Origin of the sequence: Micromonospora sp. NPDC005686 (genome assembly GCF_042871665.1) — a bacterium.
Lineage (GTDB): Bacteria > Actinomycetota > Actinomycetes > Mycobacteriales > Micromonosporaceae > Micromonospora.
In genome coordinates this window covers 1-221,007 of sequence record NZ_JBIAIY010000010.1, presented here as the reverse complement: position 1 = coordinate 221,007, position 221,007 = coordinate 1, and the positions used below count along the sequence as shown (strand labels likewise).

Annotated in this window: 225 protein-coding genes and 3 pseudogenes; 101 read left to right on the top strand and 127 right to left on the bottom strand. The window is 73.7% G+C overall.

All coding sequences use genetic code 11. The features are described 5' to 3' along the window. Window positions 1-547: 547 nt before the first annotated feature. Together ACFYON_RS23190 and ACFYON_RS23185 are read right to left on the bottom strand one after the other, a co-directional pair. A complete protein-coding gene (locus tag ACFYON_RS23190; RefSeq protein WP_354871956.1) occupies window positions 548-1,054 on the bottom strand; it encodes a hypothetical protein in 507 nt (168 codons plus the stop codon). Window positions 1,055-1,249: 195 nt separating this feature from the next. Then, on the bottom strand, window positions 1,250-1,615 hold the full coding sequence (locus tag ACFYON_RS23185; RefSeq protein WP_354871954.1) for a VOC family protein: 366 nt from the start codon (window positions 1,613-1,615) through the stop codon (window positions 1,250-1,252). A gap of 228 nt (window positions 1,616-1,843) precedes the next feature. Between ACFYON_RS23185 and ACFYON_RS23180 the strand changes: the two genes are divergently transcribed. After that, entirely contained in the window at window positions 1,844-1,987 is a 144-nt protein-coding gene (locus ACFYON_RS23180) for a hypothetical protein (RefSeq protein WP_355095651.1), read from the top strand. A gap of 24 nt (window positions 1,988-2,011) precedes the next feature. Further along, window positions 2,012-2,191, top strand: coding sequence for a hypothetical protein (locus ACFYON_RS23175; RefSeq protein WP_355095649.1), 180 nt, complete (start codon window positions 2,012-2,014; stop codon window positions 2,189-2,191). A gap of 245 nt (window positions 2,192-2,436) precedes the next feature. Here ACFYON_RS23175 and metH read toward each other — a convergent pair whose 3' ends face one another. Continuing rightward, complete coding sequence (gene metH / locus ACFYON_RS23170) at window positions 2,437-5,961, bottom strand: methionine synthase (protein WP_387189402.1); 3,525 nt, start codon at window positions 5,959-5,961, stop codon at window positions 2,437-2,439. 241 nt (window positions 5,962-6,202) lie between these two features. Between metH and ACFYON_RS23165 the strand changes: the two genes are divergently transcribed. Both ACFYON_RS23165 and ACFYON_RS23160 read left to right on the top strand, forming a co-directional pair. Then, complete coding sequence (locus ACFYON_RS23165; RefSeq protein ID WP_354871949.1) at window positions 6,203-7,072, top strand: PAC2 family protein; 870 nt, start codon at window positions 6,203-6,205, stop codon at window positions 7,070-7,072. Window positions 7,073-7,186: 114 nt separating this feature from the next. Further along, window positions 7,187-7,978 carry a GntR family transcriptional regulator gene (locus tag ACFYON_RS23160; protein WP_354871947.1) on the top strand — a complete coding sequence of 264 codons (792 nt, stop codon included), beginning with the start codon at window positions 7,187-7,189 and terminating at the stop codon, window positions 7,976-7,978. A 357-nt stretch (window positions 7,979-8,335) separates the two neighbouring features. Here ACFYON_RS23160 and mshC read toward each other — a convergent pair whose 3' ends face one another. The 6 genes from mshC to ACFYON_RS23130 form a co-directional block, all read right to left on the bottom strand. Next, a complete protein-coding gene (mshC, locus tag ACFYON_RS23155) occupies window positions 8,336-9,574 on the bottom strand; it encodes a cysteine--1-D-myo-inosityl 2-amino-2-deoxy-alpha-D-glucopyranoside ligase (protein ID WP_354871944.1) in 1,239 nt (412 codons plus the stop codon). A gap of 67 nt (window positions 9,575-9,641) precedes the next feature. Then, window positions 9,642-10,460, bottom strand: a complete 819-nt coding sequence (locus ACFYON_RS23150; protein WP_354871941.1) for an SCO1664 family protein — start codon at window positions 10,458-10,460, stop codon at window positions 9,642-9,644. Then, window positions 10,457-11,038, bottom strand: a complete 582-nt coding sequence (locus tag ACFYON_RS23145; protein ID WP_354871939.1) for a DUF3090 domain-containing protein — start codon at window positions 11,036-11,038, stop codon at window positions 10,457-10,459. Before ACFYON_RS23145 ends, ACFYON_RS23150 begins: the two co-directional genes overlap by 4 nt. Before the next feature lie 87 nt (window positions 11,039-11,125). Then, window positions 11,126-11,839, bottom strand: coding sequence for a histidine phosphatase family protein (locus ACFYON_RS23140; RefSeq protein ID WP_387321037.1), 714 nt, complete (start codon window positions 11,837-11,839; stop codon window positions 11,126-11,128). 136 nt (window positions 11,840-11,975) lie between these two features. Then, window positions 11,976-12,812, bottom strand: a complete 837-nt coding sequence (locus ACFYON_RS23135) for an undecaprenyl-diphosphate phosphatase (RefSeq protein WP_354871933.1) — start codon at window positions 12,810-12,812, stop codon at window positions 11,976-11,978. Next, a complete protein-coding gene (locus ACFYON_RS23130; protein WP_354871930.1) occupies window positions 12,809-13,861 on the bottom strand; it encodes an LLM class F420-dependent oxidoreductase in 1,053 nt (350 codons plus the stop codon). Before ACFYON_RS23130 ends, ACFYON_RS23135 begins: the two co-directional genes overlap by 4 nt. 163 nt (window positions 13,862-14,024) lie before the next feature. Here ACFYON_RS23130 and ACFYON_RS23125 point away from each other — a divergent pair, with 163 nt between their 5' ends. Together ACFYON_RS23125 and ACFYON_RS23120 are read left to right on the top strand one after the other, a co-directional pair. Continuing rightward, the gene (locus ACFYON_RS23125; RefSeq protein ID WP_354871927.1) at window positions 14,025-14,993 is read left to right on the top strand and encodes an aldo/keto reductase; all 969 of its coding nucleotides are present in this window, start codon (window positions 14,025-14,027) and stop codon (window positions 14,991-14,993) included. Between the two features lie 67 nt (window positions 14,994-15,060). Further along, window positions 15,061-15,252, top strand: a complete 192-nt coding sequence (locus ACFYON_RS23120) for a DUF5703 family protein (RefSeq protein WP_030274256.1) — start codon at window positions 15,061-15,063, stop codon at window positions 15,250-15,252. A gap of 51 nt (window positions 15,253-15,303) precedes the next feature. Here the strand turns inward: ACFYON_RS23120 and ACFYON_RS23115 are convergent, their stop codons facing one another. Both ACFYON_RS23115 and ACFYON_RS23110 read right to left on the bottom strand, forming a co-directional pair. Continuing rightward, window positions 15,304-15,957, bottom strand: coding sequence for a hypothetical protein (locus tag ACFYON_RS23115; RefSeq protein WP_354871923.1), 654 nt, complete (start codon window positions 15,955-15,957; stop codon window positions 15,304-15,306). Window positions 15,958-16,017: 60 nt separating this feature from the next. Continuing rightward, window positions 16,018-17,346 (bottom strand): M20/M25/M40 family metallo-hydrolase, encoded by a 1,329-nt coding sequence (locus ACFYON_RS23110; RefSeq protein WP_354871920.1) that lies wholly within the window; start codon window positions 17,344-17,346, stop codon window positions 16,018-16,020. Between the two features lie 127 nt (window positions 17,347-17,473). On the opposite strand from ACFYON_RS23110, the gene ACFYON_RS23105 reads away from it, so the two are divergent. Genes ACFYON_RS23105 through ACFYON_RS23095 form a run of 3 tightly spaced genes read left to right on the top strand, consistent with a single transcriptional unit; the run spans window position 17,474 to window position 19,382 of the window. Then, entirely contained in the window at window positions 17,474-18,091 is a 618-nt protein-coding gene (locus ACFYON_RS23105) for a hemerythrin domain-containing protein (RefSeq protein WP_354871917.1), read from the top strand. A 47-nt stretch (window positions 18,092-18,138) separates the two neighbouring features. Continuing rightward, window positions 18,139-19,125 carry a LysR family transcriptional regulator gene (locus ACFYON_RS23100; protein WP_354871915.1) on the top strand — a complete coding sequence of 329 codons (987 nt, stop codon included), beginning with the start codon at window positions 18,139-18,141 and terminating at the stop codon, window positions 19,123-19,125. A gap of 20 nt (window positions 19,126-19,145) precedes the next feature. Then, window positions 19,146-19,382 carry a hypothetical protein gene (locus tag ACFYON_RS23095; RefSeq protein ID WP_354871912.1) on the top strand — a complete coding sequence of 79 codons (237 nt, stop codon included), beginning with the start codon at window positions 19,146-19,148 and terminating at the stop codon, window positions 19,380-19,382. Window positions 19,383-19,429: 47 nt separating this feature from the next. Here ACFYON_RS23095 and ACFYON_RS23090 read toward each other — a convergent pair whose 3' ends face one another. From ACFYON_RS23090 to ACFYON_RS23080, 3 genes are all read right to left on the bottom strand, one after another. Beyond that, window positions 19,430-19,780: a DUF3140 domain-containing protein gene (locus ACFYON_RS23090; RefSeq protein WP_354871909.1), complete on the bottom strand. Its 351-nt coding sequence runs from the start codon at window positions 19,778-19,780 to the stop codon at window positions 19,430-19,432. Next, window positions 19,780-19,950, bottom strand: coding sequence for a hypothetical protein (locus tag ACFYON_RS23085; protein ID WP_354871906.1), 171 nt, complete (start codon window positions 19,948-19,950; stop codon window positions 19,780-19,782). The genes ACFYON_RS23090 and ACFYON_RS23085 overlap by 1 nt, the downstream gene beginning before the upstream one ends. Before the next feature lie 61 nt (window positions 19,951-20,011). Next, window positions 20,012-22,561 carry an ATP-dependent Clp protease ATP-binding subunit gene (locus tag ACFYON_RS23080; RefSeq protein WP_354872122.1) on the bottom strand — a complete coding sequence of 850 codons (2,550 nt, stop codon included), beginning with the start codon at window positions 22,559-22,561 and terminating at the stop codon, window positions 20,012-20,014. Between the two features lie 112 nt (window positions 22,562-22,673). Between ACFYON_RS23080 and ACFYON_RS23075 the strand changes: the two genes are divergently transcribed. The 5 genes from ACFYON_RS23075 to ACFYON_RS23055 all read left to right on the top strand — a co-directional run bounded on the left by ACFYON_RS23075 (window position 22,674) and on the right by ACFYON_RS23055 (window position 27,708). Beyond that, entirely contained in the window at window positions 22,674-23,051 is a 378-nt protein-coding gene (locus ACFYON_RS23075; RefSeq protein WP_354871903.1) for a hypothetical protein, read from the top strand. A gap of 175 nt (window positions 23,052-23,226) precedes the next feature. Continuing rightward, window positions 23,227-23,487 carry a hypothetical protein gene (locus tag ACFYON_RS23070; protein ID WP_013286060.1) on the top strand — a complete coding sequence of 87 codons (261 nt, stop codon included), beginning with the start codon at window positions 23,227-23,229 and terminating at the stop codon, window positions 23,485-23,487. Between the two features lie 9 nt (window positions 23,488-23,496). Further along, window positions 23,497-24,375: a hypothetical protein gene (locus ACFYON_RS23065; RefSeq protein ID WP_354871899.1), complete on the top strand. Its 879-nt coding sequence runs from the start codon at window positions 23,497-23,499 to the stop codon at window positions 24,373-24,375. Then, the gene (locus tag ACFYON_RS23060; RefSeq protein WP_387189410.1) at window positions 24,368-27,040 is read left to right on the top strand and encodes an FtsK/SpoIIIE domain-containing protein; all 2,673 of its coding nucleotides are present in this window, start codon (window positions 24,368-24,370) and stop codon (window positions 27,038-27,040) included. Before ACFYON_RS23065 ends, ACFYON_RS23060 begins: the two co-directional genes overlap by 8 nt. Next, on the top strand, window positions 27,037-27,708 hold the full coding sequence (locus tag ACFYON_RS23055; protein ID WP_387189412.1) for a hypothetical protein: 672 nt from the start codon (window positions 27,037-27,039) through the stop codon (window positions 27,706-27,708). Before ACFYON_RS23060 ends, ACFYON_RS23055 begins: the two co-directional genes overlap by 4 nt. 64 nt (window positions 27,709-27,772) lie before the next feature. Here the strand turns inward: ACFYON_RS23055 and ACFYON_RS23050 are convergent, their stop codons facing one another. After that, entirely contained in the window at window positions 27,773-29,050 is a 1,278-nt protein-coding gene (locus tag ACFYON_RS23050) for a cupin domain-containing protein (protein ID WP_387189414.1), read from the bottom strand. 3 nt (window positions 29,051-29,053) lie between these two features. Further along, the gene (locus ACFYON_RS23045; RefSeq protein ID WP_073829703.1) at window positions 29,054-29,356 is read right to left on the bottom strand and encodes a hypothetical protein; all 303 of its coding nucleotides are present in this window, start codon (window positions 29,354-29,356) and stop codon (window positions 29,054-29,056) included. Between the two features lie 186 nt (window positions 29,357-29,542). Here ACFYON_RS23045 and ACFYON_RS23040 point away from each other — a divergent pair, with 186 nt between their 5' ends. After that, window positions 29,543-30,286: a PIG-L deacetylase family protein gene (locus ACFYON_RS23040; RefSeq protein ID WP_387189440.1), complete on the top strand. Its 744-nt coding sequence runs from the start codon at window positions 29,543-29,545 to the stop codon at window positions 30,284-30,286. A gap of 9 nt (window positions 30,287-30,295) precedes the next feature. Then, window positions 30,296-31,105 (top strand): DUF72 domain-containing protein, encoded by an 810-nt coding sequence (locus ACFYON_RS23035; RefSeq protein WP_354871884.1) that lies wholly within the window; start codon window positions 30,296-30,298, stop codon window positions 31,103-31,105. Here the strand turns inward: ACFYON_RS23035 and ACFYON_RS23030 are convergent. The 9 genes from ACFYON_RS23030 to ACFYON_RS22990 form a co-directional block, all read right to left on the bottom strand. Then, the gene (locus ACFYON_RS23030; RefSeq protein WP_354871882.1) at window positions 31,090-31,518 is read right to left on the bottom strand and encodes a DUF2267 domain-containing protein; all 429 of its coding nucleotides are present in this window, start codon (window positions 31,516-31,518) and stop codon (window positions 31,090-31,092) included. The genes ACFYON_RS23035 and ACFYON_RS23030 overlap by 16 nt on opposite strands. Window positions 31,519-31,799: 281 nt before the next feature. Further along, window positions 31,800-32,669, bottom strand: a complete 870-nt coding sequence (locus ACFYON_RS23025; RefSeq protein ID WP_354871879.1) for a DUF72 domain-containing protein — start codon at window positions 32,667-32,669, stop codon at window positions 31,800-31,802. A 48-nt stretch (window positions 32,670-32,717) separates the two neighbouring features. Beyond that, a complete protein-coding gene (locus tag ACFYON_RS23020) occupies window positions 32,718-33,116 on the bottom strand; it encodes a TraR/DksA C4-type zinc finger protein (protein ID WP_354871877.1) in 399 nt (132 codons plus the stop codon). A gap of 174 nt (window positions 33,117-33,290) precedes the next feature. Then, window positions 33,291-33,920, bottom strand: coding sequence for a uridine kinase (locus ACFYON_RS23015; protein ID WP_354871874.1), 630 nt, complete (start codon window positions 33,918-33,920; stop codon window positions 33,291-33,293). A 98-nt stretch (window positions 33,921-34,018) separates the two neighbouring features. Next, window positions 34,019-34,627, bottom strand: coding sequence for a winged helix-turn-helix domain-containing protein (locus ACFYON_RS23010; protein WP_354871871.1), 609 nt, complete (start codon window positions 34,625-34,627; stop codon window positions 34,019-34,021). A 292-nt stretch (window positions 34,628-34,919) separates the two neighbouring features. Beyond that, the gene (locus tag ACFYON_RS23005) at window positions 34,920-35,480 is read right to left on the bottom strand and encodes a winged helix-turn-helix domain-containing protein (protein ID WP_354871869.1); all 561 of its coding nucleotides are present in this window, start codon (window positions 35,478-35,480) and stop codon (window positions 34,920-34,922) included. Window positions 35,481-35,532: 52 nt separating this feature from the next. After that, a complete protein-coding gene (locus ACFYON_RS23000; RefSeq protein ID WP_354871867.1) occupies window positions 35,533-36,024 on the bottom strand; it encodes a rhodanese-like domain-containing protein in 492 nt (163 codons plus the stop codon). Window positions 36,025-36,059: 35 nt separating this feature from the next. After that, the gene (locus ACFYON_RS22995; protein ID WP_354871864.1) at window positions 36,060-36,512 is read right to left on the bottom strand and encodes a cysteine dioxygenase family protein; all 453 of its coding nucleotides are present in this window, start codon (window positions 36,510-36,512) and stop codon (window positions 36,060-36,062) included. Between the two features lie 104 nt (window positions 36,513-36,616). Then, window positions 36,617-36,994 (bottom strand): signal peptidase I, encoded by a 378-nt coding sequence (locus tag ACFYON_RS22990; RefSeq protein ID WP_120570125.1) that lies wholly within the window; start codon window positions 36,992-36,994, stop codon window positions 36,617-36,619. Window positions 36,995-37,064: 70 nt separating this feature from the next. On the opposite strand from ACFYON_RS22990, the gene ACFYON_RS22985 reads away from it, so the two are divergent. Continuing rightward, window positions 37,065-37,457 (top strand): ankyrin repeat domain-containing protein, encoded by a 393-nt coding sequence (locus tag ACFYON_RS22985; RefSeq protein ID WP_355047604.1) that lies wholly within the window; start codon window positions 37,065-37,067, stop codon window positions 37,455-37,457. 23 nt (window positions 37,458-37,480) lie between these two features. Continuing rightward, window positions 37,481-38,458, top strand: a complete 978-nt coding sequence (locus ACFYON_RS22980; protein ID WP_355047603.1) for a DUF3500 domain-containing protein — start codon at window positions 37,481-37,483, stop codon at window positions 38,456-38,458. A 36-nt stretch (window positions 38,459-38,494) separates the two neighbouring features. Here the strand turns inward: ACFYON_RS22980 and ACFYON_RS22975 are convergent, their stop codons facing one another. The 5 genes from ACFYON_RS22975 to ACFYON_RS22955 all read right to left on the bottom strand — a co-directional run bounded on the left by ACFYON_RS22975 (window position 38,495) and on the right by ACFYON_RS22955 (window position 44,534). After that, on the bottom strand, window positions 38,495-39,004 hold the full coding sequence (locus ACFYON_RS22975; protein ID WP_355095635.1) for a DUF2231 domain-containing protein: 510 nt from the start codon (window positions 39,002-39,004) through the stop codon (window positions 38,495-38,497). Window positions 39,005-39,080: 76 nt separating this feature from the next. Then, on the bottom strand, window positions 39,081-39,821 hold the full coding sequence (locus ACFYON_RS22970; RefSeq protein ID WP_355095637.1) for a GAF and ANTAR domain-containing protein: 741 nt from the start codon (window positions 39,819-39,821) through the stop codon (window positions 39,081-39,083). A gap of 170 nt (window positions 39,822-39,991) precedes the next feature. After that, window positions 39,992-42,286 carry an accessory Sec system translocase SecA2 gene (gene secA2, locus ACFYON_RS22965; protein WP_355095639.1) on the bottom strand — a complete coding sequence of 765 codons (2,295 nt, stop codon included), beginning with the start codon at window positions 42,284-42,286 and terminating at the stop codon, window positions 39,992-39,994. 156 nt (window positions 42,287-42,442) lie between these two features. Beyond that, the gene (locus ACFYON_RS22960) at window positions 42,443-43,531 is read right to left on the bottom strand and encodes a zinc-binding dehydrogenase (protein ID WP_354871847.1); all 1,089 of its coding nucleotides are present in this window, start codon (window positions 43,529-43,531) and stop codon (window positions 42,443-42,445) included. Further along, window positions 43,524-44,534 carry a Gfo/Idh/MocA family oxidoreductase gene (locus tag ACFYON_RS22955; protein WP_354871844.1) on the bottom strand — a complete coding sequence of 337 codons (1,011 nt, stop codon included), beginning with the start codon at window positions 44,532-44,534 and terminating at the stop codon, window positions 43,524-43,526. The genes ACFYON_RS22960 and ACFYON_RS22955 overlap by 8 nt, the downstream gene beginning before the upstream one ends. 202 nt (window positions 44,535-44,736) lie before the next feature. On the opposite strand from ACFYON_RS22955, the gene ACFYON_RS22950 reads away from it, so the two are divergent. The 5 genes from ACFYON_RS22950 (at window position 44,737) to ctaD (ending at window position 50,493) form a co-directional block, all read left to right on the top strand. Then, window positions 44,737-45,762: a glucosyl-3-phosphoglycerate synthase gene (locus ACFYON_RS22950; RefSeq protein WP_387257603.1), complete on the top strand. Its 1,026-nt coding sequence runs from the start codon at window positions 44,737-44,739 to the stop codon at window positions 45,760-45,762. Between the two features lie 28 nt (window positions 45,763-45,790). Continuing rightward, a complete protein-coding gene (locus ACFYON_RS22945) occupies window positions 45,791-46,945 on the top strand; it encodes a glycosyltransferase (RefSeq protein ID WP_354871839.1) in 1,155 nt (384 codons plus the stop codon). A 119-nt stretch (window positions 46,946-47,064) separates the two neighbouring features. Then, complete coding sequence (locus ACFYON_RS22940) at window positions 47,065-47,517, top strand: DUF4383 domain-containing protein (protein ID WP_354872119.1); 453 nt, start codon at window positions 47,065-47,067, stop codon at window positions 47,515-47,517. Between the two features lie 152 nt (window positions 47,518-47,669). Further along, a complete protein-coding gene (locus tag ACFYON_RS22935; protein WP_355096735.1) occupies window positions 47,670-48,401 on the top strand; it encodes an ATP-binding protein in 732 nt (243 codons plus the stop codon). Between the two features lie 88 nt (window positions 48,402-48,489). Next, the gene (ctaD, locus tag ACFYON_RS22930; RefSeq protein WP_355096737.1) at window positions 48,490-50,493 is read left to right on the top strand and encodes a cytochrome c oxidase subunit I; all 2,004 of its coding nucleotides are present in this window, start codon (window positions 48,490-48,492) and stop codon (window positions 50,491-50,493) included. Between the two features lie 96 nt (window positions 50,494-50,589). Here the strand turns inward: ctaD and ACFYON_RS22925 are convergent, their stop codons facing one another. Then, on the bottom strand, window positions 50,590-51,723 hold the full coding sequence (locus tag ACFYON_RS22925; protein ID WP_354871832.1) for a SigB/SigF/SigG family RNA polymerase sigma factor: 1,134 nt from the start codon (window positions 51,721-51,723) through the stop codon (window positions 50,590-50,592). A gap of 242 nt (window positions 51,724-51,965) precedes the next feature. Further along, window positions 51,966-53,375: a hypothetical protein gene (locus ACFYON_RS22920; RefSeq protein WP_354871830.1), complete on the bottom strand. Its 1,410-nt coding sequence runs from the start codon at window positions 53,373-53,375 to the stop codon at window positions 51,966-51,968. A gap of 189 nt (window positions 53,376-53,564) precedes the next feature. On the opposite strand from ACFYON_RS22920, the gene ACFYON_RS22915 reads away from it, so the two are divergent. Next, entirely contained in the window at window positions 53,565-53,789 is a 225-nt protein-coding gene (locus ACFYON_RS22915; RefSeq protein ID WP_387189421.1) for a CDGSH iron-sulfur domain-containing protein, read from the top strand. A gap of 84 nt (window positions 53,790-53,873) precedes the next feature. On the opposite strand, the gene ACFYON_RS22910 is transcribed toward ACFYON_RS22915, so the two are convergent. Genes ACFYON_RS22910 through ACFYON_RS22900 form a run of 3 tightly spaced genes read right to left on the bottom strand, consistent with a single transcriptional unit; the run spans window position 53,874 to window position 57,837 of the window. Continuing rightward, window positions 53,874-54,920: an iron-containing redox enzyme family protein gene (locus ACFYON_RS22910; RefSeq protein WP_354871824.1), complete on the bottom strand. Its 1,047-nt coding sequence runs from the start codon at window positions 54,918-54,920 to the stop codon at window positions 53,874-53,876. Between the two features lie 51 nt (window positions 54,921-54,971). Next, window positions 54,972-56,720: a thiamine pyrophosphate-binding protein gene (locus ACFYON_RS22905; protein ID WP_354871822.1), complete on the bottom strand. Its 1,749-nt coding sequence runs from the start codon at window positions 56,718-56,720 to the stop codon at window positions 54,972-54,974. Beyond that, window positions 56,713-57,837, bottom strand: coding sequence for a Vms1/Ankzf1 family peptidyl-tRNA hydrolase (locus ACFYON_RS22900; RefSeq protein ID WP_354871820.1), 1,125 nt, complete (start codon window positions 57,835-57,837; stop codon window positions 56,713-56,715). Before ACFYON_RS22900 ends, ACFYON_RS22905 begins: the two co-directional genes overlap by 8 nt. Window positions 57,838-57,988: 151 nt before the next feature. Here ACFYON_RS22900 and ACFYON_RS22895 point away from each other — a divergent pair, with 151 nt between their 5' ends. Together ACFYON_RS22895 and ACFYON_RS22890 are read left to right on the top strand one after the other, a co-directional pair. Beyond that, window positions 57,989-58,528, top strand: a complete 540-nt coding sequence (locus ACFYON_RS22895; protein WP_387188856.1) for a hypothetical protein — start codon at window positions 57,989-57,991, stop codon at window positions 58,526-58,528. Between the two features lie 36 nt (window positions 58,529-58,564). Beyond that, window positions 58,565-59,455: an alpha/beta fold hydrolase gene (locus ACFYON_RS22890; RefSeq protein WP_387188873.1), complete on the top strand. Its 891-nt coding sequence runs from the start codon at window positions 58,565-58,567 to the stop codon at window positions 59,453-59,455. Here ACFYON_RS22890 and ACFYON_RS22885 read toward each other — a convergent pair. Next, window positions 59,436-59,777, bottom strand: a complete 342-nt coding sequence (locus tag ACFYON_RS22885) for a DUF3817 domain-containing protein (protein ID WP_354871818.1) — start codon at window positions 59,775-59,777, stop codon at window positions 59,436-59,438. The genes ACFYON_RS22890 and ACFYON_RS22885 overlap by 20 nt on opposite strands. 185 nt (window positions 59,778-59,962) lie before the next feature. On the opposite strand from ACFYON_RS22885, the gene ACFYON_RS22880 reads away from it, so the two are divergent. Then, window positions 59,963-61,441: a glutamate--cysteine ligase gene (locus ACFYON_RS22880; protein ID WP_387188857.1), complete on the top strand. Its 1,479-nt coding sequence runs from the start codon at window positions 59,963-59,965 to the stop codon at window positions 61,439-61,441. Between the two features lie 12 nt (window positions 61,442-61,453). On the opposite strand, the gene bla is transcribed toward ACFYON_RS22880, so the two are convergent. The 4 genes from bla to ACFYON_RS22860 form a co-directional block, all read right to left on the bottom strand. Continuing rightward, a complete protein-coding gene (gene bla / locus ACFYON_RS22875; protein WP_387188859.1) occupies window positions 61,454-62,374 on the bottom strand; it encodes a class A beta-lactamase in 921 nt (306 codons plus the stop codon). 92 nt (window positions 62,375-62,466) lie between these two features. After that, window positions 62,467-63,024 (bottom strand): dihydrofolate reductase family protein, encoded by a 558-nt coding sequence (locus ACFYON_RS22870; protein WP_354871811.1) that lies wholly within the window; start codon window positions 63,022-63,024, stop codon window positions 62,467-62,469. 87 nt (window positions 63,025-63,111) lie between these two features. Beyond that, on the bottom strand, window positions 63,112-63,717 hold the full coding sequence (locus ACFYON_RS22865; protein ID WP_387188860.1) for a DUF6518 family protein: 606 nt from the start codon (window positions 63,715-63,717) through the stop codon (window positions 63,112-63,114). A 47-nt stretch (window positions 63,718-63,764) separates the two neighbouring features. After that, on the bottom strand, window positions 63,765-64,055 hold the full coding sequence (locus ACFYON_RS22860) for a helix-turn-helix transcriptional regulator (protein ID WP_354871807.1): 291 nt from the start codon (window positions 64,053-64,055) through the stop codon (window positions 63,765-63,767). A 64-nt stretch (window positions 64,056-64,119) separates the two neighbouring features. On the opposite strand from ACFYON_RS22860, the gene map reads away from it, so the two are divergent. Then, a complete protein-coding gene (gene map / locus ACFYON_RS22855; RefSeq protein WP_354871805.1) occupies window positions 64,120-64,893 on the top strand; it encodes a type I methionyl aminopeptidase in 774 nt (257 codons plus the stop codon). A 26-nt stretch (window positions 64,894-64,919) separates the two neighbouring features. Here map and ACFYON_RS22850 read toward each other — a convergent pair whose 3' ends face one another. From ACFYON_RS22850 to glgX, 4 genes are all read right to left on the bottom strand, one after another. Then, complete coding sequence (locus ACFYON_RS22850; protein WP_354871802.1) at window positions 64,920-65,567, bottom strand: maleylpyruvate isomerase family mycothiol-dependent enzyme; 648 nt, start codon at window positions 65,565-65,567, stop codon at window positions 64,920-64,922. 174 nt (window positions 65,568-65,741) lie between these two features. Beyond that, entirely contained in the window at window positions 65,742-67,475 is a 1,734-nt protein-coding gene (gene treZ / locus ACFYON_RS22845; protein WP_355096357.1) for a malto-oligosyltrehalose trehalohydrolase, read from the bottom strand. Continuing rightward, a complete protein-coding gene (treY, locus tag ACFYON_RS22840) occupies window positions 67,472-69,772 on the bottom strand; it encodes a malto-oligosyltrehalose synthase (protein ID WP_387189426.1) in 2,301 nt (766 codons plus the stop codon). Before treY ends, treZ begins: the two co-directional genes overlap by 4 nt. A 3-nt stretch (window positions 69,773-69,775) precedes the next feature. Next, a complete protein-coding gene (gene glgX, locus ACFYON_RS22835) occupies window positions 69,776-71,896 on the bottom strand; it encodes a glycogen debranching protein GlgX (protein WP_355096599.1) in 2,121 nt (706 codons plus the stop codon). A gap of 315 nt (window positions 71,897-72,211) precedes the next feature. Between glgX and ACFYON_RS22830 the strand changes: the two genes are divergently transcribed. Next, the gene (locus tag ACFYON_RS22830; RefSeq protein ID WP_354871795.1) at window positions 72,212-73,609 is read left to right on the top strand and encodes a glycosyltransferase family 4 protein; all 1,398 of its coding nucleotides are present in this window, start codon (window positions 72,212-72,214) and stop codon (window positions 73,607-73,609) included. Between the two features lie 116 nt (window positions 73,610-73,725). Here ACFYON_RS22830 and ACFYON_RS22825 read toward each other — a convergent pair whose 3' ends face one another. From ACFYON_RS22825 to ACFYON_RS22810, 4 genes are all read right to left on the bottom strand, one after another. Further along, window positions 73,726-75,009: a citrate synthase gene (locus ACFYON_RS22825; protein WP_354871793.1), complete on the bottom strand. Its 1,284-nt coding sequence runs from the start codon at window positions 75,007-75,009 to the stop codon at window positions 73,726-73,728. A 176-nt stretch (window positions 75,010-75,185) separates the two neighbouring features. Continuing rightward, window positions 75,186-77,216: a sulfatase-like hydrolase/transferase gene (locus ACFYON_RS22820; RefSeq protein ID WP_354872110.1), complete on the bottom strand. Its 2,031-nt coding sequence runs from the start codon at window positions 77,214-77,216 to the stop codon at window positions 75,186-75,188. A gap of 7 nt (window positions 77,217-77,223) precedes the next feature. Beyond that, window positions 77,224-78,639 (bottom strand): methyltransferase domain-containing protein, encoded by a 1,416-nt coding sequence (locus ACFYON_RS22815; protein WP_354871790.1) that lies wholly within the window; start codon window positions 78,637-78,639, stop codon window positions 77,224-77,226. After that, entirely contained in the window at window positions 78,636-78,794 is a 159-nt protein-coding gene (locus ACFYON_RS22810) for a hypothetical protein (protein ID WP_354871788.1), read from the bottom strand. The genes ACFYON_RS22815 and ACFYON_RS22810 overlap by 4 nt, the downstream gene beginning before the upstream one ends. A gap of 180 nt (window positions 78,795-78,974) precedes the next feature. Between ACFYON_RS22810 and ACFYON_RS22805 the strand changes: the two genes are divergently transcribed. Next, complete coding sequence (locus ACFYON_RS22805; RefSeq protein ID WP_354871786.1) at window positions 78,975-79,376, top strand: VOC family protein; 402 nt, start codon at window positions 78,975-78,977, stop codon at window positions 79,374-79,376. Between the two features lie 66 nt (window positions 79,377-79,442). Here ACFYON_RS22805 and ACFYON_RS22800 read toward each other — a convergent pair whose 3' ends face one another. From ACFYON_RS22800 to ACFYON_RS22780, 5 genes are all read right to left on the bottom strand, one after another. Next, window positions 79,443-80,174 carry a helix-turn-helix domain-containing protein gene (locus ACFYON_RS22800; RefSeq protein ID WP_387188866.1) on the bottom strand — a complete coding sequence of 244 codons (732 nt, stop codon included), beginning with the start codon at window positions 80,172-80,174 and terminating at the stop codon, window positions 79,443-79,445. Window positions 80,175-80,301: 127 nt separating this feature from the next. Continuing rightward, window positions 80,302-81,525, bottom strand: coding sequence for a dolichyl-phosphate beta-glucosyltransferase (locus ACFYON_RS22795; protein WP_354871781.1), 1,224 nt, complete (start codon window positions 81,523-81,525; stop codon window positions 80,302-80,304). Between the two features lie 3 nt (window positions 81,526-81,528). Beyond that, window positions 81,529-83,805, bottom strand: a complete 2,277-nt coding sequence (locus tag ACFYON_RS22790) for a glycosyltransferase family 39 protein (protein ID WP_355095359.1) — start codon at window positions 83,803-83,805, stop codon at window positions 81,529-81,531. 45 nt (window positions 83,806-83,850) lie between these two features. Beyond that, window positions 83,851-85,383 (bottom strand): sensor histidine kinase, encoded by a 1,533-nt coding sequence (locus tag ACFYON_RS22785; RefSeq protein WP_387189429.1) that lies wholly within the window; start codon window positions 85,381-85,383, stop codon window positions 83,851-83,853. After that, window positions 85,361-86,107: a response regulator transcription factor gene (locus ACFYON_RS22780; protein WP_387188868.1), complete on the bottom strand. Its 747-nt coding sequence runs from the start codon at window positions 86,105-86,107 to the stop codon at window positions 85,361-85,363. Before ACFYON_RS22780 ends, ACFYON_RS22785 begins: the two co-directional genes overlap by 23 nt. Before the next feature lie 135 nt (window positions 86,108-86,242). Here ACFYON_RS22780 and ACFYON_RS22775 point away from each other — a divergent pair, with 135 nt between their 5' ends. Together ACFYON_RS22775 and ACFYON_RS22770 are read left to right on the top strand one after the other, a co-directional pair. Continuing rightward, a complete protein-coding gene (locus ACFYON_RS22775; protein ID WP_354871774.1) occupies window positions 86,243-87,136 on the top strand; it encodes an SDR family oxidoreductase in 894 nt (297 codons plus the stop codon). Next, window positions 87,133-87,930 (top strand): alpha/beta fold hydrolase, encoded by a 798-nt coding sequence (locus ACFYON_RS22770; RefSeq protein ID WP_354871772.1) that lies wholly within the window; start codon window positions 87,133-87,135, stop codon window positions 87,928-87,930. The genes ACFYON_RS22775 and ACFYON_RS22770 overlap by 4 nt, the downstream gene beginning before the upstream one ends. Window positions 87,931-87,972: 42 nt before the next feature. Here ACFYON_RS22770 and ACFYON_RS22765 read toward each other — a convergent pair whose 3' ends face one another. Further along, the gene (locus tag ACFYON_RS22765) at window positions 87,973-88,197 is read right to left on the bottom strand and encodes a hypothetical protein (protein WP_354871770.1); all 225 of its coding nucleotides are present in this window, start codon (window positions 88,195-88,197) and stop codon (window positions 87,973-87,975) included. A 131-nt stretch (window positions 88,198-88,328) separates the two neighbouring features. Here ACFYON_RS22765 and ACFYON_RS22760 point away from each other — a divergent pair, with 131 nt between their 5' ends. The 3 genes from ACFYON_RS22760 (at window position 88,329) to ACFYON_RS22750 (ending at window position 91,169) form a co-directional block, all read left to right on the top strand. Further along, the gene (locus ACFYON_RS22760) at window positions 88,329-89,273 is read left to right on the top strand and encodes a serine/threonine-protein kinase (RefSeq protein WP_354871768.1); all 945 of its coding nucleotides are present in this window, start codon (window positions 88,329-88,331) and stop codon (window positions 89,271-89,273) included. 80 nt (window positions 89,274-89,353) lie between these two features. Further along, window positions 89,354-89,782, top strand: coding sequence for an OsmC family protein (locus ACFYON_RS22755; protein WP_354871766.1), 429 nt, complete (start codon window positions 89,354-89,356; stop codon window positions 89,780-89,782). 553 nt (window positions 89,783-90,335) lie between these two features. Continuing rightward, window positions 90,336-91,169, top strand: a complete 834-nt coding sequence (locus ACFYON_RS22750) for a hypothetical protein (protein WP_387188870.1) — start codon at window positions 90,336-90,338, stop codon at window positions 91,167-91,169. A gap of 5 nt (window positions 91,170-91,174) precedes the next feature. Here the strand turns inward: ACFYON_RS22750 and ACFYON_RS22745 are convergent, their stop codons facing one another. The 5 genes from ACFYON_RS22745 to ACFYON_RS22725 form a co-directional block, all read right to left on the bottom strand. Beyond that, a complete protein-coding gene (locus ACFYON_RS22745) occupies window positions 91,175-91,660 on the bottom strand; it encodes an ATPase (protein WP_354871761.1) in 486 nt (161 codons plus the stop codon). Between the two features lie 117 nt (window positions 91,661-91,777). After that, window positions 91,778-92,224 (bottom strand): response regulator, encoded by a 447-nt coding sequence (locus ACFYON_RS22740; RefSeq protein WP_354871758.1) that lies wholly within the window; start codon window positions 92,222-92,224, stop codon window positions 91,778-91,780. Between the two features lie 70 nt (window positions 92,225-92,294). Beyond that, window positions 92,295-92,642, bottom strand: a complete 348-nt coding sequence (locus tag ACFYON_RS22735; RefSeq protein WP_354871756.1) for an STAS domain-containing protein — start codon at window positions 92,640-92,642, stop codon at window positions 92,295-92,297. Between the two features lie 76 nt (window positions 92,643-92,718). Continuing rightward, window positions 92,719-93,765 (bottom strand): cobalamin-dependent protein, encoded by a 1,047-nt coding sequence (locus ACFYON_RS22730; protein WP_354871753.1) that lies wholly within the window; start codon window positions 93,763-93,765, stop codon window positions 92,719-92,721. Then, window positions 93,762-95,522, bottom strand: a complete 1,761-nt coding sequence (locus tag ACFYON_RS22725) for a PP2C family protein-serine/threonine phosphatase (protein ID WP_354871750.1) — start codon at window positions 95,520-95,522, stop codon at window positions 93,762-93,764. The genes ACFYON_RS22730 and ACFYON_RS22725 overlap by 4 nt, the downstream gene beginning before the upstream one ends. Window positions 95,523-95,766: 244 nt before the next feature. Between ACFYON_RS22725 and ACFYON_RS22720 the strand changes: the two genes are divergently transcribed. Together ACFYON_RS22720 and ACFYON_RS22715 are read left to right on the top strand one after the other, a co-directional pair. After that, window positions 95,767-96,108, top strand: coding sequence for an STAS domain-containing protein (locus ACFYON_RS22720; protein WP_354871748.1), 342 nt, complete (start codon window positions 95,767-95,769; stop codon window positions 96,106-96,108). Between the two features lie 44 nt (window positions 96,109-96,152). Further along, the gene (locus tag ACFYON_RS22715) at window positions 96,153-96,500 is read left to right on the top strand and encodes an STAS domain-containing protein (protein ID WP_354871745.1); all 348 of its coding nucleotides are present in this window, start codon (window positions 96,153-96,155) and stop codon (window positions 96,498-96,500) included. Between the two features lie 107 nt (window positions 96,501-96,607). Here the strand turns inward: ACFYON_RS22715 and ACFYON_RS22710 are convergent, their stop codons facing one another. Further along, window positions 96,608-96,901 carry a hypothetical protein gene (locus ACFYON_RS22710; protein WP_354871744.1) on the bottom strand — a complete coding sequence of 98 codons (294 nt, stop codon included), beginning with the start codon at window positions 96,899-96,901 and terminating at the stop codon, window positions 96,608-96,610. A 183-nt stretch (window positions 96,902-97,084) separates the two neighbouring features. On the opposite strand from ACFYON_RS22710, the gene ACFYON_RS22705 reads away from it, so the two are divergent. The 3 genes from ACFYON_RS22705 to ACFYON_RS22695 all read left to right on the top strand — a co-directional run bounded on the left by ACFYON_RS22705 (window position 97,085) and on the right by ACFYON_RS22695 (window position 100,077). After that, window positions 97,085-98,056, top strand: coding sequence for a DUF2267 domain-containing protein (locus ACFYON_RS22705; protein ID WP_354871741.1), 972 nt, complete (start codon window positions 97,085-97,087; stop codon window positions 98,054-98,056). Between the two features lie 71 nt (window positions 98,057-98,127). Then, the gene (locus ACFYON_RS22700) at window positions 98,128-98,916 is read left to right on the top strand and encodes a spermidine synthase (RefSeq protein ID WP_387189435.1); all 789 of its coding nucleotides are present in this window, start codon (window positions 98,128-98,130) and stop codon (window positions 98,914-98,916) included. Between the two features lie 39 nt (window positions 98,917-98,955). Beyond that, window positions 98,956-100,077, top strand: a complete 1,122-nt coding sequence (locus ACFYON_RS22695; RefSeq protein WP_354871736.1) for an AI-2E family transporter — start codon at window positions 98,956-98,958, stop codon at window positions 100,075-100,077. Window positions 100,078-100,107: 30 nt separating this feature from the next. Here the strand turns inward: ACFYON_RS22695 and ACFYON_RS22690 are convergent, their stop codons facing one another. Next, window positions 100,108-101,406 (bottom strand): NAD(P)/FAD-dependent oxidoreductase, encoded by a 1,299-nt coding sequence (locus ACFYON_RS22690; protein WP_355096704.1) that lies wholly within the window; start codon window positions 101,404-101,406, stop codon window positions 100,108-100,110. A gap of 99 nt (window positions 101,407-101,505) precedes the next feature. Here ACFYON_RS22690 and ACFYON_RS22685 point away from each other — a divergent pair, with 99 nt between their 5' ends. Next, on the top strand, window positions 101,506-102,951 hold the full coding sequence (locus tag ACFYON_RS22685) for a M20/M25/M40 family metallo-hydrolase (protein WP_354871731.1): 1,446 nt from the start codon (window positions 101,506-101,508) through the stop codon (window positions 102,949-102,951). Window positions 102,952-102,960: 9 nt separating this feature from the next. Here the strand turns inward: ACFYON_RS22685 and ACFYON_RS22680 are convergent, their stop codons facing one another. Further along, window positions 102,961-103,506 (bottom strand): GNAT family protein, encoded by a 546-nt coding sequence (locus tag ACFYON_RS22680; RefSeq protein ID WP_355096702.1) that lies wholly within the window; start codon window positions 103,504-103,506, stop codon window positions 102,961-102,963. A 491-nt stretch (window positions 103,507-103,997) separates the two neighbouring features. Here ACFYON_RS22680 and ACFYON_RS22675 point away from each other — a divergent pair, with 491 nt between their 5' ends. Together ACFYON_RS22675 and ACFYON_RS22670 are read left to right on the top strand one after the other, a co-directional pair. Continuing rightward, window positions 103,998-104,651 (top strand): C39 family peptidase, encoded by a 654-nt coding sequence (locus ACFYON_RS22675; RefSeq protein ID WP_387321033.1) that lies wholly within the window; start codon window positions 103,998-104,000, stop codon window positions 104,649-104,651. Between the two features lie 240 nt (window positions 104,652-104,891). Next, window positions 104,892-105,047, top strand: a pseudogene (locus ACFYON_RS22670) (glycosyltransferase); the annotation flags it as partial. 141 nt (window positions 105,048-105,188) lie between these two features. Here the strand turns inward: ACFYON_RS22670 and ACFYON_RS22665 are convergent. The 4 genes from ACFYON_RS22665 to ACFYON_RS22650 are packed head-to-tail and all read right to left on the bottom strand — an operon-like array spanning window position 105,189 to window position 107,937. Beyond that, entirely contained in the window at window positions 105,189-105,482 is a 294-nt protein-coding gene (locus ACFYON_RS22665; RefSeq protein WP_354873556.1) for a DUF6510 family protein, read from the bottom strand. A gap of 16 nt (window positions 105,483-105,498) precedes the next feature. Continuing rightward, entirely contained in the window at window positions 105,499-106,218 is a 720-nt protein-coding gene (locus ACFYON_RS22660; protein ID WP_354873772.1) for a ferredoxin reductase, read from the bottom strand. 40 nt (window positions 106,219-106,258) lie between these two features. Then, window positions 106,259-106,858: a sulfite oxidase-like oxidoreductase gene (locus ACFYON_RS22655; protein WP_355096556.1), complete on the bottom strand. Its 600-nt coding sequence runs from the start codon at window positions 106,856-106,858 to the stop codon at window positions 106,259-106,261. A 44-nt stretch (window positions 106,859-106,902) separates the two neighbouring features. After that, window positions 106,903-107,937, bottom strand: coding sequence for a TerC/Alx family metal homeostasis membrane protein (locus ACFYON_RS22650; RefSeq protein ID WP_354873560.1), 1,035 nt, complete (start codon window positions 107,935-107,937; stop codon window positions 106,903-106,905). Between the two features lie 239 nt (window positions 107,938-108,176). Here ACFYON_RS22650 and ACFYON_RS22645 point away from each other — a divergent pair, with 239 nt between their 5' ends. Continuing rightward, window positions 108,177-109,340, top strand: coding sequence for a CaiB/BaiF CoA-transferase family protein (locus ACFYON_RS22645; protein WP_354873562.1), 1,164 nt, complete (start codon window positions 108,177-108,179; stop codon window positions 109,338-109,340). Window positions 109,341-109,356: 16 nt separating this feature from the next. Here the strand turns inward: ACFYON_RS22645 and ACFYON_RS22640 are convergent, their stop codons facing one another. Then, window positions 109,357-109,764 carry a DUF2267 domain-containing protein gene (locus ACFYON_RS22640; RefSeq protein WP_354873564.1) on the bottom strand — a complete coding sequence of 136 codons (408 nt, stop codon included), beginning with the start codon at window positions 109,762-109,764 and terminating at the stop codon, window positions 109,357-109,359. 164 nt (window positions 109,765-109,928) lie between these two features. Between ACFYON_RS22640 and ACFYON_RS22635 the strand changes: the two genes are divergently transcribed. After that, window positions 109,929-110,198: a DUF2795 domain-containing protein gene (locus tag ACFYON_RS22635; RefSeq protein WP_030502657.1), complete on the top strand. Its 270-nt coding sequence runs from the start codon at window positions 109,929-109,931 to the stop codon at window positions 110,196-110,198. A 327-nt stretch (window positions 110,199-110,525) separates the two neighbouring features. Here ACFYON_RS22635 and ACFYON_RS22630 read toward each other — a convergent pair whose 3' ends face one another. Genes ACFYON_RS22630 through ACFYON_RS22615 form a run of 4 tightly spaced genes read right to left on the bottom strand, consistent with a single transcriptional unit; the run spans window position 110,526 to window position 113,422 of the window. Beyond that, window positions 110,526-111,194 carry a hypothetical protein gene (locus tag ACFYON_RS22630; protein WP_354873566.1) on the bottom strand — a complete coding sequence of 223 codons (669 nt, stop codon included), beginning with the start codon at window positions 111,192-111,194 and terminating at the stop codon, window positions 110,526-110,528. 31 nt (window positions 111,195-111,225) lie between these two features. Continuing rightward, window positions 111,226-112,197, bottom strand: coding sequence for a pirin family protein (locus ACFYON_RS22625; RefSeq protein WP_387189205.1), 972 nt, complete (start codon window positions 112,195-112,197; stop codon window positions 111,226-111,228). A gap of 16 nt (window positions 112,198-112,213) precedes the next feature. Beyond that, window positions 112,214-113,050 (bottom strand): hypothetical protein, encoded by an 837-nt coding sequence (locus ACFYON_RS22620; protein WP_357710416.1) that lies wholly within the window; start codon window positions 113,048-113,050, stop codon window positions 112,214-112,216. A gap of 30 nt (window positions 113,051-113,080) precedes the next feature. Then, window positions 113,081-113,422, bottom strand: coding sequence for a MazG-like family protein (locus ACFYON_RS22615; RefSeq protein WP_354873572.1), 342 nt, complete (start codon window positions 113,420-113,422; stop codon window positions 113,081-113,083). Window positions 113,423-113,514: 92 nt separating this feature from the next. On the opposite strand from ACFYON_RS22615, the gene gdhA reads away from it, so the two are divergent. Together gdhA and ACFYON_RS22605 are read left to right on the top strand one after the other, a co-directional pair. Further along, on the top strand, window positions 113,515-114,846 hold the full coding sequence (gdhA, locus tag ACFYON_RS22610) for an NADP-specific glutamate dehydrogenase (protein WP_354873774.1): 1,332 nt from the start codon (window positions 113,515-113,517) through the stop codon (window positions 114,844-114,846). 151 nt (window positions 114,847-114,997) lie between these two features. Continuing rightward, entirely contained in the window at window positions 114,998-116,401 is a 1,404-nt protein-coding gene (locus ACFYON_RS22605) for an alpha/beta hydrolase family protein (protein WP_387189204.1), read from the top strand. Here the strand turns inward: ACFYON_RS22605 and ACFYON_RS22600 are convergent. Then, complete coding sequence (locus ACFYON_RS22600; protein ID WP_354873576.1) at window positions 116,365-117,111, bottom strand: DedA family protein; 747 nt, start codon at window positions 117,109-117,111, stop codon at window positions 116,365-116,367. The two genes, ACFYON_RS22605 and ACFYON_RS22600, sit on opposite strands and share 37 nt — an antisense overlap. Before the next feature lie 66 nt (window positions 117,112-117,177). Between ACFYON_RS22600 and ACFYON_RS22595 the strand changes: the two genes are divergently transcribed. Both ACFYON_RS22595 and ACFYON_RS22590 read left to right on the top strand, forming a co-directional pair. Beyond that, a complete protein-coding gene (locus ACFYON_RS22595) occupies window positions 117,178-117,870 on the top strand; it encodes a carbon-nitrogen hydrolase family protein (RefSeq protein ID WP_354873578.1) in 693 nt (230 codons plus the stop codon). A 26-nt stretch (window positions 117,871-117,896) separates the two neighbouring features. Next, window positions 117,897-118,646: a phosphotransferase gene (locus ACFYON_RS22590; protein WP_354873580.1), complete on the top strand. Its 750-nt coding sequence runs from the start codon at window positions 117,897-117,899 to the stop codon at window positions 118,644-118,646. Here ACFYON_RS22590 and ACFYON_RS22585 read toward each other — a convergent pair. The 4 genes from ACFYON_RS22585 to ACFYON_RS22570 all read right to left on the bottom strand — a co-directional run bounded on the left by ACFYON_RS22585 (window position 118,613) and on the right by ACFYON_RS22570 (window position 122,276). Next, window positions 118,613-120,046, bottom strand: coding sequence for a serine/threonine-protein kinase (locus tag ACFYON_RS22585; RefSeq protein WP_354873581.1), 1,434 nt, complete (start codon window positions 120,044-120,046; stop codon window positions 118,613-118,615). The two genes, ACFYON_RS22590 and ACFYON_RS22585, sit on opposite strands and share 34 nt — an antisense overlap. Before the next feature lie 62 nt (window positions 120,047-120,108). Beyond that, window positions 120,109-120,957, bottom strand: coding sequence for an SAM-dependent methyltransferase (locus ACFYON_RS22580; protein WP_354873583.1), 849 nt, complete (start codon window positions 120,955-120,957; stop codon window positions 120,109-120,111). A 69-nt stretch (window positions 120,958-121,026) separates the two neighbouring features. Then, window positions 121,027-121,914 (bottom strand): helix-turn-helix transcriptional regulator, encoded by an 888-nt coding sequence (locus ACFYON_RS22575; protein ID WP_354873585.1) that lies wholly within the window; start codon window positions 121,912-121,914, stop codon window positions 121,027-121,029. Window positions 121,915-122,018: 104 nt separating this feature from the next. Beyond that, the gene (locus ACFYON_RS22570) at window positions 122,019-122,276 is read right to left on the bottom strand and encodes a DUF397 domain-containing protein (RefSeq protein ID WP_013285958.1); all 258 of its coding nucleotides are present in this window, start codon (window positions 122,274-122,276) and stop codon (window positions 122,019-122,021) included. 226 nt (window positions 122,277-122,502) lie between these two features. Here ACFYON_RS22570 and ACFYON_RS22565 point away from each other — a divergent pair, with 226 nt between their 5' ends. Continuing rightward, on the top strand, window positions 122,503-123,138 hold the full coding sequence (locus ACFYON_RS22565) for a GGDEF domain-containing protein (protein WP_354873588.1): 636 nt from the start codon (window positions 122,503-122,505) through the stop codon (window positions 123,136-123,138). 126 nt (window positions 123,139-123,264) lie between these two features. Here the strand turns inward: ACFYON_RS22565 and ACFYON_RS22560 are convergent, their stop codons facing one another. After that, on the bottom strand, window positions 123,265-123,765 hold the full coding sequence (locus ACFYON_RS22560) for a type II toxin-antitoxin system PemK/MazF family toxin (RefSeq protein ID WP_354873590.1): 501 nt from the start codon (window positions 123,763-123,765) through the stop codon (window positions 123,265-123,267). Between the two features lie 98 nt (window positions 123,766-123,863). Here ACFYON_RS22560 and ACFYON_RS22555 point away from each other — a divergent pair, with 98 nt between their 5' ends. Continuing rightward, window positions 123,864-124,376, top strand: a complete 513-nt coding sequence (locus tag ACFYON_RS22555) for an NUDIX domain-containing protein (protein ID WP_355097396.1) — start codon at window positions 123,864-123,866, stop codon at window positions 124,374-124,376. A gap of 41 nt (window positions 124,377-124,417) precedes the next feature. Further along, entirely contained in the window at window positions 124,418-125,632 is a 1,215-nt protein-coding gene (locus ACFYON_RS22550; protein ID WP_387189203.1) for a hypothetical protein, read from the top strand. On the opposite strand, the gene ACFYON_RS22545 is transcribed toward ACFYON_RS22550, so the two are convergent. Continuing rightward, window positions 125,578-127,230, bottom strand: a complete 1,653-nt coding sequence (locus ACFYON_RS22545) for a DUF885 domain-containing protein (protein ID WP_387189202.1) — start codon at window positions 127,228-127,230, stop codon at window positions 125,578-125,580. The genes ACFYON_RS22550 and ACFYON_RS22545 overlap by 55 nt on opposite strands. 48 nt (window positions 127,231-127,278) lie before the next feature. On the opposite strand from ACFYON_RS22545, the gene ACFYON_RS22540 reads away from it, so the two are divergent. Beyond that, window positions 127,279-127,743: a hypothetical protein gene (locus ACFYON_RS22540; RefSeq protein WP_357710448.1), complete on the top strand. Its 465-nt coding sequence runs from the start codon at window positions 127,279-127,281 to the stop codon at window positions 127,741-127,743. Window positions 127,744-127,845: 102 nt separating this feature from the next. Here ACFYON_RS22540 and ACFYON_RS22535 read toward each other — a convergent pair whose 3' ends face one another. The 10 genes from ACFYON_RS22535 to ACFYON_RS22490 all read right to left on the bottom strand — a co-directional run bounded on the left by ACFYON_RS22535 (window position 127,846) and on the right by ACFYON_RS22490 (window position 156,185). Continuing rightward, window positions 127,846-133,332 (bottom strand): amino acid adenylation domain-containing protein, encoded by a 5,487-nt coding sequence (locus ACFYON_RS22535; RefSeq protein WP_387189201.1) that lies wholly within the window; start codon window positions 133,330-133,332, stop codon window positions 127,846-127,848. Then, entirely contained in the window at window positions 133,332-136,451 is a 3,120-nt protein-coding gene (locus ACFYON_RS22530; protein ID WP_355015126.1) for an amino acid adenylation domain-containing protein, read from the bottom strand. The genes ACFYON_RS22535 and ACFYON_RS22530 overlap by 1 nt, the downstream gene beginning before the upstream one ends. Then, window positions 136,448-136,636 carry an MbtH family NRPS accessory protein gene (locus tag ACFYON_RS22525; protein ID WP_354873603.1) on the bottom strand — a complete coding sequence of 63 codons (189 nt, stop codon included), beginning with the start codon at window positions 136,634-136,636 and terminating at the stop codon, window positions 136,448-136,450. Before ACFYON_RS22525 ends, ACFYON_RS22530 begins: the two co-directional genes overlap by 4 nt. Before the next feature lies 1 nt (window position 136,637). Further along, window positions 136,638-137,591, bottom strand: coding sequence for a TauD/TfdA family dioxygenase (locus ACFYON_RS22520; RefSeq protein ID WP_354873605.1), 954 nt, complete (start codon window positions 137,589-137,591; stop codon window positions 136,638-136,640). 27 nt (window positions 137,592-137,618) lie between these two features. Next, window positions 137,619-143,060, bottom strand: coding sequence for an SDR family NAD(P)-dependent oxidoreductase (locus tag ACFYON_RS22515; RefSeq protein WP_387189200.1), 5,442 nt, complete (start codon window positions 143,058-143,060; stop codon window positions 137,619-137,621). Window positions 143,061-143,089: 29 nt separating this feature from the next. Beyond that, entirely contained in the window at window positions 143,090-146,593 is a 3,504-nt protein-coding gene (locus tag ACFYON_RS22510; protein WP_354873609.1) for an amino acid adenylation domain-containing protein, read from the bottom strand. Beyond that, window positions 146,590-148,896: a lantibiotic dehydratase gene (locus ACFYON_RS22505; RefSeq protein ID WP_354873611.1), complete on the bottom strand. Its 2,307-nt coding sequence runs from the start codon at window positions 148,894-148,896 to the stop codon at window positions 146,590-146,592. The genes ACFYON_RS22510 and ACFYON_RS22505 overlap by 4 nt, the downstream gene beginning before the upstream one ends. Next, the gene (locus ACFYON_RS22500) at window positions 148,893-152,003 is read right to left on the bottom strand and encodes a thioesterase domain-containing protein (protein ID WP_354873613.1); all 3,111 of its coding nucleotides are present in this window, start codon (window positions 152,001-152,003) and stop codon (window positions 148,893-148,895) included. The genes ACFYON_RS22505 and ACFYON_RS22500 overlap by 4 nt, the downstream gene beginning before the upstream one ends. Further along, window positions 152,000-155,461, bottom strand: coding sequence for an AMP-binding protein (locus tag ACFYON_RS22495; RefSeq protein WP_354873615.1), 3,462 nt, complete (start codon window positions 155,459-155,461; stop codon window positions 152,000-152,002). Before ACFYON_RS22495 ends, ACFYON_RS22500 begins: the two co-directional genes overlap by 4 nt. Window positions 155,462-155,792: 331 nt before the next feature. Then, complete coding sequence (locus ACFYON_RS22490) at window positions 155,793-156,185, bottom strand: DUF2267 domain-containing protein (RefSeq protein ID WP_354873617.1); 393 nt, start codon at window positions 156,183-156,185, stop codon at window positions 155,793-155,795. Window positions 156,186-156,329: 144 nt separating this feature from the next. On the opposite strand from ACFYON_RS22490, the gene ACFYON_RS22485 reads away from it, so the two are divergent. Together ACFYON_RS22485 and ACFYON_RS22480 are read left to right on the top strand one after the other, a co-directional pair. Then, window positions 156,330-158,444 carry a molybdopterin-dependent oxidoreductase gene (locus ACFYON_RS22485; protein WP_354873619.1) on the top strand — a complete coding sequence of 705 codons (2,115 nt, stop codon included), beginning with the start codon at window positions 156,330-156,332 and terminating at the stop codon, window positions 158,442-158,444. A gap of 94 nt (window positions 158,445-158,538) precedes the next feature. After that, window positions 158,539-159,243, top strand: coding sequence for a CBS domain-containing protein (locus ACFYON_RS22480; protein ID WP_354873621.1), 705 nt, complete (start codon window positions 158,539-158,541; stop codon window positions 159,241-159,243). A gap of 47 nt (window positions 159,244-159,290) precedes the next feature. Here ACFYON_RS22480 and ACFYON_RS22475 read toward each other — a convergent pair whose 3' ends face one another. Genes ACFYON_RS22475 through ACFYON_RS22465 form a run of 3 tightly spaced genes read right to left on the bottom strand, consistent with a single transcriptional unit; the run spans window position 159,291 to window position 162,477 of the window. After that, window positions 159,291-160,628, bottom strand: coding sequence for a hypothetical protein (locus ACFYON_RS22475; protein ID WP_354873623.1), 1,338 nt, complete (start codon window positions 160,626-160,628; stop codon window positions 159,291-159,293). Beyond that, a complete protein-coding gene (locus ACFYON_RS22470) occupies window positions 160,625-161,443 on the bottom strand; it encodes a sugar phosphate isomerase/epimerase family protein (RefSeq protein WP_354873625.1) in 819 nt (272 codons plus the stop codon). Before ACFYON_RS22470 ends, ACFYON_RS22475 begins: the two co-directional genes overlap by 4 nt. Next, window positions 161,443-162,477, bottom strand: a complete 1,035-nt coding sequence (locus tag ACFYON_RS22465; protein ID WP_354873627.1) for a zinc-binding dehydrogenase — start codon at window positions 162,475-162,477, stop codon at window positions 161,443-161,445. Before ACFYON_RS22465 ends, ACFYON_RS22470 begins: the two co-directional genes overlap by 1 nt. Window positions 162,478-162,598: 121 nt before the next feature. On the opposite strand from ACFYON_RS22465, the gene ACFYON_RS22460 reads away from it, so the two are divergent. From ACFYON_RS22460 to ACFYON_RS22445, 4 genes are all read left to right on the top strand, one after another. Beyond that, entirely contained in the window at window positions 162,599-163,990 is a 1,392-nt protein-coding gene (locus ACFYON_RS22460) for an extracellular solute-binding protein (RefSeq protein ID WP_354873629.1), read from the top strand. Then, window positions 163,987-164,946, top strand: a complete 960-nt coding sequence (locus ACFYON_RS22455) for a sugar ABC transporter permease (protein ID WP_354873631.1) — start codon at window positions 163,987-163,989, stop codon at window positions 164,944-164,946. The genes ACFYON_RS22460 and ACFYON_RS22455 overlap by 4 nt, the downstream gene beginning before the upstream one ends. After that, the gene (locus tag ACFYON_RS22450) at window positions 164,946-165,812 is read left to right on the top strand and encodes a carbohydrate ABC transporter permease (protein WP_354873633.1); all 867 of its coding nucleotides are present in this window, start codon (window positions 164,946-164,948) and stop codon (window positions 165,810-165,812) included. Before ACFYON_RS22455 ends, ACFYON_RS22450 begins: the two co-directional genes overlap by 1 nt. A gap of 81 nt (window positions 165,813-165,893) precedes the next feature. Then, window positions 165,894-166,499, top strand: coding sequence for a class I SAM-dependent methyltransferase (locus ACFYON_RS22445; RefSeq protein WP_354873635.1), 606 nt, complete (start codon window positions 165,894-165,896; stop codon window positions 166,497-166,499). 63 nt (window positions 166,500-166,562) lie between these two features. Here ACFYON_RS22445 and eccB read toward each other — a convergent pair whose 3' ends face one another. Then, the gene (eccB, locus tag ACFYON_RS22440) at window positions 166,563-167,975 is read right to left on the bottom strand and encodes a type VII secretion protein EccB (RefSeq protein ID WP_354873637.1); all 1,413 of its coding nucleotides are present in this window, start codon (window positions 167,973-167,975) and stop codon (window positions 166,563-166,565) included. Between the two features lie 191 nt (window positions 167,976-168,166). Between eccB and ACFYON_RS22435 the strand changes: the two genes are divergently transcribed. The 13 genes from ACFYON_RS22435 (at window position 168,167) to ACFYON_RS22375 (ending at window position 178,577) form a co-directional block, all read left to right on the top strand. Beyond that, a complete protein-coding gene (locus ACFYON_RS22435) occupies window positions 168,167-168,436 on the top strand; it encodes a metal-sensitive transcriptional regulator (RefSeq protein ID WP_354873639.1) in 270 nt (89 codons plus the stop codon). 170 nt (window positions 168,437-168,606) lie between these two features. Further along, window positions 168,607-170,004, top strand: a complete 1,398-nt coding sequence (locus tag ACFYON_RS22430; protein WP_354873641.1) for an MBL fold metallo-hydrolase — start codon at window positions 168,607-168,609, stop codon at window positions 170,002-170,004. 86 nt (window positions 170,005-170,090) lie between these two features. Next, the gene (locus tag ACFYON_RS22425; RefSeq protein WP_354873643.1) at window positions 170,091-170,672 is read left to right on the top strand and encodes a rhodanese-like domain-containing protein; all 582 of its coding nucleotides are present in this window, start codon (window positions 170,091-170,093) and stop codon (window positions 170,670-170,672) included. Then, window positions 170,669-171,562, top strand: a complete 894-nt coding sequence (locus ACFYON_RS22420; RefSeq protein WP_354873645.1) for a sulfite exporter TauE/SafE family protein — start codon at window positions 170,669-170,671, stop codon at window positions 171,560-171,562. Before ACFYON_RS22425 ends, ACFYON_RS22420 begins: the two co-directional genes overlap by 4 nt. Beyond that, on the top strand, window positions 171,501-172,109 hold the full coding sequence (locus ACFYON_RS22415) for a class I SAM-dependent methyltransferase (protein ID WP_354873647.1): 609 nt from the start codon (window positions 171,501-171,503) through the stop codon (window positions 172,107-172,109). Before ACFYON_RS22420 ends, ACFYON_RS22415 begins: the two co-directional genes overlap by 62 nt. Window positions 172,110-172,191: 82 nt before the next feature. Beyond that, window positions 172,192-172,902, top strand: coding sequence for a spermidine synthase (locus ACFYON_RS22410; protein WP_354873649.1), 711 nt, complete (start codon window positions 172,192-172,194; stop codon window positions 172,900-172,902). 72 nt (window positions 172,903-172,974) lie between these two features. Then, entirely contained in the window at window positions 172,975-173,154 is a 180-nt protein-coding gene (locus ACFYON_RS22405; RefSeq protein ID WP_354873651.1) for a hypothetical protein, read from the top strand. Between the two features lie 101 nt (window positions 173,155-173,255). Beyond that, window positions 173,256-174,935 (top strand): long-chain-fatty-acid--CoA ligase, encoded by a 1,680-nt coding sequence (locus ACFYON_RS22400; protein ID WP_354873653.1) that lies wholly within the window; start codon window positions 173,256-173,258, stop codon window positions 174,933-174,935. Between the two features lie 47 nt (window positions 174,936-174,982). Continuing rightward, window positions 174,983-175,201 carry a hypothetical protein gene (locus ACFYON_RS22395; RefSeq protein ID WP_354873655.1) on the top strand — a complete coding sequence of 73 codons (219 nt, stop codon included), beginning with the start codon at window positions 174,983-174,985 and terminating at the stop codon, window positions 175,199-175,201. Between the two features lie 49 nt (window positions 175,202-175,250). Next, the gene (locus ACFYON_RS22390; RefSeq protein ID WP_387189199.1) at window positions 175,251-176,342 is read left to right on the top strand and encodes a winged helix DNA-binding domain-containing protein; all 1,092 of its coding nucleotides are present in this window, start codon (window positions 175,251-175,253) and stop codon (window positions 176,340-176,342) included. A 15-nt stretch (window positions 176,343-176,357) separates the two neighbouring features. Beyond that, entirely contained in the window at window positions 176,358-176,912 is a 555-nt protein-coding gene (locus ACFYON_RS22385) for an AAA family ATPase (protein ID WP_354873659.1), read from the top strand. Then, window positions 176,909-177,679 (top strand): maleylpyruvate isomerase N-terminal domain-containing protein, encoded by a 771-nt coding sequence (locus ACFYON_RS22380; protein ID WP_354873661.1) that lies wholly within the window; start codon window positions 176,909-176,911, stop codon window positions 177,677-177,679. The genes ACFYON_RS22385 and ACFYON_RS22380 overlap by 4 nt, the downstream gene beginning before the upstream one ends. Before the next feature lie 130 nt (window positions 177,680-177,809). Then, window positions 177,810-178,577, top strand: a complete 768-nt coding sequence (locus ACFYON_RS22375; protein ID WP_354873663.1) for a methyltransferase domain-containing protein — start codon at window positions 177,810-177,812, stop codon at window positions 178,575-178,577. Here the strand turns inward: ACFYON_RS22375 and ACFYON_RS22370 are convergent, their stop codons facing one another. The 4 genes from ACFYON_RS22370 to ACFYON_RS22355 form a co-directional block, all read right to left on the bottom strand. After that, window positions 178,578-178,745, bottom strand: a complete 168-nt coding sequence (locus tag ACFYON_RS22370) for a hypothetical protein (protein WP_387189198.1) — start codon at window positions 178,743-178,745, stop codon at window positions 178,578-178,580. 90 nt (window positions 178,746-178,835) lie between these two features. Beyond that, complete coding sequence (locus ACFYON_RS22365) at window positions 178,836-179,480, bottom strand: alpha/beta fold hydrolase (protein WP_387189197.1); 645 nt, start codon at window positions 179,478-179,480, stop codon at window positions 178,836-178,838. A gap of 39 nt (window positions 179,481-179,519) precedes the next feature. Then, complete coding sequence (locus ACFYON_RS22360; protein ID WP_387189196.1) at window positions 179,520-180,374, bottom strand: DUF1152 domain-containing protein; 855 nt, start codon at window positions 180,372-180,374, stop codon at window positions 179,520-179,522. 72 nt (window positions 180,375-180,446) lie between these two features. Then, window positions 180,447-181,028 (bottom strand): carboxymuconolactone decarboxylase family protein, encoded by a 582-nt coding sequence (locus ACFYON_RS22355; RefSeq protein WP_387189195.1) that lies wholly within the window; start codon window positions 181,026-181,028, stop codon window positions 180,447-180,449. Between the two features lie 63 nt (window positions 181,029-181,091). Between ACFYON_RS22355 and ACFYON_RS22350 the strand changes: the two genes are divergently transcribed. Further along, on the top strand, window positions 181,092-181,748 hold the full coding sequence (locus ACFYON_RS22350; protein WP_387189194.1) for an HAD family hydrolase: 657 nt from the start codon (window positions 181,092-181,094) through the stop codon (window positions 181,746-181,748). Here the strand turns inward: ACFYON_RS22350 and ACFYON_RS22345 are convergent, their stop codons facing one another. Further along, on the bottom strand, window positions 181,749-182,402 hold the full coding sequence (locus ACFYON_RS22345; RefSeq protein WP_387189193.1) for an NAD(P)-dependent oxidoreductase: 654 nt from the start codon (window positions 182,400-182,402) through the stop codon (window positions 181,749-181,751). A gap of 61 nt (window positions 182,403-182,463) precedes the next feature. Here ACFYON_RS22345 and ACFYON_RS22340 point away from each other — a divergent pair, with 61 nt between their 5' ends. The 3 genes from ACFYON_RS22340 (at window position 182,464) to ACFYON_RS22330 (ending at window position 183,805) form a co-directional block, all read left to right on the top strand. After that, on the top strand, window positions 182,464-182,853 hold the full coding sequence (locus ACFYON_RS22340; RefSeq protein ID WP_387189192.1) for a winged helix-turn-helix transcriptional regulator: 390 nt from the start codon (window positions 182,464-182,466) through the stop codon (window positions 182,851-182,853). Between the two features lie 10 nt (window positions 182,854-182,863). Then, a complete protein-coding gene (locus tag ACFYON_RS22335) occupies window positions 182,864-183,469 on the top strand; it encodes a YdeI family protein (RefSeq protein ID WP_387189191.1) in 606 nt (201 codons plus the stop codon). A 156-nt stretch (window positions 183,470-183,625) separates the two neighbouring features. After that, entirely contained in the window at window positions 183,626-183,805 is a 180-nt protein-coding gene (locus ACFYON_RS22330) for a hypothetical protein (protein WP_387189190.1), read from the top strand. 14 nt (window positions 183,806-183,819) lie between these two features. Here ACFYON_RS22330 and ACFYON_RS22325 read toward each other — a convergent pair whose 3' ends face one another. Continuing rightward, window positions 183,820-184,284: a MarR family winged helix-turn-helix transcriptional regulator gene (locus ACFYON_RS22325; RefSeq protein ID WP_354873689.1), complete on the bottom strand. Its 465-nt coding sequence runs from the start codon at window positions 184,282-184,284 to the stop codon at window positions 183,820-183,822. Window positions 184,285-184,396: 112 nt separating this feature from the next. On the opposite strand from ACFYON_RS22325, the gene ACFYON_RS22320 reads away from it, so the two are divergent. The 5 genes from ACFYON_RS22320 to ACFYON_RS22300 all read left to right on the top strand — a co-directional run bounded on the left by ACFYON_RS22320 (window position 184,397) and on the right by ACFYON_RS22300 (window position 188,066). Next, window positions 184,397-185,173 (top strand): hypothetical protein, encoded by a 777-nt coding sequence (locus ACFYON_RS22320; protein ID WP_355095513.1) that lies wholly within the window; start codon window positions 184,397-184,399, stop codon window positions 185,171-185,173. Window positions 185,174-185,311: 138 nt separating this feature from the next. Beyond that, on the top strand, window positions 185,312-186,055 hold the full coding sequence (locus ACFYON_RS22315; protein WP_355095515.1) for a class I SAM-dependent methyltransferase: 744 nt from the start codon (window positions 185,312-185,314) through the stop codon (window positions 186,053-186,055). A gap of 57 nt (window positions 186,056-186,112) precedes the next feature. Beyond that, window positions 186,113-186,610 (top strand): YcxB family protein, encoded by a 498-nt coding sequence (locus tag ACFYON_RS22310; RefSeq protein ID WP_354873695.1) that lies wholly within the window; start codon window positions 186,113-186,115, stop codon window positions 186,608-186,610. A 41-nt stretch (window positions 186,611-186,651) separates the two neighbouring features. Beyond that, window positions 186,652-186,972 (top strand): PadR family transcriptional regulator, encoded by a 321-nt coding sequence (locus ACFYON_RS22305; protein WP_354873776.1) that lies wholly within the window; start codon window positions 186,652-186,654, stop codon window positions 186,970-186,972. Between the two features lie 32 nt (window positions 186,973-187,004). After that, window positions 187,005-188,066, top strand: a complete 1,062-nt coding sequence (locus ACFYON_RS22300) for a hypothetical protein (protein WP_354873696.1) — start codon at window positions 187,005-187,007, stop codon at window positions 188,064-188,066. A gap of 12 nt (window positions 188,067-188,078) precedes the next feature. Here ACFYON_RS22300 and ACFYON_RS22295 read toward each other — a convergent pair whose 3' ends face one another. Continuing rightward, window positions 188,079-189,485 carry an alpha/beta hydrolase gene (locus tag ACFYON_RS22295; protein ID WP_355096157.1) on the bottom strand — a complete coding sequence of 469 codons (1,407 nt, stop codon included), beginning with the start codon at window positions 189,483-189,485 and terminating at the stop codon, window positions 188,079-188,081. Between the two features lie 162 nt (window positions 189,486-189,647). Here ACFYON_RS22295 and ACFYON_RS22290 point away from each other — a divergent pair, with 162 nt between their 5' ends. The 3 genes from ACFYON_RS22290 to ACFYON_RS22280 are packed head-to-tail and all read left to right on the top strand — an operon-like array spanning window position 189,648 to window position 190,637. After that, entirely contained in the window at window positions 189,648-189,842 is a 195-nt protein-coding gene (locus tag ACFYON_RS22290; protein ID WP_354873698.1) for a DNA-binding protein, read from the top strand. Between the two features lies 1 nt (window position 189,843). Next, on the top strand, window positions 189,844-190,245 hold the full coding sequence (locus ACFYON_RS22285; protein WP_355096155.1) for a VOC family protein: 402 nt from the start codon (window positions 189,844-189,846) through the stop codon (window positions 190,243-190,245). Beyond that, window positions 190,242-190,637: a hypothetical protein gene (locus tag ACFYON_RS22280; protein ID WP_355096154.1), complete on the top strand. Its 396-nt coding sequence runs from the start codon at window positions 190,242-190,244 to the stop codon at window positions 190,635-190,637. The genes ACFYON_RS22285 and ACFYON_RS22280 overlap by 4 nt, the downstream gene beginning before the upstream one ends. A 10-nt stretch (window positions 190,638-190,647) precedes the next feature. On the opposite strand, the gene ACFYON_RS22275 is transcribed toward ACFYON_RS22280, so the two are convergent. The 3 genes from ACFYON_RS22275 to ACFYON_RS22265 form a co-directional block, all read right to left on the bottom strand. After that, complete coding sequence (locus ACFYON_RS22275) at window positions 190,648-191,046, bottom strand: VOC family protein (protein WP_355096152.1); 399 nt, start codon at window positions 191,044-191,046, stop codon at window positions 190,648-190,650. A 9-nt stretch (window positions 191,047-191,055) separates the two neighbouring features. Beyond that, a complete protein-coding gene (locus ACFYON_RS22270; protein WP_355096150.1) occupies window positions 191,056-191,802 on the bottom strand; it encodes an alpha/beta hydrolase in 747 nt (248 codons plus the stop codon). A 226-nt stretch (window positions 191,803-192,028) separates the two neighbouring features. Continuing rightward, complete coding sequence (locus tag ACFYON_RS22265; protein WP_355015123.1) at window positions 192,029-192,547, bottom strand: helix-turn-helix domain-containing protein; 519 nt, start codon at window positions 192,545-192,547, stop codon at window positions 192,029-192,031. Window positions 192,548-192,630: 83 nt separating this feature from the next. On the opposite strand from ACFYON_RS22265, the gene ACFYON_RS22260 reads away from it, so the two are divergent. Continuing rightward, window positions 192,631-193,035, top strand: a complete 405-nt coding sequence (locus ACFYON_RS22260) for a nuclear transport factor 2 family protein (RefSeq protein ID WP_355015122.1) — start codon at window positions 192,631-192,633, stop codon at window positions 193,033-193,035. A gap of 36 nt (window positions 193,036-193,071) precedes the next feature. Here ACFYON_RS22260 and ACFYON_RS22255 read toward each other — a convergent pair whose 3' ends face one another. The 4 genes from ACFYON_RS22255 to ACFYON_RS22240 form a co-directional block, all read right to left on the bottom strand. Continuing rightward, window positions 193,072-193,347, bottom strand: a complete 276-nt coding sequence (locus ACFYON_RS22255) for a hypothetical protein (RefSeq protein ID WP_355015121.1) — start codon at window positions 193,345-193,347, stop codon at window positions 193,072-193,074. 149 nt (window positions 193,348-193,496) lie between these two features. Next, a complete protein-coding gene (locus ACFYON_RS22250; protein WP_354873714.1) occupies window positions 193,497-193,865 on the bottom strand; it encodes a YciI family protein in 369 nt (122 codons plus the stop codon). A gap of 245 nt (window positions 193,866-194,110) precedes the next feature. Next, entirely contained in the window at window positions 194,111-194,980 is an 870-nt protein-coding gene (locus ACFYON_RS22245) for a PhzF family phenazine biosynthesis isomerase (protein ID WP_354873716.1), read from the bottom strand. A gap of 10 nt (window positions 194,981-194,990) precedes the next feature. Continuing rightward, a complete protein-coding gene (locus ACFYON_RS22240) occupies window positions 194,991-195,581 on the bottom strand; it encodes a TetR/AcrR family transcriptional regulator (RefSeq protein ID WP_355015119.1) in 591 nt (196 codons plus the stop codon). 105 nt (window positions 195,582-195,686) lie between these two features. On the opposite strand from ACFYON_RS22240, the gene ACFYON_RS22235 reads away from it, so the two are divergent. Further along, window positions 195,687-196,064 carry a DUF4267 domain-containing protein gene (locus ACFYON_RS22235; RefSeq protein WP_354873720.1) on the top strand — a complete coding sequence of 126 codons (378 nt, stop codon included), beginning with the start codon at window positions 195,687-195,689 and terminating at the stop codon, window positions 196,062-196,064. Between the two features lie 29 nt (window positions 196,065-196,093). Continuing rightward, the gene (locus ACFYON_RS22230; RefSeq protein WP_354873722.1) at window positions 196,094-196,561 is read left to right on the top strand and encodes an SAM-dependent methyltransferase; all 468 of its coding nucleotides are present in this window, start codon (window positions 196,094-196,096) and stop codon (window positions 196,559-196,561) included. Window positions 196,562-196,587: 26 nt separating this feature from the next. Here the strand turns inward: ACFYON_RS22230 and ACFYON_RS22225 are convergent, their stop codons facing one another. Beyond that, window positions 196,588-197,385 carry an SDR family NAD(P)-dependent oxidoreductase gene (locus tag ACFYON_RS22225; RefSeq protein WP_354873724.1) on the bottom strand — a complete coding sequence of 266 codons (798 nt, stop codon included), beginning with the start codon at window positions 197,383-197,385 and terminating at the stop codon, window positions 196,588-196,590. A gap of 99 nt (window positions 197,386-197,484) precedes the next feature. On the opposite strand from ACFYON_RS22225, the gene ACFYON_RS22220 reads away from it, so the two are divergent. Then, window positions 197,485-197,868: a helix-turn-helix domain-containing protein gene (locus ACFYON_RS22220; protein WP_354873726.1), complete on the top strand. Its 384-nt coding sequence runs from the start codon at window positions 197,485-197,487 to the stop codon at window positions 197,866-197,868. Window positions 197,869-197,964: 96 nt separating this feature from the next. Next, the gene (locus tag ACFYON_RS22215; RefSeq protein WP_354873728.1) at window positions 197,965-198,462 is read left to right on the top strand and encodes a DinB family protein; all 498 of its coding nucleotides are present in this window, start codon (window positions 197,965-197,967) and stop codon (window positions 198,460-198,462) included. A gap of 39 nt (window positions 198,463-198,501) precedes the next feature. On the opposite strand, the gene ACFYON_RS22210 is transcribed toward ACFYON_RS22215, so the two are convergent. From ACFYON_RS22210 to ACFYON_RS22195, 4 genes and pseudogenes are all read right to left on the bottom strand, one after another. Further along, the gene (locus ACFYON_RS22210) at window positions 198,502-198,879 is read right to left on the bottom strand and encodes a hypothetical protein (protein WP_354873729.1); all 378 of its coding nucleotides are present in this window, start codon (window positions 198,877-198,879) and stop codon (window positions 198,502-198,504) included. Window positions 198,880-199,039: 160 nt separating this feature from the next. Then, window positions 199,040-199,784: pseudogene (locus tag ACFYON_RS22205) on the bottom strand (SDR family NAD(P)-dependent oxidoreductase). A gap of 104 nt (window positions 199,785-199,888) precedes the next feature. Continuing rightward, window positions 199,889-200,404 carry a hypothetical protein gene (locus tag ACFYON_RS22200; protein WP_354873731.1) on the bottom strand — a complete coding sequence of 172 codons (516 nt, stop codon included), beginning with the start codon at window positions 200,402-200,404 and terminating at the stop codon, window positions 199,889-199,891. A 77-nt stretch (window positions 200,405-200,481) separates the two neighbouring features. After that, window positions 200,482-201,003, bottom strand: a complete 522-nt coding sequence (locus tag ACFYON_RS22195) for a hypothetical protein (RefSeq protein ID WP_354873733.1) — start codon at window positions 201,001-201,003, stop codon at window positions 200,482-200,484. Window positions 201,004-201,108: 105 nt separating this feature from the next. Between ACFYON_RS22195 and ACFYON_RS22190 the strand changes: the two genes are divergently transcribed. Beyond that, on the top strand, window positions 201,109-202,050 hold the full coding sequence (locus ACFYON_RS22190) for a hypothetical protein (RefSeq protein ID WP_354873735.1): 942 nt from the start codon (window positions 201,109-201,111) through the stop codon (window positions 202,048-202,050). A gap of 139 nt (window positions 202,051-202,189) precedes the next feature. Here ACFYON_RS22190 and ACFYON_RS22185 read toward each other — a convergent pair whose 3' ends face one another. Continuing rightward, window positions 202,190-202,942, bottom strand: coding sequence for a GNAT family N-acetyltransferase (locus tag ACFYON_RS22185; RefSeq protein ID WP_354873737.1), 753 nt, complete (start codon window positions 202,940-202,942; stop codon window positions 202,190-202,192). A gap of 289 nt (window positions 202,943-203,231) precedes the next feature. Here ACFYON_RS22185 and ACFYON_RS22180 point away from each other — a divergent pair, with 289 nt between their 5' ends. Further along, complete coding sequence (locus tag ACFYON_RS22180; protein WP_354873739.1) at window positions 203,232-204,194, top strand: hypothetical protein; 963 nt, start codon at window positions 203,232-203,234, stop codon at window positions 204,192-204,194. A gap of 49 nt (window positions 204,195-204,243) precedes the next feature. Next, window positions 204,244-204,732, top strand: coding sequence for a DinB family protein (locus tag ACFYON_RS22175; protein ID WP_354873778.1), 489 nt, complete (start codon window positions 204,244-204,246; stop codon window positions 204,730-204,732). 45 nt (window positions 204,733-204,777) lie between these two features. Here ACFYON_RS22175 and ACFYON_RS22170 read toward each other — a convergent pair whose 3' ends face one another. From ACFYON_RS22170 to ACFYON_RS22160, 3 genes are all read right to left on the bottom strand, one after another. Continuing rightward, window positions 204,778-205,359 carry a dihydrofolate reductase family protein gene (locus ACFYON_RS22170; protein ID WP_354873741.1) on the bottom strand — a complete coding sequence of 194 codons (582 nt, stop codon included), beginning with the start codon at window positions 205,357-205,359 and terminating at the stop codon, window positions 204,778-204,780. A 108-nt stretch (window positions 205,360-205,467) separates the two neighbouring features. Continuing rightward, window positions 205,468-205,959, bottom strand: coding sequence for a hypothetical protein (locus tag ACFYON_RS22165; protein WP_354873743.1), 492 nt, complete (start codon window positions 205,957-205,959; stop codon window positions 205,468-205,470). A 105-nt stretch (window positions 205,960-206,064) separates the two neighbouring features. Further along, on the bottom strand, window positions 206,065-206,496 hold the full coding sequence (locus ACFYON_RS22160) for a hypothetical protein (protein ID WP_354873745.1): 432 nt from the start codon (window positions 206,494-206,496) through the stop codon (window positions 206,065-206,067). 179 nt (window positions 206,497-206,675) lie between these two features. On the opposite strand from ACFYON_RS22160, the gene ACFYON_RS22155 reads away from it, so the two are divergent. After that, window positions 206,676-207,038 (top strand): nuclear transport factor 2 family protein, encoded by a 363-nt coding sequence (locus ACFYON_RS22155; RefSeq protein WP_354873747.1) that lies wholly within the window; start codon window positions 206,676-206,678, stop codon window positions 207,036-207,038. A gap of 162 nt (window positions 207,039-207,200) precedes the next feature. Next, window positions 207,201-207,854 carry a Type 1 glutamine amidotransferase-like domain-containing protein gene (locus ACFYON_RS22150; protein ID WP_354873749.1) on the top strand — a complete coding sequence of 218 codons (654 nt, stop codon included), beginning with the start codon at window positions 207,201-207,203 and terminating at the stop codon, window positions 207,852-207,854. 16 nt (window positions 207,855-207,870) lie between these two features. Here the strand turns inward: ACFYON_RS22150 and ACFYON_RS22145 are convergent, their stop codons facing one another. The 3 genes from ACFYON_RS22145 to ACFYON_RS22135 all read right to left on the bottom strand — a co-directional run bounded on the left by ACFYON_RS22145 (window position 207,871) and on the right by ACFYON_RS22135 (window position 209,523). Beyond that, window positions 207,871-208,794, bottom strand: coding sequence for an AEC family transporter (locus tag ACFYON_RS22145; RefSeq protein WP_354873751.1), 924 nt, complete (start codon window positions 208,792-208,794; stop codon window positions 207,871-207,873). Continuing rightward, entirely contained in the window at window positions 208,791-209,015 is a 225-nt protein-coding gene (locus tag ACFYON_RS22140; RefSeq protein ID WP_387188817.1) for a hypothetical protein, read from the bottom strand. Before ACFYON_RS22140 ends, ACFYON_RS22145 begins: the two co-directional genes overlap by 4 nt. Before the next feature lie 82 nt (window positions 209,016-209,097). Then, a complete protein-coding gene (locus ACFYON_RS22135; protein WP_354873780.1) occupies window positions 209,098-209,523 on the bottom strand; it encodes a GNAT family N-acetyltransferase in 426 nt (141 codons plus the stop codon). 91 nt (window positions 209,524-209,614) lie between these two features. Here ACFYON_RS22135 and ACFYON_RS22130 point away from each other — a divergent pair, with 91 nt between their 5' ends. Beyond that, complete coding sequence (locus ACFYON_RS22130; protein WP_354873755.1) at window positions 209,615-210,205, top strand: GIY-YIG nuclease family protein; 591 nt, start codon at window positions 209,615-209,617, stop codon at window positions 210,203-210,205. 14 nt (window positions 210,206-210,219) lie between these two features. Here ACFYON_RS22130 and pyrE read toward each other — a convergent pair whose 3' ends face one another. From pyrE to ACFYON_RS22105, 5 genes are all read right to left on the bottom strand, one after another. After that, window positions 210,220-210,744 carry an orotate phosphoribosyltransferase gene (pyrE, locus tag ACFYON_RS22125; RefSeq protein ID WP_354873757.1) on the bottom strand — a complete coding sequence of 175 codons (525 nt, stop codon included), beginning with the start codon at window positions 210,742-210,744 and terminating at the stop codon, window positions 210,220-210,222. A 26-nt stretch (window positions 210,745-210,770) separates the two neighbouring features. After that, entirely contained in the window at window positions 210,771-210,944 is a 174-nt protein-coding gene (locus tag ACFYON_RS22120; RefSeq protein WP_013477110.1) for a hypothetical protein, read from the bottom strand. After that, a complete protein-coding gene (locus ACFYON_RS22115; protein WP_354873760.1) occupies window positions 210,941-211,159 on the bottom strand; it encodes a hypothetical protein in 219 nt (72 codons plus the stop codon). Before ACFYON_RS22115 ends, ACFYON_RS22120 begins: the two co-directional genes overlap by 4 nt. Next, entirely contained in the window at window positions 211,156-211,596 is a 441-nt protein-coding gene (locus tag ACFYON_RS22110) for a hypothetical protein (RefSeq protein WP_387188822.1), read from the bottom strand. Before ACFYON_RS22110 ends, ACFYON_RS22115 begins: the two co-directional genes overlap by 4 nt. A 224-nt stretch (window positions 211,597-211,820) precedes the next feature. Continuing rightward, window positions 211,821-213,011, bottom strand: coding sequence for a helix-turn-helix transcriptional regulator (locus tag ACFYON_RS22105; protein WP_357710536.1), 1,191 nt, complete (start codon window positions 213,009-213,011; stop codon window positions 211,821-211,823). Window positions 213,012-213,187: 176 nt separating this feature from the next. On the opposite strand from ACFYON_RS22105, the pseudogene ACFYON_RS22100 reads away from it, so the two are divergent. The 3 genes and pseudogenes from ACFYON_RS22100 to ACFYON_RS22090 all read left to right on the top strand — a co-directional run. After that, a pseudogene (locus tag ACFYON_RS22100) lies at window positions 213,188-213,382 on the top strand (winged helix-turn-helix domain-containing protein); the annotation flags it as partial. A gap of 154 nt (window positions 213,383-213,536) precedes the next feature. Continuing rightward, window positions 213,537-213,929 (top strand): UTRA domain-containing protein, encoded by a 393-nt coding sequence (locus ACFYON_RS22095; RefSeq protein WP_357710539.1) that lies wholly within the window; start codon window positions 213,537-213,539, stop codon window positions 213,927-213,929. A gap of 57 nt (window positions 213,930-213,986) precedes the next feature. Then, the gene (locus ACFYON_RS22090) at window positions 213,987-214,562 is read left to right on the top strand and encodes an HD domain-containing protein (protein ID WP_357710552.1); all 576 of its coding nucleotides are present in this window, start codon (window positions 213,987-213,989) and stop codon (window positions 214,560-214,562) included. Window positions 214,563-214,715: 153 nt separating this feature from the next. Here ACFYON_RS22090 and ACFYON_RS22085 read toward each other — a convergent pair whose 3' ends face one another. The 3 genes from ACFYON_RS22085 to ACFYON_RS22075 all read right to left on the bottom strand — a co-directional run bounded on the left by ACFYON_RS22085 (window position 214,716) and on the right by ACFYON_RS22075 (window position 216,549). After that, the gene (locus tag ACFYON_RS22085) at window positions 214,716-215,201 is read right to left on the bottom strand and encodes a GNAT family N-acetyltransferase (RefSeq protein ID WP_357710542.1); all 486 of its coding nucleotides are present in this window, start codon (window positions 215,199-215,201) and stop codon (window positions 214,716-214,718) included. A 39-nt stretch (window positions 215,202-215,240) separates the two neighbouring features. After that, entirely contained in the window at window positions 215,241-215,867 is a 627-nt protein-coding gene (locus ACFYON_RS22080; RefSeq protein WP_357710545.1) for a VOC family protein, read from the bottom strand. Between the two features lie 76 nt (window positions 215,868-215,943). After that, complete coding sequence (locus ACFYON_RS22075; protein ID WP_387188818.1) at window positions 215,944-216,549, bottom strand: TetR/AcrR family transcriptional regulator; 606 nt, start codon at window positions 216,547-216,549, stop codon at window positions 215,944-215,946. Window positions 216,550-216,637: 88 nt separating this feature from the next. Between ACFYON_RS22075 and ACFYON_RS22070 the strand changes: the two genes are divergently transcribed. Both ACFYON_RS22070 and ACFYON_RS22065 read left to right on the top strand, forming a co-directional pair. Next, window positions 216,638-217,696, top strand: a complete 1,059-nt coding sequence (locus ACFYON_RS22070) for an aldo/keto reductase (protein ID WP_387188819.1) — start codon at window positions 216,638-216,640, stop codon at window positions 217,694-217,696. A 73-nt stretch (window positions 217,697-217,769) separates the two neighbouring features. After that, window positions 217,770-217,973, top strand: coding sequence for a hypothetical protein (locus tag ACFYON_RS22065; RefSeq protein WP_357712027.1), 204 nt, complete (start codon window positions 217,770-217,772; stop codon window positions 217,971-217,973). 81 nt (window positions 217,974-218,054) lie between these two features. Here the strand turns inward: ACFYON_RS22065 and ACFYON_RS22060 are convergent, their stop codons facing one another. Beyond that, the gene (locus ACFYON_RS22060) at window positions 218,055-219,875 is read right to left on the bottom strand and encodes an acyl-CoA dehydrogenase (protein ID WP_357712025.1); all 1,821 of its coding nucleotides are present in this window, start codon (window positions 219,873-219,875) and stop codon (window positions 218,055-218,057) included. Window positions 219,876-220,068: 193 nt separating this feature from the next. On the opposite strand from ACFYON_RS22060, the gene ACFYON_RS22055 reads away from it, so the two are divergent. Beyond that, a partial coding sequence (locus ACFYON_RS22055; protein ID WP_387321022.1) for an FG-GAP repeat domain-containing protein occupies window positions 220,069-221,007 on the top strand: 939 nt, incomplete at its 3' end.

Here is a 221,007-nt window from a genome sequence, read left to right as displayed (position 1 = left end):
CGCAGATTTAAGCATGGAAATCAAAGAATTTCTAGCGCTCGGCGAGGGGACACGTCGGGTAGCCGAAGCCTCACAAAATCGACACCGACAGTCTCCGAAATTCCGCCGAAACGCCCGTTAGGCGGGTGCCGTGATGGTTTCGGGGCAGTTCAATGGAAGTGTGGGAGCAACGTGGCGTCGAACCGTGCATTGACCATAATTGCTAGGAATAGGCGGTCGGCGTCCCGGCGACCGCCTGACCTGACCGACGCAAGACGGCTTCGACCTCTCGCATGGGGCAGCCACCGCCTGCGGCGCCACCGGCACGCCGATCCGTTCGCCCCACTTCGCTCATCGGTGGAGCCATCGAGGCCGGCAGTCGTGCACGTGCCGGGATGAAGACGTCAAGCACGTGGTGGGACTAGACAGCCGGCAGCTGGCCGTGTCCTGGTCACGGGACACGCTTGACGCTTGACGCTCGCGTCCCACCTGATGCCCGACATGATCCTCAAGGAGAGTCACGAAGGCCCTCACGGTCCGCGACAGGGCGCTCATTGCGGCAGATGAGTTAGCAGCACTGCCAGAGAAATCTGCCTTCGGCGCCGTCTGGCGAAACGAAGATGTAGCCGATTCCGGCGTCGCCGAAGTTATGGAAACGGTCGGTCAGCTGTCCGATCAGCTGCCAGCCCGGCCCAGGCGTCTCGTCACCCTGCAGCCACACCGGCTCGCCGCCCAGGAACTCCCACGCTTCCTCGTCGCCGGGGACCTGATGATTCACAGGTAGGTGATCCTCCACGGGCCAGGACGGACCCTCGCTGATGTCAGTCACAGCGAAGAAGGCCGGCACCGATCCCCCAGGCTGAACGATCACGGCGTTCTCACCACCCTCAGGCTCCCAGGTGCCATCGACGTACTCGTCAACTGCAGTCATGAACACGTAGGCCATACGGAGCTCGCCATCGGCATCGAGGCGGAACTGGCCGATGAACGTCATCGGCTCGCCGAGCGAACGCGACACCGGCCACTGCGGAGCTTGCAGCCACACCGGTTGTCCGCCCATCTTGGTGACCGGCATGCCGGCCACCTCGCTGCTTCGCTCGAATCGAACTGGACGACGCATGCTGGGAGCTCCTCGTACAGCGGGCGGTAGGTCTGCTGGAGCTTATGGGACCTCTACGACAGACAGGAGCCGGTGCAAGCCCGTGGACGTTGCTAGCGCGCGCGGTCGGCGGATGTGCGCGTTCTTTCGCCGGTCGCGGCCGCCGAGACGTCACTTTTGGTAATACTGCACGACGCAGAACTCGTTGCTCTCCGGGTCGGCCATTACCAAAACCACGCCTTCCGGGTAGTCGTGCCGTTCGCCGGTCCACCGGCCGCCCAGCGCCCTGATCCGGTCCACCGCTTCACCGGCATCGGCGACAGCGATGTCCAAGTGCAGACGCGCCTTGCCGACCTTGGGCTCCGGTACCGGTTGGAACGTCAACACCGGCCCGCCGTCGGTGACGACGACTCGCCGCCAGCCGGGTAGGGACTCCACGACCCGGCCGCCGAGCACGGCGGACCAGAAGTCAGCCAGATCCTGTGGGCCTTGACAATCTATTGTGACGCCGGCAAACCGGCCCAAGGTCGTCGTCATGGGCCCTAACGTAGCCGTGACACAAAGCCCTTGTCAGGGAGCGCTCCACTCGGCATGTGAGTGCGCCCCAGGCGCTCAGGTGTCACCACTTGTAACCGGGCCAACTGAGCAGCCAAGGCCCGTCATCGATGTCATCCCCGGCGATCCCTGCCGGACCCCGGTCACCATCCGCTGCGGCGACACCACCGCCGTCATTCCCTGCTACCGGCACGAACCGGCCGACCGCCAGTGCGGAGCCTGCCGGATCATCGTCACCTCTCCTGCGATGAGTCGACCCGTGAACGGCTGGAGCGACAGTTCCGCCTGCACGTCTACCCGGTCTTCGGCGACCGGCCTCTCTCGGCCGTCCAACCGAGCACGATCAGGGCCTGAGCCAAGCAGCTCCAAGACTCGGGCATGGCGGCCAGCTACCGCCGCAACCTCTTCAACGACGTGTCAATGATCCTGATTGCGGCAGTCGACGACCGGAAGGTCATCAGCAACCCCTGCGCGCTCAAGACGATCCGGGCTCCCCGGCACGTCCCGGCCAAGGTCGCCCCCTGGTCGACGGAACGGCTCGCCTGCTCCGTTCGGTGATGCGGGAACGCTACCGGGTCGCCTTCGACCCGGGTGCCGGCTGTGGACTCCGGCAGGGCGAGATCTTCGCCGTCAGCCCGGACGACGTCGACACCACGCGCCGGCTGCTCCACTCGTCCGTCAGATCAAGATCGTGCGAGGAACGTTGGTGTTCGCACCGCCCAAGGGCGGCGAACTGCGCGAGGTCCCGCTACCCGACGCGGTCGCTACCCGGCTACGTGAGCACGCCGAGCAGGTCGACCCCGTCACTTGGCGTTGAAGTAGCTCGCCTCCGGGTGGTGCACCACGATCGCGTCGGTGGCCTGCTCCGGCACCAGCTGGAACTCCTCCGACAACTGCACCCCGATCCGCTCCGCGCCCAGCAGCTCCACGATCTTCGCCCGGTCCTCCAGGTCCGGGCAGGCCGGGTAGCCGAACGCGTACCGGCAGCCCCGGTAGTCGGTGCGCAGCAGGCCGGCCAGGTCGGCCGGGTCGTCGTCAGCCACCGTGCCACCGCCGGGCAGCACCAGCTCGGCCCGGATCCGCCGGTGCCAGTACTCGGCGAGGGCCTCGGTGAGCTGCACGGACAGGCCGTGCACCTCCAGGTAGTCGCGGTACTCGTTGCCGGCGAACATCTTCGCCGTGTACTCGCTGATCGGCTGCCCCACGGTGACCAGCTGCAACGCCACCACATCGAGCTGGCCGCCCTTGGGCCGGAAGAAGTCGGCCAGGCACAGCCGCCGCTCCTGGCGCTGCCGGGGGAAGGAGAACCGGACCCGCTCGCTGTGCCCGTTCTCGTCCAGCACCACCAGGTCGTTGCCCTCGGAGTACGCGGGGAAGTAGCCGTACACCACGGCCGCCTCCAGCACCTGGTCGGAGATCAGGCGGTCCAGCCAGTACCGCAGCCGGGGCCGCCCTTCGGTCTCCACCAGTTCCTCGTACGACGGGCCCTTGCCGCCGCGGGCGCCGCGTAGCCCCCACTGGCCCAGGAACGTGGCCCGCTCGTCGAGCAGCGCCGCGTAGTCGGCCAGCGGCACTCCCTTGACGACCCGGGTGCCGAAGAACGGCGGCTTCGGGACGGCAACGTCGGCCGCCACGTCGGAGCGGACCGACGCGTCGTCCAGTTCGGGCAGCGCCTCGCGGACCTGGGCCCGCTGGCGCTCGCGGCGCTCCCGGCGGGCCGCCAGCGCCGCCTCCCGCTCCGGGTCGACCACCGGCGCGCCGCCGCGCTTGGCCGCCATCACCCGGTCCATCAGGGACAACCCCTCGAACGCGTCGCGGGCGTAGTGCACCTGACCCGGGTAGATCGACCGCAGGTCGTCCTCCACGTACGCGCGGGTCAGCGCAGCCCCGCCGAGCAGCACCGGCCAGCGCTCGGCCACCCCGCGGGAGGCCATCTCGGCCAGGTTCTCCTTCATGATCACTGTGCTCTTCACGAGCAGGCCGGACATGCCGATCGCGTCGGCCCGGTGCTCCTCGGCGGCGTCGAGGATCGCGTTGATCGGCTGCTTGATGCCGATGTTCACCACGTCGTAGCCGTTGTTGGACAGGATGATGTCGACCAGGTTCTTGCCGATGTCGTGCACGTCGCCCTTGACGGTCGCCAGAACGATCTTGCCCTTGCCCGCGGCGTCCTCGGAGTCCGTCTTCTCCATGTGCGGCTCCAGGTAGGCCACCGCGGTCTTCATCACCTCGGCGGACTGGAGCACGAACGGCAACTGCATCTGGCCGGAGCCGAACAGCTCGCCGACCACCTTCATGCCGTCCAGCAGCAGGTCGTTGATGATGGACAGCGGCGCACGCCCCTGCGCCATCGCGGTGTCCAGGTCGGCCTCCAGGCCGTTGCGCTCCCCGTCGATGATCCGCCGCTTGAGCCGCTCGTCCAGCGGCAGCGCGGCCAGTTCCTCGGCCCGGGTGGCGCGCGCCGACGCCGCGTCCACGCCCTCGAAGGCCTGGAGGAACCGCTGCACCGGGTCGTAGCCCTCGCGGCGGCGGTCGTAGACCAGGTCGAGCGCCACCTCGCGCTGCTCGTCCGGGATCCGCGCCATCGGCAGGATCTTGCTGGCGTGCACGATCGCCGAGGTCAGCCCGGCCTGGGCGCACTCGTGCAGGAACACCGAGTTGAGCACCTGCCGGGCCGCCGGGTTGAGGCCGAACGAGACGTTCGAGATGCCGGCGGTGAAGTTGACGCCCGGGTAGCGCGCGGCGATCTCCCGGATCGCCTCGATCGTCTCGATGCCGTCGCGGCGGGTCTCCTCCTGCCCGGTGGCGATCGGGAACGTCAGCGCGTCGATGAGGATGTCCTCCCGGCGCATCCCCCACCGGCCGGTCAGGTCGTCGATCAGCCGGCAGGCCACCCGTACCTTCCACTCGCGGGTGCGGGCCTGGCCCTCCTCGTCGATGAGCAGCGCCACGACGGCGGCGCCGTGCTCCTTGACCACCGGCATGATGCGCGCGTAGCGGGAGTCGGGGCCGTCGCCGTCCTCGAAGTTGACCGAGTTGACCACGCACCGGCCGCCGAGCATCTCCAGCCCGGCCTCGATCACCGCCGGCTCGGTGGAGTCCAGCACGATCGGCAGCGTCGAGGCGGTGGCGAACCGGCCGGCCAGCTCGCGCATGTCCCGCGTACCGTCACGGCCGACGTAGTCGACGCAGAGGTCGAGCAGGTGCGAGCCGTCCCGGGCCTGGCTGCGGGCGACGTCCACGCAGGCCTGCCAGTCCCCGGCGAGCATCGACTCGCGGAACGCCTTGGAGCCGTTGGCGTTGGTCCGCTCCCCCACCATCAGGACGCTGGCCTCCTGGGCGAACGGCACATGGTGGTAGATCGAGGAGACCCCGGCCTCCGGCTTCGGCTCCCGCGCGACCGGCGCCCGCCCGCCCAGCCGCTCCACCAGCACCCGGATGTGTTCCGGGGTGGTGCCGCAGCAGCCGCCGATCAGCCCGACGCCGTAGTCGTCGACGAACTGCTCCAACGCGTCGGCCATCTCGTCCGGTCCGAGCGGGAAGTAGGCGCCGTCGGCGGTCAGCACCGGCAGGCCCGCGTTCGGCATCACCGACACCGGGAGGCGCGAGTGCCGGGACAGGTAGCGCAGGTGCTCGCCCATCTCGGCCGGGCCGGTGGAGCAGTTGAGCCCGATCAGGTCGACCCCGAGCGGCTCGATCGCGGTCAGCGCCGCACCGATCTCGCTGCCCAGCAGCATGGCGCCGGTGGTCTCCATGGCCACCTGGCAGATGATCGGCACGTCCCGGCCGGCGGCGTCGCGGGCCCGCTTCGCGCCCACCACCGCGGCCTTGACCTGGAGCAGGTCCTGACAGGTCTCGATGATCAGCGCGTCCGCGCCGCCGGCGATCATGCCGGCGGCGTTCTCCTGGTACGCGTCGCGCAGCGAGGCGTAGCTCGCGTGGCCGAGCGTGGGCAGCTTGGTGCCCGGGCCCATCGAGCCGAGCACGAACCGGGGGCGCTCCGGCGTCGCGTACGCGTCGGCTGCCTCCCGCGCGATCCGCGCGCCCGCCTCGGACAGCTCCCGGATCCGGTCGGAGATGCCGTACTCGGCGAGGTTGGGCAGGTTCGCGCCGAACGTGTTGGTCTCCACGCAGTCCGCGCCCGCGGCCAGGTACGCGTCGTGCACGCCGCGGACCACGTCCGGCCGGGTCGCGTTGAGGATCTCGTTGCAACCTTCGAGGCCGTCGAAGTCGTCGATGGTGAGATCGGCGGCGTGGAGCATCGTCCCCATCGCGCCGTCCGCGATCAGGATCCGATCGGCCAGCAGGTCACGCAACGAGATAGACACATGCTCCAGGGTAGTGCGCCCGACTGCGGCAGAGTTATCCGAACCGGCCCTTCCCACATACTGCCGACCGGGCCCGCGTATCCCTTTCCTCCGGTTCGCCCGGGTGGTCCGGCCGGGCGACCGGCGCGGCCGACGGGCCGGCCCCGGCGGCGGCACGTAGGCTGACGGACGTGAAGGACAACAGGGGTGCGACAGTGCGACGGGGCGGCGCAGCGCCCGACGAGCAGGGTGAGGTGACGGCGTGACCGAGTTCGACGGGCTGCCGGTACTGCGCTCGCCGGTCGCCATCGCGGCCTTCGAGGGCTGGAACGACGCCGCCGACGCCTCCACCGCCGCCGTGGAACACCTGGAGCAGGTCTGGCAGGCCCGGCAGGTGACCGAGCTGGACCCGGAGGACTTCTACGACTTCCAGGTGAGCCGCCCGACGATCACCATGGCCGACGGGGAGACCCGGCGCGTCGAGTGGCCCACCACGCGCTTCATGGTGGCCAGCCCGGAGGGCACCGAGCGGGACGTGGTGCTGATCCGGGGCATCGAGCCGAGCATGCGCTGGCGGACGTTCTGCGAGCAGGTGCTGGAGATCTGCCACAGCCTGGAGGTCGAGCGGGTGGTGCTGCTCGGCGCGTTGCTGGCCGACGTGCCGTACACCCGGCCGCTGCCGATCAGCGGCAGCGCGTCGGACGCCGACGCGGCCAAGCGCTACCAGCTCACCCCCACCCGCTACGACGGGCCGACCGGCATCGTCGGCGTGCTGCACGACAACTGCACCCGGGCCGAGGTGGACGCCGTGTCGTTCTGGGTGCACGTGCCGCACTACGCCAACAACCCGCCCTGCCCGAAGGCCACGCTCGCGCTGCTGCACCGCGTCGAGGAGGTCCTCGACCTGCCGGTGCCGATGGCCGACCTGGCCGAGGAGGCCGCCGAGTGGGAACAGCGGGTGCGCAGCGCCGCCGAGCAGGACGCCGAGCTCGGTGAGTACGTGCGTGAGCTGGAGGAACGGGTGGGCGACGCCGGCATCACCCCGCTGACCGGGGACGAGATCGCCCAGGAGTTCGAGAAGTACCTGCGCCGCCGCGGCGGTTCCGCCGGGCCGACCGCGGGCTCCTGGTAGCTCCTTTCGTCGAAGCCGGGCTCCCCTGTCGGGGCCCGGCTTCTTCGTGTCCGGGGTGGCGCCGTCACACCCGTTAGGCCATCCTAGGAACCTAGCTGTCCTGAGGAGGCCCGGATGCAGATCAACCCCGGCGCGGCCGAGTTCCCGCACCGACAGATCGCCGCGCAGCTCAAGGCCCAGGTGCGCCGCGGCGACTGGGGGCCGGGCGAGCGGCTGCCGTCCATCCCGGCCATCGCCGAGATGTTCGGCGTGGCGAAGCAGACCGTGCAACGCGCCGTCGACCAGCTGCGGGTCGAGGGCATCCTGATCACCAAACCCGGCTCCGGTACGTACGTCCGGGGCACCCGGCGGCGCCTCAACCGCCTGTCCCGGGGCAGGTACGGCGGCTTCCGCGGTTACCACACCGACCTGGCCGCCCGGTACCGCCAGCAACTCGTCTCCGTCGGCCGCTCCCCCGCCCCGGCCGAGGTGGCCGACGTGTTCGGCGTCGCCGACGGCACCGAACTGCTCTGCCGGCGGCACCTGGTACGCACCGACGACTCCCCGGTCGAGGTCGGCGCGTCTTGGTTCCTGCCCGCCGACACCGCCGGCACGTCACTGGAGCGGGCCGAGGCGTTCGGCCGGCCGCTCTACCAGGAGGCGGAGGAGGTCACCGGCCGGCGGTACGTCACGGCCACCGACACGATCAGCGCGCGCCAGCCCAGCCGGGAGGAGGCCGAGATCCTCCAGATCCGCCCGGACACCCCGGTGCTGCACCTGCTGCACGTCGCCTACGACGAGCGGCACAAGCCGATCGAGGCCGCCCAGGCCACCTGGCCCGGCCCGATGACCACGCTCACCGAGGAGTACAAGATCCCGGCCCCCACCCCCGACCAGGACCCCGACCCCGGCCTGGTCCTGGGCTGACTGCCCCCGGCACCCGGCGATCTTGCACTTTCCGCCCGGGCATGTGGGTCGTTCAGGACATACCGAGGGCCACAACTGCAAGATCACCGCGAAGGCTGCGGGCCGGGCATGCCTGAGTGGAACACGACGGGTGTCAAACCGCCCTCGACACACCCGTCAGGTTCCACCCGCTCCCCCGGGTTGGCGCGATCTTGCACTCACGGATCCCGCGAACCTAAGCAAAACGGACGGAACGTGGGCCGCAAGTGCAAGATCGACGGCGCGAGAGGGCCGAGGCCGCGGGAGAAAGCCGAGGCCCGCCCGAGAAGGGCGGGCCTGCGCGAGAGGGGCAGGACTCAGCGGAGGGGCGGGCCGGGACTAGAGGGCGATGCCGAGGAGAGCGTCCACCGTGTCGCGGAACAGGGCCGGGGCGGCGGCGTCGTCCGTGACGCCGTTCAGGGCTCCCTCGGCCCAGCGGTCTGCCGCCGCCAGGGCGCCCGGCGTGTCCAGGTCGTCGGCCAGGCGCTCGCGTACCTCGGCCAGCAACGCCGCCCCCGACGGCCCGGCCGGCGCGGCGGCGGCCCGCCGCCAGCGGCCCAGCCGCTCCTGCGCCTCGGTGAGCAGCTCGTCGGTCCAGGAGCGGTCGCTGCGGTAGTGCCCGCTGATCAGCGCCAGCCGGACCGCCATCGGGTCCACCCTGTCGGCCCGCAGCCGGGACACGAAGACCAGGTTGCCCTGGGACTTCGACATCTTCTCGCCGTCCAGGCCGATCATGCCGGCGTGGACGTAGTGGTCGGCGAACGGCGCCACACCGGTCAGCCGCTCGGCGTGCGCGGCGGAGCACTCGTGGTGCGGGAAGATCAGGTCGTTGCCGCCGCCCTGCACGTCGATCCGGTCGCCGAGCAGGTTCAGCGCGATGACCGTGCACTCGATGTGCCAGCCGGGACGGCCCTCGCCCAGGTCGCCGCCGGGCCAGGACGGCTCGCCCTCGCGGGCGCCGCGCCACAGCAGCGGGTCGAGCGGGTCACGCTTGCCGGCGCGCTCCGGGTCGCCGCCGCGCTCGGCGAACAGCTGGATCATCTGCTCGCGGGACAGGTTGGACTCGTAGCCGAACCGGGGCGCGGCGGAGACGTCGAAGTAGACGTCGCCGGTGCCGTCGTCGAGCCGGTACGCCGCGCCGTCCTTGAGCAGCACCAGCACCTTCTCGGCGATGTCCGGGATCGACTCGACCGCGCCGACGTAGTGCGCCGGCGGGATCATCCGCAGCGCCTCCATGTCCTCGCGGAACAGCGCGGTCTCCCGCATGGCCAGGACCTTCCAGTCCTCGCCGTCGCGTTCGGCGCGCTCCAGCAGCGGGTCGTCGATGTCGGTGACGTTCTGCACGTACCGCACGTCGAGGCCGGCGTCGCGCCACATCCGCTGCACCAGATCGAAGGCGATCATGGTGGCGGCGTGCCCGAGGTGCGTGGCGTCGTACGGGGTGATGCCGCAGACGTACATCGAGGCGGCGCCGTCGGGCCGGCTGGGATGGGCGCCCTGCCGCGCCGAGTCGTACAACCTCAGCGACACGCCCTCACCGGGCAGCCGTGGCACCTCGTGTCCCGCCCAAGACTCCATGACCGTCAGCCTAACGAGCCGTCAGGCGCTCGGGTGCCGGGCTACGGGTGATCAACGCGACAACGACTCACATCGGTGGCCAGGGCATCGCCGGCCACTCCTGCGGCGGCAGCGGGAACCGGCCGGACTCGCGCAGCCGCTCGACCCGTTCCACCAGCGTGGCCAGCTCACCGAGGGTCAGGTGCTCGGCCAGCTCCTCGCCCAGTGGCCCGCGGAGCTGCCCGGTCAGGCCGTCGAGCATCTCCACCGCGTCCGGCGGCAGCTCGCGGCCGGCCCAGCCCCACAGCACCGTACGCAGCTTCTCCTCGACGTGGAAGCTCACGCCGTGGTCGACGCCGTAGATCCGGTCGTCCGGGCCGACGAGGACGTGCCCGCCCTTGCGGTCGGCGTTGTTGATGACCGCGTCCAGCACGACGAGCCGGGCCAGGCGGGGGTCGTCGGAGTGCGCCAGCGCGTACGCCGCCCCGTCGTCGTCGCGGGCCGCGGCCACCGGGAACCAGCGCGGCGGGATCTCCCGCGCCGGCACGAACCCGACGAGTGGTTCGGCGTCGTCCGGCTCGTCGATCCAGAGCTGGCACGAGCCGGGCCCGAACGGGCCGTCGCGCAGCACCGTGGGCGGCACCAGATCCCAGCCGGTGGCCCGGGACACCAGGTAGGCGGACACCTCCCGGCCGGCGAGCGTGCCGTCCGGGAAGTCCCAGAGCGGGCGCTCACCGCGTACCGGCTTGTAGACGCAGTGCGCGGTCACCTCGCCGAGGGCGACGACGCCGCGCAGCGTCGCGTTGGAGGCGTCGACGAGCCGCCCCTCCAGGGTCAGCTCACCGTCGGCGAGCAGCCGCAGCGCCTCGGCGCCGTCCTGTCGGGGCTGCAGTTCCGACGAGGTCACCGGTGATAGCCGTTGTGCCGGGGGCAGAGGTGACCGGCCGGATCGAGCGGCTGGCCGCACAGCGGGCAGGGGGGCCGGCCGGCGTTCACGACGCGCTTGGCCCGTTCGATGAACTCACGGGTCGCCTCCGGGGTCAGCCGCACCCGCAGGCGATCGAGGTCGTCGTCCGGCTCGTCCGGATCCTCGTCGGCGTCGTCGTCCGCGTCGCCCAGCTCGACCTCGACCTCCGCCTCACCGACGGCGATCGCCTCGATCACCACGGTGGCGGTGTCCACGTCGAAGGCCAGGCCCAGCGTGCCGACCCGGAACTCCTCGTCCACGGGCGTGTCGAGCGGCTCGTTGTCACCGGTCACCGTGATGACCGGCTCCGGCAGCTTCACGCCGAAGCGGCGCTGCGCCTCGGTGAGCAACTCCTCGAGCTTCTCGGCGAGCAACGACACCTGGACCTTCTCCAGCGACACGCTGACCAGCCGGCCGCCGCCGCGCGCCTGGAGGAAGAACGTGCGCTCCCCCGGCGGGCCGACCGTACCGGCGACGAACCGCTCCGGCGGCTCGAAGGCGTGCACCTGGTGCGTCATACCCACGACCCTATCCGGCGTGTGGAAGCACTGTGCAGCCCACCGACGCCGAATCCGCCCAGAGCGAACGCCCCTCGCCCGCCCGGCTCACCCGGCCGCGCCCGCGCCTCCGCCCACCGCCGCGTCGGACTCCGCCGCCCGCGCCGCGCGGCGGCGGCGCTTGCGCGGCGGCGGGACCAGCGCCGACAGGTCACCGCCGGTGTCGTTGAGCCGGACCAGGAACGGCCGCAACGGGGTGTAGCGAATCGCCGTCACCGACGCCGGGTCGGCCACGATCCGCTGAAAAAGATCAAGGTGTACGCCGAGTGCGTCCGCCACGATCGCCTTGATCACGTCGCCGTGGCTGCACGCCAGCCAGATCGCCTCCGGCCCGTGCTCGGCGGTGACCCGGGCATCACACGCGCGTACCGTGGCGATCGCGCGGGCGGACATCGCCGCCATCGACTCCCCCTGCGGGAACGCGGCGGCGCTCGGGTGCTGCTGCACCACCGGCCAGAGCGGATCCTTGGCCAGCTTCTTCAGCGCCTGCCCCTCCCAGTCGCCGTACCCGCACTCGATCAGCCCCTCGTCGACCACCGGCTCGGCGCCCGGCAGCGCCAGATCGAGGGTCTGCCGGCAGCGGATGAGCGGGCTGGTCACCACCGCCGCCAGCGGCAGTCCGGCGAGGCGCCCGCCGACCGCCGTCGCCTGCGTCCGGCCGGTGTCGTCCAGCTCGACCGGTTGCCGCCCGGCGAGGCCGCCGTCGGCGTTCGCGGTGGTCCGGCCGTGTCGCAGAAGCAGAAGGGTCGCCACGTTGACCACCCTAGGCGGTACGCCCCCCGATGATCGTCCCGCCGCGCACGCCCGGAGCCGCGCGGCCCTGCGTGGCCGAGTGGGCGACGAAGCCGAGGGCCGGCCACCCCGGACATCGGGGTGGCCGGCCTCTCGCACGACGACGTCAGGTGGCGCTGATCGTGCCGGTGGCCAGGAGGCAGATCACCAGGCTGCCCAGCGCCACCCGGTAGAGCACGAAGACGTACAGCGTGTGGTGTGCGACGTAACGCAGCAGCCAGGCGATGGCCGCGTACCCGACGGCGAACGCGATGAGCGTCGCGACCACCATCTGCGCCACGCTCGGCGCGGCGGTGCCGGGCGCGGACGGCTCGAAGACGTCCGGGAGGCTGAACACGCCGGAGATCACCACGGCCGGGATGGCCAGCAGGAACGAGTAGCGGGCCGCGGTCTCCCGGGTGAGGTTGAGCAGCAGGCCCGCGGTCAGGGTGCCGCCCGAGCGGGAGACGCCGGGCACCAGCGCCGCCGCCTGGGCGAAGCCCATCACCACGCCGTCGCGCATCCGGAAGTTCTCCAGCGTACGGGTCTGCCGGCCCCAGTACTCCGCGAAGGCCAGCAGCATCGCGCCGATGATCAGGGTGCAGGAGATCAGCCAGAGGTTCCGGCCGGCGGTGCGGATCTGGTCCTTGAAGATCAGCCCGAAGATGCCGATCGGGATGGTGCCGACGATGACGTACCAGCCCATGCGGTAGTCGAGGCTGGAGCGCACCGAGCGGTCGAACAGGCCCAGGCACCAGGTGCGGACGATTCGCCAGATGTCCTTGGCGAAGTAGATCAGGACGGCGGCCTCGGTGCCGAGCTGCGTGACAGCGGTGAACGACGCCCCGGCGTCCCGGTCGAAGAAGAGCGCCGAGGTGATCCGCAGGTGCCCCGAGGAGGACACCGGAAGGAACTCGGTCAGTCCCTGGACCAGGCCCAGGACGACGGCCTCGATCCAGGTCACTCGCCGACTCCGGACAGCTCCAGCGCCTCGGCGACGGTACGCAGGGTCTGCACCCCGCTCTCCTGGTCGGCCACGAACAGCGACACCGACAGCGTGGTCACGCCCGCGGCGGCGTACTCCCGCATCCGCTCGGCGATGCGCTCCTTGGGTCCGAGCAGCGAGGTGCGGTCGATGAACTCCATCGGTACGGCGGCGGCCGCGTCGCGCTGCCGCTTGGCCAGGTAGAGGTCCTGCACCTCGCGGGCCGCGTCGCCGTAGCCCATCCGGGTGGCGAGCTGATTGTAGAAGTTCTGCTTGCGGCTGCCCATGCCGCCGACGTACAGCGCGGCGTACCAGCGCACCAGTTCGGCGCAGGTGGCGATGTCGTCGCCGACCACGACCGGCACGGACGGCACCACGTCGAAGCCGGCCAGCTCCTTGCCCGCCGCCGCGCGGCCGGCCCGGACCGAGGCGAGGTGCTCCTCGGCGAACTCCGGGGAGTAGAAGACGGCCAGCCAGCCGTCGGCGATCTCGCCGGCCAGTTCCAGGTTCTTCGGGCCGACGGCGGCCAGGTAGATCGGGATGTGCTCGCGCGGCGGGTGGAAGCCCAGCCGCAGCGCCTTGCCGGGTCCGTCGGGCAGCGGCAGCGTGTAGTGCTCGCCGTCGTACGCGACCTCCTTGCGGGCCAGCGCGAGCTTGACGATGTCGACGTACTCCCGGGTGCGGGCCAGCGGCTTGGCGAACCGCACGCCGTGCCAGCCCTCGGAGACCTGCGGGCCGGACACGCCCAGGCCGAGCCGGAACCGGCCGCCGGAGAGCGTGTCGATGGTCGCGGCGGTCATCGCGGTCATGGCCGGGGTACGGGCCGGGATCTGCATGACCGCGGCGCCCACGTCGATGCGTTCCGTCTGCCCGGCGATCCAGGCCAGCATGCTCGGCGAGTCCGAGCCGTACGCCTCCGCGGCCCACACCACCGAGTAGCCGAGCCGGTCCGCCTCCTGGGCCAGCGCCAGGTGGTCGAACGGTGTGCTCCACGCCGTCTGGTATCCGAGGTTGAGCCCGAGTCGCACTGATCCTCCCACCGTCCGCACCACAGGTCGCATCAGGTTACGCAATGAGCGTGCGCCCTCGACGTCCGGCTCGCCCCGAACATGTCACACCGGGTGGAGGTCGCGCGGGAAGTTGACTGCGGCGAGGATATCCGTGACGCCGGGTTCGAAATAAGGTTCACGCATGCAACAGCGACCGCTCGGCCGAAGCGGGCTGGCGGTATCGCGGCTCGCGCTCGGCACCATGACCTGGGGACGGGACACCGATGCCGACGACGCGGCCGCCCAGCTGAAGAGCTACCTCGACGCGGGCGGCAACCTCGTCGACACCGCTGACGTGTACGCCGACGGCGACGCCGAGTCGGTGATCGGCTCGCTGCTGGGCAGCCTGGTGGACCGCGACGAGCTGCTGATCGCCACCAAGGCGGGCCTGCGGCCGGGCAGCCGCCGCCGGGACGGCTCGCGCGGGCACCTGCTGCGCACGCTGGACGCCTCGCTGCGCCGCCTCGGCACCGACCACGTCGACCTGTGGCAGGTGCACGGGTACGACCCGGACACCCCGCTGGAGGAGACGCTCTCGGCCCTGGACCACGCCGTGTCCAGCGGCAAGGCGCGTTACGTGGGGGTGTCGAACTTCTCCGGCTGGCAGACCGCCCGGGCGGCCGCCTGGCAGGCCGCCTGGCCGGGTCGTGCCCCGGTGGTCGCCGCGCAGGTGGAGTACTCGCTGCTGGAGCGCGGTGTGGAGCGGGAGGTGCTGCCCGCCTGCGCCGGCATGGGGCTGGGCGTGCTGCCCTGGTCGCCGCTGGGCCGGGGCGTGCTCACCGGCAAGTACCGCAACGGCCGCCCGGCCGACTCGCGGGCGGTGTCGCCACACTTCGAGCGGTTCGTCGCGTCGTACCTGGAGCCGCGCTGCTCCAGCATCGTGGAGGCGGTCGCCATCGCGGCCGGCGGGCTCGGCGTGTCGCCGCTGGAGGTGGCGCTGGCCTGGGTGCGGGACCGGCCGGGCGTGACCGCGCCGATCCTGGGCGCCCGGACCGTCGGGCAGCTCCTCGGCGCGCTGCAGGTGGAGCGGATGACGCTGCCGGAGGAGATCGTGACGGCGCTGGACGACGTGTCGGCGGTGCCGGTGGGCTACCCGGAGCGCGACGGCTGAGCCGCCGGGCGACCGGGGTCACCCGCAGGGGGTGGCGGAGGGTCCGCGACCTGGGCAGCATAGGGGCATGGACTACGAATACGCGCCGCTGCGGCTGCCCTCGAACGTCGATCGGCTGACCGCCGCGGCGCAGCTGGCGATCCAGGCCGAGTTCTCCGGCTGGGAGCTGGCCCGGGTGCGGCTCTACCGGGACGGCACGCGGCAGGTGGTGCTGCGGCGCCGCCTGGTCAACCAGTCGCAGCCGGGCCTGTCGTACTGAGCGGGCCCGTCCCCGGGGCACGCGTGGCGCGGCCCCGGGGACGCGTACGGCCTAGTGGGCGTGGTCGTGCTCCTCGTCGAGCTCCATGAACGGGTGCTCGTCGAGCCGGCCGACCAGCCGGTCGTCGGCGGCCGGCTGGAACGGGCCGACCGGATCGTCGTCGTCGAACGACTCGAGGTCGACAGGGGTGCCGACCTCGCTGACCATCACCACCCCGTCCAGCGGCTCCAGCTCCGGCACGTCGAGCGCGGACAGCGAACCGTCGCCGCTCTGCAGCAGCTCCAGCACCGCCTCGCCGACCCCCTCCACCGGCGCCGGCTCGTCGTCCTCCGGGGTGCCCTCCCGGCGGGCCGCCTCGGCCGCGCGCAGCAGCGCGGCGACGCTCGGCACCCGGTAGTCGCGCCGCTGCCGCACCGAGATCACCCGCGGGTGCGGATCGGTGGGCTCGCCGCCCTCCACGGCGCCGAAGCGCTCGTCGGCCTCGTCCGGGTCGATCGACTCCACGTCCCAGGGCGTCACCTCGCCGAACGCGTCGAGCAGCTGCTCGTCGTAGGCGAACGAGGCGTTGTTCAACGCGACGTACGCCTGCCAGACGGCGTCGTCGTCGATCCGGCCCTGGGCGGCCCGGACGGCGGCCAGGTGCGCGCGAGCCGCGTCGATCACCCGCTCGAGGGCGGCGTCCAGCTCACCGTGCTGGTCGGTCATGTGTGGCAGTCCCTTCGCGATGGGGGGGGGTTCCGCGCCGGCGGCGCCGCGGGGGCGCGGTCAGCAGGTACGGAGGAAGCGGTCCAGAACCCGCACGCCGAACTGTAGTCCGTCCAGCGGAACCCGCTCGTCGATGCCGTGGAACAGGCCGGAGAAATTGAGGTCGGCGGGCAGCCGCAGCGGCGCGAACCCGAAGCAGCGGATGCTGAGCTGGGAGAACGCCTTGGCGTCGGTGCCGCCGGAGAGCATGTACGGCACCGGGTGGGCGCCCGGGTCCTCGGCGCGCAGCGCCTCCGACATCCGCGCCACCAGGTCACCGTCGAACGTGGTCTCCAGGGCCGGCTGGCGCTGGACGTACTCGATGGCGATGTCCGGCCCGACCAGCTCGCGCAGCTGCCGCTCCAGTTCCTCGCTCTGCCCGGGCAGGCTGCGGCAGTCGATGGTGGCGGTGGCCCGGCCGGGGATGACGTTGTCCTTGTAGCCGGCGGCCAGCCGGGTCGGGTTGGCGGTGTTGCGGACGGTCGCGCCGATGATGTTGGCGATCGGGCCGAGCTTGGCGATCGCGGTCTCCGGGTCGTCCGGGTCGATCTCGATGCCGAGCACGTCGGACACCTCGGCCAGGAACGCCCGTACGGTGTCGGTCATCACCACCGGGAAGCGGTGCCGGCCGATCCGGGCGACCGCCTCGGCGAGCGCGGTGACGGCGTTGTCGTCGTGCACCATCGAGCCGTGGCCGGGCCGGCCCTTGGCGTGCAGGCGCAGCCAGTCGATGCCCTTCTCGGCGGTCTCGATCAGGTAGAGGCGGCGCTGCTCGTCGACCGAGTAGGAGAAGCCGCCGACCTCGCCGATCGCCTCGGTGCAGCCGTCGAACAGGTCGCGGTGGCGCCGGGTGAGGAAGTGCGCGCCGTAGTCGCTGCCGGCCTCCTCGTCGGCGGTGAACGCGAGTACGACGTCGCGCCGGGGGCGGACGCCGGTGCGCTGCCAGTCGCGGACCACCGCGAGCACCATCGCGTCGAAGTCCTTCATGTCGATCGCGCCGCGGCCCCACAGGTAGCCGTCGCGGATCTCGCCGGAGAACGGGTGCACCGACCACTCGTCGGGGTCGGCGGGCACCACGTCGAGGTGGCCGTGGACGAGCAGCGCGTCGCGGCCGGGCTCGGTGCCGGGGATCCGGGCGACCAGGTTGGCCCGGCCGGGCGCCGACTCGTGGATCTCGGCGTCCAGGCCGACCTCGGCGAGCTTCTCCGCGACGTACTCGGCGGCGCGCCGCTCCCCCGCGCTGGTGTCGTTGTCGCCGGTGTTCGTGGTGTCGATGCGCAGCAGGTCGCGGCAGAGGTCCACGACCTCGTCGGTGGCGTCGGGTCGGGCGGGGGCGGCGTCGCTCGTCATCGCTTCCTTATACCAGCAGGTGGGTGGGCGCGGGCCGCCGGTGCTGGGGCGGCGGTTTCGCGAATCGCCCGGCCGGGTACCGCCGGACCGCCCGGACATCGACTCCGGCCGTCACGAGGAGGGCACCATGACCGTCCCCCTGCCGCCGCTGCCGCCCGCCGCCGACGACGCGTACCGGCCGGGCGGGCGAAGCGTCGCCGACCTCGTGGACACCGAGCACCGGGCGCTGCTGGAGCTGGCCGACCGGGTCACCGATCCGGCGCTGGACGCCGCCCCCCGGCGTGAGGTGCTCGACGTCCTGACCGCCGCGGTGTCCCGGCACCTGTCCGCCGAGGAGCAGTACCTGTTCCCGGCGGCCCGTGCCGCCATGCCGGACGCCGCCGGACTGGTCGAGCGGGAGATCGAGGCCGACGCCGGGCTGCTGACCGCGCTCAAGCAGCTGTCCGGCGCCGACGATCCGGCGGTCGCCGACGTGGCCGAGCGGGTACGCCGGCACGTCAGCCGCGTCGCCGCCCTGGTCACGCCGCTGCGCGAGGTGGCGAGCGACGCCGAGCTGATCCGGCTGGGCAACCGGTGGGAGATCGCGGAGGAGGCGGCGCCGACCCGCCCGCACCCCGGCACGCCCGCCACCCCGCCCTGGAACAAGATCGTCGAACCGGCGGTCGGGGTGTTGGACAAGGTGCGCGACGCGGTCACCGGGCGGCGTACCCGGCTGAGTGACCTGGAGCACCGTCGCCAGGCGTGAGCCGATCGCCCCTTCCGCGCATCGGTTCGTGGTCCTACCGTCACGGTATGGATCTGGAGCTGCGACACCTGCGTGTGGTCTGCGCGATCGCGGAGACGGGGAGCGTCACCAAGGCCGCCTCGGCGCTCGGCCTGGCCCAGCCGGCGCTGACCGCCCAGCTTCAGCGGATCGAACGGGCGCTGGGCGGGCCGCTGTTCGAGCGGGACCGCCGCGGCGCCCGTCCCACCGCCCTGGGTGAGCTGGTGCTGGACCGGGCGCGGGTGCTGCTGCCGGCGATGAAGGGCCTGCGGGACGAGGCGGCCCGGATGGCCGGCGCGGGCGATCCACTGCGCCGCTACCGCTTCGGCGGGGTGAACAGCCCGATCCTCGGGCGGCTGGTGCACCGGCTCGCCGCCGATCGGCCGGACGCGCAGATCACCACGTACGGCTCCTGGTCGGTGGACGAGCTGGCGCAGATGGTGGCCGGTGGGCGGCTCGACTTCGCGCTGACCGGCGTGTGCGGCGACTCGACGCCGTCGGCCGGGTTCGGGCTGAGCTGGCGGGAGGTGGCGGTCGAGCCGATCTGCGTCCTGCTGCCGCAGACCCACCCGCTGGCCGGCCGCGACGAGGTCGACCTTGTCGAACTGCGGCGGGAGCGGTGGGTGGCCGCGCCGGGCGACGGCTGCTTCGGCGACTGCTTCGCCGCCGCCTGCGCCCGCTCCGGCTTCACCCCGAAGAAGGTGTACGAGGCGGACGTGCGGGCCGCGCTGGACCTGGTGGACGCCGGCGAGGCAGTGGCGTTGTGCCAGGCCACGTTCCGTCCGGTGGCCGGGCTGGTCACCCGCCGGCTGGCCGGCACGCCGCTGCGCTGGCGGCTGCTGCTGGGCTGGCACCCGGACGTGCCGGCCGCCGCGGTGGCCGAGCCGGTGCTGGCGGCGGCGGTCGCGGCGTACACCGACGCGCTGGCGAACCATCCGGAATACCTGGGCTGGCTGCTGGCGCACCCGGCGTTCGGCGTGCAGCCCAACGGCGCGGGCGGGGTGCGAATCGCCTGAACCCGGGTATCACCGGCGACATGACTGATCTGTATCCGGCCGCCGACCAGCGGGAACTGCTGCGCCAGGCGGCTGCCGCGCACACCACCACCGCCGCCGAGGTGGAGGCGTTCCTGCGCCGGTTGCCGGAGGTGCCGGGCCCGGCCGACGTGACCGAGTACGCCGACCTGCTCAGCCGCGAGGAACGTGCCCGAGCCGACCGGCAGGCCGCGGCGGACGCGGCCGGGCTGCGGCTGCCCAGCCTGGAGTCGGAGTAGCCGACGGCGCCCGGGCGGGTGATCCGCCCGGGCGCCGTCGTGCCGGCTCAGCGTTCGGCGAGCACGTCGTGTCCGAGGTCGAGCAGGGCGTGGCGCCACTCGTCGTCGGCGTTGCCCCGGCGTGGCCGCTGTGCGGTCAGCTCCCGGATCCGGCTGATCGCCTCCCGCATCACCTCGATGTCCTCCGGCGTGAGGTCCACCTTGCGCTTGCGCAGCACGGCGAGGATCTGCCGGCCGGGCTCGGGCAGGTCGAGGTCCGGGTTCGGGCCGAACGCCTCCTCCCCCGACCCGCGGGTGAGCAGCCACTGCCGCAGCGTCTCGGAGGACACGTTCACCTCGGCGTGGAAGTCGTCCCAGATCACCTCGACCTCGGGGTCGAGTCGCGCCTCGCGTACCATCACGCCTCCTCTGCCGGCGGCGGCCCGGGTGCCGGCTCGCCCTCGTTCGGTGTGTGCTGCCTCTGGCCCTCCGGCGGCACCCGCACCCGGGACGGGTTCGCCGTCGGGGTCGCCTCGATCGGTTCGCCGGCCCCGGTGTCGTCGTCGGTGACTTCCTCGGGTTCGGTCATGTCCGCCCTCCGGTCCTTCGGTGGCGGCCGTCCCGGCTCGGCCGGGACGAGCCCCGCCCGGTCATCGGGGATGGGACGTGGTGGCCGGCGTGTAGCCCCGCTCACCGGCGGTGACGTCGAAGACGAGCTGGTCGTCGCGGGTGTCCACGGTGACCTTCTGCCCCGGGGAGACCTCGTTCTGCAGCAGCATCCGGGACAGCCGGTTGTCGACCTCGCGCTGGATCACCCGGCGCAGCGGGCGGGCGCCGAACTCGGGCTGGTAGCCGTGCTCGGCGAGCCAGTCGACGCCCGCCGTGCTGAAGTCGACCTGGATGTCCTGGGCGTGCATGCGGCGGCGGGTCTCCTCCAGCAGCAGCCCGGTGATCTGGCGCAGCTGCTCGGCCTCCAGCCGCTGGAAGACGATCACCTCGTCGATGCGGTTGAGGAACTCCGGGCGGAAGTTCTCCTGGAGCCGGCGCATCAGCCGCTCCCGCAGCTCGTCGCCCTCCCGCTCGCCGGGCGCGCCGGTGGCGAAGCCGACAGTGCGCTGGGTGCCGGTGATCAGCTCCGAGCCGAGGTTGCTGGTCATGATCAGCACGGTGTTCTTGAAGTTCGCGGTTCGGCCCTGGCTGTCGGTGAGCCGTCCCTCGTCGAGCACCTGGAGCAGGATGTTGAACACGTCCGGGTGCGCCTTCTCGATCTCGTCCAGCAGCACCACCGCGTACGGGCGACGCCGTACCGCCTCGGTGAGCTGACCGGCCTCCTCGTAGCCGACGTACCCGGGCGGTGCGCCGACCAGCCGGCTGACGGTGTGCCGCTCCTGGAACTCGCTCATGTCGACCCGGACCATCCGGTCCGCCTCGCCGAACAGCGCCTCGGCCAGCGCGCGGGCCAGTTCGGTCTTGCCGACACCGGTCGGGCCGAGGAACAGGAAGCTGCCCATCGGCCGGTCCGGGTCGGCCAGCCCGGTGCGGGACCGGCGTACCGCCTCGGCGACGGCGCTGACCGCGTCGTCCTGGCCGATCACCTTCTCGTGCAGGTGGCCCTCCAGGCGCAGCAGCCGGTCGCGTTCCTCCTCGGTGAGCTGGGTGACCGGGATGCCGGTGGCCCGGGAGACCACCTCGGCGATCTCCGTCGGCCCCACCTCGGGCACGTGGTTGGGTCCCTCGTCGCCGCGGGCCCGGCGGACCTGCTCCTCCAGTTCGGCAAGCCGGTCGCGCAGCGCGGAGGCGCGCTCGTACTGCTCGTCGGAGACCGCCTGCTCCTTGTCCCGGCGGGTCTCGTCGAGCTGCTGCTCCAGCTCACGCACGTCCTCGGCGGGCGTACGCGTGCGCAGCCGCACCCGTGCGCCGGCCTGGTCGATGAGGTCGATCGCCTTGTCCGGCAGGAACCGGTCGGTGATGTACCGGTCGGACAGCTCACCGGCGGCGACCAGCGCCTCGTCGGCGAACCGGACCTGGTGGTGCGCCTCGTACCTGTCGCGCAGGCCGCGCAGGATCGCGACGGTGTCCTCCACCCCCGGCTCGGGCACCAGCACCGGCTGGAACCGGCGGGCCAGCGCGGCGTCCTTCTCGATGCTGCGCCGGTACTCGTCGAGCGTGGTCGCGCCGATCACCCGCAGCTCGCCGCGCGCCAGGGCCGGCTTGAGCATGTTCGACGCGTCCATCCCGCCCTCGCTGCCGGCGCCGCCCGCGCCGACCAGCGTGTGGATCTCGTCCAGGAAGATGATCAGCTCGTCGCGGTGGGCGCGGATCTCGTCGATCACCTTCTTCAGCCGCTCCTCGAAGTCACCTCGGTAGCGGGTGCCGGCGACCAGGCCGGCCAGGTCGAGCTGGATCACCCGCTTGCCGATCAGCGTCTGCGGCACGTCGCCGTCGCAGATCCGCTCGGCCAGGCCCTCCACGATCGCCGTCTTGCCGACACCGGCCTCGCCGATCAGCACCGGGTTGTTCTTGGTCCGCCGGGACAGGATCTCCACGGCCTGCTCGATCTCGTCGGCCCGGCCGATCACCGGGTCGATCTGGTCCATCCGGGCCAGCTCGGTGAGGTCCTGGCCGTACTGGTCGAGCGTGGGGGTTCCGTGATCGGGACGCGGGGCGGTCGCCGCTCCGCGCTCGGCGCTGGCGGCCTGCAACGACTCGGGCTGGATCCGGCCCGCGGCGAGCATCCGGCCGGCCGGCGACTCGGGGTTCAGCGGCAACGCCATCAGGATGTGCTCGGGACCGATGTAGTTGGCGCCCATCGCGCGGGAGAGCTGGTGGGCGTCCAGCAGCGCCCGCTTCGCCGCCGGGGTCAGCGACAGGTTCGGCGGCACCTCGCCGCGCGGCGCGCCGTCGCCGTGACCGCCCAGCGCGCCGAGCAGCGCGTCCGGGTCGGCGCCGGCCCGGCGTACCAGGTCGCGCAGCGGTTCCCGCTGCAACGCCGCCCAGAGCAGGTGGTCGGTGTCCAGGTCGTTGCTGTGCTTCTGGGCGGCGCGGCGGGCCGCGTCGGCGAGCATCTCCCGGGCGTCAGCGGTCATCAGGCGGGTGATGTCGACCCGGTGCGCCGGTCGGCGTCCCCCCTCGCCCCGGCCGAAGTATCGGGCCAGGAACTCGTCCCAGGGGTCGTTGCCGAAGTCGCCCGGTCCCATCATCATCGTCCTCCGCAGTCAGTCGGCACGACCGGCGCCCGGCACGCGCGGCACGGTCGGCGGTGGCTACCCGGCGGTCGGCGCGACAAACGCGACCGGATGGCAGGCTGGGGGCATGGATGACAGACCGCTGCTGGTGGTGGACGGGGCGAACGTGGTGGGTTCGCGCCCGGACGGCTGGTGGCGGGACCGGGCCGGCGCGGCGGCGCGGCTGCGCGACGCGCTGGCGCCGGTCGGCGAGGCGGGCGTGCCGCCGGAGCTGCCGCCGCCGGTGCGGGTGGTGCTGGTGGTGGAGGGGGCGGCCCGGCACACACCGCCCGCGCCCGGCGTGGAGGTGGTGTCCGCGCCCGGCTCCGGCGACGACACGGTGGTCGAGCTGGTCGCCGCCGCGCCGGACCGGCGGCGGGTGGTGGTCACCGCCGACCGGGGACTGCGCGAGCGGGTGACCGCGCTCGGTGCGGAGGTACGCGGCCCGCGTTGGCTGGGCCGTTAGCCGGCCGGTCCCGCCGCCGGGACCACGGCGCCCGCCGACGGGACCGGCGGTCAGGGTCTTCGCGCACGTCAAGGCGGGAACCGGACACGCGGGTCGCAACGGTGCGAGGGTGGATGTTCGTCCACCCGTTCCGATGGGTTGTAATGGAGATCTCTTTCGCCCTCAGGAGGTCCCCGTGGCGAGCGTTGCCGAGCTGAAGGCAGCCATCGATGTCGCTCTCCAGCAGATCGGTGACGGCCAGACAGCGGTGCAGGCAGCCGGCGAGAAGCTGGCCGAGGCGCAGCAGACGCTGGCCGGCGCGCTGGAGGGCAGCGGGCACGAGACGGTCGAGGCGGCGCAGGCCTCGCTGACACAGGCCGGTCAGGAACTGGAGGAGTGCCTGGCCGCGACACTGGTCGCGGTGGAGCAGGCACAGCTCTACGTCGCGACGCTCTGAGGCCCGGCCGTGTCCATCGTCGAGGACATCGGCGCGCAGGTCCGCGCCGCCGCCGAGGAACTGCCCCTCGCGCAGCTCGCCGCCGCGCTGGAGAAGCTCGGCCAGGCGCAGGAGCGGCTGCGCTGGGTGCGCCAGGAGTCGTCCGACCCGATGGGGGTGCCGGAGCTGTCCTCGGCCACCGAGCACGCCGAGACCGCCGGCTACGCGCTGCGCGTGGCGCAGGAGCAGCTCACCGCGTACCTGGCCGCGATCGGGCTGGCCCCCGACGGCGCGCGCCCGACGCCGCAAGGCGAGGGGCGGCCCCGGCACGACACGCCACGCGGCCAGGACCCGCCCGCGCCCGGCCCGGCCGCCGAGCCGGGCGAACAGCCGGCGGTACGGCGCTGGTGGGCGGTGCGGGTGGCGGAGCTGACCGGCGGCCGGGAGGGGCCGCCGGACGAGCCGGACGAGCGCGTCGGGGACGCCCACGAGCTGCTGCGCCGGGTGGTCGCCGGCGTCCGCTCGGGCGACCGGGACCGGCTGCGCCGCGAGCTGCGCCGGGCGCACGCCGACGTGGGGCTGGGACTGGCCGCGATCACCCCGCCGCTGCTGCGCGAGCTGGCCGGTGAGCTGCTCGGCCATCCGCCCCGCGCGGACGACCTGCCCCGGCTGCGCGGCGCGCTGGACTCACGGGTCCGTGACCTGCTGCCCGGGCTGCCGCCGCCGGTGCTGGACACGCTGCTGACCCGGGTCTGCCGGATGCCCCCGCCGCGCCGCGGCGACGACGCGGAGCAGCCGCACGCCGCCGACCCGGCCGTCACCGCCGGGGTGCTCACCGCCGTGCTGCTCGACCGGCTCGGCCGGGACCTGCCGAAGGACACCGACGAACCGGAGCCGCCCCGTGCCTGACGTCCGCGCTCAACTGGTGACGCGGGCCCGGGGGATGCTCTCCGAGGCCCTGGGCGCCACCCGTACCCGCCTCACCGCCGCCGAGGCCGAGCTGGCCGCCGGGCGGGAGCGGCTGGCCCGTACCCGCCGGGCCGCGGCGGCGGTGCCCGCCCGGGTGGGCGCCGCGCGCGACCGGCGCCTCGCCGAGATCGACGCCCGGCACACCGCCCGCCTGGCCGAGCTGGCCCGGCGGGCCGCCGCCGCGGCGCAGCGGGAGGCGCCCGGCGCGGCGTCCGCGCCCTGGGACCGCTGGCAGGCCACGCCCGCCGGCCGGTCCGAGCCGCCGGGCGCGTCGCGCATCGGCACGGTACGCCTCGACGGCGCCGAACCGGTGCCGGCGCTGGTCCCGCTGCTGGACGTCGGGCACGCGCACCTGGCCGGCGGCGACCGGGCCGGCCTGGCCGCCGTGGTGCCCGCGCTGCTGCTGCGCTCGGTCGGGCGGGCCGACCCGGGCGCGGTACGGCTGTACGGATACGACCCGGAGCACCTGGGTGGCGGGCTGGCCGGGTTCGCGCCGCTGGGCACCGCCGGGCTGCTCACGTTCGTCGGGCCGGGCGGGCTGGGCCGGCTGCTGGACGACCTGGTGGAGCAGATCCGCCGGATCAACGCCACGGTGCTCGCCGGTGAGTACGGCTCGCTGCGCGAGCTGGCCGCCGCCACCGGACGCCGCCCGGAGCCGTGGCGGGTGGCGGTGCTGCTCGGCGGCGACGAGCTGTCCCGGCACGAGCGCGGCCAGCTCGACCGGGTGGTCCGCACCGGGGCGGCCTGCGGCGTGCACCTGGTGGTCCGCGGCATCGAGCTGCCCGACGACCCGACTGTCACCCGGATCACCGTGGAGCCGGACGACGCCCGCATCGCCGGGCTGCCGGTGGTGCTCGACGCGCCGCCGCCGCCCGCCCTGGTCACCGAGACCTGCCGCGCCGTCGCGTCCCGGGTGGCCGCCGGCCCGCCGCCGACGCCGTTCACCGACCTGCTCCCGCCTCCGGAGGAGTACTGGCGGGAGGACTCGGCGCACGGGCTCACCGCGCCGGTCGGCGAGGGCCCGCACGGGCGGCAGGTGCTGCTCACGCTCGGCGACTACCCGCCGCACGCGTTGATCGGCGGCCCGTCGGGCACCGGCAAGACCAACCTGATCTTCGCCTGGATCGGCGCGCTCGCCGCCCGCTACTCCCCCGCCGAGCTGGAGTTCTATCTGCTGGACTTCAAGGAGGGCGTGTCCTTCGCCCGGTTCGCGCAGGGCCGGCGCGACCCGAGCTGGCTGCCGCACATGCGGCTGGTCGGCATCAACGTCAACACCGACCGGGAGTTCGGCCTGGCGCTGCTGCGCTTCCTGGCCGAGGAGCTGCGCCGGCGCGCCGACGCGGCGAAGAAGCACGAGGTCACCAAGCTGGCCGAGCTGCGCGCGGTGGACCCGGACGGGCACTGGCCGCGCATCGTGGCGGTGGTCGACGAGTTCCAGGCGCTGCTCGCCGGCCGGGACGTGCTCGCCCGGGAGGCCGCCGACCTGCTGGAGGACCTGGCCCGGCGGGGCCGGTCGCAGGGCATCCACCTGGTGCTCGCGTCGCAGGACGTGCGCGGCATCGAGGCGCTGTGGGGACGGCCCGCGCTGGTCGCGCAGTTCACGCTGCGGATCGCGCTGCCGAAGGCGCTGCGCATCCTGGCCGAGCGTAACGACGCCGCGCAGTCGCTGCCCCGCCACCACGCGGTCATCAACGCCGAGTCGGGCCTGGCCGAGGGGAACGAGGTGGCCCGGATCCCGTCGGCCAGCGACTGGGAGACGTGGAGCGAGCTTCAGCACCGGCTGTGGCGGATGCGCCCGCAGGACGCGGCGCCGGCCCGGCTGTTCGACGGCGACGCGATCCCGAGGCTGGACGACGCGCCCGACTTCCGCGCGCTGACCGCGCCGGAGCAGGGCGTGCCGCGCAGCCCGGTGGCGCTGCTCGGCGAGATCATCGACGTGCAGTCCCGCTCGGCGGCGCTGCGGCTGCCCCGCGCGCCGGGCCGCAACCTGGCCGTGCTGGGCACCCGGGTGGACGACGCGTGCGCGGTGCTGGACGCCGCCGCCCGCTCGCTGGCCCGGCAGTACCGGCCCGGCACCGCCCGGTTCTCGATCGCCTGCCTGGACCCGGACGCAGACCCGGCCGCCCGCGCCCTGTACGACGACCTGGCCGGCGACGCCTCCTGGTACGACGAGGAGACCGTGCCGGAGCTGATGGCCGAGGTGGGCGACGGACTGGGCGCGCCGGGCGCGACGCATACCCCGCACTTCCTGCTGCTGTACGCGGTGGACGCGGCGGCCGCGGCGCTGGCCGGCAAGGCCGGTACGCGTACCGGGCTGGAGCAGTTGCGCCGGATCCTGCACGACGGGCCGGAACGGCGTACGCACGTGCTGGCCTGGTGGCGTGGCGTGGCCCGGATGCGCGTGGACCTGGGCGGCGCGGGCGCGCGCACGGACCAGATCGGCGCCTGGGTGGCGCTGGACGTGCAGGGCGGCGAGCTGGGCTCCTCGCTCTATCCGGGCAGCGGCGGCCCGGACTGGTATCCCCGGCCGTGGCGCGGTCTCTACTTCGACCGGGCGGTGCACCGCACCGGACAGGTGATCATCCCTTATGGTCCCTCCCGATGAACGAACCGGTTGCCAGTGAGACGTACAGCGCGCAGATCCGCCGGCTCGCCGAGCTGACCGCCCGGGTGTCCGCCCAGCGGGCCGAGGCGCACACCTGGTACGCCCAGCAGGTGGCCGCCGCCGACCGGGCGGTCGCCGAGGCCGGCGAGCAGGTCCGGCAGGCCGAGGAGGAGGCGGCCGAGGCGGCCCTGCTGGTGGAGCGCGTCGACGGCGAGGTCGCTCACCTGTGGACGCAGTTGCGGGCCCGGCTGGGCGGGAGCACCCGGCGGCTGGGTGACCCGCCCGGCCCGGTCCGGGGCGCCGCCGGGGATCCGGTGCCGCTGCTGCGCGCGGTCCGGGAACTGCTGGAGCGCACCGGGGCGCCGGGCGAGCTGCCCGGCTCGGTGAACCCGCTGCTGATCGCGTGCGGGATCGGCGGCGCGCTGGTGGCGTACGCGCTGGGGGTGGGCGCGCGGGCGCTGGGCGCCGGTTCCAGCGGCGACCTGGCGGTGGGCCTGCCGGTGCTGGCCCTGGTGGTGACGCTGCTCGGTCCGGTGATCGGGCTGGCGCCGGCCCGGCTGCTGGCCGACCGGCGGCACGCGGTGCTGACCCCGCGCCCGATGATCCTGGTGGCCGCCTCGGGTCTGGTGACGACCCTGCTCCTGCTGACCGCGACGTACGCCCGCTGACCGGTCACGAGGTCGGCGACGCGACACGCCGTCGCAGCGCGCCGGTCGGCCTCACGATCGCCTGTCAGGCGGGGACCAGGACCGCCTCCTTGAGGAGGCGGCGGGTGAGCGTCAGGCGGTCGGCGTCGTCGTCCAGGCCGGGCAGGTCGCCGACCCTCGTCACCTCGCCGCTGAGCAGCGCGCGCAGCGCCGCCTCGCAGGTGCCGGGCAGGGTGAGCGTCCGGTCCGGCACCCGCAGCGTGATCCGGCCGTCGGCGGCCGGGGCGAGCTGCCAGCGCAGGCCTCCGCGCACCGTGACCTCGCTGTCCGGCGTCAGCCGGGCCAGCGCCTCGGCCTGGGCCAGCGGGCGGATCGGGGCCGGGCGGGACGCCGGCCAGACCCGGGCCCGCAGCCGGCCGGCCACCGCCGCCGGGTCGGCGCGCAGCAGCCAGTCGCGCAGCGCCTCGACGGTCTCGGTCAGCTCCGGCTCGATCACGTCCGGGTCGGCCAGATCCAGACCGAAGGGCAGGCTCGCGCGCAGCCGCACGTCCTCGGCGGCGAGCGCGAGCAGCTCCTCGACCACCGCGTACCGGGTCAGCGCCCGGATACCCACGGTCAGATGCAGCGAGCTGGACTCCTGCGCCTGGGCGCTGTGCAGCCAGCCGCGCGGCAGGTAGAGCGCGTCGCCCGGTTCGAGCACCACGTCCAGTTCGGGGCGGCCCTCGGCGGTCGCGGCGACCTCGTCGGCCCGGCCGCCCCACGGCTGGCGTTCCAGCGGGTCGGCCAGCACCGGCGGGTGGATCCGCCAGTGCTTGCGTCCGTCCACCTGGAGCACGAAGACGTCGTGGGTGTCGTAGTGGGTGGCGAAGCCCTGACTGCCGGCCGGGGTCAGGTAGGCGTTCACCTGCAACGGCTGGGCCAGCGCGGCGCCCAGGTCGCGGGTGAAGTCGACGATCGCCGGCCAGATGCGGTGCAGGCCCTGCAGCACCAGCGTCGCGCCGTCGGCGTACAGCGTCAGCACCTTCTCGTCGAGGACCTGGTCGCCGATCTCGGCGCCCGCGCCACCGCCGCCGGTGAACCGCGCCGCCGGCACGAGCTGACCGTCCTTGGCGACCCGCAGGAACGGGGTACGCAGGCCGCGGCGGCTGAGCAGCTCGTCGGCGTCGGCGGGACCGAGCAGGTCGGTGAAGCCGTGCGGGTTGGGCAGTTCGGCGGCGCGGGACAGCAGCGGGCTGCGCCCCCAGTGGTCGGCGGCGAACTTCGCCGGATCCACCGCCACGCACCGGGCCAGCGCCTCGGTCGCGGAGGACGGAACCGCCGGGCGGCCGTGGCCACCCGGCGGATCGACGTGCGTGGTGCTCATCTGTCAGGCGCTGCCGTCGGCGCCGCCGTCGTGCTGACCCGGCGTCGCGCCACCGTCAGCGGGGCCCTCGGCGCCGCCGTCCGCGCCACCGTCGTGCTGACCCGGCGTCGCGCCACCGTCGGCCGGGCCCTCGGCGCCGCCGTCCGCGCCACCGTCGTGCTGACCCGGCGTCGCGCCACCGTCGGCCGGGCCCTCGGCGCCGCCGTCCGCGCCACCGTCGTGCTGACCCGGCGTCGCACCGCCGTCGGCCGGGCCCTCCAGGCCGCTGCCACCGCTGCTCTGGATGTCGTCGTCGTTCAATGCCATGGGTGCTCCCTCGGTGTGCCGCCCCGCGTCGTGCCGGGGTCCGTGTGCAGCGGGTGGTACCCCACGCCCGATCTTCTCTAACCACACCGTAGACGCCCGGAGGCCGTCGTACGGACGGTTCACGGGGCAAGCGGCAGGGAGGGCCGGATGCCAGGATGGCGGGAGGACTCACGCGAGGAGACGCACGTGACGCAGCCGGAGCCGCTCACCCCGCTGACCGAGGACTGGCAGCGGGCGCTGGCAGTCGTGGCCCACCCCGACGACCTGGAGTTCGGCGCCGCCGCCGCGGTGGCGCGCTGGACCGGGCAGGGCAAGGAGGTCGTGTACTGCCTGCTCACCAGCGGCGAGGCGGGCATCGACGGGATGCCGCCGGAGCGCGCCCGGGTGGTGCGGGAGGAGGAGCAACGCGCCTCCGCCGCGGTGGTCGGGGTGTCCGCCGTGGAGTTCCTCGGCCTGCCCGACGGGCTGCTGGAGTACGGTGTGCCGCTGCGCCGGGCGATCGCCGAGGTGGTGCGCCGGCACCGGCCGGACGTGGTGCTGACGAACAACTTCCGGGAGACCTGGGACGGGGCGTACGCGCTGAACCAGGCCGACCACATCGCCTGCGGCAGGGCTACGCTGGACGCGGTCCGCGACGCCGGCAACCGGTGGATCTTCCCGGAGCAGCTGACCGGCGGCGTCCAGCCGTGGCCGCGGGTACGCGAGGTGTGGGCGGCCGGGTCGCCGGTGGCCCGGCACGGGGTGGACGTGACGGACACGTTCGACAAGGGCGTCGCCTCGCTGCGGGCGCACGGGGCGTACCTGAGCGGGCTCGGTGACGGCGGCTTCGACGCCGAGGAGTTCCTGGAGGGCATGGCCCGGCCGGCCGGCAGCCGGCTCGGCGCGCGGTTCGGCGCCGCGTTCGAGGTGTTCCGGATCAACCTTCAGTAGGGCGCGGCCATGTTCCTGATCGGCACGTCCGGCTGGCAGTACCGGGACTGGCGGGAGCGGTTCTACCCCGCCGGTCTGCCGCAGCGGCGCTGGCTGGAGCACTTCGCCGGGCAGTTCGCCACGGTCGAGGTGAACAACGCGTTCTACCGGCTGCCCGAGCGGGACACGTTCGTCGCGTGGCGGGAGCGTACTCCCGGCGACTTCTGCGTGGCGGTCAAGATGAGCCGCTACCTGACGCACATCAAGCGGCTGCGTGACCCGGCCGAGCCGGTGGACCGGTTCCTGGACCGGGCGTCCGGGCTGGGCGACCGGCTCGGGCCGGTGCTGGTGCAGCTGCCGCCGACGTTGCGCGCCGACCCGGACGCGCTGGCCCAGGTGCTGCGCCGCTTCCCCGCCGACGTGCGGGTCGCGGTCGAGCCGCGCCATCCGTCCTGGTGGACCGATGAGACCCGGCGGGTGCTGGAGCGCCACCGGGCGGCGCTGGTCTGGGCCGACCGGCTCAGCCGCCCGGTCACCCCGCTGTGGCGCACCACCGACTTCGGCTACCTGCGGCTGCACGAGGGACGGGCCCGGCCGTGGCCGCGCTACGGGCGGGCCGCGCTGGCCGGCTGGGTGCGCCGGCTGGCCGAGGCGTTCGGCGACGGCGAGCCGGCGTACGTCTACTTCAACAACGACCCGGGGGGCGCGGCGATCGTCGACGCGGTCGCGTTCGCCGGGCTGGCCCGGCGGGCCGGGCTGCCGGTCTCGCGCACGCCGGAGACCCGCCCCGCCGAGGGGGCGGGACGGGCCGGTCCGGTGCAGGGTCAGGGAATCATCTGACGCAGGTCCTGCGGCAGGGTGGCCTTCACGTCCTGCCACTCCCCCTGGGTGACGTGTCGGCGCAACGTGTCCAGCACGACCTGCGCCACCCGCTGTGCGCCGCCTTCGACGTCGTACGGGAAGCCCTGGCGCACCTCGTACAGGAAGTCGTCGCGGTTGAGCTTGATCGGCACGTTCTCCGGCTGCCAGCCGTCGAAGTAGACGCCGCGCACCAGCACCGGCAACTGCTGGGCGAACTCGACGCTCTCCCGCACCGGCAGCCGGTCGCGCAGCAGGTGCAGCACGGTGCGCAACGCGGCGTAGGACTGGTTGCGCCGTTCCTTCGGCCAGCCGTACGCGGACTCGATCTCCTTGAGGATCACGTTCGTCTTGTCCAGCGAGGACTCGAACGCGGACAACAGCTGCTCGGCCATCGGGCTCACCCCCGTGCCTCGGTTTCCCAGCGTCGGTCCTCGGCGCGGCGCGGCGGGCCGCTGGGGCCCCGCCACAGCCGGGTCGGACTGAACCGGCCGGGCCGTTCGCCCCGCCGTGGCGCCTCGGAGCCACCGATCACGTGCAGTACGCCACCGCGGCGCCGGTCCGCCACCACCCGTACCGTCATGACCCACCTCCTCGTCGCGGCGCCTGGGCGGCGCCACTGTCCATGCTGCGACGGGGGCGGGTGAGTGGGCCTCACCCGGACCGGGTGAGACGCTCAGGCGTCCAGCAGGCCGGCGAGCGTGGTGGCGTTGCGCTGCGCGTAGTCCTGGAAGCAGTTGTTCATCAGCACGTGCGTCTGCTCGGCCTCGCCGGACAGCTCCCGCAGCTTCGGCGCCCAGTCGCGCAGTTCCCGCTTCGAGTAGTCGTAGCCGAACTTCTCGTGGATGTCCTTGCTGGTCCACTTGTCGCTGTGGCCGTGGAAGCGGACCACCGCGAGGTCGGCGGTGGCCGCCAGCACCGGGGGGACGGACGACTTGTGTCCCTGCGGCATGTCCACGCAGACGAACGGCAGCGCGTGCTCACGCAGGAAGCCGAGCGTCCCCTCGGCGTTGTCACCGTCGAACCAGGAGGCGTGCCGGAACTCGAAGACCGGGCGCAGCGGCGCGCACCGCCGGGCCACCTCCAGCAGGTACTGCTTGTTGTCCCGCTTGATGGTGAACCAGGGCGGGAACTGGAACAGCAGCGCGCCCAGCTTGCCCGCGTCGACGAGCGGGTCGAGGGCGGACAGGAACCGGGTCCAGACCTCCTCGTACGCCTGCGCGGGCAGGTCGTCGGGGTAGACGTTGCGCTTGTCCGTCTCCGGGCGCAGGTCCTTGTAGAGCGCGGAGACGCGGGTGGGGTGGCCGGTCAGCAGGCTGAACGCCTTGACGTTGAACGTGAACCCGGGCGGCGTGCGCTCGGCCCACAGCCGGGCGGTCCGCTCGGCCGGCGGCGAGTAGTAGGTGGCGTCCACCTCGACCAGCGGGAACTGCCGGGCGTAGTAGGACAGCCGCTTCTCCGGCGTGTCGGCGCTCGCCGGATACCAGCCGGAGTCGAGCAGCGTCCGGTCGGTCCACGAGGCGGTGCCCACCTTGATCTCACCCATGGCAGGGGTTCACCGTGCTGGAGGACCGACCGGCAACCGGAACGGCGTTCAGGCCGCCCGCCGCTCCCGGGTCTGCTTGCAGGTCACGCAGGAGGTGGCGGCGGGGAAGATCTCCAGCCGCTCCACCGGGATCGGGTCGGTGCAGCCCTCACAGTTGCCGTAGGTGCCCTCGTCCAGGCGGGTCAGCGCGTGCTCGAACTGGGCCCGCCGGTCCAGGATGGTGCGCAGCAGCGACTGCGCGGTGTCCCGCTCGGCGGTCTTGGTGCCGCTGTCGGCCTGGTCGTCGCCGGCGGTGTCACCGACCTCCACCAGCCGCAGCACCTGGCTCTGCGCCAGGGTCCGCTCGTACTCGGCGGTCAGCTCGTCGTACCGCGACCGCAGGGACTGCCGGATCTGGTCGACCTCCGCCTGGGAGCGGCCGGTGGCTGTCGTGTCGTGGACGAGCATCGCTGCCTGCCTTTCCTACGCCGGACCGGGGCGGCCAGCGCCCCAGACCCGGTCCGACTGTGGATGCGCGGGCGACGAGATCACCCGTGCTCTGTGAGCCGGGCGATTACCCACGCCCTCAGCGGGCCAAACCGGCTGTTTCCTGAGTGTTTCCCGTGAGTTGGTAACCGCTGGTCAGGCGGCCTCGACCAGCGCCGGACGGCGCGGGTCGTCGGCCCGGACCACCACGTCGGCGAAGGACGCCGGGGCGACCTCGCCGGCGTAGCGGGCGAACGCGGGCAGCGTCCAGCGCAGCGCAGGGTCGGTGCGCCGCGCCAGCGCCGCCGGGGAGAGCACGAGGTGGACGGTGAGGTCGAACGGCAGCGCGCCGCCGAGCAGCAGCGCGCCGCTGACCAGGACCACCCCGCCGGGCGGCAGATCCACGTACGCGGCGCGGCTGGCCCGGTCGGCGGCGGCGTCCCACAGCGACGGCAGCAGCCGCCCGGAGCCGTCCGGGCCGGCCGGGTCGAGCACCTCGCGGCGCAGTCCGGGCTCGTCGAGCCAGCCCTCGTAGTACGCGTCCGGGTTGGTGCGGCCGTGCTCCAGGCGCACCGAGGCGGGGCGCAGGAAGTCGTCGGCGCGGACGTGCAGCACCGGCCGGCCGGCGGCGCGCAGCGGGTTGACGAGCGCTTCGGCGAGCGCGTCCGGCCCGGCGGCGGGTGGGCCGTCCACGGCGACCCGCAGCCGGCCGGGCGTCCCGGTGCGGGCGAGACGCTCGGCCAGCTCCGTGACGAGCCGGTCGGGGCTGATCGGGCGCACGCGCATCGGACAATCGTGCCGCGCGGGCGGGCGGGTCACCACGTGATCTGCTCCGGGCGGTCGGGGCTCCGTCCGGCGGGGCTCGGCGGGTGGTGTCCCCGGTGTCAGCCCGTGCGGTCGATGGTGACGCGGGCGTCGTCGGCGAGCCGGTAGCCGACGCCGTAGACGGTGGTGACCAGCGGGACGTCCACGCCGACCTTGCCGCGCAGCCGGCGCACGTGCACGTCGACGGTGCGGACGCCGGCGTGCTCGTACCCCCAGACCGCGTTCAGCAGTTGCAGCCGGGTGAACACACGGCGCGGGTGGGCGACCAGGTGCAGCAGCAGGTCGAACTCCAGGCGGGTCAGCGGCAGCGGCTCGCCGTCACGCAGCACCGACCGGGACGACGCGAGGATGTGCAGGGCCGGGATGGTCGGGGCGAGCGGGCGCGACGGGGCGCGACCGGCCGGGACGGCGTCGGGCCGGCGCTCGGCCGGGACGGTGCCCGCACTGACCACCGCGTCGCCGCGTTCGAGCATCTCGCGGGCGGCGTCGAGCAGCCGGCGGGCGGCCGGGGTGAGCGACTCCTCGCACGCCAGCGGGATGGTGAGGGTGACGGTGAGCATCGGCGCCGTGGTGTTCGCGGGACGACGCTGCCCGCCTGGGGGCCGACCGGGGACCGCGGGTTGGGACGTATGCCATCCGGCGCGCGACGAGGCGGGGCTGACCGACATGGTCCTCCTTGGGCTGGTCCGGGTATCTCCCCACGGCCCGGGACGCCGCTGCATCGATGCTTCCCGGCGTCTCCGCGAGGGTCAAGGGGCGGCTGCGTTGCATGAATGTGACATTTGACGAACGCATCGGAGCCGTGTGCTCGCTCTGTGTGCGAAGCCCGTTGATTACAGCAGAGCGCCGAATCGCCTCTGGTAGTGGGGTCTCCCCGGGTGTCACGATGGCGGCACGTCGGCGACGTGACCGCGGCGCACCCGCCGATCCCGGGTGCGCCGCGTGCCGGCCGGGCCGGGGTCAGGCGTCGCGGTCCACCGTGATCGCGGCGTCGTCGGCGAGGCGGTAGCCCACGCCGTACACGGTGGTCACCAGTGGCGTGTCCGGCCCGAACTTGGCCCGCAGCCGGCGGACGTGCACGTCCACAGTGCGCGCCACCGCGTGTTCGTAGCCCCAGACGTTGGCGAGGAGTTGCAGGCGGGTGAACACCCGGCGCGGATGTTCGGCGAGGAACAGCAGCAGGTCGTACTCGATGCGGGTGAGCATGACCTCGGCGCCGCCGTGCCGGACCCGCCGGGTGCCGGTGAGGATGCGCACGCCGCCGGGCGCGAGCGCCGGCGCCTCGCCACGGCGCAGGTCGAGCACGGCCCGGCCGGCCGGGCCGTCGGGCCCGGCCAGTCCCTCGCCGGTGGCGGCGAGCTCGTCGAGCAGGTCGACCAGGCGCGCGAGGCCCGGCGTCAGCGGCCCGGCGCCGAGGTCGAGCGTGATGGTGAGCGTCGGTGCGGTACGCGGCCGGGGCGGCACGGCCCGGTCGGGGCGGCCCGGCCGGGCCGGACGGGTGGTGAGGGCGACGACGGACATGGGAGCCTCCTGTGCGGGCGGTCGCCCCGCCCCGCCGGACGCGGCGGGACGGTCAGCGGAGCGCCCCGCCGGCGGTGACCGGGGGCGCGGCGGACGAGGGTCGGGTCGGCGGGGTGGGGCCGAGGGTGGGCAGGCCGGCGATCTGCCAGGCGGCGAAGCCGCCGGCGACGTCGGTGGCCCGGTGCAGGCCGATGTCCTGGAGCGCGGCGGCGGCCAGCGACGAGGTGTAGCCCTCCTGGCAGAGGACGATCACCGGAACGTCGTAGTCGGTCGCCTGCGGCAGCCGGGCCGCGCAGCGCGGGTCGAAGCGCCACTCCAGCACGTTGCGTTCGACGACGAGCGAGCCGGGCACGGTGCCCTGCGCGGCGCGCTGGGCGGCCGGGCGGATGTCCACCAGCAGCGCGCCGCCCCGGCACGCCAGGTGGGCCTGCTCCGGGTCGAGGCGGCGCAGGCGGGCCCGGGCGGCGGCGAGGATCTCGTCGATGCCCCGCGAGCCGGGCGGTGGGACCGGACAGCGCTCGGTGCGGGTGGAGGTCTGCGCCATCGTGGCGTCCTTCCGTTCGTCGGGGTTGCGAGGGCTCACCAGGCCACGCCGGCCCGGGCCACCTCGGCGATCCGGAGCCGGCCGTCGACGAGGTGGTACCGCGTCATCCGGGTCAGCGCCGGCCCGTACACGTGCACGCTGACGGCGGGCGCGTCGCCGCGGTTGGTGACCTGGTGCACGTGCCGTACGCCGAAGCGCCGGCCGGCTCCGGCGGCGAGCCGGTGCGGGCGCAGCCGCCCGCCGCTCACGGTCTCCTCGGTGAGCACGCCGGCCACGACCAGGAACGCGCCGGCCGAGCCGCCGTGGTCGTGCAGGTCGGTGCCCTGTCCGGGCAGCCAGCTCAGCGCCCACACCTCGTGCTCGTCGCCGGCGTCCAGCCGGGCGTACCACCGCTCGGACGCCTCGAAGCGCAGCGGCACCGGCCAGCCGTCCGGGTCGGCCCAGCGGGCGGCGACGGCGAGCAGGTCGGCGGGAACGGTGCTGGTCATCGGCGGGACGTCCTCACGGTGCGGAGCGGATGTGCTCCCCCAGCTTAGACGGTAAAGCCTATCGGTTTAGTAGGTAACACCGAATGCTGGGACGAGGGGCGCGCTCACCGCCGCACCGGCGGCTCCACCTTGTAACCCGGCACCGACGGCCAGCGGACGGTGAGCACCGTGGACTCCCGCTCGGCGTACCAGGAGTGGTCCACGCCCCGGCCCCACACCACGTAGTCGCCGGGCGCGCGCAGCACCACCGTCCGGTCCGGCAACTCGATCCGGAACGCGCCGCTGATCAGCACCAGCAGGGCGGTACGCCGCTCACCCGTCGCCCACCGGGACCGGGTCTCCCCCGCCGGGTGCACGCCCCACTTCACCTCCACGTCGGTGCTGTGCCGCACGTCCCCGGCCGGCTTGAAGTGGCCCAGCAGCCAGCCCGCGTCGGTCGCGCCGTCCACCGCCGCGTTGCCCACGTACACCCGATCGTCCACGCCCGCGCCTCCCGTGCCCGGCTGGGCAAGCTACCAGGCGCGTCCGGTCGCCACGTCATAGCCTGGACGGATGCCCGACGAACTCGACGACGAGACCATCGCCTTCGCCCACCGGATGTTCGACCTGGCCCGGGCCGGCGCCACCGAGGAGCTGGCCGCCAACGTGGACGCCGGGCTGCCGGTCAACCTCACCAACGCCAAGGGCGACACGCTGCTGATCCTCGCCGCGTACCACGCCCACCCGGAGACGGTGGCCGCGCTGCTGGCCCGGGGCGCCGACCCGGCCCGGGTCAACGACCGGGGACAGACCGCGCTCGCCGCGGCCGTGTTCCGGCGCCAGGAGGCGACCGTCCGCGCGCTGCTCGACGCCGGCGCCGACCCCGACCACGGCGGCCCGTCCGCTGTCGAGACCGCGCGGTTCTTCGAGCTGCCCGACATGCTGGCGCTACTCGGCCGCACGTGACCGGCGAGCGGTATACAGGGACTGTGGAGGATCCCGTACCCGAGCAGATGCGCACGGCCGCCGCGGCGTTCCTGGCGGCGCTGGACGAGCCGGCCCGCGACGCCGCCCGGCACGCCCTCGACGACGAGCCGGCCCGCCGCTGGCTGGAGTACCGGCCGCGACCCCGGCCCGGCGTCACGCTCGCCGGCCTGGACGTCACCGCCCGCAAGACCGCGCACCGGCTGCTCGCCACCGCGCTCAGCCCGGCCGCGTACGCGCAGGCGATGACCGTGATGGCGCTGGAGGAGGTGCTGGACCGGGCGGAGGACTGGCGGCGCGGCCGCCACAGTGGCGACTACCAGGTGGCGATCTTCGGCGACCCGGCCCGCGACGACCGCTGGGGCTGGCGGTTCGAGGGACACCACCTGTCCGTGAGCATGACCGTCGCCGGCGACCGGGTCTCCCCCGCACCGGTCTTCCTCGGCGCCAACCCGGCCACCGTCCGGCACGCCGGCCGCCCGGTCACCCGGCCGCTGGGCCCGGAGGAGGACCTGGCCCGCGAGCTGCTCGACGCGCTCGGCCCGGACGGCCGGGCCGCCGCGATCATCGCCGCGGAGGCGCCCGCCGACATCATCAGCGCCACCCGGGCCACTGCACCGGACCGGCTCGACCCGCTCGGCGTACCCCGGGGGCGGCTGGGGCCGACCGGCCGGGCGCTGCTCGACCGGCTGGTAGCCCTCTACCTGGACCGGCTGCCGCCGGAGCTGGCGGCTCGGGAGGCCGCCCGGCTCGACGGCGGCGAGCTGCACTTCGCCTGGGCCGGCCCGGTCCAGCCGGGCCGGCGGCACTACTACCGGGTGCAGGGCGAGGACCTGCTGATCGAGTACGACAACACCACCGACGACGGCAACCACGCGCACACGGTGCTGCGCCGCCCGGCCGGTGACTTCGGCGCCGACGTGCTGGCCGCGCACCACGCCGCCGCCCACCGGCCCGTGGTCAGTCCCGGTGGCCCTGGATGAGGAAACAGCGGCCTCGGCTGTGGATGTGAACCGGGGTCAGAACGGACGCGGACGGGCGATCTCGACGGTGGCCCCGGCGGGCACGTCGCCGTACGTCTCGAAGCCGGTCGGCTCGGCCGCCCGGGCCCGGTCGAACTGCTGCATCAGCCGCGCGCCCAGGGCCACGCCGACCGCGCCGACGACGAGCGCGACGAGTTCGGCGGCCAGCAGGACACCCGTCGCTCCCCGCTGCGGCGCGCTGGCCCGGATCAGGCAGGAGAGCAGGAACAGCGCCGCCATCACGGCGTTGACGAGGTGGAACGCCAGCACGGTCCGGCTGGTCCGTCCGGCGCGCACGTCCCACAGGTCGATCAGGCCGGCCACCGTGGTGAGCCCGGCGGCGACGAGCGCGGCCACCGCGGTCCAGTAGCCCACCTCACCGAGGAACGCCGGACCGCCCGCCACGTCGGCCAGGTCGAAGACGGCGGCGCAGACGAACAGGCCGAACGGGAACGTGACAAGCATCGGTTGGATCGAGTGCCCCTGCACCCGCAGCCGGCTCTGCATCGCTTCCTCCCCAGGTCGGCGCAGCTCACCAGTCCAGAGTGCTACCCGAGGCGCCGCGAGGCGAAACGACTGTCGCTCAGTTGTCCCGGGGCCGGGAGACGGTCAGCACGAGCCGCTCGGCCACCTCGCGCAGCGGGATGTCGAGCGCGGAGGCAGCACTGCGCAGCACCCGCAGGGCCTCCGGCGCGGGACAGCCGCGCTGCGTCATGATCACACCGACGGCCTGCCCGACCACCCCCTCGGCCAGCAGCGCGTCGTCGGCCTGTCCGGCCTGTCCGGCGGCCCGCTCACGGTCACGCGCGGCGGCCAGCAGCAGACCGGCGTGCTCGGCGATCAGCATGGCGGTCAGCTGATGCCGGGGGGTGAGCGCGTCGGGCGACTCGGCGTACAGGTTGATCGCGCCGATGACCTGCTCGTCCACGTCGACCGGGGCGGAGATCACCCCGCGCACCCCGAGCGCCCGGGCCCGCTCGCTCCAGGCCGGCCAGCGCGTCTCGTCGGGCGACCCGAACGAGACGATCATCTCGCGGCGGCGGATCGCTGCCATTGCCGGCATGTCCGGACCGTGTCGCAGGTCGTCCAGCTCGGCGCGGTCCGGGTCGGAGGCGGCCACCCCGGCCGGCTCGCCGGCGCGCAGCACCGTGAAGCCGCAGCAGTCCACGCCGGGCACGGCGTCGCGGGCGATCCGGACCAGGCGGTCGAGCGCCTCGTCGAACCCGGCCACGCCGATCAGGCCGGCGGTCAGCTCACGCAGCAGCGCGGCCGTCTCCAGCACGTTGAGGTTGTCGATCATGGGCTGGCGCGTGTCGAGGTTCATCGGGACGCGGCACCCACCGTCCACGCGGTTTCCCCGTTCGGCATCGTTGCCTGTCCCATGTCCGTCCCTCCTATGGCCGGGCCCCGGCCTACTACCCTCGCAGACCGCGTGCGAAACCGCGCAAAAACGCCCCTTCCCGGTCGCACCGGGAAGGGGCGTTTCCCGGTCTGTCAGCGCGACCCGGAGATGAGCCGCCGCCCCACCGAGGCGATCAGCCGGTCCAGCTCCGAGCCGAACGGGTTGTCGTGCACCAGGTACGTCCAGGTGGCGCTCGGCCGCACCAGCTTCGACGAGTCCGGCTCCCAGCCCTCGTCGAACTCGGTCTCCTCGAACGTGGCCACGGTCCGCGTCTCGATCTCGGGCACCAGCGCGTTGAACGCCGGCACCGCGCTGCGGTGGAACTCGTCGAGCGGGTCGAGCCGGCCCAGCGCCCGCAGGTGCACGCCCTCGCGCACCTCGGACAACTCGGCCAGGTGGTCGGCCCAGAGCCGGTCCAGGTGGTAGAGGGCGATCTTGCGGGCCACGTCGGCGAGCAGATCCTCGTCCATCTCGCCGGCCTTCTCCGGCACCCGCTCCAGCAGCATCAGCGCGGCGATGTCGCTGGTCAGCAGCCGCTCGCGGCGCTCGGCGAGCGCCTTGCGCTGCTGCTCGATCACCTGGCTGTAGCGCCACGTGTTGCGATGGATCTCGTGGTTGACGCCCTCGGCGACCCGCTGTGCGTGCTCGACCGCGTAGTCGACCTGCGGGTCGGTGACCAGGCCGTCGGCGTTCATCCGGGGCGAGGGCGGCACCGTGTCGCCGGCGTGCCGGACCACCAGGTCGTCCTCCAGGCTGACGAAGAACACCGACCCGCCCGGGTCGCCCTGCCGCCCGGCCCGGCCGCGGAGCTGGTCGTCGACCCGGCGGCTGTCGTGCCGGCCGCTGCCGATCACGTACAGGCCCCCCAGCTCCGCCACCCGGTCCCGGTCGGCCTGGTCGCTGCCGCCCAGCCGGATGTCCACGCCCCGGCCGGCCATCTGGGTGGAGACCGTCACCGCGCCGTACGCGCCGGCCTCGGCGATGATGCCGGCCTCCTCGTCGTCGTTCTTGGCGTTCAGCACCACGCAGGACACGCCGGCGGCGTTGAGCGCGGCGGCCAGCCCTTCGGACTCCTTGACGTCGAGCGTGCCGACCAGCACCGGCCGCCCCGCCTCGTGGCAGCGCGTGATCTCGTCGACCAGCGCCTCCTCCTTCTCGGCGCGGGTGGCGTAGATCCGGTCCGGCTCGTCCTCGCGGACGCAGGGGGTGTTCGGCGGGATCACCGCGACCTCGAGGCCGAAGAACTCGCGGAGCTGGTCGCCGACGAGCACAGCGGTCGCGGTCATGCCGCAGACCGTCGGGTAGAGCGCGATGTACGCCTGCACGGTGACCGTGCCCAGCACCTCGCCCTCGGCGGTGGCGTCCAGGCCCTCCTTCGCCTCGACCGCGGCCTGGAGCCCGTCCGGCCAGCGGCGGCGCTGGGCGACCCGGCCGCGCATCTCGTCGATCAGCTCGACCGAGTCGTCCCGGACGATGTAGTCCACGTCGCGGTGCAGCAGGGCGTGCGCGTGCAGCGCCACGTTCACCGCGGAGAGCTGCCCGACGTGCTCCTCGTCGTACAGGTCGATGCCGCCCAGCTTGGCCTCGACGGTGGCCAGGCCGACCGAGGTGAAGGCGACGCTGCGGCCGTCGTCGGCGACCGTGTAGTGCCTGCCCTTGCGCAGCCCGCGCACCAGCGCGGCGGAGGCGTGCACCGGGTCCTGCTCGCCGCCGACGGCGCCGGCCAGCACCATCGGCACCCGGGCCTCGTCGATCAGGATCGAGTCGGCCTCGTCCACGATCGCGGTCTTCAGCGGCGGCTGCACCCGGTCGGCCAGGTCGGTCACGAGCTGGTCGCGCAGGAAGTCGAAGCCGGCCTCGCTGACCGAGACGTAGGTGACGTCGCAGGCGTACGCGGCGCGCCGCTCGTCGGGCGTGGACGCCTCGTTGACCCAGCCGACGGTGAGCCCGAGCAGGTCGTAGACGGGGGTCATCCACTCGGCGTCACGGCGGGCCAGGTAGTCGTTGACGGTGAGAACGTGCACCGGACCGTTGCCCAGCCGCACGTGCCCGTACGCGGCGACGGTCGCGGTGAGCGTCTTGCCCTCACCGGTGGCCATCTCGGCGACCTTGCCGGACAGCAGCGCCATCGCGCCGAGCAACTGCACGTCGTAGGGGCGCTGGTCGAGCCCGCGCCGGGCCGCCTCGCGGCCGATCGCGCAGATCTCCTCATACCCCGTGGCCTGGCCGGCGGCCTCGGTCAGCTCGGCGTCGGACAGCTGCTCCAGATCCGCCTCGCGCGCCTCGATCGCCGGCAGCAGCTTCTCCAGCGGAGCCAGGTCGACTGTCGTCCCCGGGCGCTGGAGGAATCGACGGAACCTGGTCTTCAACCGTTGCGACACACCCATGAGCCGCAACGGTACGCGAACCGGAGCCGATTGTGACCCCCGCCCGCCGCGCGTCGGGCCCACCCCTTCCGGTCCGCTTCCGTCGATCATGAGGTTGACGGCACTTCGTGTCCGTTTTGTCGCCGCCAACCTCATGATCGACGCCTTGAGAGCGGGTCAGGGGGTGAGGACCACCTGGAGCTCCGCGCGGCGGCGCTCGGCCAGGTCGGTCAGCAGGGCCGGGGCCTCGTCCAGCGGGACCACGGCCGAGACCAGGTGCTTGCGGATCACGTCGCCGTACTGGCGCAGCAGCTCGATCGTCTCCGCCGACAGCCGCTCGCGGTCCCAGGTGGGGGCCAGCCCGCGCGGCACCCGGCCGATCTGCGCGCAGCGCAGCGACAGCCCGTTGTGGTGGAACTCCTCACCGAGCCGCACCGCGTCCGCGCCGGCCTGGTAGAACGCCAGGTCGATCACCGTGCCCTGGGGACGCAGCAGGCGCAGCGCGAGCTGCAACGCCCAGTCCTGGCCGCGGCACTGGAACACCACGTCGGCGCCCCGGTCCCCGGCGGCGTGGTTCCACCGGGTCTTGAGCACCACGGCCGGGTCGTCCGCGTCCGGGTCGAGCGTGTCCAGGCCGAGCGCCTCGGCGACCTGCCGCCGGGCCGGCGTCGGGTCGACCACCACCACCGAGGCGGCGCCGTGGCGGCGGGCGAACAGCGCGGTGAGCAGCGCGACCACGCCCCCGCCGACCACCGCCACCCGGCGCCCGCGTACGCCGTCGCCGAGCGTGCGCACGTCCGCGCCGCACAGGTCGGCGGCGGCGTGCAGCAGCCCGTTGGCGCAGATCGGGCCCATGTGCGCCACGTACACGCCGAGCAGCGGATCGAGGTCGTCGGGCAGCGGCACGAACCGCTCGGCGAGCGGGTCGGCGACCCAGCCGCTGCGGTGCCCGTACGTCATGGCGCCGACCTCGCCCACCGCGACGGCCGGGGTCCGGCTCTCCACCACGCGCCCCACCTGCATGTAGCCGAGCCGGGTCACCGGGTACGGCGTGCCCGCCCCGCCGGGCCGGAACAGCCCGAGCGCGGCGTCCCAGGTGACGTGCAGGTAGGGGTTGGTGCCCTTGACGAAGCTCAGTTCGGTGCCGGCGGACACGCCGCTGTAGAGCGTCTCCACCCGGAATGTGCCCTCGCGCAGCTCCGGCGCGTCCAGCTCGGCCAGCTCGACCAGGCCGGGGCCGGCGACCACCACCACCCGGTCACGCATCGACGCTCGCCCCCGCCGCGGTGAGCCGGGACGCCGGGCCGGTCGGCAGCGCCACCGGCCGGCCGGTACGCGCCGACTCGGCCACCGCGAGCGCGAGCCGGTGGGTGCGCAGCGCCTCGGCGTACGGCACCCGCACGTCGTCGCCGAGGCCGCACACGGCGTCGACGAAGGCGCGGTCGACGGCGACCCGCGCGGCGTCCGGGTCGGCGGCCAGGTGCCGTTCGCCGTCGCCGTCGCGCACGGTCAGGCCGTCCTCGGAGAGCCACAGCGCCAGCCCGTCGGCGAGGATCTCCACGCCGGCCCGGTGCTTCCAGCCGAGCACGCAGGACGCGGCGAGCGTGCCGACCGCGCCGGAGCCGAGGCGCAGCGTGGCAGCGGTCACCGAGTCGATGTCGGCGCCGTCGACCGGCGGCGGGGCGCCGTCGCCGTACGCGGTCACCTCCACCGCCTCGCCGGCCAGCAGCCGGATCAGGTCCAGCACGTGTGCGGCCTGCTCGACCACCGGGCCGCCGGAGCGGTCCCGCCGCGCCCACCAGGCCACCGGCGGCACCTTGTCGAGCCAGGCGCCGTTGACCATCCGGACCGGACGGTCGGCGAGCAGCCGCCGGGCCTCCTCGACCACGTGCAGGTAGCGCCAGTGGTGCCCGACGCCGGTGAGCAGTCCCCGCTGTTGCGCCAGCGCCGCGATCCGCTCGGCGGTGTCCAGGTCGAGGGCCACCGGCTTCTCCACGAACATGGGCACCCCGGCGGCGATCACCGCCTCCTCGGCCGGTCCGTGCGCGAACGGTGGCACGCACACGTACACCGCGTCCGGGCCGGCCGCGAGCAGCTCGTCCACGTCGCGGAACACCCGGCCGCCGTACGTGGCGGCGAGCGACCGTGCCGCGTCCGGCGCGACGTCGGTCACGCCGAGCAGTTCCACGTCCTCGAAGCCGGTGAGCACCCGGGCGTGGCGTTGCGCCACCCCGCCGGCTCCGACAAGTCCCACCCGGCAGGCACGCATCGACCACAACCTCTCGCCACGACTGTAGAGAACTGGGATCACACTCCCCCCGGCGGCGTCGCGCCAAACGCCCGCCGGGGGCGCAACGTAACGTTCATCCGCCCGGAACCTCCCGGTACGGGCCAGGTGATCAGGTTGTTGGGCAAGATCCGGTTAGCGCGGATGCGGGATTGGGAAAACCAGGTCTGCGATTCCACCATCGATGGGGGTGCCCGTGCGGGAGTCAGATTCGACCGTCTCACCAGTAGTGGAGGCGTGGGCCACGTACCGCACCAGCACCGCCGCCGACTGGCCGGCGCAGCGACTGGTGCGGGCCAAGGGGAACAGCCGGGTCAGCGTGGTGCTGCCGGCGCGCAACGAGGAGGCGACGGTCGGCGCCATCGTGTCGACGGTCCGGGAACACCTGATGGACCGCGTACCGCTGGTCGACGAGCTGATCGTGGTCGACTCCCGGTCCACCGACCGGACCGCGCGGGTCGCGCGCGCGGCCGGCGCCGAGGTGGTCAGCCAGGACGCGATGACCCGCGGGCTGCCCCGGCTGACCGGCAAGGGCGACGCGCTCTGGGCCGGCCTGGCCGCGGCCGAGGGCGACGTGGTCGCGTTCATCGACGCCGACCTGCGCGAGTTCCGGCCGCACTTCGTGACCGGGCTGCTCGGTCCGCTGCTCACCGACCCGAGCGTGGACTTCGTGAAGGGCTTCTACCACCGGCCGCTGGTCGGTGCGGCGGGCGTGGAGCCCGACGGCGGCGGGCGGGTGACGGAGCTGATGGCCCGGCCGCTGCTGAACCTGTTCTGGCCGGAGCTGGCCGGGTTCGTGCAACCGCTGGCGGGCGAGTACGCCGGCCGCCGGGAGGTGCTGGAGCGGGTGCCGTTCGTCACCGGCTACGGGGTCGAGACGGCCATGCTGATCGACCTGCTGGAACTGGTCGGGCTCGACGCGCTGGCCCAGGTCGACCTGGGTGAGCGCAAGCACCGGCACCAGGACACCGCGGCGCTGGGCCGGATGTCCGCCCAGATCATGCTGACCGCCTGGTCCCGGCTGCAACGACGCGGGTGGGCCGCGCCCGGGATGGCGCCGACCGCGCTGCTGACCCAGTTCCGCCGGGGCGGCTCGGAGGCGCTGCCCAACCTGGACCGCGAGATCGTGGTGAACGACGTGTCCGTGCAGGAACGCCCGCCGCTGGCGCAGTTGCGGCACCGTCTCCCCCGCCGCCGGGTCGCCGCGTGAGCGGGATGAGCCCGAGAGAGGACAGCGCATGACGCTCACCGTGCTGATGAACGCCGGGCCGTGGCTGTCCGTGCCGCCGCCGGGCTACGGCGGCATCGAGAACGTGATCGCCACGCTGGTGCCGGAGCTGCGCGAGCTGGGCGTACGGGTGGTGCTGGCCTCGGTGGAGAGCAGCACGCTGCCGGTCGACGAGAAGATCGCCGTCTTCCCGGACGGCCAGTTCCACGCGTTGCAGCGGCCGTACAACCAGGTCTGCGGCGTCTCCCAGGCGCACCTGGCCGGCGTGGCGCGCACGCTGCACGCCCGCGACGACATCGACCTGGTGCACGACCACGTGGAGGCGGTCGGGCTGGCCACCCTCGCCGCGATGGGCCCGGACGCCCCGCCGGTGCTGCACACCCTGCACTGGGACCTCGCCAAGCACCCCGAGCTGTACGGCAACCTCGACGGCGGCGACCGGGTACGGGTCAACGGCGTCTCCGCGTCGCAGCTGGCGCGCGCCCCGGAGGCGCTGCGCGCGCACTCGGTGGGGCACGTGCACCTGTCCACCCCCCTCGCCGTGGACGCGGACCGGCAGGCGCCGGCGGCGAAGGACGACCACGTGGTGATCCTCGGCCGGATCAACCCGGGCAAGGGGCAGGACCTGGGCGCCCGGCTGGCGCACGAGGCGGGTTTCCGGCTGGTGCTGGCCGGGCCGGTCGGCCCGTACCACCGGCCGGAGGATCTGGCCGCGGCCGGCGACGAGGCGCGGCAGAACCCGGACGTGCGCTTCTTCTACGAGCACGTCGCGCCGCACGTCGACGGCGACCGGGTGCGGTGGGTCGGCACGGTGGCCGGGCGGGAGCGCGACGACCTGGTCGCCTCCGCGCGCGCGTCGCTGTTCCCGCTGCGCTGGGAGGAGCCGGGCGGCACCGCCGTGGTCGAGTCGCTGTCGCTCGGCACGCCGGTGGTCGCCACCGCCCGCGGCTGCCTGCCGGAGCTGATCGAGCACAGCCGTACCGGCCTGCTCACCGGCGACGAGCAGGAGCTGGGCGATCTGGTGCTCGCCGCCACCGGGCTGGATCCGGCGGAGTGCCGGCGGGAGGCGGCCCGGCGGTTCACCCCGGCCCGGATGGCGCAGCGGTACGTCGAGCTGTACGACCGGGTCCGGGCGGGCGTGGCGAAGCCCTTGCAGCCCGCCTGATCCCCCTCGGTCACGTCGCCGGCCCGGCCGCCCCGCGTGGCCGGGCCGGCGTTTGCCCCCGCCGGGCGCGGGAAACCGGCGCTTCCCGCGGTGGCGAGGAGGCCGGCGTGACGAACTCGATGGCGCACTCCCGCGCGCGCCGCAACCCGGCCGACGGCCGCTCGCCGGTACGCCGGATCGCGTCGGCGTTCGCCGTGCTCCTGCTGCTGCTCGGCGCGCTGGGCTTCGTGCCGGGCATCACCAGCGACTACGCGGATCTGCGCTTCGCCGGGCCGGGTTCCGGCGCCCGGCTGTTCGGGGTGTTCCAGGTCTCGGCCGTGCACAACCTGGTCCACCTGGCGCTCGGTGCGGCCGGGCTGGTGCTGGCCCGAACCGTGGCCGGGGCCCGCGCGTTCCTGGTCGGCGCCGGGGCGGTCTACCTGGCGCTGTGGCTCTACGGCCTGGCCGTCGACCGGCGCGACGCGGCGAACGCGCTCGCGGTCAACCGCGCCGACTCGTGGCTGCACCTGCTGCTGGGCGCCGCCATGCTGGCGCTGGGGCTGTTCGCGGCCCGTCGTGGGGACCGTCACTGACCTGCCCACCGCCGGCCCGGATGGCCGGTTTCGCCGGTCCGGTGCCCGGGTACGTCCGTAGTCCTCCGGCTGCGGGAGGCGGCGACCGCCCCGGCCGAGCGGCCCTCCCCGACGAGGGCGGCCCTCCCCGACGAGAAGGAAACGAGGCGGCGATGGTGACCCGGATCAGGTGCGAGGTCCGCGACGAGTCGCCGGTCACTGTCGTACGGCTGGCCGGAGCGCTCGACCTGGGCACGATGCGCGCGGTGCACGAGGTGCTCGACCGCTGCCTCGCCGCGCAGCCGGACGCCCTCGTGGTCGACCTGGAGGAGATCGAGGTCGGCGAGCCGCTGGCGCTGTCGGTCTTCGCCGCCGCCGCGCGGCGGGCCGCGGACTGGCCGGCGGTGCCGATGGTGCTCGCCGCTCCCCCGGCCGAGACGGCGGCCCGGCTGAACGAGACCACCGCCTGCCGCGTGGTGCCGGTACGCCGCGACTGCGCCGAGGCGACGGCGCTGGCCGGCGCCGACCCGGCGCCCCGGCTGCGGGTCCGCCTGGAGCCCGTCACCGGCGCCTGCCGGCGGGCCCGGGAGCTGGTCACCGAGGCGTGCGGCAGGTGGAACGTGCCGGAGCTGGCCGGCCCGGCCTCGCTGGTGCTCAGCGAGCTGGTCGGCAACGTGGTGCGACACGCCGGCACGCCGATGCAGGTGACGCTGACGCTGCGCCGGCCGTACCTGCGGGTCGCGGTGATGGACGGCAACCCGGCCGACGCCCGCGCCGCGAGCAGCCGTGACCCGCGCGCCGAGGGTGGCCGCGGGCTGATGCTGGTGCGGGAGCTGACCCAGCGCTGGGGCAGCACTCCGGTCGGCGCCGGCAAGGTCGTCTGGGCCATGCTCCCGGCGAACTGACCGAATTCTCCGCTCTCGCCTGGTTACATGGACAGAGGGCCGGGTACGCCCGCCCGTCCTGTCTGTCGTAACCACGGGGTGAGATGCCATGCCCAAGCGGGTAGTCACGGAACCGGCACGAGACCGAGGGCCCGCGATCCTGGCGCCGGCCCGGTTCGGGGGGTTCCCCGGACCGACGCGTGAGGCGGTGAAGGGCAACGCGCTGTGGCGTCTGCTGCGCACCACCGACGCCAAGCAGATCGGCATGCTCTACCTGATGACGTCGTTCGCCTACTTCATCGTCGGCGGCGTCCTGGCGTTGATCATCCGGGTGGAACTGGCCCGGCCGGGGATGCAGGTGGTCTCCCCCGAGCAGTACAACCAGATGTTCACCATGCACGGCACCGTCATGCTGCTGCTGTTCGCCACCCCGCTGTTCTTCGGGTTCGCCAACTACCTGGTGCCGTTGCAGATCGGCGCCGCCGACGTGGCGTTCCCCCGGCTGAACGCGTTCGCGTACTGGCTCTACTTCCTGGGCGCGCTGATGGTCGTGGGCGGGTTCGCCACCCCGGCCGGCGCGGCGGACTTCGGCTGGACCGCGTACACGCCGCTGAGCACCGCGCAGCACTCCCCCGGCGTCGGCGCGAACCTGTGGGTGGTCGGCCTGACCGTGTCCGGTCTCGGCACGATCCTCGGCGCGGTCAACCTGATCACCACGATCGTGACGCTGCGCGCACCCGGCATGACCATGTTCCGGATGCCGATCTTCACCTGGAACACGCTGCTCACCAGCGTCCTGGTGATCTTCGTGTTCCCGCTGCTGGCCGCCGCGCTGCTGGCGCTGGCCTCGGACCGGCTGCTGCACTCGCACGTGTACGACTCGACGACCGGCGGGCCGATGCTCTGGCAGCACCTGTTCTGGTTCTTCGGCCATCCCGAGGTGTACATCATCGCGCTGCCGTTCTTCGGCATCATCACCGAGATCATCCCGGTGTTCTCGCGCAAGCCGATCTTCGGCTACACCGGCCTGGTGCTGGCCACGGTGGCCATCACGGTGCTGTCCATGTCGGTCTGGGCCCACCACATGTTCGCCACCGGGCAGGTGCTGCTGCCGTTCTTCAGCATCCTGAGCTTCCTGATCGCGGTGCCCACGGGGGTGAAGTTCTTCAACTGGATCGGCACCATGTGGAAGGGGCAGATCACCTTCGAGACGCCGATGCTGTTCGCCGTCGGCTTCCTGGTGACGTTCCTGCTCGGCGGCCTGACCGGGGTGCTGCTGGCCAGCCCGCCGGTGGACTGGCACGTCACCGACACCTACTTCGTGGTGGCGCACTTCCACTATGTGATGTTCGGGACCATCGTGTTCGCCGCGTTCGGCGGGCTCTACTTCTGGTTCCCGAAGATGACCGGACGGCTGCTCGACGAGCGGCTGGGCAAGATGCACTTCTGGACCATGTTCATCGGCTTCCACGCCACGTTCCTGGTGCAGCACTGGCTGGGCAACGAGGGCATGCCCCGCCGCTACGCCGACTACCTGCCCGGCGACGGCTTCACCACGCTGAACACGATCTCCAGCATCGGCTCGTTCGTCCTCGGCGCGTCCACCCTGTTCGTGATCTGGAACATCTGGAAGTCGTGGCGGTACGGCGCGCTGGTCACCGTGGACGACCCCTGGGGCTTCGGCAACTCGCTGGAATGGGCCACCACCTGCCCGCCGCCGCTGCGCAACTTCGACCGGATGCCGCGCATCCGCTCCGAGCGGCCGGCGTTCGACCTCAAGTACGGCCCGCTCGTCTCCGACCTGGGCCGGGACCTGCCGCAGCGCACCACCAAGCCGCCGCAGACGTTCCGCGAGGAGCTGCACCACGAGCGGGACGTGCCGCAGGCGCCGTCGCGCGACGGCGCGTACGGGGCGTCCGAGGCGGTGGACTACCAGCCGGCCCCGCAGTCCGGGGCCCGGCCGGTGGAGGTGCCGGAGCCGGAGGATGTACGCCGGCCCAGCTTCGAGGAGACCGACGAGCCGGAGGACAGCGCGCTCAACGCCGAACGCGACGACCAGCCCAACGACAGGTGGCGGCACCCGCGCGGGCACGGGGACACCCCGGAGAACTGAGGACACCGACGGGAGGGCCGGCGCCGTGCGGCGCCGCCCCTCCCGTCGTACGCCTCGCGCCGGCCCCCGTGGTGGGAAGCCGGCGCGTGCGGTGGGTCAGTCAGTGGGCGGCATTCCGGCCGCGACCAGCGAGCGGCGCACCGCCGGCTGCACCCGGGTCAGCCGCAGCGGCACCCCGGTACGCGCGGCGGCGTCCCGGCCCGCCATCAGCGCGGCGATCCCGCCGGCGTCGAAGCCACCGGCCCCGACCAGGTCGACCACCACCTCGCGGGGCTGCCCGGTGACCGCCTGGAGCACCGCCCGGCGCAACTGGTCCGCGCCGGCCCGGTCCACCTCGCCGCCGACCTCGACGACCACCCGGTCGCCGTTCTGCTTCACCGAGATCCGGGCCTTCGCCGGTTCGGCCTCGGCCGTGCCGTTCTGCCAGGGCGGCGGCGCGTCGGCGAGCATCGCCTGGCGCAGCCAGGTCAGCGCCCGCGACAGCAGCCGGGACACGTGCATCTGCGAGATGCCGAACCGGGCGGCGATCTCCGCCTGGGTCTGGTTGCCGTAGAAGCGCATCGCCAGGATGCGGCGCTCCCGCCAGGGCAGCCGGTGCAGCAGGCCGCTGACCGTGACCCGGTCGTCCACCGACTCCAGCGCGTGGTCGGACTCGCCGACCAGGTCGCCGAACTCGGCCGAGCTCTCCCCGCCCACCGGTGCGTTCAGCGACGCCGGACTGTAGCCGGCGGCCGACTCCAGCGCGGCCAGGATCTCCTCCTCCGGCGTCTCCAGCCGGGCGGACAGCTCGGCCACCGTGGGAGCGCGGGACAGCTCGCTGGTCAGCGTCGCCGTCGCCTGTCCCACCTCGAGGATCAGGTCCCGCAGCCGGCGCGGCACGTGCACACCCCAGGTGCGGTCACGGAAGTGCCGTTTGATCTCGCCGACGATCGTGATGGCCGCGTACGCGGTGAACGAGCCGCGTTCCGGGTCGTACCTGTCGACGGCGTTGACCAGGCCGAGACGGGCCACCTGCTCCAGGTCCTCCAGCGGCTCGCCGCGTCCCCGGTAGCGCCGGGCGAGCCGGCCGGCGAACGGCAGCGCGAACCGGACCAGGTCGTCCCGTGCCTCCTGCCGCCGCTCCGGTGGCAGTCCCTCGATCCGGGCCGCGTACGCGAGCGCCGCGGTGTCCAGGTCCTCCAGACCCCGGTCGGTGGTCGGTGGTGTGGGTGTGGTGGTCTGTCCGAACATCCGCGCCCCCTCGCCAAAGAGCCCCCGCCCGGTCGGAACCGGTCGTGCGCGTGGTCGGACCACGCACCGGGTGAGGAAGTTGGGTTACGTGACGGATACGTCGAAAGCGGCGGCTACCCGCCGCACGGCGTCGTGGGCCGTTTCGCGGCGAGCGGTCTTCCCGCTCCGTAGGTACTCAATCACGGACCGCAGGATCGCGAGGATGTTTCGTCAGGTTGGCCGGGCAGCGGTGCCGCCGAGGGTCAGCTGACCAGCAGGCCCTGGTGGGCACCCGCGTCGCGCAGCGCGCTGAGCGCCTCGGCCATCCGCAGCGGCGGCGGCACGGGCAGGTCACAGGGCTGGTTGCGCAACACCTCCGTGGCACGTCGGGTGGGTACCGAGGCGACCGGGTAGCCGCGGGCGGCGCCCCGGTCCACGGCCCGCCGCTTGCGCCCGAAGCCGGCCACGGCCAGCCACTGGGGCAGTCCCGCGTACGCGGGCGAGCGCAGGCCGGGCGGCTCGGGCAGCACGTCCACCGAGCTGAACGGCTCGCTGCCGGCCAGCCACCACTCGACGCCGGCGACCCGGCGCGCGGTGGCGTTCTCGCACCAGTAGGGCACCAGGCCGGCCCGCAGCACCTGCCCCGGGTCGAGCAGCCGGCCGCACTCCACCACCAACCGGTCCCCGGTCTTGCCGGCCCGGCGCAGCCAGCGGCGGTACAGGTCGGCGGTCACCGCGCTCAGCGCGTCCGGCTGCGGCACGACCACCCGGTGCAGCGGATGCCCGTGCCGGTCGCCCCAGGAGCGGGCGTCGTGTTCGAAACCGGACTCCACGCCGTGTTCGGCGAACGCGCCCGCCACCGTGACCTCCGGCGCGCTCCAGCGCGTCTCGTCCCCGCCGGCCGCGCGCAGCACCTGGCCCAGCGCGCGGGCGTCCGGGTGGAAGTCGACCGGGTCCAGGCCGCCGGCCGGGCAGCCGGACTGGAAGCTGTGCCCGTCGCCGCCGTCACGGACCGGCCAGGTCCGGGCGTCGTGCAGCAGCAGCACCGGCGCGGCCGGCTCCAGCCGGTCGGCCAGGAAACGCGCGTACGCCTTCGGCAGTGTGCGCCAGCGCACCGCGAACGTGACCGCCGCGCCGGCCACCGCGCCCCGGCTGGCCGGGCAGTGCACCTGGCGGACGTGCACGCGCGGGTTGCCGTCGAGCAGCCGGGCGGCAAGCGTTGTCCCGTGCGCGAACGCGGCGTCCGGGCGGTCCACCGCTCCCTTGGTCCACTGCCCGGCCAGTTCGAACCCGGCCGGCAGCCAGGGCACGCCGAGCGCCACCGCGAGGTGGGCGGCGGCGCCGTGCGGCGAGCCGAGCACCACGCCGGGCCAGCGCCGGTCCGGGTACTGCCCGGCGAACCACCCGGCCACCCGCTCGGCGTCCACGGCGGCGACCTGGCCGGCGGTGAGCGCCGTCCGCCCGGCGGCCCGGACGGCGGCGGCGCGGCGTACCGGCTCGGGCGCGCCGGTGAGGCGGGACAGCGCGCCCGGGTGGCCGAGGTCGGCGCAGTCGTCGCCGCGCAGCGCCCGGACCGTCGCGGCGACCAGGATCCGGGCGGCGCTGCCGGCCGCCACCACCCGCTCCGCGGGCAGGCCCGCGCCGCTGACCCGTTCGACTCGTTCGCTCACCACGCGGCCCGGCTTCCCGTCCCTCTGGGGTCTAAACGGGGCATCTCCCCACGGGTCAGGACCAAGGCCCGCCCGGTACCGGCACCGCCCGCCGCACCCAGGCACGCCGTCGCGCCGCGTGTTCGCCGTCGCGGGCGCAAGGGTGCTCGGGGTGCGGGTTTGGGCCGGACCGGGACGGGCACTGCACCGCGCATGCCCGACGACGAGAGCACCCCGGCGGCGACCATCACCCCGTACCGGGACGGACCACTGCTGGTACGCGGCGACTTCGCGCTCGTCACGCCCGAGGGCACGCCGATCGAGACGCGCCGGGGCACCGTGGCGTTGTGCCGGTGCGGCAAGAGCGCCATCAAGCCCTTCTGCGACGGTACGCACAAGGTGGCCGGTTTCCGCGCCGGCACCGACCGCGAGGACTGACTCCCACCTCGCCGATCGCGCACCTCGGGCGGCAAGACCCGCGAACCGGGCACCTCAAGGGCCGGAACCGCAAGATCTCGGGCCTCAGGCCGCGGCGAGGACCGGGGCGGGCAGGCGCAGCGACGACTCCCCGCCCGACCAGGCGCCGAGCAGGTGTGCGGCGAACAGCCCGTCCAGCGCCAGCGCGGCGGCGGCGCCGAACAGCACGTCGGAGGCGAGCGCCGGCTCGGCCCGGACCAGCCCCCCGCACATGTCGTGGGCCGCGATCTGCTCGTGCACGGCGTCGGCCTCGACGTGCTCGTCGTAGAAGCGGGTCGCGACCGCGTCGAAGCCGAGCCGGCGCAGTCCGTTGCCGTAGCGGCGGTTCGGCAGCGACGAGGTCATCTCGTACGCGGCCAGGTGCCCGAGCAGCGCCCCGCGCAGCCGCCGGTGCAGGCCGAACAGCGACATCAGGTTGTTCGTCGCCAGCGTCACCGCCGGCACCCGGTCCAGGTGTGCGGCGTAGCCGGTGCCCAGGCCGAGCCGGTCCATCGTGGTGCGGAACAGCTCGGCGTGCATCCGGTCCAGCCGGCCGTTGCCGTACTCGTCGGTCTGGATCTCCACCAGCGCCGCCTTCGCCGGGCCGCCGAGCCGGGGCAGCGCCCAGCTGTGCGGGTCGGCCTCGCGCAGGTGATAGATCGAGCGGTGGACGACGAACTCGCGGAACTGGCCGAGGTCGGCCCGCCGTTGCAGCGCGGCGGCCAGCGGCGGCCCGTCGTCGGCGGCCACCAGGTCGGCCAGCGCGCCGGGCAGGGCGGCCGGCAGCACCGCGGGCAGCGGGCCGGCCAGCTCACGCAGCGCCGCCTCGAACGGCCGCTCGGCGCGGGCGCGCAGCGCCAGCAGCGACGGCTCCCACTCCCACTCCTCGTCGACGCCGGACCAGCCCCGGTAGTGCAGTTCGTAGCAGAGGAACAGGGTGAGCTGGAGATCCTCGTCGGTCAGCGGCGCGGCCACCGCGTCGAATCCGGCGCCCAGCCCGGCCGGCAGCTCCCCCGGCGCCTCGCGCAGCGCGGTCAGCAGCGCGGCGGAGACCGGGCCGCGAGCGGCCGGCAGCGGAGCCGGGCCGTAACGACGGTCGGCGGCGACGGACATGGGACCTCCCGGGACGGTTGTGCCTGGTCGCAGTGCCCCGCAGTGATCCGGCTAAACGACCTCGTCGGCCGCGATGGCCTCGGTCTGGATCACCCGCTCCCGCACCCGGCGGGCCGCGTCCCCGTCGGCCACCAGGCCGCGCAGGTCCGCGAGCGCCGGTTCGGGCGCGTCCAGCGGCACGGCCGGGTCCACCACCGCCTCCAGGACGGCGGGACGGTCGGCCGCCAGCACCTCGTCCCAGGCGGCGCCGACCAGGTCGGGCCGGTCCACCCGTACGCCGTGCAGCCCGAGCAGGCGGGCCCACCCGGCGTACGGCACCTCGGGCCGCCGTCCCCCCGGTGACCGGCCACCACCGACGCCGGACTGGTCCCGGTTGTTCAGCACCAGCACGATCAGCCGGGGGTCGCGCCACTGGGGCCAGTGGTGCGCCACCGTGATCAGCTCGGCCAGGCCGTTGAGCTGCATCGCGCCGTCGCCGAGCAGCGCGAGCACCGGCTCGTCCGGGCGGGCCAGCTTGGCCGCGACCGCGTACGGCAGGGCGCAGCCCATCGAACCGAGCGTGCCGCACAGCCGTGCCTGCACCCCCGGTGGCAGTTCCAGGTGCCGGGCGTACCAGTAGACGACCGAGCCGACGTCGACCGCGACACCGGCGTGCCGGGGCAGCCGGGCGGACAGCTCGCGGAGCACGAGCCGCGGGTCGACCGGATCGGCGGGCGAGGCGGCGCGCTCCGCGGCGGCTCCCCGCCACCGGTCCACCATCTTCTCCACCATGCCGCGCCACTCGCGGCCGGGATTCTCCGGCACCCGGGTCAGCAGCGCCCGCAGCGTCTCGGCGGCGTCGCCGACCAGCGGCACGTCCACCGGGTAGCGGGTGCCGATGCGCCGGCCGTCGATGTCGACCTGGATGGTGCGTACCTGGCCGGGCATCGGGAACCAGTCGGTCCACGGATCGTTTGTGCCGATCATCAGCAGCGTGTCGCAGGCGCCCATGAGCTGCGCGGCGGCGGTGGTGCCGACCTCGCCGAGCACGCCGGTGTGGAACGGCAGCCGCTCGTCGAGCACCGGCTTGCCCAGCAGCGACGTGGCCACGCCCGCGCCGAGCCGGTCGGCGAGCGCGACGATCTCCTCGGCCGCGCCGTGCGCGCCCTGCCCGACCAGCATCGCGACCCGCTGCCCGTTGCCGAGCAGCGAGGCGGCGGCGTCCAGGTCGGCGTCGTGCGGCATGACCCGGGCCAGCGGCTCACCGGGCGTCGCGGTGAGCACCCCGGCGGCCTGCGGCAGCAGGTCCGGTACGGCGGTGACCTGCAACGCCCGCGGCAGCACCACGCAGGTCGGGCTCCGGGTCGCCACGGCCGTACGGAACGCCTGGTCCAGCAGCGCCGGCACCTGTTCGGGCCGGCGGCCGTAGCGGACGAACTGGTTGCACACGTCGCCGAAGAGCCGGCTCAGCCCGATCTCCTCGTACGCGCCGCCGAGCGGACCGGTGACGTCCTCGCCGATGATCGCGACCACCGGCTTGCTGTCGAGCTTGGCGTCGTAGAGGCCGTTGAGCAGGTGCACCGCGCTGGGCCCCTGGGTGGCCAGGCACACCCCGACACCGCTGGTGAACTTCGCGTGCCCGGTGGCCATGTACGAGGCGGTCTCCTCGTGCCGGGCGGGGACGAACAACGGGTCCCCGCCCGCGTCGTCGAGCGCGCCCACGAGCGGGGCGACCGCCGCGCCCGGACAGCCGAAGACCCGCGGCACCCGCCAGGCCCGCAGGCGTTCGACCACCAGGTCGGCGACGATCCGCTCAGCCATTACCCCGCCCCGGCGTGCTCGCGTCGACGTACCGCAGCACCGCGCCGACTCCGTCGGTCAGCTCCGGCGCCTCCTCCGGCGCGAGCACTGTCAGGTCCGCGTCCGTGCCGATCAGCGCGCGCAGCAGCGCCGCGTCGGCGCGTACCCGCTGGGGGTCGGCCACCGACATGTCGGCCAACTGCGCCCGGTCGGTGGCGATCTCGGTCGGCTCGGGGCCCACCCACAGCTCGCCGTCGGCCGACGGGTCGTCCACGAGGAGCATGGTGTCGACCTGGTTGCGTTGCAGCGCGGAGACCACGGCGTCGAGTCCGGCGCCGACGTCCTCCTGGACGCCGAAGCGGTCCAGCGCAGCGGCGATCCGCCGGTCGGCGACCTCGGCGACGGTCTGCACCGTGATGTCGTCCATCAGCGTGTCGTCGGCGCCCACGTCACGGGCGCCGGCGTCGGTGCGGACCAGCACGTCCTGCCAGCGCGCGGGCAGCTGGGCGGCGATCATGCCGGTGGCCCGGACGTCCCCGGCCACCACGACGACGTCCGCGCCGACCCGCTCGGCCAGGTCGGCGGTGGCCGCGGCGGCGTCACCGGCGTTCTGGTGCCACGCCTCCATGGCGGCACGCTGGTAGCGGGACTGCGACCAGCCGCCCGGCTGCACCCGGCGCAGCTGGCGGTTCTGCCCGCCCTGCACCTGGGCCCGTCGGGGCACCCCGCCGGCACTGACCGCCATCGCGTCCGCGCCGGTGCGGTCGGCCAGCACCCGCACCCAGGCCACCTGCTCACCGCGCTGGGCCACCAGCGGCATGGTGTGCGGCAGCGCCGACCAGCTGGCCAGGTCGCGCAGCGGTGGGGCGGACAGGTACTCGGTGAGCGCCACGCGGCCCCGGCTGGCGAACACGGCGATGCCGTAGTCGCCGGGCATCGGCTGGTGCCGGCGGACGACCTCCTCCACCGCCTCGACGGTGACCGGGTCGGCGCCCTGCCCCAGCAGGTCGCCCTTGAGGGCCCGCCAGCGCAGGTCGACCTGCGCTCGCGCGTCCTGGGTGTCGCGGGAGGCGTCCATGTACACCGAGCACCATGGCCCGGGACGGTCGTAGAGCGGGCGCAGGAAGGACAGCTGCATGCTCGACCCCTTTCCGGCTCGGCCGCACGCATACCCGCGCCCCGGCGGAGTTCACCTGCCGGCGGCCCCGGCGTGACCGTCGTTCATTCACGTCGTTCAGCCCGAAGGATCGATACCATCTGTGCACGCAACGGGACTCTCGGTGGTGAACATGAGCACGGAGTTGTACGGCCGACGGGTCGTCCACCCGACGGAACGCGTCGTCACCGGGCGTCTGGTCCGGTTGCTGGAGGGCTATGCCCGGGAGGTCCGGGTCGGGCAACCGGCGCTGGTCGCGGTGCTCACCGCCGCGGGAGTGGTGGGGCTCCTGCTGAAGGTGGTGCGCGCGTTGCTCAGCAGTGGCGGCGGCGGGGCCCGGCGCAGCTTCAAGGACCTGAAGAAGGGGCCGGAGTTCCTGGTCACCCCGGTCCGGGTGCGCGACACCACCGGCCGGCTGGTCGAGGTCGAGCTGCACGGCCACCTGCCGCAGAGCGCGCTGCACCCGGGCGACCACGTCCAGCTCACGCTACGGGGGCAGCGCGACGAGGACCTGCCGCCGCGGATCGAGCAGATCGTCAACCTGACCACCGGGCAACTGCTGACCCCGCGTACGGCCACGCTCTGGTCGCACCTGGGGCCGGCGCTGCTGCTGCAGGCGACGCTGGGTGCCGTCCTGCTGTTCGGCGTGGCCGCCTGCTCAGCGCTGACATAGGTTTCCCGGTCGCCGGTGGCGGGCACCGCTACCGCCGTGTTCGCCGGATTCACGCTCACCGAGATCGACGTCGGCGCGGTGCGCCTGCGCGTACGTCACGGCGGCTCCGGGCCACCCGTGGTGCTGCTGCACGGGCACCCGCGTACCCATGCGACCTGGCACCGGGTGGCGCCGCGGCTGGCCGCGCGGCACACGGTGATCTGCCCGGACCTGCGCGGTTACGGCGGCTCGTCGAAGCCGCCGAGCGACCCGGGGCACACCGTCTACTCGAAGCGGGCGATGGCCGGCGACGTGGTGGGCCTGCTCGACGCGCTCGGCCACCGCCGGGCCGCCGTGATCGGGCACGACCGCGGCGCGTACGTGGCCATGCGCACCGCGCTGGACCACCCGGACCGGGTGAGCCGCCTCGGCGTGCTGGACGGCGTGCCGATCGGTGCGGCGCTGGACCGCTGCGACGCCCGGTTCGCCGCCCGCTGGTGGCACTGGTTCTTCCTCGGTCAGCTCGCCAAGCCGGCCGAGCGGGTGATCAACGCCGATCCGGACGCCTGGTACGGCGGATCGCCGGAGAAGATGGGCGAGCAGGCGTACGCCGACTACCGGGCCGCCATCCACGATCCGGCCACCGTGCACGCCATGTGCGAGGACTACCGGGCCGGGCTCGGCCCGGACCGGGCGGCTGACGACGCGGACCGGGCCGCCGGGCGGCGGATCGGCTGTCCGGTGCTGTTCGCCTGGTCCGAGCGGGACGACATGGTCGACCTCTACGGCGACCCGGCCGCCATCTGGCGGGACTGGGCCGACGACGTGCGGACCGCGTCGATCCCGTCCGGGCACCACATGGCCGAGGAGGCACCCCGGGAGCTGGCCGACGTGCTGGTCGCCTTCCTCGCCGAGGAGACAGCCGCGCTCAGCGACCGGCGGGGGTGAGCGGCCGCTCGGCCGCGGCGGGCGCGTCGAGCAGGCCCCGGCGCTGCGCCCAGCGCTCGAACAGCACTGTGGCGAACGGCGGCACGGCGGCGGCCAGGGCCAGCCCGGTCTGCACGAGGGTCCAGCGGCGCCGGCGGGCCGCCAGGAGCGCCAGCAGCCCGTAGAGCACGAACAGCCCGCCGTGGATCGGCCCGAAGATCTTGACGCCGATCTCGTTGCCGGGCGGGCCGTACTTGACCGCCATCCCGGCCAGCAGCGCCGCCCAGGAGCACGCCTCGGCGAACGCCACCACCACGAACGCCCGGGTCCACCCGTCGCGCATCAGCCACTCCCCTTCGCCGTCGGCCGCCCATGTTAGCCGCCCCGACCGGCCCGTCCGGACGCAACCCGGGTCGCCGCGGCGGGGTCACCGGGGCCGACACGGGGTACAGAAAAAGCCCCCGGGCCTTTCCTGACCCGCCGCTCCGTGCGAGGTTGGGGAGAACCAACGGTGACAGGGTGGTGACGATGGGCGAGGACGTCGGCGTGCGCACCTTCAGCCGGGAGGATCGGGCCCGCTACCGCGAGAAGGTCCGGCGATGCCTGGACGTGTTCGCCGAGATGCTGCGCGAGTCCCGGTTCGACGTGGAGCGGCCGATGACCGGCCTGGAGATCGAGCTGAATCTGGTCGACGACGGCTTCGACCCGGCCATGCGCAACGCCGACGTGCTGGAGGCGATCGCCGACCCGGCGTTCCAGACCGAGCTGGGCCAGTTCAACGTGGAGATCAACGTCGAGCCGCGGCGGCTGGCCGGCACCGGCACCGCCGCGTTCGAGGAGCACGTGCGGGCCAGCCTGAACGCCGCCGAGGAGAAGGCCCGCACGGTCGGCGCGCACATGGTGATGATCGGGATCCTGCCGACGCTGCGCCCGGAGCACCTGACCGCCGAGACGCTGTCGGCGAACCCCCGGTACGCGCTGCTCAACGAGCAGATCTTCGCCGCCCGCGGGGAGGACCTGCCGATCGCGATCAGCGGGGTGGAGCGGCTGGCCACCACCGCCGACACGATCACGCCGGAGGCGGCGTGCACCAGCACCCAGTTCCACCTCCAGGTCAGCCCGGCGCAGTTCGCCGACTACTGGAACTCGGCGCAGGCGATCGCCGGCATCCAGGTGGCTCTCGGTGCGAACTCCCCGCTGTTGTTCGGCCGGGAGCTGTGGCGCGAGACCCGGGTGCCGCTGTTCCAGCAGGCCACCGACACCCGGGCGGAGGAGATCAAGGCCCAGGGCGTACGCCCGCGGGTGTGGTTCGGCGAGCGCTGGATCACCTCGGTGTTCGACCTGTTCGAGGAGAACGTGCGCTACTTCCCGGCGCTGCTGCCGGTCTGCGACCCGGAGGACCCGGCGGCCACGCTGCACAGCGGCGGGGTGCCGAAGCTGGCCGAGCTGCGGCTGCACAACGGCACCATCTACCGGTGGAACCGACCGGTGTACGACGCGCCCAAGGGCCGCCCGCACCTGCGGGTGGAGAACCGGGTGCTGCCGGCCGGGCCGACAGTGCTGGACACGGTCGCCAACGGCGCGTTCTACTTCGGCCTGGTCCGGGCGCTCGCCGAGTCCGACCGTCCGCTCTGGTCGCAGATGTCCTTCAGCGCGGCCGAGGAGAACTTCCACGCCTGCGCCCGGCACGGCATCGACTCGCAGGTGTTCTGGCCCGGGCTGGGCTACCTGCCGGTGACCGAGCTGGTGCTACGCCGGCTGCTGCCGCTGGCCCATCAGGGGCTGGACCGGTGGGGCCTGGACCCGGCGGAACGGGACCGGCTGCTCGGCATCGTCGAGCAGCGCTGCCTGACCGGCCGCAACGGCGCGACGTGGCAGGTGGAGACGCTGCACCGCCTGGAGTCGGCCGACCACATGGACCGGCCGGCGGCGCTGCGCGAGGTGGTCCGCCACTACGTCGACCTGATGCACAGCAACCGGCCGGTGCACGAGTGGCCGATCCCCTGACCGGGCGGTAGGTCAGCGCAGCGCCGTCACTGCCACCTTCGCGGCCTGGGCGACCAGGGCGTCGTCGGGCTTCGCGTCGCGGCTGTCCCGGCTCGACAGGACGGCCAGCACGATCGGCGCCCGGCCCGGCGGCCAGACCACGGCGATGTCGTTGCGGGTGCCGTACCCGCCGGTGCCGGACTTGTCCGCCACCTGCCAGCCGTCCGGCACGCCGGCCCGGACCAGCCCGCTGCCGGTGGTGCCGGCCCGCATCCAGCCCAGCAGCAGCTCGCGGTCCGCGGGCCGCAGGGCGTCACCCAGCGTGTACGCGCGCAGCGAGCCGGCCAGCGCGCGGGGCGTGCTGGTGTCGCGCTCGTCGCCCGGCGTGGCCGCGTTCAGCTCCGGCTCGGTGCGGGCGGGCCGGGTGACCCGGTCGCCCACGTCGGAGAGCGCCCGCGCGAAGCCGGCCGGACCGCCGAGCGCGTCGAACAGCAGGTTTCCGGCGGTGTTGTCGCTGTGCCGCACCGCCGCCTCGGCGGCGGCCCGCAGGGTCATCCCGGTCCGCACGTGCCGCTCGGTCACCGGCGAGTGCGCCACCAGGTCCGCGCGCCGGTAACGGACCACCCGGTCCCGGTCGGCGTCGGACGTGGCGGCGAGCACCGCGCCCGCCGCGAGCGCCTTGCAGGTCGAGGCGTACGCGAACCGCTCGTCGGCGCGGTGCGCGAGGGTGCGGCCGGTGCCGGTGTCGACGGCGTAGACGCCGATCCGGGCGTCGAAGCGTCGCTCCAGGGCCGCCAGTTCCGGCGGCGCGGGCACCGGCGAAGGGCTCGGCGTCGCCGAGGTGGCCGATGCGGCCGGGGTGGTGTTCCGGCGCGCGGGGTCGGGCCGGTCCGTCGTACAGCCGGCCGCCAGAGCCGTCGTGAGCACCGCCGCGATCGCCTGCCGTCGCCTCATCGACCCCTCCCCCGCCGACCCGGCGCGCCCCCGGCCGGGCGTCGTCGTCACCGGTTCCGGTCGATGGCGAGCTGACGGCGACGGACTCCGAGTCAGCACGCGCGGCGGTAGTGCATGGCCACCACGCCGTTGCGGAGCGGCTCGGCCGAGAGCAGTTCGAGCCGGCGCGTGCCCGGCAGCCCGTCCTCATACAGCGTCGGGCCGTGACCGGCGATCCGGGGATGGAGGAGCAGCTTGTACTCGTCGATCAGGTCCAGCCGGTCGAGCTCGGTCGCGAGCCCGCCGCTTCCGAGGAGGACTCCGGCCGGGGTCGCGTCCTTGAGCTTCCGCACCCCCTCGCGCAGGTCACCGGTGATGTGGTGGCTGTTGGCCCACGGGAAGTCCGTACGCGTCGCCGACACCACGACCTTGGGTTTGGCCTCCAGCTTGACCGCCCACTCACGCATGGCCGGCGCCGCCTCCCGGTCGCCGCGGGCGACGGCCGGCCAGTAGGCCTCCATCAACTCGTAGGTGACGCGACCCCACAGCACCGCCCCGCTCTCGTCCATGAGGCGGGTGAAGTAGGCGCGCGACTCATCGTCGGCGATCCCCTCCTGGTGGTCGACGCAACCGTCCAGTGTGAGGTTGAGGCTGAAGATGAGCGATCCCATGGCCTGCGATTCTAGCGAAACCACGCCGCCGGCCAGGCCTTCCTCGCGTCGGCAGGTCGAGGTGCGGGCGCCCGCCGGTGCGGCGGGTCAGCCGGCGACGACGGTGAACGTGAGCGCGCCGAGCGCGGCCAGCGGGAGCGCCGCGGCGGCGGCCAGCAGCCGTAGCCGGGCGGATCGGCCGATCAGCCCCACCAGCAGCGCGGCGAGTCCGAGGTCGATCGCCACGTTCCACCAGGCGCCGGGATAGGACCCGGACTTCAGCGCGAACCGCAGCGCCTCCTCGACGAACACGGCCACCGGCAGCGCGACACCCACGATGCGCCGCCACCCGTCGGTCCGCGCCCAGATTCCGGCGACGCCGAAGACCACGCCCGCCACCACGCCGAAAGCCATCCAGACGAACGAGGTGAGCGCCCAGATCATCGCGAGGTCGTCGCCCTGGAGCAGCGTCGCCGCCAGGTAGTAGCTGGGCACCGCGACGATCAGCAGGACGCCGGCGGCCACGGCGGCGCGCACCGCGCCCGACCGGATCCACCAGCCCAGCGCGAACGCGGCTACCGCCCAGGTGGCGGTGGAGTTGCCGAGTTCGGCGAACGGGAACGGCACCCACTTGATCCAGACGAAGTCGAGGAAGCCGAGCAGGAAACCGGCGGCGGGGACGACGAGGGCGACGGCGCGATGCGAGGGTGGCATGCCGGGGAGCATACATACTCGGTATGCTCCCGTTCGACAGGGCGGTTCTACGAGGCCAGGCGCCGCTCGGACGGCGCGAGACGCACCGCGGCGTCGGATCGGTTGATCTCGGACCACACCTGGTCCAGGGAGAGACCGAGGACGTCGGCGATGGCCGCGATGGTGGGGAACGCGGGCGTGGCGACCCGGCCGGACTCGATCTTCCGGAGCGTCTCCGGCGACACGCCCGCGTCGAGCGCGGTGAGCAGCATCGAGCGCTCCCCCCGGGCGCGGCGCAGGAGCGCGCCCAGGCGCTGCCCGCGTTCGACCTCGGCGGGGGTGAGGGGCAACCGGACCATGCCGAGATTCTAATACCGGGATAACATGACCGGGATACTTATTGGTCGCGCGAGGAAGGCCCGCATGATCGAGATCCTGAGCCCCACCGACGTACGGCGGGCGCGGGACACCGGCGCCCTGGTCGCCCACATCCTCCAGACACTGCGCAGCCGCACCACCGTCGGCACGAACCTGCTCGACATCGACAGGCAGGCGCAGCGCATGATCACCGAGGCCGGGGCGCAGTCCTGCTACGTCGACTACGAGCCGTCGTTCGGGCGCGGACCGTTCGGCCACTACATCTGCACCTCGGTGAACGACGCGGTGCTGCACGGGCTGCCGCACGACTACACGCTCGCCGACGGCGACCTGCTCAGCCTCGACCTGGCCGTCTCACTGGGCGGGGTGGTGGCCGACTCCGCGATCAGCTTCCTGGTCGGCGACGCCCGGCCCGCGGAGAGCGTCGCCCTGATCGACGCGACCGAACGGGCGTTGCGCGCCGGGATCGCCGCGGCCCGCCCCGGCGCGCGCGTCGGCGACCTCTCGTACGCCATCGGCTCGGTGCTCACCGAGGCCGGATACACGGTCAACACCGAGTTCGGCGGCCACGGCGTCGGCTCGACCATGCACCAGGACCCGCACGTGTCGAACACCGGCCGGCCCGGGCGCGGCTACCCGCTGCGGCCCGGCCTGCTGCTGGCGCTGGAGCCATGGGTGATGGCGGACACGGCCACGCTGGTCACCGACGCCGACGGGTGGACGCTGCGCAGCGCGACCGGCTGCCGCACCGCGCACAGCGAGCACACCATCGCCATCACCGACGACGGCGCGGAGATCCTGACGCTGCCGAGGCCGTGACCCGGGCCGGTCGCCGCCGAGCGTCGTCAGGCAGGCGCGCAGCGCTCCCGCAGCGTCTGCACACCGGGGCCGGTGAGGTCGTCGCAGTAGGCGGCCCGCCCGGCCATGGCCATGGTCAGCGCGAGAGTGGTGCCGCTGACCAGCGGGCCGGCGCCGGCGGTGAACGGCCCGTCGGTCGCCTCCACCCGCAGGCCGTCGATCGCGCTGCGCCCGGCCACTGTGAAGTCCCGCCCGGCGTAGAACCGGGCGACCGGCGTGACCGCCTCGACCGGCGGCGTACGGTCCAGGCGGAGCGGGCGCCGGATGTCCTGGGCGTGCACCACCACCTCACCGAGCCACGCCTCGGCCGGCCCGAAGGTCGAGGTGGTGCTGCCGACGATCCGGCGGAACCGGTCCAGCGTCTCGCCCGGGTCGGCGCCCCGGTGCTCGGCCAGCCGGCGGTCGTTGTGCAGATCGAAGTCGAACCGGGCGCCGAGCACGCTGGCGAGCCAGCGGATACGCCCGACGCTCGCCGCCGCCGTCAGGTGCGCGACCGTCTCCTGCACCGTCCACCGGCCGCACAGCGAGCGCCGCACCCACTGCGCCGCGTCGAGCCCGGCGAGATCCTCGGCCAGGGCGGCGCGCTCGGCGTGCGCGAGCGCCCACAGCTCGCGGCGGGTCAGCGTGTCGGACATCAAACCTCCAGAGTCGGGTCGTCGATTGGACCGCACTGCGGCGGCGAACTCACCGCTCCTTCGCCGATCTTGGAGCTGTGGTGGTTCACCAACCCGACATCGACGACATTCGAGGCGCCACCTGTCCAAGATCGACGCACGCAGGGGCGCAGGCCGGGGCAACCGCGCGGGCCGTCAGAGCGCCGCGACGGCGGCCGACTCCGGGGGCAGCTCGATGCCGTCGCGCATGACGGTGACGCCCTCGGAGGTGGTGAGCAGCACGCGGCGTACCACACCGGGCAGGCTGATCCGCTGCGCCCGGCCGGCCAGGTTCGCCACCACGAGCGTGTCGCCGCGCCGCATCACCAGGAACCGGTCGCCGTGCCGGATGTCGACCCGGTCCAGCCGGGGGTCGGACAGGTCGGCCCGGGAGCGGCGCAGCGCGATCAGCCGCCGGTAGAGGTCGTACGTCTCGCGATGTTCGGGTTTGTCCAGCTCGGCCCAGTCCAGCCGGGACCGCAGGAACGTCTGCGGGTCCTGCGGGTCGGGCACGTCGTCGGTGGCCCAGCCGTGGTCGGCGAACTCCCGCCGACGGCCGGTCGCCACCGCCACGGCCAGTTCCGGCTCGGGATGGCTGGTGAAGAACTGCCACGGCGTGGTGGCCGCCCACTCCTCCCCCATGAACAGCATCGGCGTGAACGGCGCGGTCATCAGCAGCGTCGCGCCCACCCGCAGCAGGCCGGGTGACAGGGTGGCGGAGATCCGGTCGCCGGTGGCCCGGTTGCCGATCTGGTCGTGGTTCTGCAGGTACGCCACGAAGCGGTGGCCGGGCGTGCGCTGCCTGTCGACCGGGCGGCCGTGGCTGCGGCCCCGGAAGCTGGACCAGGTGCCGGCGTGGAAGAACCCGCCGGTCAGCACGTCGGTGAGGCACTCCAGGGAGCCGAAGTCGCCGTAGTAGCCCTGCCGCTCGCCGGTGAGCAGCGTGTGCAGCGCGTGGTGGGCGTCGTCGTTCCACTGGGCGTGCAGGCCGTATCCGCCCGCCTCGCGGGGCGTGATCAGGCGCGGGTCGTTGAGGTCGCTCTCGGCGATCAGCGACAGCGGCCGCCCGAGGTGCGTCGACAGCGCCTCCACCTCGGCGGCGACCTCCTCCAGCCAGTGCACGGCCCGGCCGTCCGGCATGGCGTGCACGGCGTCCAGCCGGAGCCCGTCGACGTGGTAGTCGCGCAGCCAGCCCAGCACGCTGTCGGCGATGTAGCGGCGCACCCCGTCGGAGTGCGGGCCGTCCAGGTTGACGGTGCGGCCCCAGGTGTTGCTCTGCTCGGTGAGGTACGGCGCGAATCGCGGCGCGTAGGCCCCGGAGGGCCCGAAATGGTTGTAGACGACGTCGAGGATCACCCCCAGCCCTTTGGCGTGGGCGGCGTCGACGAACCGTTTCAGGCCGTCCGGGCCGCCGTACGGCTCGTGCGGGGCGTACCAGCAGACGCCGTCGTAGCCCCAGTTGTACTCGCCGTTGAACGCGTTCACCGGCAGCAGCTCGACCAGGTCGACGCCGAGGTCGACCAGGTGGTCGAGCTTCGCGATCGCCCCGTCGAAGGTGCCCTCCGGGGTGAACGTGCCGACGTGCAGCTCGTACAGCACGCTGCCGGGTAGTTGCCGGCCGGTCCAGGCGGCGTCGGTCCAGGCGAACGCGGCGTGGTCGTAGAGCCGGCTGGGCCCGTGCACCCCGGCCGGCTGCCAGGCCGAGCGAGGGTCGGGCAGGGCCTGGTCGTCGTCGTCGAGCAGGAACGCGTAGTCGGTGCCGGGCCCGGCGTCGGGCACCTCGACCCGCCACCAGCCGTCCGGCCCCTGACGCATCGCGTGGTCGGCGACGCCGGGCAGGCGCAGCCGCACCTGCGCGGCCTCGGGCGCCCACACCGTGAACTCGGTCATGCGGCGGCCTCCACAGAGTCGGTGGGTGCGAGGAGGGCGACGGGATAGGTGCTCAGCAGATCATCCAGGAGCAGCTCAGTACCACTGTAGACCCGCCCGGTGAACAAGTCGGTGCAGTCGTGAACGGGAAGTGGCACGGTCGTGTCCCGCCAGCCGCCGGAGCGGGCCAGCCGCAGCGGCAGCCGGGTCGCCACCGCGACCGCGCCACCCCGGTCGAAGGCCACCGCGTGCGCGGCGGCCGGGCCCCGCGCCGGCACCGGCCGGTAGCCGCCGAACAGGTCCGGGCGGTCACGGCGCAGCCGCAGCGTCCGGGACACCACGAGCAGCTTGGCCGCGCCGTCGTCGGCCACCGCGGGCCGCCATCCGGCGTCGAGCCGGGCCAGCACGTCCCGGCGTACGGCGAAGTCGACCGGCCGCCGGTTGTCCGGGTCGACGAGCGAGTTCTCCCACAGCTCGGTGCCCTGGTAGACGTCCGGCACACCGGGCATGGCGAGCTGCACCAGCTTCTGCCCGAGCGCGTTCGACCAGCCGGGCGGGGTGATCTCGGCGGCGAACGCGGTGATCTGCGCGTGCAGCTCCGGGTCGTCGTACATCCGGTCGACGAGGGCGTGCAGCTCGTGCTCGAAGACCGGGTCCGGGTCGGCCCAGCTCGTGGTGACCGACGCCTCCCGGGCGGCCTTCTCGGCGTACCCGTGCAGCCGGTCCCGATCGATCGGCCACGCCCCGACGGCGGTCTGCCAGAGCAGGTGGGCCAGCGCCGGGTCGGCCAGCGGCGCCCGGGACATCCAGTCGGCGACCCGCTCGGCCCAGCGGCCGGGCAGCTCGGACAGCACCGCGAGGCGGGCGCGGACGTCCTCGCCGCGTTTGGTGTCGTGGGTGGAGAGCGCGGTCATGCTCGCCGGCCAGCGCACGTGCCGGGCGGCGGCGAAGCGGTGCAGCTCGGCCGGGGGCACGCCGAAGTGGGCCGGGCTGCCGCCGACCTCGTTGAGGGCGACGAACCGGCTCCACCGGTAGTACGCCGTGTCCTCCACGCCCTTCGCCATCACCGCTCCGGTGAGCTGCGGGAACCGGGCGGCCAGCTCATGGCCGGGGTCGCGCAGCCGGGCGGTGACCGCGTCCAGCACGCCGGTCAGGTCGGGGCGGCGGCGGCCGGCCTCGCTGCGGGCGGCGGCCAGGTGCCGGGCCCCCTCGGGCGGATAGCCGCGGTAGACCGGGAAGCACGCGGCCAGCTCGGCCAGGGCGGCGCGGACCTGCTCACCGGGCAGTTCGGGCACGAGCGCGGCCAGCCGGGTCAACTCGGCGGCGAGCAGCCGGGTGGCGGCCTCCAGTTTGGTGGCGTGCGTCAGGTCCGGCCAGGAGGTGTGCCGCCCGGTGAGCCGCCCGTCCAGCGCGGTGAAGTCCGCCTCGGCGTCCGGGTCGACGAACGGCCCGGACACGGCGGCCAGCGCGTCGTAGCCGGTGGTGCCGTCGACCGGCCAGTCCGGCAGGTCCTCGCCGTACTCCAGGATCTTCTCCACCACCAGCCAGCTCTCGGGCGCGGCGGCGCGCAGCCGGGCCAGGTAGCCGGCCGGGTCGCGCAGCCCGTCCGGGTGGTCGACGCGGATGCCGTCGACCTCGCCCGCGCCGGCCCAGCGCAGGATCTCCGCGTGGGTGGCGTCGAACACCTCCGGGTCCTCCACCCGCAGGCCGGCCAGGTCGGACACGGCGAAGAACCGGCGGTACGTCAGTTCGGCGTCGCCGCGCCGCCAGTTCACCAGCTCGTAGTGCTGCCGGTCGTGCACCTGGCGGGGGGTGCCCTCGCCGGTGCCGTCGGCGAGCGGGAAGCGGTGCTCGTGGTAGCGCAGCTCCCCGTCGACGAGCTTCAGGTCGTCGAGCGCGTCGGCGGTGTCGGCGAGCACCGGCAGCAGCAGCCGGCCGCGGTCCCAGTCGATGTCGAACCAGCGCGCGTACGCCGAGTCGCGTCCCCGCCGCAGCACGTCCCACCAGGCCGGGTTGGCCTCGGGGCGGACCACCCCGGCGTGGTTGGGCACGATGTCCACGACCAGGCCGAGCCCGGCCGCGCGCAGCGCCCGGACCAGGCGCGCCCGGGCGGCCTCGCCGCCGAGCTGCGGGTTGACCGCGCGGTGGTCGACCACGTCGTAGCCGTGCGTGGAGCCGGGGGTGGCGGTGAGCAGCGGCGCAGTGTAGAGGTGGGTGACGCCGAGCGCGGCGAGGTAGCCCGTCAGCTCGGCGGTGGTGTCCAGGTCGAAGCCGGGCCGCACCTGGACCCGGTAGGTCGAGCGAGGGGTGTCGGGCATCGGTCAGGCCGTCCTCTCCAGGACCAGCAGCGAGCGGTCCGGCACGCAGACGGTGCCGCCCGCCTCGAGGAGCGTCGTCTTCTCCGGATCCGGTTCCGCGGTGCTGATCACCATCTCCCACCGGTTGCCGAACTCCTCGCCGGGCAGCGTGAAGTCCAGCGGCGCGTCGTGCGCGTTGAACAGCAGCAGGAACGAGTCGTCCCGGTGACGCTGGCCGTACTGGCCGCGCTCGCCGATGCCGTCGCCGTTGACGAACAGGGCCACCGAGCGGCCGAAGTCGTTGCCCCAGTCCTCGCCGGTCATCTCCCGGCCGTCCGGGGTGTACCAGGCCAGGTCGGGCAGCGCGGTGCCGGCGGCCCGGCCGCCCACCGGCAGACCGGTGAAGAACCGGCGGCGGCGGAACACCTGGTGGCGGTTGCGGAACTCGGTGAGCCGGCGGACGAAGTCCAGCAAATCGTCGTCGGCCCGGTCCCAGTCGACCCAGGCGAGCTCGCTGTCCTGGCAGTAGGCGTTGTTGTTGCCGCGCTGGGTGCGGCCCAGCTCGTCGCCGTGGCCGAGCATCGGCACGCCCTGGGACAGCATCAGCGTGGCCAGGAAGTTGCGCCGTTGCCGGGCCCGCAGCGCGCGTACGCCCGGGTTGTCGGTCTCCCCCTCGACGCCGCAGTTCCAGGACCGGTTGTGACTCTCCCCGTCCCGGTTGTCCTCGCCGTTCGCCTCGTTGTGCTTGTCGTTGTAGGAGACCAGGTCGGCCAGCGTGAACCCGTCGTGGCAGGTGACGAAGTTGATGCTGTGGAACGGCCGGCGGCCGTCGTCCTGGTAGAGGTCGGCCGAGCCGGAGATGCGGGAGGCGAACTCGGCGAGCGTGGCGGGCTCGCCGCGCCAGAAGTCGCGGACGGTGTCGCGGTACTTGCCGTTCCACTCGGTCCACTGCGGCGGGAAGTTGCCGACCTGGTAGCCGCCGGGGCCGACGTCCCACGGTTCGGCGATGAGCTTGACCCGGCCGACGACCGGGTCCTGCTGCACCACCTCGAAGAACGTGGACAGGCGGTCCACCTCGTAGAACTCGCGGGCCAGCGTGGCGGCCAGGTCGAACCGGAAGCCGTCGACGTGCATCTCGGTCACCCAGTAACGCAGCGAATCCATGATCAGTTGCAGCGAGTGCGGGCTGCGGACGTTGAGGCTGTTGCCGGTGCCGGTGTAGTCGACGAAGTAGCGCCGATCGGACTCGGAGAGCCGGTAGTAGCTGGGCGTGTCGATGCCCTTGAAACTCAGCGACGGCCCGAGGTGGTTGCCCTCGGCGGTGTGGTTGTAGACCACGTCGAGGATGACCTCGATGCCTGCCGCGTGCAGCGCCTTGACCATGCCCCGGAACTCCTGCACCTGCTGGCCGAGGCGGCCCAGCGCGGAGTAGCCGTGGTGCGGGGCGAAGAAGCCGATGGTGTTGTAGCCCCAGTAGTTGCGCAGCCCCAGGTCGGCCAGGCGGTGGTCGTGCACGAACTCGTGCACCGGCATCAGCTCCACCGCCGTCACGCCGAGCCGCTTGAAGTGCTCGATCATCACCGGGGAGGCGATCGCCGCGTACGTGCCGCGCAGTTCCTCCGGGATGCCCGGGTGGCGCATGGTCAGCCCGCGCACGTGCGCCTCGTAGATCACGGAGTGGTGGTACGGGGTGCGCGGCGGCCGGTCGTTGCCCCAGTCGAAGTACGGGTTCACCACCACCGACTTCGGCATGTACGGCGCCGAGTCCTCGGTGTTCATCCGGTCGGGGTCGCCGCCGACCTCGTAGTCGTAGACCGACGGGTGCCAGGTGATCTCCCCGTCGACCGCCTTCGCGTACGGGTCCAGCAGCAGCTTGTGCGGGTTGCAGCGCAGGCCTTCGGCCGGGTTCCACGGCCCGTGCACCCGGTAGCCGTAGCGCTGGCCGGGCTCGACACCGGGGATGTAGGCGTGCCAGACGTACGCGTCGACCTCACGCAGCTCGACCCGGCGCTCGGTGCCGATGTCCCACTCGTCGAACAGGCACAGCTCGATCCTCTCCGCCACCTCGGAGAAGATCGCGAAGTTGGTGCCCATCCCGTCGTACGTGGCGCCGAGGGGGTAGCTCTCGCCCGGCCAGACCTGCATGTCGCTCCTTCGGCCCATGATCGTGAGCGCACCGGACAGGGGGCCGCCGATGCGCACGCCGGTGATGCCCAGTCGTCGCCACGGCCAATCCATCCGTTCGGACCGTAGCCGAATCCACCCTCCTGAGAACGGAAAGACGTTCGGGTGTCATCCGTCACGATCACCCCTTTCGAGATGCGCGCCGGCCGCGGATGGACTTTCCTGGATCCGAACCTGCGCCCGCGCGGGCCCGCCCGGCCGTTCGGCCACCCCTCACCATCGCTCGACGCCGCCACCGAAGCCGGCGTGCCTCACCATGCATGGACGGAGATCCACGTGACCACTCTGCGGGTGGGCGCTCAGCCCGCCACCGCGGCGGACCGGCTCCACCGGCCCACCCTCACCTCCCGCCCGGCGCCCCCCTCGCCGACCGGATCCGCGCCCCGGACCCGGCGCATCCTGATGCTGTCGTGGGAGTACCCGCCGGTGCTCGTCGGTGGGCTCGGCCGCCACGTCCACGCGCTGTCGGTCGCCCTGGCCGCCGCCGGGCACGAGGTCACCGTCGTCACCCGCCACGCCGACGGCGCACCCCTCGAGGAGTACGCCGACGGCGTGCGCGTCGTCCGCGCCGCCGAGGACCCGGTCACCTTCCCCCTCGCCACCGGCTCGCTGCTGGCCTGGACGATGGCGTTCAACCACACCCTCACCAGGGCCGCCCTGCGGGCCACCGAGTCCGGCTCGTACGACGTGATCCACGCCCACGACTGGCTCGTCGCACACACCGCGATGACGCTGCGCGAGCACCTGGACGTGCCGCTGGTGACCACCATCCACGCCACCGAGGCGGGCCGGCACCAGGGCTGGCTGCCGGAGGAGATGAACCGCACCATCCACGGCGTCGAGCACTGGCTGGCCGGCGAGTCCGGCCGGGTGATCGTCTGCTCCGGCTACATGCGCGACGAGGTGGGCGCGCTGTTCGGGGTGGACGCCGCCCGGGTGGACGTGGTGCCCAACGGCGTCGAGCCGCACCGCTGGCGGGTGCCCGCCTCGGCGGTCGCCGCCGCGCGGGCCCGGTTCGCCGCCGACGGCCCGCTGGTGACGTTCGCCGGTCGGCTGGTGTACGAGAAGGGCGTGCAGCACCTGCTGGCCGGGCTGCCCCGGCTGCGCGACAGGCACCCGGGCCTGCGCGCGGTGATCGTCGGCGACGGGCCGTACAAGGCCGACCTGGAGGCCGAGGTGCACCGCCTCGGGCTGGGCGACACGGTCAGCATGCCCGGGTTCCTCGGCGGCACCGACCTGCCCGCGGTGATGGCCGCCTCGGACTGCTTCGCGGTGCCCAGCATCTACGAGCCGTTCGGCATGGTGGCGCTGGAGGGGGCCGCCGCGGGCGCGCCGCTCGCCGTCGCCCGTACCGGCGGGCTGGCCGAGATCGTCGAGCCGGGCGTCACCGGGATGACGTTCGCCCCGCACGACCCGGACGGGCTGGCCGAGGCGGTGCACACGCTGCTGTCCGACCGGGACCGGGCCCGCGCGCTCGCCCGGCGGGCCCGCGTCATGGTGCACGAGCAGTACGGCTGGGCGGGCATCGCATCCCGCACGGCCGCCGCGTACGCCGCCGCCATCGCCGGCGACCCGGCGTTCACCGCCGCCCGCGCCCAGCACCGCATGGCACACGGCCACACCGTGCCCGCCCTCCCCGAGGGCAACCTCCTCACCGCCGCCGGCCTGCGGTAGGGAATGGCCCCTTCATAACGCCCCGCACCCCGGTGCGCACGATCGACCCTCGTTGGCGGCGGGCGAACGGGAACGGCCGCCGGTTCCGTGCCGGCGGCCGTTCCCGAGGGACAGCGTCAGCGCTGGGCGGCGGGGACGTAGTCCCGCTCGGCGGCGCCGGTGTAGATCTGCCGCGGGCGGCCGATCTTCGTCTCCGGGTCGTTGATCATCTCGCGCCACTGCGCGATCCAGCCGGGCAGCCGGCCGAGCGCGAACAGCACCGTGAACATCTTCGTCGGGAAGCCCATGGCCTTGTAGATCAGGCCGGTGTAGAAGTCCACGTTCGGGTAGAGCCGCCGGGACACGAAGAAGTCGTCGGCGAGGGCGATCTCCTCGAGCTGCACCGCGAGGTCCAGCAGCGGGTCCGGCTTGGCCATCCGGCCGAGCACGTCCTGGGCGGCCTTCTTCACGATGGCGGCGCGCGGGTCGTAGTTCTTGTAGACCCGGTGCCCGAAGCCCATCAGCTTCACGCCGTCCTGCTTGTCCTTCACCTTCTGCACGAAGGAGCGGACGTCGCCGCCGTCGGCCTGGATCTTCTGGAGCATCTCCAGCACGGCCTGGTTGGCGCCGCCGTGCAGCGGGCCGAACAGCGCGTTCACGCCGGCCGAGACCGAGGCGAACAGGTTGGCGTTGCTGGAGCCGACCAGCCGCACCGTCGACGTGGAGCAGTTCTGCTCGTGGTCGGCGTGCAGGATGAACAGCATGTCCAGCACCCGGGCCACCACGGGGTCGACCTCGTACGGCTCGGCCGGCACGCCGAACGTCATGCGCAGGAAGTTCTCGACGTAGCCCAGCGAGTTGTCCGGGTACAGCAGCGGCTGCCCGATCGACTTCTTGTACGCGTACGAGGCGATGGTCGGGACCTTCGCCATCAGGCGCACCGTGGACATCTCCACGTGCTCGGAGTCGAACGGGTCCAGGCTGTCCTGGTAGAACGTCGAGATGGCGCTGACGGCCGAGGAGAGCACGGCCATCGGGTGCGCGTCACGGGGGAAGCCGTCGAAGAAGCGGCGCATCTCCTCGTGCAGCAGCGAGTGCCGCCGGATCCGCTCACTGAACTCGGTGAGCTGCGTCTGGGACGGCAGCTCACCGTAGATCAGCAGGTAGGAGACCTCCAGGAAGGAGGACTTCTCCGCCAGCTGGTCGATCGGGTAACCCCGGTACCGCAGGATGCCGGCGTCACCGTCGATGTAGGTGATCCCGGACGAGCAGGATGCGGTGTTCACGAAACCGGGGTCGTACGTGGTCATCCCGGTTTCCTTGAGCAGCTTGCTCACCCCGATCCCGGCGGGGCCCTCAACCGCGGACTGCACCGGCATCGACAGCTGCCCACCGGGGTGGTCGAGCTTGACTTCCGTCATCTGTTCCTCGCTTCGCCGGCAAGATCTTCGTTGAATTGCCTTCGCTTCTACCGTAATCACGGCGCGGAGAACACCGCTCGTCATGGTTTCAGGGTGAGGTGTGCGTCACCTGTTTCCCGGCCAGGCGGGGTGGAAACCGGATGGGAGCGCGACCACGGGCATGTTCGGGAGACCCGTCACGACAGCGTGAGCCGCCGAAGCGCCCCGTCGTCACCGACCCGGTAGAGGTCGAGCCGGTTGGTTCCGGCGGCGAACAGACGGTCGTCGGCGAGCAACGCGGCGAACCGCCGCCCACCGGCGTCCGGCGGCACCACCGGCACCACCGCGCCGACGGTGCCGTTGACCGCGACGGCCAGCCGGGCCCCGTCCGGCACGTCGTCCGGCACGGTGCCCCAGACCAGCGCCGGCAGCCCGCCACGGGCCGGGTCGACAGCGTCGAACGCCTCCCGGTTCGCCACCGTGGCGGACCCGCCCACCGGGATGTCCCCGACCCGGGTCCCGACGAGCGGGTCGGCGGGAACCGGCGCAATCGGGGCGGGCACCCCGCCGGCGATGGTGACCGGCTGGCCGGGGCGGTCGTAGAAGCGCTTGTCCGCCCGCTCGCGCGGGGCCGCCTTCGCCGACCGGCCGTCCATCCGCCACGGCACCCGCATGTGCGTCTCGTCGGCGATGGTGGGCAGCAGGTCGACGTGCTCCCAGTTGCGGTCGTCCACCCGCCCGGCGCGCTGGCCGGGCTCCTTGACGAACATCGGCACCCAGGCCACCTCGTTCGCCGCGTGGTCGATGGCGTCGATCCCCCGCCCCTGCCAGTCCCGGCGGAAGCTGACGCCGTGGTCGGCGGTGACCACCACCAGCGCCTTGTCGTAGAGGCCGGTGGCGCGCAGCGTCCGCAGTGTCTCGCCGATCAGCCGGTCGGTGTAGCCGAGCTGGGCCAGGTGCCGGGCGCGGGCCAGGTCGACCCAGCCGGCGCCGTCGTTGGGCAGGTCCTCCGGCGCCGCGTAGTGCGCCCCGGACGGCAGGTACGCCCACGGCGAGTGCGGCATCAGCAGATGCAGGAAGTGCAGCGTGGGCCGGGTGTCGGGGCGCAGCCCGGCCAGGAAGGAGGTGAACCGGGCCGGCTGGTTGTCGTCGAGCGTGTCCCAGCGGAACTTCGGGTCGTCCGGCACCGGCTCGGCGGCGTCCAGCCCGGCCTCGGCGGCGGTCCGCTCGCGGTAGGAGTCCTCCGGATCGATCCGGCTGTCCACCGGCGCGGCGATCCGCCCGAGCAGCCTGCCGCTCTCCCGGACCAGCGCTCCGAGCCCCTGCTCGGGGGTGGTGGCCTGCTCACAGCGGCTGGGCGGGCAGAGCCGGGTGATGCTCTCCTCGGCCTTGATCCGGTAGAGGCCGCCCAGCGCGGTGAACAGGTTGTCCGGGTACTGCGAGTAGTGCGGCGCCACCCCCCGCCCCGGGTAGCGCCCGGTGAGCATCGCGGGCAGCGCGTATGGTGTCCAGCCGCTGACGCCCGTCGCGTTGCGGTACCACGTCGACCCGCCGGCCAGCGCGGCGAAGTTCGGGTAGCGGGCGGCGTCGATCCGGCCGTCCGGGCCGAGCAGGGACACCAGCGGCAGCTCGTCCAGCACGATCATGACCACCGGCGGGTGCGCGCCCGCGCCGGCCACACCGGCGGCGCCGCCGTCGCCGCGGGGCAGCACCACCGCCGAGGCCGGCGAAGCGAACAGGAACAACCCGACGAACACCAGCGGACCGGTCGCGGCCACCCGCAGCACCCGCCGGGGCGCCCGCCACCGCCGGTGCGCGGCCGCCCCCGCGGCCCCGGCCACACCGGCGACGACCAGCAGGGGTACGCCCCGCAGCGGCGTCAGGTGCCGGCCGACCTGGACCGCCAGCGCGGCGAGCAGCAGCCCCACGAACGCGGTGTGCGCGGCGGCCCGGGTGACCCGTCCGGCGGGCACGGTGAGCGCGCCGAGCAGCGCGAACGGCATGGTCGGCACGAGCGCGACCAGGGCGACCAGCAGCAGCACGTCGGCCCGGGAGGCGCGGTGGAACAGGAAGAAATCGGGGCTGCGGCCGAGCACGTCGAGCAGCGGCTGGGTGACCACCAGCCCGACCAGGGCCGCCACCTCGGCCAGCCGCGCCGCCTCGGCCCGCCACCACGGCCGGCGCTCCCGCCGTTGCGGGACGGACGCCCGGTCCCGGGGTGGCGCCAGGGTGTCCTCAGTCACCCACCACCACCTGGTAGAGCGTGCGGGTGCCGGAGGGCAGCTCGGTCCGGGCGACCACCCGGCCCCGGCGGGCCAGCAGCGCCTCGAAGGCGTCGCGCCGGTAGTCGGGGAACAGCCCGTCGGGCCTGTTGGCCAGCAGCCGGCGGGCCATCGGGTCGTCCGGGTGGACGAACTCGACCACCAGGCTGCCGCCGGTGGCGGTGAGCGCGGTGAGCTGGTCCAGCACCTCGGGCAGCGGCACGTTGCGCCCGATCGCCAGGTGGTGCACGACGGCCAGGGCCAGGACGGTGTCCGCGCGGGCCCGCTCGGCGAACGCGGCCCGCTCGACGCCGCGCCAGCCGCCGCCGGGCGACGGGTCGGCCAGGTCCATCACCAGCGGCAGGATCCGTGTCTCGCCCTCGTCGCGCAGCGCACGGTAGAGCGTGTCGACCACGCCCGGGTCCTGCTCGACGGCGACGACGTGCGCGGCGTGCCGGGCGGCGATGCGGGCGTACCGGCCGTCGTTGGCGCCCAGGTCCAGCGCCGAACCGGGCCCGGTGGCGGCCACCGCCCGGTCGACGAACTCCTCCTTGGCCTGCCGGTCCGGCACCGAGTACGCGCAGGTGCGCTGGTAGTCCGACCAGTGGCTGTCGCCGGGCCGGTGGTCCAGCCGGCGGACGAGTTTCGCCAGTCCGCGTACCGTGGCCAGGGCCAGCTCGCGGGAGAACCCGGCGGCGCGCAACTGGGCGCGGACGTCGGTGGTGCTCGCGGTGGAGTTGCGGGCCTGCATGGCGCCGTGCAGGTGCACGTGGGTGGGCACGCCGGCCCGCCAGCGCCGGGCGCCGCCGAACAGCCGGCGCATCTGGTCCGGTTCGACGCCGTCGACGCGGGCGCGCAGGAACGGCTGGAAGTCCAGCCCCAGGTGGGCCTGGATCAGCAGCGGGTAGAGCAGCGTCTGGCAGAACTGCCGGTAGCCGGCCCAGGGTTCGCCGTCGCGCAGCGCCTCGAACGAGCCGACGTCGATGAAGACCGGCCGGGCGCCGCGCCACTGCACGTTGTACGCCGAGCCGTCCTTCGTGGTGAAGCCGGCCTCGAGGGCGGCCCGCAGCACGTCCAGGTGCAGCAACGCCGCGTCGCGCAGCATCGCGGCCGACCACTCGTAGGGGTGCGAGACGAACGGGATCCGCTCGTGCCGCAGCACGGCGGTCCAGGGCGCGTCGACCGGGGTCGGGGTCAGCTCCTCGGTGCCGACGATCTGCCCCCGGGCGGTGGCCCGCCGGAAGAAGTCGGTGACCGAGAGCGCCCGCCAGTCGCGGGTGGAGCGCTCGTCGAGCCCGCGCAGCACCTCCTCGCCCCGGTGGAACACCCGGTTGCCGGGGTCGCGGAAGGAGCCGGGGTCGACCCGGACGCCGGTGTCGGGGATCGTCACGCCGCCGGGCCCTGGTCGGTGGGCTGACGCCGGAACCGGGACGTCAGCCGGCGCCAGTAGAGCTTGGCGGCCACCGCCACCCCGGCCACCCCGCCGACCACCGCCTGCACGATGAGACTGCCGGATCCCGCGTCCAGGTAGGCCAGATGCGTCACGGCTGCTTTCCTTCCGTCGCCGGTCGTCAGTGCATGCCCGGTATGCGAGCTTTATTGCTCAAAGCCGGACTTGTCCCTCACGGTAACGGCTCGGCGACCGGGCGCGCGGCCACACCGGCCACTCGTCCCCCGTCCGATCCGTTCAAGACGGGCCGGCCCGGCACGCCTACCGTGGCCGGCATGACACCGCAGTTCGATCTGATCGGGGCCGTGGTCACCGACATGGCCCGCACGCTCGACTTCTACCGGCGGCTCGGCCTGCCGATCCCGGCCGGCGCCGAGACGGAAGGGCACGTCGAGGTCACCCTGCCGAACGGCGTACGGCTGGCCTGGGACACGGTCGAGGTGATCCGCAGCTTCCATCCCGAGTTCGACCCGTCCGGCGGCAACAACCGGATGAGCCTGGCCTTCCGGTGCGCCGACCCGGCCGAGGTGGACCGCTGGTACGCCGAGCTGACCGGCGCCGGGCATCACGGTGAGCTGCCGCCGTGGGACGCGTTCTGGGGCCAGCGGTACGCGGTCCTGCACGACCCGGACGGCAACGGCGTGGACCTGTTCGCCCCGCTGCCCGCAGCGGAGTAACGCCGGCCGGCGTGCCCGCGGGCGGGTCCGGGCCGGTCACCCGGCCTGCCGGCGACTGACTGGCGCTCAGTCGCGGTCGAGCAGCCGGGTCGGCGGCACCCCGGCCAGTTCCCGCACCTCACGGGTCAGGTGGGCCTGGTCGGCGTACCCGCTGCGCACCGCCACCTCGGCGAGCGGCGCACCGGTGTGGGCCAGGTCCAGCGCGCGGCGCATCCGCAGGATGCGGGCCAGCGTCTTCGGGCCGTACCCGAAGAGAGCCCGGCTGCGCCGGTGCAGGGCCCGCGGACCGAGGCCGACCTCGGCGGCGGTCGCGGCGACTGTCGCCCCGGCGGCCAGCCGCGCGGCGACCCGCGCGCCGAGCGGGTCGGGGCCGCCGGCCGCCCGCAGTCGGTCACGGGCGACGCGGGTCAGCACCGCGGCGGCAGCGGCGGCGTGGGCGTCGGCAGCGCTGACGGCGTCGGGCCCGTCGTTGCGGATCGGCGCGGCCAGCGCCGTCTCGACCCGCTCGGTCACCTCGGCGGCGGCGCGGCCCCACAGGTCGGCCAGCGGTACGCGGCGGTCCCGCAGTTCCTCGGCCGGCACCCCGAACACGGCCGGGCCGGTCCCCGGCGGCAGGCGCAGCCCGACCCACCGGTCCCCCGGCTCGGAGCGCGACAGGTGCGCGGTGCGGTCCGGGCCGGCGACCAGCAGCCCGGACCGGCTGGACCAGAGCAGGTCCAGGCACCCGTCCGGCAGCACGCGCGTCTCGCCCCCACCGGAGACGCTGCCCCACAGCACCCCGCCGGGAATCCCCGCCACTCCCCACTCCCGGTACACACCCCAACCCTGCCACCTCCCCGTCGATCATGAAGTTGACGGCACCGGCACCCGGCGTGTCGCGCCGCCAACCTCATGATCGACGGGATGTTCCGGGGGGTGGGGGGGGTCAGGGGCGGTGGTGCATGGCCAGGCGGAGCAGGAGGAAGCGCAGGGCTGTGGCGGCCAGGTTGGCTGCCACCAGGACGGTCAGCTCCCAGCCGCGACTCGGGGGTGTGGTGGCGTGCAGCACGGCCAGGGAACCACTGGTCAGGGCCAGGCCGAGCGCGAACGCCAGCAGCCCCTGGAGGTGGTGGCGGCCGGCGTGCCGGCGCCCGGTCACCCCGAACGTGAGCCGCCGGTTGGCCGCCGTGTTGGCCACCGCGGTGAGCAGCAGCGCCAGCAGGTTCGCCGGCTGCGCACCGAGCGGGCCGCGGGCCAGCAGGAACAACAGCAGGTACGCGAGCGTGCTCGCCACGCCCACCGCGGCGAACCGGGCGAGCTGCCGCGGCAACCCGACCGGCACCTGCGCCGGCGGGGCCGGCAGCGGTCCGCGCCCGAGCTGGGCGCGCAACTGCGCCAACGGCAGCGCCCCGGTCACCAGCGCCCGGCCCAGCCGCCCGATGCCGCGCAGGTCGGCGAGCGCGGTGGCGACGATGTCGACGCGGCTGTCCGGGTCGTCCACCCAGTCCACCGGTACCTCGTGGATGCGCAGCCCGGCCCGCTGCGCCAGGACCAGCAGCTCGGTGTCGAAGAACCAGCCGGTGTCGCGTACCAGCGGCAGCAGCTCGGCCGCCACGTCGGCGCGGATCGCCTTGAAGCCGCACTGCGCGTCGGAGAACCGCGCCGCGAGCGTGCCGCGCAGCAGCAGGTTGTAACCCCGCGAGATGACCTCCCGCTTGGCGCCCCGGACCACCCGGCTGGTCCGCGCCAGGCGGGTACCGATGGCCAGGTCCGAGTGCCCGGAGATGAGCGGCGCGACCAGCGGCAACAGCGCGGCCAGGTCGGTGGACAGGTCCACGTCCATGTACGCGAGCACCGGCGCGGGCGAGGCCGACCACGCGGCGCGCAGCGCCCGCCCGCGCCCTTTCTCGTCCAGGCGCAGCACCCCCACCTCGGGCAGTTCGTCGGCGAGCGCCCGCGCCACCGCCGGGGTGCCGTCCACGCTGGCGTTGTCCGCCACCGTGATCCGGAACGGGTACGGGAAGTGCGCGGTCAGGTGCGCGTGCAGCAGCCGGACGCAGGGCCCGAGGTCGGCCTCCTCGTTGTAGACCGGGACCACCACGTCGAGCACCGCGCTGTCGGCGGCGGGCCGGGCCTGCACGGCGGCCCGGGGCGCGTACGTGCCGGTCATCGCTCAGCCCTGCTTTCCGCTGCTCAGGTCGTACACGGTCACGCCGTCGACGGTGGTCGCGGTGAAGTTCGCGGCGACCCAGGCGGCGATCTCGGCCGAGGCGCTGCTCCCGCCGTTGGCCCGGAACCCGCCGCCGCCGAGGAGGTAGTGGATCCGCCCGTCGGCGACGTACCGCTGGAACTGGGCGAGCGTCGGCGACGGGTCGCTGCCGTTGAAGCCGCCGATCGGCATGACCGGCCGGCCGGTGGCCAGCTGGTAGCCGGAGGCGTTGTTCGAGCCGACCGTGGCGGCGACCCAGGTGTAGTCGTCGGCGTCGGCGGTGAGCAGCGCGGTCATCTCGGCGCTCGGCTCGCGGGCGTCGAGCAGCCCGCCCATGCCACCGCCGCGCTGCCCCCGCCCTTCCTGCCCGGTCCCGCCGGGCGCGCCCGGTGCCGAACCACCGCCCGGGAATCCGGGGAATCCACCGGCGCTCGCCCCGCCGTTCTGGCCGGTGCCGTTGCGGCCGCCCGGGAAGCCCGGGAACTGCCCGATCCCGCCCCCCGGGCCACCGGGGAACTGCCCGTTCGCGCCGCCCGGCATCCGCCCGCCCGGTCCACCGGGGCCGCCGAAGCCGCCTGCTCCGGCCGGCCCGGCGCTCGGGATCGACCCGCTCTGCGGGGTGGCAGCGGTCTGCATCGCGTACGCGGCCGGCCCGGCCAGCGCCACCGCGATGCCGGCGACAGACACCACCGGCACGACCCACCGCACGACCCGCCCGGTAAACCCGGCCCCGGGCCCCGCCGTCGCCCCCGCCTCGGAGTTGACCAAGGAGTTTGCGTCACCCTGAACGCCACTTCCGGACACAAACTCCTTGATCACCGGGGCAGGCGGGGAGGGCGGGACGGTCCGGTGGGTGAGGAACGCCGAGGTGGCCAGGAGGGCGGCTGCGGTCAGGCCGAGGGCCAGCACCGTGGGGCGCAGCCAGGGGTGCCAGTCGGGGGTGCGGCCGAGCAGGTGCCAGGACCACCAGGCGGTGACCGCCAGCGTGCCGGCCAGGACCAGCGTGGCGGCGAACCGGCGCCACCGGACCGGCGCGGAGCGGGCCCGCCACAGCAGGGTGATCCCGATGCCGACCAGCGCGCCGACCGCCGGGGCCAGGGCGACCGTGTAGTAGGCGTGGAAGATCCCGGACATGAAGCTGAAGATCAGTCCGGTGACCAGCAGCCAGCCGCCCCACAGCAGCAGACCGGCCCGGGTGCGGTCGGTACGCGGCGCCCGCCCGGCCAGCCACAGCCCAGCGACCAGCAGGATCAGCGCGGCCGGCAACAGCCAGGAGATCTGCCCGCCGACCTCGGTGTCGAACATCCGCAGCAGCCCCGCCTGGCCGGAGAACGGTCCGCCGCCGGGCCGTCCGCCACCGCCGACGCTGCCCACCTCGTCGCCGGTGATCCGGCCCAGGCCGTTGTAGCCGAGCGTCAGCTCCAGGATGCTGTTGTTCTGCGAGCCGCCGATGTAGGGGCGGGCGCTCGCCGGCACCAGCTCGACGATCGCCACCCACCAGCCGGCGGAGACGACCACGGCCAGCCCGGCGAGCATGAGCTGGCGGATCCGCCGTCCGAGGCCGGTCGGCGCGGCCAGCACGTAGACCCCGGCGAAGACCGGGATCACCAGGAACGCCTGGAGCATCTTGGTGAGGAAGCCGAAGCCGACGAGCACGCCGGTCAGCGCGATCCACCGGGTGCTCGCCGTCTCGACCGCCCGCACCGTCGCGTACGCGGCGGCGACCAGCAGGAACACCAGCAGCGCGTCCGGGTTGTTGAATCGGAACATCAGCGCCGCCACCGGGGTGAGCGCGAGCACCGCGCCGGCGAGCAGGCCGGCGGCCGGGCCGTACCAGCGGCGGACGGTCGCGTACAGCACGCCGACCGAGGCGACGCCGAGCAGGGCCTGCGGCACCAGGATCGACCAGCCGCTCAGACCGAAGATCCGCACCGAGAGCGCCATCAGCCAGAGCGACGCCGGAGTCTTGTCCACTGTGATCGAGTTGGCCGCGTCGGACGAGCCGTAGAGGAACGCCGTCCAGTTCTGCGAGCCGGCCTGCACGGCGGCCGAGTAGAACGCGTTGGCCCACCCGGAGGCGCCCAGTCCCCACAGGTAGAGCAGCGCGGTGACGACCAGCAGGCCGACCAGGGCGGGGCGGGCCCAGCGCGGATCGGAGCCGGTGCGGGTCTCCGGGGATACGGGCACGGCGCCGGGCGGTCCGGCCGCGGGCGCGGTCGGCAGGGTCTCGGTTCTGTCCATGCCGGCAAGCCTCGGCGGGTCCGCTGGCCCGCTCCCGTGAGTGGCCTATGCGTCTGCTGTGGATCCCGGCAGCCAGACCGTGAACGCGGTGTGGCCGGGTCGGCTGACCACGTCGACGCGGCCGTGGTGGGCCTCCACCACGGCGGCGACGATGGCCAGCCCCAGGCCGGTGCTGCCCTGGGCGCGGGAGCGGGAGCTGTCGCCGCGGGCGAACCGCTCGAAGACCTCCGGCTGCAACTGCTCGGGGATGCCCGGGCCGTCGTCGGTGACGCGCAGCTCGACGCCGCCGGGCACGGGCGCGAGCCGGACGGTGACAGTGGTGCCGGCCGGGGTGTGCACCCTCGCGTTGGCGAGCAGGTTCGCCAGCACCTGGTGCAGCCGGTGGGCGTCGCCGGTGACGGTGAGCGGCTCGTCGGGCAGGTCGAGCTGCCAGCGGTGGTCGGGTCCGGCGACGTGCGCGTCGCTGACCGCGTTCACCGCCGTGGCGGTCAGGTCGACCGGGTCGGCGGCGAGCGGGCGGCCGGAGTCCAGCCGGGCGAGCAGCAGCAGGTCGTCGACGAGTCTGGTCATCCGGGTGCTCTCCGACTCGACGCGGCGCAGCGCGTGCGCCACGTCGGGCGGCACCTCCTGGCGGCCCCGGCGGGCCACCTCGGCGTACCCGCGGATGGCGGCCAGCGGGGTGCGCAGCTCGTGGCTGGCGTCGGCGACGAACTGGCGTACCCGGGTCTCGCTGGCCTGCCGGGCGGCGAGCGCGGCGGCGACGTGGCCGAGCATCCGGTTGAGCGCGCCGCCGACCTGCCCGACCTCGGTGCGGGGGTCGGTGTCGGCGGCCGGCACCCGCACGGACAGGGCGACCTCACCGCGGTCCAGCGGCAGTTCGGTGACCCGGGCGGCGGTGGCGGCGACGCGGTTGAGCGGGCGCAGCGTGACGCGGACGATGAGCGCGCCGAGGGCGCCGGCGATGACCAGTCCGGCGCCGATGACCCCGGCCTGCGCGACGAGCATCCACATGACGGTGTCGTCCACCTGGGCCAGCGGGATCGCGAGGACGAGCACGTCGCCGTCGCCGCGCGGCGAGGGCAGCGCGACCGCCCGGTACTCGCCCCGGCCGCCGACGGTCACGGTGCGCGGGCGTTCGCCGGCGGGCATGCGGGCCAGCGGGGCCAGATCGGCGGCGGGCACCTCCTCGCTGCTGCCGCTCTCGGACCGGATCCGGCCCACGGGTTCGGCGGAGGTCGGCACCCGGACCGCGATCGAGCCGGGCGGGAAGCCGCCCGGTGGCGCCGGCGCCGCCTCGTCGGAGTCCGGCGGGGTGGGCCGCTGGTCCGGGCGCGGCGGGTCGGCGCCGTGGCGGGCCCAGCGTTCGAAGTCGGCGGGCCTCCGGTCGCCGAAGGTGAGCTGGTTGTCGATCTGGTCGACCAGGAAGTGTCGCAGCGCGACAGTGGTCAGGCCGCCGATGCCGACGCTCACCAGCGCGAGCAGCGCCACCACGGAGAGCACCAGCCGGCGGCGCAGCGACCAGCCGGCCAGGCGGCGCCGCAGCCGGCCGCGCCGCTCACTCGGCGGGCTTGAGGACATAACCGGCCCCGCGCAGGGTGTGGATCATGGGGGCGCGGCCCGCGTCGATCTTCTTACGCAGGTACGAGATGTACAGTTCGACCACATTGGCCTGACCACCGAAGTCGTAGTTCCACACCCGGTCGAGGATCTGCGCCTTGCTGAGCACCCGGCGCGGATTGCGCATGAGGTAGCGCAGCAGCTCGAACTCGGTGGCGGTGAGCGTGATCAGGTCGTCGCCGCGGCGTACCTCGTGGCTGTCCTCGTCCAGGCTGAGGTCGCCGACGGTGAGCACCGCCTCCTCCCGGGCGGCGACCGCGAAGCCGGAGCGGCGCAGCAGCGCGCGCAGCCGGGCGATCACCTCCTCCAGGCTGAACGGTTTGGTGACGTAGTCGTCGCCGCCGACGGTGAGCCCGGCGACGCGCTCCTCCACGGCGTCGCGGGCGGTCAGGAAGAGCACCGGCACGCTCGGGAACTGCTCGCGCAGGCGGCGCAGCACCTGGAAGCCGTCCAGGTCGGGCAGCATCACGTCGAGCACCACGGCGTCCGGGCGGAACTGGCGGGCGGTGGTGACCGCCGCCATGCCGCTGCCGGCGGTGGCCACCTGCCAGCCCTCGTACCGCAGGGCCATCGAGAGCAGGTCGGTGAGGGTCGGCTCGTCGTCCACCACGAGCACCCGCACCGGTTCGCCGTCCGGTCGGCGCAGCTCGATGCGGCCCTGCGCGGCCTGCCCGTTCATGACCATGCCCCCATCGTGGGCGGACCCGCTGTCGCCGGGCTGTCCCGATCCTGTGTATCAGCTGTGCGCGACGCGCGGTGCCGATCCGGGCAGGTCCGGCGGGTCTTCCGCACCGGTGCTACCCGGTGGTAACTTCCCGGCATGTCCATCGATGGTCGCTTTTCCGGCCGGCTGGCCGGCAAGGTGGTGCTGGTGACCGGCGCGGCCCGGGGCATCGGCGAGCACACCGCCCGCCTCGCCGCCGCACGCGGCGCCCGGTTGTCACTGGTCGGGCTGGAACCCGACCGGCTCGCCGCGCTCGCCGCCGAACTCGGGCCGGGGCACGCCTGGTTCGCCGCCGACGTCACCGACCAGCAGGCGCTGGCCGAGGCGGTCGAGGGCACGGCGGCGGCGCTGGGCGGAATCGACGCGGTGGTCGCCAACGCCGGGGTGGCCAACCGGGGCACGATCGCCGTCGGCGACGTCGAGGCGCTGGTGCGTACCGTCGAGGTCAACCTGATCGGGGTGATGCGCACCGCCGCGGCGACCGTGCCGGCGCTCGTCGACCGGCGCGGCTACCTGCTGATCGTCTCCTCGGCCGCGGCGTTCGCCGCGCTGCCCGGCATGGCCGCGTACTGCGCCTCCAAGGCGGGCGTCGAGCAGTTCGGCAACGCGGTCCGGCTGGAGCTGGCGCACCGGGGCGTGGCGGTGGGCACCGCCCATCCGTCGTGGGTGGACACCGACCTGGTCCGCGAGGCGCGCGCCGACCTGCCGGCCTTCGAAACGGCCCTGGCGAAGCTGCCGTGGCCGCTGCGGCGCACCACCACCGTGGCCGAGTGCGCCGAGGCGTTCGTCCGGGCGATCGAGCGCCGCAGCCGCCGGGTGTACGTGCCGCGCGCCGTGGCCGGCGTGCAGGCCGTGCGGTCGGTGCTGGTCAGCCCGCTGGCCGACCGCCTGGTGGGCCGGACCGCCCGGGCCACCGTACCGCTGATCGAGGAGCAGTCCCGGGCGCTGGGCCGGGGCTTCGGCGCCAGCACGCCGCAGGCGCGGCCGTGACTACGCCGGTGGACGTCGTCTACGAGCGGCGGGGCGCCGGGCCGGCGCTGGTGCTGCTGCACGGCATCGGTCACCACTGTGGCGCCTGGCGGCCGGTGCTGGACCGCCTCGCCGAGGCGCACGACGTGATCGCCGTCGACCTGCCGGGCTTCGGCCGCTCCCCGGTGCCCGCCGCCGGGCTGCCCGCCGACATGCCCGGCCTGACCGCCGCCATGGTCGAGCTGTTCGCCGCGTTCGGGCTGGAACGCCCGCACGTCGCGGGCAACAGCCTCGGTGGCGCGATCGCGTTGGAGCTGGCCGCGCTCGGCGCGGTCACCTCCGCGACCGCCCTGTCACCGGCCGGCTTCTGCACCGCACGCGAGCTGCGCTGGGCGCTGACCGTGCTGTCCCTGCACCGCAACGCGGCCCGGCTGCCCGAGCCGGTGCTGCGCCGCCTGTTCGCCGCGCCCGCGCTGCGGATGCTGGCGATGGGCATGATCCTGGCCCGGCCCAACCGGATGGCGCTCGACGACGCGCTCGCCGACGCTCGCGCGCTGCGCCAGGCACGGGCGTTCCGCGCCGTCGCCCGCGCCGGCCGGGGATACGCCTACGCGGGCGCGCCGACCGTGCCGGTCACCGTGGCCTGGGGTACACGCGACCGGATCCTGCCCTACCGGCAGGCGGCGCTGGCGCGTACCCGGCTGCCCGCCGCGCGGCACCTGGACCTGCCCGGCTGCGGGCACGTGCCGATGCACGACGATCCGGAGCTGGTCGCCTCGGTCATCCTCGGCACCACAGGCGTCGGGCCGGGCTGACGCCTCGCGCCCGATCGCTCCGGCGCCCCGCGTCCGAGCGCCTCACTCGGTCGCGCCGAACGGGAACGTGTGCACGTACCGCATCGTCCAGCCACCGGGTGACGCGTGGTCGTCGCGCTCGTAGAGGTGGTCGGCCACGCCCCCGGCCGATTCCTCCGGATGACGCAGCACCCACCGGGGCGGCGGCGCGCCGTCCGGGCCGGCGGGCAGATCCCGGGACAGCTCGTCGGCCGGCCCGCCGACGAACCGTACGCGCACCGCGGCCACCGCTGCCCTCCGTTCCTCGACGCCCTCGCCGCGAAGCTACCCCGCCGGGGCGCGGACCCTCAGCGGTTTGCACAGCTCCGGGGCCGGGTAGCGGGACCGGAGGGCACACCGGACGAGGCGAGGAGTGGGCGATGAGGACGCTGGGCGGGCGGTACGAGCTCGAACAGCGGGCCGGCCTGGGTGGCATGTCGGAGGTGTGGCGCGCGCACGACCGCGTGCTGGACCGTGTCGTCGCGGTGAAGCTCATCTCGCCCGCGCTGGACGGCGACGCCGGCTCGGTGGACCGGATCCGGGCCGAGGCGCGTTCGGCGGCGCGGCTGGTGCACCCGAACGTCGCCAGCGTGCACGACTTCGGCACGGCGACGCTGCCGGACGGGCGCCCGGTGCCGTACATCGTGATGGAGCTGGCCGAGGGCGAGACGCTCGCGGAGCACCTGCGCGGCGGGCCGCTGGACTGGCGCATCGCGGTACGGGTCTGCGCCGAGGTGTGCGCCGCGCTCGCCGCCGCGCACGCCCACGGCATCGTGCACCGGGACGTGAAGCCCGCGAACGTGATCCTCGCCCCGTGCGGGGTGAAGGTGCTCGACTTCGGCATCGCCACCCCGGCCGGCGCACCCGACCCCGCCCCGGACGGCGTCGTGGTGGGCACCCCGGCGTACCTGGCGCCGGAGCAGCTCGACCGGCAGCCGGCCACCCCGGCCGCCGACATGTACGCCCTCGGCGTGCTGCTGTACTACTGCCTCACCGGCGAGCTGCCGTACGAGGCCGGGAGCGCCACCCAGCTGCTCGGGTCGCGCCGCCGGTCGCCCCGGCCGCTGCCCGAGGTGCCCGGACTGCCGGGCGAGGTGGCCGAGCTGTGCCGCCGTTGCCTCGACGCCGACCCGTCTGCCCGGCCGACCAGCCCGATGGCCGCGTTGCTGCTGGCCGAGGCCGTGGACGCCCGGGTCTACGTGCCGATGTCCGCGGTGCTGCCCCGGCAGCGCGCGTCGCAGGTGTCGCCGTGGACCAGCCGCGCCGCCGCCGAGGCCACCGAGGCGATGGCCGTCGACGCCGCGCCCAGCGGCCGGGTCGGCTGAGCGCTCCTACTGCCGGCCCGGGCGCGGTTTCGCCGCTGCGGCTCCGGGAACGCGGGCCGGTGAGTGACGGGAGGAACGCGATGCCGGATCCGAGTTCCTGGCTGACCGAGACGGCCACGGCGACCGCGGCGGGCGGTCACGTACGCACCGACGACGGCGGGCTCTCCTCCGCCCTGGCGTCCCCGCTGGCGCCGCACTGCACCGGCCTGACGCCGGAGCAGCTCCTGGCCGCGGCGTTCGCCTCCTGCCTGCACCACGCGGCGGTGGAGGCGGCCGGGGAGATCACCGACGAGGCGCACACCGTGCAGGTGACCGCCGAGGCGAAGCTGGGCCGCGACGACGACGGCCGCTACCGGGCCGACGTGCACGCCGAGATCTCCTCGGCGGGACTGACCCGGAAGCAGTTGGCCGACCTGGTCGCGTACGCCGACCGGCTCTGGCCCTTCTCCAGCGGCGACCCGAGCCGGCACCGGCTCACCGTGACCCCGGCGGAGAACGGCCGGCACTGAGCGCTCACCAGCGGAAGCCGGCGGTCACCGCGCGGTGGTCGCTGGCCGGGGTGCGCAGCACCCCGGCGGTGGCCGGCGTCAGTCCCCCGGTGGAGGACGTGGTCCGGCCGGGTGACCGGTAGCTCCGCCGGCCAGGTGAAGCCGAATCCCTGCCCGGCGTCGGCCTGCGCGTCCCCGAGCACCCGGGTCAGCGGGTCGAAGACGCGGTCGGTGGTGGCGGTGTTCAGGTCGCCGAGCACCACCAGCCGATCGGCCGAGTCGGCGCGCACCGCGTCGGGGTCAGGTCGCCCGGGTCGGCGGACCGCCGCCGGGCGTGGACCGGCCGACCAGGGCACCCTCCGCCGAACGGAGGAGGCGGGCGTACGCCGCCCCCGGGAGCGACCCGGCGCCCGTTTCGCCATGGCGAAACCGACATGAGGCCCCTTTCGGGTACGCATCATTGGCGCTTTTCATGCTCATACGCACCCAATGTCAGCAACTAATCCGGCAGATTGTGTCGCATGCCACCAATCCCCCCGATGGCAACGGCCCGCAGGCTTTCTAGCCTCGGCGAGTGCACCCCGACGAACCCGATCATCAGCCGTTGCCCGCCAACCGCCCGGTTCGCCGAACGATTGACCCGGCATCAGCCGAACGGCGAGTGGGACGGCACCGCGCCCCGGGACCCCCACGGCGCGGCCCCGCCCGGTCCGTGCCCGGCCGGATCGCGGTGGCCACCGGCGTCACCTGCTGCCTCGGCCTGATCGGTGTGGCAGGCGTCGGCGAGAGCGCCCCGGCGCACCTGGAGGTACGTGAGGCGGTCGCCGACCGGGCCGCCGCCGAGCAGCGGGCGTCCCGCGACGTCACGAGGGTCGCGCCACCGGCCGCCGCGGTCCTGCCACCGCCGGCCCCCACGCCCAGCACGGCCCCGGCGACGAGGAAGCCGCCGCGCGAGCCGGTACGCGCCCAGCGCCCGCGCCCGGTCGCCGGCCTGGACCAGCGGCAGATGGACAACGCCAAGGCCGTCGTCGACGTGGGGAGGGAGATGAAGATGCCCCGCCGGGCCATGGTCGTGGCGGTGGCCACCGCCATGCAGGAGAGCAACCTCTACAACCTGGCCAGCGACGTGCTGCCGCAGTCCTTCGATCACCCGCACCAGGGCAGCGGCTCCGACCACGACTCGATCGGCCTGTTCCAACAGCGGCCGAGCAGCGGCTGGGGCACCGTCGCCCAGCTCATGCGGCCCGCCTACGCCGCCCGGGCGTTCTACGCCGCGCTGCGCGAAGTGCCGGGCTGGGAGGACATGAGCGTCACCGCCGCCGCCCAGGCGGTGCAGGTGTCCGCTTATCCGGACGCGTACGCCCGGCATCAGGGCCGCGCCACGACAGTGGTGGCCGCGCTGGTCTGACCCGGTCAGGCGGCGCTGCGCCCGGTGCCTGCGGGCCGCACGCTCGCCGCGGCGGCGGGGGTGTCCACCGGCACCCGCTCACTCCGCGCACCGGCCAGGATCTCGTCGACCCGGGACTCCCGGCGGCGGCGGGCCAGCAGGGCCGCCTCGAAGTCGCGGCGCGCGCGAACCGCCTCGGCGTACGCCTCCTCCCGCAACCGGCGGGCCTCCTCGCGTGCGGCCGCCAGCTCGGCGCGGGCCGCCGCCAGCAGCTCGGCGGCCTCCCGTTCGGCCGCCGAGGGACGGGACGCGCCCTCCTCGACCGGGGCGGTACGACGGCGCAGGAAGTCGCACAGGTGCAGGGCGTCCGACCGGATCTGGTCCCACTCCCGGCCGGCCCCGGCGGCGCCCTCCGCTCGCGCCGCGAGCCGCCCCAGCCGCAGGCTCAGCTCGTCCAGGCAGGCGTCGACCTGCCGCCGGTCGTAACCGGCCTCCACCACCGAGAACCTCATGCGTCGCCCCCCAGGCAGCCGGTGCGCGTCCCCACCTGCCGATCCTGCGGTCTGCACGCGCCCGGCGCGGCCGTTCCCGCAAAATGTTCAGGATGCGAGGGCCCGGACTCCGCGCCCCTACGAGTGCTTCGGGAGCACGACCACCCGGCCGAAGAACTCGTCGATCCGGCGCACCACGTCGTTGAAGTCGTCCAGGTCGATCGGCTTCGTCACGTACGCGTTGGCCTGCAACGTGTAGCTGCTGACCACGTCGGTGTCGGCGTTGGAGGTGGTGAGCACGACGATCGGGATGGTCCGCAGGCTCTCGTCCCCCTTGACCTCGCCGAGCACCTGCCGCCCGTCCATCCGGGGCATGTTCAGGTCGAGCAGGATCACGTCCGGGCGCTGCGCCTCGGCGTGCCGGCCCTCGCGGCGGAGGAACTCCATCGCCTCCTGGCCGTCGGCGACGACGTCGATGACCTTGTCGACGTCCGAGTCGGCGAGCGCCTCCTCGATCATCAGGACGTCGCCCGGGTCGTCGTCCACCACGAGGATGCGAACGGGGCTGGGGCTGGTCTGACCCATCGGGTTACCTGCTTCGTGGTGAGGAGGGCGCCCGGCGCACGGCCGGCTGCTGGCGGGGAAATGTACCGGATCAGGAGGCGGCCGGCGCGGTCGGGTCGGCGGCGCCGAGGTCGTGGTGGAGCACCTCGGCCAGCCCGGTCACCTGGAGCACCCGGGCCACCCGGCCGGTCGCCCCGGTGAGCCGCAACCAGCCGCCGTCGGCGGCGACGAGGTTGTCCCCCCGGACGAAGGCCGCGATCCCGGCGGAGTCGCAGAAGGTCAGGTCGGTGAGGTCGAGCAGCAGCTCGCGCCGCCCCTCGGCGACCAGCCGGTCGATCGTCGAGTGCAGCTCGCCGGCCGTGCTGAGATCGAGTTCGCCGGTCAGCCGGAGGTGGGCGCCGCCCCCGTCCCGCTGGGCGTACGTGACGGTGAACGTCACAGCGGCCCCTCTCGCTCCCACCGCAGGCGAACCCTTGCAGTAGCGCAAGTATATGCGACGGCCGGCCGGATTCCCGTCAGCGGCCCGCCGCCGACAGCCCGCCCACCAGGGCCCGGCCCCGGTCCAGGAAGGCAGCCGCTCGCGGGAAGTCGCGGAGCTGCTGTCCATAGTGCTCCAGCGTCGACCCGACCGCGCCGGCCGGCACCCCGCGGCTGACCAGGATCTCCACCAGCCACTCGACGAACCCGGCGAACAGCGTCGCGTCGTCCACGTAGAGGGCGGCGGCCAGGAAGTCCAGGATGTAGCCGAGGTCGCTGATCGTGGAGTCGAGCTGCGCGGGGGTGTAGTCGGCGGTCGACGGCATCCGCTCCCGCAGATCGGCCAGGGCGCTGTCGATCAGCTCGCCGCGCCGCTTGACCAGGCTGGCGTACTCGTCGTCGGCCAGGTGGTCCAGCCGCGCGGGCGGCGTCTCACGCAGCGCCCGCTCGTCGGCCACCAGATCCGCCGCGGTCGGCGCGTCGGGCGCCCACGGCACACCGAGCACGCGCGCCCAGCGGCCGTCGTCGCCGAAGCCCCGGCCACCGACCACCACCGGCACGTCGGAGCGGCGGCACGCCTCCACCATCCGGTGGGCGTGCGGCAGCCGCATGGGAAGGGCGCAGGCCAGCGCCACCGCCTCCGCGTCGTAGCGGTGCAGGTAGGAGGCCAGGTGCGCGGCCGGGACGCTGGCACCGAGGAAGATCACCTGCCAGCCGCGCAGCCGCAGCACCTCGGCCACCAGCCGGGCCGGCAGCGCGTGCCACTCACCGTCCATGCAGGCCACCACGATCCGCCCCCGGGTCGGGCGCGGATCGGCGTACGCGGCCACCGCGGCCACCACCCGCTCGCTGATGTGGGTGGCGGCGTGCTCCTGGGCGACGCTCCACTCGTTGCGGGCCCAGCGTTCACCCACCTCGGCCTGGGCCGGGGCGACCAGGTCCAGCAGCACCCGCTCGGCCGGCACGCCCGCCTCCAGCAGCTCACGGGCCACCGCCACGGCGGCCAACTCGTCGGCGTCGGCCAGGCACTCCAGGTAGCGGGGGAAGGCGTGCCCCGGGTCGGCCTCCATGGTCGGCACGGTCACGCGGACGGCTCCCTCGTTCGATTGGTCCCGGCCGCATCCGGCACGGCGTGCAGGTGTCGCGGCGCCCGCCCGGCCGGGCCGGTGGCGCGCAGCGCCAGCACCGCGATGTCGTCGTGGTCGCCGTGCGCGAGCCAGTCGCAGGTCACCTGCTCGACCCGCTCGGCGAGCGCCGGCGCGGGCATCCGGTGGCAGCCGGCCAGCGCGTTGAGGAGCCGCTCGGCGCCGAACTGCTCGGCACCACGCCGGCCGCCGCGCGCCTCGGTCACCCCGTCGCTGTAGAGCAGGCAGGTCTCCCCCGGCGCGAGCTGTACGGTCACCTCGCCGATGCGGGGATCGGGCACCACGCCGATGAGCATGCCGCGCAGCGGCACCACCTCGACGTCACCGGACTCCCGTAGCACCAGCGGCGGCAGGTGCCCGCCGCCGGCCAGGGTCAGCGTCAGGCCGCCGTCGCGGTGCGGCCGGGCCACGCCGAGCACCATGGTGGCGAACCGGCCCTGCCCGTGCGCCTGCGTGGTCTCCAGCAGCGCGTCGTTGAGCAGCTTCAGCAGCCGCCCGGGCTGGGTCTCGACCCGGTGCAGCGCCTGGAGGCACTGGCGGAGCTGGCCGGTGAACACGGCCGCCTCCACACCCTTGCCGGACACGTCGCCGAGGAAGAAGACCGAGCCGCCGTCGGCCAGCCGGTGCGAGCCGTAGAAGTCACCGCCGATGCGCAGACCGGCCTGCGCCGGCCGGTACGCGGTGCCCCACTGCACGCCCGTCGCGGCGGCCGGTTCGACCGGCAGCAGGCTGGCCTGCAACGTATCGGCGACCTCGGCCTGGTCGCGGTAGAGCATGGCGGTGGTCAGCGCCGCGCCGGCCCGGGCCGCGAACGCGCGGACCAGGTCCACGTCGGCCTCGTCGTACCAGCGGTCGGCACGCCGGACCACCAGCAGCGCACCGGCCGGCGCCTCCCGGCCGGGCAGCGGCACCACCCGCGCGGTGGCGCCGGAGGCGTCCAGGCCGGGCAGCCAGCCCGCCTCGGCGGCCTGCTCGACCAGCCAGTCCAGCTCGTGCGGCTCGGCGCCGGTCAGGCCCGCCTCGATGGCCGCGGGAAGCGCCGGGGCGGACAGCACCCCGCTGTCCACGACCGGCGGCCGGTCGTCCGCGCGTACCGCCCGCCACCAGCGGGCCCGGCCGGAACGCGGGGCGAGCACCAGGACCGCCACGTCGGCGGCCGTGGGCACGGCCAGGCGCACCACGGCGGCGGCGGCCCGGTCCGGGTGCAGCGGGTTGCCGAGCTTCTCGCCGACCACGGCGAGGAACGCGGAGCGGGCCCGCTCGGCGAGCAGCGCGTCGGCCCGGCCGACGATCTCGGTGACGTCGTCGACGTACCAGCAGCGGCGCCGGTGGGACAACGCGACCGGCCGTACGCGCAGGCGCCGCCCGTGGTGGGTGAACTCGGCCGGGCCGTCGCCGCGCAGCGGGGCCGGCCCGGCCGCGGCCAGCAGCTCACCGGGCGTCACTTCGGGGATCAACCGCTCCGCGACCGGGCTCACGTGCTGCACGACACCGCCGGCGTCGCAGACGACGAGGCCCTCACGGAAGTGCTCGACCACCTCGGACCAGTTCGGGACGGTGAGGTCGCGGTCGGCCGCCAACGCCGGCAGGGCGGGCGGCACCGGCGCGGCGGCGGACCACGCCGGAGGCCGTGCGGCACTCGGCGTGGAGATCCGTCCGTCGCCCGGGTCGGCACCCCTGACGTCGGCAGCAGTCACCAGCTGAGCCCCACTCTCCTCGTCGACACCCGAGGGCGCCGGACCTGGCGCCTGTGCTCACGTCTCATCGACCACCCTACGCGGGTATGCCGGGACCGCCACCCCACGGCGCTGCCGGCCGGCTCGCGCGTCCAGCGAGGTGAGGCCGCTGTTGTTACGATCCTGTCAATCCCGGCTCGGCCCGCAGCCCGCGGAAAGGCGGCGTGACGTGGTTCATCAACGGAGAAGGCCCGAGGCGGGCCCGGTGAGCATCTCCGTGGATCGCTCCGACCCGGCCGTCCCGGAGCTCGTCGTCGGCGGCGAACTGGCGTACGCCACGACGGGCCCGCTGCGCGCCGAGATCGACCGGCTGCTCGCCGGGCGCCCGCGGACGCTGGTGTTCGACTTCGGCGACCTGGAGTTCATGGACAGCAGCGGCCTGTCCGTGATCGTGCACGCCTGGCGGGAGGGCCAGCAGGCCGGCACCGCCATCGAGCTGCGCGCGGTCCCGCGTTTCCTGGAGACCATCCTCGACCTGACCGGCGTCACCGGCCTGCTCGACCGCGCGCCGGTCGACGACACGCCGGGCTCGGTCGCGTCCGCGTGACCCCGGAGGGTTTCCCGCGGGCGCCCGGCTGGGAACATGGGTCCGTGCCCTCCCAGATGCTGACCATCGAGGTGGACCGGTTCGGCACCGGTGCCGCCCGGGTGCGGCTGACCGGGGAGCTGGACTTCGACACGGCGCCGGAACTCGTCGACGCCGTGGCCGCCCTGCGCCGCGACGGTCACCAGGAGCTGGAAATCGACTTCGGCGGGGTGGACCTCTGCGACTCCTCCGGGCTGAGCGCGCTCGTGGTGATCCACCGTGCCGGCACCGAGGCGATCCGCCTGCTGAACCTGAACCCGCAGATCAAGCACCTGCTGGACCGCACCGGCCTGGCCGAGCTGCTGGCCGCCGCGCCGCGCGACCTGGCCAGGGACGCCCGCGAAGTGGGCTGACCCGGCCCGGCTGTCCCGGGCGACGGCCCGCGAGTGCCGGCTGTGCAGCCGGCGGACAGGGGTGGCCCCCGACCCTGGGACCAGGGGCCGGGGGCCGGGAGGATGGCTCAGGCGGCGGGCGCGGCCTGCCGGTACGGCCCGACCGGGGCCTCGACGTCCTCCGGCGCGCCGGAATCGGGCGTCTTGAACAGATAACGGACGAAGTCCCCGCTCATGTCGTCGTCGTCCGCTCCGGGCCACTGCCCGACACAGTCGACGCCGACCACCTCGCGTCCGCTGCCGTCGTGCTGCTCCAGCAGCGCCCAGAGGGTCACCGGGTAGGAGCGGGTGGCGTCCGGGCCGATCCGCCAGCGGGCGTACCAGCCGGGACGGGCGGGGACGATCTCCACGATCCGTTTCATGTCGACCTGCCCTTCCGCGTGCGTCGGAAGTTGTCCGGTCCGTCCGAGCCTGCCGCCCGCCGGGGTGAGCGCTCCTCACCCGCAGCGAATGAAGCGTCCGCCGGGCGGTCCGTCGTTACCTTCCCGGCAGCGCCGGGAACGCGGTCGGCGCAAGCGCAACCGACCCAGGAACGAGGTGCGACGATGCGCAAGCAGATGGAGGGCGACAACCAGCGCCGCCGGGCCCTGGCCCGCGAGGCCCGCGAGCGAGGGCTGCGGCCGAGCCAGACCGGCGCCAGCCTGAGCGCGTCCAAGCAGGTCACCTCGCTGGACCAGCACGACCGGTCCGGCCCGCCGCCGGCCGGACGGCACAAGCCGGACAGCGCCCGGGGTGGTCCCGCCCCGCCGCCGGTCGCCGTCGCGGAGCGGCCGCGCCCGCTGCCGGACCCGGTGCCGTCACCCGGGGTCTCGATGGGGTACCGAGATCTCGTCGACGACGTGAGCCGGCGTGCCGGGGTCGACTTCCCCACGGCCCGGGTCGCGGCGGAGGCCACCGTGCTGGCCCTGGCCCGGGCGCTGGACGACGCGGAACGGGAGCGGCTGCTGGCGGCGGTGCCGCTGACCCTGCACGACGTGGTGCCGGTGCACGGCATGGAACGCCGCCGCGACCTGCCCGGCTTCCTGGCCGAGGTCGGCCGGTACAGCCGCCTCACCCCGGAGCAGGCGCGCTACCAGGCCGAGGCGACGCTCGCCGCGCTCGCCGAGGCCGACGCGGAGCTGGTCGAGTCGCTGCGCGTACCCGACGGGTTGCGTGACCTGCTCGGGCCGACCGACTTCGGCGGCGGCCTGGTGGGCGCGTCCTCGGCCACCGCGCCGCTGACCGAGGCGGAGCTGCGCGACGCGCTCGCGACACTGCCCTACTGGTCCAGCGACAGGCGGTCGCTCGTGCGCACCATCGAGCTGCCCGGCGGCAACCTGGACCGGGTGCTCGACCGGTTGGACCGGCTCAAGTCCGACGTCGGACGGTCCCCAGAGATCGGGCGGCCGGACCCGGACAACGCCGTGCTGACCGTCCGGACCCAGCAGGTCGACGGCGTGACGGCGGCGGACGTCGACCTCGCGCACCGGGTGGACGCGGCAGTCGACGAGGCCGGCGCCGGGATGGCGGCCGGCTGAGCCGGCGGCGGGACGGCTCCGGTCCGACGCGGGCCGGGGCCGCCCGTGGCTGCGCGGTACCGTGTCCCGCCGTGGATCACGACGACGCCGAGACCCTGGAGATCGTGGTGGACCCGGCCCGCCCGTCCGGGCGCACACTGCTGGCCGACGGGGTCGAGCAGTCGTACGTCGACGTGGCCGACGCCCGGTACCTGCACTTCGAGTACGTGCGGCGGATCGCCGCCGCGATCGACGTGGCCGCCCCGCGCGGCACGGCGCTGACCGCGCTGCACCTCGGCGGCGGCGCGCTGACGCTGCCGCGCTGGCTGGCGCGCACCCGGCCCGGTTCGGCGCAACGGGTGATCGAGCGCGATCCGGCCGTGGTCGAGCTGGTCCGGCGCAAGCTGCCGCCACTGCCGCCGGAGGTGGTGGTGACGATCGGCGACGCCCGGGAGGCGGTCTCCGAGGCGCCGTCCGGGACGTACGACGTGGTGGTCGCCGACGTCTACCGGGCGGCCCGGATGCCACCGCACGTGGCGGCGGTCGAGTTCGCGGCGCAGGTGGCCCGGGCGCTGCGCCCGGACGGCCTCTACCTGATCAACCTCACCGACCTGCCGCCGCTGGCGCACACCCGGGCGCAGGTGGCCACGCTGCGCGCGGTGTTCGCCGACGTCTGCCTGATCGCCGACCGGCGGATGCTGCGCGGGCGCCGGTACGGCAACGTGGTGCTGGCCGCCTCGCCCGCCGCCGGGCGGCTGCCGGTGGTTCGGCTCGCCACCCGCGTCGCCGCCGATCCGATGCCCGGTACGGTGCTGCACGGCGCGACGCTCGACGCGTTCGCCGCCGGCGCGCTCCCGGTCACCGACGCCGACCTGGGCTGAGCCGGGTTTCCTCACCGGCGTCGCGGGTAGCCGCGCCGGATGAGCGCCGCCGACGACCGATCCACCGCGCGCCGGACGCTGATCGTGATCGGTCTGGTCCTCGCCACCGGGGTCGCGCTGGCACTGGTCTGGGCCACCCGGCGGGTGCTGGTGTGGGGGCTGGTGGCGGTGTTCTTCGCGGTCGCCCTCAAGCCGCTCGTGGACCGCCTCGAACGGCGGGTACGCCGCCGCGCGCTGGCCACGCTGCTGGTGTTCCTGGCCGCGTTCGCGCTGTTCGCCGCCGTCGGCGCGCTGATCGTGGTGCCGCTGGTGGACGAGGTGGGCCGCTTCGCCGACCGGGCGCCGGATCTGGTGCGCGAGGCACAGGCCGGGCGGGGACCGCTCGGACGGTTGCTGGACCGCTTCCACCTGCTCCGGTACGCCGAACCCGGCCAGCTCCGCCGGTACGGCGCCCGGCTCGGCGATCCCACGGTAGGGGTGGTCCGCAGCGTGGTGCAGGCGGTCGCCGCGCTGGTGACCGTGGTGGTGCTGGCGTACCTGATGGTCCTGGAGGCGCCGAAGATCGTGGCCGCGACGCTGCGGCTGACCGGCGACGGCCCGGCGGCGCGGCTGCGGCGCATCGGGCGTGACTCGTCCCGGATCGTCACCGGCTACCTGAGCGGCAACCTGCTGATCAGCGTGATCTGCGGCGGTCTGACGTTCGCCGTGCTGTTCCTGCTCGGTGTGCCGTTCGCCTCGGTGATCGCGCTGGCGGTGGCCGTGTTCGACCTGATCCCGCTGGTCGGCGCCACGCTCGGGGCGATCGTCGCGGCCGGCGCGGGGTTCCTGCACTCCCCCACCGCCGGCATCGTGGTGCTCGTCTTCTTCGTGGTCTACCAGCAGGTGGAGAACCACCTGCTGCAACCGGTCATCATGGCCCGGGCGGTCCGGCTGAACCCGTTGACGGTGCTGGTGAGCGTGCTGCTGTCGGCCGAGCTGGCCGGCCTGGTGGGCGCGCTGCTGGCGATTCCGGCGGCGGGCGTCGTCCAGGTGCTGCTGCGTGAGTTCGTCCCGGCCGGGCGGCAGGCCCTGCCGCGGCCCGCCGACGGCGATCCGTCGGCCGACAGCGCTCCGGCCGCCGGTGGTTCCGTCGCGCCCGAACAACCGCCGGCCGGCGGGTGAGAGCCGGCCGGCGGGTACGTGCGGCGGCGCTCAACGGTGGCGGGCCAGCTCCGGTGACTCGCTCTCCAGCGGCACCGCGTTGGCCGGCACCAGGCCCAACTGCACGGCGGGCCGGGGCAGCGTCGCGTCCAGCGCCCAGTCGGCAGCGACGCGGGGACGGTTGCCCGGCATGGCCAGCAGGTGGTAGCCCCGGGTGACGGCCTTGGCGGGCAGCCCGGCCAGCGGCACCTTCAGCGGGTTCGCCGCCGCGTCCTTGCCGCCGAGGTCCACCACCCAGCCCAGGTCGTGGTGCTTGTACGACTTGCGCACGCCCTGGCCGTACGAGGCGGCGATGTTGTGCGCGGCCAGCTTGCCCTGCCGCTGGGCGTGCTGCGCGGTCATCGCGCACACCTGCCCGGGGCGGGTCGGGTCGGGCACCGCGGCGGCGTCGCCGCACGCGAACACCTCCGGGTAGCCGGGGACGTTGAGGAACTCGTCGACCACCAGCCGGCCCTTCTCGGTACGCAGGCCCAGCTCGGCCACGAACGGGTCGGGGCGTACGCCGACGCACCAGATGAGGCTGCACGTCGGGACGTACTCGCCGTCGGTGAGCATCACGCCGTCCGGGGTGGCCTCGGCGACCGAGGTGCCCATCCGCACGTCCACGCCGCGTTTGCGCAGCACCCGGTCGGCGGTGACCGACATCCGCCGGTCCAGTTCGGGCAGCACCCGGGGTGCCACGTCCAGCAGCATCCAGCGCGGCCGGACCTTCAGGTGCGGGCGCTGGGCCATCAGCCGGTCGGTGAACAGCTGCCCGTGCGCGGCCACCTCGGTGCCGGTGTAGCCGGCCCCGACCACCACGAACGTGGCGCGGGCCCGCTGCTCGGCCGGGTCCTCGGTCAGTTCGGCCAGCTCGATCTGCCGGACCACGTGGTCGTGCAGGAAGAGCGCCTCGGGCAGGCCGCGGAAGCCGTGGGCGTACTCGGTCACGCCGGGGATGGGCAGCAGCTTGTTGACGCTGCCGACGCTGAGCACGAGCCGGTCGTACGCGAGCTGCCCGTGGTCGCCCTCGACCGAGCGGTAGCCGACCCACCGGTTCTGCAGGTCGACCCGGTCCGCCTCGCCGATCACCACCCGGACGCCGTCGAGCGTGCCGGCCAGCGGCACGGCGATGCGCGTCGGCTCCACCACCCCGGCCGCCACCTCGGGCAGCAGCGGCAGGTAGAGGAAGTAGTCGGTCGTGTTCAGCAGGACGATCTCGGTCCGGCCGCGGGCCAGCCGGCGCAACGTCTTGGCCGCGTGGTATCCGGCGAACCCGGCCCCCACGATCACCACCCGTGGTTTCGTCATGCCTGCTGCCGTTCCCGGGCAGACCAGCGGCAAACGTGCCATGATCCATCCATCGACGGCTATATGGACATTCCTCGTGATCGGCGCGAGGATGCCGGGATGGGAAACCACGAGACCGCCGAGGGCCGGCCCACGAGGCCCAGCCGGCGTACGTTCCTCACCGCCTCCGCGGCGGCCACCGCTGCCGCCGTCGCCACCCCCCTGACCACCACCCCGGCCGCCGCCGCGACCGGCACGCCCCGCGGGCCGGGCCGGCCGGCCCGGCCGCAGCGCCCCGACCGCGAGCTGACCGCCCTGCTGCGCGAGATCGACAGCCGCCGGATCGAGGCCGTCGTGCGCCGGCTCGCCGCGTTCGGCACCCGCCACACCCTGTCCAGCCAGACCGATCCGGTACGCGGCATCGGCGCCGCCCGCGACTGGATCCACGCACAGCTCTCCGGGTACGCGGCCGCGTCCGGCGGCCGGATGAGCGTCGAACTGCAGTCGTACGTGCAGCAGCCCGCCTCCCGCATCCCCGTCCCGACCACCATCACCAACGTGGTGGCGACCCTGCGCGGCGAGGTCACGCCCGAGCGGGTGTACGTCATCACCGGCCACTACGACTCCCGGGCCACCGACGTGATGGACGCGGTCAGCGACGCGCCCGGCGCCGACGACGACGCCTCCGGCGTGGCAGTGGTGATGGAGCTGGCCCGCGTGCTGTCCACCCGCCGCACCGAGGCCACCATCGTGCTCGCCGCCGTGGCCGCCGAGGAGCAGGGGCTGTACGGCTCGGCCTACCTGGCTTCGCAGTTGAAGGCCGCCGGCGTCGACGTCCAGGCGATGTTCAGCAACGACATCGTGGGCAGCAGCACCGCCGACGACGGCACCCGCGACCCGCGTACCGTGCGGTTGTTCGCCGAGGGGGTGCCGACCGCCGAGACCCCGGCCGAGGCGAGCGTGCGGCAGTCCGTCGGCGGCGAGAACGACTCGCCGTCGCGGCAGCTCGCCCGGTTCGTCACCGACGTGGCCGAGAACTCCGCCACCGGCATGGACGTGCGTGTCATCTACCGGCGGGACCGCTACCTGCGCGGCAGCGACCACATCTCGTTCCTGCGCGAGGGGTGGCCGGCCGGGCGGTTCACCGAGCCCAACGAGGACTTCGCCCACCAGCACCAGGACGTGCGGGTCGCCGACGGGGTGCAGTACGGCGACCTGCCGGAGTTCTGCGACTTCGGCTACATCACCCGGGTGGCCCGGGTGAACGCGGCGACGCTGTGGTCGCTGGCCCAGGCGCCGGGCACGCCCAAGGGCGTCACGGTGGTGACCACGAACCTCACGAACGACACCACGCTGCGCTGGCAGCGCGGGCCCGAGCCGGACCTGGCCGGGTACGAGGTGGTGTGGCGGGAGACCACAGCCGACCAGTGGCAGAAGGTGCTGCCGGTCGGTGACGTCACCGAGGTGACGGTGGACCTGTCCAAGGACAACGTGTTCTTCGGCGTACGGGCGGTGGACCGGGCCGGGCACCGCAGCCCGGTCGCCTTCCCGAAGCCGGGGAGCTGAGCCGGCCGGTCACCGCCCCGGCGCCGAGTCCACCCCGTCCGGGGCGGTGATCGCCCAGCGTTCGTGGTCGCGCCACGCGCCGTCGATGAACAGGTAGTCCGGGGAGAAGCCCTCCAGCCGGAAGCCGAGCCGTCGCGCCAGCCGCTTCGACGGCTCGTTGCCAGGCTGGATGTTCGCCTCCAGCCGGTGCAGCCCCAGCGGCCCGAACGCGTACCCGATCACCAGCCGCACCCCGGCCGAGGCGTGTCCGGTCCCGGCGTACGGCCGGAACGCCGCGTACCCGAGGTAGCCGCCGCGCAGCGCGCCCAGCACGATGCCGCTGATGTTCGCGTACCCGGCGATCTCGCCGCTCTCCCGGTCGCAGAACAGGAAACCGGAGCTGTCCCGCCGCCGGATCTTGCGCAGGTACGCCGCGTACCGCAGCGCGTCGTCCGGCGCCGACAGCCACGGATGGTGCAGGTCACGGCTGCGCCGGACGGCGGCGACGAACTCCGCCTCGTCGGCAGGGCGGGGACGGCGGATGGCGACGCGGCCGTCGCTGCGCAGATATCGCACCGCCCCACTCTCGGACACCGCCCCTGTCCGGCCCCACCCAGGTCACGCCCGCCCACCCGCCGTCCTTCTCACCGAGAAAACCGTCCCACTCCCCAGGACCACGAGAGACCTTGGAAGGAGAGCGCCCCATGAGGGCCATTCGTACCAAGATCTCACTCACCGCGAGGTCTCCCACGATCTTGCAGTTAGCGCCCCGGGGGTGTTCGCTGGGCTGGGCGTGGCGGGGGTGTGGTCGGTGCCACCGTGAGGGTGGAATCGGGGGCGGGTGCGGGGCGTTGTACATGGCAGACCGCGCCGCATCCGCCGACCGCCCGCCCAGCGGGCCGGGAATCAGGCCGGGACGCCGGTCGTTACATCCCCCGAGCCACCGGAGCAGGCCATCCCCCTGGCCGCCCGAGCGAGCCACCGGCCCGACGCACATACCGGGCCACCTGATCTTTCTTTGCGGCATCCCCCATCGCCGCGTACCCCCGACAGAGAGGCAACTGATCATGGCTACCACTCTGCTGCGCAAGACCGTTCTGACCGCTGCCGGTATCGCCGCCACCGCCGGTGGCATCGCCGGCCCCGCCATCGCCGCGCAGGCCACCCCGGCCGAGCGCGCCGCCCAGGTCGTCACCAACGACCGCAAGCACGGCGAGCGGGAACTGGACGTGCGCTACGAGGCCCAGCCCAACTTCTACTTCTGCGGCCCCGCCGCCGCCCGTAACGCGCTGAGCGTGCAGGGCAAGAACATCGACGTGCACGCCATGGCCGAGGAGATGGGCACCACCGAGGCCGGCACCAACTCCATCAACGACATCACCCCGGTGCTGAACAAGGAGACCGGCAAGGACGTCTACAAGTCCACCGAGATCCCCGTGGACAAGGCCCGCGACCGTGACAAGGTCGAGAAGCTGCGCGCCGACGTGGTGCGAACGGTCGACGACGGCCGGGCCGTGGTCGCCAACATCGCCGGCACCGCCACCGACACCGACGGCAACACCCACTCCTTCGAGGGTGGCCACTACATCAGCGTGGTGGGCTACCGCGACGGCGGGAAGATCGTGACGATCGCCGACTCGGCCAACCCGAACCAGGCCTCCTACCGGATGGACGTGGACGAGCTCGCCCGCTGGATCGCCAGCCGCGGCTACAGCTCCTGACCGAACGACATGACGAAGGGCCCGACCCCGCTACGGGGGTCGGGCCCTTTCGCGCGTATCCAACGGCTGCCTTCCGGCCACCTCGTCGTCACGCGGGTGTCGGCACCCGGACGGGTCGCTCACCACGCTGGGTCGCGCCGGGATCGTCCGGGCGAGCGCGAAGGAGCAGCAGTGGCAGCCGAGGAGGCGACGCACCGCCCACCGACCACGCACCGCCCACCCGCGACGAGCCGCCCCGACGTGAGGGTCGTCGTGCCGGTCTACAACACGCTGCGCTACCTGCGGCAATGCCTCAACTCGCTGCTGCGGCAGACGATCGGGCCGGACCGGATGGAGATCGTGGCGGTCGACGACGGCTCCACCGATGGCAGCGGCCGCCTGCTTGACCGGTACGCCGCGCGGCACGGTGCCCGGCTGTACGCGGTGGCGGCGACAGTCGATCCGCGCAACGGTCAGCTCGGCCTGTCCGTGGTGCCGGTGACAGTGGGCCGGCTGGTCGGGCGGCTGCGCCACATGCGGCGGACCCGCCCGGCCGGATCAGCGCGCGGCACGGAAACCCGGCTCGGCCGGCATGGGCACCTGGAGGTACGTGGTGCCGCGCAGGTCCAGCCAGGCCCGCTGCGGCGCGCGGACCAGCTTCACCATCACCCCGGCGCAGGCCGGGCAGCGTGCGACAAGGCCCGGGGCGTGCGAGTAGACGTGCAGCCCGGCCATCGGGCCGGTCGTTCCGCAGGTGTCGCAGCGGCCGGTGGTGGCACTGAGGTCGACGGCGAACAACTCGCGCAACGGCCCGTCGAGCATGTTGCCGTCCAGGTACGACAGCTCGGTCATACGCCCTCCTCGGGTCTCAGCCGGTCGGCCCGAACCGTTCGGTCCGCACGCGCCGGGTCGGGTGACCCAGCCCCACCAGCAGGTCGGCCACGGTCTCCACGAATCCGGTGGGGCCGCACACGTAGCACAGCGGCTCCAGCTCGGGCGGCCAGCCGTGGCTGTTCACGTCGGCCAGGCCGATCCGGTGCGGCTCGCCGCGCCAGCCCTCGGGTGCGGACCGGGTGTACACGTGAGCGACGTCCAGGCCCTGGTCGTCGCGGGCGCGGCGGCGCAGCTCGTCGGCGTAGATGACGTCGTCGGGGGTGCGCACCGAGTAGACGAGCCGGAACGGGGTGCGGCTGCCGGCGGCCCGGCGCGCGCGGATCATCGCCATCAACGGCACCACGCCGGACCCGCCGGCCACCAGCAGCACCGGCGCGGTGTCCTCGGCGCGCCAGACGAACCAGCCGCCGACCGGCCCGCGCACCTCCACCGGGTCGCCCTCGGCGTAGGTGTCGGTCAGGTACGGCGACACCTCGCCGTCGGGCACCCGCTGCACCGTCACCTCGATCCGCTCGCCGTCGGCGGGGCCGGCCAGCGAGTAGGAGCGGGCGGCCTGGTAGCCGTCCTCGGCGGTCAGGCGCAGGTCGACGTGCTGCCCGGGCAGGTGTCCCGGCCAGCCGGGCACGTCCAGCACCAGGGTCTGCGCGGTGGGCGTCTCGATCCGCCGCTCGGCCAGCCGGGCCACCCGCCACATCAGCGGGGCGACGCGGCGCCCCTCGGCCGGCGCCGCCACGTCAGTCGCCCTGGTAGCGCTGCTCGCGCCACGGGTCGCCGTAGTCGTGGTAGCCGGCGGTCTCCCAGAACCCGGGCCGGTCGTCGACGAGCAGCCGGAGGCCGTGCACCCACTTCGCCGACTTCCACAGGTACAGGTGCGGTACGAGCAGCCGCGCCGGTCCGCCGTGTTCCGCCGGCAGCGGCCTGCCGTCGTAGGTGTGCACCACCCAGGCCCGCCCGCCGCGCAGGTCGTCCAGCGGCAGGTTCGTGGTGTAACCGCCGTAGGAGTGGGCGAGGGCGTACCGGGCGTCGGTGTCGACGCCGTCGAGCAGCGTGTCCAGGGAGACGCCCTGCCAGGTGGTGCCGAGCTTGGACCAGCGGGTGACGCAGTGCAGGTCCACAGTCGGGGTGTCCCGCGGCAGGCCCATCAGCTCGTCCCAGGACCAGCGGTACTCCGCGCCGGTCTCGCCGGTCAGCACGAACTCCCAGGTGTCCAGCGGGACACGCGGGGTCGGGCCGGCGGAGAGCACCGGGAAGTCCTCGGTGAGATACTGCCCCGGCGGCAGGTCGGGAGCGGACGTACGGGGCCGGCCCTGGAAGCCGGGCGAGACGATTCCCACCCGTCAGTCGTACCACCGCCGGTCCCGCCGGGGCACAGGTTCCCTCAGTCCGAGCCGCCGCCCTGGACCTCGTGCACCACTGTGCGCTTGCCGTCGCCGCTGTCGCGGGTGGCCCGCAGGCTGGTGATGGTGACGATTACCAGGACGCCGATGATCACGCCGAGCGAGGCCACCGTCGGGATCTGCGGCACACCCTCCCAGATGCCGTGCGCCCAGTGCAGGCCGAGCTTGAGGCCGATGAAAGCCAGGATGACGGCCAGGCCGTAGCTGAGGTGCACCAGCCGGCTCAGCGCGGCGTGCAGCACGAAGTACAGCGCCCGCAGGCCCAGCAGCGCGAAGGCGTTGGTGGCGAAGACGAGGTACGGGTCCTCGGTGATGCCGTAGACGGCGGGCACCGAGTCGACGGCGAACACGATGTCGGTGGCCAGGACGGCGACGACGACGAGCGCGAACGGGGTGAGCGCCCGCCGGCCGTTCTGCCGGATCGTCATCCGGGTGCCGTGGTACTCGTCGACCACCGGCATGACCTTGCGCAGCAGCCGCACCGACCGCATCTTGTTGATGTCGACCTCCTGCTCGTGCCCGGAGAGGGCGTCGCGCAGGAGCTTCACCGCGGTGAGGACGAGGATGAGCGCGAAGATCAGGAAGGCGAAGTCGAGCGTCTTGAGCGCGGCGGCGCCGAGCGCGATGAACACGCCTCGCAGCACCAGGGCGCCGGCGATGCCGTAGAGCAGCACCCGCTGGGCCAGCACCGACGGCACCGCGAACGCGGCGAGCAGCAGCATGAAGACGAACAGGTTGTCGACCGACAGCGACTTCTCGACCAGGTAACCGGTGAGGTACTCGATGCCCTGCTGGCTGCCCCAGCGGGACCAGACCCAGGCGCCGAAGGCCAGCGGCAGGGCGATGTAGAAGGCCGACCAGCCCAGGGCCTCGCGGATGGAGACCTCGTGCGGCTTGCGGGTGACCAGGAAGTCGAGCACCAGCAGGACGAGCACGCCGACGATCGTGACCGCCCACAGCGTGGGAGTGCCGATCGACGACAGCTCGGACGCAGCCAGCAGGGACAATTCGGGCATGGAACCTCCTCGAACACCGTGTCATGTTCGAGGTCTCCTTCACCCACGTTTCCGTGGGCAACCACCCGGGGCTCGCCTCGGCGGCTTGCCGTACTGACCGGAATGATTCGTGGGAAGTACTCCCCTCGCCCGGACAAGGCTAGGTCACGCCGGACCGGACGCCAAGTCGGGAGGCGGTTGATTGCCCTGGTCAACTGATGTGCGGCGGCGAGGCGTGGCGCCCGGTCACCCGGGCCCCTATGGTGACGCGGGTGACCAACCACGGACCACTGACCGGCGTACGGGTGATCGAGCTGGCCGGCATCGGCCCCGTGCCGTTCGCGGCGATGATGCTGGCCGACCTCGGCGCCGACGTGGTGCGCGTCGACCGGCTCGGCGGCGGCGGGTTCGGCGCCTTCCCCGGCGACCTGCTGAACCGCAACCGCCGCTCGGTCGCTGTGGATCTGAAGCAGCCCGCCGGCCGCGACCTGGTGCTGGCGCTCGTCGCCGGGGCGGACGCGCTGGTGGAGGGCTTCCGGCCGGGGGTGGCCGAGCGGCTCGGCATCGGCCCGGACGACTGTTTCGCCGTCAGCCCCAAGCTGGTGTACGGGCGGATGACCGGCTGGGGGCAGGAGGGCCCGCTCGCCCACAGCGCCGGGCACGACATCGACTACCTGGCGCTGACCGGCGCGCTGCACGGGGTGGGCCGGGCCGGTGAGCGTCCGGTGCCGCCGATGAACCTGCTCGGCGACTTCGGCGGCGGCGGCATGATGCTGGCCCTCGGCGTGGTGGCGGCGCTGCACGCGGTCCGCGGTGGCGCACCCGGTCAGGTGGTCGACGCCGCGATCGTCGACGGCGTGTCGGTGCTGGCGACCCAGATCCACGCGCTGCGCGGCATCGGGCTGTGGCAGGATCCGCGCGGCGTGAACCTGCTCGACGGCGGCGCGCCCTTCTACGACACGTACGAGTGCGCCGACGGGCGGTACGTGGCGGTGGGCGCGCTGGAGCCGCAGTTCTACGCCGAACTGGTCCGGCTCACCGGCTTCCCGCTCGACGGCGACGACGCGCCGGACCGGGACGACCCGGCGAACTGGCCGGCGTTGCGGGCCGCCTGGGCGCGGCTGTTCCGCACCCGGACCCGGGACGAGTGGACGGAGCTGCTGGCCGGCACGGACGCCTGCGTGGCGCCGGTGCTCGACTGGGCCGAGGCGCCGGAGCACCCGCACCTGCGCGCCCGGAACGTCTTCGTCGCGCCGGACGGGGTCACCCAGCCCGCGCCCGCGCCGCGCTTCTCGGTCACCCCTACCGGTGTGCGGCGTCCGCCGCCGTCCCCGGGCGAGCACACCGACGAGGTGCTCGCCGAGGCCGCCGGGGTGGAGGCCGACCGGATCGCCGCGCTGCGCGCCGCCGGTGTGATCGCCTGATCGGTTGCCGGCCGGGTCAGTGCCGGTGGGCGGCCGCCGGGGCGAGTGCCGGTTCCACCATGTCGCGGTAGTCGCGGGGGAACTGCACCACGACGTCCTGGAACTCGCCGCCGCTGATCGCCTCGCGCAGCGTGACGAACACGGCGCGTACCGCGTCCCGGGCGGTGTTCTCGTCGCAGTCGGCGCGGCGGGCGACCCGGGCGACGAACTCGGCCGCGCCGAACCGTTCGGCCGCCTCGTCACGCGGATACGGGCTGAGCAGCCCTTGCAGCGGTTTCGGCAGTTGCGCGGCGAGGTCCAGCACCTCGCCACCGGTCAGCCGCTCCGCGAACGTCTTCAGCGTGGCCGCGGTGAGCGTGGCGGCCCGGTCCTCACCGGTGCCGGTGAGCCGGGCGACCCGGCCCACGAAGGTCAGGTAGTGCATCGGTGGTACCCCCTTCGGTGCGCCCACCGCGGCTACCCGCGACGGCCCGGCGGAAACGGCCGCCCGAAGACGGCACGTTTTCCCCGGTGGCGGGCGTGAGCAGCGGCGCGACGGGTAACCGGCGCCCGGTCACGACCCGACTCATGCCGCGAGGAGCCCGACCCATGGCGAGTTACTCGGATGTCCTGGAGTACCTGTCCGCGCTGGACTACCCGGCCGGGAAGGACGACGTCATCCGCGAGGCGGAGCGGGAGGGCGCGCCGCCGGACGTGTTGCGGGCGTTGCGCGCGCTGCCTCCGGTGGACTACGCCAACGGCACCGAGGTGGCCCGCTCGGCCGGCATCGACGCGGCCCCCGAGGTGAGCCGCTCACAGCGCGCGGCGCAGGCCCGGGACAACCATCCGCGCGTCTCGCAGCACCTGCGCGGCATCTGAGCACCGCGGGAGAGCCGGCGGGCGACACGGCCGCCGGCCTCGGCGTGTCCGGCGCGAGCGCGACCGTCGCACGCGGACGGTGGCGCTCGACTGTCGTCGACAGTCGTGCGGATGGTTCGTGACAGGCGAGCGCCCCGGGTCGCGAACCGCGACCTGGGGCGCCACGCAGCACCTGCCTCCGCGGTTCACGCCCGAACCGGGTCGCGACCGCGCGACGGTGAGATGTTCGCCCGAACCGGGCGGGCATCGCTGCCACGATCATCATACGACGCGGCATCAGCCGAACGGGTGAGAATCGCGGAAGTGTGTCCGGGCGCACGTGCGCGCTCAGGCGGTCACCTCGGCGTACCGCCGCTCCAGGTCCACTCGCGCCAGCGCTCCGACCAGCCACGACAGTTGCTCCGACTCGCCGCTGCCGGTCAGTCCGGCGAGGTCACCGGCGGTGCGGCCCAGCCCGAGCCGCCGGGCCGCCGCGAGCGCCCGCCGGTCGGCCACCGGCGCCGCCTCGCGCCACAGCGCCTGCGCCTCGCGCAGGAACAGGTCGCACACCTCGTCGTCCACTCCGGGCAGTGCGATGAGCAACCGCCGTTCCTCGCCCGGGTCCTGGTGCGCGGCGGTCCGCAGCCGGCGCAGGTCGCCCCGGTACGTCTCGACGATCGTGCGGGCCAGGTCACCGAGTGTGTCGGCGATGCCGGCCAGGTCACCGCGCAGCCCGGCGGCGCGCAGCACGCGTACCCGGTCCTCGTGCCGGGAGCGGGCCATCCGGGCCGCGGTGTCCCAGCCGGCGTCGCGCAGCGCGGTGGCCGCGTCGACCGCCCGGTGGAAGTCGCCCCGGCGGGCCAGCAAAACGGCCAGGTACAGCACCTGGAACAACTGGGCCGGGTTGTTCGTCACCCGGAACCCGAAGCACTCGGCGAACCCGCGGCCGTCCCCGGCGAGCCGGCGGGCGAGCCGCTTGCGGTCCGCGAGGTCGGGCCTGGTGGTGGTTGTCGGCATGCCGCCGACTACCCCGGCGAGGGCCCGGCATTCAGCCGCGTACGCCGCCGCTGCGGTCGCGGGCCTTGAGCCGGGTGGTGGGCAGCGTGGGCGCGGGCAGCGGCGGCGCCGGGTCGTCGGCGACCACGCCGAAGCGGCGACCGGCCATCCAGTCCTCCCGGGCGGCCACCACCTCCTCGTGCGAGCGGCCGACGAAGTTCCACCACATCACCAGCGGGTCCTCGAACGGGGTGCCGCCGAGCAGCAGCAACCGGGTGCCCGGCTCGGCAACCAGCGTCAGCGCGCCCCGCCCGAGGCCCAGGTAGAGCAGCGCGCCGGGGGCCAGCGGCACGCCGTCGCACTCGACGGCGCCGGACATGGCCAGCAGCCCGTACTCGAAGTCCGGACGCAGCGGCAGCGTGGCCGGCGCCGTGCCGCGGACCTCGATCTGCGCCCCGACCAGCGGGGTGTACACGAGCGCGGGCGAGCGTTCCCCGCCGAGGTCGCCGACGAGCAGCGTCAGGTCCAGGTCGCCGTCACGCCAGCCGGGCAGGTCGGCGTGGTGGGCGAAATCCGGGTCGCCGGCCCGGGCCGGACCGGGCAGCGCCACCCAGAGCTGCACGCCGTGCATCAGCGGCGGGTGCACCAGCGGGGACCGCTCGGAGTGGGCGATGCCGCGCCCGGAGGTCATCACGTTGAGCTGGCCGGGACGGATGGGCTGCACGTTGCCGAGGCTGTCGCGGTGCAGGATCTCCCCGTCGAGCAGCCAGGTGACGGTCTGCAGCCCGGTGTGCGGGTGCGGTGGCACCTCCATGCCGGGCCGGTCGGCCACGTCGTCGGGCCCGAAGTGGTCGACGAAGCACCAGGCACCGACCATCCGGCGCTGCCGCTGCGGCAGCAGCCGCCGTACCGTGGTGTAGCGGCCGAGCGGCACGTCGTGGCCGGGTAGCAGCACACTGCCCGGGTCGGTCGGGCCGACGCCGGGTGGGAGCGTCTGCGCGGGCAGGGATTCGGTGCGGTCCACCGCCCCGACTGTACGCTCAGTCCGCGGTGACGCTCACCGCGTTCACGCCGCCCACCAGGTCGAGGTAGAGCCGGTCGGTGGCCCGGTCCCAGCCCGGCGAGCTGATCAGGTCCCCGGCGGCGATTCCGCCTCGGCGCTCGTCGTACAGGGTCAGGGAGCCGGCGCCGGAGGCCACCCGCACCCGGGCCGGCCGCCCGCCGGGCACCGTCACCGTGAGTTCGCTGGCCCCGCCGGTCATCCGGACGGTGAGCGAGCCGTCGAGCCGCGGCAGCAGCAGCCGGGTACGCGAGGCGCCGCCGACCAGGTCGACTCCGGCGAGCCGGGCCTCGCCCAGGTCGAGCCGCTGCTCGCTGACGCCCCCGATCAGCCGCAGCCGCCAGGTGACCCGGGAGTTGAGCACCACCTCGACCGCGGCCGGGCCGGGGCGGCCGTTCTCCTCGATCCGCAGCCGGACCCGGTCGCCGGCCAGTTGCGGGCGCGGCGTCACGCCCGAACCGTCCGGCGCGCCGATCCGGTACAGGTCGTCGCCGAGGTCGGCGGCGCGCAGCGTGAACCGGGTCAGCCCGTCCACCAGCTCGAACTGGGCGAGTTGCCGGCCACCACGCGCCGCGGCGAGGGTCTCGGCGCCGGCCACCTCGGCGGCGCCCGCCCCGCCGGATCCGCCGCGCCCGGGAAGGGGGGACGGCGGCTCGCCGCCGGAGAAGACCACGCCGAGGCGCGCCGGGTTGGACAGCGTCACCGCGACCGCCACCGCGCCGAGCACCACCACCAGCACGGCGGCGGCAGCCAGCAGCCGGGCGACGCCGGACCAGCGGGGCCGGGCCAGGTCGGGGTCGTCCTCGGATGCGGTCATGCTCGTCCCCTCTCGCCGGTCCCCACCGGGTCATACGTCTGCGTCGGCGTCCCGGTTCATTCCCACTCCGGTACGTTCCCGCACCTTGCCGGCGCACGCGGCAAGCACCGCCCGCGCGTCCAGGCCGAGGCTCTCGATCGCGACGAGCGCGGTGAACGCCACGTCGGCCAGCTCGGCGGCGACGTCCTCGCGGGTGTGCGTCACCCCCTTGCGCGGGTTCTGCCCGAGCAGGCCGATCCAGGCCGCGGCGACCTCACCGGCCTCCTCGCCGATCTTGAGGATGCGACAGGTCAGCTCGGTGTCGCCGCGGCCGTTCGCGGCGTCGAGCCAGGCGCGCGCGTCCCGCGCCGTCGTCCAGATGGTGGCGTCCACGCGGACCAGTGAACCCCACCCCGCAGACCGTTCGTATTCTGGGGCGACGCAGGCCAGGGGGCCTGTGTCCGAGGTGAGAGGACGTGCCCGTGATGTCGGAGACCGTCGAGTCGGTGTTCGCCGGCGTGGTCGCCCGGAACCCGGGAGAGCCGGAGTTCCACCAGGCGGTCCGCGAGGTGCTGGAGAGCATCGGTCCGGCCCTGGCCCGGCATCCGGAGTACGCCGAGGTGGTCGAGCGGGTCTGCGAGCCGGAGCGGCAGGTCATCTTCCGCGTGCCGTGGGAGGACGACCGGGGCCGGGTACGGGTCAACCGGGGCTTCCGCGTGGAGTTCAACAGCGCGCTCGGCCCGTTCAAGGGCGGCCTGCGCTTCCACCCGTCGGTCTACCTGGGCATCGTGAAGTTCCTCGGCTTCGAGCAGATCTTCAAGAACGCGCTGACCGGGCTTGCCATCGGCGGCGGCAAGGGCGGTGCGGACTTCGACCCGAAGGGCCGCTCCGACCGCGAGGTGATGCGGTTCTGTCAGAGCTTCATGACCGAGCTGTACCGGCACATCGGCCCGCAGACCGACGTGCCCGCCGGTGACATCGGGGTGGGCGGCCGGGAGATCGGCTACCTGTTCGGGCAGTACAAGCGGATCACCAACCGGTACGACGCGGGCGTGCTCACCGGCAAGGGCCTGGCGTACGGGGGCGCGCAGGTGCGCCGGGAGGCGACCGGGTACGGGGCGGTGTTCTTCGCCGACGAGATGCTGCGTCAGGCCGGGGACAGCCTGGAGGGCAAGCGGGTCGTGGTGTCCGGCTCCGGCAACGTGGCCATCTACGCGATCGAGAAGGTGCACCAGCTCGGCGGCACGGTCGTGGCGTGCTCGGACTCCGGCGGCTACGTGGTCGACGAGAAGGGCATCGACCTGGCGTTGCTGCGCGAGCTCAAGGAGGAGCGGCGCGGGCGGCTGGCTGAGTACGCGGAGCACGCCCGCAACGCGGTGGCGGTCCCCGAGCGCAACGTCTGGGAGGTGCCCTGCGACCTGGCGCTGCCCTGCGCCACGCAGAACGAGATCGGTGGCGCGGAGGCCGCCGCGCTGGTGGCCGGCGGCTGCGTCGCGGTGGTGGAGGGGGCGAACATGCCCACCACCCCGGAGGCGGTGCGGATCCTCGGCCGGGCCGGGGTGCGGTTCGCCCCGGGCAAGGCCGCCAACGCCGGCGGGGTGGCGGTGAGCGGGCTGGAGATGCAGCAGAACGCCAGCCGCGACACGTGGACGTTCGGCGAGTCCGAGCAGCGGCTGCGCGAGATCATGCGGGACGTGCACGACAGGTGCTGGGCGACGGCCGAGGAGTTCGGCCTGCCCGGCGACTACGTGGCCGGGGCGAACATCCAGGGGTTCCGGCGGGTGGCCGAGGCGATGCTGGCGCACGGGCTGATCTGAGCGGGCCGTGGGACGGACGCTGACCGTGCGGTCGGTCAGCGATTGACAGTGCTCGACCCCCGGCCTAGGTTCAGTGCGCTACCGGCCGGTAGGCACCCGTCCCGCGTCGTCGCCCCCGTCCCGGGGTGACACCCGTCCCCGGGGAGCAGCGATGCAGCCCTCACCTCTGCGCCGCCGGCTGCTCGCCGTCGGCACGACCCTCGCGCTGGCGCTCGGCCTCACCGGCGCGACGCCCGCCGCCGCCGGGGGCCGCGACGACGGCGGCGGCCCGCTGCCCGGCTACACCATCGTCAACCCGCCGCTGCCGCCACTGGTCGTGAACGGCGTCGCCACCACGGTGCGGCAGGGCGTGCACGCGAACGCCGGATACATCATCGAGATCCCGAAGCGCTGGAACGGCGAGCTGGTGATGTGGGCGCACGGCTACCGCGGGCAGGGCACCGAGCTGTCGCCGGAGGCGCCCGGCTTCGACCTGCGGCAGCGCCTGGTCGCCCAGGGGTACGCGTGGGCGTCGTCGTCGTACGACCGCAACGGCTACGACGTGCGCTCCGGCGTACGCGGCACCCGCGCCCTGGCCGACCTGTTCTCCCGTACCGTCCGGCGCCCGCACCGGGTGCTCATCGCCGGGGTGTCGATGGGCGGCCACGTCATCGGCCGGTCGCTGGAACAGTACCCGGGCTTCTACGCCGGGGCGCTGCCGATGTGCGGGGTGCTCGGCGACCAGGAGCTGTTCGACTTCTTCCTGGACTACAACCTGGCCGCGCAGGCGCTGGCCGGGGTGCGCGCGTACCCGACGCCGCCGGATTACCTGGCCTCGGCGGTGCCCCGGATCCAGGTCACGCTCGGCCTGGCCGGGCTGACCCCGGGCGGCCCGGACACCACGAACGCGCTCGGCAAGCAGCTGCGCGCGGTCACCGTGGACCGCTCCGGCGGGCCGCGGCCGGGCGCCGACGCCGCGTTCGCGATCTGGAAGGACTTCCTGTTCGGCATCGCGGTCAGCGAGACGGACGGCTCCCCCGCACGGCGTCCCGGCCAGCTCGCCACGAACCTGTTCACCAGGTATGCGCCGAACCAGCCGGTGAACCTCGACGCCACGGTGCAGCGGGTCGCGCCGGAGAACCTGCGGCAGCGGCTCTCACCCGGCCTGACCGAGGTGCCCCGGATCGCCGGGCGGCCCACCGCGCCGGTGCTGAGCCTGCACGGCCTCGGCGACCTCTTCGTGCCGTTGTCCATGGAACAGGCGTACGCCCGGGACGTCGCCCGGAACGGCCGGTCCCGGCTGCTGGTGCAGCGGGCGGTGCGCACCGCGCAGCACTGCGAGTTCAGCCCGGCCGAGGCCGGCGCCGCCTGGGACGACCTGGTCCGCTGGGTACGCGCCGGCAAGCGGCCGGCCGGTGACCCGGTCACCGACCGGCGCGCGGTGGCGGCGCCGGACTTCGGCTGCCGGTTCAGCGACGAGGCCGCCCGGGCCGCCGGCGCCGGCACCCGCCCGCTCTACCCTGCCTGCCCGGCCGGCGCTCAGTCCTCCTCGCGGCCGTACCAGCCGCCCCGGTAGACGGTGCCCTGCGGGGCCGGCTCCGGCGGCGCGGCGGCGATCCGGCGGGAGCGGCGGACCCGGCTGACCACGAACCAGCAGAGCCCGGCCACCACGGCCACGATGACCACCTTCTGGAACGTGCCCGCGTACGCCTCGACCACGTGCCACTGCTCGCCGAGGAAATACCCGGCGAGCACGAAGGTGGTGTTCCAGATCAAACTGCCCAGCGCGGTGTAGAGCAGGAAGACCGGGATCGGCATCCGTTCCACACCGGCCGGGATGGAGATGAGACTTCGGAAGATCGGAATCATCCGGCCGAAGAACACCGCCTTGACGCCGTGGCGCAGGAACCACGCCTCGGTGCGGTCCACGTCCTCCAGCTTGATCAGCGGCAGCCGCGCGGCCAGGGCACGCATCCGGTCCCGCCCGAGGGCCGCGCCGATGTAGTAGAGCGCCAGCGCGCCCACGATCGACCCGAGCGTGGTCCAGAAGATGGCGCCGGCCAGGCTCATCCGGCCCTGGCTCGCGGTGAAGCCGGCCAGCGGCAGGATCACCTCGCTGGGGATGGGCGGGAACAGGTTCTCCAGGGCCACCGCGAGGCCGGCGCCCGGTCCACCGAGCCGTTCCATCAGGCCGGTGACCCAGCCGGCTACTCCGTCGCCGGCCGGTTCCGCGGCCCGCGCGGTGCTCGCCCGGGGGACGGCGAGCAGCTGTGCGTTTCCGATCATCCGACCAACGTTACGGGGCGAAGCCGCGGACGACCACGCGTGATGGAAACCATTATCGTGTACGCCATGCGTACGCCGCTGCGGATCGCCGTCGCCCAGCCGCTCACCCTCTCCCACGACGTCGAGGGCAACGCCGCCCGGCACGCCGACGCGGTGCGCGCCGCCGCGGCCCGCGTGGTGGTCTTCCCGGAGATGTCACTGACCGGGTACGAACTGACCGCCGTACCCCTGGATCCGGACGATCCCCGGCTCGCGCCGCTGCGGACGGCCTGCGCCGGGACCGGGACGCTGGCGCTGGCCGGGGCGCCGGTGCCCGGCCCGCACATCGGGGTGCTCGCCGTCGACGCCGAGGGCGTGCGGGTGGCGTACCGGAAGATGTGCCTGGGTGGCGCGGAGCCGCGGCACATGCGGCCGGGCCGGGAGCCGGCGGTGCTCGATGTGGACGGCTGGCGGCTGGGCCTGGCCGTGTGCAAGGACACCGGGACGCCGGAGCACGCGGCGGCGACCGTGGCGCTCGGCGCGGACGCCTACCTGGCCGCGGTGCTGGAGTCGGCCGACGACGCGGCGGTGCCGGACGAGCGCGCCCGCCGGGTCGCCGCCGCGCACGGCGTGTGGGTGGTGACGGCCAGCTTCGCCGGCTCGACCGGCGGCGGCTACGCGCGGGCCGCCGGTGGCTCCGGGATCTGGTCACCGGCGGGCGAGCCGGTGGTCCGCGCCGGCCCGGACGTCGGCGAGGTGGTCACCGGGACCCTGCGCTGAGGACGGAGCACCTACGCTGGGGCGGGATGGCACCGTCAGAGGGCGCCGGCCTGGAACCGGCCCCGGACAGCTTCCGGGCGGCGACCCCGCTCGGCACCGGCCGCACCGCCGACGTGTGGCCGCTGCCCGGCGGGCGGGTGGTGCGCCGCTACCGCGACGGTGGCGACGTGCGGGCCGAGGCCGAGGTGATGCGGCACCTGCACCGGGCCGGCTATCCCGTGCCCCGGGTGCATCACGCCGACGGCACCGACCTGGTGCTCGACCGGGTCACCGGCCCGACCCTGGTGGAGGCGTTCCACGCGGGCGCCGTCACCGCGCGGGCGGGCGCCCGCATGCTGGCCGACCTGCACGCCCGCCTGCACGCGCTCCCGGCTCTCCGCTCGGCCGACCCGGCGGTACGCCTCCTGCACCTCGACCTGCATCCGGGCAACGTGCTGCTGGCCGCCACCGGTCCGGTGGTCATCGACTGGACCGACAGCGCCGAGGGGCCGCCGGCGCTGGACCGGACGACGACCGCGTTGATTCTCGCGGAGGTCGCCGTCGCTCCGGGCCACCCACTGGCGGCGGCGGCAGGCGAGTTGCTGTCCGCGTACGTCGCCGCCTCCGGGCCGCTCGACCAGCTGGCGGAGGCGGTGCGGCACCGCGCCGCCGGTCACGCGCCCGATCCGGAGCGACTGCCCGAGGCGGCCGCCCTGGTGACGGAGACGATCCGGGCGGTCACGGCCGGAGACCGCCGGGTGCCTCAGCCCTCGTCGGCGCCGCGCAGCCGCTCGTAGCCGTCGAGCAGCTTGCGCAACGCGGCGGCGGTGACCGGATCGATCTTGTCGTCCTCGGCCGCGTCCTCGATCTTCTCGCGCAGGTCCTCGACCCGCTTGCCCCGGTCCCTCGGCTTGCCCCGGTCCAGCTCGGCGGCCTTCTTGCGCAGGTCGGCGGCGGTCTTGCGGTCGATCAGCCCGATCGACTCGGCCCGGTCGAGCAGCTCACCGAACCGGTCGCCGAACTGACGCGACGTCACCGGCTCGGGCGTCGTCGACGGCGGCGCGGCGCTGCTGGGCTCGGATGCGGGCCGCTCGGCGGCGCCGGTCGACGGGCCGGCAGTGGGCGCGGCGGCCGGCGGGGCGCCGGAGCCGTCGCCCCATACCAGCGAGCCGACCACCGCGAGAAGCAGCACCACCGCACCGGCCACCAGCAGCCCGAACAGCCGGTTCGACGAGACGGCCGGAGGCGGCGGCGGGACGGGACGCCCCGGCGGGCGGGGCGCGGCGCCCGGGGAACGCTCGACGAGCGTGGGCGGGTGCGCCACCGGCCCCACGGTGGGCAGGATCGCCGTCGGCGGATCCACCGGACGGCCCGCGCCGAGCCGCTCGGCGAGCCGGGCCGCGGTGGGCCGACGGCGCGGGTCCGGCGCCAGGCAGGCGAGCGCCAGGTCGGCGATCTCCGGCGGCAGCCCGGGCACCCGCGGCGGCGGCACCGCCGGCCGGTTGCGCCGCACGTCCAGCACGTCGTCCCAGCCGCGCACCGGCAGCGGGGCCCGGCCGGTGAGGCTGCGATACAGCAGTACGCCGAGCGCGTACACGTCGCCGGCCGGGTTCGCCGGGCCGGGGTCGAGGCGTTCCGGGGCGAAGTAGGCGGGGGTGCCCATCAGCAGCGCGCCGGTCTGCCCGGTGACCGGGTGCGGGCCGGCCGGCGCGGCGATGCCGAAGTCGAGCACCTTCGCGCCGGTCTCGGTGAGCATCACGTTCGCCGGCTTGACGTCGCGGTGCACCACGCCGATCCGGTGCGCCGCGGCCAGCGCCCCGGCCACCTGCCTGGCCGTTCGCACCGCGTCCGGCCAGGCCAGCGGACCGCCGGCCAGCCGGTCGGCGAGCGTCTGCCCCTCCACCAACTCCATCACCAGGTACGGGATCACGACGCCGCCGTCCAGCGTCGCCTCGCCGTAGTCGTACACCTGGGTCACGTGCGGGTGGGTGAGACGCGCGGCCGCGCGGGCCTCGCGCTGGATCACCGCCCGCAGTTGCGGGTCGGCGGCGAGTTGCCCGGCGAGGGCCTTGACCGCGACGGGCCGGTGCAGCACCTCGTCGTCGGCCCGCCACACCTCGGACATCCCGCCGAGGCCGATGCGTTCGCGCAGGACGTATCGGTCGTGCAGGCGCAGGGCGGGCGTGAACGGCGACATGATGCCTCCAGTCTGCCCGTCCGGCCCTCCGGCCCGTCAACCGCCCGGCGCGCGGCCCCCGGTCAGGGTTTGCGGGCGACCCCGCCGTACATGCTGACGTCGATCACCGACGGGCGCGGCTCGGGCTCGCCGTCGGCACGCCACTCGGCGACCGAGCAGACGCCCGGATCGACCGGTTCCAGCCCGTCGAAGAAGCGCACGAACTCTTCCCGGCTGCGCAGGTTGATCACACCGTGCGGGCCGCCGCCACGGGCTGCCGCCTTCGCCTCGGCTGCCACCTCGGCCGGCAGGTGGTCGTGGGTGGCGTGCGAGGCGGCCAGGTAGCTGCCGGCGGGCAACGCGTCCAGCAGGCGGCCGACGATCGCGTACGGGTCCTCGCCGTCCGGCACGAAGTGCAGCACCGCCAGCAGCATCAACGCCACCGGCTGGGACAGGTCGAGCGTGCGGCGCAGATCGGGGTGGGCGAGGATGCGCTCGGGGTCGACCAGGTCCGCGTCCAGGTAGGCGGTGGCGCCCTCGGTGGAGCTGGTGAGCAGCGCACGGGCGTGGGCCAGCACGATCGGGTCGTTGTCCACGTAGACCACACGGGCGCGCGGGTCGATCGACTGCGCCACCTCGTGCGTGTTGTCGGCGGTGGGGATGCCGGTGCCGATGTCCAGGAACTGCCGGATGCCCGCCTCGCCGGCCAGATGGCGCACCGCGCGGCGCAGGAACCGCCGGTTCTCCAGCGCGCTGATCCGGATGGTCGGGAACCGCTCGGCCATGGCGTCGCCGGACTCGCGGTCGGCCTGGAAGTTGTCCTTGCCGCCGAGCCAGTAGTTGTACCGGCGGGCGGGGTGCGCCACAGTGGTGTCGATCCGGGCGGCGAGCGGCCCGGAGTCGGGTGGCGTACCTGGTGCGTCGCTGGTCAAGGCCGCCTCCACGACTCGCGTTCCGCTATCCACTGTCGACGGACATGCTACTGCCCGCCGACGCGCCGGTCAGGCCGGGTAGAGCTCGTCGCGCAGGCGGGCCAGCAGCTCCGGGGTCCGCTCCGGCGGCACGGCCTCCACGCACAACCGTTCCATCGCCTCGGCGTAGAAGTCGAGGTCGTCGCGCTTGTCCAGGTAGATCGCGCTGGTGAGCTGCTCGATGTAGACGATGTCGGGCAGATCGGCGTCACCGAAGCGCAGGATGCTGAACGCGCCGCTGGCCGCCGCGTGCCCGCCGGCGGCGAAGGGGACGATCTGCAACCGCACGTGCGGCCCGGAGGTCGCCTCGATCAGCGCGTCCATCTGCTCCCGCATCACCGCCGCGCCGCCGATCGGGCGGCGCAGCACCGCCTCGTCGAGCACCGCCCACAACTGCGGCGGGTCGGCCCGCCGCAGCAGTTCCTTGCGCTGCATCCGCAGCTCCACCCGCCGGTCCAGCTCCGCCGCCGACGCACTGCGGTGGCCGAGCAGGATGACCTCCCGGGCGTACGCGGCGGTCTGCAACAGGCCGGGCACGAACTGCACCTCGTAGGTGCGGATCAGCGCGGCGGCCGCCTCCAGGCCCAGGTACGACTGGAACCAGGCGGGGAGCACGTCGCCGTAGCGGTGCCACCAGCCCGGGTTGTTCGCGTCCTGGGCCAGCTTGAGCAGCGCGGCGCGGTCCTCCGGAGCGGTGACGCCGTAGAGCGTGAGCAGATCGGCCACGTCGCGCTCCTTGAAGCCGACCCGGCCCAGCTCCATCCGGCTGATCTTCGACTCGGACGAGCGGATCTCGTAGCCGGCCACCTCCCGGCTGACCCCGGCGCTCTCACGCAGCCGGCGCAACTGGCCGCCGAGCAGCATGCGCAGCACTGTCGGACCGCTTGTCGGACCACCCTCGACAGGCACCGTCGCCACCTGACCGCCCTCGCATCCCGACCACGTCGGCCGGGCACCCTCCCGGCCGACGAGTAAGCATGCCATGAACCGACAGTGAGGTGAACTCCTCCGGAGGGACGGAGTCAGTCCCGTGTACGGGACGGCGGGATGAGGTGGTCGAAGTCGCCGTCGCGGGCGCCGAGCACGAACGCGGCGATCTCGTCCACCGTGTAGATGAGCGCCGGGCCCTCGGGGTGCCGGGAGTTGCGGACCGCGATGCCGCCACCACCAGGCAGCTCGGCCAGTTCGACGCAGTTGCCGCTGGGGTTGCTACGACGGCTCTTCAGCCAGCGCATCGGTGGCAACTCGGTCACGGGCACGCCGTTCGGAGGTTGCTGCATGGGCGTCCTTCGGGAATGAGCCAGCCGAGGCCGCGGGGAGGGGCGGTGGGTGGCGACGTCTGTCGACTGAGGAGGCAGATGCACGTGCATCTGCTATTGCATCTGCAATGGACAGAGAGCATGATAACCGAAATACGGTGTGCCGGTTCGCTCACGTACAGTGACCCGAACCCGGCTCCGGAGACGCCGCATCGCGCGGCTACGGGACTGCGGCGAGGAGGACGCGTTGGCGGATCCGATGACCATCGCCTCCGGCATCTCCGCGGCGGGCGCGCTCGTCTCCGCCTGGCAGTTACGCCGCCGCGCGCTGCGCGCCGAAGCCGAGATCGAGCTCCTCCAGGCCGAACTGGCCGCCGAGCGGCACGCCGCCAGCCACGACCCGCTCACCGGGCTGCCCAACCGCCGCGCGTTCTTCCGCCTGGCCGCCGCCCTGCTCACCGACCCGGCCGGTCAGCCGCTCGTCGCGGTGGTGCTCGACCTGGACAACTTCAAGCAGGTGAACGACCGCTACGGGCACGCCGCCGGAGACCAGGTGCTGGTCAGCGTGGCGCAACGGCTGGCCGCGTTCGCCGGCAACAACCTGGTCGCCCGCCTCGGCGGCGACGAGTTCGCCGGCCTGCTGGCCAGCCCGACGGCGGATCGCAGGTGGATCGAGCACGCCACCCGGCGGCTCTGCGAGGCGCTCGCCGCGCCGATCCCGCTGGGGACACGCAGCATCCAGGTCACCGCCTCGGTCGGGCTCGCGCCCGTGCACTGCCCGACGCAGCTCGCCGACGCGCTCTGCCGCGCCGACGCGGCCATGTACGAGGCGAAGACGCTCGACACCGCCCGCCCCACCCGGCAGCTCGTCGCCGAGCGTTGAGCAGGCTCTGTTCGCGGCGTCCCTCGTCGGCCGCCGACTGCTGACCGCACTCCGCCCGGCTCGTCGCGGGGCGCTGAGCCCGGTCCGCCGGCTCGTCGCGGCGCCGGCCGGACTCCGCCCGGCGGGTCAGCGCCAGCCGTAGCCGGCGCGCAACGCCTCGCCGATCCGGTCGAACCGGGGCCGGTCCAGCACCGCGCCCTCGCGGCGGATGCTGTCCTCGCGCATGGTGAGCACCCGGTCCAGCCGTACCCAGCTCGGCCGCTTGTCCCGGTCCCACTCCCCCGGGCCGAGCGCCAGCCAGTGCCGCTGGCCGTCCCGGTCGCTCTGGCTGGACAGCATCAGCCCGAACAGCGTGCGGCTGTGCCGGCCCACCACCAGCACCGGGCGGTCCTTGCCCTGGCGCGGGTCGTCCTCGTACGGCACCCACGTCCAGACGATCTCGCCCGGGTCGGCCTGCCCGTCCGGCTCCGGGGCGTACGACAGCTCGCGGCGCTGCAACGCGCTGACCTGGCGGCGGCGCGCGACCTGCGCCGGGATCGGCCCCCCGGCGCGGGTGGGGGCGGGGGCGGGCACGCCCCCGGTGATCCGGCCGAGCTTCGACGCCACGTTCCTCAACAGACCTGCCACGGCGGGCAGCCTATCGGTCCGGGCACCCCGGCCCCGGAATCGGGTCGCCGGGCCGGGCACCCGGTGCGTCGAGCGCGGGCCTTCCTTACTCTCGGAGCGTGGAGCCACCCCGTGATCTGCCGCTGATCGAACGCAGCGCCGTCCGGCTGGTGGTGCTCGACGCCGCCGACCGACTGCTGCTGTTCCACACCCGCGACCCGGACCACCCGGACCTCGGCGTGTGGTGGGAGCTACCCGGCGGCGGGCTGGACCCCGGCGAGACGTACCGGGAGGCGGCCGTACGCGAGCTGCGCGAGGAGACCGGCATCGCCATCGGCCCGGACGAGGTCGGCGCACCCACGTGGCGGCGGCGGGCCAGCTTCCGGCACCGGCAGCACCGCCACCTCCAGGACGAGGTGATCGTGGCGGTACGGCTGTCCGGCCCCGGGCCGGACGTGGACGAGGCGTCCCGGCTGGACTACGAGATGGAGGACTACTTCGGGTTCCGCTGGTGGCCGCTGGCCGAGGTGCTCGCCGAGCGACCGCGCTGCTACCCGGGCCGGCTGCCGGAGCTGCTGCCGGCGTTCCTGGCCGACGAGGAGATCGACGAGCCGTTCGAGCTGTGGTCCTGACAGGGGGTGCCGGCGGGCACGCCGGCGGGCAGAGTGGAGCCGTGACTTCTCTGCGCGCACCCCTGGCAAGTTACGCCGAACGGCTGCACCGCGCCGCCGGTGACACCCACCACGTCGCCTCGCCGCTGGGCGCCTGGCTCCTGCTGGCGCTGACCGGCCCGGCCGCCACCGGGGCGGACCGCGCGGCGCTGGCCGAAGCGCTCGGCCTCGACCCGGACGACGCCGCCGCCGAGGCCCGGGCGCTGCTCGCCGCGCCGCACCCGATGGTCGCCGCGGCCACCGCGCTGTGGGAACGCACGCCGGCACCGGAGCTGGCCGCCTGGCGGGGCGCCCTGCCGGAGGCCACCGAGCGCGGTGCGCTGCCCGACCAGGCCGCGCTCGACGCCTGGGCCCGGGAGCGTACCGGCGGGCTGATCGATCGCTTCCCGGTCGACGTCAACCCGGACACGCTGCTGGTCCTGGCGAACGCGCTGGCCACCCGCGTGTCGTGGGCCGACCCGTTCGAGACGGCCGCGGGCACCGAGCTGGGTACGGGCAGCGCCTGGTCCGGCCGGCTGAGCCGGGTGCTGCGCACGCCGCCGATCGGGCACCGCTGCTGGGTCGCGGCCACCGACCGGGCCGGCGACGTGGCGGTACACGCGGTCCCGGCCCGCACCGGCGACGACGGTGCCGGGCTGCTCGTGGTGTCGGTGGCCGCCGCGCCCGAGGTGCCCGCGGCCGACGTGCTGGCCGTCGCGCACGAGCTGGCGAGCGCCGCCGCGCTCGTTCCGGACTCCCTGCCGGCCCGCCGATCGCTGTTCGACCTGCCGCTGGGCGAGACACCGCTGTGGACGGTGCGGGAGAAGCCGGTGAACACGTTCGCCGCCGACGGCCGGGAGGAACGCGCCAACGCGGTGCTGCCCTGCTGGTCGGCGCGGAGCCGGCACGACCTGGCCGCACCGGGGTTCGGCTTCGACGCGGCGGCGCGGGCCCTCGGCGGGCTGATGGGGCTGGCCGGGCCGGGGTTCGACGCCGCGCAGTCCGCTGTCGCCCGGTTCGGCCGCTACGGCTTCGAGGCCGCCGCGGTGACCGCGTTCGGCATGGTGGCCGGCCTGCCGCCGGAGGGGATCGCCCGCGTCGCGGAGCTGCGCTTCGGGCACCCGTACGCGGTGGTGGCGGTGACCACCGACCCGGCCGGCGGCCCGTGGCACGCCCTGCCGGTCTACTCCGCGTGGGTGGCCGACCCGGAGGAGTTGCCCGCCGACGAGGCCGGATAGGCGGCGAGCGCGCTCGTGAGCCGGCCCAGCCCCAGCGAGCCGAGCTCCAGGGCCCGGTTGTGGAACGCCCGCCGGTCGCCGGGGAAGGCCTCCCGGCCCTCCCGCCACACCCGCTCCCCCACCTTGTAGGTGAGCGCCTGCCCGGGACGGCCCAGGTACCGGGCCAGCTCCAGTGGCGCGTACGGGCCCTGGTGGCAGCGGTCACGCAACAGGTCCAGCGCGGCCTGCGGCGTCCACGTCGTGCCGGGGTCCGACGGCATCGGCAGCCGCAGGTGCAGGCCGATGTCGAGCACCACCCGCGCCGCCCGCAGCAGTTGCATGAACAGGTGCCCCAGCCGGGCGCCCGGCTGCTCGTAGAGCCCGAGCTCGTCCATGAACCGCTCGGCGTACAGGGCCCAGCCCTCCTGGGCGCCGGAGAGCCCGCCGAGCAGGTTCAGCCGCCGCCCGGGACCGCCCCGGCACGCCTCGGAGCCGAGCTGCAGGTGGTGGCCGGGAACGCCCTCGTGGTACGCGGTGCTGTACGCCCACCAGGTCGGGAAGCGCTCCTGCCCCTCGGGCAGCAGCCACGAGACCCGGCCCGGCCGGGTCAGGTCCCGCGACGGCGCGGTGTACGCGGTGCCGCCGGACGCGGTGACCCGTGACTCGACGCGCCGCAGCGGCGCGGGGATGTCGAAATGGACGCCGTGCAGCCGCTCGGTGGTGGCCTCCAGCAGGTCCTGGAGCCAGGCGGCGAACTCGTCACGGCTGCGCAGCACACCTGGCGCGTCGGGGCGGTCGAGCCGTTCCCGCACCTCGGGCACGGTTCCGCCCAGGGCTCTCGCCTCCGCGACCAGGTCCGCCTCGATCGCGGTGAACTCGTTCCAGCCCCACTCGTACAGCTCGCGCAGGTCCGGTTCCGCACCGAGGAACATCCGCACCCAGAGGGCGTACCGCCGTGGGCCGAACGCCTCGTCGTCGTGCGCCCGCGGCGCGAGGTCCGCGGTGAGCGTCTCGGCGAATCTCCGGTACGCCTCCCGCGCGTCCCGCGCCGCTGCCCGCAACGAGCCGCGCTGCGGGCCCTCGCCGTAACGCTCGACGAGCGCCGTGTCGTCGTCCATCCAGTTGCGACACCGCTGCGTCACCAGCTCCACCTGGCGGCGGGCCGGCAGGTGACCGCGCCCGGCGGCGAGCAGGAGGCTATGGGCGTACCCGTCCAGTGCCGCCGGGATCGCGGCCTGCCGCGCGCCGACGCGGGCCCAGCCGTCCTCGGACGCCGCGCCCTCGGCGTCGCGGCCCGGCACGGCGGACTCGACGCACTGGCGGATGAGCTGGAGCGGGCCGGTGGCCGCGACGTGCAGTTCCCGCAGATCCTCCCCGGCGTCGTGGAAGGCGATCCGGGTGCGCAGCCGTTCGGCGAGGTGTTCGCGCAGCGGGCTCGTCGGCGGCGGCGTCCCGATCCGGCGCAGGGCGCGGGTGGCGAGATCGGCGCGGGCCTGGTGACCGTCCGGGCTGTAGTCGGTGAGACCGTCGACGTCCTGCTCACCGGCCTCGACCACCGCCGCACACGGATCGAGGCGAGCCACGTCCCGCAGCAGGCCTTCGGTGAGGTCGTCGATCATGGGATCGAGGGTAGCCGCACGCTGGCGGGCTCCCGATACGCTCCCGCCATGAACGTCGATGCCCCTCGACGGGGACCGATCCGGGCTCTCGCGGCACTGCCCGCTCTTCCCTGGTTGAGCATCCACCTGCTGCTCTACCTCGGCATCGCCATCGCGGTCCCCGTGCTGTGGGAGCCGGCCCCCGCCGGCGGGCTCGTCGAGGCTTCCGGCCGAGCCCTCACCGAGGTGCCGTCAGTGCTCTTCAGCCCGGGTGGGGTGATGGTGAGCGCCCTGGCCGTCGGCTGCCTGGGACTGCTGCGCCTGCTGTCCGGCGCCCGGTGGTACTGGTTCAGGCTGGCCGCGGTCCTGCTCTTCGTCGTGCCGATCCCGCTGTTCGTGTTCAGCCTGGCCGGTGCGGAGGAGGCGGTGCCGGTGGCCGTCCCCCATCTGCTGGTGGCGCTGCTCATCGTGCAGCCCCGGCTCTCGGACAGGTTGGCGGACCGGGCTCCGGCCCCGGAGGACCACCGCCGGTAGCGCCACCGGTCCCCTCCGGCGTGGCACCCGGCCTCCGCCCGACCAAGGAGTTCGCGGCGGCCCGGGTGCCCGGAACCGACGCGAACTCCTTGATCGACACGGTCAGACGGAGACGAGTTCCTTCTTCTCGGCCTTGGCGGCCAGGCGCTTCTCGCGCTCCTGGGCACCGATCAGGTCGTCCGGCAGGGAGTCCTCCACCTCCAGGTCGAAGCGGCGCAACAGCCGGATCGACAAACCGCCGAGCGTGATCAGGATCAGCGCCGCCCCGAAGCAGATGTACGCGAACCCGATGCCCCGGCCCGGTCCGGTGCCGATCACCGCGCCCACCGAGCCGGCCAGCGCCCCGCCGGGAGCCAGCATCGGCTCGAACAGCGCGGTGGCACCCGGCGCGAGCAGCGCGAACCCGATCGGCAGCGTCGACCAGGAGATGGTCTGGTTGAGGCTGAACACCCGGCCGTGGAAGCGCTGCGGCACCTTCACCTGGACGATCGTCGCGTAGATCGACTGCGCGGTGGTCATCGACATGGCCAGCCAGCAGAAGCCGACGCAGATCATCGCCACCGACGCGTCGAGGCCGATCAGCACACAGCCGATCGCGGTGCCCAGGTTGCCGATCAGCACGCCGATCATCCGCCGCTTGCGCGGACCGCCCCACAGCGACATCAGCACGCCGCCGAGCACCGCGCCGACCGCCTCGGCCAGCGCCACCTGCGCCACCTGGGTCGGGCTGCCGAACGACAGCACCAGCGGCGTGATGAGCACCAGCGCCGGGGCGAGGAAGATGTTGCCCAGCGCGAAGTAGCCGAGCATCAGCCGGAACCCACGGTGCCGCCAGGAGTAGCGCATGCCGTTGGCGATGGCCACCAGCAGCCGTTCCCGGGGCCGCCAGCCCAGCGCGTCCGGGAAGCGGACCACGGCGAGGGTGAGCACCGCGAACACGTAGCTGGCCACGTCGACGAGCAGGATGCCCTTGAGGTCGATGGTGGCGAGCAGGCCGGCCGCGAACGCCGGCATGAGCAGCGTGGCCACACCGGTGGAGAGCTGGGTGATGCCCATGGCGTGCCCGAGGTAGCGCTTGGGCACCAACTGCGGCACCGCCGACTGGAACGCGATCCGCTGGAACGAACCGGCCACCGAACTCAGCGCCACCAGCACGTAGATGTGCCAGAGCACCAGGTTGTCGGTCCACAACAGGGTGGCCAGCACCAACTGGACGGAACCGGCGAAGCAGCTCGCCATCATCATGATCCGGCGCCGGCTGACCCGGTCGACCAGCGCGCCGGCCACCGGCAGCATGAGCACGCCGCAGATCAGCGCGAGCGCCCAGAGCATGCCGAGGTTCGCCACCGAGCCGGTGCGGTTGAACAGCCAGATCGGCAGCGCGAACGCGGTCAGCGCGGAACCGGTGCTGGAGATGAGCTGGCCGGTCGTGATGGCCATGAACCGGCCCATGCTCGGCTTGACCGTACTGGTGGGCTTGCGGTTCTCCCCCACCCGCAGTGTGTCGGCCACCACCCAGCCGGCGTCCTCACCGCGTCCCTCCGCCGTCAGCGCGCCGACGTCGCCGGCGACCACCGCCGGGTGCACCTGCGTGACGATCTCGGCCAGCTCCTGTGCCCGGTACTTGAGGAAGAAGTGCCCGGCCTGGTCGAGCACGACGAGGCCGAGCGTGTCGCTGAGGAACTGCCACTCGGCGTACCGCTCGCGGTAGTAGTCGGTCACCGGGTCCTCGGAGCCGACCACCGAGATGATCGGCGTACGCAGCTTCGTCGCCTGCTGGTCCAGCAGCCGGGTGAAGTACTCCTCGGAGGCACGGGAGTCGGCCCGCATGTTGCTGATGATCCGGTCGGCCTGCTCCGGCTCCAGCTCGTCGGTGTCCACACCCATCGACTTGAGCCAGCTCGCCGAGTGCCGGTTGCTGCTGAGCCGCTCCAGGCGGTCGCGGAGCGCCGCGATCACGCCCTTCGGGCGGGCGAACGGGAACATCGCGCCGATGTAGACGGCCTCCAGGTCCCGGCCGGCCGCCTCGACCTTGCGGGCCACGTCGGCGAGGATGGCGCTACCCACGCCGCAGTGGCCGTACAGCGCGATCGGCCCCTCGACCCGCTCCAGGATCTCGTCGGCGACGCGGCTGGTCAGCTCGTCGAACGGAAGCGCGTCCTCGCTCAGGCCCACGTCGTGGCCGGGGATCGCCAGCGACCACAGCCCGTAGCCGGCCGGCAACGCGTCGGCCATCGGCTGGTAGACGATGGCGCTGCCGCCGCCGTACGGAACGCAGACGTACGTCAGCACCCGCTTGCCCGCCGGGATCGGCTTGGTCAGCTCGTAGAGCAGCCGGCGCGGCCCCTCCTGGGCGGCGTCGCCGGAGACGAACGCGGCGAGGTCGCGGATGGTGCGCTGCTGGAACAGGTCCATCACGCCGACCGCCCGGCCGCCCAGCTCCGCCTTGCGGATCTTCGCGACGACCTGGGTCGCGAGCATCGAGTGCCCGCCCAGGTCGAAGAAGTCGTCGTCGATGCCGAGCGTGTCCACGCCCAGCACCTCGGACCAGATCGCTGCGAGCGCCCGCTCGGTGTCGTCGCGCGGCTCGACCAGCGCCACCGACGCCTCGCGGGTGACCACCGGCGCGGGCAGCGCCTTGCGGTCCAGCTTCCCGTTGGGAGTCAGCGGCAGCGCGTCGAGCGTGACGAACGCGGCCGGCACCATGTACTCGGGCAGCGTGTCCTTCAGCGCCGACTTCAGCGCGGCGTGCTCGGCCGCCCCCACCAGGTACGCGGTGAGCCGCTTGTCACCCGGGCTGTCCTCGCGGACGATCACCGTGGCCTCGGTGACGCCGGGCTGCTCGCGTAGCGCGCTCTCGATCTCGCCCAGCTCGATGCGCAGGCCGCGCAGTTTGACCTGGTGGTCGATGCGGCCCAGGAACTCGATCACCCCGGTGCCGTCCGGGCCGCCGACCCAGCGGGCCAGGTCGCCGGTGCGGTAGAGGCGGGCGCCCGGCTCGCCGGAGAACGGGTCGGGGACGAACTTCTCCGCGGTGAGCGCGGGCCTGCGGTGGTAGCCGCGGGCCAGTCCGACGCCGCCGATGTGCAGCTCACCGGCCACCCCGACCGGGCACTGCGCGCCGGACGGGTCGAGCACGTGCAGCCGCAGGTTGGCGATCGGCGCGCCGATCGGCACGCTGGTCACCTCTGCCAGCCGCTCCGGCTCGCACGCCCAGGCGGTCACGTCGATGGCCGCCTCGGTCGGGCCGTACAGGTTGTGCAGGCCGCACCAGGGCAGCCGGGCGGTGAAGTCGGCCGCCGACGCGAGCGGCAGCTCCTCGCCGGAGCAGATCACCCGGCGCAGCGCGGTGGCCGCCTCCACGCCGTCCTCGGCGAGGAAGACGGTGAGCATCGACGGTACGAAGTGTGCGGTGGTGATCCGCTCGGACACCAGCAGGTCGCGCAGGTAGCCGGCGTCCTTGTGGCCGCCGGGCTTGGCCAGCACCAGGCAGGCGCCGGTGCGCAGCGGCCAGAAGAACTCCCACACCGACACGTCGAAGCTGGCCGGCGTCTTCTGGAGCACGGAGTCGTCGGCGCCGAGGCGGTACGTCTTCTGCATCCAGTCGAGCCGGTTGACGATCCCCCGGTGTGTGTTCGGCACGCCCTTCGGGCGGCCGGTGGACCCGGAGGTGTAGATGACGTACGCCAGGTGCTCCGGGCCGGCGGCCGGGGCCGGGTCGGTGTCGGGCTGGCCGGTCCAGACCGTGGCGTCGTCGAGTTCGAGCACTGTGGCGCCGGTGTCCGGCAGCACGTCGCGCAGGTGCGACTGGACCAGCACCACCGGCGCGTCCGCGTCGCCGACCATGAACGCGAGCCGGTCCGCCGGGTACTCCGGGTCCAGCGGCAGGTACGCGCCGCCGGCCTTGAGCACGCCGAGCAGGCCGGCGACCAGTTCCACGGAGCGTTCCGCGCAGACCCCGACCAGGGTCTCCGGGCCGACGCCCGCCGCGCGCAGCCGGTGCGCGACGCGGTTGGCCTGCGCGTTCAGCTCGGCGTACGTGCGGCTGTGCCCGTCGATGGTGACCGCTACCGCGTCCGGTGTCGCCGCGGCGCGCTCCTCGATCGGGCCGTGCAGCGTCTCGACGCGCGGGAAGTCGGCTGTGGTGTCGTTCCAGGCGGCCAGCAGTTCCCGCTCGGCGGCGGACAGCAGCGGCAGCCGGGACACCGGGGTGTCGGGCGCGGCGACCACCGCGTCCAGCAGGGCGGTCCACCGCTGCGCCATCCGCTCCACGGTCGCGCGGTCGAACAGGTCGGTGTTGAAGACCAGCTTGCCCCAGAGCCCGTCGACGGTCTCCACCGCGTGCAGCTCGAAGTCGAACCGGGTGGCCTGCAACTCCATCGGGGTCCAGGAGAACGTGACCTCGTCGGTGCGGGACACGCCGCGGAAGCGGCCCATCTCGTAGTTCTGCAGCACGAACATCGTCTGGAACACCGGGGAGCGGCTGACGTCGCGTGGCAGACCCAGCTCGTGGACCACCTTGGCGAACGGCACCTCGGCGTGCTCGAACCCGTCGAGCACCGTACGGCGGGTGCGCTCCAGCAGCTCGGCGAACGTCGGGTCACCGGCCAGGTCGGCACGCAGCGGCAGCATGTTGATGAACATGCCGACGATGTTCTCCAGCTCCGGCGCGGACCGGCCGGCCACCGACGCGCCGATCGCGAAGTCGTCCTGACCGGCGTGCCGGGCCAGCAGCACCTGGTACGCGGCGAGCAGCGTCATGAACAGCGTGCCACCGCTGTCGCGGGTGAGCGCGTTGAGCGCCTCGGTGGCGGCCGGGTCGAGCTGGAACTCGACGAAGTCGCCACGGTAGGTCTGGGTGGCCGGGCGGGGCCGGTCCAGCGGCAGTTCCAGCGGCGTGATGCCGGCCAGCCGCTGCTTCCAGTAGTCGACGTGCACGCGCGCCTGCGGGCCGTCCAGCTCCTGCGCCTCCCAGACGGCGAAGTCGCCGTACTGGATCGGCAGGGCGGGCAGTTCCCCGCCCCGGTAGAGCGTGATCAGGTCGCGCAGCAGCACGTCCACCGACCAGCCGTCGCCGACGATGTGGTGCTGGGCGAGGAACAGCACGTGGTCGTCGGCGGCGAGCCGGATCAGCAGCGCGCGCAGCAGCGGCCCGTCGGCCAGGTCGAACGGCTCGGCCGCCGCCGCGTCGACGAGCGCCTGCGCGGCCGCCTCGTCGGGCGCGTCCACCACTGTCAGCGGCACGTCCGCCGTGTCGGCGACGACCACTGTGGGACGGCCGTCGGCGTCGGCCGGGAAGCGGGTGCGCTGCGACTCGTGCCGCTCGGCGAGCCCGGTCAGCGCGGCGCGCAGCGCGTCCACGTCGAGCGGTCCGCGTACCCGCAGGGGCACCGCGATGTGGTACGCCGCCTCGCCCGGGGCGAGCTGGTCCATGAACCAGACCCGCTCCTGGGCGTAGGACAGCGGCACCTCGGCGCCGGACGGGCGGGGGGTGATCCGGGCCGTGGGGGCGGTCTGGCGGGCGCGTAGCCGTCGGGCGATCAGCGCCTGCCGGGCCGCCTCGCGGGCCGGATCCTTCAGGTCGGTCATCAGTTGGTTCCCTCTTCCGCCGCGAGCAGCGCGGCGACCTCGGTGTCGGAGAGCCCGTCGAGTTCGGCGGCGATCCGCGCCTCGATCTGGGCGGCCAGGTCCGCCACCACGGGGCTGCTGAACAGCGCCCGCATGGGCAGGTCGACGTCCACCTCGGCGCGGATCCGGGCCATCGCCCGCATGCCGCGCAGCGAGTTGCCGCCGAGGGCGAAGAAGTCGTCCAGGGCGCCGACCTTCTCCACCTGGAGGATGTCGGCGTACACCTCGGCGACCATGGCCTCGGCCTCGCTGCGGGGCGCGACGAAGCTGTCCTGGGCCGGTTCGGCCACCGCCGGGGCGGGCAGCGCGGCGCGGTCCAGCTTGCCGTTCGGGGTCAGCGGCAGCGCGTCCAGCCGGACCAGGGCGGCCGGCACCAGGTGCGCGGGCAGCTCACGGGCCAGTTCGGCGCGGACCGAGTCCTCGTGGGCCGGGCCCACCAGGTAGCCGACGAGCATGGGCTCGCCGCCGTCGGTGCGAACCGCCGCGGCGGCGGCGCGCACATCCGGGTGGGCCAGCAGCGCGGCCTCGACCTCGCCCAGCTCGATCCGCATGCCGCGCACCTTGACCTGGTCGTCGCGGCGGCCCAGGTAGTCCAGCGTGCCGTCGGCACGCCAGCGGGCCAGGTCGCCGGTGGCGTACATCCGGGCGCCGGGCGGGCCGTACGGGCAGGGCAGGAACCGCTCGGCGGTCAGGCCGGGCCGGTCGTGGTAGCCGCGGGCGAGCTGGGCGCCGGTGACGTACAGCTCCCCCACCACGCCCGGGGGCACCGGCCGCAGCGCGCCGTCGAGCAGCAGCGCCCGGGTGTTCCAGGTGGGCGTGCCGATCGGCACCGGACCGGCCGGGACCGGCTCACCGGGGGCGATCCGGGCCGCGACGCAGCCGACAGTGGCCTCGGTCGGACCGTACTCGTTGATCACCGCCACCTCGGGGTGGGCGGCCCGCCAGGCGGCGAGCTGCTCCCCGGTCAGCGCCTCGCCGCCGATCACCAGGTCGGCCGTCGGCGACAGCTCGGCGTCGAGCAGCGGCAGGTGGCTCGGCGTGACCTTGAGGAAGGCCGGCCGGCCACCGGCGCGGGCCGCGGGCTCGTCGATCGCGGCCAGCCGTACCGTTCCGCCGGCGGTGAGCGTGCCGAGCAGGCCGGTGACGGTGAGGTCGAACGACACGGGCGAGTGCAGCAGCGCCACCCCGGCCAGCCCCGGGTAGGTGGCGCGGGCCCAGGCCAGGTACGCGGTCACCGCCCGGTGCTCGACCACCACGCCCTTGGGGCGGCCGGTGGAGCCGGAGGTGTAGAGCACGTACGCCGGGTGCTCCGGGCGCAACGGCGCGACCCGGTCGGCGTCGGTGAGGTCGTGGCCGGGCTGGTCGGAGCCGATCTCCCCGTCGAGCACCAGCGCGTCGCCGGGCACCAGGGCGGCGGTGTCCGGGTCGGCCACCACAAGCGCCGGCGCGGCGTCGTCCAGCAGGTACGCGATCCGGCCGGCCGGGTACGCGGTGTCCACCGGCACGTACGCGGCGCCGGCCTTGAGCACCGCGAGCATCGCCACCACCAGCTCGCAGGAGCGGGGCAGCGCCAGCGCGACCCGGGTCTCCGGGCCGGCGCCGCGCGCCACCAGCAGCCGGGCCAGCCGGTTCGCGGCGGTGTTCAGCTCGCCGTAGCCGAGCGTCGTCCCGTCGCACACCAGCGCCGCCGCGTCCGGGGTGTCTGCGGCCCGCCGCTGCACCTCGTCGACAACTGTGGTAACCGGCACGTCGTGGGCCGTGTCGTTCCAGGCTTCGAGCACCCGGTCCCGCTCGGTGTCGGTGAGCAGCGGCAGCGCACCGACCGTACGATCCGGCTCGGCCACGGCGGCGGCGAGCAGCCGCACGTAGCGGCTGGCCACCGTCTCGGCGGTCTCCCGGTCGAACAGCTCGGTGCGGTAGACCAGGCGGCAGTCGCCGGTGGTGATGTCGAAGGCCAGGTCGTCCTTCGTGGTGCCCAGCTCCACCGGGTCGAGGCCGGAGTCCGGGATCCAGTTCAGCGCGGTCTGGAAGATCGGCTGCACCGACGGGTCCCGCTGCGGGTCGACCGCCTCGACGATCTTCTGGAACGGCGTCTGCCCGTGCTCCATGGCGTCGATCAGGCCGTTGCGGACGCGGCCGAGCAGCGCCGCGAACGTCGGGTCGCCGGAGACGTCGCAGCGCAGCGCCACCGGGTTGACGAACATGCCGATCAGCGGCGTCAGCTCCGGGTTGTCCCGGCCCGCGGTGGAGACGCCGACCACCACGTCGGCGTCGCCGGAGATCCGCGACAGCAGCGCCGCGAAACCCGCCAGCAGCACCATGTACGGGGTGGCCTGCGCGCCGGTGGCCAGCGCGCCGACGCGGTCCAGCAGCCCGTCGGGCAGCGTGAAGCGCACCTCGTCACCGGCGAACCCGAGCTGGGCCGGGCGGGGCCGGTCCAGCGGCAGGCCGGTGACCGGCGGCGCACCGGCCAGGTGACCGGTCCAGAAGGCGAGCTGCCGGTCCAGTTCCTCGCCGGTGAGCTGCTGGCGCTGCCAGACCGCGAAGTCGGCGTACTGGATGGGCAGCTCGGGCACGGCGGGCTCGGCGCCGGTGCGCGCGGCCTCGCAGAACGCGACCAGCTCGGCGTGGAACAGCACCGCGGAGTGGCTGTCGAAGACGGCGTGGTGCACCACGAACGCCAGCGCCAGTCCTTCCTCCATGCGGATCAGCCGGGCCCGCCACAGCGGCGCGGCGTCCAGCGGGATCGGCGTGCGGGCCATCTCGCCGCGGATCCGCCCGAACCCGGCCCACTGCTGGTCGGCGGGCAGGTGGGTGAGGTCGGTGGTGGGCAGCGGCGCCGGCTCGTGGGCGCGCACGACCTGCACCAGCGCGCCGTCGTCGGTCCGCAGGTGGGTACGCAGCGCCTCGTGCCGGGCGATGACCCGGTTGACCACGTCACTCGCCGTGCCGGCGTCCACGCCGGCCGGGAACATCCACGGGAAGGACACGTTGAACACCGGCGAGCCGACGTCGAGCTGGTTGGCCATCCACACCCGCTCCTGGGCGTAGGAGGCCGGGAAGGTCCACTCCTGCGTCATGAGATTCCCTCGCGCACCGAGCGGGGACGCATGTCGGTCCAGACCTCGTCCACGTGGGCCAGGCACTCCTCGCGGCTGCCGGCGAAGGCGGTGTCGTGCCAGCCGGCGGGCAGGTCCCGGTCGGCCGACCAGATCGAGTACTGCTCCTCGTCGTTGCGGACGACCAGGAATCGGGGTTCGGCCATGTCAGTTCGCTCCTGCGTTCTCGGGGGTGTGCGGCTCGGCCATCGCCACGGCGATCTTGCGGGGACCGGTGAACGGTTCCCGGCCGTGCGCGGCGGTCATGTTGTCCACCACCAGCACGTCGTCGCGCTGGTAGTCGAAGCGGACGGTGGCGGCCCGGTAGGCGGCGCGCAGGTGGTCCATGACGTCGCCGGGGATCTCGCCGCCGTCGCCGTAGTAGGTGTTCGACGGCAGCCCGTCGGCGCCGAACATGGCCAGCAGGCCCTCCTGGTAGTCGGCCGGCAGGGTGCTCAGGTGGAAGAAGGTGGCGTGGTTGAACCAGCGCGGGACGTCCGACCCGGGCCGGTGGTGCACCACGTCGCGGACCGCGCGGGTACGCAGGCCTTCCTTGCCGACCCACTCCACCGTGATCCCGTTGTCCGCCGCGTACGCCTCGACCTCGGCGCGGCTCTCGGTGTTGAACACCTCCTGCCAGCGGGTGCCGAAGTCGCCGTGGAAGTTGCGCACCAGCATCCACCGACGGCGGATGAACTCCTCACGCACCGCCGGGTCGATCAGCTCGTACACCCGGCGCACGTCGGCCAGCGGCGTGGCGCCCTGGGTGTCCGGCGGCGTGACGCAGTAGAAGAACAGCGTCAGCGGCCAACGCGCCTGGTACGAGTTCTCGTTGTGCAGGAAGATCTCCTCGTCCGGCGGGTAGTCGGTCGAGGTGTAGACCCGGCCCTTGATGGAGTGCCGGGGCGAGGAGCGCTCGGTGTAGGTCAGGGGCTCGCCGGCCAGCGCGCGGACGGCCTGGTCGAAGCCGTCCACGCCGCCCACGTCGAAGCCGCGGAACAGCAGCCCGCCGTTGGCGACGAGGGTGTCCCGCAGCTCGGCGCGCCGGGCCGCGATCAGGTCGGTCAGCGCCCGGCCGTCGCTCTCGACGACGACCGGCAGCGTCGCGGTTGTCTCGCTCATGGTGCGGTGTCTCCTTGGTTGGGGGTGTCAGCCGCGGGGCAGCCGCGGGATGGCGGCCGGGGCGGCCGGGGCGTCGGCGGGGGCCTCGGCGCGCAGCTCCTCGATCCGGGCGGCCAGACCGGCCACCGTGGGCGTCTCGAAGAGGCTGCGCATCGGCAGCCGTACGCCGGTGGCCTTGCGCATGGCGGCGATGAGCTGCACGGCGACGAGCGAGTTGCCGCCGAGGGCGAAGAAGTCGTCGTCCACGCCGACGTCGGTGACGCCGAGGCCGTCGCGCCACACCTGGGCGATGGTCTTCTCCAGCTCGGTGCTCGGCGCGGCCGATCCGCCGCCGGTGGCCGCCGCCGTGCCGGCCGGCGCGTCGGTGTCCTCGGCGATGCTGTCGGTGGTGACCCGGGCCGCGCGGCGACGGATGTCGGCCACGGTGCGGGTGGCGATCACCACCTGGGCGCCGAGACCGGCGGCGAGGCTGCGGCGGAACGCCTCCGCGCCGTCGACCGGTCGGATGTCCTCGGTGACCGGCGCCGGGGCGTCGCCGCCCGCCGCCGGGGACTCGGCCAGGTTGCCGGTGACCGCGTCCTGGTCGACCCGGCGCAGCACGAAGTCGCCGATCGAGACCAGTTCCCGCCCGGCCGGGTCACGCAGCGACAGGTCGGCGGCGACCACCTCGTCGGTGGCGGCGGGCCGGTGCCGCAGGTGACTGTGGAACGTCGCCGGCAGCGGCCCCCGCACCACGATCCGGCCGTACGACAGCGGCAGGTAGGTGCCGGTGCCCTGGCCGCGGCCGAACGCGGTGGCCACGTCCAGCAGTGCCGGGTGCATCCCCCAGGAGGGCAGGTCGCCGAGCGCGGCGGCGGGCGCCTGCACCGTCGCCAGTTCCTCGCCGTCGGCGAGGTGGTGCTCGGCCAGCGCCGCCCAGCGCGGCCCGAACGTGAGCATGCTGGTGCGTCCCCGGCCGAACGAGGCGTCGCCGTCGACCCGCCGCCCGGCCACGGCCGGCACGACGGCCGGCGGGGCCGCCTCGGTGGTCCACCCGGCGCTGCCGCGTACGTGGGTGCGCGCCTGCCCGGCGGCGAGGCTGGCGACCGTGAACTCGGTGCCGTCCTCGGCCGGGGTCAGCTCGACCCGGTACTGGGCGACAGTGCCGTCCGGGACCGAGAACGGCTCCAGGAACACCACGTCGCGCAGCTCCACCGCGGCGTCCGGCCCCGGCGCGGGCAGCGCGGCGACCACAGCGGCGCGCACCGACTCCAGGTGGGCGGTGCCCGGCACCACCGGCACACCGCCGATCCGGTGCTCGTCGAGCAGCCAGTGGGTGTCGGCCGACACCAGGCCGTGCAGCACCGTGCCGTCCGGGCCGGCGACCATCGTGGTGAGCACCGGGTGGGCGACAGCCGTGGTGACGGTGTCCCGCCCGGCTGCCCGGAACGCGGCCGGCGCGGCGGTCTCCACCGCCATGCCCACCTCGGCCCAGCCGCCCCAGTTCTGCGACACCACAGGCGCGCGGAACCCGGTGCCGGAGCGCGCGAAGGCGTCCAGGAAGTTGTTCGCGGCGCAGTAGTCGACCTGGCCGAACCCGCCGATCACCGCGGTGATCGAGGAGCAGAGCACGACGAAGTCCAGCGGCAGGTCGCCGAAGACCCGGGCCAGCGCCAGGGTGCCGGCCAGCTTCGGGGCCAGCACGCGCTGCGCCTCGTCGCGCTCCTTCACCTCGGCCATGCCGCCGCCGGGCAGACCGGCGGCGTGCACGATGCCGTCCAGCCCACCGAAGCGGCGCTCCGCCTCCTCGCGGACCCGGCGCAGGTCGTCCGCGTCGGTCACGTCGGCGGCGAGCACCAGCACCTCGGCGCCGGCGGCCTCCATCCGGCGGATCGCCGCGATGGCCCGTCCGGCCCGGTCGGCGCCGCCGTGCACCGCCAGGTGCGCGTCCCACTCGTCCCGTGCGGGCAGCCCGGAACGGGCCAGCAGCACCAGCTTGGCGCGGACCCGGCGGGCGAAGTCCTCGGCGAGGGTGACGCCGATGCCGCCGAGACCGCCGGTGATCAGGTAGCGGCCCTCCTCGCGCAGCACGCCCGGCTCGTCCTCGGCGGCCACGCTCACCTGCTCGTAGCCGGCCAGCCAGCGGCGGTCGCCGCGCAGCGCCACCTCCGGGTGCTCGGCGTCGACCGGGCTGCGCAGCTCGGCCACCAGGGCGGCGACGCCGCGCGCGGCCGGGTCGGTGTCGAGCAGCCGCACGGTCAGGCCGGGCAGCTCGGCCGGGAGCACCCGGGCCAGGCCGGCCAGCGTGGCGTGCTCCGGGCGGGTCAGGTCGTCGCCGCGTACGTCGCCGATGCCGGCGGTGACCAGGTCCAGGCGTACGCCCGACTCGTCGGCTGTGACGCCGGCGCCGGCGAGCGCCTGCACCAGGTGCAGCGCGCCGAAGAAGCCGCGCTCCTGCGCCGCCCAGGCGGCCGCCGGGTCGATGCCGGCCGGCTCGCCGTCGAGCGCGAACGCGTGCACGATCCGCCGGGGCAGGTCGGCGACGAGCGCGGCGACCAGTTCCTCGGCGTCGGCGCGTACGCCGGGGCGCAGCCGGAAGCCGTTCGCGGTGACGGCGAAGGCCTCACCGGCACATACCTCGACCGGGTCGTCGCCGGCGGCGCGCAACGCGGCCACGAGCGCGTCCCCGCGCGGGCCGTCGGCCAGCACCAGGCAGCGGCCCAGCGGCTCGGCAGTGCGGGCCGGGGCGGCCTGCCGCCACACCGGCACCGCGAACCACTCGGGCAGCGGGCGAGGGCCGGTCTCGGCGGGCGCCGCGGCCAGCTCCTGCTCCGGGTCCGGCTCGATCCAGTAGCGGCGCCGCTCGAACGGGTACGTGGGCAGCGGCACCCGCCGCGCGCGGGGGTCGGCCGGGAGGCTCACCGGCGCCCCGGCGCACCAGAGCGCGCCGGCCGTGCCGAGCAGCGCGGCCACGTCGCCGGTCTGCTCGCCGGGGCCGGGCAGGCTGCCCAGCGGGGTCAGCGCACGCTGCGCCTCGCCGGCCTTGGCGACCTGCATCCGGGCCAGGTTGGCCAGTTGCCGGCCGGGGCCGCACTCGACCAGCGCCCAGGTGCCCTCGGCGAGCAGCGTGGCCACGCACGCGCCGAAGCGGACCGGGCGGCGCAGGTGCGCGGCCCAGTACGCCGGGTCGGTGGCCTGCGCCTCGGTGATCCAGGTGCCTGTCACGTTCGACACGAACGGCACCGCCGGGGCGCGCAGCGGCACCGTGGCCATCAGCGCGGTGAACTCGTCCAGGATCGGGTCCATCATCGGCGAGTGGAACGCGTGTGAGGTGCGCAGCAGCTTCGACTTGTTCTTGCCGCCGAGGCTCGCGGCGAACTCCTCGACCAGTGCCGTCTCGCCCGCGACCACGCAGGTGCCGGGGCCGTTGACGGTGGCCACCGACAGGCCCTCCGGCAGCGTGCCGGTCACCTCCGACTCGTCGAGCGTGACCGCCAGCATCGACCCGCCGGGCAGGGAGTGCATGAGCCGGCCCCGGGCGGCCACCACCCGCAGCGCGTCGGCGAGGTCGAGCACCCCGGCCACCGTCGCGGCGACGTACTCGCCGATGGAGTGGCCGATCATCGCGGCCGGGGTGACCCCGGCGGCCCGCCAGGCGGCGGCGAGCGCGTACTCGACAGTGAACAGGGCCGGCTGGGTGTAGCGGGTCTCGGTGAGCTTGTCCGCCGCGTCCGGGTCACGGCCCAGGATCAGGTCGCGGATGTCCAGGCCCAGTTCGGGGCGGAGCAGCTCGGCGCACCGGTCGACGGCGGCGGCGTACGCGCTGTCGTGGGCGTACAGCTCGGCGCCCATCCCGGCGTACTGCGAGCCCTGGCCGCTGAACAGGAACGCCACCCGGGGCGCGGGGCCCTCGGCGACGCCCCGGTGGCCCTTACGCCGCTCGCGCAGCGCGGCGGCGGCGGACGCCGGGTCACCGGCGACGACGGCGGCGCGGTGGGCGTACACCTGGCGGCCGACCCGCAGCGTGTGCGCCACGTCGGCCAGCGCGACGTCGCCGCCGCCCTCCAGGTGGTCGGCGAGCCGCCGTACGGCGGTGTCCAGCGCGGTCGGGGTCTTCGCCGACACCTGGAGCAGGTGTGCCGGGCGGGCCGGCGGTTCGTTCCGCTCCGCGGCCGGGGCCTCCTCCAGCACGACGTGCGCGTTGGTGCCGCCGATGCCGAAGGAGCTGACGCCGGCGCGGCGCGGCCCGCCGTCGGTGTCCCACTTGGTCAGCGTGTTCGCCACGTAGAACGGGGTGTCGGCGAAGTCGATGGCCGGGTTCGGCGTCTCGTAGTTGATGGTCGGCGGGATCAGCCCGTGTTCCATCGCCAGCACCGTCTTGATCACGCTGACGATGCCGGAGGGCTGGCTGAGGTGGCCGATGTTCGACTTCACCGAGCCGATGCCGCACCAGCCGCGCTCGTCGGTGTCCTTGGTGTAGACGGCGGACAGCGCGGCGACCTCGATCGGGTCGCCGAGCGCGGTGCCGGTGCCGTGCGCCTCGACGTAGCTGATGCTGCGCGGGTCGACGCCGGCCAGCGCGACGGCCTGGGCGACGGCCTCCATCTGCCCGTCGATGCTGGGGGCGGTGAAGCCGACCTTCCCGGCGCCGTCGTTGTTGATCGCGTTGCCCAGCACCACCGCGCGGATGGTGTCGCCGTCGGCGATCGCGTCGGAGAGGCGCTTGAGCAGCGTCACGCCGACACCGCTGCCCCACACCGTGCCGTTGGCTGCGGCGTCGAACGGCCGGCAGCGTCCGTCCGGCGAGGTGAAGCCGTCCATGCCGAGGTAGCCGACGTGCGGCAGCTCGATGTTGACGCCGCCGGCCAGGGCCATGTCGCACTCGCCGTTGCGCAGCGCCTCGCAGGCCAGGTGGAACGCGACCAGCGAGGTGGAGCAGGCGGTGTGCACGGTGAGGCTGGGGCCGCGCAGGTCCAGCCGGTACGACACGTTCGTGGCCACGTAGTTCGGCGAGTTGCCGGTGGCCAGCGACACCGCGCCGTGCGGATTCCCGCCGACCCGCTTGTTGCGGTACACGTTGCGGTGCAGGTAGAGGTTGCCGCCGGTGCCGGCGTACACGCCCACCGCGCCGTCGTAGCGGCCCGGGTCGTAGCCGGCGTCCTGCAGCGCGGTGTAGCAGGTCTCCAGGAACAGCCGGTGCTGCGGGTCGGTGATCTCGGCCTCGCGGGTGGTCATCCCGAACAGCCCGGCGTCGAACTCGTCGTAGCCCTCGACCAGCGGGGCGCGGTTGACCCAGCCCGGGTCGTCGACCTCCTGCGGCTGGGCACCGCGGGCGAGTTGCTCCTCGCGGGTCAGCTCGGTCGTCGACTCCACGCCGTCGACCAGGTTGCGCCAGAACTCGTCAACGTCGGCCGCGCCGGGCAGGCGGGCGGCGAGCCCGACGATCGCGATGGGCTCGACGCCGTCGTCGGCGGGAATGTCGTTCTGCATGGGGGTTCCTTCATTCACAAGGGATCGCGTCACTGGTGAGGTCGGCGTGGTGGCGGGGTACGGCGGGCGCGGCCCCGCCGGGCGGCGGCGCGCATGGCGGCGCGGGCCAGTTCCGGCCGGTCGGCGGCCCCGTCGAGGCTGGCGGCGAGCGCCCGCACGGTCGGGTGGCGGAACAGGTCGAGCATGGTGATCGAGCGGCCGGTGGCCTCGGTGAGGCGGGCGTACACGGCGGCCAGGGCCAGGGAGTGGCCGCCGATGTCGAAGAAGTTGTCGCTCACGCCCACCGCGTCGCGGCCGAGCACGTCCCGCCAGATCCCGGCGATCAGCTCCTCGGTTCCGGTGAGCGCGTCCGGGCCGACGGGCAGCGGCGCGCGGGCCGGTTCGGCAGTGGCGACAGTCATCGCGCCGAGCGCCGCGACCCGCACCGCCGGGCGGGGCAGTTCGGGCGCCACCTCGGCGGCCGGCACGTCCGGGTCGGCGGCGAGCGCACCGACCAGGGCGGCCAGGTCGGCCAGGAGCGCGGTGACCCGCTCGCCCTCGAACAGGTCCGGGTTGTGCACCACCTCGACGCCGGCCCGCCCGTCGCGCTCCACCACGTAGACGGTCAGGTCGAACGGCGACCCGGGCTTGGGCACCGGCAGCGGCTCCACCGCCAGGCCGGTCAGCGTCAGCCGGGGGGCGACGAAGTTGAGCACGTTGAACAGCACCTGCACCAGCGGGGCGCGGGAGGTGTCCCGGCCCACGCGGAGCGCCTCGACGATGCGTTCCAGCGGCGCGCCCGGGTGGGCGGTGACCTCGTGCAGCTCGGCGGCGGCCCGGTCGACCTGCTCGGCGAAGCTCGCGCCGCCGGAGCGGACCCGCACCGGCACGGTGTCGATGAAGAATCCGATCACCTCGTCGAACGCGGCCAGCCGCCGGTCGGCGACGATCGCGCCGAGGACGTGCTCGTCGCCGCCGGTGACCCGGCGCAGCAGTTCACCGAACGCGGCCAGCAGCACCGCCGCGACTGTGGTGCCGCGCCGGGCGGCCAGGTCGCGTACCGCCCGGTCGGTGGTCTCGTCGAGCCGCACCGCGGCCTCCGCACCGGCGTACGTCTGCACGGCCGGACGGGGACGGTCGCGGGGCAGGTCCAGCACCGTGGGCGCGCCGGCCAGGTGGGCGGTCCACCAGGCCAGGTCGGTCTCGCTCCGGCGCCGGTCCCGGTCGGCCCGCCACACCGCGTAGTCGGCATACGTGGCGGGCAGTGGCGGGCGGCCCGGCACCGACCGGCCGAGCGCGCGGGCGTACGCGAGGGCCAGCTCGTCGTAGAGCAGCGCCTCGGACCAGCCGTCGAAGACCGCGTGGTGCACCGTCACCGCGAGCACGTGCTCCTCGGCGGCGAGCCGGTACACGGTCACCTGCCAGGGAGGGCCGGTGGCCAGGTCGAACGCGTGCCCGGCGCCGGCCGCGAGCATGCCGACCAGGTCGGTGTCCGGGTCGGCGACGCCGGTCAGGTCGATCACCGGCACCGCCACGTCGGTGGGCTCCTCGCGGACCGCGTACGGCACGCCGCCGTTCTGCGGGATCCGCCAGCGCAGCACGTCGTGCCGTTCGGCCACGGCCCGCAGCGCGGCGCCGAGCGCGGGGACGTCCAGCGGTCCACGCAGCCGGTGCGCGACGGCGATGTTGTAGGGCGCGCTGGACGGGGCGAGCTGGTCCATGAACCACAGCCGTCGCTGCGGCGGGGACAGCGTCGGCGGGTTGCCGGTGGTCAGCCCGTCGGCGTCGGCCGCGTCGGCGGCGCGGACCCGGTCCACGAGCGCGGCGAACGTGCGGTCGGCGAACAGCACCCGCGTGTCGATCTGCCGGCCCAGTTCCGCTCGCAGCGCCGCGACCAGCCGCATCGCGGCGATCGAGTTGCCGCCGGCGGCGAGGAAGTCGCTGTCCGGGGCGGGCGCGGCGCCGAGGAGCCGGGTCCAGACGCGCCGGACCGCCGCCGTCACCGGGTCGCCGTCGGCGGGCACGTCGTCCACCGTGGCCGGGGCGGCCGTGGCCAGCTCGCGCAACGCCGGCCGGTCCAGCTTGCCGGTGGTCGGGCTGACCGGCAGCGCGTCCAGCCGCACCGTCCGGGCGGGCAGCATCGCGGTGGTCAGCCGGGTCTGCGCGTACGCCCGCAGCTCGTCGTCGCCGGGCGCGCCGGCCGGGGTGAGAAACGCGACCAGCTCGGCGCCGGCCGGGCCGGGCACCGCCTCCACAGCTACCCGCTCGACGCCCGGGCAGGCGGCCAGCACCGCTTCGATCTCGCCCAGCTCGATGCGCTGGCCGCGCACCTTGACCTGCCGGTCCGCGCGGCCGAGGTAGACGATCCGGCCGTCCGGGCCCTGCCGGACCAGGTCGCCGGTGCGGTAGAGCCGCTGCCCGGGGGCGTCGCCGTACGGGTCGGGCACGAACCGCTCGGCGGTCAGGCCGGGCCGGTTGAGGTAGCCGTCGGCCACGCCGGGCCCGCCGATCAGCAGCTCACCTGTCTCCCCCGGCGGCACCGGACGCAGGTCGGCGTCGACCACGTACGCCCGGTGGTTGGGCAGCGGCCGGCCGATCGGCATCGGATCGGTGTCGGCCGGGGTGAGGTCGCAGGTGACCGCAAGCACTGTCGTCTCGGTCGGGCCGTAGCCGTTGAGGAACCGCCGGCCGGGCGCCCAGCGGGCGACCAGGTCGGCCGGGACCGCCTCGCCGCCGCAGAGCAGCACCCGCCACGACGGGAACCCGGCCGGGTCCAGCAGCGACAGCACGGTCGGGGTGATGAAGCCCCAGGTCACCTCGTGCTCGGCGACGAACCGGGCCAGCCGGACCGGGTCGGCCCGGTCGTCGGCGCCCAGCAGCTGCACCGCGCCGCCGAGCGTGAGCGGCACGAACAGGTCCATGGTGGCCGCGTCGAAGCCGAGCGAGGCGATGCCGAGGCTGCGCACCGAGGCGTCGGCGCCGGTGAGGGCGCTCACCCCGGTGACGAACTCGACCGCGTTGCGGTGAGTGGTCAGCACGCCCTTCGGGCGGCCGGTGGAGCCGGAGGTGAACAGCACGTACGCCGGGTCGCCGGGGCGGGCCGGGCAGGGCGCGAGCGGGGCCGGGCCGGGCAGGCCGAGCGCCGTCACGCCGGGCTCGTCGCCGAACTCGGCCGCCGCCGCGTCACCGACCACCACCCGCACCCCGGCGTCGCGGGCGATCCCGCGTAGCCGCGCCCGAGGGCCGCCCGGCTCCAGCGGCACGTACGCGGCGCCGGCGAGCAGCACGCCGACCGCGGTGACCACCAGGTCGGGGGTACGGGCGCCGCACACGCCGACCCGGTCGCCCCGGCCCACGCCGTGCTCCCGCAGCGCGGCGGCCACCCCGGCGGCCCGGTCGACGAGCTGCCGGTAGGTGAGCCGGGTGTCCCACTGGCGCACGGCCACCGCGTCCGGGGTGCGGACCGCCTGTGCGGTGATCAGGTCGGCCAGGGTGGCGTCCGGCCACGGCAGATCCGGGCCGTGGACGGCGCTGACGGTCAGGGTGTCGGTCACCGGAGTGCTCCAAGGTGCTCGGCCGAATCGGTGATCTGGAGGCGCAGTTCGCTGACGTAGCCGCGGCCCCGGGCGTCGGGCACCCAGGCGTCGGTGGGTGCGGGCAGAAGTTCGGAGACCACCACCGGCACGTCCGGCCCGGTACGCAGCGCGGCGTCGACCATCGCGCAGAGCGACTGCGCGTACAGCGGGCCGGTCAGGTCCACGTAGCAGGGTTTGATCTCGGTGCCGACCTTGACGAAGACCCGCTCGGGCAGGCCCGTCTCGGCCCGCCAGCGGCGCACCGCCAGGTAGCGGGCGGTCTCGTCGGGGTGGCCGCCCAGCCCGCACGCCCCGGCCGTGGTGCGCCAGGTACGCCGGGCCACGACCAGCCGGTCGATGGTGATGCGGGGCGTGTACGCGGCGGCGCCGAGCAGCTTGAACGCGTCCAGCAGCAGCGAGCCGAGCAGCGTGGCGAACACCTCCATCAGCGGCCAGCGGGCGCCGTCGGGGAAGACGGCGGTGAGCGTGTCGCCGGTGCGCTCCACGAGCACCGTGGTGGCCGGGACCAGGCGGTCGACGTCGGCGCCGTGCGCGGTGTCGATGCCGAGCTGGCGGTCCGCGGGGCGGGTCAGCGCGTACGTGGTGCGGGTGGTGCGGCGGGGGAAGCTGTCCGGCCAGAGCACCCGCAGCCGGGCCGGGCCCAGGTCGGCGTCGAGGTCGGCGCGCAGCGCGGCCGGGTCCGGGTGGAACGGGCTGAGCACCGCGCTGTCGAACGCGACCGAGGCCGGGTGCAGTTCGCCGAGCACCAGCAGGAAGTCGCCCCGCTCGACGGCCTCCGGCGATGCGGCGCTGAGCTGCACGTCCGGGTTGTGCAGCCGGGCCGACGGCCAGCCGGGCCGCGTCGCCGGGAACAGCTCCCGGGCCCGCTCGGTCAGTTCGGCGGCGCGCAGCCGCAGTTCCGCCTGCCCCTCGGGCAGGTCGGCCAGGCCGAACAGCTCGGCCCAGCGTGCGGTGAGCGTGGCGCCGGCCCGGCCGATCGGGCCGTCCGGGGCGACGAGCGTGCCCTGGGCCAGCAGCCACAGGTCGGCCAGCCGCACCGGTTCGCCGTCGGCGGCCAGTTCCTCGTGCAGCTCGGTGAAGAGGTCGCCGCAGCGCGCGGCCACCTCGGTGGTGAACCACCGGGCGGTACGCAGCACCACCGCCATCGGCTCGGCGAGCGCGTCGATGACCGCCGACCCGATCCGGAACTCCAGGTCGCGGGCGGTCTCCTCGTAGCAGATGGTGCGGCCGGCGTACATCTGTCCGCTGTGCCGGGTGGCCGGGCGGCCGGTGACGGCGGTGAACCCGGCGTTGAGCGCGGCGAGCGCGGCGCCGAGCCGGTCCGGGTCGCCGGCCGCGGCGGCCACCTCGTCGCGGGCGGCGCAGAGCCGGCCGAACTCGGCCGCCGTCGCGGCGCGGACCGGCTCGTCTCCGATCGCGGCGATCCGCGCGGCGAGCACCCGTTCGGCGTCCGGCGCGATCGGCAGGTTGGCGCCCCAGTTGACCTGGCCGCGCTCGACCCAGCGGTCCAGCAGCAGATAGACGTCGTCGGCGCTGTGCACCTCGCCGGCGTCGCACAGCCGCTCCGCCAGCTCCACCGCGGGCGTGCGCCCGTCACAGGCGCCGAGCACCAGCGCCTCGACCGGGGTGAGCGCGATCGGCGGGTGCAGCGGCCAGCGCAGTTCCCGGCCGGTGACGGTCAGGTGCGGTTGCAGGGCCGGCGCCCACCAGCGGCGCACCGCGAGGTCGTCGGCGAGCCGGTCGGCGTACGCGATGAGCGCCCAGGCCTCGAAGTAGACCCGCCGCCGGTGTACCAGCGCGTCACCGGGCCCGGCGTGCACGCCGGGCCGGGTGGTGTCGAACGTGCCCCAGCAGACCGGGCCGAAGAAGCCGATGGTCTCGGCCTTGCCGCAGTAGCGCTGCCAGTAGCGCAGCAGGCTCAGCTCGCGCTTGCGCCGGCGGACGTTGCGGACCTGCGGGTCGGTCCGCAGCAGCCCGTCCAGCGCGATGAGCATGTCCGGGTTCTGCCAGGTCACCGCCTCGCGCAGCAGCGGGTCGGCGGCCAGCTCGCCGGCCACCGCCGAGGAGTCGGCGAACGCCTCGGCCAGCGCCTTGTCGAACACCTCGGTGTCGGTGTCGCCGGCGAGCAGCGCGTCCGCGGCGGCGGCGCAGTCCGGCGCGGCGAACCGGTCCAGCCCGGCGGCCGGGAAACCGGCGGTACGCAGGACAACGTCCCGCCACACCGACCAGCCGGTGTCGCCCAGGGGCAGCAGGTGGCTCACCGGCGGTCCTCCCGCCGGGCGTCGGTGATGTGCAGGCGCAGCTCGCTGAAGTAGCGGCGGCCCTGCCCGTCGGGTACCCACGCCTGATCCGGTGCGGGCAGCATCTCGCTGACAGTGAACGACACGTCGTCGCCGCCGTCGACCCGGGCGGCGCGCACCATCGCGCAGAGCATGACCGCGAACCCGGGCGCGGACAGGTCCACGAAGCACGGCTTGGTCTCGGTGCCGAGCTTGACGTACACCTGCTCGGGCAGGCCGAGGCGGCGGCGCCAGTCCCGGACGGCGAGGAACCGGTCCCGCTCGCCGGTGGCGGTGGCCAGGCCGCTCTCGCCGACAGTGGTGCGCCACGTCTGCCGGGCCAGCACCAGCCGGTCCACCGTGATCCGGGGCGTGTACGGCGCGGCGGCGACCAGCTTGAAGCCGTCGACGGCGTGCGCGCTGAGCGGCTGGGCGAAGACCTCGACGAGCGGCCAGCGCTGCCCGTCCCGGGCGGTGGCGACCAGCTCGCCGTCCACCTCGTCGACGACCAGGTCGACGGTGGGCAGCACGCTGGCCGGGTCGGCGCCCGGGGCGTCGAGGAACGCCAGGTGCCGGTCGGTCGGGCCGGCCAGCGACTCGGCGGTCCGGCTGGTCCGCCGGGGCCAGTCGGCCGGGAACAGCAGCCGGACCCGCCGCTGACCGAGGTCCGCGGCGAGCGCGTCGCGCAGCCGTTCCACGTCCGGGTGCGCCGGGGTGAACACGGCGCAGTCGAAGGACGACCAGGCGGCGTGCAGCTCACCGAGCACCACCGTGTAGTCGCCGCGCCGCAGCGCGTCCGCGTCGGTGGCGCAGATCTGCAGGTCGGGGCTGTGCATGGCGGCGTTGGACCACTCCGGGCCGTCGCCGGGGAACACCGCGTCGACGCGGTCGGCGAGGTCGGCCGCGCGCCGCCGTACGTCGGTGGTGCCGGCGGGCAGCGCGTCCAGGCCGAACAGCCCGGCCCAGCGGGCCGCGAAGTCCGCCGCGACGGCGTCGACCGGCCGTTCCCCGTCGCCCCAGAACATGCCCTGGGCCAGGAACCACAGGTCGGCCAGCGGCACCGGGGCGCCGGACTCGGCGCGCAGCTCCTCGTACAGGCCGCGCAGCACGTCCAGGTAGGCGCGGGCGAGCGCGTTGACCAGCCAGCGGGCGGCGCGCAGCAGCACGTCCAGCGGGGCGGCCAGCTCGGCCAGCAGCGACGCGCCGAACACCACGTCCAGGTCCCGGGCGCTGTCCTCGTAGCAGACCGTCCGCCCGGCGTACATCTGTCCGGCCCGGCGTACCGCCGGAACGCCGGTCAGCTCGGTGAACGTGGCGTCCAGGGCGTCCAGGGCGGCGCGCAGCCGGTCCGCCTCACCTGCCGCGGCGGCCACCACGTCGCGGGCGGCGCGCAGCCGGTCGAACCCGGCACGGGCGGCGGCGCGGGCCGGCTCGTCGCCGATCGTGTCGATCCGCTCGGCGAGCACCCGCTCGGCGTCCGGGCTCACCGGCAGGCCGGCGTCCCAGGTGATCAGTTCCCGCTCGACCAGCCGGTCGAGCAGCGCGTAGCCGTCCTCGGGGCGGCGCAGCCCGATCGCCGGGTCGGCGACCAGGTCGGCGGCGGGGCGCCGGCCGTCGGCGGCGCGCAGCAGCGCCGCCTCGACCGGGGTCAGCGTCAGCGGCGGGCGGCCGGGCCGCAGCACGTCCCGGTCCCGGACGGCCAGGTGGGCCCGGAGCATCGGCGGCCACCACCGGCGCACCGCCAGGTCCGCGCCGATCCGTTCGGCGTACGCGGCCAGCGCCCACGACTCGAACCACACCCAGCGTCGGCGGGTCAGCCCGTCGCCAGGGTTGACCCGGGCAACCTCCGGCTGCGCGGGATCGACAGTGACCCAGCAACTCGGGCCGAAGAAGCCGACCGTCTCGTTCTTGCCGCAGTAGCGCTGCCAGTACTTCAGCACCGCCCGTTCCCGGTCGCGGCGGCGCACGTTGCGGGCCGCGTCGGCGCCGCCGCGCACCAGCCCGTCGAACGCGACGAGCGCGCCCCGGTTCTGCCAGGTGACCGCCTCGCGCAGCAGCGGGTCGGCGGCCAGCTCGAGGAGGCGCTGCGCCCCGGCGCGCAGCGCCTCCTCGAGCTCCTTGTCGAACTGGTCCTCACCGGCGCCGGTGGCGAGCAGCTCGTCGGCCGCCGCGGCGGCCCGGGGCGCGGTGAGCAGCTCCAGCCCGTCGGCCGGGAACCCGGTGGTACGCAGCACCGCGTCGCGCCACACCGACCAGCCGGTGTTGGCCAGGGGGACCCGGTGCGCGGCGCCGGCGGTCCCGCGACCGGCGGCGCGCACCGGGTCCGAACCCGCGTCCGGCGTGCCGGCGCGGGTGTTCGTGAACGCGGCGGTCAGGTCGGCCCGGATCAGCGCGGCCAGCTCGGGCAGCCGGTCGTGCAGGAAGAAGTGCCCGCCGTCCAGTTCGTGCAGGGTGAACCCGGCGGCGGTGTGCTCGGCCCAGGCCGCGCTCTGCTCCCGGCTGACCGCCCGGTCGGTGCGGCCGGCGAACACGACGACCGGCACCGGCAGCGGCTCGCCCGGCACGTGGCGGTAGCTGTCGACCCGGTCGAAGTCGGCGCGCAGCAGCGGCAGCAGCAGCTCCACCAGCTCGGGGTGGTCGAGCAGTTCGGCGGGGAGGCCGCCGCCGTCGCCGAGGCGGCGCAGCAGCTCCTCGTCGCTCGCCCGGGACAGCCCGTCGAACGGACCGGGCCCGTCGACGTGCGGGGCGCGGGCGCCGCCGACGTAGAGCCGCAGTGGCAGCGGGCGGCCGGTGCGGCGCAGCTCGCGGACCACGTCGAAGCCGAGCCGGCCGCCCATCGAGTGGCCGTAGATCGCGTACGGGCGGTCGGCGCGGGAGGCGATGGCGTCGGCCACGTCGGCGACGTGGAAGCGGGCGTCCTCGGCGATCCGGTTCTCCCGGCCGGGCAGTTGCACAGGCACCACGTCGACACCGGCGCCGAACTCGCCCGCCCAGCGCCGGAACGCGCTGGCGCCCGCTCCGGCGTAGGGCAGGCAGAACAAACGCACCGGCGCCTCGGGTCGGCTTCCGGCGGAGACGAACCAGTTCACCGTGGACCTTTCTGCATGGGGTCGATCCAGTACCGGCGGCGCTGGAACGGGTAGGTGGGCAGTTCGGTGCGACGCACCGTGCCCTCGGGGTGCAGCGCGTGCCAGTCGACGTCGTGCCCGGCGACCCACTCGGCGGCCGTCTCGCGCAGCGGCCCGCCGTCACCGGCGATGCGGGCGCCGGTGTCCAGCAGCAGGTCCAGCGCGGACAGCGCGGACGGCAGGTCGGCGGCGACCACCGCCGCCCGGTGGGCGAACGCCCGCCGGCCGAGCGCCAGCGTGGCGGCCACGTCGGGCAGCGCCGGGGCGGCCCCGGCCAGGTGGGTCCGCAGGCGTTCCAGCGCGGCCCGCAGCGCCGCCGGGGTACGCGCCGACACCGGCAGCAGCCACGGCCCCTCGCCGGGCGCGTCGGCCGGTTCGGCGGGCGGTGGCTGTTCCACCACGACGTGCGCGTTGGTGCCACCCAGGCCGAACGCGCTCACCCCGGCGACCCGGCGCGCGTCGTCCGGCCAGTCCCGCGCCTTGGTGGGCACGTAGAACGGTCCGGCGGCCAGGTCGATCTCCGGGTGCGGGCGGGTGAAGTGCAGGTTCGGCGGGATCACCCCGTGCCGGACGGCCAGCACCGTCTTGATCAGCCCGGCGATGCCGGCGGCCGCGTCGAGGTGACCGATGTTCGTCTTCACCGAGCCGAGCGCCGTGGAGTCGGCGGGCGCGGCGCCCGCGTACACCTCGTGCAGCGCTGCGACCTCGATGGCGTCGCCGAGCGGCGTACCGCTGCCGTGGCCCTCGACGAGGCGGACCTCGCCCGGCGCGACCTCGGCGGTGGCCAGCGCGTTCGCGACGGCGGCGGCCTGACCGGCCGGGCCGGGCACGGCGAAGCCGGCCCGGTCCGGGCCGTCGTTGGTGACCGCCCAGCCGGGCAGGATCGCGTAGATGCGGTCGCCGTCGGCCTGCGCGTCGGCGAGCCGGCGCAACGCCACCACGCCGGCGCCGGAACCGAAGCCGGAGCCGTTGGCGGCCTCGTCGAAGGCGCGGCACCGCCCGTCGGGCGAGGCGAGCCCGCCCGAGCGGTGCCGGGGCCACATCACCGTGGAGCCGCCGGCCAGGGCCAGGTCGCACTGGTAGTCGGCGAGGCTCTGCGCGGCCACGCAGACCGCGACGAGCGAGCTGGAGCAGGCGCTCTGCACGGCCATCGCCGGGCCGGTCAGGCCGAGCCGGTAGGCCACCTGACCGGGCAGGTGGTCGGTGAACTGGCGGCCGACGAGTCGGGCCTCCCAGTCGTCCGGGTCGACGTCGCCGACCACCGCCGGGTTGTCCATCAGGTGGAACAGGAAGTAGCGGTTGGCCGAGGTGGCGGCGTAGACGCCGACCAGGCCGGGGAAGCGTGCCGGGTCGTGCCCGGCGTCCTCCAGCGCCTCCCAGGCGGTCTCCAGGAACAACCGGTGCTGCGGATCGGTCCGGGCCGCCTCGTCGGCGCCGAAGCCGAAGAACTCGGCGTCGAAGTCGGCCACCCCGTCGAGCCGGCCGGTGGCGCGCACGTGCCGGGGGTCGGCGCGCAGGCCGGGGCCGACGCCGAGCCCGGCCAGCTCCTCGTCGGTGTGGTCGTGCACCGAGTCGACGCCGGTGCACAGGTTCCACCAGAAGGTGGCCACGTCGGGAGCGCCGGGGAACCGCCCGGCGACGCCGACCACGGCGATCTCGTCGCCGGTGTACTCGCGGGCGGCGCGGACCGGCGCGGCCGGGGCGGGCAGCACCGGAGCGCGCACCGCCTCGGGCGGGGCGTCCAGCAACGCGGCCTGGGCGGCGACGGTCGGGTGGTCGAACAGGCGCAGCATCGGCAGCCGTACGCCGAACCGCTCGGCGAGGCGCTGCTGCACCTGGCCCAGCAGCAGCGACTGCCCGCCCACGTCGAAGAAGCTGGCGGTGCGGGCGACCGCGTGGCGGCCGAGCACCGCGCACCAGATGTCGTGCACGGCGCGCTCGGTCTCGGTGGCCGGGGCCTCCTGCGCGGGCACCTCGGTCACCGGGTCGGGCAGCGCCCGCTCGTCGACCTTGCCGGTGACGGTGAGCGGGAACTCGTCGACCACCACCACCGCGCGGGGCACCGCGTAGTCGGGCAGCGCGGCGGCCAGCGCCGCACGCAGCGCCACCGGGTCCGGGCGGGCGCCGGCCGGCCGGGCGTACGCGAGCAGTTCGCCGTCGCGGACGACGGCGCGGACGCCTGCCACGCCGGGCTGGGCGGACAGCACGGCCTCGATCTCGGTCAGCTCGACCCGGTGCCCGCGCACCTTGACCTGCCGGTCGAGCCGGCCGAGGCAGACCAGTTCCCCACCGGGCAGCAGCCGGCCCAGGTCACCGGTGCGGTACGACGGCACCCCGTCGGCGCCGACGCCGAACCGGTCGCTGTCCTGGTTGAGGTAGCCGGGTGCGAGGTGGCGGCTGTGGACCACGATCTCGCCGGTGTCCGGGGCGAGGTCCAGCCGGTAGCCGGGGAACGCGGTGCCCACCGGCAGCGGCCCCCGGGCGTCCGGTTCCACCTCGGACAGCCGCTGCACGTGCCGGGCGGCGAACGTCATCTCGGTGGCGCCGTAGCCGTTGACGAGCAGGCAGCCGGGAGCGAACCGGTCCCGGCCGCGGGCCGCGTCGGCCCAGGTGACCTGCTCGCCGCCGAGCAGCACCGCGCGCACCGTGGCCAGCCGGCGCGCGCCGAGCGTGTCGAGCAGGAAGCGGTAGACGGTGGGCGTGCAGTGCAGCACCGTGGCGCGGTGCCGGTCGAGCTGCTCGACGGCGTGCGCGAGCCCTTGGCGGCGCAGGTCGACCGGTACGACGGCGGCGCCGGTGAGCAGCGCCGGGTACAGGTCGGGGATGGCGGCGTCGAAGCTGAACGACGCGAGCAGGCTGAGCCGGTCGTCGGGGCCGACGCCGAGCGCGGCGATCTGGTTGTCGACGACGTGGGCCAGGTTGCGGTGGGTCTGCCCGACCGCCTTGGGCACGCCGGTGGAGCCGGAGGTGAACAGCACGTACGCCGGCGCGTCCGGGTCGGCGGCGACCGGGCGCAGCGGAGCCGGCGGCACCTCGTCCAGCGACACCACCGGGCGGTCACCGGCCAGCGTGGACGCGAGGTCACGGTGCTCGGCGGCGCAGGCCACGGCGGTGACGCCGGCGGCGTCGACCATGTGGCGCAGCCGCGCGACCGGGAAGCCCGGATCCAGCGGCACGTACGCGCACCCGGCGGCGAGGGCGCCGAGCAGCGCCGCCACGGTCGGTGCGCCGTGTGCGGTGAGCAGCGCGATCCGGTCTCCGGCGCGCAGGCCCGCGGCGGCGAACACGGCAGCGTGACCGCCGGCCGCCCCGGCCAGCTCGGTGTAGGTGACCTCGTGGGTCTCACCGAGAAGAGCCGTACGTCCGCCGTGTACCGCCGAGATCGCGCCGAAACGATTGATGATCATCGTCTCTGCCATGTCAGGAAGCGGGTCGCGCTCCACAGACGACAGGCATGCAGCAGCGATCGACGAATGTGACCATTGATCCCCCCCAGGACTTCACATTGAGAGCAGAATATGGCCCACAGCCTCGGCCGGAAGAGGGCCGATCAGGCTTGACCCGAAGGGAGGAAGGCACCCTGGAACGTCGGATGGAGGAATTCGTCCGATCATCCCTCTAGCGCGTAGACGATTTTCAGCGTACGTGACCGCCCACAAAGTATTTTACGGTGAAAATACTTCCTGGCCGTCGAATCTTCGCGGCGGCGGCCTCGATGCCGCGGCTCAACCCGGGTCGCGGGGAGCGTGCTCAGACATCGTACGGCGGTCGTGGGATGGGGTCCACCATGGCGTCGAAGCCCTTCGGGAGCTGCGCCACGAGGTCCTGGAACTCCCCCACCGTCACCGTGTCGCGCAGCGTGGCGAGCACCGCCACGGCCCCCACCTCGGCGACCGCCGGGTCCACCGCCGCGCGTTCGGCCACGCGGTACAGGAAGTCGACGGCGCCGCCGGTGGAGGCGGTGCCGCCGGGTCCCAGATAGCCGCCCACGTCGTCCGGCAGCTGCGCGGCCAGGTCCGTCGCCTCGTCCGCGGTGATCCGGTCGGCGAGGGTCTGCAACACCGCACGGGAGACGGTCGCCGCCTCGTCCGTGCGCAACTCGGCCCGCCGCGCCACCGCCTCGACGAACAGGGGGAACCGCATGCCACCCCTCCCCTCGCCGCCGGCGGGCACCACGCCACCCCGGTCGGCCCGGCGGGTACCCGCCGGCGAACCGGCCAAACACGGCGACCCACCTGGGGGAGAGCCGGAGGGCGGGTGGCCGGTCGCGTCGGTAGCATCCGCCCCATGGCCCCCGTCACGACGCACCCCGGCGCCTGCCCGCTGGACTGCCCGGACACCTGCGTCTGGCAGCTCACGGTCGACGACGGCCGGGCGGTCGCGCTGCGCGGCGACCGGGACCACCCGTTCACCAGGGGCGCGCTCTGCGGCAAGGTGAACCGCTACCTGGACGCGGTGAACGGGCCGGACCGGCTCACCACGCCCTGGGTCCGCACCGGCCCGAAGGGCGCCGGCCGGGTCGCGTACCGGCCGGCGAGCTGGGACGAGGCCGTCGAGCGGGTGGCCGCCGGGCTGCGCGCGAGCATCGAGCGGGACGGCCCGGAGTCGGTGCTGCCCTACTACTTCGCCGGCACCATGGGCCTGGTCCAGGGCTGGACCATGGGCCCCCGCCTCTTCGCCCACCTGGGCGCGTCCCGGCTGGACACCACCATCTGCACGGCGGCGGCGCGGGCGGCGCTGCGCTCGCTCTACGGCGCCTCGGTCGGCTTCGAGCCGGAGTCGATCGTCGAGGCGAAGCTGATCGTGCTCTGGGGCGCCAACCCGCTCGTCACCAACCTGCACCTGTGGCCGTTCGTGCAGCAGGCCCGCGAGCGCGGCGCGTACGTGGTGACCGTCGACCCGCTGCGTACCGAGACGGCGGCCCGCAGCGACGAGCACGTCGCGCCGCTGCCCGGCACCGACGCGGCCCTCGCGCTGGGGCTGATGCGGCACGTCCGCGACGCCGGGGCGGCCGACGAGGCGTGGCTGGCCGCGCACACCACCGGCTGGCCGGAGCTGGCCGCCCGGCTCGACGACTGGCCGGTGGAGCGGGCCGCCGCCGAGTGCGGCCTGCCGGCCGGCACGGTACGCGGCCTCGGCAAGCGCATCGCCACCACCCGGCCGACGGCGGTACGGGTCGGGCTCGGCCTGCAACGGCACCACGGCGCCGGGCAGGCCATCCGGGCCATCTGCGCGCTGCCGCTGGTCACCGGCGACTTCCGGTACCCCGGCGGCGGGGCGCTGGTGACCACCAGCGGTCACCACCCGGTCGACAACGGCCCGGTGATCCGGCCAGCCGGCATGCCCGCCCCGGCGTCCCGGTCGCTGAACATGAGCCGGCTGGCCACCGTGCTCACCGGGGAGGCCGACCCGCCGGTCACCTCACTCGTGGTGTTCGACGCCAACCCGGCGGCGACCGCACCGGACCAGGCCCGGCTGCTCACCGGGCTGGCCCGCGCCGACCTGTTCACAGTGGTGCTGGAACAGCGCTGGACCGACACCTGCGACTACGCCGACGTGGTGCTCCCGGCCACGATGCAGCCCGAGCACCTCGACCTGCAGACGTCCTACGGGCACCACTACACGACGCTGAACCTGCCGGTCACCCGCGCGCCCGGCGAGGCGCTGCCGAACACCGAGATCTTCCGGCGGATCGCCGCCGCGCTCGGCGTCGACCATCCGGCGTTCCGCGACAGCGACGAGGACCTGGCCCGGCAGTTGCTGGCCGGCGCCCCGATCACGTACGAGGAGCTGCGCGAGCGCACGTACGCCCGGCTCACCGGCGTGCCGGTCGGCTCCGCGCCGTACGCCGAGGGCGGCTTCCCCACCGCGGACGGGCGGGCCCGGCTGCACGACCCGGCACTGGCCGCGCTCGCTGTGGACCCGCTGCCCGGCTACACCCCACCGGCCGAGGCGGCGGACCCGGAGCTGGCCCGCCGTTTCCCGCTGACGCTGCTCACCCCGGCCAACCGCTACCTGATGAACTCCACGTTCGCCTCCCTGCCCTGGCACGCCCGCCGCGTCGGCCCACCCCTGGTGCACCTGCACCCGGCCGACGCGACGGCGCGCGGGCTCGCCGACGGCGACGCGGTACGCGTGCACAACGACCGGGGCGCGTTCCTCGCCGCGGTGGCGGTGGACGAGGCGACCCGGCCGGGCCTGGCGTTCACCTACAAGGCGTACTGGGCGCGGCGCAGCCCCGGCCGGTCGACCGTCAACGCGGTGACCGGCGTCCGGGACACCGACCTGGGCGCGGCGCCGACGTTCCACGACTGCCGGGTGCAGGTCGAGCCGGTGCCGGCCGAGCTGCTGACCGCCGAGCCGCCCCTCGACGGGGCCGCCGAACCCGTCCCGGCTGGGTGATTCGGGACCTCCGGCCCCCTGACCTGGTCTTTGCGCCCCTGCTCCGGCCCGTGGCCGCCGCCTAGCGTCGGAGGCGGACACAGGGAGGTTCGCCATGCGCACGTGGCAGGTACAGGACGTGATGACCAGGAACGTGGCGTCGGTACGGGAGGGCACGGAGTACCGCGAGATCGTCGACGTGCTGACCGACCGGCACGTCACGGCGACGCCGGTGGTGGACGAGTCCGGCCGGGTGCTCGGTGTGGTGTCCGAGGCGGACCTGATGTACAAGGTGGAGTTCCTGGGCCAGCCCCGGGAGCGGCGGATCCTGCCGGACCGGCACCGCCGCGAGGCGCGGGCGAAGGCCGACGCGACGCTCGCCGCCGACCTGATGACCGCTCCGCCGGTCACCATCACCCCGGATGCGACGCTGGTCGAGGCGGCCCGGCTGATGGACGCGCGCGGCGTGAAGCGGCTGCCGGTGGTGAACGACCTCGGCCGCCTGGTCGGCATCGTCACCCGTGGCGACCTGCTCAAGGTGCATCTGCGCCCGGACGCCGGCATCCGCCGCGACGTGGTCGAGGAGGTGCTGTGGCGCAGCCTCGGCGTCCGCGACGGCGTGGTGGACGTGACGGTGGAGCGGGGCGTGGTGACGCTCACCGGCCAGGTGGAGCGCCGCTCCACCGCGCAGCTCGCGGTGCGGCTGGCCCGGCAGGTCAGCGGCGTGGTCGAGGTGGTCGACGCGCTCGGCTACGCGGTCGACGACGCGCCGATGGCGGGGTTGCGGATCGGCGGCAGCACCCCGGCCGGCATCGCCTGAGCCCGCACGCCACCGGTGGGCGTCGGCGCACCCGGCGCCCACCGGTGTCACTCCTGGGCGAGCGCGTCGAGCACCAGCGCGGCCGTCCAGCTGAACGCCGGTGAGCCGAGACCGGCGCCGGTGTCCGGGTGGAAGTACTCGTGGCAGCCGGCCCGGTCGACCAGGTCGAGCATCGACTCGCGCAGCCCGTCGGCCAGGTCGGCCCGGCGGTGGGTACGCAGTCCCTGCCAGAGCAGCCAGCCGGTGTTGATCCAGCTCGGGCCGCGCCAGTAGCGCAGCGGCTCGAAGTCCGGTGCGGTGCGGTCGTACGTGGGCAGCGGCCGGTCCATCCGGGCGGCCAGCCCGAAGCGCGGCGAGCACGCCTCGGCCAGCAGCGCGGACACCTGCGCCGCAGGCAGCTCGGGCAGCGCCAGAGGCATCAGCCCGAGCACGGTCCGGGCGGGCACGAGCCGGTCGGTGCGCACGTCGCGGGGACGGAACGTGCCGGCGACCGGATCCCACAGGCGGGCCACGAGCGCCTCGGTGATCCGGGCGCCCCGGTCGCGGTGCGGGCCCGGGTCGGCGCCGACCACGGTGGCGATGCGGGCCAGCGCGTACTCGGAGACGCCCAGCGCGGCGTTCACGAGCGGGCACTCCACCAGGAACGGGTGCCGGCCGAGCAGGCCCTCGTCCCGGTAGCGGCCGGCCCGGTAGGACTCCACCAGCGCGACGTAGCGCGCGTAGTCCAGGTCGGTGGGGCGCTGCGCGGCGTCGGCGTGCGCGGTGTCGTGCCGGCGGTACGCGCGCATCACCGCCTCGTCGGCGGGTACCCCGGCCAGCGACGCGTCCCAGGCCGGGCTGTTGTCCAGTCCGGACTCCCACGGGTGCGCGATCGCGGCCAGCCCGCCGCCCCCGGCGTCGCGTCTCCCGGTCAGGTAGCGCTGCTGCGCGACAAGCCTCGGGTAGAGCCGGCGCAGCGCGGCCACCGACGCCTCGCCGGGCGCGCTGCGGTGCACCAGCCAGGCGGCCGGGGCGTGCACCGGCGGCTGGACGATCCCGGAGGTGGCCCGGGCCGGTGCGCCGTCGGCTCGGGCCGAGTCCCAGAACTGCGGTCCGGGGAAGTACGGCCCGGCGCGCGAGGCCGGATTGAACACGATGTGCGGCACCCGCCCGTCGACCCACTGCGCGGCGAACAGCGTGCGCAGCTCCCGCCAGGCCCGGTCCGGGCGGATGTGGGCCAGGCCGATCGCGATGAACGCGGAGTCCCAGCTCCACTGGTGCGGGTAGAGCGTGCGGGAGGGGACGGTGTGGTCGTGTTCCCAGTTGGCGTCCAGGGTGGCCAGCGCGAGGCGGCGCAGCCGGGCGTGCCGGTCGGCACCGGCGCGTACCCCGGTGGTCAGCGTCATGCGGCGGCCCGCCGGGGACGGGCCTGGGCCAGCGCGGTGGCGGCCTGGCGCAGCGCGGCGACCGGCTCGCCGCGCAGCCGGCACTCCAGCGCCAGCCAGCCGGAGTAGCCGATCGCGTCGAGCGTGGCCAGCAGCGCGCCCCAGTCGAGGTGCCCGGCGCCGGGCTGGTGCCGGTTGGAGTCGCTGACCTGCACGTGCCCGAGGTACGGCGCGGCGGCGCGCAGCGCGGCGTGCGGGTCGTCCTCCTCGATGTTCATGTGGTACGTGTCGGCGGCCACCCGCAGCGCCGGCGACCCGACCGCCCGGCACAGCTCGACCGCCTGGTCGAGCCGGTTGACCATGTGGTCCTCGTACCGGTTGAGCGGTTCGAGGAACACCGTCACCCCTTCGGCGCGGGCGTGCCCGGCCAGCTCGCCCAGGGCGTCGACGAGCACATGCCGGTCGTGCTCGGGTGAGCGGGGCGGCTCGAACGGGGGCAGCCGGCGGGAGAACATGCCCCACGCGGCCGGCGTCATCGCGCCGGCGCCGCCCAGCTCGGCGATCACCGAGAGCTGGGAGCGCAGGTTGTCCACCGCGTCGCGGGAGCGGGCCGGGTCGAAGTCGCCGATGAAGTGGTCCATCTCGACGCAGACGGTCGGCATGACCACCCCGGCGGCGCGGGCGCGGCGCAGCTCCGGCAGCCGCCGGGCCAGAGCGTGGTCGCCCCGGCCGCGCAGCTCGATGCCCTGGTAGCCGAGGGAGACGGCGAGGGCGTACTTCTGGGTCAGGTCGGTGCCGGGAAGCAACTGCTCCTGGCAGGCCAGCGGAATGTCCATCAGAACCTCAGCACCACTTGGAGGACGTCACCGTCACCGCGGTCGAGCAACGCCAGGGCGTCGGCCACCGCGCCCGCGTCGACGACGTGGCTCACCAGCGGCAGCGGGTCGACGCTGCCCTCGGCCACCAGGTCCATGAAGGTGTCCGCGATCCGTGTCCCGGACCACCGGCCGGCCGTGCCGGGTGCCGGGTCCGGCCCGGAGACCTGTGCGGCCACGAGCTGGATCCGGTTGTGGTGGAACTCCTCGCCGAGTTCCAGCCCGTGGGCGTACCCCTGGTAGAAGCCGGCCGCGACGACGCGGCCGGCGTGGGCGGTGGCGCGGATCGCCTCGTGCAGCGCCGGGTACGACCCGGACAGCTCCAGGCAGACGTCGGCGCCCCGGCCCTCGGTGGCGGCCCGCAGCGTGGCGGCGGGCGAGTCGGCGGCGTCGACCACCCGGCGGGCGCCGAGCCGGGTGGCGTGCGCGAGCCGGCCGGGCATCCGGTCGACGGCGACCACGCGGGCACCGGAGAGCGCGGCGAGTCGCGTGCCGAGCAACCCGATCACGCCCTGCCCGAAGACGCCCACCCAGTCGCCCAGATGCAGGTCACCGGCGAGCACTGCGGTCAGCGCGATGGCGCCGGGCCGGGCGAACACGGCGGCGAGCGGGTCGAGGCCGGGCGGCAGCGGACGCGCGGCCGTCGCGGGGAGCACCGCCTCGGCGCGGTGTCCCCAGATGCCCCAGACGAGCTGGCCGGGCCGCCGCCCGGCCACGTCGGGGGCGACCTCGACGATCTCGCCGACCTCCTCGTATCCGAAACCCACCACCGGGTACGCGGGCGCGGCCTGCCGGGGCACGAACATGCGGGCGCCGGCGTCCCAGTCCTTGCGCAGACGCGGATTGCTGCCCCGGTAGAGCGTCAGTTCGGTGCCGGCGGAGATGCCCGAGTAGCGGGTGCGGACGCGGACCTGGCCCGGACCGAGCCGGTCCGTGGGGCAGGGCTCCAGGCGTACGTGCCGGGGCCCGGCCAGAGAGACAACCCAGTTGCTCATGGCGTCGCTCCGAAGAAAGTGCCGGCCCCGATTCTAACCCAAAAAATGGGCATATGTGATTAGATTGATGAATCGAAGGGTATTAGCGGCAGGCCGTACTCTTTCGAGAGGAGTGCCACCGATGTCATCACCCTCCACGCGGCGGCTCGCAATCAGCCTGATCCTGGCACTGACCGGGACCGGCATGGCCGCATGCAGCGACGACGGGCAGAAATCCGACAGTTCGCAGATCACCGTCTGGAGCCTGGAAGACGTGGCGGACCGCGTCGCCGCCACCAAGGCGATCATCGCCGACTACACCGCCAAGACCGGCGTCAAGGTCAACCTGGTCACCGTCAACGAGGACCAGTTCCCGTCCCTGATCGCCTCCAGCGCCGCCGCCGGTGACCTGCCCGACGTGGTCGGCTCGGTGTCGCTGGCCGGGGTGCGCACGCTGTCCACGAACGAACTGGTCGACGCCGACGCCAACGGCGCCGTGATCGACCGGCTCGGCCGGGACACGTTCACGCCACGCGCGCTGGAACTCACCGGCGACGGCGGCAAGCAGCTCGCCGTGCCCAGCGACGGGTGGGGCCAGCTGCTGGTCTACCGCAAGGACCTGTTCGCCGCCGCCGGCCTGCCGGCACCCGACACGTACGAGAAGATCGCCGCCGCGGCGGCGAAGCTGAACACCGGCGGCGTCGCCGGCATCACCGCGGCCACCTCCCCCGGCGACGTGTTCACCCAGCAGACGTTCGAGCACCTGGCGCTGGCGAACAACTGCCGGCTCACCGACGACTCCGGCAAGGTCACGCTCGACTCCCCCGAGTGTGTCGAGGCGTTCCGCTTCTACGGCGACCTGATGCGGAACAACTCGGTCAAGGGGGCCCAGGACGTCGACACCACCCGGGCCACCTACTTCGCCGGCAAGGCGGCCATGCTGATCTGGTCGCCGTTCATCCTCGACGAGCTGGCGGGGCTGCGCGCCGACGCCCGCCCCACCTGCCCGCAGTGCCAGTCCGATCCGGCCTGGCTGGCGAAGAACAGCGGTTTCGTCACCGCGATCAAGGGCCCGAACGGCACCGAGCCGGCCCAGTACGGCGAGGTCAGCTCCTGGTCGGTGCTCGACGGCGCGGCCGACCCGGCGAAGTCGTTCGTGGAGTACATGCTCTCCGACGGCTACCCGCGCTGGTTCGGCATGTCCCCCGAGGGGCGTTTTCCGGTGCGCACCGGCACCCCGGAGGACAAGCAGAAGTTCCGCACCGCCTGGAACACCAGCCCGGCCGGCGTGGACACCAAGAAGCCGCTGTCCGAGGTGTACGGCGAGGACGTGCTCGCCACGTTGCGAGAGAGTCCCGACACGTTCCAGCGCTGGGGCCTGACCGAGAACCAGGGCAAGCTGGTCGGCGCGATCCTGGGTGAGCTGCCGGTGCCCAAGGCGCTCGCCGACGTGATCGGCGGTAAGTCCGACGCCCGTGCCGCCGCCGAACGCGCCCGCAAGGACGTCGAGGCGATCGCCAAGGGCGTCAATTGACCACCACCGCGCCGGAGGCCGGTCGCTCCCCCGCACCGGAGCGACCCCGCCGACCCGGCCGACGCCCGCTGACGCTGCGCCGCCGCGAGTCCCGCGCCGGGCTCGCGCTGGTCACCCCGACCCTGCTCGTCGTGATCGCGGTGATCGGCATACCCATCGTCTGGACCGTGGTGCTGGCCTTCCAACGGGTACGCCTGGCCACCCTGCGCAAGACCGGCCTGTTCGGCGAACTGACGCTGGACAACATCGACCGGGTGCTGCACACGCCCGGATTCGCCGACACGCTCTGGACCACTGTGCTCTACAGCGTCGGCGGCACCGTCGGCTCGATAGTGGTCGGCCTGGTGGCGGCGCTCGCCGTACGCGGGCCGTTCCGGGGCCGCACGCTGGTCCGCGCGTCCATGCTGCTGCCGTACGTGGCGCCGGTGGTCGCCATGACGTTCGTCTGGCAGGTGATGCTGGACCCGCAGCTCGGCATCGTCAACGACTGGGGGCGGCGCTTCCTCGGCTGGGACTCCCCGGTGCCGTTCCTGTCCCAGGAGTCCACCGCGCTCTGGACGGTGATCGCGTTCGAGGCGTGGCGCTACTTCCCGTTCGCGTTCCTGTTCCTGCTGGCCCGGCTCCAGGCGGTGCCCGGCGAGTTGGAGGAGGCCGCCCGGGTCGACGGGGCCACACCCACCCAGCGGTTCCGGCACATCCTGCTGCCACAGCTCATGCCGGTGATGGCGCTGATCGGGGTGCTGCGCTTCATCATGACGTTCAACAAGTTCGACGACGTCTACCTGCTCACCGGCGGCGCGGCCGGCACCGAGGTGGTGAGCGTCCGGGTCTACCAGTTCCTCACCGCCCGCACGGACATCGGCGCGGCCGCCGCCCAGGCCGTCGTGCTCGCCGTGGTGCTGCTCGTGTTCGTGGCCATCTACCTGCGCTTCTTCGGCGCGCGACGGGAGGCGTGATGGACCGGGACCGGATCGAGACGGTGAGCCTGCGCTGGCTGCGCCGGCTGGTGATCGCCGGGTTCCTGGTGGTCACGCTGCTGCCGTTCTGGTACATGCTGGTGCTGTCGGTACGCCCGATCGAACGCCTGCTGCTCGAACCCGGCTCGCTCTGGGTGCCGTTCGGCGAACTGACCGTCGCCACGTACGCCGAGGTGCTGAAGTCCGTCTCCGACGGCGGACAGGGCTTCCTCACGTTCATCCGCAACAGCGGCCTGGTGGCGGTGGCCGCCACCGCGCTCACCCTGGTGATCGCCATTCCCGGCGCGTACGCGGTGTCCCGCCTGCGGTTCTTCGGCCGCCGGCAGGTCAGCGCGCTGTTCCTGGCGGTCTACCTGTTCCCGTCGATAGTCATCGCGATCCCGCTGTTCGTGGTCTTCAGCCGGGCCGGGCTGCGCGGGTCGCTGACCGGCCTGGTGCTCGTCTACATCTCGCAGACGCTGCCGGTGTCGGTCTACATGCTGAAGAACTACTTCGAGACCATCCCGGTCAGTCTGGAGGAGTCGGCGGCGATCGACGGCGCCGGCCGGCTCGGCATCATCCGCCGGGTCAGCCTGCCGCTGGCCGCGCCGTCGGTGATGGCCGTCGCGCTGTACGACTTCATGATCGCCTGGAACGAGTACCTCTTCGCGCTGCTGTTCCTGGTCGACCGGCCGGACCGGTGGACCGTGTCGCTGGGGCTGTCGCTGCTGGCCGACGGCGTCGAGGTGCCCAAGACCGTGCTGATGGCCGGCTCGGTCATCCTCACGCTGCCGATCGTGGTGCTGTTCTTCGCCGGGGAGCGGCTGCTCACCGAAGGGCTCACCAGCGGCGCCGAGAAGGGCTGAGCGACGTGCCGGCGGCGCTGGCCGCCGGCACGTTCCCGGCGCTCGCCTGACCGGCGGCACAAGATCAGTTACGGTGGCCTCATGGCCAAGCCGACCCGCTGGGTGACCGACACGAAGCCCGGACACTCACAGTGGTACGTGGACCGGTTCCGCCAGCTCGCCGCCGAGGGCGCCGACCTGGCCGGTGAGGCACGGCTGCTGGACGCGCTCGTGCCGCCCGGCGGCCGCGTCCTGGACGCCGGCTGCGGCACCGGCCGGGTCGCCGGGGCGCTCGCCGCGCGCGGGCACGACGTCGTGGGCGTGGACGCCGACCCGACGCTCGTCGAGGCGGCCCGCGCCGACCACCCCGGCCCCCGCTTCCTGGTCGCCGACCTGGCCGAGCTGGACCTGGCCGCCCAGGGCGAGGCCGAGCCGTTCGACGCCGCGGTGCTGGCCGGCAACGTGATGGTCTTCGTCGCCCCCGGCACCGAACGCGACGTGCTGGGGCGCGTCGCCGCGCACGTGCGCCCGGACGGCCTGGTGGTGGTCGGGTTCGCCACCGACCGCGGCTACCCGGTGGCCGACCTGGACGCCGACGCGGTGGCCGCCGGGCTGCGCCCCGAGCACCGCTTCGCCACCTGGGACCTGCGGCCGTGGCGGGACGACGCCGACTTCGCGGTGACGGTGCTGCGCCGCCCCGCCGGCTGACCCGCTCCCCACCGCCGGCCTCCCGGCCACCGCCCGGGCGGTCGAGCGCTGCCGCCCGGCCGGTCAGGCGGGTGCGGCCACCGTGCGGGCGGCCTCCGGGTCGAGCGGGCCGCCGGCCGGCAGCAGGTCGACCAGGCCCGCCGGCAGCCGCGCCGGGCGCACGTTCGCGTACCCGAGCATGCCCGGCACGTCCGCGCCGGCCAGCGCGTACCGCCGGCCCAGGTCGGTGACCAAGCAGATCGCGCCGCCGGTCGCGCCCGGCGCTGCCACCGCCTCCACGAGCGCCCCGCGCCCCGGCTCGACGACCACCTCGTCGGCCAGCCCGGACCGCCCGCCCGGCGTCCGTGCGGCGGCGGCCGGGTCCGGCATGGTGACGCCGAGGCGGATCTCGCGTACGCCGGTGTCGTCGCCGGCCCGCGCGCAGAGCGCACCCCCCTCGGCGGCGGCCAGCCCGGGCGGCACGGCGGGCGGCGCGGTCGGCCCGCCGGGCACCAGGCCGGGCAGTTTCGGCAGCGCGGCGAACCGGCCGAGCGTGATCGGTTCCGGCTCGCCCTGGCCGGTCCGGGCCAGCAGCAGCGCCGCCTGCAACTCGGTGATGCCGGCCAGGCCGCCGCGCTGGGCCACCGCGTACTGCCGCCCGCCGCCGGAGTTGCGCACCAGGTAGACGTCGCCCACGTTCGCGCCGGTGACCCGCTCGGACGGCTCACCGAGGTCACCCACCGGCGGCGGAGCAAGGTCGGCGCCGGCCGGCAGCGTGTTCAGCAGCGCCGCCGCGACCGGCACCGCCCGCTCCCGGGTGGCGGCCAGCGCGGCCAGCACCCGGTCGGTGTCGCGCAGCAGGTAGCGCCGGTCGTGCCAGAGCAGGTGCAGGCCGCCGTCCGGGTGCCGGACGAGCAGGCCCTGGTCGCCGAGCACCCGGCCGCCGGTGGCCGTCCGTCCGATCAGCAGCACCGAGCGGGCCTCGTCGCGCCCCGCCGCCGGACGCCCGGCCTCCCCGCGTCCGGCCTCGTCGCCGGTGACCGAACAGAGCGTCCAGGCGTCGCGGACCAGCCGGTCCGGGGCGGGCAGCGAGTCCGGCGCGTCGGCGATGCCCAGCGGCAGGCCGCGCGGCACGCCGTCGATGGCGCGCCGGCTGACCAGCACCGTCTTCGGCCGTTCCGCCCCGATGATCAGCAGCGCGGAGGCGTAGTTGAGCACCGGGTGCAGCCTGTCGTCGCGGTAGACGAACCGCGCCCCCGACTCCTTCTCCACGATCACCGCGCCGGTCTCCCGCCAGGAGTCCCCGCCGCCGGTGAACAGGCCGTAGAGCGCGACACCGCCGAGCGCGATCGCCGCGACCAGGACGCTGGCCAGACCTGCTCCCGCCAGCCGGCGGAACGGCGACTGCGGCGGGTCCGTCTCCCGCATGACGAGCGCGGCGACCGCCCGCTGGACGGTGAACTGGTACGAGTGGAGCTGGTCCTGCCGCGACGCCATCGTGTCCCTTCCGCCGGGATCGCCGGCGCACAGGATAAGCGCTCCGTCGATGTCGCGGCGACCCTGCGTGTCCCCGCCCAGGCTGCGCCACCACCCCCGGAATGGATACCCCTGGGCGGCCCTGGCCGCCGCCTGATCCGGGTGGCGACATCAGTACCCCCTGGGGTATCGTCGAGTGCAGGAGGTGGGACGTGAATCTTCGACCCGAGATGACCGGCGAGGCGCTGACCCGGCTCAAGCGGGCCCGGGGGCAGCTCAACGCCGTCATCGAGATGATGGAGAACGGTGCGGACTGCCGCGCCGCGTTGACCCAGCTCGCCGCGGTCTCCAAGGCGATCGACCGGGCCGGCTTCAAGATCATCGCTTCCGGCATGCGCTACTGCGACACCGCCCGCCAGGCGGGCGAGGAGCCGGAGATGACCGAGGAGGAGCTGGAGAAGCTCTTCATGTCCCTGGCCTGACGGTCTCCCCGACCTGACGTTCCCCGCCCGACGGCGCCCGCACTGACCGGCTGGATCCCGTCCGCGCCGTGTGACGACGACGCGGGCGGGTAGACACATGCCTGGAGATCCCAGGCCGCAGACTACCACCCAAATACCCCCAGGGGTATATAGCTTAAGAGAGGAACGGCATGACTCTCGACGTGTCCGTCATCGCGACCTCCTCGCTCGGCGACCGCAGCTACCTCGCCTCCGACGGCCGGGTGGCGGTCGTGGTCGACCCGCAGCGCGACATCGACCGCATCCTGTACCTGGCCGGCGCCAAGGGCGTACGGATCACCCACGTGGTCGAGACGCACATCCACAACGACTACGTATCCGGCGGCCTGGAACTGGCCCGGATCACCGGCGCGCAGTACCTGGTGGCCGCCGCCGACACCGTCGATTTCGACCGGACCCCGGTGTCCGACGGCGACACCGTCGCGGTGTCGGACACGATGCGCCTCCGGGTGCTCGGCACCCCGGGCCACACGTTCCACCACCTGTCGTACGTGCTCGACGAGCACGACGGCGGCTGGACACCGGCCGGCGTGTTCACCGGCGGGTCGCTGCTGTTCGGCACCACCGGCCGCACCGACCTGCTCGGCAAGCAGCACGCGCACGAGCTGGCGCACCACCAGTACGCCTCGGCGCGCAAGCTGGCCGACCTGCTGCCCGACGGCGCGCAGGTGTGGCCCACCCACGGCTTCGGCAGCTTCTGCTCGGCCAGCCAGGCCGACGCCCCCGAGTCGACGATCGGCCGGGAGAAGGAGGCCAACCCGGTGCTGCGGCTGGCCGCCGACCAGTTCGTCACCGAGACGCTGGCCGGCCTGGACGCCTACCCGGCGTACTACGCCCACATGGGCGTCGCCAACGCCGCCGGTCCCGCCCCGGTGGACCTCACGCCGGTGGCCCGCGCCGAAGCCGACGAGCTGCGCCGCCGCATCGCCGCCGGCGAGTGGGTGGTCGACCTGCGCCACCGCAAGGCGTACGCCACCTCGCACCTGGCCGGCACCGTCAGCCTCGGCCTGGACGGGCCGATGTCGACGTGGCTGGGCTGGCTGATCGACTGGGGCACGCCGATCACGTTCCTGGCGCAGACCCGGGAGCAGGTCGCCGACGCCCAGCGGGAACTGGTCCGCATCGGCATCGACCGGCCGGCCGCCCAGGCCACCGGCGAGCCCGAGCAGTGGACCGCCGACCCGTCGCAGCTGCGGGAGATGGCGGTGGCCGACTTCCCGGCGCTCGCCGCCGCGCAGGCCGGGAACACCCCGGCCGGGCTGCCCGAGCCGCAGGTCGTCCTCGACGTGCGGATGACGAACGAGTGGAGGGCCGGGCACATCGACGGCGCGGTGCACGTGCCGCTGCCCGACGTGCCCAAGCGGCTCGCCGACATCCCCGACGGCACGATCTGGGTGCACTGCGGCTCCGGCTACCGGGCCACCGCCGCCGCGTCCCTGCTCGCCAACGCCGGCCGGGACGTGGTGCTGATCGACGACTCGTACGGCCGGGCCGAGGCGGCCGGCGTACGGATGGCACCCACCGCCTGACCTCTCCCCTGGCGCCCGGCCGGCGTGTCCCCACGCCGGCCGGCGCTGAACCCTGCCCGAGAACACCCCATTCAAGGAGACACCGCATGACCACGACCACCCCGACCATCGACGCGGCCGGCCTGCGTGAGCTGATCGCCGCCGGCCGTACGCCCCGGATGCTCGACGTGCGTACGCCGGGTGAGTTCGAGGCGGCGCACATCCCCGGCGCCTACAACGTGCCGCTGGACCTGCTCCGGGAGCACCGCGCGGAGCTGCGCGGCCACCTGGACGAGGACGTGGTGCTGATCTGCCGCTCCGGCGCCCGGGCCAGCCAGGCCGGGCAGGCGCTGGCCACCGTCGGCCTGCCCAACGTCAAGGTGCTCGACGGCGGCATGCTGGCCTGGCAGGCCACCAATGCCCCGGTCAACCAGGGCCGCGCCCGCTGGGACCTGGAGCGCCAGGTCCGCCTCGTCGCCGGCGCGATCGTGCTCGCCGCGATCGTCGGCTCGGTGTTCGTGCCGGGCCTGAAGTGGGTCGCCGCGTTCATCGGCGCGGGCCTCACGTTCGCCGCACTCACGAACACCTGCGCCATGGGCATGATGCTGAGCAAGCTGCCGTACAACCGGGGCGCGAGCTGCGACCTGGACACCATCGTGGGGCAGTTGCGCGACGGGGAACGCAGGTGACCACCCTCGCGCTGACGCTGGCCGGCGCGGTGCTGATCGGCGTGACGCTGGGCCTGCTCGGCGGCGGCGGGTCGATCCTCGCCGTGCCGCTGCTGGTCTACGTCGCCGACCTGCCCGCCAAGGAGGCGATCGCCACCTCGCTGCTCGTCGTCGGCGTGACCAGCGCCGTCGGCGTGCTGCCGCACGCGCGTGCGAACCGGGTCCGCTGGCGCACCGGGCTCGTCTTCGGCGTGGCCGGCATGACCGGCGCGTACGCGGGCGGCCGGCTGGCCGAGTTCGTCCCGGCCAGCATGCTGCTGACCGGGTTCGCCCTGATGATGCTCGCCACCGCGGTCGCGATGCTTCGGGGCCGCAGGTCCACCGACGGCCGCCCGGTGCCCGAACTGCCGATGCTGCGGGTGATCGGGGACGGCGTGGTCGTCGGTCTGGTCACCGGCCTGGTCGGCGCGGGCGGCGGCTTCCTGGTCGTACCCGCCCTGGCCCTGCTGGGCGGGCTGCCGATGCCGGTCGCGGTCGGCACCTCGCTGGTCGTGATCGCGATGAAGTCGTTCGCCGGGCTGGCCGGGTACCTGTCCAGCGTGCAGATCCACTGGGGGCTGGCCGCCGGGGTCACCGCCGCCGCCGTCGTCGGCAGCCTGCTCGGTGGCCGGCTCGCCGGCCGGATCCCGGCCGACCTGCTGCGCCGGGGATTCGGCTGGTTCGTCGTGGTGATGGGCGTGTTCGTGCTCGCCCAGCAGTTGCCGCCGGTCTGGGGACTCGCCCTGGGAGCGCTTGCCGTGGCCGGTACGGTCACCGTGGCGGTGTGGGGCCGCCGGAGGAGGGGACACAGTGGACAGCAACGTCTGGGACAGCCGGTACGCCGACACGCCCGGACTGGTGTGGAGCGCTGAGCCCAACCGTTTCGTGGTCGAGTCGGTCACCGGACTGACTCCCGGCTCAGCACTGGACATCGCCGCCGGCGAGGGCCGCAACGCGGTCTGGCTGGCCGGTCAGGGCTGGCGGGTCAACGCGGTGGACTTCTCCACAGTGGCCGTCGCGCGGGGGCGGGAACTGGCCGCCGCTCGTGGCGTCGCTGTCGACTGGCGGGTCGCGGACGTGACCGCGTACCGGCCGGTGCCGAACAGCTACGACCTGGTGCTGATCAGCTACCTGCACCTGCCCGCGCCCGAGTTCGCCGGGGTGCTCGCCGCGGCGAAGTCCGCGCTGCGTCCCGGCGGCACGCTGGTGGTGGTCGGGCACGACCTGGCCAACCTCTCCGGTGGCGTCGGCGGCCCGCAGGACCCGACCATCTTGCTGACGCCGGAGGCGGTGGTCGACGGGCTGGCCGGGCTGCGCGTGCGGCGGGCCGAGACGGCTCGTCGGCCGGTCCCGGCCGGCGACGGCGGCACCGTCGACGCGCTGGACACCGTCGTGGTGGCCACCCGTCCGGCCGGCTGACCGCCGGCCGGCGCCGTTCCGCCGGGCCGGGCCGGGGACCGGCCGGTAGCATCCCGGGGACGGATCGGCGGAGAGGACACGGGTGGGCGCGCGTTTCGAGGAACTGGCCTGGCGAGAGACGCCGATCGGCGAGATCAGCCTGCGGCGGCGCCGCGACCCGGCGCTGGAATCCGACGTGTACGAGGTGAAGCTCGACGACGAGTACCTCATGTCCAGCGCCTTCCCGGTCGCGGAGATCGAGCTGGCCCGCCTCGGACTGGCCCCGCTGACCGGTGACGCGCTGGACGTGGTGGTCGGCGGCCTGGGTCTCGGCTACACCGCGCGTACCGCGCTGGAGGATCCCCGGGTGCGGTCGCTGCTCGTGGTCGAGGCGATCGAGGACGTGATCGACTGGCACCGGCGGGATCTGCTGCCGTTCGCGGCCGGACTGGCCACCGACCCGCGTACCCGGTTCGTCCGGGCGGACTTCTTCGCCGCGGTCGCCGACGGCGGTTTCGACAGCGACGAGCCCGGGCGCCGCTTCCACGCGGTGCTCCTGGACGTGGACCACTCCCCTCGCCAGGTGCTGCACCCCAGCCACGCCGCGTTCTACACGGTCGACGGGCTGCGGCGGCTGGCCGCGCTGCTGCACCCGGAGGGCGTCTTCGCGCTGTGGTCGAACGACCCCCCGGACCCGGCGTTCCAGCGCACGTTGACCGAGGTGTTCCCGACCTCGGTGGCGCACGTCGTCCGGTTCCCGAACCCGCTGCAGGGCCGGGAGGCGGCGAACACCGTGTACGTGGCCCGGCACTGATCCACCGGCGGCGGCATGGCCGCGCGACCAGCGGGAAAGCGGGCGGCCCACCGGACGACGGGAGGCTGGGACATGCGCGCGTTGCTGTGGGTGGTCGGCGTGGCCGCCGGCGTGATCATCCTGCTCGGGCTGCTGCTGGAGGCGGTGCGCTGGCTCGTCGTCATCGGCGTCATCGCGCTCGCCGCGGTGATCGTCGTCGGGATCGTGAAGGGCCGGCGGGTGGTGCACCAGCACTCGACGCGCCGCCGCTGACCTGCGCCGAATGTGACAGACCCGGCAACCTACGTAAGCGTAGGTTACCCAGCGGTCACGTTAGGCTGGGGGCGTCATCCGCGCGACGAGGAGTAACGGCGATGGACGCGACCACCCAGCGACCCTGGACCCGTAGCTACGCACCCGGCGTCCCGGCCGACATCACCGAGCCGGACGGCTCGCTCGTCGACCTGCTCACCGAGGCGGCCGGGCGGTTCGGCCCCCGGGTCGCGCTCGACTTCTACGGCGCCACCACCACGTTCGCCGAGCTGGCCGACCAGGTGTCCCGCGCCGCCGAGGCGCTGCGAGGGCTCGGCGTCGGGCCGGGCGACCGGGTCGCGCTGGTGCTGCCGAACTGCCCGCAGCACGTGGTCGCCTTCTACGCCGTGCTGCGCCTCGGCGCGGTGGTCGTCGAGCACAACCCGCTCTACACCGCCGACGAGCTGGACCGGCAGCTCACCGACCACGGCGCCGCCGTCGCGATCGCATGGGATAAGGTCGCGCCGCTGGTGGCGGGACGCGGCGCCGTGCGTACCGTGGTGTCGGTCGACCTGACCGCGGCGCTGCCGCGACTCAAGCGGTGGGCGCTGCGGGCGCCGCTGCCGAAGGTCCGCGCCGCCCGCGCCGCGATGACCGCCCCCGCGCCCGGCGCGCTGCCCTGGTCGGAGCTGGTCGCCGCCGCCGGGCCGCTGCCCGCCGGGCATCCCGCGCCGGAGGCCGGCGACGTGGCGTTGCTCCAGTACACCGGCGGCACCACCGGCGAGCCCAAGGGCGCGGTGCTGACCCACCGCAACCTGCGCGCCAACGCCGCGCAGGGCCGGGCGTGGGTGCCGGGCCTGCGCGACGGCGCGGAGACCGTGTACGCGGTGCTGCCGCTGTTCCACGCCTACGGGCTCACCCTCTGCCTCACCTTCGCGGTGAGCATCGGGGCGACACTGGTGCTGTTCCCCCGCTTCGACGCCGACCAGGTGCTCGACGCGGTCCGCCGCCGCCCGCCGACGTTCCTGCCCGCGGTGCCGCCGGTCTACGCGAAGCTGGCCACCGCCGCCCGGGAGCGCGGCGTCGACCTCACCTCCATCCGGTACGCGCTGTCCGGCGCGATGTCGCTGCCACCGGCCACCGTGGAGCTGTGGGAACAGGTGACCGGCGGCCTGCTGGTCGAGGGGTACGGCATGACCGAGACGTCCCCGATCACCGTCGGCAACCCGGTCGCGCCGACCCGCCGACCCGGCACGGTCGGGGTGCCGTTCCCCTCCACCGACGTGCGCATCGTCGACCCGGAGGACCCGTCCCGCGACCGCGCTCCCGGCGAGGCCGGCGAGCTGCTGGTGCACGGCCCGCAGGTGTTCTCCGGCTACTGGCACCGGCCGGAGGAGACGGCGAAGGTGCTGCTGCCGGGCGGCTGGATGCGTACCGGCGACATCGTCACCATGGACGCCGACGGCTTCATCACGGTGGTCGACCGGATCAAGGAACTGATCATCACCGGCGGCTTCAACGTCTACCCGTCCGAGGTCGAGGAGGCGTTGCGCCGCGTCCCCGGCGTACGCGAGGCCGCCGCCGTGGGGATGCCCACCGACGACGGTGAGGAGGTCGTCGCCGCGGTGGTGGTCGACCCGGCGGTGGCCGCCAGCCCGGAGGCGATCCGGACCTCGTGCCGCACCCACCTGGCCGGCTACAAGGTGCCGCGCCGGGTCGTGATCGTCGACGAGCTGCCGTACTCCCAGATCGGCAAGATCCTGCGCCGCGAGGTCCGCGAACGGCTGCTCGCCGGCCGCTGACCCGGTCGCCCGTTTGACGTCGCCGCGGCAGGGGTAGACGAGCGTCCATGGTGGATTCACGGGGCAAGTCAGTCGGTCGTTACCTCATGCGTCTGGTCGGCGGCGTGGCCGTCATCCTGGGCCTGCTCGGCATCTTCGGCACGCTCGCCGAGGGCAACCTGGTCGGGATCGTGCTCAGCCTCGTGTTCATCGGAGGCGGGGTGTTCCTGCTCAAGCGCTCCGGCCCCGACCGGCGGACGGACGCGGCGCCGCGCGCCGTCCGCTGACACACCGCGCCGCGCCGAAATCGTCAGTGCCGCCGCTTACGCTGTGTCGGTGGTCGACAGTCGTCAGGTGGTGAACTTCCGGGTCCGGGCTCAGCAGCTCGATCGGGCGCAGGGCACGCTCGCCGACACCGCGGTGCTCGACATCGGCGTTCAGGACACCGGCCCCGACGGGGGCCGGTGGGCGCTCGCGACGCGCGGTGTCGACGTGACCCCGCTGTCCGGAGACGATCTGGTCCTGCTCTGGACCGTACGCGGCGCCCCGCACCTCTACCGCCGCGCCGACGTGGGCGCGGTGGCCGCCGCGGTCGAGCCGTTCTCCGACGCCGACGCGGGCAAGCGCATCTACGACGCGGCGAAGCCGTTGAAGGCGGCGGGCATCGGCATCGTCGCCGCGCTCGACGAGGTGGCCGCGCGGATGCGGGAGATCGTCGGCAGGCCGACGGTCAAGGGCGAGGTCTCCGGGCGGCTCGCCGAGGTGATGCCGGAGCCCTACCTGCGGTTCTGCCGGCCGTGCAACGCGACCCACCTCTACGAGATGCCGTTCCGGCTGGCCGCCGTGCGCGCCGGCCTGGAGTTGCGGCTGGACACGTCACCGCCGGTCCTGGAACGCATCCGCGGCTTCCGTCCCGCCGCCACGCCCGGCGACCGGTTCGAGCTCATCGGCGCCTACCTGCGGCTGCTCGGCCCGGCCACCCCGAAGCACGTGGCCGACTATCTCGACGCCCCGGTCAAGGAGGTCAAGGCCCGCTGGCCGGGCGACGCCGTCGAGGTGAGCGTAGACGGCGAGACGCGCTGGATCCTGGCCGCCGACGAGGAGGCGCTGACGTCGGCCGAGACGACGACGACGCGCCTGCTCGGCCCGTTCGACCTGTTCCTCCAGGCGAGGGACCGGGCGACGCTGGCGCCGGACGCGGCTCGTGCGAAGGAGCTGTGGCCGGTGCTGGGCCGCCCCGGCGCCGTGCTGGCCGACGGTGAGCTGGTCGGCACCTGGCGGCCGCGCAAGTCGGGCCGGTCGTTCACCGTCGCCGTTCAGCAGTGGCGCAAGCTCACCGGCGGCACACGCGACGCGGTGGTCGCGGAGGCCGAGCGCCTCGCCGCGTACCGGGGCGTGCCGCTGGCCGGCGTCGACTTCGCCGCGTGATGGCATCATGATCGCGTGATCATCTGGCTCAACGGTGCTTTCGGCGTCGGCAAGACGACCACCGCGCGGCTGCTCACGAGCGCGCTGCCGGACGCGCGGCTGTTCGACCCGGAGTTCCTCGGCACGATGCTCACCGCGTTCGTCACCTCCCCCACCGGCGACTTCCAGGACCTGCCACTGTGGCGTCACCTCGTCGTGCAGACGGTCACCGGGTTGGACCGGCACCACGCGGGCGTCTGGATCGTGCCGATGAGCCTGCTCGACCCGGCGTACCGCGCGGAGATCCTCGGTGGCATCCGCGCCGCGGGGGTCGACCTCCGCGAGGTGGTGCTCACCCTGCCCGAGGACCGGTTGCGGGCCCGGATCGACGCCGACCAGGTCGAGGTCGGCGCGCACGCCTGGCGGCACGACCACGTCGCCCGGGCGCTCGCCACGTTCGCATCAGTGACCGACGCCCGTCTGATCGACGCCACCGCACCGCCCGAGCAGGTGGCCGACGCCGTCGCCGCGCACGTACGCGGCGAAACTCGCTGTCGGGCCGCCACGCACACTGGTAGACAGCCGGGGTGACCGAACCCCTGACGTTTTCCGACCGGCTGCGGCTGATCGACGACCGGGCGGCCGCGTTCCGGGAAGCGGTCGCCGCCGCGCCGGACCTCGACGCCCCGGTGCCGACCTGCCCCGAGTGGACGCTGTTCGACCTGGCCCGGCACATCGGTGAGGGACGCCGCTCGTGGGCGGCCACCGTCACGGCCGGTCCCGAGGCGTCCGGACGGGCCGCGCCGGACGGGCCGGGCGCGCCCCGGGAGCGTACCGCGCTGCGGGACTGGCTGGCCGAGTCCACCGAGCGGCTGCTGGTCGCGCTGCGCGACGCCGGACCCGATCGTGGCTGCTGGACGTGGTGGGACACGTCGCAGTCGCCGCAGACCTGCGGCGCCGTCGCCCGGCACCAGCTCCAGGAGATCGCGGTGCACACCTACGACGCGCAGCTCACCGTGGGCGCGCCGCAGCCGGTGCCGGTCGAGGTGGCCCTCGACGGCGTGGAGGACTTCCTGTTCACCTGCTGCGCGACCACGGTGCCGTGGCCGTACGAGCCCGCCGTCCTCGACTACCACGTCACCGAGGGCGGATCCTGGCGCGTGCGGCTCTCCCCCGACGGCGTACGGGTCACCCGCCTGCTCGCCGGAACCGATGCGGGCCCGGCCGACACCGCCGCCAGTTCCAGCGCCGGTGATCTGGTCCTGGCCTTCTACGGCCGGATACCGCTGGACGCGCTCACCATCGAGGGCGACCGGCGCGTGCTCGACCGGATCGCGGCGTGGGACCCGGACGCGTAGCCCGCCCACGTCACCGGTGGGCGAACTGGACGCCACCGTGTCGTAGGAGGTGCGGGTGTCGTCCAGCCAGCCGCGCTCGGTCACTTACGATAGCCGGGCGCGAGCGGACGATCGTGGGAGGATGGCCGGCATGCCGGGTCGTGCGTTGAGCTTCGGAGCGGCCGCGCAGGCGTACGAGCGTTTCCGCCCCGGCTATCCCGAGGAACTGGCCGACCTGGTGCTGGCGTACGCGGACCGTCCCGTCCGGACCGCCGTGGAGATCGGGGCCGGGACCGGCAAGGCCACCCGCCTGTTCGCCCGGCGCGGCATCACGGTCACCGCCACCGACCCGGACCCCGCGATGCTCGCCGAGCTGCGCCGGCACGTCCCGGCCGAGGTGCGGGTCCGGCAGGCAGCGTTCGAGCAGTTGCGCGCCGACGAGCTCCACGACCTGGTGTACGCGGCGGCGGCGCTGCACTGGACGGACCCGGACCGGCGGTGGGAGCGGATCGCCGGGCTGCTCACGCCCGGCGGCGTGTTCGCCTCGTTCGGCGGCCCGCTGCGGCTGGCCGACCCGGCGCTGCGCGACGCGGTGGCCGCGGCCCGGTCCGAGTTCCTCGCCGACGACGAGATCCCGTCGCCGGACGGGACGTCACCGGAGGCCGGGATGCAGTGGCCCGGCACCGAGCTGCGCGCGTCCGAGTGGTTCGCCGACGTGCGCCAGTCGGAGATCGAGCGACGGATCACCATGAGCGCCGACGACTACGTCGGTCTCCTGTCGACCGTCTCGGCCTATCTCGAACTGCCACCACCGGTGCGCGAGCAGGTGCTCCGCCGCGTCCGCGACGTGCTGCCCGGCACGGTCGAGGTCACCGCCGACGTCACGGTCCACCTGGCGCGGCGGACGTCGCGGCCCTGATCACGCGGCCCACGAGGGCCGCCAGACCGGCCCGGTCAGCGGCGGCAGGCCCGCGAAGTGGCGGATCACCGGTCGCAGCCCCGGGTGCGGGCCGGTCCGGGGCAGCATCAGGTTGATCGTCGGCCCACTCGCCGCGATCACCGTGTCCGGGGTGCTGCTGCTCGCCACGCCGCTGCTGCTGCCGACCCGCCGGCACACGCGCGACCCGGAGCCCGCACGCCCGGCCGCTGCGGTCTCCCGAACCCGGCGGCCGGACGGTCAGACCGCCAGGTAGGCGGCCAGCCGGTCGGCGAGCGGACCGGGATGGCTGAGCGTCACCGCGTGACCGCCGTCGATCTCGTCCGGAACCACGCCGAGCCGGTCGGCGGCCACCCGGCGTTGGAAGTCGGCGGGGAAGAACCGGTCGTCGCGGCCGATCAGCACCCTCGTCGGCACATCCGGCCAGGTGGCCGACGGCCACGGCTCGTCCCACTCCGTGCTGACCTGCTCCCGGGCGTGCGCCGGCGCCTCGGCGACGATCTCGGCCGGCACGCCGTTGTAGAACTGCTGCTCCTCGCTGAGCCCGTCCGGCTCGCGGTAGCCGGTGTTGCCCCACCAGTCCCCCGGCTTCTCACCGGGCCGCGGGATCATCGGGGTGAGCAGGACCAGCAGGCGCACCGGCAGCCGGTCGGCGACCAGCGGTGCGGTGAACGCGCCGTACGAGTGCCCGACCACCACCAGGTCGTCGCGGTCGCCGACGGCGTCGATCACCGTCCGGCGGAACTCGGCGAACCCCGCCGAACGGTCCCCGATCGGCAGCTCCGGCACCACTGTGTCGTGACCCCGGGCGGCCAGCTCGGGGACGACCCGATGCCAGTCCCACGCACTGCCTCCGCCACCGTGGATGAGTACGAACGTCGTCATGCCCGGACCCTCCCACACCGGTACGACATGCCCTGGCCGTCAGTGCGGAAACGCCCGCGGGACCCGGGTGGCCCGCAGCTCGTCGCGGAACGCCTCGATCCGGGTGACGACCTGGCGCCGCCCGATCGTGTTCTCGATCCGGTCGAGGTAGAGGCAGCGAGCGGCGAGCCGGGGCAGGTCGACGGAGAAGTAGATCGCCATGAGGGGGTTGACGAACAGGTCGCCGTGGCCGGTGCGCCGGCTGAACCGTACGTCTCCGCACGTGCCGCCGGTGGCGGCGGCGATCTGCCCCTGGACGATGCTCGGCCGGTGCGGGGTGGCGGCCTGGGCCTGCGCGACCGCCTCGCGGTAGAGCACCGCCTCGCGGCTGGAGCCCGGAATGGACAGCGCGCCGAGGTAGCCGCCCTCCCGGTCGAGCGCGGCCAGGTTCTCCAGCACCTCGACGTGGTTGACACCGTCGTGCGCGTCGATGCCGAACCCGAGGCTGCTCACCAACCGGACCGGCACGTCCAGCCCGGCCACGGCGGCCAGGCTGGTGATGTCCTCCACCGGGGTGCCCAGGCCGCTCTCGTCGCCACGCAACAGGATGTCGGTGCCGCCGTCGACGAGCACGATCGCGTCGAGGTCGAGCCGGTCGACCAGGTGCCGGTACGCCTCGCGCAGCGGCTGCACGCCCAGCGGCGGAAAGGCGTACACGGTCGACGGCAGGTCGCGGCCGGCCAGCCAGCGGGCCAGGTGCGCCCGCTTGCCGGCCTGCCACAGCGCCAGCGCCAGCGGCAGGCCGGCGTACACGTCGAAGCCGCCACCGGCGCCGGCGATCAGGACGTCACGTGCCGGGGCCAGGGCGGCGAACAACGGCGGAACGGCCAAGGTGTACGCGGCGGCGTCGGTCACCAGATGATGATCTCCGGTCACCTGGCGGGCCGCTGCCCCGAGGCGGCCCGGCCGAGGCACGGGCGCGCTCGTTCAGACCGGGCGGCCGAACGTCACCGCCTCCCGTACGAGCCGTGGCGCCTTCTCCGCCAGTTGCGCGTCCGGCCGCGCGCCGAGCGCGTCGTTGACAGTGGAGAAGGCCAGCCGGAACGCGATCAGCGTGGTCGCCTCGAAGATCTCCCGGTCGCTCAGGCCGGCGTCGCGCAGGCGTCGCGCGTCGGCGTCGGTGGTGGCGTTCGGGTCCGTCACGACCCGGCGGGCCCAGTCGGCCAGCGCCGTCTCCCGCGCGGACAGGTCCGCCTCGTCGCCGCGCAGCACCCCGGCGGCGGTCGCCTCGTCGCTCATCCCGGCCAGCCGCGCGCCCCAGGCCAGCGCGCAGTACGAGTCACCGCGGGCGGCGGCGGTGGCGGTGACCAGCACGGCCACCTCCCGCGAGGACAACGTGGACTCGGACAGCAACTCGGTGCGCGTGTTCTGGAACGACATCAGCACGTCCGGACGCCAGCACCAGACGCGGGTGAGGTTGTTGACGTAGCCGTCCGCGGCGAGGTCGTCCTCGTACGCGGCTTTCGCCGCCGGACTCTGCGGCGGTTCGGGGAGGAAGGCGGAATTCATGCGGGCAGTCTGCGCCACCCGGGCCGCCCCCCACAGGCTGATCAACGACAGTACGATCCGCGGATGATCCGGGCGGTGTTCTTCGACGTGGGCGGGACGATCCTCGACGAGACGCGCGAGTTCGCGACCTGGGCGGACTGGCTCGGCGTACCGAGGCACACGTTCTCCGCGGTCTTCGGCGCGGTGATCGCCCGCGGGCTGGACTACCAGGAGGTGTTCCGGGCCTTCCGGCCCGACTTCGACCTCACCGCCGAACTCGCCCGCCGGGTCGCGGCCGGCGACCCGGAGTCGTTCGGCGCCGACGATCTCTACCCGGACGCGCGGGCGTGCCTGGCCGCCCTGCGGGAGCAGGGACTGCGCGTCGGCCTGGCCGGCAACCAGCCGGAGCACGCCGAGGCGACGCTGCGGGCGCTGGACCTGGCGGTCGACGTGATCGGCACATCGGCGGCATGGGGCGTGGCGAAACCGGCGCCGGAGTTCTTCGACCGGGTCGTCCGCGAGGGCGGCGGCGACGCGTCGGCGATCCTGTACGTCGGTGACCGGCCGGACAACGACGCCGCCCCGGCGATGGCCGCCGGCATGACCGCGTGCCTGATCCGGCGCGGACCGTGGGGCCACATCCTCGACATGCCGGACGTGGCCGACCGGTGCCTGTTCCGCATCGACTCACTGAACGAGCTGCCGGACCTGGTCGCGCGGCACAACGCGGCGGACGGCTAGCTAGCCGAACACGGAGACCCGGGTGCGGTGGTGGCGCGGCGACTCGATCTCGTCGACCACCGCGACCGCCAGATCGGCGTACGACAGGTGCGCCGACGCCGGGGCCTGCTCGCCGCCGAGTCGGTAACGGCCGGTGCGAGCGCCGTCCACGTCGAGCGCGGCGGGCGGGGTGAGCACCAGCCAGTCGACTGTGGTGTCCGCCGCGCGGAGCCGGTCCAGGCCGGCGGCGTGGCTGAGCGCGAACGGCCGCAACTCGGCGGGCAGGACGGCCGGGTCGTCGTAGAGGGGCCGGCCGTGCGCGTCGGTGAGCGTGGCGAACAGGCCGACCGCCACGAGCCGCGGCACACCTGAGCGGGCCAGGCCGTGCAGCAGCGCGTCGGCCGCGCGGACGAAGAACTCCGGATCGAGGCCGGCGGCGGCGAGCGCCTCCGGACCGGAGGCCGGGCTGACCGCGTGGACGACGGCGTCGTGCCCGTACCCGATGGAGGCGACCGCCTCCGGGTCGGTGACGTCGCCGCGTACCGCGGAGGTGAGGTCGGGGTGGCGGGCGAGGTCGCGGACCACCGGGGTGACGCGGTGGCCGCGGCGGTGTGCCTCGGCGGTGACGGCACGGCCGGCGCGGCCGCCCGCGCCGAGGACGGCGATGCTGGTCATGGCGCGACGCTAGAGCGCCGGGTGCCGGTTACCGCAACGGTACCGGCGTTACGCTTTGACGGTGACGCCGCTCGATCCGGACATGTTCGATCCCGCGTGCCCGTCGCGGGTGATGCCGCTGCGGATCGGCGACAAGTGGACCGCGATGGTGGTGCTGTGCCTGGAACACGGGCCGCGCCGGTTCACCGAGCTGCGGGTGCCGCTGCGCACGATCACGCCGAAGGTGCTGGCCGAGACGCTGCGGGCGATGGAACGCGACGGGCTGGTCACGCGTACCGCATACGACGAGAACCCGCCGCGCGTGGAGTACACGCTGACGCCGCTGGGCCGCAGCCTGCTGACGCTGGTCGCGGCCGCCCGGTCGTGGAGCGAGGAGCACCTGGACGAGTTGCTGGCCGCCCGCCGGTCACACGAGCGGCGGGCCGGCGCCGATGTCGTACCCTCGGCATAGCCTGACGGCCATGGGAAGCGCCGAGCTGGACGAGCTGATCGTGCCCGACGCGGGCGCACTGCGCGCCTGGCTGTCCGCCCACCACGACACGTCGCCCGGCGTCTGGCTCGCCCTGACCCGCAAGGGCGGCTCGGTCACCACCCTGACCTGGCAGCAGGCCGTCGACGAGGCGCTCTGCTTCGGCTGGATCGACGGGCAGGCCCGCAAGCGCGACCACGAGAGCTCCTGGATCCGCTACACCCCGCGCCGGGCCCGCAGCTCCTGGTCGCAGCGCAACGTCGGGCACGTCGCCCGGCTGGAGTCGGAGGGGCGGATGACGCCCGCGGGGCGTGCCGCGGTGGAGGCCGCGAAGGCGGACGGTCGCTGGGCGGCGGCCTACGCACCGCCGTCGGAGGCCGAGGTGCCGGCCGACCTGCTCGCCGCCGTCGCGGCCGAGCCCGCCGCCCAGGCCATGTTCGACGTGCTCACCAGCGCCAACAGGTTCGCGCTCATCCACCGGCTCAACGCGGTCAAACGCGCGGAGACCCGGACGCGCAAGATCGGCGAGTTCGTCGCCATGCTGGCCCGCCACGATACGTTCCACCCGCAGAAGGCAAAGCCGCCGCGCCCGTCGTGACGTCAGCCCGCCCGGGAACGCCCGTACCGCCGATTCCGGCACCCGGGCCGTGACCGACGGAGGTCCAGCCGGGCGTACGCTCGAACGAGCCGACGGTGGGAGGTCGCCCGCGATGATCCCGGTGCTGATCCTGTTCGGGGTTCTCCTCGGGCGCTGGTGGCGGTCGTCGCTCGTCGCCGCCGCGCTGGCCTGCCGGCCCTGCTGGTCGCGACCGACGTGATGGACGTCGGCACCGGACTGCTCGGCGCGGCGGTGCTCGCCGTCGTCAACACCGGCGCCGGCGTGCTGCTCCATCAGGGTGCCCGCCTGGCCGTCCGGAGGCTACGGGCCTCCTGAGGCGGGCCGGTCCGCTACCCGGCGCCGCCGGTGTTGTTGATCATCCGCCGGAGCACCTTGAGGGTCGTGACGTAGTCCGCGTCGTCGACGCCCTCGTGGATGCGGGCCCGGATCGCCGGCGCGTGCTGCTTGAGGCGGACCCGGGCGGCCTCCCCCGCTTCCGTGATCCGCAGCCGGCCGTCGGCGTCGCGGCTGAGCCAGCCGCGTTCCAGCAGCACCTCTGCCTCGGCGTCCAGGTCGTCCTCGGCCCGCAGATACGAGGCCATCGCCTGCTGCAGCTCGGTGACGGTCAGCCCGCCGCCGCCGGGCAGGAGGTCGTCCGGGGACAGGTTGCGCAGAAGCCAGAACTGGGGCTGGGTGAAGCCGTGCGCGGCCTGCTGGGCTCGGGTGAAGGCGATCAGTGACTCGTACGCGACGCCCGTCCAGTAGGCGGCGGGCTGGCCCGCGAGTTCGGCGTCGGACAGGTGCGGCGTCGTCATGGTGCTCTACCTCCAGCAGTGGTCGGATGAGCACGACGCTAGGACCTCAACCACGCTTCAGATCAAGCCGCGAGGGGCACCGCGTTCCGGTCGGCCCCGGCATGATGGGGCGATGCGGGTAACGATGGCGACCGACGCGGGACATCCCGGCCGCACCAATGAGGATTTCGCCGGCGCCGTCCCCTGCGGCATGGTCCTGGTCGACGGCGCCGGTGGCATCTCCGGCGCGGGCGAGGTCTGCCACCACGGCATCGCCTGGTACGCGACCCGGCTCGGCGGCGCGCTGCTCGGCGTGCTGTCCGAGGATCGGAGCCTGCGCGACGTGCTGGCCGAGGGCATCGAGCGGGTCACCGGCCAGCACCGCGACACCTGCGACGTCACCCACCCGATCAGCCCGTTCGCGGCAGTGGCGATGCTCCGGTTCTCCGGCGGGACCGTCGAGCACCTGGTCCTCGGCGACGCGGTGGCAGTCGTCGGCCGTGCCGGCGGTGAGCCCGTCGTCGCCCACGATCCGCGTGAGGTGGTGATCGCCCGGTCCTTCGAGGAGCGGCTGAAGAACGTGCCCGAGGGCGGCGACGAGTACCGGCGGCTGTTCATGGAGCTGCGGACCCGGCGGAACAGCCCCGGCGGGTTCTGGGTCGCCAAGGACGACCCTCGCGTGGTGGAGGAGGCGGTCACCGGCGAGTGCCCCGCCGACGACGTGACCGGTGCGGCGCTGCTCAGCAACGGCGCGAGCCGTCTCGTCGACACGTTCGGCCTGACCGGCTGGCCGGGGCTGCTGCGCCTGCTGGAGACCGACGGCCCCGCCGAGGTCATCCGCCGGGTGCGCGAGGCCGAGGCACGCGACGGCGTCGCCACCGACGACGCGACGGCCATCTGCCGCACCTGACTGTCGCGGTGACGGTGGACGGGAGGGCCCCTTCGCTCCCGCCCGTGCCGCCACCCTAGGGGCACACCGGGCAGCCCGTCCTCCCCCGCCGCAGCAACCGGGGTGCGCCGGCCGGGCGCCCTCGTGTTGACTGCGGCGATGGACCGTCAACGGCTCAGCAGCATCGCGCACTCGCACCACCCGATCGCGGCCCCGCTCTCCGGCGTCAACGTCAACCGGCTGCTGCGCCGGGCCGGTCGCCGGCCGGCCGCCCGGATCCTCGACCTGGGCTGCGGCGAGGCCGCCTGGGCGTTGCAGGCCCTCGCCCACCACCCGGACGGGCACGCCGACGGCGTGGACCTCAACCCGTACGCGCTGGAGCGCGCCGCCGACGCCGCCGCCGTGCGCGGCCTCGCCGACCGGCTCACGCTGCACGAGCGCGACGCCCGGTCGTACGTGCCGGACGGCGACTACGACCTGGTGCTCTGTGTCGGGTCGACGCACGCGTTCGGCGGGTTCGCCGGGACGCTGGAACTGGCCGGTCGGCATGTGAACGTCGACGGCATCCTGATGGTGGGTGAGGGATTCTGGCAGGTGCCGCCGACGCCGGAGGCGCTGGCGGCGCTGGGCGCGAAGCCCGACGACCACACCGACCTCGCCGGCCTGGTCGCGGCCGCCGAGCAGGCCGGCTGGACCCCGGTGTACGCGCACGTCAGCGACGCCGCCGAGTGGGACGACTACGAGTGGTCGTGGACCGGCTCGCTGACCGAGTGGGCGCTGGACAACCCGGGTCACCCGGATGCCGCCGGCGCGCTGGCCGCCGCCCGGGAGCACCGCGACCAGTGGCTGCGGGGATACCGCGGCGTGCTGGGGTTCGTGACGCTGGTGCTGCGCCGGGTCTGACCGGCGCCCTACGCGGGTCCAGCCCGGGACAGGCGGGCGGGGCACTATCGTTCGGGCGTGCAAATCCGTTTCGCCGTACCGGCCGATCCCGCCTATCCGGCCCGCGTGGCCGCCGCGCTCGCCGCCGCCCGGCTGCGCCGGTTCGGCTACATCGGCGCGGCCCTCGCCGTGGTCGGTGTGATCGGCTTGGTCGCCTCGCAGGCGTCGGAGCGGGGTGACCGGTTCGCGTCGTTGTGGACGACGCTGATCGTGGCCGGGGCACTGTCCATGCTGTACGCGCCCTGGGTGCGGTGGCGGGCCCGGCGCCGCTCCGGCGGCTACGCCGTCGAGGGCGGCTACGACATCGACGACCGCAACATCATGATGCGCAGCGGTTCGGAGTCCGGCGGCATCGCCTGGGACGGCGTCACGCGGGTCACCGAGACCCCGGACTTCTGGATCGTGTACGTCGGACGGATGCCGGCCACTGTGATCCCCCGCTGGCTGATGTCCGCCGAGGACGCCGGGACGCTGCGTGCCTTCATGGCCGAGCGGCAACTGCTCGGCGACCGTTGACCATGTATTGATTAACTGTATATGTTGTTCCAGTGAGCGAGATGCGTGAGGCGACCTTCCTGATCCTGACCGCGCTGGCCGACGAGCCGCGCCACGGCTACGGGATCATCCAGGAGGTCGCCGGCCTGTCCGGCGGACGCGTCAACCTGCTGCCGGGCACGCTCTACGCCGCACTGGACCGGCTGGTCGCGCAGGGCCTCGTCGACCTCAGCCACGAAGAGGTGGTCGACGGCCGACTCCGCCGCTACTACCGGCTACGCACCGACGGCCAAGCCGAGCTGGCACGCCAGACCGAGCGGCTGCGGCAGCTCGCGTCCGCCGCCGAGTCCCGGCTGCGCGCCCTGCGGCCCCGCACCGCCTGACCCCACCGTCGCGGCCTCATAGGGAGACACCCATGCACCGCTGGCTGCTGCTGGCCTACCCCCGTGACTACCGCCGGGCACGCGGAGCCGAGATCCTGGAGACGGTACGGGACGTCGGCCCGGCCCACCGGCGTACCCGGGTGGCCGCGAATCTCGTACGCCATGGTCTGCGCGCCCGGCTGGGACGGCCGGCGAGCCGCACAGTGGTGGCCTGGGCGGCGGTCTTCGCCCTGGTCTGCGGCTTGTTCGCCGGCTCGTTCGGCACCTGGCTCGCCTGGCTCGGTTCCCGCCCGCTCGACCACCGGGACCTCGCCGCCGTGGTCGGCCAGCTCTACCCGGACCGGCAGGCCGGCCACCTCGACCAGGACGACCCGCCCGCCGTGTTCCTCATCTACGGCCACCCGCTGAACGGGGACCTCCTGTCCGAGCTGCTGCTCGGCGACGGCGGCGAGTACGCACTGGCCGAGCTGACCGCGTCGTTCGACCAGGCGCCGGCCGCCGGCCTCACCGAGCTGAGGCAGCGCCTGGACGCCGCCGGCTGGGAGCAGAGCGAGCCCGTCCACTCCGACGCGTACGGCTGCGTTTCCGGCAGTCCGCGATGCGACCCGGCGACCATCCCCTCCGACATCACCGTGTACGCCGAGCGCGGCGATCACATCCTCGCTGTGGAGCTCAACGCCGAGGGCTCGATGAGCCTCATCCTCAGCCGCGCCACCCCCGGCACCGCCTATCCCGCCGGTCTGCTCGCCTTCGTGCTGGGCGCGATCGGCGGCTGGGTGCTGTTCGGCTGGGCCAGCCGCCGCACCGAGGGACGACGGCCGCTGGTGCAGGGGCCGGCGAAGGTCCTGTACGGCGTCGCGATGGTGTTCTGGACCGCGCCGATCCTGCTGGGCGTGCCGCCGATGCTCACGCACCACCTGAACGAGCCGCATCCGCGCTGGCACGTGCCGTGGGAGTGGCTCGGCCAGCCCACCATGTCGCTGCCGTTCCTGCTCGGCGCGGTCCTGCTGCTGCTCGTACTGGGCCTGGCGGCGCTGCCGCACCGGCGCCCGGCGGCCCGTACGCTCGCCGGGGCGCCGGGACCGGCGGCCTAGCAGCGCGCCGGGTCAGCTCGCCGGGCAGCGCGCGCCGGGGGCGGGCAACGTCAGGTCGACGAGGTACCGGTCCACCACTGCCTCCGTGCAGTCGTTGCGCTGGTAGGTGCCGTGGCCCCAGCCCTCGTAGGTGACCAGGCGCCCGTGCCGGCCGAGTTGCCGGGCGACGTTCACCGCCCAGGTGTAGCCGGTGCGGGGATCGTGCCGGGCGTTGAGCAGCAGCAGCGGCGTGCGGGTGTGCACATTCAGCTCGTGCGGCTGGTTGCGGACCGGGGACGGCCAGCCCAGGCAGGTCTGCACGGCCAGCAGGCCGGCGCCGTACCGGACGTCCGGGGCGGCGGCCGCGGCGTCCCGGACCAGGCCGGCGTATTCGGTGTGGTCGCGTACCTGCGCCGGCCAGTCCGCGCAGAATGCCGCGACCGAGAGCGGCAAGTTCACCCCCGGTGGCGGCGTGCCGGCGTCCATGTCCCGCACCGTCACCGCGAGTTGCGGCCAGCGCGGGCCGGCGAGCAGGCCGAGTGCCACGGCGGTGACGTCGAAGGCGGTACGGGGGGCGTACTCGCCACGGTCCGCGCGGCCCAGCACCCGCGCCCACACCGACCGTACGTCCCGTTCGTGGAGCACACAGTCGGCCGACCTGTCGCACCAGGACACGAACTCGTCGAACGAGTCCTGCAACGTGGCGGCCTGTGTCCGCACGAAGGACCGCACGTCGAGGCTGTGGTCGAACACGCCCTCCAGCACGACCGCCCGCACGCGGCCGGGGTAGCGCTCGGCGTACTGCTGGCCCAGCAGTGTGCCGTACGAGCTGCCGTGGAAGGACAGCCGCCGCTCCCCCAGCGCCCGCCGCAACGCGTCGAGGTCACGGACGGTGCTGAGCGTGTCGGCGTGGTCGAACACCGGGCTGGTCGGGCGGCACCTGCTCCACAGTGCCCGGTTGTAGGCCACCGCGGCGTCGAAGTCGGCCTGACCGGCCGGCGGGAGTGGCGGCTTGCGCAGCGCCGGATCCGGGGTGCAGGCGGGCGCGGCGCTGCGGGCGACCGTACGCGGGTCGAAGCTGACCAGGTCGAACCGGTCCAGCAACTCGCCGCTGAACCGGTCGCCCTTACGGATGCGTTCCACCCCCGAGTCACCGGGGCCGCCCGGCCCGAACACCAGCGTGCCCACCCGCCGCTCCGGCGCTCGCGCGAGCCGGCGTGCCACGGCGAGTTCGAACGTCGGGCCGTTCGGCCGGGACCAGTCCACCGGCACGCGGAGCCGGCCGCATCGCACGCGCTCATCCGGCGGGACGTTCGGCAGGTCGTCGGCGCACTCGCCCCAGACGAGCCGCTGCGGCGGGCCACCGGCGCGGGCCGCGCCGGGTAGTCCCGCCAGGACGGTGAGCGCGGCGAGGGCGACGGCCACGGTACGTCGGAACACGGCACCTCCCGGTGTCTGGATGCCTGTCGATTCTTCAGCGGCGTCCCACCCGAGTCCCATACGGAAACGCCCCGATATGCCCGTCGGGCCTTTCCCCCATTCCGTCCCTGACCGCCGAGGGACGGGCAGGCGAGCCGTGCCGTGGCGGTCTAGCATCGGGCGATGACGTCGCCCCTGGACCGCCTGCCGAAGATCAGCGCACCGGCCACGCGGGCGCTGAACGCGGCCGGCTACACCACGCTGCGCCGGCTCGCCGGCGTGCCGCGCGCGGATCTGGCCCGTCTGCACGGCATGGGGCCGAAGGCGCTGGGCATCATCGAGGCCGCCCTCGACGAGCACGATCTGCGGCTGAGCTGACATGGCCAGGAACCAGGTGACCGCGGTGCCGGTCGGGCGGCTCCACCACCTGATCGTCGACTGCCCGGACCCGATGGCCGAGGCACGGTTCTGGAGCGCGGTCCTCGGCGACCCGATCACGTACGCCGACGACGACTTCACAGTCGTGTCGGCGAGTACGGCGACGTCCGGGCTGGCGTTCCAGCGCGCCGCCGGGCTGACGCCGCCGACATGGCCGGGTCCGGCGGTGCCGCAGCAGATGCACCTCGACGTGATGGTCGACGACCAGGACGCGGCGGGTACGGCGGTGCTCGCGCTGGGCGCGCGGCGGCTGCCGGGCGACCACGTGTACGCCGATCCGGCGGGCCATCCGTTCTGCCTGATCCGGCGTCCCACCTGGGCGCCGCCGGTGGGGTCCGCGTGACCGGCGGCCGGCATGTGCGCCGGGTCCGTCCCTACCACTGGGGTGCCGTCTACCTCAGGGACGCGGACTGCGAGGAGGAGTTCGACATCGACTTCCACGACGGCGACGGTCCGGTGTTCGCCACCACGCACCATGTCGCCGTGCCGGTCGTCCACGCCGCCATGGCGGACGAGGGAAAGGCCGACGTCACCCTCGACATCCGGGTGACGTCGCAGCGGGTGGCGGGGCATCCGCACGAGGCGACCCTCGACGTCCCCTCCGGGCGGCTCTACGTCGGCGACGCCGACGGCGACGACGAGATCGCGCTCGCGCCGGGCCGCTGGCTGTTGCAGTTCGCCGTGGACGACGCGACGGAGGCGCACCACGTCGAGCTGGTGGTGTCACCGCTCTGACCGATTGCTGCTACGGCGCCTCCTGGTAGGAGATGAACTCCAGCAGGCTTCCGTCCGGGTCGCGGAAGTAGACGCTGGTCCCGGCGCCACCGGCACCGACCCGCCGGACCGGTCCCGTCTCCACCTCGACGCCGTGCCGCCGCAGGTGCGACACCGCCTCCTCGATCGGCCCCGCCCAGACGAAGCAGATGTCGCTGTTGCCCGGGCGGACCGGGACGCGGGCGACGTTGCCGCCGAGGTCGAGACCCGGCCCGTGCACGCTCAACTGCTGAGGGCCGATCCGGAAGGCGACGCGGTCGCCGCCGACGCCGATCACCTCGGCGCCGACGACGTCGCGATAGAAGCCGGTGGCGGCCCGCCAGTCGGACACGGCGATGACGACATGGTCGAGTCCGGTAACGGGCGCCATGCCCCCACCCTATGGGCTCGGCGGCGTCCTCAGGTGGCGGACGAAGAACCGGTTCGCGGGCTCCCCCTCGAACTGCGGTACGCCCGTGTGCCCGCCCATGTTGGCGTGCAGCGTCTTCTCCGCCGAGCCGAAGGCGTCGAACAGGTCCAGTGCCATCTGCCGGTCGTTGCCCTCGTCGTCCCACTGCAGCAGGACATGCAGCGGGATGGTGACCCGCCGCGCTTCCTCGACGATGGCGCGCGGCACGAAGCTCCCGGCGAACAGGAGCGCGGCCACGATGCGCGGTTCGACCAGCGCCAGCCGTACGCCGATCGAGATCACCCCGCCGGCGTACCCGACCGGCCCGCCGACCTCGGGCAGTGTGAGGAGGGCGTCCAGCGCGGCCCGACACTCCGGGACCGCCTTGTCGACCAGCGGCAGGACGAGCCGGTCGACGACCTCGTCGGCGACCGGCTCACCGGCCGCCAGCGCGCGGCGCAGGTCGGCGCGGGCCTGCTCGGCGGCGGCGGACGCGGGCCAGTCGCCGCTACCGGGAAGCTCGATGGTGGCGGCCGCGAAGCCCTGCGCGACGCAGCCCTCCGCCCGGGCCACCAGGCGGGGATACATCCGGCGCAGGCCGCCGGGGTGACCGAGCAGGATCAGCGGGGCCGGCGCGGACGTGGATGCGGGCGTCCACAGGATGCCCGGGATCTCGCCGAGGGTGAACTCGCGTTCGCGGACGCCGTCGGCGAGGCGCTGTTCGGAGGTGAAGCGCATGGTCGTGCCTTTCGGGAGTGCGACGGCGCTCCCGGACGACCTATCGCCCGGCCGTGACCCCCGAGGGGAGCACCCATGTCGTTACTGCGGTCACGGGTACCACCTCCCTCGTCCTGCGGCACGGCCACCGGAAAGCTAACAGCGCTCGCCGGGGCCGCCAACCGGTTTTCACGGTTCACCGTGGCGGCCGCGGCCTGCCGGTGCCAAGATGCTCCACGCCGGACCGTCAGCCGTGCTCGAATCCGGCGAAGACGACCGCGAGCGTGCGGGCCTGCAGGTGCTCGTCCCATCCACCGTGCAGGGCGCCCTGGCACATGCCGGCGAGCAGCGCCATCACCTCGGGTAGCCGTACCGAGTCGGCGACGGCGCCCGCGGCCTGGGCCTGTTCCAGCAGCCTGCCCACCGCCTCATCCAGGTGGCCTACCGCGTCCGGAAGCCGGATGTCCACACCGGATCCGGCGAGCAGGTCGACAGCGGTCTTCTTCGCGGCGGCCTGCGCCACCGTGTGCCTGAAGAACGCGAAGAGGTCGCGCCTTCCAGCCTCCTCGACGAGCTGTGCGAGCAGTCGCTTCATGAGTGCGACGAGCAGATCCTCCTTGGTGGGGAAATGACGAAAGACCGTGCCGATGGCGACGCCGGCCCTGCGGGCCACCTCCTCGGTGGAGGCGCGTGTGCCGAACTCGGTGAAGACCGCCTCGGCGGCGTCCAGGATGCGTGCCCGGTTGCGCTGCGCGTCGGCGCGCAAGGGCGGACCCTCTACCAAAGTGAGCCTCCACTCATTATTCTCGACCGGAAGTCGAGTCATCACTCATTATCTCGGAGGTCGGCATGACACCACAGGAGATCTTCGACGGCATGTGCGCCCGGTGGCTGGCGAACCTTCCCACCTTCGAGGCGGATTCGCTCGCCGACGACGTGGTGATCGAGACGCCCTTCGCCGCACCCGGCCATCCGACGCGCACCGAGGGAAAACAAGCCGTTCTCCAGTTCACGCAAGCGGGCCGGGCGTTGTTCCCGGTGCGATTCGACGACTGCCGCGGCGTGGTCGTACACGAGACCGCCGACCCCGAGGTGATAGTGGTCGAATACGAACTCGTCGGTACGCACACGACGACCGGGGTGACCGCCTCCGCGCCGTTCATCGGAGTGTTGCGCACCCGGGACGGCAAGCTGGCCCACTGGCGCGAATACCAGCACACCCTCGTCATCGCTCAGGCCGCCGGCCAGGCTTGAACCCGCATCACCACGGAGCGCCGCGCACCACCCGGCTCAGTTGGTCGCCGTCGGCGACGGGGCGAACGGCCACGGCTGCGGGCCGAACAGCGCCGTACACGCGGTGAGGAGCCCGCGCTGCGCCTCGGCCATGCGCGCGTCGACCGGGCCGGTGTCCTCGTTCGGGTCGTTCCGGACGAACATGTCTCCGGATTCCTTCGTCACCACCGCCAGTCGCTCGCCGGCCTCCCGGACGCCCGGGTCGGTCGCCCTGCGGGCGCGCAGGGCGATCGGCGAGTTCGAGGTGAAGCGGACGTCCTGCTGCTCGATCACCCGGGCCACCATGTTGCACGCCCCGGTCGCGACCTTGTCCGCGGGCGCGGTCGAGCCGGCCTGCGGAGCGGCCGACGACGTCCCAATGGTGGGCGTGGCTGCCGTCCGGGTGCCACGCCCACCCCGTCATCGCGTCGACGTCGGACCCGTCACCGGCCGGCCGCGCGGAGCATCGCCTCCGTCTCGGGGTCGGGCATGATCTCCCGGACCTCCTGGGCGCAGCGGCACGAGACGGCGATCTTGGCGGCCCACTTCAGCGCCTCGTCGCGTGAGGCCACGTCGAGGACCACGAACCCGCCGATGACCTCCTTGGTCTCCGGGAACGGCCCGTCGGTGACCACCCCGTCCGTACCGACGATGCTCGCCTGCTGGCGTTCGAGCCCGGTGCCGTACACGAACACGCCCGCGTTCACGGCCTCCTGGATGACCGCGTGCGCCTCCTTGCCCACCTGAGGCATCTCCTCGGCGGGGATGTGGTCCATCGCGCCGTCGTTGAACGAGATCAGGTACCGCGGCATGCCATGACTCCCTTGTCCGGGCGACCCGGTGCGGCCGCCTCTCACCCGTACTACGAACGAGCCGTCCCGGATCCGACGTCGCCCGGCACCGGATTCAGCGCGCTTCGAGGGGGCAGCAGCTCGCGCGGCGTGTCGGGCGAGAACGGCGGTTCGCCGATCGCCCACAGGCGGAACCCGCGTCGGTGAACGCCTTCGTCATGGCGTGCGACGGCCGGTGCCGGTAGGTGCGCGTGGCCCGCTGCCCGTCACCGCACGCCCTCCTCCGGGATGGGCACGGCGGTGCCGGTCACCGCGATCCCGGCGCCTGGTCCGGCGGGGATGCCGACCGTGAGCAGACTCGGACGGCCCATGTCCTCGCCCTGCCGCACGGTGACCGTCGCGGGCGGCTGCACCAGGCCCAGCTCGCGCAGGTAACCGCCGAACGCCGCGGCCGCCGCCCCGGTCGCGGCGTCCTCGACCACGCCGCCGGGCGGGAACGGGTTGCGCGCGTGGAACACCAGCGGAGACTCCCGGTGCACCAGGTCGATCGTCGTCCAGTCCCGCTCGGCCATCAGCGCGCTCAGCGCCGCCATGTCGTAGTCCAGGTCCGCCAGGCGCTGCCGGGTCGCGGCGGCCACGATCGGATGCCAGGCCCCGGCGTACGCGACACGCGGCGGCAGCGTCGCGTCGAGATCGTCCGGCGCCCAGCGCAACGCGGCGAGCAGCGCCGCCAGGTCGCCGGCGCTCAGGGGTACGGTGCGCGGCGCGACGCTGGTCAGCGTGGCGGTCGTGGTGCCGTCGGCCGGCACGCTCGTGGCGACCTCGACCAGACCGGCGCGCGTGTCCAGGTGCAGCACACCGGGGCCGTGCCGCTCCGCGTAAGCGACAGCCGACGCGATCGTCGCGTGGCCGCAGAACGGCACCTCCGCCTTCGGGCTGAAGTAGCGCACCGTGAACCGCCTGCCCCCGCCCCGGCCCTCGCCCGCGGGCACGAGGAACGCCGTCTCGGAGTAACCGACCTGGGCCGCCACCTGCTGCATCTCCGCGTCGCCCGCCCCGGCGGCGTCCAGGACGACACCGGCCGGGTTGCCACCGGCGGGATCGGCGGTGAACGCCGCGTATCGGAGAACGTCCATGATCACGATCCTAGGTCAGCGGCCCGTCCTCGGCTGTCCCGAAGCGGGCGACGAGGAAGTCGAGTCGCTTCTCCTGCCCGCCCGCCGGGATACGGCCGCTGCGGGACAGCACCGTGATGCCGTGCAGCGCGCTCCAGATGACCTCCGCGGACAACTCCCGCCGCTCGTCTCCGGGGTTGAAGCAGCTGACGAACTCGTCGAAGCAGTCTCGCAGCGGCGGCGGGGTCTCGGCGCTGGCGAACCGCAGTTCGGTGGGCAGGACGAACATGGCGTCGTACAGGGCCGGCCGCTCGGTCGCGAAGTCCAGGTAGGCGTCGCAGACGGCGCGTAGGGACTGCCCGGGATCGGGCGCGGCCTGCCGTGCGCGGCTCAGATGGCCGGCGAGTTCGGTGAACCCGTCCAGGGCGACGGCGGCGACGATGGCGTCCTTGCCGTTGAAGTGGCTGTAGAGCACAGGCTGGCTGTACTCGACCCGGTCCGCCAGCCGCCTGGTGGTGACCGCCTCCCAGCCCTCGGTCTCGGCCAGCTCGCGCGCGGTGGCGACGATCAATCGATGACGCTGCGCCCGTTCACGTTCGCGGCGCTCGCTGATAGCGGACATGACCGGATCCTAGCAGCGCTAGACATCCTGTCGGCGGCAATCTATCGTCGCTCTCACTGCTAGCGCCGCTAGCAACCGGCCGCCGTCACCCAGGGGATGCCCTCCATGCTCACCACAGTCGCCACAGTGCTCGCCGGACTGATCGGCGCGGGCTGCGTCCTCATGGGAGTGCTCGCCTTCCGGGTGCCGCAGGCTGCCGCCGGCTTCGGCATTCCCGACACGCCGACCGAGGATCCGACCTTCCGGGCCTGGCTGACCGTCAAGGCCGTACGCGACATCGCCTCGGGCGTTTTCCTCCTCATCCTGGTGGCCGGCGCGACACCCCATCTGGTGGGCTGGTTCATGCTCGCCGCCACCGGCATACCCGTCGGAGACGCGCTGATCGTGCGCCGCAGCAACGGCCCCGCGACCGCCGTCTACGGCGTTCACGGCGCCACCGCCCTGGTGATGCTGGTGATCAGCGCCCTACTGCTCGCCGCCTGACCGGCCACCACCGAACGGAGAATCCGACCATGCGCAGCTTCGAGATCACTTCCATCGGGACCATCCGCAACGACCGGACGGACATCCAGCACAGCGACAACTGGGGCGCCGTCCGCAGCACGATCGTCGTCGACGAGCGCTTCGGCGAGGCGTGCCTCCAGGGCCTGGAGGAGTTCTCCCACGTGGAGGTCTTCTTCGTCTTCGACCGGTTCCCGGACGGCGGTGACTTCCGGGAAACCCGCCCCTACCGGGGCCGGACCGACCTGCCGCCGATGGGCGTGTTCGCCGGTCGTGGCCCCCGCCGGCCGAACCGCATCGGCGTGACGTGCTGCCGGATCGAGTCCGTCGACGGCCGCGAGCTGACGGTGGTGGGCCTCGACGCGGTGTCAGGCACGCCCGTCGTCGACCTGAAGCCGGTGCTGAAGGAGTTCGTCCCCGCCGACGTCCGGCAGCCGGAATGGGTCGGCGACATGATGTCCGAGTACTTCCAGCCGTAGCGTCCGCGCGGCGCGCGTGCAGGCGCTCACCGCAGGAGCCTCTCCGTGAGGTCCATCAACCGCTCGGCGTCATGGGGGTCGAGGGTCGGGAAGCCGGGCGGAAGTCGCTTCCCCCGGTCGACGGCGGTCACCGGCGCGGTCGGCGGCGCGTCCAGGAACCGGTGAATCGGCGCCACCGCGTCCGCGACGGACCGGGCGGCGACCGCCGCCGCCACCGCGAGCAGCCCTCGCACCACGAACGGGAGCGCACTACGGTCACCGCTCCTGGTGAACCCGGGATGGTAGAGCACGTATCGGGCGCGGCTACCGGACCGCCGGGCGAAGCCCACGCCGAGCAGGTCGTTGGCCCTACCGGCCTGCAACTGCGCGGCGACGGTCGACCAGCCCGTCGTCATCTGTGGATCGGCCCAGCTCACCTTGCCTTTCGTGACGCCGACACCGGCGACGTTCACGATCACCGGCGCAGCCGCCCGGTCCAGGGCCGGACGCAGACCGAAACTGAGCAGGTAGCGACTGACGTAGTAGAGCGCGAACGTGCGCTCCAGTCCCTCCCCCGTCACGATGCGACGCGGCGCCACGGCATTGGCGAAGAGCGCCAACGCGTCCACGACCTGGTGCTCGCCGAGAATCTGCTCGATGGCCTGCCGCGTCTCGGCCATGCTGGACAGATCGACGGGAAGGAAGGCGATCAGGCCGCCGGCCATCGCCTCACCACGTTCACGGTTGCGGCCGAGCACCAGGACGCGGTCGCCACGTTCGGCCCGCCCCAGGGCGAACGCACGTCCCATCCCGTTCGTACCGCCACTGACCACCACGACGCCCACGTCGCCCCCCTTATCGTTTGCTCATCGACCTGCCTCATCCTGGGCAGCGGGTCGGCGGAGGCGAAAGAAGGCACTTTCATGTCCACAGGTGACACCGGTGTGAGTGCCTCGCTGCACGATCATCGGCTACCGATGCCGGTTCCGGTCGGCGAGTACGATCGCTGTCCGGTCACCGACGTGCTGCGCCGGGTGAGCGACAAGTGGACGCTGTTGCTGATCACCCTGCTCGGCCGACATCCGTACCGGTTCAACGAGTTGCACCGGGCCGTGGAGGGCCTCAGCCCGCGCATGCTCACCCGGACATTGCGTGCGCTGGAGAGCGACGGCCTGGTCGAACGTGAGGTGTTTCCGACGTTGCCGCCGAGCGTGGAGTACCGGCTGACGCCACTCGGTGTCAGCCTTCTGGAGCCGCTTTCCGCGCTGGCCGGCTGGGCGGTCGCTCACCATGCCGAGATCGTCGCGGTACGTCAGCGGCCCGCTTGAGACGCCCCGCGCTCGTCCGGACGCACGGGGGCACCCGCGACACCGGCCCGGCGTCTTTCCGCCGGGCGGCGGGCGCCGATCTGGAATGCTTCGCCCATGCCGTCCTTCCCGCCCACCTTCTCCGCCGAGGTCGTCGCGCAGCCGGCGCAGCCCCAGTTCGAAGCGTTTCTCGATGAACACCGCGACGCGCTCGACCGCTGCCTGGACGGGCTGACCGAGGAGCAGGCACGCCGGTCACTGGTGGCCTCCCGGACCACGCTGCTGGGTCTGGTGAAGCACGCGACCTTCGTCGAGAAGGTCTGGTTCGACGAGGCCGTCACGGGCCGGTCGCGTGCCGAGATCGGCATCCCCGAGCGGTCGGAGGACTCGTTCCTCCTCGACGACGGCGACACGATCGTCGGCGTCCGGCAGGCATACCGCGACGCCCGCGACGCGTCACGCCAGGCGACCTCCACGCGAGGTCTGGACGACATCCTCACCGGGCACCGACGGGGCCCGCTTCCGCTGCGCTGGGTGTATCTCCACGTCCTGCGCGAACTCGCCCAGCACTGCGGGCACGCGGACATTCTCCGGGAGCAGATCCTCGACGGATAGCGAGCGGCCGGCGGTGGCCCGTCGTCGAGACGGCCGGCGTCACGCGCCGGCGCCCTCCTCGGGGTCACCGATCAGCGAATCGGGGGCACGCATCCGCCACGCGTCGGTGACCAGTTCCGTCAGGCGCTCGACGCCGACGTGCGCCAGCCGCAGCATGACCAGGGGTGACCCGTCGTACGCGGGCGTGGTGAAGAACAGGTCGGGCTCGCCGAGGAGCAACGCCTGCTTCTCCGCCTCGTCGCCCACGTACAGCACGGCGATGTCGGTGCGGATGCGCCGCGGCCTGCCGGGCGTGCGCTCGGGATACGACCAGACGAACCCCTTGCCGGCGACCCGGAAGTCGAAGCAGTCACTGTCGATCTCGACCACGTGCGGCAGCGACAGCGCCACCCGGCGGACGTCGTCCGCATCAGCCATGGCGGTCACCCCGGTACACCGCCTTCCGCACCGGCACAGCCTAGCTGCCGCCCGGTGGGTCGTGGTGACGGTGTCTGACTCGCGCCTCAAAGAGGTGCGGCCCGTCCCCGGTGAAGCGAGTGGAGACGGGCCGCGGCCCGTGTGCCAGGAAGGGAGCCGATCAGATGGTGAATCCGCCGTCGACGTTCACCGTCGCGCCCGTGACGTAACGCCCGTCCGGGCCGGCCAGGAACGCCACGGCGGCGGCCACGTCGGCCGGCTGCGCGTAGTGGCCGAGGGCGGTGAACCCGTTGATCGCGTCCGCGTCCGGGCCGTCGGCCGGGTTCAGCTCGGTGTCCGTGGCACCGGGGTTCACCAGGTTCACCGTGATCGCCCGACCACCGAGTTCGCGCCCGAGCGCCTTGGTCAGACCGATCAGGGCGGTCTTGCTCATCGCGTAGAGCGAGAAGCCCGGGAAGACCGCCCGCTCGGCCATGTTGCTGCCGATGTTGACGATCCGTCCGCCCGCGGACATGTGGCGCACCGCTGCCTGCGAGGCGACGAACGGCGCCCGGACGTTCACCGCGACTGTCTGCTCGAACTCGTCGAGACTCAACTGCTCCAGCGGCCCGAGCAGGAACGCGCCCGCGTTGTTGACCAGGATGTCCAACCGGCCCAGCTCACCGGCTGCCCGGTCCACCGCCGCGACCACCGCTGCCCGGATCGGCGCTGTCGGCCCGCACGGCGATCGCGCGCCGTCCCACAGCCTTGATCTGATCCACCACGTCGTCGGCGCGACGCTGATTCTGCTGGAACGTCAGCGCCACGTCGGCGCCGTCCTCAGCCAGGCGCAGGGCCACCGCCGCGCCGATGCCACGGCCACCACCGGTGACCAGAGCTACCTTGCCGTCAAGTGCGTTGTTCATGGTGGAAAGCCTGGTCGACAACGGGCCGGCTGTCCGGCGGGGATCGGACGCCGCGTTCGTGACACCGCACGGACGCCGCGAGTGGCCGGTGACCGTGCGGTGGCTCAGTCCGCCCGGTCCAGCGTGACGGTGCTGCGCACGGGAGTGCTCGACCAGAGCGCCCGCAGTGTCGGGTAGTGCCGCAGCTCCCATTCGGCTTCGCCGATCGCGCGGTCCCGTTCGGGGCCGGGCCGGCTGAAATCGAAGCCGGTGTCCTGCACGTTGAGCCGGTCGAGGTCGGCGAGTGCGGGCGCGTCCGGGAACACCAGGTCCAGACTCACCTGCCAGCGCTCCGGCTGGTACCAGTCCGTCTCGCTCCAGTTCTCGCGCACGTCGACGGCGAACTGCCGGGTGAAGCTCAGGCTCGGGAGCCGGTCGTGCCAGCTGTACCGGCCCCACTGGACGATGAAGCCGTCGGCGTCGCTGTCCGGCCCTGGTTCCAGTCCGTCGACCGGCTGGCCCAGGAACTCGCAGAACGCCGTCCACGCCGCGCCGACGTCGTCGACCCGCTCCGGATCCTGGCCGTGCCGGCGTAGCAGCGCGATCAGCCCTTCCGGCGAGTTCCGCCACGCGATGCCCACCACTCCATCCTCTCACCCGGGACCTGGTAGCGACCGACCCGGACGCGCGCCACGAGGCCCTACCGGTCCAGGTCCGGTCAGGCTCGGTCTCGCAGCCGCGCGGGCGCGCCCCCGTACAGCCGGACACGGTGGTCGGCGTCGCGGTCCGGCTCGCCGTACCCGAAAGGCGCCTCCGTGCCGTGACCCACGTGCACGAGCCATTCCTCGTAGTACCAGCTCGGGCTGCACGCGCATCCGGTGAACCGGAAGTTGGCCCGGTAGCGGCCGACCTCCCCCGGTGCGAGCGTGAACAGCCGCGCCGAACCCGGCGCCCGCGGATACGCCGCCGATCCGGGCAGCCGGTCCACGACGACCGACGCCCGATCGTGCCCGAGCCACAGTCCGATCTCGCGGGCCAGCGCGACGCCTCCGGCGCGTACCCCTTCCCGGTGTTCGTAGCCGGCCTCCTGGTCGGCGAGCACGTCGTGGACGACCACCTCGGCGTCCGGAAGCGGCCGGGGCGGCGGCATCGCCCGGACGAGGCCGCGGCGGGCGTTCGCCGCGGGCGCGCCGCGGGCGGCGGCGGTCCACCGGACGCGGACCCGCTGAATGAGGATCACTGCTCAGGTGTACCCGGAGCGCGCGGCGGCGGCCAGCCGATAAGGCTCCCGAGCTGGCCGCGCGAGCGGGGCACCGTCCGCTCCGGGCGCCGCTACGATTCGGCGATGACCGACGCGGACCGCGCGGAGCAGCGACGGGAGCAACCGGTGTCCGGCTGGACTCGGGTGTCCGTCAGTTACTGCCAGTACGACGTGTCCGCAGTGCCGGGAGAGACGGGCATGCCCGTCTACACCCTCGGTGACGGGCTCCTGCACGTCGGTGGGCCGTACCAGTTCACCGGCTTCTGCGGCGTCCACACCGGTGGGATCGAGGTGCGTGCGCGTGTCCTGCCCGGCCCGCCGGCGGAGGTCGAGGACGGGTGGGACGCGATCAGTGAGGCGACCCTGTGGAGTCCCTTCGGCGAGTTGTCGGTCGTCGGGCTCATGGGCGGTCCCCCGGACGCGCTCACCGGCCTCACCGTCCCCCGCGGGCTGGTCCGGGTGCGGGTACACGCCCGCAACCGGCTGCACGAGACGGTACGCACCGACCAGGATCCGCCCGAGCAGCAGGAGCTGCACATCTGGGCGGTGACCGAGGAGACGCGACGGCGCACCGTACTGGCCGGTCCGGATGACCGCGATTGGGAGCAGAAACCGGCGAAGGCCGCCGAGTGGGCCCTGCTGTCCCTGGTCGCGGACGACGAGGACGGCGAGGACCTGGACCGGGTGACTGTGGTCCGTCACCGGCCCGCGCCCGTCGAGGTCCCCGCGACGGTGCTGCCGGCCGGCGACCTGGCGATCCGGCTGGAGCACGTCGACGACGAGACCCTGCGGTGGACGTGGACGACCGCCGGCGGGCCGGTCTTTGCTGAACCGCTCGCCACACTGCCGGACGGCGAGCCGAGTACGGTCCGGCTGATCTCCGGCCCGGACGGCTTCACGCTGCGGCACGAGGGAGTGCTGGGCCGGCACGCCTTCGCTCTCGGCGTGATCTGGGACCACCTGCTCGACAGCCCGGGGTCGTACCCGTGGGCCGAGACGCCGCATCGCCTGCCCTCCCCATCCTGATCGCCCCGGCCTGGACCTTTCTGCGGCACGGGGCACCGACCGCCGCCCCGTGCCGGCGGTGGACGGCGCAGCAAGGCCGGCCTGCCGCGGTGGCCCGGGCCTCGGTCGTCGAACCTCAGCCCGGGCGCCTCGGCGGGGCTCAGTCCATCGCGGTGTAGAGCCGTCGACCGGCGGGCCGGTAGCCGACGCGCTCGTAGACCCGCCACGAATCCTCGCCGCCGGCCTCCAGCCAGGCGACCTCCGTGCCGGCGCTGAACAGCCGCCGGGTGACGTCGGCGGTGATCGCAGACGCCAGTCCCCGGCGGCGGTAGGGCGCGCGAACGGCGATGCCGGCCACCTCGCTGACCGCGCCGACAGGCGCAGCCGCACCGCCGCCGCCCGCGCAGCCACCGTCCTCGGTGACGGCCATGACGACCACGCCGCCGGCGTCCTGCTGGCGCCGCAGGCGAGCCACGTCCGCCTCGGAGGCGACCGGATCGCCGCCGAACGCCTCGTTCTGCGCGCTGATCAGCGCGGCTCGTTGGGAATCACCACCCGGTTCGCACAGGCTCAGGTGGTCCGGCACGGGTGGGGACGCCAGCGTGCCCGGCGCGCAGACCAGGTAGGTGTGCCGAGCCTCCACGGTGAAGCCGGCGGCGGTCAGCAGCGCCTCCAGATCGGGGACGCAACTGGTGACGTACTCCAGGCGGGGTTTGCGGTCGGTGGCGTGAAACGCCGCGACCAGGGCGGCGACGTCGGCCGCGGTGACGGCGGCGCCGGGACGCGGCGTCGCGTAGTTGACGTACGGGCTGGCCGTCGTCGGGTCCAGCCCGATCACGAACGGCCCCACCTCGACGGGCGCGGGCCGGCGCGACAGGTTGACGACGACGGACTGTTGGATGCGGGCATCCATGCTCAACGGGGAACCTCGATGCATGAGTGAAGCGGCGACGGGCGGAAGAAACGTCGGGCCGCCCCGCCGTGTCGCAGGCACACGACGGTCATCCGTCGCGTGGTCGACACTCAGGCGGCCGCTCGGCCTACCCGGATCACAGGCGTCATTCCCTCATGCAGAGTGCCCACGCGGTGCGCGTGGCCGATCACAACCTTGCCCTTTCCGACCCGGACGTGTCAATCGCGTACGGCCGGACGTCGCGAACAACCCGATTGTCATTCGCGATCGCGGCGGGCATCCTCGTCGGGTGCAATGGACGGACGACCTGACGGTGCGCCTCGCTCGGGGAACATCGGTACGCGCCCTTGTCCGCTATCTCCGTGCGGCCGAGAAGGAGGGGACGCGCCGTCGCGATGTCCTTGCCGTCCTGACCGAGCGGTTCGCGCTGCCGTTCGACGATGCGCGGCTCGCGATGGACCGTGTCGGCGGTGGAGTGGTTCGTGCCGCGTCCGGCAACCCCGCAAACGAGCCGGACCCGGTCAAGGACCCGCTGGCGTGGACCTCGTACCGGCTCGAGCTCGGACTGGCAGTCGACGACGGGGATCCCGGGCCGTCGCCCGAGGAACGGGCGGCGGCTCAGGCTCTCCTGGACGGGGCGAGGCGTGGTGAGCCCACGCGTGGCACCGAGGACGTCGCCGTGGCGCTCGAGGTCGCGCGGCTGGCCGTCGGATCGCGGGAGAGGGATCGGATTCGCTTCCATCTCCTCCTCCAAGCAGCGACGGCACTGTCGGTCGCCGCGGAAGCATGCATCGCTCGACTCGGGCAGCAGCCCTGTGCCGCTGAGGGTTCCCAGGAGTGGGTCGACGGTGTCGCGCTCGCCGCGGCCGCCCGTGAGGTCACCGCGCAGTTCGCTGCCCAGCCCGACCCGGAGCTTGAGGAGCGTGGCCTCGGCCTGGTGGGACGCATCGTCACCCGTCTACTGGGCCAATGTCACGCCTTCGTCGGCCGAGCGATGATCGAGTCGGCTCGCTGCGCCCTGCGCAACGGCGGTCCCGACCGAGCCGCCGCCCGCGCCGAGGCGGTAGTAGCCGACTTCACGATGCTGCTCGATCGGTTCGAGGTCGACGTTCCCTTCGACGAGGACGTCATCGCCTTGGAGCATCTGCGGGCGGCCATCGACCTCCTCATCGAGGTGCGAGGCCCTTCCGCCGAGCTCGATGCCCTCCGCGACCGGACTGAGCGAGTGCTTGCCGGCTCGTCGATCGACTGAGGTGAGGGGAAGCGAAACTGTCGGTGACGGCCGCTAGCCTGCCGGCGTGATGAAGGTCGATGTGGAGAAGGCCGCGCTGTGTGAGTTCCTCGAATATCAGCGTGTCAGTGTCCGGGCCATCCTGGCAGGTCTGGACCTGACCTCGCTGCGAACGCCTGTCCTGCCCTCCGGGTGGTCGCCGCTCGGGCTGGTGGAGCACCTAGGGCATGCGGAACGCCACTGGTTCCAGGAGGTCTTTCTTGGTTCCGTAGAGCCGCTGCCCTGGCTGGACGAGAACACACCACTCCGCACGACTCGATCGCCGTCTCGGGTCTTCGGGTTCTATCGCGACCAGTGCGACATCTCCGACGCGATCATCGCCGCGGCCCCGTTGTCGTCGACACCCGTAGGCCGGCATCCGGACGAGACGCTGGCGTCGCAGACCACCGACCTGCGACGGATCATTCTGCACGTCATCGAGGAGACCGCCCGGCACGCCGGCCACCTGGACGCCGTGCGCGAGCTGATCGACGGGCGCACCGGGCTCGGACCGCGCTGAACCGAGCGGAGAAGTGCGCGCGGCTGAGTCCGCCGTGCAGACCGGTCAACGGCGCACCCGATAGCGCAGGTGCAGCACCCGGTCGCCCTGAATCACCACGTCCGGATCCTCCAGCAGATGCTGCGCGTCGACCGACCCGAAGAAGCGCTTGCCGGACCCGAACACCACGGGTACGACGTCCATGCGTACCTCGTCCACCAGGCCCGCGGTGAGCGCCTGGCCCCCTACGTCGCCGGCGGCGACCTCGACGATGCGGTCCCCCGCGAGTTCCTGCGCTCTGGCCACTGCCGCCTCGACGCCGTCGACGAAGTGGAACGGCGCCTCGCGGTTCCAGCCCTCGGGCGCCGGTCGGTGCGTCACGACGACCACGTGGTCGATCCCGCTCGGCGGCGTCCCGTCCCAGCCGTCGGTCAGGTCGAAGACGCGCAGGCCGACAACTGTCACAGCGATCTGGTCCCAGTACGGCCGGATGTAGTCGTGGGACGTCTGTGACACCTGCAACGCGCCGCTGTCGTCCAGCGGGACGTCACCGCTCGTCAACCAGTCGAACAGCGGGCCGGGCTGGTCGTTGTCGTCCGCGACGAAGCCGTCCACCGACACCGAGCTGTACAGGATCACAGTGCCCACGCTGGCTCTCCTCTGCCTTGGATGTCCCAAGCTAGCGTGCCGTGAGCTGTAGGAAATCAATCGGCCGGCAGCGAGCAGCCGTCCATCGCGTGGCCAGGCGTGTTCGCTTTAGGACAAGTCGGCGCCGCGGGCGGAACCGACCACCAGGAATGTGTTGTCGGGCCATCCGTAGGAGCGGTCGCCACCCGGCGGTGCCGGCCGGAGGAAGACGATCCGCACGAGGCGGGGCCACCAGCGGGTCGGCTCCGACCAGGAACACTGCACCCGCCGCTCACCCGTGTCGGCGCAGTCCCCGGCCTGTTCCCATCCGTCGAGCTGCCCGGAGACAGCGGACCGGACCTGTTCCCACCCGGTCGCGGACGGCATGGCGTAGGTGTCGACCTCCGGCCGACCGCGGTCGTTGCTCAGGTCGATGGAGAGCTCGATCGCCCGGTTGTCGACGACGCCCTCGTACGCGCCTTCCGGCAGCACCGTCGACGCCCCCGACGGCGCCGCGACCGCCACCGGCTCACCGGCCGCCGACCAGCGCACCCCGGCCACCGTCGCCGCTGCCGCGCACAGCACGGCGATCGCCGCGGCTGTCGCAATACGAGCTCGCATGACCGGGAGTCTATGAACCCGGTTCCAACCGGACGACCTCCGAAGATCAGTCGAATGCGTACCTCGACGCTTGTCGCCATCCTGCAACCTCAACCGACGTTGACATCAAGAGTGGCTGTCGCAGCCGTAGAGGGCGACGAAGACGCGGTGCCGCAGGATCTCGTACTGCCGGCGACACCGGACGGGTGGGCCCGGCGGGCGTTGCTGAATCTGACCGCCGACGACGACTTCCGATGGCTGGAACTGGTCAGCAGTCAGGTCCACCTCACGGCCGTCGGCCAGTCGATTCCAGTAGTGGTAGCCGACCCTGGCCTCTCCGGCGAACACCTCGCCGAGGATCAGCTCCCCGCCGAGCAGGTCCTGAATGATCAAGGCGGTCACCCCGCATTGACCACGGGCTGCGTTACCGGCGTGCCAATCCTGCACATCGTGCGGGTCGCAGGTGTCCGCTCCCCAGCCGGCGCGCAGCGCCGGCCGCAGCATCTCCAGGTCGATCGTGAGAAGGGCTGATCGGTGGTCGTGCTCTTCAGACGTCACTCGAGAAGGGTCGGCCCTCGACCGGGTCGAGAGTCAAGAAGTACCCCGCCTCGCGTCCCGACCAGCCTAGGGTCGGTCAGCGGGCCGGCTTTCCGCCGTCCGGCTCTGCCGAGGATCGCGCGTTCTGCTGAGCGCGAAGAGGTCATCATGGGGTCTCCTCCCCCGGCCATACTGGCTCGATGGATTCGCCGAGGCGCCTTTCTCCCCGGGCCCTGCTCACGAACCTCTACGCGGCCTTCAACGAGCGTGACATCCCTGCGCTGCTGGCCGCCATGTCGCCGGACGTCTCGTGGCCCAACGGTTGGGAAGGGGGCGTCGTTCGCGGCCGGGACCAGGTGGGTGCCTACTGGCGACGGCAGTGGGAGCAGATCGATCCCGTCGTCACACCGACCGCGTTCCGCACGGAGGCTGACGGCCGCATTGCCGTCACCGTTCATCAAGTGGTCCACGACAAAGCCGGAGCGAAGCTCACCGACCACACCGTCACGCACGTTTACCGCCTCGACAACGGGCTGGTGACAGCGATGGAGATCCGCGAGTGACGCCACGTCCCGGTCGATCGCGCCGACACCCGCTCGTCCTCCAGAGGGCTTGAAGGGCCGCAACGGCGATGAGAGTCGTTACCGTGTCCAGTCTGTGTGCACGTACGCCCGCTCTCCCGACTGTCGGGAGAGCGTCATGACCGCTACGCACCGGAGGTACGCGTGAAGCTTCTACTCACATCCGCGGGCGTCCAGAATCCGAGCATCCGCGATGCGCTGATCGGCCTGCTGGGCAAGCCGATCGCCGAATCCCGCGCGCTCTGCATCCCCACGGCGGCCTATCCCATGGGCGGACCGGCCTCGGCCTGGCGCTTCGTCACCGGTCAGACGCCGCTACCCATGACCGGCCTGGGCTGGAAGTCGATGGGCGTCCTCGAACTGACCGCGCTGCCCAGCATCGGCGAGGAGACGTGGATCCCGTGGGTCCGGGAGGCGGACGTCATCCTCGTGCACGGCGGCGACGCGACGTACCTGTGCCACTGGATGCGCCAGTCCGGGCTGGCGGACCTCCTGCCGTCGCTGCGGGACACCGTCTGGGTGGGGTTGAGTGCCGGCAGCATGGTGCTGACCCCGCGGATCGGCGCGGACTTCGTCGAATGGCAGTCCGCGCCCGACGACCGCACCCTGGGGCTCGTCGACTTCTCGATCTTCCCGCACCTGGGCCTCGAACCGGACAACACCATGGCCGCCGCCGAGAAATGGGCGGCCGAGATCGCCGGCCCGGCGTACGCGATCGACGACCAGACGGCCATCACGGTGACCGACGGCACCGTCGAGGTCGTCTCCGAGGGGCACTGGAGGCGCTTCCCCGCGTAGCGGCGACCGGCCGGAGCTACCCGAGCAGCATCGCCGCCGCGGCCACCGTGGCCAGCGACAGCGTCGTGGTCACCAGCACCGCCCGGTTGACCACCGTCTCGCCGACGCCGTACTCCTGGCCGATGATGAACGTGTTCTGCGCTGTCGGCAGGCCCGCGCACACCACCACGGCGAGCAACTGCGGCGCGGACAGATGCAGGGCCAGCCCGGCCGCGTACGCGATGACCGGCTGTACGACCAGCTTCAGCGCGGTGATGACGGCCAGTTCGGCGGGCTCGGCCGGCTCTGCCCGCGACGGTGCCGTGGGGTGCAGCGACGCGCCGAGCGCGACCAGGGCGGACGGAGCCGCGGCACCGGCCAGCAGCGTCAGCGACGCGTCCGCCGCCGACGGCAGACGCACACCGGCAGCCGAGCACGCGACACCGAGCAGCGACGCCAGGATCACCGGGTTGCGTACGGGCAGGGAGGCGATCCGGCGGACCCTTATCCGCCCGGTCGGGTCGCTGTGCCGGTCCAGGGCGACCACGATCACGGGTGCCACCAGCAGCACCTGCAACAGCACCACCGCCGCCAGGAACGACACGTCGCCGAGAACCTGCGTCGCGATCGGGATGCCGAGGTTCGCCGAGTTCACGTACCCGGCGGCCATGCCCCAGATCGGCCGTTCGCCGGGTTCGCGACCGAACAGCCGGCTCACGCCGGCCCACCCGAACCCGACCACCGCGACAGTGCTCACCGCGAAGGCGAGCAGCGAGCGCCCGGCGAATCCGGACAGCGGCATCCGGGCCAGGGCCAGGAACAGGGCGGACGGCATCGCGAGCTGGAACACGAACCGGCCGAGCACCGACGCCGCCGCCTCGCCCAGCAGACCCCAGCGGCAGGCCGCGTAGCCGACCGCGGTGAGGACCCAGATCGGCACGAACGCCGACACCAGGCTCATCCGGGCGTCACCGGAGCGCCGCGCCAGGTCAGGGACCGGCCGGCGTCCGAAGCGTACGAGCCGAGGAGCCCGGCGACGATCTCCACCTGGGTCCGGGTGTCATGGACCTGCCGCAGGGTGAGCCCGGTTCCGTGACACTCCACCGCGCTCGCGCCGGTCCTCAGATGCACCGACGCGTCCACGGTGCCTACCAAGCCGACGGGCAGCCGCGGGATGTCCACGTGTACATCGATCGGGGAGCCATGCGTTCAGCCTCGCATCGGCCCCGGGACATGGCCAGCGCTACCTCCTCGCGCAGTACATCTAGGCCTTGGTTCCCGGATCTTCGAGGGTGGGATCGAAGGTGAGGTTGAGTATTTCCAGGCCTGTGACGGGCTGGAAGCCGATGTCGGTGTAGAGCGTCAGGGCGGGGGTGTTGTCGGTCTCGGTCTGGAGTGAGACGCGATGCGCGCCAGCGGCACGGGCGTTGCGGATGACGTGCCGGAGCAGGGCGTTCGCGATACCGCTACGGCGATGGTGCGGGGGCACGTAGAGGTCGCGGATCGACCAGAAGGTGCCCAGCATGAGCGATGCCGGTGTGATCATGACCGTGATGAAGCCGCAGACGTGATCAGCTCGGGTGGCGGCAGCGACGGAGATCCTGTGTTGTGCGATCTGGTCATGCAGCCAGGAGCGGGTGATCTCCGGGGTCGACGGTTGTCCGTAGTGCGCCCGGTAGTCGTCGAACAGAGCAGCTACCTGATCGAATGCCGGATGGGGGGGCCATCGGCACGACCGTCGTCATGCCGTCAGTGTGGCCGACGGTCCTCGAGCGCCTAGGATGGTCCCGGTGACCATCCCCGAACGGCGGCCCGCCGACATCCCGACCGACGAAGAACGGGTCGACGAGGCCCTGCGGTTGCTCTCCGGCCCGCCGGTCGCGCTCGACGTCGCCGTCAAGCGGCTCGCCCGTGGCAGCGGCGTCTACGCCTGGTGGGCTGCTCCCTCGGTCCTTCCCGATCTCCCCGGGCCACCGAACGACAGCGACCCGTCGCGGCGGATGCTCTATCTCGGCCGGGCGACCAGCCTGCGGGGCCGGATCCTGCGCAACCATCTGAGGCGTTCGGGCAGCTCGACCCTGCGCCGCACGTTGGCCGGGCTTCTCGTGTCCGAGGGCTACCGGACGACCTGGACCGACCGCGTCGTCCTGGTCCCCGAGGACGAGACACGCCTGACCGCGTGGATGCACGAGCACCTGCGCCTGACCTGGGCGGAGGACCCCGAGCCGGCGGACATCGAGGCTGAGCTCGTCCGGCGCCTGCACCCACCGCTCAACGTCCACGGCGTCGACCCCGAGCACATCCAGGCGGCCGTGGTCGCCGCCAAGAACTCGTACAACATCAGCAGCGGCCCGGCGCAGCCCCAGCTGTAGGTGGGGTGCGAGCCTCACGCCACCAGTGAGGCGTCCAGATCCCGGCGGGTGAGGGCGGAGCGGAGGTGCAGCCCTTCGGCCGCCAGGTTCTCCCGGCCGCCCTGCTCGCGGTCGATGGCGCAGACCACCGTCTCGACCTGCGCGCCGACGGACCGCAGGTGTCCGCACGAGGCCAGGAGCGCGCCTCCGGTGGTCACGACGTCCTCCACCACGACGACCCGCAGACCGTTCACCGGCCCGCCCTCGGCCACCTTCGCGGTGCCGTACTCCTTGGCGTGCTTGCGCACGAAGACCGTCGGCAGCCCGGTCAGCTGTGACATCACCGTGGCGAGCGGAATGCCACCCATCTCCATCCCCGCCAGCACGTCGCACTTCGGCAGCAGAGCCACCATCGCCTCGGCGACCTCGCGCAGCAGCTCCGGCTGCCCCGCGAACAGGTACTTGTCGAAGTACTCGTCGCTGACCTGCCCCGACCGGAGACGGAACTGTCCGGTGAGGTGGCAGGTGTCGTACACGCGGCGCGCGAGCGGGTGAGTCACCGGCCCAGTCTCGCACCAGGCCGGCGTCACCCGATCCGCCGGATGCGTACTTTCGGGCGCTCGTTGCGCAGGTGTCCCAGCTTGTGCTGGCGGACCTGCTCCTCCCACACCTCCTGGTCGTACTCCGGATCCGGCGCCGTCCACCGGTGCGACCCGTCGCTGTAGTGGAACTTCTCGTCGCCGGCCCGCAACACGCTCACCGCAGCCACCCCAGGAACCGCCGGTGCAACGTCCCCGCGGGCGCCCAGTTCAGATCCGCCGTCGCCCGCACCAGCTGTGCCCCCAGGTACACCGCGAGCGACACCGGCGCGCCCTCGTACTCCGCAAGCAGCTCCCGCCGCCGCGTCGCGCACGGCCACGGCGCACCGCACCCGCCGCACGTCCAAACCGGCGGCACCGGCCCGTGGGTGCTCACCCGCGCACCCCGAGGAAGCGGGCGACGCTCGCGCGCGCCTGCCGGCTGGTCGCCCACGCGACCTGCCAGCACGGGTACGGAGTCAGCCGCGCCCACCACAGCCGGCAACCCACGCACATCCCGTCCAGACCCCGTACGTGCACCGCCAGGATCGCCTGCTCCGCAGTACTCACTGCTCCTCCTGCGGCGGCCAGTGACCGCGATTGATCGGTACGCGGTGGCGGTTCCGGCACGGCAGGTCCGCACCGCAGCGGCACACCCACCGCCACTTCCGCCACGACCAGGCCGGGCGATGCCGGCGTACGAGCGTCGACGCGACGGCGAGGAGGTAGCCCTCGTACGGCAGGCGCCGCTCGGCGGGTGCGACGACGTCGGCGTCCCGGTGCGGCGCTTGGCCCGCTGTCGACTCGCCGGGCGCTGCCTGCGCGTGATCCGATTCAGCCAGCGCGAGGATCCGCCGCTTCGCCGCCTCCCATTCGGCCCTCTGTGCCTCCTGGCCCGTTCGGCGCCAGCCGTTCCGACCGCCCATCACCACCTCCGTCCGCTCCGGCGCGACGGATCACTTCACAAGGGAGTGCGACGTCGCGCCCGGCAGGATGAGGCGTCTCCTCACCCGAAAACGGACACTAGGGCCGCCTGGTGATGGAGAAATTACCGCTGGTTATGCCGCCAGGCTTATGCCCAGCCGCCCAGCCAGCAGGCGCAGTTCGTTGGGCACGGCCCGGCGCTTGGCCCGCTGCGCCATCGCGACGACCGCGTCCTGGGCGAGCGGGTTGAGGGAGAACGGCACCGGGGCAGCCTGCTCCGCGCGTACGAACGCCGCGATCGCCTCGTTGTCCCGGCGACCGGAATCGGCCAGCGCCCGCCCGAGGTCGAGCCAGTACGACATCTGCCGGATCGACGCCGCCAACACCTGCGGCCGCACCGTGCGGGACAGCTCGATCACCCGGCCGGGCTCGCCCGACTCGGCGGCGATGGACATCTCCCACAGCGTCACGTTCGTCGGCCCGAACCCGCAGCCGTTGAATCCCATGCCGTCCGCCGGGTCGCCGAGGGTCGCCGCTTCCCGGGCAGCCTCGGTCAGATGGTCACGCGCGACGTCCGGGCGCCCGCTGACAGTCGAGGCGAGAGCCGCCGACAGGTGCAACTGACCGAGCATCTGCCGGACCCGCTCGTCGGAGGCGGCGGACTGCAGCTCTGCAAGGGAGCGGTCAGCCGCGCGCGCGGCGAGCGGAGCGGACTCGATCGGCAGGCTCTGCGCGTACGCGAAACGGGTCGCGCCCAGCCACGCCGCTTCCTCCACGTCCTCGGCCGCCGCGACCGCGACCCGCGCCGCGTTCAACGCCAGGTGGCGGTACCCGAGGTGCCGCAGGCAGGCCGACGCCTGGTACGCCACCTGAGCGAGCGCCGGTCCGCCCGCCGCAGCAGCCTCCAGCAGCAGGCCGGGCAGCATCTGGGCCATGGCCGGGAAGTTCGAGCGGTGGCGAAGCTGCTCACTGCGCGCGATACCCGCTGCCAGCTCCTCCCGGGTGAGGATCGACGGCCGCCGCTCGCCGTCCTCGATCTCGATCAGCGCGGACCAGATCGCCGGCACGCACTCGGCCGCACGCTCACGCGCCGGATCACCCGTCTCGGTGCCCTGACCGAGCAGGTCCGCGACCGTGATCTGCAACGCGGCGGCGACGGCGACCAGGGTGGAGCGCCTGTCGATCGTCTTGCGACCGGACTCGACCTGGGAGATGTAGGACTGGCTGACTCCGGCGAGCCCGGCGAGGACGGCCTGGCTCATTCCGCCACGGCGCATCCGCCAGTAGCGGATCCGGGCGCCGATCGTATCGGCCTTGCTCGCCATGTCTCGCCTGCCTCCCAGGACGAGGGCTGGGACTGCGGCATCGGCCGGTGAGTCGGCATGCCCGTTGGCCAGTGTACGTGGATCGCTGCTCTTGTATTGACGTCGAGGCGGTTGCTCCCTGCCGCTCCCCCGCACTCTGTGATCGACTGGTTGGGCTGACCGGAGGTGCCGCCGACATGCCAACGCCGCCTGCCTACTTGGCTATCGCCGCCGACCTACGCGCCGCGATCCTGTCCGGAGAACTTCCCGCTGGAGCCAAGTTGCCGTCCGAGTCCGGCCTGATGCGCCAGTACGACGTGAGCCGGACCGTCGCCAAGTGGGCCATCGCCGTACTGAAGGGCGGGGGCATCGTGGAGGGTCGCGCCGGATCCGGCGTGTACGTCCGGGACACCACCCGGCTGGTCCGTCACGCCCGAGGTCGCGACATCCGCTCCGGCGACGGCCCGACTTCTCCGTTCGCCCGCGACGCGGCCGGCGCTGGGCAGCAGGGCACGTGGGAGCACGACAGCCGACACGACCAGGCCGATGAACGGATTGCCGCCCGGCGTCGAACCGGGAGCGCCCGTGATGCGGACGTCGTACCGCTTCCTCGCCGACGGCGAGCCGATACAGCTCTCCGTGTCGTACGAACCGCTTGCGGTCACCCAGGGCACGCCGGTCGAGTGGCCGGAGGACAGCGACATCAAGGGCGTCGTCGCACGCATGGACGCCATCGGCGTTCGGGTCGACGAGGTCGTGGAGCGCGTCAGCCTTCGATCAGCGACGGCCGACGAGGTCGAGGCGCTCCACCTGCCGGCCCGCACGTTCGTGCACACCATCGAGCGGACCTACACGGCGGTCGGTACGCCGGTGGAGACCGCCGACATCGTGCTACCAGGCGGCCGATACGAACTCGTCTACCGCCTCCCCATCGACTGACGAGTCGGCACGAGCGATGCGATGTCGACAAGCTTGCCGGATGAGAGGGCACTTCCTATGGGCAACGATCCTCATGCAGGAGCCATGAGCTTCATCTTCGAGGCAGGCGTGCTCAAGCGCGCCGCCCGTACCGGATGGTGGTTCGCCGGTGTGAAGCACCCCGAGTCGATCGCCGAGCACTCGTTCCGCACGGCGCTCATCGGCATGATGTTCGCGGCCATGGAGGGCGCCGATCCGGCTCGCGTCTCGATGTTGTGCGTCCTGCACGACACCCAGGAGACCCGGATCACCGACATCCCCCACATCGCCAAGCGCTATCTCACGGCCGCGCCCAACGTCGCCGTCACCGCCGACCAGGTCGCCGCCTGCCCGCCCGCCGTCGTTGACGTGATCAACGCTGCCGTCGCCGAGTACGAGGCCGGCGAAACTCTGGAAGCGGTGGTGGCCCGGGACGCGGACAAGTTGGAGTGCCTCGTCCAAGCGGTCGAGTATCGGCATCAGGGAGTCGCGGACGTTCAGCGCTGGATCGACAGCTCGCGGGCGGCGCTCAAGACCGCTTCCGCTCACCGCCTCGCCGACGCCGCCCTCACCGGCGCACCGATGGCGTGGCTGAACCCGCCCGCCCCGGAATAGACGCCGGATGCCGCCCAGCCCTCGCCAGCTTTCACACCTGCCGATGAGCGTGCGTTACATGCTGTCGTCGCGGACCGCGATGGGAGGGCTCCGAGGTAGGTGTCTGCGACCGCATCCCAGTACGTCCTCGATCGAGGCCGGGTGGTGGAACAGTCAGGCCGTGTCTCCTGGGTCCTGGTGGGTGGGATCGAAGGTGAGGTTGAGTAGTTCCAGGCCGGTGACGGGTTGGAAGCCGATCTCGGTGTAGAGCGTCAGGGCGGGGATGTTGTCGGTCTCGGTCTGGAGTGAGACGCGATGCGCACCGGCGGCACGGGCGTTGCGGATGACGTGCTGGAGCAGGGCGTTCGCGATTCCACTACGGCGATGGTGCGGGGCCACGTAGAGGTCGCGGATCGACCATGAGGTGCCCAGCCTGAGCGATGCCGGCATGACCGTGACCGTGATGAAGCCGCGGACGCGGTCAGCTCGGATGGCGGCAGCGACGGAGATCCGGTGTTGTGCGATCTGGTCGTGCAGCCAGGAGCGGGTGATCTCCGGGGTCGACGGTTGTCCGTAGTGCGCCCGGTAGTCGTCGAACAGAGCAGCTACCTGATCGAACGCCGGGTGGGCGGGGGCTACCGGCACGATCGTCGTTGTCATGCCGTAAGTGTGGCCGACGGTCAACCCATTGGGCCGCTGTCATCGGCCGACCCAAGTGGCGACGCACGCCTCGTTGCCCTCGACGTCGGCCAAGATCCACCACTTCGGTGCGTGCGCATCCGAGACCAGCTGGCCACCCGCGGCCAATGCGGCGGCGATGCGGGCCTCGGCCTGGTCATGTGGGACGGCGACATCAAGGTGCATGCGGTTGCGTTGTGGACGCCGGGCATCCATAGGCTGCACCCCGAAGCCCGGACCCCTGCGCGCCGGGTCGGCCAGATAGTCGTCATCGATCTGGCGGTAACCCAGCAGCGCGCGCCAGAACGGCAGCACGTCCGCGCCGACAAGGGCGTCGAGGGTGACGTTGACGAGCTGCACGGCGGTCGGATCGGCGGGGATGTCCAGCTCCCTGGCGGCGGCCGAGATCCGCCGGGCCAGCGCCACGTCGCGCGACAACAGGGACACCGTGACGCCGACATGACGCAGATCGATGCTGACGTACTGCTGCTCCGCGCCACCGGCGAGCCGACCGACCTCATCGACGAACGCTATGCCCTTGGCCAGCGAGCCGGTGCGGAAATACGCCGAGACCACGTGGTAGAGGCAGCGCCAGTCCTCGACACCGTCGGCCGCGTGGAACTGCCGGGCCGTGATCTGCACCGTCATGCCGGCGAACCTAGCATCGGCTGCGCGACGGAGCGCACCGTGGCGCTTCACGCATGGCCGGCCGCCGGTGAATACGTCAGTGTGGGGATTCGCCGGACCGTAGTCCGTCGACGAGGAGCGCGACCATGCGCCGGCCGTAGTCGGGGTCCTCGTCCGGCATGGGCGCACACAGTTTCGCGACGGCGTACAGCAGGTCCTGGGCAGTGATCCGGGCCTGGATCTCGCCGCTGGCCGTCGCGGCTTCGAGCAAGGACTCGAGAGCCGGTCCCAGCTTCTGCATGAGGTAGCCGGGTAGGCCGTCGAACGCCGGATCGCCGGAGTGCAGGGCCGTGGCGAAGCCGCGTTTGGTCGCGACGAACGCGGTGAACCGGTCGAGCCACTTCGCGAGGGCGGCCCCCGGCTCGTGCGCGGCGGCCAGCGCCGGGGCCGCGTCGGCGCAGGCGTCGATCTCGCGTTCGATGACGGCCTTGATCAGGTCGGAGCGCTGCGGGAAGTGCCGGTAGAGCGTGCCGACGCCGACGCCGGCCAGATCGGTGATCTCTTTGGCGGGGGCGTCGACGCCGATGGTGCTGAAGACCGTCTTCGCCGCTTCGAGCAGGGACTCGATGTTGCGGCGTGCGTCAGTGCGCTTCCGACGCGGGGCGCGTTCGCGAACAACGAGGTCTGGTGTGTCGTCGGACATAGCTACGCCTCTCTTGCTTTTCCGGAATCCCTTTCCGTATAGTTCCGGAAAGGGATTCCGCATACGACGATACCGCAGGGAGACGTTCATGCAGTACCGCACCCTGGGCCGGACGGGCATGAAGGTCAGCCCGTACGCGCTCGGCACGCTGATGTTCGCCACGGTGATCGGGAACCCCGATCCTGACGACTCGATCAAGGTCATTCACAAGGCGCTGGACGCGGGGATCAACCTCGTCGACACCGCCGACGCCTACGGCGACTCGGAGGAGATCGTGGGCAGGGCCCTCAAGGGGCGCCGGGACAACGTCGTCCTCGCGACCAAGGTGGGCCTTCCGAGGCTGACCACGCCGCCCCGGACGCCGGGCGCAACAGCGGCCACCGACCCCAACCAGCGAGGCGCCTCCCGCCGCTGGATCATGACCGCGGTCGAGAGCTCGCTGCGCCGCCTGCAGACCGACCACATCGACCTCTACCAGATCCAGCGCCCGGACCCCGACACCGACACCGAGGAGACGTTCTCCGCGCTCTCCGACCTGATCCGCAGTGGCAAGGTCCGGGCGATCGGGTCGTCCACGATGCCCGCATCCCACCTCGTCGAGGCGCAGTGGGTCGCCGAGCGGCGCGGGCTGGAACGTTTCCACACCGAGCAGCCGCCCTACTCGATCCTCAACCGCGGCATCGAGAGCGAGGTGCTGCCGGCCGCGCAGCGCTACGGGATGGGCACGCTGGTGTGGGGCCCGCTCGGGCAGGGAATGCTCACCGGCCGGGTCCGCAAGGGCGAGCAGAACGACCTGCGCCGTGCCCGCTTCTCCATGCACCTCACCGACGAGCGCCGGATCGACGTCGTCGAACAACTCATCCCGCTCGCCGACGAGGCCGGCATGCCGTTGACCCACCTCGCCATGGCATTCACCATCGCACACCCCGGCGTGACCAGCGCGATCCTCGGCCCGCGCACGATGGAGCACCTCGACGACCTGCTCGCGGGCCTCGACGTCACGCTCACCGACGAGCTACTCGACCGGATCGACGAGATCGTCGCGCCCGGCACCGATGTCACCCGGCTCGACCAGGCCTACCTGCCCCCGGCCCTGCTGAACCCGAGCCTGCGCCGCCGACCGGTCAGCGAGCGTGGCGCCGCCTGATCATCAAGAACAACTACGGTAGGACGACATCAGGCGTACGAATGCGGCGCGATGGCGTTTGAGGAGATGGGCGATGGCCGAGCGTGTGACTGCGGACCGGCTCATCCTCGTCAACGTGGTGAATCACTGGTTCTACCTGCGACAGCCCACCTTCATCGCCACCGGACAGACCTATTGGATCGACCTCGAGACCAGCGAACTGTGCGTCGACCGCGGTGACGATCGCGTAACCCGGCACCCCCGCGTAACCCGGCACGCAGATTGGATGGGTCGTTAACAAGATCCACAGCTCGCTGCGGTATGTGGCAGTGGCTCTGGTGGTGACGGCACCCGTCCGCCTCACGCAACCCCTAGCAGTTCAGAACCAGCTCTCACGCATGTCCAGCGTGGTCCGGTCCAGCCCTTCCAGCAGGTCGAACTGCGCCGCCACCTTCGGCAGTTCCCACCGGTAGAAGTACCGCGCCGCCTGCCTCTTCCCCGCCAGGAACTCCCCCTCGGCTCCCTCCGGCGTCCCCAGCGCCTCCACCACCAGGACCTGTTCCAGCCACATCCACGCGATCACCACGTGCCCGACCGCCTCCAGGTACACCGAGGCGTTCGCCAGCGCCAGCTCCGGATCACCCGGAGCCCACAACCGCCGCGTCACCACGGCGATCCGGTCCACCGCCGCGCCGAGCTGACCGGCCAGCTCGGAGGCGAACCCCTCCGCCTTCCAGGCCCGGGTGACGGTGCCTCGGATGGTGTCCAGCAGCAGCTCCAGCGCGGCGCCGTCGCGCATGGTGACCTTGCGGCCGAGCAGGTCGAGCGCCTGGATGCCGTGGGTGCCCTCGTGGATGGCGTTGAGCCGGTTGTCGCGCCAGTGCTGCTCGACGTCGTAGTCGCGGGTGTAGCCGTACCCGCCGTGCACCTGGATGGCCAGGTCGTTCGCGGCCAGGCACCACTGCGCCGGCCAGCTCTTGGTGATCGGGGTGAGCAGGTCCAGCAGCAGGTGCGCCCGCTCGCGGTCGGCCTCGGCGGGCGCGGTCTTCTGCTCGTCCAGCAGCCGTCCGCAGTAGAGCACCAGCGCGAGCGCGCCCTCCACGTAGCTCTTCTGGGCCAGCAGCATCCGGCGTACGTCGGGGTGGGCCACGATCGGCACCTGCGGCGTGGTCGGGTCCTTGTCGGCGACCGGCCGGCCCTGCGGGCGCTGGCGGGCGTACGCGACGGACTTCAGGTACGCGGTGTAGCCGAGCGCTGTGGCGCCCGCCCCGATACCGATGCGCGCCTCGTTCATCATGTGGAACATGACCGCGAGCCCCCGGTGCGGCTGCCCCACCAGGTAACCGACCGCACCGGCCCGCCCGTACGGCCGGTGCACGCCCTCGCCGAAGTTCAGCAGCGTGTTGGTGGTGCCCCGGTAACCGAGCTTGTGGTTGAGCCCGACCAGCACCACGTCGTTGCGCGGCCCCAGGTTGCCGTCGTCGTCGAGCAGCACCTTCGGCACGATGAACAGCGACAGGCCCTTCACGCCGGCCGGCGCGCCGGGGATGCGGGCCAGCACCAGGTGGACGATGTTCTCCGCCAGCTCGTGGTCGCCGCCGGAGATCCACATCTTGGTGCCGACGATCCGGTACGTGCCGTCGTCCTGCGGCTCGGCCCGCGTGGTGAGGTCGGTCAGGGAGCTGCCCGCCTGCGGCTCGGACAGGCACATGGTGCCGAGGAAGCGGCCCTCGACCATCGGGCGCACCCAGGTGTCGATCTGCTCGACGCTGCCGTGGGCGAGCAGCAGGTTGGCGTTGCCGAGGGTCAGCATCGGGTACGCCGCCGTGCCCACGTTCGCGGCCTGGAACCAGGCGAAGGCGGCGGCGGCCACGGCGTGCGGGAGCTGCATGCCGCCGACCGACTCGTCCATGGTGGCGGCGAGCAGCCCGGTGCCGGCGAACGTCTCCAGGGCGGCCTTGACCTGCGGGATGGTCCGCACGCGCTGCCCGTCGAACGTGGGCTCGCCGGTGTCGGCGGCCCGGTTGTGCGGGGCGAACCGTTCGGCGGCGACCTCGGCGGCGAGGTCCAGCACCGCGTCGAATGTCTCCCGGGAGTGCTCGGCGTAGCGGGGCCGCTCGGTCAGCCGTGTGACGTCCAGCCAGTCGTGCAGCAGGAAAGCGAGGTCACGGCGGGACAGCAGCAAATCGGACGAGGACAACGTGGACTCCTTCCGGTCAGCCGCGACGCAACCCGGTGACGGCCTCCCGTGGGTCATCCTGACCGATCCGGGCCGCGGGCGCACCCTCCGCCACCCCCGGAACCCCGGACGCCGGGTACAGGTTCGGTCCTGGCAGTGACGCGTCAGCGTTCGGCCAGCGGCATACGCGAATCTCTGGGAACAAGCCCGGCCGATGGAGCCGGGCATGTCATCGAGTACCTCGGCGATTGGATTGTCACTGGTGAAAAACCTCTCCTCCAAGGCGGTAACCCTCGGCGTCACGGTCACGCTGACCACGACCGCGCTGCTCGGGGCGTCCCCCGCCCTGGCCGCGGAGCCGGGCTCGGACCTGCCGCCGGCCCTCGCTCCGATGACCGCGCTCTACCAGACGGTCGCGTGCGACCCCGCCGGGCCTACCGCGAGTGACGCGACCCTCGCCACCCAACTGAACTCGCGGCTGAACTCGGACATGCGGGGCTACATGACGGCGTACCGCGTGTCCTGCGCGCGAGAGGTTGTCGAGGCGGTGCGGGCACGAGGCCTCGCTTCGCGCGCGGCGGTCATCGCGATCACCACGGTGATCGTCGAGACCCACCTGCAGAACATCAGCGAGGAGGTGGACCACACCAGCCTCGGCCTGTTCCAGCAGCAGGAGTGGTGGGGCACCCGGGCGGAGCGGCTCAACCCGGCCTACGCGACGAACGCCTTCCTCGACGCGATGGTGAGGAAGTATCCCAACGGCAGCTGGGCCAACGCCCCGATCGGCGACGTCTGCCAGGCGGTGCAGGTGTCGGCCTACCCCGACCGTTACCAGGCCCAGGCGGCCGACGCGCAGATCATCGTCGATTCGCTCTGGAACTCCGCCGGCCCTCGCTCGGAGGATGTGCCGATTTCGGGTGACTGGAACAACGACGGCATCGACACCGTCGGCGTCTTCCGACCCAGCAACTCCACCTTCTACCTCCGCGACACCAACAGCGGCGACGCCACCCGCATCTTCAAATTCGGCCACGGCCCCTCCGGCGACATCCCCGTCACCGGCGACTGGAACAACGACGGCTACGACTCCGTCGGCGTCTTCCGACCCAGCAACTCCACCTGGTACCTCACCAACGGCACCACCACCGACACC

Coding starts and splice junctions, on each gene's coding strand:
- ACFYON_RS23190 (WP_354871956.1), bottom strand. CDS start 1,054: ATGCCGGTCACCAAGATGGGCGGACAACCGGTGTGGCTGCAAGCTCCG.
- ACFYON_RS23185 (WP_354871954.1), bottom strand. CDS start 1,615: ATGACGACGACCTTGGGCCGGTTTGCCGGCGTCACAATAGATTGTCAA.
- ACFYON_RS23175 (WP_355095649.1), top strand. CDS start 2,012: ATGGCGGCCAGCTACCGCCGCAACCTCTTCAACGACGTGTCAATGATC.
- ACFYON_RS23160 (WP_354871947.1), top strand. CDS start 7,187: ATGCAGATCAACCCCGGCGCGGCCGAGTTCCCGCACCGACAGATCGCC.
- mshC (WP_354871944.1), bottom strand. CDS start 9,574: ATGGAGTCTTGGGCGGGACACGAGGTGCCACGGCTGCCCGGTGAGGGC.
- ACFYON_RS23145 (WP_354871939.1), bottom strand. CDS start 11,038: ATGACGCACCAGGTGCACGCCTTCGAGCCGCCGGAGCGGTTCGTCGCC.
- ACFYON_RS23125 (WP_354871927.1), top strand. CDS start 14,025: ATGCAACAGCGACCGCTCGGCCGAAGCGGGCTGGCGGTATCGCGGCTC.
- ACFYON_RS23120 (WP_030274256.1), top strand. CDS start 15,061: ATGGACTACGAATACGCGCCGCTGCGGCTGCCCTCGAACGTCGATCGG.
- ACFYON_RS23115 (WP_354871923.1), bottom strand. CDS start 15,957: ATGACCGACCAGCACGGTGAGCTGGACGCCGCCCTCGAGCGGGTGATC.
- ACFYON_RS23110 (WP_354871920.1), bottom strand. CDS start 17,346: ATGACGAGCGACGCCGCCCCCGCCCGACCCGACGCCACCGACGAGGTC.
- ACFYON_RS23105 (WP_354871917.1), top strand. CDS start 17,474: ATGACCGTCCCCCTGCCGCCGCTGCCGCCCGCCGCCGACGACGCGTAC.
- ACFYON_RS23100 (WP_354871915.1), top strand. CDS start 18,139: ATGGATCTGGAGCTGCGACACCTGCGTGTGGTCTGCGCGATCGCGGAG.
- ACFYON_RS23095 (WP_354871912.1), top strand. CDS start 19,146: ATGACTGATCTGTATCCGGCCGCCGACCAGCGGGAACTGCTGCGCCAG.
- ACFYON_RS23090 (WP_354871909.1), bottom strand. CDS start 19,780: ATGGTACGCGAGGCGCGACTCGACCCCGAGGTCGAGGTGATCTGGGAC.
- ACFYON_RS23085 (WP_354871906.1), bottom strand. CDS start 19,950: ATGACCGAACCCGAGGAAGTCACCGACGACGACACCGGGGCCGGCGAA.
- ACFYON_RS23080 (WP_354872122.1), bottom strand. CDS start 22,561: ATGATGGGACCGGGCGACTTCGGCAACGACCCCTGGGACGAGTTCCTG.
- ACFYON_RS23075 (WP_354871903.1), top strand. CDS start 22,674: ATGGATGACAGACCGCTGCTGGTGGTGGACGGGGCGAACGTGGTGGGT.
- ACFYON_RS23055 (WP_387189412.1), top strand. CDS start 27,037: ATGAACGAACCGGTTGCCAGTGAGACGTACAGCGCGCAGATCCGCCGG.
- ACFYON_RS23050 (WP_387189414.1), bottom strand. CDS start 29,050: ATGAGCACCACGCACGTCGATCCGCCGGGTGGCCACGGCCGCCCGGCG.
- ACFYON_RS23045 (WP_073829703.1), bottom strand. CDS start 29,356: ATGGCATTGAACGACGACGACATCCAGAGCAGCGGTGGCAGCGGCCTG.
- ACFYON_RS23035 (WP_354871884.1), top strand. CDS start 30,296: ATGTTCCTGATCGGCACGTCCGGCTGGCAGTACCGGGACTGGCGGGAG.
- ACFYON_RS23030 (WP_354871882.1), bottom strand. CDS start 31,518: ATGGCCGAGCAGCTGTTGTCCGCGTTCGAGTCCTCGCTGGACAAGACG.
- ACFYON_RS23025 (WP_354871879.1), bottom strand. CDS start 32,669: ATGGGTGAGATCAAGGTGGGCACCGCCTCGTGGACCGACCGGACGCTG.
- ACFYON_RS23020 (WP_354871877.1), bottom strand. CDS start 33,116: ATGCTCGTCCACGACACGACAGCCACCGGCCGCTCCCAGGCGGAGGTC.
- ACFYON_RS23015 (WP_354871874.1), bottom strand. CDS start 33,920: ATGCGCGTGCGCCCGATCAGCCCCGACCGGCTCGTCACGGAGCTGGCC.
- ACFYON_RS23010 (WP_354871871.1), bottom strand. CDS start 34,627: ATGTCGGTCAGCCCCGCCTCGTCGCGCGCCGGATGGCATACGTCCCAA.
- ACFYON_RS23005 (WP_354871869.1), bottom strand. CDS start 35,480: ATGTCCGTCGTCGCCCTCACCACCCGTCCGGCCCGGCCGGGCCGCCCC.
- ACFYON_RS23000 (WP_354871867.1), bottom strand. CDS start 36,024: ATGGCGCAGACCTCCACCCGCACCGAGCGCTGTCCGGTCCCACCGCCC.
- ACFYON_RS22995 (WP_354871864.1), bottom strand. CDS start 36,512: ATGACCAGCACCGTTCCCGCCGACCTGCTCGCCGTCGCCGCCCGCTGG.
- ACFYON_RS22985 (WP_355047604.1), top strand. CDS start 37,065: ATGCCCGACGAACTCGACGACGAGACCATCGCCTTCGCCCACCGGATG.
- ACFYON_RS22975 (WP_355095635.1), bottom strand. CDS start 39,004: ATGCAGAGCCGGCTGCGGGTGCAGGGGCACTCGATCCAACCGATGCTT.
- ACFYON_RS22970 (WP_355095637.1), bottom strand. CDS start 39,821: ATGAACCTCGACACGCGCCAGCCCATGATCGACAACCTCAACGTGCTG.
- secA2 (WP_355095639.1), bottom strand. CDS start 42,286: ATGGGTGTGTCGCAACGGTTGAAGACCAGGTTCCGTCGATTCCTCCAG.
- ACFYON_RS22960 (WP_354871847.1), bottom strand. CDS start 43,531: ATGCGTGACCGGGTGGTGGTGGTCGCCGGCCCCGGCCTGGTCGAGCTG.
- ACFYON_RS22955 (WP_354871844.1), bottom strand. CDS start 44,534: ATGCGTGCCTGCCGGGTGGGACTTGTCGGAGCCGGCGGGGTGGCGCAA.
- ACFYON_RS22950 (WP_387257603.1), top strand. CDS start 44,737: ATGGGGGTGCCCGTGCGGGAGTCAGATTCGACCGTCTCACCAGTAGTG.
- ACFYON_RS22945 (WP_354871839.1), top strand. CDS start 45,791: ATGACGCTCACCGTGCTGATGAACGCCGGGCCGTGGCTGTCCGTGCCG.
- ACFYON_RS22940 (WP_354872119.1), top strand. CDS start 47,065: ATGGCGCACTCCCGCGCGCGCCGCAACCCGGCCGACGGCCGCTCGCCG.
- ACFYON_RS22935 (WP_355096735.1), top strand. CDS start 47,670: ATGGTGACCCGGATCAGGTGCGAGGTCCGCGACGAGTCGCCGGTCACT.
- ctaD (WP_355096737.1), top strand. CDS start 48,490: ATGCCCAAGCGGGTAGTCACGGAACCGGCACGAGACCGAGGGCCCGCG.
- ACFYON_RS22925 (WP_354871832.1), bottom strand. CDS start 51,723: ATGTTCGGACAGACCACCACACCCACACCACCGACCACCGACCGGGGT.
- ACFYON_RS22915 (WP_387189421.1), top strand. CDS start 53,565: ATGCCCGACGACGAGAGCACCCCGGCGGCGACCATCACCCCGTACCGG.
- ACFYON_RS22910 (WP_354871824.1), bottom strand. CDS start 54,920: ATGTCCGTCGCCGCCGACCGTCGTTACGGCCCGGCTCCGCTGCCGGCC.
- ACFYON_RS22905 (WP_354871822.1), bottom strand. CDS start 56,720: ATGGCTGAGCGGATCGTCGCCGACCTGGTGGTCGAACGCCTGCGGGCC.
- ACFYON_RS22900 (WP_354871820.1), bottom strand. CDS start 57,837: ATGCAGCTGTCCTTCCTGCGCCCGCTCTACGACCGTCCCGGGCCATGG.
- ACFYON_RS22895 (WP_387188856.1), top strand. CDS start 57,989: ATGAGCACGGAGTTGTACGGCCGACGGGTCGTCCACCCGACGGAACGC.
- ACFYON_RS22885 (WP_354871818.1), bottom strand. CDS start 59,777: ATGCGCGACGGGTGGACCCGGGCGTTCGTGGTGGTGGCGTTCGCCGAG.
- ACFYON_RS22880 (WP_387188857.1), top strand. CDS start 59,963: ATGGGCGAGGACGTCGGCGTGCGCACCTTCAGCCGGGAGGATCGGGCC.
- bla (WP_387188859.1), bottom strand. CDS start 62,374: ATGAGGCGACGGCAGGCGATCGCGGCGGTGCTCACGACGGCTCTGGCG.
- ACFYON_RS22870 (WP_354871811.1), bottom strand. CDS start 63,024: ATGGGATCGCTCATCTTCAGCCTCAACCTCACACTGGACGGTTGCGTC.
- ACFYON_RS22865 (WP_387188860.1), bottom strand. CDS start 63,717: ATGCCACCCTCGCATCGCGCCGTCGCCCTCGTCGTCCCCGCCGCCGGT.
- ACFYON_RS22860 (WP_354871807.1), bottom strand. CDS start 64,055: ATGGTCCGGTTGCCCCTCACCCCCGCCGAGGTCGAACGCGGGCAGCGC.
- map (WP_354871805.1), top strand. CDS start 64,120: ATGATCGAGATCCTGAGCCCCACCGACGTACGGCGGGCGCGGGACACC.
- ACFYON_RS22850 (WP_354871802.1), bottom strand. CDS start 65,567: ATGTCCGACACGCTGACCCGCCGCGAGCTGTGGGCGCTCGCGCACGCC.
- treZ (WP_355096357.1), bottom strand. CDS start 67,475: ATGACCGAGTTCACGGTGTGGGCGCCCGAGGCCGCGCAGGTGCGGCTG.
- treY (WP_387189426.1), bottom strand. CDS start 69,772: ATGCCCGACACCCCTCGCTCGACCTACCGGGTCCAGGTGCGGCCCGGC.
- glgX (WP_355096599.1), bottom strand. CDS start 71,896: ATGCAGGTCTGGCCGGGCGAGAGCTACCCCCTCGGCGCCACGTACGAC.
- ACFYON_RS22825 (WP_354871793.1), bottom strand. CDS start 75,009: ATGACGGAAGTCAAGCTCGACCACCCCGGTGGGCAGCTGTCGATGCCG.
- ACFYON_RS22805 (WP_354871786.1), top strand. CDS start 78,975: ATGACACCGCAGTTCGATCTGATCGGGGCCGTGGTCACCGACATGGCC.
- ACFYON_RS22795 (WP_354871781.1), bottom strand. CDS start 81,525: ATGACCGGCACGTACGCGCCCCGGGCCGCCGTGCAGGCCCGGCCCGCC.
- ACFYON_RS22790 (WP_355095359.1), bottom strand. CDS start 83,805: ATGGACAGAACCGAGACCCTGCCGACCGCGCCCGCGGCCGGACCGCCC.
- ACFYON_RS22785 (WP_387189429.1), bottom strand. CDS start 85,383: ATGTCCTCAAGCCCGCCGAGTGAGCGGCGCGGCCGGCTGCGGCGCCGC.
- ACFYON_RS22780 (WP_387188868.1), bottom strand. CDS start 86,107: ATGGTCATGAACGGGCAGGCCGCGCAGGGCCGCATCGAGCTGCGCCGA.
- ACFYON_RS22775 (WP_354871774.1), top strand. CDS start 86,243: ATGTCCATCGATGGTCGCTTTTCCGGCCGGCTGGCCGGCAAGGTGGTG.
- ACFYON_RS22760 (WP_354871768.1), top strand. CDS start 88,329: ATGAGGACGCTGGGCGGGCGGTACGAGCTCGAACAGCGGGCCGGCCTG.
- ACFYON_RS22755 (WP_354871766.1), top strand. CDS start 89,354: ATGCCGGATCCGAGTTCCTGGCTGACCGAGACGGCCACGGCGACCGCG.
- ACFYON_RS22745 (WP_354871761.1), bottom strand. CDS start 91,660: ATGAGGTTCTCGGTGGTGGAGGCCGGTTACGACCGGCGGCAGGTCGAC.
- ACFYON_RS22740 (WP_354871758.1), bottom strand. CDS start 92,224: ATGGGTCAGACCAGCCCCAGCCCCGTTCGCATCCTCGTGGTGGACGAC.
- ACFYON_RS22710 (WP_354871744.1), bottom strand. CDS start 96,901: ATGAAACGGATCGTGGAGATCGTCCCCGCCCGTCCCGGCTGGTACGCC.
- ACFYON_RS22705 (WP_354871741.1), top strand. CDS start 97,085: ATGCGCAAGCAGATGGAGGGCGACAACCAGCGCCGCCGGGCCCTGGCC.
- ACFYON_RS22695 (WP_354871736.1), top strand. CDS start 98,956: ATGAGCGCCGCCGACGACCGATCCACCGCGCGCCGGACGCTGATCGTG.
- ACFYON_RS22690 (WP_355096704.1), bottom strand. CDS start 101,406: ATGACGAAACCACGGGTGGTGATCGTGGGGGCCGGGTTCGCCGGATAC.
- ACFYON_RS22685 (WP_354871731.1), top strand. CDS start 101,506: ATGGGAAACCACGAGACCGCCGAGGGCCGGCCCACGAGGCCCAGCCGG.
- ACFYON_RS22675 (WP_387321033.1), top strand. CDS start 103,998: ATGGCTACCACTCTGCTGCGCAAGACCGTTCTGACCGCTGCCGGTATC.
- ACFYON_RS22665 (WP_354873556.1), bottom strand. CDS start 105,482: ATGACCGAGCTGTCGTACCTGGACGGCAACATGCTCGACGGGCCGTTG.
- ACFYON_RS22660 (WP_354873772.1), bottom strand. CDS start 106,218: ATGTGGCGGGTGGCCCGGCTGGCCGAGCGGCGGATCGAGACGCCCACC.
- ACFYON_RS22650 (WP_354873560.1), bottom strand. CDS start 107,937: ATGCCCGAATTGTCCCTGCTGGCTGCGTCCGAGCTGTCGTCGATCGGC.
- ACFYON_RS22645 (WP_354873562.1), top strand. CDS start 108,177: ATGGTGACGCGGGTGACCAACCACGGACCACTGACCGGCGTACGGGTG.
- ACFYON_RS22640 (WP_354873564.1), bottom strand. CDS start 109,764: ATGCACTACCTGACCTTCGTGGGCCGGGTCGCCCGGCTCACCGGCACC.
- ACFYON_RS22635 (WP_030502657.1), top strand. CDS start 109,929: ATGGCGAGTTACTCGGATGTCCTGGAGTACCTGTCCGCGCTGGACTAC.
- ACFYON_RS22630 (WP_354873566.1), bottom strand. CDS start 111,194: ATGCCGACAACCACCACCAGGCCCGACCTCGCGGACCGCAAGCGGCTC.
- ACFYON_RS22620 (WP_357710416.1), bottom strand. CDS start 113,050: ATGACCGCATCCGAGGACGACCCCGACCTGGCCCGGCCCCGCTGGTCC.
- gdhA (WP_354873774.1), top strand. CDS start 113,515: ATGTCGGAGACCGTCGAGTCGGTGTTCGCCGGCGTGGTCGCCCGGAAC.
- ACFYON_RS22605 (WP_387189204.1), top strand. CDS start 114,998: ATGCAGCCCTCACCTCTGCGCCGCCGGCTGCTCGCCGTCGGCACGACC.
- ACFYON_RS22600 (WP_354873576.1), bottom strand. CDS start 117,111: ATGATCGGAAACGCACAGCTGCTCGCCGTCCCCCGGGCGAGCACCGCG.
- ACFYON_RS22595 (WP_354873578.1), top strand. CDS start 117,178: ATGCGTACGCCGCTGCGGATCGCCGTCGCCCAGCCGCTCACCCTCTCC.
- ACFYON_RS22590 (WP_354873580.1), top strand. CDS start 117,897: ATGGCACCGTCAGAGGGCGCCGGCCTGGAACCGGCCCCGGACAGCTTC.
- ACFYON_RS22585 (WP_354873581.1), bottom strand. CDS start 120,046: ATGTCGCCGTTCACGCCCGCCCTGCGCCTGCACGACCGATACGTCCTG.
- ACFYON_RS22570 (WP_013285958.1), bottom strand. CDS start 122,276: ATGCAGCAACCTCCGAACGGCGTGCCCGTGACCGAGTTGCCACCGATG.
- ACFYON_RS22545 (WP_387189202.1), bottom strand. CDS start 127,230: ATGATCGACGACCTCACCGAAGGCCTGCTGCGGGACGTGGCTCGCCTC.
- ACFYON_RS22540 (WP_357710448.1), top strand. CDS start 127,279: ATGAACGTCGATGCCCCTCGACGGGGACCGATCCGGGCTCTCGCGGCA.
- ACFYON_RS22535 (WP_387189201.1), bottom strand. CDS start 133,332: ATGACCGACCTGAAGGATCCGGCCCGCGAGGCGGCCCGGCAGGCGCTG.
- ACFYON_RS22530 (WP_355015126.1), bottom strand. CDS start 136,451: ATGACGCAGGAGTGGACCTTCCCGGCCTCCTACGCCCAGGAGCGGGTG.
- ACFYON_RS22525 (WP_354873603.1), bottom strand. CDS start 136,636: ATGGCCGAACCCCGATTCCTGGTCGTCCGCAACGACGAGGAGCAGTAC.
- ACFYON_RS22520 (WP_354873605.1), bottom strand. CDS start 137,591: ATGAGCGAGACAACCGCGACGCTGCCGGTCGTCGTCGAGAGCGACGGC.
- ACFYON_RS22515 (WP_387189200.1), bottom strand. CDS start 143,060: ATGCAGAACGACATTCCCGCCGACGACGGCGTCGAGCCCATCGCGATC.
- ACFYON_RS22495 (WP_354873615.1), bottom strand. CDS start 155,461: ATGGCAGAGACGATGATCATCAATCGTTTCGGCGCGATCTCGGCGGTA.
- ACFYON_RS22490 (WP_354873617.1), bottom strand. CDS start 156,185: ATGCGGTTCCCCCTGTTCGTCGAGGCGGTGGCGCGGCGGGCCGAGTTG.
- ACFYON_RS22485 (WP_354873619.1), top strand. CDS start 156,330: ATGGCCCCCGTCACGACGCACCCCGGCGCCTGCCCGCTGGACTGCCCG.
- ACFYON_RS22480 (WP_354873621.1), top strand. CDS start 158,539: ATGCGCACGTGGCAGGTACAGGACGTGATGACCAGGAACGTGGCGTCG.
- ACFYON_RS22475 (WP_354873623.1), bottom strand. CDS start 160,628: ATGACGCTGACCACCGGGGTACGCGCCGGTGCCGACCGGCACGCCCGG.
- ACFYON_RS22470 (WP_354873625.1), bottom strand. CDS start 161,443: ATGGACATTCCGCTGGCCTGCCAGGAGCAGTTGCTTCCCGGCACCGAC.
- ACFYON_RS22465 (WP_354873627.1), bottom strand. CDS start 162,477: ATGAGCAACTGGGTTGTCTCTCTGGCCGGGCCCCGGCACGTACGCCTG.
- ACFYON_RS22460 (WP_354873629.1), top strand. CDS start 162,599: ATGTCATCACCCTCCACGCGGCGGCTCGCAATCAGCCTGATCCTGGCA.
- ACFYON_RS22450 (WP_354873633.1), top strand. CDS start 164,946: ATGGACCGGGACCGGATCGAGACGGTGAGCCTGCGCTGGCTGCGCCGG.
- ACFYON_RS22445 (WP_354873635.1), top strand. CDS start 165,894: ATGGCCAAGCCGACCCGCTGGGTGACCGACACGAAGCCCGGACACTCA.
- eccB (WP_354873637.1), bottom strand. CDS start 167,975: ATGGCGTCGCGGCAGGACCAGCTCCACTCGTACCAGTTCACCGTCCAG.
- ACFYON_RS22430 (WP_354873641.1), top strand. CDS start 168,607: ATGACTCTCGACGTGTCCGTCATCGCGACCTCCTCGCTCGGCGACCGC.
- ACFYON_RS22425 (WP_354873643.1), top strand. CDS start 170,091: ATGACCACGACCACCCCGACCATCGACGCGGCCGGCCTGCGTGAGCTG.
- ACFYON_RS22405 (WP_354873651.1), top strand. CDS start 172,975: ATGCGCGCGTTGCTGTGGGTGGTCGGCGTGGCCGCCGGCGTGATCATC.
- ACFYON_RS22400 (WP_354873653.1), top strand. CDS start 173,256: ATGGACGCGACCACCCAGCGACCCTGGACCCGTAGCTACGCACCCGGC.
- ACFYON_RS22395 (WP_354873655.1), top strand. CDS start 174,983: ATGGTGGATTCACGGGGCAAGTCAGTCGGTCGTTACCTCATGCGTCTG.
- ACFYON_RS22375 (WP_354873663.1), top strand. CDS start 177,810: ATGCCGGGTCGTGCGTTGAGCTTCGGAGCGGCCGCGCAGGCGTACGAG.
- ACFYON_RS22365 (WP_387189197.1), bottom strand. CDS start 179,480: ATGACGACGTTCGTACTCATCCACGGTGGCGGAGGCAGTGCGTGGGAC.
- ACFYON_RS22355 (WP_387189195.1), bottom strand. CDS start 181,028: ATGAATTCCGCCTTCCTCCCCGAACCGCCGCAGAGTCCGGCGGCGAAA.
- ACFYON_RS22350 (WP_387189194.1), top strand. CDS start 181,092: ATGATCCGGGCGGTGTTCTTCGACGTGGGCGGGACGATCCTCGACGAG.
- ACFYON_RS22345 (WP_387189193.1), bottom strand. CDS start 182,402: ATGACCAGCATCGCCGTCCTCGGCGCGGGCGGCCGCGCCGGCCGTGCC.
- ACFYON_RS22335 (WP_387189191.1), top strand. CDS start 182,864: ATGGGAAGCGCCGAGCTGGACGAGCTGATCGTGCCCGACGCGGGCGCA.
- ACFYON_RS22325 (WP_354873689.1), bottom strand. CDS start 184,284: ATGACGACGCCGCACCTGTCCGACGCCGAACTCGCGGGCCAGCCCGCC.
- ACFYON_RS22320 (WP_355095513.1), top strand. CDS start 184,397: ATGCGGGTAACGATGGCGACCGACGCGGGACATCCCGGCCGCACCAAT.
- ACFYON_RS22315 (WP_355095515.1), top strand. CDS start 185,312: ATGGACCGTCAACGGCTCAGCAGCATCGCGCACTCGCACCACCCGATC.
- ACFYON_RS22305 (WP_354873776.1), top strand. CDS start 186,652: ATGCGTGAGGCGACCTTCCTGATCCTGACCGCGCTGGCCGACGAGCCG.
- ACFYON_RS22300 (WP_354873696.1), top strand. CDS start 187,005: ATGCACCGCTGGCTGCTGCTGGCCTACCCCCGTGACTACCGCCGGGCA.
- ACFYON_RS22290 (WP_354873698.1), top strand. CDS start 189,648: ATGACGTCGCCCCTGGACCGCCTGCCGAAGATCAGCGCACCGGCCACG.
- ACFYON_RS22285 (WP_355096155.1), top strand. CDS start 189,844: ATGGCCAGGAACCAGGTGACCGCGGTGCCGGTCGGGCGGCTCCACCAC.
- ACFYON_RS22275 (WP_355096152.1), bottom strand. CDS start 191,046: ATGGCGCCCGTTACCGGACTCGACCATGTCGTCATCGCCGTGTCCGAC.
- ACFYON_RS22270 (WP_355096150.1), bottom strand. CDS start 191,802: ATGCGCTTCACCTCCGAACAGCGCCTCGCCGACGGCGTCCGCGAACGC.
- ACFYON_RS22260 (WP_355015122.1), top strand. CDS start 192,631: ATGACACCACAGGAGATCTTCGACGGCATGTGCGCCCGGTGGCTGGCG.
- ACFYON_RS22250 (WP_354873714.1), bottom strand. CDS start 193,865: ATGCCGCGGTACCTGATCTCGTTCAACGACGGCGCGATGGACCACATC.
- ACFYON_RS22245 (WP_354873716.1), bottom strand. CDS start 194,980: ATGGACGTTCTCCGATACGCGGCGTTCACCGCCGATCCCGCCGGTGGC.
- ACFYON_RS22240 (WP_355015119.1), bottom strand. CDS start 195,581: ATGTCCGCTATCAGCGAGCGCCGCGAACGTGAACGGGCGCAGCGTCAT.
- ACFYON_RS22235 (WP_354873720.1), top strand. CDS start 195,687: ATGCTCACCACAGTCGCCACAGTGCTCGCCGGACTGATCGGCGCGGGC.
- ACFYON_RS22230 (WP_354873722.1), top strand. CDS start 196,094: ATGCGCAGCTTCGAGATCACTTCCATCGGGACCATCCGCAACGACCGG.
- ACFYON_RS22215 (WP_354873728.1), top strand. CDS start 197,965: ATGCCGTCCTTCCCGCCCACCTTCTCCGCCGAGGTCGTCGCGCAGCCG.
- ACFYON_RS22210 (WP_354873729.1), bottom strand. CDS start 198,879: ATGGCTGATGCGGACGACGTCCGCCGGGTGGCGCTGTCGCTGCCGCAC.
- ACFYON_RS22190 (WP_354873735.1), top strand. CDS start 201,109: ATGACCGACGCGGACCGCGCGGAGCAGCGACGGGAGCAACCGGTGTCC.
- ACFYON_RS22185 (WP_354873737.1), bottom strand. CDS start 202,942: ATGGATGCCCGCATCCAACAGTCCGTCGTCGTCAACCTGTCGCGCCGG.
- ACFYON_RS22175 (WP_354873778.1), top strand. CDS start 204,244: ATGAAGGTCGATGTGGAGAAGGCCGCGCTGTGTGAGTTCCTCGAATAT.
- ACFYON_RS22165 (WP_354873743.1), bottom strand. CDS start 205,959: ATGCGAGCTCGTATTGCGACAGCCGCGGCGATCGCCGTGCTGTGCGCG.
- ACFYON_RS22155 (WP_354873747.1), top strand. CDS start 206,676: ATGGATTCGCCGAGGCGCCTTTCTCCCCGGGCCCTGCTCACGAACCTC.
- ACFYON_RS22145 (WP_354873751.1), bottom strand. CDS start 208,794: ATGAGCCTGGTGTCGGCGTTCGTGCCGATCTGGGTCCTCACCGCGGTC.
- ACFYON_RS22130 (WP_354873755.1), top strand. CDS start 209,615: ATGGTCCCGGTGACCATCCCCGAACGGCGGCCCGCCGACATCCCGACC.
- ACFYON_RS22105 (WP_357710536.1), bottom strand. CDS start 213,011: ATGGCGAGCAAGGCCGATACGATCGGCGCCCGGATCCGCTACTGGCGG.
- ACFYON_RS22095 (WP_357710539.1), top strand. CDS start 213,537: ATGAACGGATTGCCGCCCGGCGTCGAACCGGGAGCGCCCGTGATGCGG.
- ACFYON_RS22090 (WP_357710552.1), top strand. CDS start 213,987: ATGGGCAACGATCCTCATGCAGGAGCCATGAGCTTCATCTTCGAGGCA.
- ACFYON_RS22085 (WP_357710542.1), bottom strand. CDS start 215,201: ATGACAACGACGATCGTGCCGGTAGCCCCCGCCCACCCGGCGTTCGAT.
- ACFYON_RS22080 (WP_357710545.1), bottom strand. CDS start 215,867: ATGACGGTGCAGATCACGGCCCGGCAGTTCCACGCGGCCGACGGTGTC.
- ACFYON_RS22075 (WP_387188818.1), bottom strand. CDS start 216,549: ATGTCCGACGACACACCAGACCTCGTTGTTCGCGAACGCGCCCCGCGT.
- ACFYON_RS22070 (WP_387188819.1), top strand. CDS start 216,638: ATGCAGTACCGCACCCTGGGCCGGACGGGCATGAAGGTCAGCCCGTAC.
- ACFYON_RS22065 (WP_357712027.1), top strand. CDS start 217,770: ATGGCCGAGCGTGTGACTGCGGACCGGCTCATCCTCGTCAACGTGGTG.